Origin of the sequence: Cupriavidus sp. H19C3 (assembly GCF_049393815.1) — a bacterium.
Classification (GTDB): Bacteria; Pseudomonadota; Gammaproteobacteria; order Burkholderiales; family Burkholderiaceae; genus Cupriavidus.
Window position 1 is genome coordinate 2,223,325 of record NZ_CP184985.1, and the last position, 228,601, is coordinate 2,451,925.

Consider the following 228,601-nt stretch of genomic DNA (forward strand, 5'->3'; position numbering starts at 1 on the left):
GCTCGACGATACGGCCGTCGCGCTCGCCGATGCCATAGGCCTGGCCAAAGAAGTCGGCCAGCGCGCTCACGTAGACCAGCGAGGTATCCTGGAACAGGATGATGCCCTGCGTCAGCAGCAGCGGCACCATGTTGCGGAAAGCCTGCGGCAGAATCACCAGGCGCATGGTCTGGCCATAGGTCATGCCGAGCGCCTGCGCGGCAAACATCTGGCCGCGCGAGACGCTCTGGATACCGGCGCGGATGATTTCCGAGTAGTACGCGGCCTCGAACAGCGCAAACGCGATCAGTGCCGAGGTCATGCGCAGGTCGGCCGCCGGCGACAGGTTGAATGTCTTCTGCAACAGCTGCGGGATGATCAGGAAGAACCATAGCAGCACCATCACCAGCGGGATGGAGCGGAAGATGGTCACGTAGCCCTGCGCAAACCAGTTCAGCGGCCGGAACGAGGACAGGCGCATCATCGCGAGGATGGTGCCCCAGACGATGCCCACCACCACGGCCGTGGCCGTGATCTTCAGCGAGACCATCATGCCCTCGCCCAGCACTTCCAGCGTGGCGGGGTTGATGGAGCTGAAATCGAAGTCGTATGCCATCGTATCCCCTTACTTGCCGCCGATAAAGCCGGGCACGCGCGTGCGCCGCTCGACCCAGCGCATGATCAGCATGACCGTCAGGTTGATCAGCATGTACATCAGCGTCACCGCGATAAACGACTCATACGGCCGCGCCGTGTAGTCCACCAGCTGACGGCCCTGCGCCGCGAGCTCCAGCAGACCGATGGTCGACGCCACCGCGGAGTTCTTGAAGATGTTCAGGAACTCGGAGGTCAGCGGCGGCACGATGACGCGAAACGCCATTGGCAGCAGCACGTGGCGGTACGTCTGCGCGAGCGTAAAGCCCATCGCCAGCCCGGCGTTGCGCTGGCCGCGCGGCAGCGAATTGATACCCGAGCGCACCTGCTCGCAGACCCGGGCCGCCGTAAAGGTGCCGAGGCAGAGCATGGCCGCCAGAAACTGCTGCGTGAACGGGTTCATCTGCTTGATGGCGTCACCGAACGGCAACAGTTCGGGAATCACGAAGTACCAGATGAACAGCTGCACCAGCAGCGGGATGTTGCGGAAGATCTCGACGTAGGTGGCCGCGATTCCCGACAGGAATTTGTTGGGCACGGTGCGCAGTACGCCAAGCACCGAACCGATGACGAGGGCGATGACCCACGAGGAGAGCCCAAGCGCGATCGTGACCTTCAGACCGGAAATCATCCAGTCGAGGTACGTCTCGTTCTGCGCGGCCTGCTCGAGGAAGACTCCCCAATGCCAGTTGTAATCCATGTTGCGTCCTCAAAAAGAAACGGAAGGACTTCTCCTTCCGTTTCGCACTCATCTGAGCGATATCTCAGTCAAGCGCCTTGTCGTTCGGGTTCTTGAAGAGCGCCTTCATGTCTTCCGACAGCGGGAAGTCCAGGTTCAGGCCCTTGGGCGGGACCGGTTGCTGGAACCACTTGGTGTACAGCGTGTTGATCGAGCCGTCCTTCATCATGCCGATGATGGTCTGGTCCGCCACCTTCTTGAACGGTGCATCGTCCTTGCGGATCATGCAGCCATAGGACTCACGCGATTGCGGCTTGCCGACCACGACCCAGTCGTTCGGGTTCTTGGCCTTGGCGCGCTCGCCATACAGCAGGGCATCGTCCATCATGAACGCGACGGCACGGCCCGACTCCAGCGTCAGGAACGACTGGCCATGGTCCTTGGTGCTGATGATGTTCATGCCCAGCTTCTGCTCGTCGTTCATCTTGCGCAGCAGGCGCTCCGACGTCGTACCGGCCGTGGTCACCACGTTCTTGCCCTTGAGGTCGGCCCAGTCCTTGATGCCGCCGTCCTTCTTCACCATGATGCGGGTGCCGATGATGAAGATGGTGGTGGTGAAGGAAACCTGCTTCTGACGCTCCAGGTTATTGGTCGTCGAGCCGCACTCGATATCGATGGTGCCGTTCTGCAACAGCGTGATGCGGTTCTGCGAGGTGATCGGGATTTCCTTCACCTGCAGGTTCGGCAGCTTCAGTTGCTCCTTGATGGCTTCCACGATCTTGGTGTTGATGTCGTAGGAATAGCCAACCTGGCGCACGCCACCGAGGTTGTAGTTGAAGGGAATCGACGAATCCCGCACGCCCAGCGTGATGACACCCGTTTCCTTGATTTTCTGCAGCGTGCCCGTCAGCGGCTCCGCGGCCTGTGCGGCACCGCTCAGGATGCCTGCCGCGATCATCACGCCAGCCAGCTTGGCAAAATTCATAACATCTCCTTGACCATGAAGAGAAAGGCGGCACTCTAGCAAAAAACAGTCCGCCAGCGAAATAGTATTGCTTAGCTGCCCATCTGGACAACGGGTTTTCCCCTAACTGGTGCGAATTCCGACATGGTGTCGCGAGCCTGCGCCAGATTGAGGCGAAATCGTTCGAATCCGCTGTTCCCGTCCCAATACACAAAAACGCGGTCACTGGCGCCAGCCGGTAACCGCGTTCTCCCGCGACGTATTGTCACATGGCACGTCATATGCACCGCGCACGGCGGCCTGGTGCAATGCAACAAGCCACCGTGCGCGGACGCCGGTCAGGGATACAGACCGCGCATCTCGCGCGCCTGCAGGATCCGCGTACATGCAACGATGAACGCCGCCGTGCGGAGCGTAACCTTATTGTCCTGGGCGACCTGCCAGATCGCCCTGAACGCTTCTTGCATGATCCGTACCAGCCGTTGATTGATTTCTTCCTCGGTCCAGAAGAAGCTCGAGAAGTCCTGCACCCATTCAAAATACGACACGGTCACGCCGCCGGCGTTGGCGATCACGTCCGGCGCCACGAGGATATTGCGCTCGCGCAGGATATCGTCGGCGTCGGGGGTGGTCGGGCCGTTGGCGCCTTCGATCACCAGGCGGGCCTTGATCTGCTGCGCCTTGGCGGCGGTCAGCTGACCTTCCAGCGCGGCCGGGATCAGGATGTCGCAGTCGACCTGCCAGAACTGTTCGGTGGACAGCTTTTCCGCCTGGAAACCGTCGATGGTGCCGCCGTGCGAGGCGTATTCGATCATCGCCGGCACGTCGAGCCCGGCCGGGTTGTACAGCGTGGTGCGGTGGTCCTGCACGGCCACCACGTGGGCGCCGGCTTCATGGAACAGCCGCGCCGCGACCGAACCCACGTTGCCGAAGCCCTGCACGGCCACGCGCGCACCCTTGATTTCCATACCGAGGTTGCGCGCGGCTTCCGAGCCGACCACGAACACGCCGCGGCCGGTCGCATCGCGGCGGCCCAGCGAGCCGCCGAGCGAAATCGGCTTGCCGGTAACCACGCCGGTGGCCGTGCTGCCTTCATTCATCGAGTAGGTATCCATCATCCATGCCATCACCTGCTCGTTGGTGTTGACGTCGGGCGCCGGAATGTCCTTGTTGGGGCCGATGATGATGTTGATCTCGCTGGTGTAACGGCGCGTGATGCGCTCCAGCTCGCCTTGCGACAGCTTGCGCGGGTCGACCCGCACGCCGCCCTTGGCGCCGCCGTACGGCACGTTCACCGCGGCGTTCTTGACCGACATCCATGCCGACAGCGCCATCACTTCCGACAGCGTCACGTCCTGGTGGAAGCGCACGCCGCCCTTGCCCGGACCGCGCGAGGTGTTGTGCTGCACGCGATAGCCCTCAAAATGGGCGATGGTGCCGTTGTCCATTTCGATCGGCACGTCGACGATCAGCGCGCGCTTGGGGCGCTTGAGCGTTTCCACCCAGCGTGCCAGCGAGCCGAGGTACGGCGTCACGCGATCGACCTGCTGGAGGTAGATACCCCATGGACCGAGATCGTTGGGGTTCAGGTACGACGGGAGGGAATGGGCAGAGGTGATGATGGAAGATTGCGACGGTGCTGCGGAAGACATGGCGGGTTCCACGTGTGAAGGTGACAGCAAGGATATCGGCGCTGCCGTGCGCCGATCCAATGCCGTTTGCTCATTCGCCCGACGACGGTTATGCATTTCTGGCATAACCATGCGAAATTGACAGTCCCGCCCTTCGTCTACCCCGCGGCAGGCCCGCCCGCCTGTTCCGCCCTGGCCACCAGCGCGGCCCACACGCGATCCACCAGCTGGCGCTTGCGCCGGCCTTGCCCGCCGCGGCGCTCGTGATGGTTCTCGCCGGGACGCTCGCGATACAGGCGGATCTCCATATCGATGGACTGCGGCAGTCCGCGCGCGGCCTCGGCCCGCACCAGGCGGCCCTGCTGCACGTCCTCGCGCACCGCGCTCTCGGGCAGGAACGCCATGCCGTGGCCGGCCAGCGCCATCACCTTGAGGGCCTCGGCCATATCCGTCTCGTAGCATTTGTCGAGCTTGAGCGTGTCGGCGGCGGACTCGGCCAGCAGCATGTCGACCATGCGGCCGAGAAAGGCATTGGGCGTATAGCTGAGAAAGGGCACCGGCTTCTTGTCGGTGCCCGGCAGACGGAACAGCGGCCGGCCGGCCGCATCGGGCACGCTGTATGGCGATAGCCGCTCGGTGCCGAGCACGAGCATGTCGTAATGGGCCGGATCGAGCTGGATCGCCTGGCGTGGATGGTGATAGACCATGACGAGGTCGCAGCCGCCCTCCACCAGTGTCAGCACCGCGTCGTGGACGTTGAGCGCGCGCAGGCGGCATGGCAGCGTGCCGAGCTCGCGTTCGAGCGCCTTCAGCCATTCCGGGAAAAATGTCAGCGAAAGCGTATGCGGCACGGCGAACTCCAGCACCTGCGCATTGGCGGAGCGCTGGCCGCGCAGCAGCGCGCGGGTCTCGCTGACCTGGGCGAGCATGGCCAGCGCCTGCTCGTAGAACACCTTGCCGGCGGGCGTCAGGCTGGTGGGGTAACTCGAACGGTCGATCAGCTCGGTGCCGACCCAGGCCTCGAGCGACTGGATGCGGCGCGAGAACGCCGGCTGCGTGACGTGGCGCAGTTCGGCCGAGCGCGAGAAGCTGTGCGTCTCGGCCAGGCTCACGAAGTCTTCAAGCCATTTGATTTCCATGGCCGCGATTATCGCGCGCGGCGGCATTGCGTGGGCGCTGAGCATATCATGCCAGCGACACCGCGTTAATTAGAACAGGATTACAATTTGCACGATATCGACACCCAAAAACGCACGTTGCGGCTCGGGGCGCACGCCTATGATGGGGCGTTTGCGAATCCAACCTTTGCCGGAGACCGTGATGACCCTCAATCCTGGCCGCCCCGCGATGTCCAGCCCCGCGATGTTCGGCGCTGACCTCGCCGGTGCCCGAGCCGCCCAAGCCGCCCAGGCCGCCCAGGCCGCGCTGCTGCCATTTGCCCACAGCATGGAAGCCGCGCTGGCGGACAGCGCGCGCAGGGTCTCCGCCGGCATCGAAACCTGCCTGCCCGATGCCGAGACGCTGCTGGCCGCACTGCCGCCCGGCGCGCTCGACGGCGACCCCACGACCTATACGCGCCACCTGCTCCACGGCGATCCGTTCGGCCGCTTCTCGGTGATGCTGCTGGTCTGGCGCCCGGGCCAGACCAGCCCGGTGCATGGCCACCGCGCGTGGTGTGCCTATCGCGTGCTGCGCGGCAACATGACCGAGCGGCACTACCGCTGGGATCCGGCGACGCGCCGCGCCAGCCTGGCCAATGCCGTGCCGCGCGCGGCCGGCGACACGTTCAGCGTGCCGGCCGGATTGCGGCATATCCATGCGCTGGCCAATACCGGCGACGAGGTTGCCGTCACGCTCCACGTCTATGGCGTGGAGGCCCAACACATTGCCACCGGCGTGAATCTGCTGGTGGAGACCGCCCCCAGCTGACCGCAAGGACATTGCAAGGACACCCATGGATCGTTACGACCGCCAGATTCTCGCCCTGTTGCAGGAAGACGCCACCACGCCGGTCGCCGAGATCGGCGAAAAGGTCGGCCTGACTTCGACCCCGTGCTGGCGCCGGATTCAGAAACTCGAGGAAGCCGGCGTGATCCGGCGGCGCGTGGCGCTGCTCGACGCAGGCAAGCTCAACGTCGGCGTGACGGTGTTCGTGTCGGTCCGCACCAACCAGCACAATGCGCGCTGGCTCAAGGCATTCCACGGCCTGGTGTCGTCGATTCCGGAGGTCACCGAGTTCTATCGCATGGCGGGCGACACCGATTACCTGCTGCGCGTGGTGGTGCCCGATATTGCCGCCTATGACGCGGTCTACAAGAAACTGATCCAGGGCACCGAACTCGCCGATGTCAGTTCCAGCTTTGCGATGGAACAGATCAAGTACACCACCGCGCTGCCGCTGGACTACGCCTGAGCGCGGCCGCCGGCGTCATGCATCCTGCGTGGCGTCCCCCACCTCCATGTCGCCCGCGTCGAGCGCATCGACGTCCGCCTGCGCGGCGCTGCGCGCCTGGATGCGCCACATCTCGGCATAGCGGCCGTCTGCGCGCATCAGTTCCGCATGCGTGCCACGCTCGATCACGCGGCCGCGATCCATCACCAGGATCTGGTCCGCATGCACCACCGTCGACAGCCGGTGCGCGATCAGCAGCGTGGTGCGGTTCTGCGCCAGCCGCATCAGCTCGGCCTGGATCGCCTGCTCGGTGCGCGAGTCGAGCGCCGAGGTTGCTTCGTCGAACACCAGGATCGGCGGATTCTTCAGCAGCGTGCGCGCGATGGCCACGCGCTGCTTTTCGCCGCCCGAGAGCTTGAGGCCGCGCTCGCCCACCGGAGTGTCGTAGCCCTGCGGCAGTTCGCGGATGAACTGGTCGATCTGCGCCGCGCGCGCGGCCGCGATGACTTCCTCGCGCGTGGCGTCGGGCCGGCCGTAGGCAATGTTGTAGTAGATGCTGTCGTTGAACAGCACGGTGTCCTGCGGCACGATGCCGATCGAGCGGCGCAGGCTGTCCTGCCGCACCTGGCGCAGGTCCTGGCCATCGATCTCGATCCCGCCCGTGTTGACATCGTAGAAGCGGAACAGGAGCCGCGCCAGCGTGGACTTGCCGGAGCCGCTATGGCCCACCACGGCGGTGGTGGTGCCGGCCGCGATGGTGAAGTCGACATCGTCGAGGATCACGCGGTTGCTCTCGTAGCCGAAGCCGACATGGCGGAAGCGCACCGAGGCGCCGCGCACCTGCAGCGGCGGCGCCTCGGCCGCGTCGGCGATCTCCTGGTGCGTGCCGAGCAGCACGAACATGCGATCCATGTCGGTGGTGGCCTGCTTGATCTCGCGGTAGATCACGCCAAGGAAGTTGAGCGGGATATAGAGCTGGATCATCAGCGTGTTGACCAGTACAAGGTCGCCCAGCGTGAGCTTGCCGGCCGCCACGCCGACCGTCGCGCGCCACAGGATCAGGATCAGCCCGATGGCGATGATGGCCTGCTGGCCGAAGTTGAGCAGCGACAGCGAGTTCTGCGAACGGATCGCCGCGCTGCGGTACTTGAGCAGGTTCTCGTCGTAGCGGCGCGCCTCGTAGTCCTCGTTGCCGAAGTACTTGACGGTCTCGAAGTTGAGCAGCGAATCGATGGCCTTCTGGTTGGCGCGCGAATCGAGCTCGTTCATCCTGCGGCGGAAATGCGTGCGCCATTCCGTCACGATGACGGTGAAGCCGATATAGCCGAGCAGCGCGCCGGCGGTGATGGCGGCGAACCACAGGTCGTAGCGCACCACGAAGAAGCCGATCACCAGCGACATCTCCACCAGCGTCGGCAGGATGCTGTACAGCGAATACGAGATCAGTGACTGGATGCCGCGCGTGCCGCGTTCGATGTCGCGGCTCATACCGCCGGTCTGGCGTTCGAGGTGAAAGCGCAGCGAGAGCGCGTGCAGATGCCGGAACACCTGCAGCGCGATCTCGCGGACCGCGCTCTGTGTCACCTTGGCGAACAGGATTTCACGCAGTTCGGTGAAGAGCGTACCGGACAGCCGCAGCATGCCGTACGCCACGATCAGGCCCACCGGCACCACCAGCAGCGCGCGCGGGTCGCCCGCGCCGATGTTCATGCTGTCGATCAGCCGCTTCATCAGCACCGGCACGCCAAGGTTGGCAACCTTGGCCAGCACCAGGCACGCGAGCGCCAGCAGCACGCGCCACTTGTACTGCCAGACGTAAGGCAGCAGGTTGCGTACCGTCTGCCAGTCGCTGCGGGACGCGCCCTGGCCGGAGAAAAGCGAGTTGGCCGGGGCCGTGGGGGCGGGCTCGGCGGTCGAGGAATAGCGGCGCATACGTTAGAATTCTGGCCAATGCCGCGATTGTCGCAGAGATCGCGTGACGCGGCAGGGCCGCGTTACCGCCCCCGGCCCGCACATACTGCCCGCGCCGGGCCTTACCCCCCGGCCCCGCACCTGCTTCAACGACCCGGCACCCGCCTCAACGATCCGACACCGCCTGGACGATCCGGCACCGCCTCAACGACCCGGCGCCTGCCTCGGCGGCCCGGCCACCCTCCATACCGATTCCACATGAACCAGCCTGCCACCGTTCCCAGCCTGCCCGAGGGCAAGAATCCCGCACTCCGCGTCGTGCCGATGCCCGCGGACGCCAATGTGCATGGCGACGTGTTCGGCGGCTGGATCATGGCGCAGGTCGATATCGCCGGCTCGATCCCCGCGGTCGAGCGCGCGCAAGGCCGCGTCGCCACCGTGGCGGTCAACTCGTTCCTGTTCAAGCACCCGGTATTTGTCGGCGACCTGGTCAGCTTCTACGCCGATATCGTCAAGACCGGGCGCACCTCGATCACGGTGTCGGTCGAGGTCTATGCGCAGCGCATGCGCCACAGCAACGCCATCGTCAAGGTGACGGAGGCGATGTTGACCTATGTGGCGACCGACGAAAACCGCCAGCCGCGCGTGCTGCCGACGGCCTGACCCGCCTCGGCCCCACGCGCTGCGCCGGCTCACGCAAACTGCGTGAAGTCGGGCTTGCGCTTTTCGAAGAACGCGGCAAACGCTTCCCTGGCCTCAGGCGCGGCCAGCATGCGCGCGAACACACCGGCCTCCTCGGCCATCTTCTGCGCCACCGCCGTCGCGTCGTTGCCCTTCATCAGCCGCTTGGTCTCGCGCAGCGATGAGGCCGGCAACGCGGCCAGCCGCGCCGCCTGCGCGCGCACATAGCCTGGCAGCTCCGCCACCGGCAGCACTTTCGTCACCAACCCGATTTCGAACGCCTCCTGCGCGGGAAACGGTTCTCCCAGCAGCAGCTTCTCGGCGGCGCGCTGGTAGCCGAGCAGGCGCGGTAACAGCAGGCTCGACGCCGCCTCGGGGCACAGGCCGAGCTGCACGAACGGCAACGACAGGCGCGCGGTATCCGAGGCATAGACCAGGTCGCAGTGCAGCAGCAGCGTGGTGCCGATGCCGACCGCCGCGCCGCTGACCGACGCGATCACGGGCTTGCTCGCGCGGCTGATGGCGTCGAGGAACTGGAACACCGGCGCCGGGGTGCTCCCGGTGTTGCCGGCGGAGGGCGGGCGCTTCATGAAGTCTTCCAGGTCGTTGCCGGCGGTAAAGATCTCCGGCTTGCCCTCGATCACGATCACGCGCACCGCGGGATCGTCCTCCGCCGCGCGCAGGGCGTCGGCCATGGTCTGGTACATGGCCGACGTGATGGCGTTCTTCTTGTCGATACGATCGAACGCGATGGTCAGGACGCCCGCCTCGATCTGCGTGGCAATACTCATGTCGAACCTCGTCTCACTGTGTCGTTGGTATGTCGGGACACCGCTCATGCGAACGGCGGTGCGGCTTCCGAAAGATAGCTCAGGCCGAACGCGCCCGCGCCCACGTTGAGCGCGACGGTCAGGCTCATGGGTGCCAGCATCAGGTCGACGCCGGCGCCGCGCGCCAACGTGGCGAGCGACTGCCAGGCCGGCATGGCGCGAATGGTGTCGAGCGGCCCGGCATACGATGCGGAAATCTCGGGCGTCAGCAGCCGCCCCATGCGCAGGCAGGTCTCGGCATGCGCGAGCACGCGGCGCACGCCTTCGTCCGCACCCCGTGCGCGCGCAATGGCCTCGGTCTCGCCGCGGTGCATGCGGATCACCGGCCGCAGGTTGAGCGCGCTGCCCAGCAGGTAGCGGCTCCACGTGATGCTCTGCTCGCCTTTCTGCCGGGCGCGCGTGTACATGTAGAGCAGCTCGTTCGGCACCAGGAACATATGGGCCGCGTCGCGCAGGCGCGTCTCCACGGCATGCGCCACGGTCGCCGCATCCGCGCCGCCATTGAGCAGGCGTGCCGCCTCCTTGACGATCAGCGCCTGGCCCGGACCGATCGCGCCGGTATCGATCACCGTCAGGTCGAACAGCCCGGTGCGCCCGACATCCTTGCGCAACTTGAAGCTGCGCGCCACGGTGCCGACCACGGCGCCGCTGGCATGCGCGTGGAGCCGGCTGCGCGCGCCGGCGATGGTCAGCAGCAGCGCGCGGTCGCAACTGGTGACCACATGCCGCAGCAGATGCTCTTCAAGCTCGCGCTCGACCAGCGGGATCGATTCGGCGAAGTGGTCCTGCTTGCCGACCAGATAGCGCTGGTACAGGTCGGGCAGCGCCTCCTCGTCGCGCATGTCGACCACGAAGCGGTCGCCCGCACGGATACGGAACGGGATGGTGCGGACGCCGAGCGCATGCATCGTCGCGCGCGGCAGGTCACAGGCCGCGTCGGCCAGGATGACGGTCTCCTGCATGGTGTGGGTTTCCTCCCTTTACAGTGAACTCCAGTGTTGGCATCTCCGTGTCAATCGCACTGCGTATCTTCATCTGATCGGGGAGTGGAGCGCCGCCGGGCCACCCTGGCGACCTGGCCGTCAATGGCGGGCGGACGGTCCGTGCGGCGCGTTCAGACGCGCTCGAATATGCCGGCGGCGCCCATGCCCGTGCCGACGCACATGGTCACCATGCCGTACTTCAGGTTGTGGCGACGCAGCGCGTGTACCACGGTGGCGGAACGGATCGCACCGGTCGCACCCAGCGGGTGGCCCAGCGCGATCGCGCCGCCCATCCGGTTGACGCGGGCCGGATCGAGGCCCAGATCGCGGATGACCGCCAGCGACTGCGCCGCGAAGGCTTCGTTGAGCTCGATCCAGTCCATCTGGTCCTGGGTCAGCCCGGCCGCCTTCAACGCGGCGGGAATCGCCACCTTCGGGCCGATGCCCATGATCTCGGGCGGCACGCCACGCACCGCGAACGACACGAAGCGCGCGAGCGGCACGAGGTTGCACTGCTTGAGGATCTTCTCCGAGACCAGGATCAGCGCGCCGGCGCCATCGGAGGTCTGCGAGCTGTTGCCGGCCGTCACGCTGCCCTTGTTGGCAAACACCGGGCGCAGCCTGGCCAGGCCTTCGAGCGAGGTGTCGGGACGCGGACCTTCGTCGAGCGACAGCGTGCGCGTCTTGACGCTGACCTGTCCCGCGGCGAGGTCGGGAAACTTCTCGACGATCTCGATGGGCGTGATCTCGTCGGCAAACTCGCCGGCCTGCTGCGCGGCCATCGCCTTCTGGTGCGAGGCCAGCGAGAACGCGTCCTGGTCCTCGCGGCTCACCTTCCACTGGTCGGCCACTTTCTCGGCGGTCAGGCCCATGCCGTAGGCAATGCCAACGTTCTCGTCGCGCTGGAAGATCGACGGCGACATCGACGGCGCATTGCCCATCATCGGCACCATGCTCATCGACTCGGTGCCGGCCGCAATCATCACGTCGGCCTCGCCCACGCGGATGCGGTCGGCCGCCATCGCCACGGCCGACAGGCCCGAGGCACAGAAGCGGTTGACGGTGATGCCGCCCACGGTATTGGGCAGGCCCGACAGCAGCGCGCCGATGCGCGCCACGTTGAGGCCCTGCTGCGCTTCGGGAATCGCGCAGCCGACGATGGCGTCCTCGATCAGCGCGGGGTCGAGCGATGGCACCTGGGCCACCGCGGCCTTGAGCACCATGGCCAGCAGGTCGTCCGGACGCGTGTGCCGGAGCGCGCCCTTGGGGGCCTTGCCGATCGGCGAGCGGGTGGCGGCGACGATATAGGCGTCTTGCAGTTGTTTCATGATGTCGGTTCCTCGCTTGCCTGTTAGTTGCGCACCGGCTTGCCGGTCTGCAGCATGCCCATGATGCGCTCCTGCGTCTTGCCCGTGCCGAGCAGGTCGATGAAGGCCTTGCGCTCGAGCGCGAGCAGCCACTCCTCGCTCACCAGCGAGCCGGCTTCCACGTCCCCGCCGCACACCACCTCGGCAATGCGGCTCGCAATCAGGAAGTCGTGCGCGGAGATGAAATTGCCGTCGCGCATATTGACCAGCGACGCCTGGATAGTGGCGATGCCCGAACGGCCGGCCACCGGCACCAGCGCCCCGGGCAGCGGCGCGCGGTACCCGGACTCGGCCATCGCGCGCACTTCGTTCTGTGCCACGTGCAGCAACTCATGCACGTTGAACACGATGGGGTCGGTGGCCTGCACGTAGCCGAGCCGGCGCGCGTCGAGCGCGGAGGTCGATACCTTCGCCATGGCCGCCGCCTGGAAGCGGTTGGTCAGGAACTGCAGGTAGTTGGTGCTGCCGGCCGCCTCCGCCGCGCGCGCCGCCGCCAGCACGGCCTCCTTGAGGCCGCCGCCGGCCGGTACCAGGCCCACGCCGACTTCCACCAGCCCCACGTAGCTCTCGAACGCCACCACGCGCCGGGCCGACTGCAGCATCAGCTCGCAGCCGCCGCCGAGCGCAATGCCGGACACCGCGGTCACCACCGGCACCGCCGCGTACTTGACGCGCATCATGGTGTCCTGGAACTTCTTCACGAATGGCTCGATACCCTTGGCGCCGCCCATCATGAAAGCCGGCATCGCCGCTTCGAGGTTGGCACCGGCCGAGAACGGGCCGCCCGGATTGCCGAGCTGCAGCGAGGTGGGCTGCCACACCACGAGGCCCTTGTAGCCGGCCTCGGCGAGGTCCACCGCGTGCGCGAGGCTGTCGAGCACATCGGGGCCCATGGTGTTCATCTTGCTCTTGTACGAGATGATCAGCACATCGTCGGCACCCTCGCTGGTCCAGATGCGCACGCCGTCGTTCTCCTCGACGGTGCGGCCGGCACGGCGCGGATCGGCTGCCTCGGCGCCCTTCAACGCGGCCCGGAACGCCTGGCGCCGGTACACCGGCAGGTCGGTGCGCGCGACAAAGCCGCCGGTGGCCGGCGACCACGAGCCGGCCGGCGTATGCACGCCCTGCGCGGCGGCCACCGGCCCCTCGAACACCCACGCCGGCAGCGGCGCGCTGGCAAGCGCGCGGCCGGCGTCGATGTCTTCGCGGACCCATTCCGCCACCTGCTTCCAGCCGGCGGCCTGCCAGTCCTCGAACGGGCCCGAGTTCCAGCCGAAACCCCAGCGGATCGCGAGGTCGATATCGGCGGCCGAGCCGGCGATCTGTTCGAGGTACACCGCGATGTAGTGGAACACGTCGCGGAACACCGCCCACAGGAACTGGGCCTGCGGATTGGTGGACTCGCGCAGCAGCCTGATGCGCTCCGCCGGGTCCTTCTTGAGGATGCGCGCGACGATCTCGTCGGCCTTCTTGCCCGACTCCACGTACTGCCCGCTGGCGGCGTCGAGCACCTTGATGACCTTGCCGTCCTTCTTGTAGAAGCCGGCGCCGGTCTTCTGGCCGAGCGCGCCGGCATCGACCAGGCCCTTGAGCACGGCCGGGGTCTGGTAGACCGGCGCGAACGGGTCGCCCTGCAGGTTGTCCTGCATGGTCTTGATCACGTGCGCCATGGTATCGAGGCCCACCACGTCGGCGGTACGGAAGGTGGCCGACTTGGCGCGCCCGAGCCGGGTGCCGGTGAGGTCGTCGACGATGTCGAACGGAATGCCGTACTTCGCCGCCTCGGCAAACACCGCCAGGATCGAGAAGATGCCGACGCGATTGGCGATGAAGTTCGGTGTGTCCTTGGCGCGCACCACGCCCTTGCCGAGCGTGGTGGTGAGGAATGCCTCGAGCTGGTCGAGGATCTCCGGCCGGGTGGTCGCGGTCGGGATCAGCTCCACCAGGTGCATGTAGCGCGGCGGGTTGAAGAAATGCACGCCACAGAAGCGCGTCTTGAGATCGGCCGCGAAGCCCTCCGACAGCGCGCCGATCGACAGGCCCGACGTGTTGGTGGCAAAGATCGCGTGCGGCGCCAGGTGCGGCGCCACCTTCTGGTAAAGGTCGTGCTTCCAGTCCATGCGCTCGGCAATGGCCTCGATCACGAGGTCGCATTCGGCCAGCAGCGCGATATCGTCCTCGTAGTTGGCCGGGCGGATCAGACCCGCCTCGTCCTTGATGCCGAGCGGTGCCGGCGACAGCTTCCTGAGGTTGTCGATGGCCCGCAGCGCGATGCCGTTCTTCGGGCCTTCCCTGGCGGGCAGGTCGAACAGCACCACGGGCACGCGCGCGTTGACCAGGTGGGCCGCGATCTGCGCGCCCATGACGCCGGCCCCAAGCACGGCGACTTTCTTGACGATGAAATTAGACATGCGCGCTCCAGTGTTTGGCAGCGTTGAAATGGAACATGGCGAGCGGTGGCCTCGCCGCCCCCACACGCGTAAGCGGCGGCGGAAGCAGGCGCCTGTCGTGGCCAGGCCACGGGCCCGGCCGCGACGTCAGAACAGGTCGGCGTCGAGCGCCATCAGCGAGGCGGCGCCAGCACGCGCCTTGCGGATTTCGGCCGCGGTCTCGGGTTGCAGTTTGGCAAAGTAGAAGCGCGCGGTGGCCAGCTTGGCCGTGTAGAACTTGTCGCCGCTGCTTTCCTTCTCCAGCGCGAGCTTGGCCATGCGGGCCCAGAAGTACGAAAACACGAGGTGGCCTACCACGCGCAGATACGGTACCGCCGCGGCACCGACCTCGTCGGCATTGCCCATGGCCTTCATGCCGATCTCCATGGTGAGCTTCTGCACCTTTTCGCCCAGGTCGGCCAGCGGGTTGATGAACTCCTGCATCGCCTCGTTGGTGCCTTCTTCCTCGACGAAGGCCTGCACGATCTTGCCGAATGCCTTCATGCGCGCGCCCATGTCGCCCAGGATCTTGCGGCCGAGCAGGTCGAGCGCCTGGATGGTGTTGGTGCCCTCGTAGATCATGTTGATGCGCGCATCGCGCACATACTGCTCCATGCCCCACTCGGCGATATAGCCGTGGCCGCCGAACACCTGCATGCCCTCGTTGGTCGAGATGAAGGCGTTGTCGGTCAGGAAGGCCTTGATCACCGGCGTCAGCAGCGCGACGAGATCGCCGGCCTGCTTGCGCACCGCCTCGTCGGGGTGGGACAGTTCGCGGTCGATCTGCAGCGCGGTCCAGTAGCTGAATGCGCGGCCGCCCTCCGCGTAGGCGCGCTGCGTCAACAGCATGCGGCGCACGTCGGGGTGCACGATGATCGGGTCGGCGGGCTTGTCCGGCGCCTTGGGGCCGGTCAGCGCGCGCATCTGCAGACGGTCCTTCGCGTAGGCCACCGAGTTCTGGTACGCCACCTCGGTCAGGCCCAGGCCCTGCGCGCCTACGCCCAGGCGCGCGGCGTTCATCATTACGAACATTGCGTTGAGGCCCTTGTTGGGCTCGCCCACCATCCACCCGCGCGCGCCGTCGAGGTTCATCACGCAGGTGGCATTGCCGTGGATGCCCATCTTGTGCTCGATCGCGCCGCACTGGATGCCGTTGCGCTCCCCCGGATTGCCGCTGGCATCGGGGATGAACTTGGGCACCACGAACAGCGAAATGCCCTTGGTGCCCGGCGGCGCGTCCGGCAGCCGCGCGAGCACGAGGTGCACGATGTTGTCGGCGAGGTCGTGTTCGCCCGCCGAGATGAAGATCTTGGTGCCGGTGATGCGGTAGGCGCCATCGGCCTGGGGCTCGGCCTTGCTGCGCAGGATGCCGAGGTCGGTGCCGCAGTGCGGCTCGGTCAGGCACATGGTGCCGATCCATTCGCCCGACACCAGCTTGGGCAGATAGGTTTGCTTGAGCTCGGGGGTACCGTGCGCGTGCAACGCCTCGTAAGCGCCGTGCGACAGGCCCGGGTACATGGTCCAGGCCTGGCTGGCCGAGTTCAGCATCTCGTACAACGCGTTGTTGACGACGATCGGCAGGCCCTGGCCGCCGAACTCGGGATCGCAGGCCAGCGCCGGCCAGCCGGCCTCGATGTACTGCTGGTAGGCCTCGCGGAAACCCTTGGGCGCGCGTACCACGCCCTCGCCTTCGTACGTGCAGCCCTCGCGGTCGCCGCTCTGGTTGAGCGGGAACACCACGTCGGCGCAAAACTTGCCGGCTTCCTCGATGACCTGGTTGATGGTGTCCGCGTCGATGTCGGCGTGCGTCGGCATCGCCTTGAATTCGGCTTCGACGCCGAGCAGTTCATGGAGCACGAACTGCATGTCGCGCAACGGTGCGGTGTACTGGCCCATCAAAGACTCCTTGGAGGTTCACGATGCCGCCACGCCGCCGGCCCCGCGTGACGCGAGGCCCGTGCACCGGGCGACTTCAGGTACGGTAAGACTGAATCAGTTTGTTGAGCGCAACCATCGCCAGTTCGGCGCTGTCGGGCAGGCGCAGGAAACGGGCGTCGTGATGCAAGCCTAGTTCAAGGCTGTACATTTCGAACAGCATCAGGCGCGGATCGCAATCCGCGCGCAGGTGCCCCTCTTCCTTGGCCTGGTCGATCGCACGCAGCAGCGCGGCCCGCCAGATCGTGACGCTCCTGACCAGTTCGTCACGTACCGGGCTTTCCGCGCGGTCGTCGTATTCCACGGCCCCGCTGATGTAGATGCAGCCGGTGGTCACTTCCTGGATGCGCTTTTCCATCCAGCGCCGCACCATCGACCACAGGCGCGGCAACCCGCGCGGCTCTTGCAGCGAGGGGTAGAACACCTCCTGCTCGAACCGGCGATGGTACTCGCGCACCACTTCCACCTGCAGGTCCTCGCGCGAACCGAAATGCGCGAACACGCCGCTCTTGCTCATCTGCATGCGCTCCGCAAGCAGCCCGATGGTCAAGCCCTCGAGCCCGTCGCGGGACGACAGTTCCAGCGCCGCATCCAGAATCGCCACGCGCGTCATCTCGCCCTTGCGCAATGGCGTGGGCGCAGCGGCGGCGGATTCGAGACGAACTGACTGGTGACGCATGATTGTTCTCCGTTCTGACTGCTTGGACTGGCCTTCGCGAGCGCCAGGGATGCCGGGCAACCGCGAATGTCACGCAGTCTAAGCCAAAAAAGAACGGTCGTTCAGATCGGACGTTCAGATTATTTCGGCGCGACCCGCCGGCATCAAGCAATTAATTAGACCTTGGTTTCTAAACCGCCGGCAACCACCGCGCACCGCAACATCGCGGGCGGGCCTGCCGCATGCGGGTCCCGCCCGCGCCGTGCCGCGCGGCAACATGACGGCGCGGGCGGCATCAATAGCGTCCGGTAACGCCCGCGATGACCACGCCCAGGCGCAGCATGAAGTAGGCGGCCCAGTTGGCAAACCGGCGCACGCGCGGCAAACCCGCATGCGCTTCCGGGACGATGCGCGCGCTGCGCTGCGCCATGGCGCGCTCCAGTTGTGCGCGCAGGTCGGCCGCAAAGGTGCGATCGTAGACCGCGACATTGGCCTCGCGCGCCAGCAGCAGGCTGAACGGATCCATGTTGCTCGACCCTACGGTGGCCCAGCTGTCGTCGACCACCGCGACCTTGGCATGCAGGAAGCTTGCCTCGTACTCGTAGATCTCGACCCCGGCCTCCAGCAGCGTGGCATAGAGCGCGTGGGTGGCGTAATGCTGGAGCCGGTATTCGACCACGCCCTGCAGCAGCAGGCGCACGCGCACGCCGCGCTCGCGGCAGGCCAGCAGCGCGCGTCGCATCTTGTGGCCGGGCAGGAAGTACGCGTTGGCGAGAATCACGTCCTGTCGCGCCGAGCCAAGCGCGTAGAGGTATTCGCGCTCGATGGTGCGGCGGTTGCGCAGGTTGTCGCGCAGCAGCAATGCGGCCGGCACGCCGCCGGGCTGGGTATGGGCATGGGCCGGCGGGGCGTGCGCCGCGGCGGCCAGCGCCTCCACCGCGGCCAGCGCATCGGCGGTCTCGCGCAGGCCGCTGCGCTGCACCAGGCGGAACCACAGGCGCGCCGAGGCCAGCGCGATCTGGGTGACCAGCGGCCCGCGCACACGCACCGCGAAGTCGTAGCGCGGGCCGAGGTCGGGCAGCGCCACGGGGCCATGGTTATGGTCGTCGATGATATTGATGCCGCCCACGAAGCCGACCTCGTCGTCGATCACCGCGAGCTTGCGATGCAGCCGGCGCAGATGGCGGCGCGCCAGCCGGAAGCCGCGCAGGGGGCGGTAGACCTCGAGCCGGACCCCGCCGGCACGCAGCCACCGGGCCAGCGTGGCGGGCATGTCGCCCGCGCCGAAGCCGTCGACCACCAGGCGCACGTCCACGCCGCGCCCGGCCGCGCGGATCAGCGCGTCGCCGACCGCCGCGCCGACCGCGTCGTCGGCATAGATATACGTTTCCACAACCACGCTGACAGCGGCCGCGTCGATCGCCTCGATCAGCGCCGGAAAGAAGGCCGCGCCATTGCGCAGCAGGTCGACGGTGTTACCCGCCACCGCGCGGCCGCTGCGCCAGGCCCAGCGCAGCATGCCGGCACGCCGGCCGAGCGCGTGAATGGGACGATAACGGGGCGCACCGGCGCGGTCGCGCGGGTCGGGGCTACCGGCGGCATCGCCGCGCTCGGGCAACGGGTCGTGAGTGGGCGGAGGCGGATCCGCGCGATCGTAGGTCCGTGACATGCCTCGATTATCGATCAACCGGCGGGATAATCACATCCGGTATTCTTCTCTGCTATCGTCCCCACCGTTCGTCTCATCGTTCGTCTCATCGTTCGTCTCCACCACCCGTTGGCAGCATGCTGACGTCGCCGAGGGAAAATATTGTGAAGGTATTCGGTATCGCCGGTTCATCGGGCAGCGGCAAGACGACGTTGCTGGAACAGCTGATTCCGCGCTTCGTCGCCGCCGGCCAGCGCGTGGCCGGCATCAAGCATACCCATCATGGCTTCGACCCCGACACGCCGGGCAAGGACTCGTGGCGCATGCGCGCGTCCGGTTGCGAGAACGTGGTGCTGGTGGGGGCGCGCCATCTGACGCTGATGCGCCATTACCCGGAACACCAGCCCTCGCCGGAAATCGCGGAAGCCCTCGCGGTACTGCCTGCCGAGACCGACCTCGTGCTGGTGGAAGGCTACAAATGGAGCGACTTTCCCAAGCTCGAGGTCTATCGCCCCGCCACCGGCAACGCGCCGCTATGGGACGAGGTACCGGGCGTGGTGGCGGTGGCCACCGACGACCGCGCGCACGTGCGCGCGCGCACCGCGCTGCCGGTGCTCGACCTGGCCGACGTGGACGCGATCTTCCGCTGGATCCGCGACTACCGCCGTCCGTCCAGCCCGCCGGCTCCGACCTGATCAGGCCTCCGGTATCGCCACTCGGCGCGCGAGCTCGGCGACCAGCGGCACGTGGTCGGAGCGCTGGGCCCAGTCGCGGCCGGTCAGGGCCAGCGCGCGTTCGATCTCGAAGCCGCGCACATAGATGCGGTCGAGCTGCCACCACGGCATATGACTTGGAAATGTATGCAGACGGGCGCCCTTGGCATGGGCGGCCTCGGTCGCTCCGAGCGTATTGCAGATCTGCGCATCCAGCCGGTGGTTCCAGTCGTTGAAATCCCCGGCGATGACCAGCGGCGCGTCGGCCGGCACCACGCTGCGCACGCGCTCCACGAGGGCACGCGCCTGGCGCACCCGACTGCGCGCGAACAGGCCGAAATGCACGCAGATCAGGTGCGATTCCACGCCATGGATATCGGCCACGGCATGCAGCAGGCCACGCTGCTCGAAGCGATGATCCGAGACATCGAGGTTCTCGGACATCAGGATCGGATGGCGCGAAAGGATCGCGTTGCCATGATGGCCGTGGTCGTACACCGCATTCCGGCCATAGACCGCATGGGGATACGCATCGGTCGCCAGGTAGTTGAGCTGCGTATGGTCGGGGTCGAACAGCTCGGCCGCGATCAGGCGATCGTTCCGGTCCTGGACCTCCTGCAGGAACACGATATCCGCATCCATCGACTGCAGTCCGGTACGCACGTTCTGGATGCGCGGTCGGCCCGAGAACCCGGTCACGCCCTTGTGAATGTTGTAGGTGACCACGCGCAGCTTCATCATTCGGCTCCGCTGACGCTGCTGGCCGCACCCGCGCGCCACGCCAGCTGGCGCACGGCCTCAGCGTTGCTGCGCGAAAAGCATCGTTCCGCCGCTGCCTGCCAGGGCAGCCATTCGTAGCGCAGATGCTCGCGTGGCGCGAGGGTGACCGGCACTGGCCGCGCCACGCACAGGCCGAACCAGTGCTCGGTGTTGCGCACCACGCCGGGCGCGTAGCGATGACGCCACTGGGGATAGATCTCGTAGTCGATGGTGTGCTGCCAGTCGGTGAGGCGGTGCTCGTCGGCCATGATGCCGGTTTCCTCGGCGACCTCGCGCGCGGCGGTCACCGCAAGCGGTTCGTCCGGCGCATCGAGGCTGCCCGTGACCGATTGCCAGAAGCCGGGACGGTCGGCACGTTCGATCAGCAGCACCTGCAGGTCTGGCGTGTGGATAACGACCAGCACCGATTCGGGAATCTTGTAGGGCATTGGGAAAGGTCTGCAGAACAGACCCAAGGATAGCGCAGCCTGACGGCCGTGGCATCAGCGCGGGCCCCGGCGCGGCCAGGCCGAGCCACGGCCAGCCGCCTACGCCGCGCTGCGTGTGGCCGCGTCGGCGGGCGGCGTAGCGCGCAGCCAGGTGTCGAACACCTCGGGCGAATCACCATGCCCCCAGGCCGCGCGCAACTGCTGCATCAGCGGGGCCAGGCACTGCGTATAGCGCTGCGCGGCCACCTGGGCATGCTCGGCCAGCGCATCGGCGCTTTCGCGCATCTGTGCCTCGATGGCCGCCCGTTCCTGCCCGATTTCCTTCTCGCGCAGGCCGAGCGCGTTGTATTTCTGAATCAGGAAGCGCTGGTAGTCGCCCGCTTCCACGCCCTGCGCGGCCTGCGCATTCACCTGTTCGAAACGCATCACGATGCTGCCGGTTTCACGCTCGACATGCGCGGCCTCCGCGGCCAGCGCCTGCGCCGCCTCCTGCAGACGCAGCGCCTCGCGGCGATGCGTCTGCAGCCGCGCCGCTTCGTCCTCGAAGGTGCGCTGCGCAGTCAGGTATGCCTGCACGATCGGCTGCGGCGCCACCACCAGCAGCGGATCGGCACCGCCCGCGCGCCGGCCGGACATCAATGCATCCTCGGGCAAGCGCAGGTTGCCCACGTCCTCGAGCCAGCGGCCACGCGCCATCACGGTGGCCACGGTATCGAGCGCGAGCTTGCGCAAGGCATCGGCACGCTGCGCGGCGACCGGCGCCGGATCATCCGCGTCCGGCCGCATGGCCTGCGTCGCCTGGGCCGCGTGGGCGATATCGGGCACGCACGCGGCTACGGTGGTCGCCACCGACTCCGACATGGCCTGGGCCGAGCGGCGCACCGCGCGGCGCAGCTCGAAGCGTGCCAGCATCATCATCAGCAGACCCGCGACGAGCCAGGTCAGGATGGTTTCGGCGTGCACCATCAGGAACTGGCGGATCTGTTCGACGTCAAGGTTCACGGCTGGGTCCTCCCGCGTTATATGTGATGGATGCCGCGCGATCCATTGCGTGTCCGGTCTTGTCTGGCGCGCCCTGCCGGTCCGGTTGGCCCGCACCGTGGCGGGCTTTGGCCGGGGGCGGGCCGGCGTCGGAAGCATCATCGAACAGACATTGTCGCGGCGCCCACCGTTCCAGGACGTAACAAATGGAAACGCATCGTTGCCGCCATAACAAAAAAGCCGCGCAGATGCGCGGCTTTTTTGCGAACAAGGGCGTCAATCAGGCCGTCTTCGGCTCCTGTGCGCGCAGGCGAATATGCAGCTCGCGCAGCTGCTTTTCGTCCACGCTGCTCGGCGCCTGGGTCAGCAGGTCCTGCGCGCGCTGCGTCTTGGGGAAGGCGATCACGTCGCGGATCGAGTCGGCACCGGCCATCATGGTGACGATACGGTCCAGGCCAAAGGCCAGGCCACCGTGCGGCGGCGCGCCATATTGCAGCGCGTCGAGCAGGTAGCCGAACTTGGCGCGGGCCTCTTCCTCGTTGATCTTGAGCGCGCGGAACACCTTGCTCTGCACGTCCTCGCGATAGATCCGCACCGAGCCGCCGCCCATTTCCCAGCCGTTGAGCACCATGTCATAGGCCTTGGCCAGGCACTTGCCCGGATCCGTTTCCAGGTATTGCAGGTGCTCGTCCTTCGGGCTCGTGAACGGGTGGTGCATGGCCACCCAGCGCGCATCTTCCTCGTCGTACTCGAACATCGGGAAGTCGATCACCCACAGCGGCTTCCACACGTCCTCGAACAGACCGTTGGCCTTGCCGAACTCCGAATGGCCGATCTTCAGGCGCAGCGCACCGATCGAGTCGTTGACGACCTTGGCCTTGTCCGCGCCAAAGAAGATGATGTCGCCGTCCTTCGCCTCGGTCCGCCTGAGGATCTCGGCGATGGCCGCGTCGTGCAGGTTCTTGACGATCGGGCTTTGCAGGCCGTCGCGACCCTTGGCCACTTCGTTGACCTTGATCCAGGCCAGGCCCTTGGCGCCGTAGATGCCAACGAATTGCGTGTAGGCATCGATCTCGCCGCGCGAGATAGCGCCGCCGCCCGGCACGCGCAGGCCCACCACGCGGCCGCTGTCGCTGTTGGCCGGGCCCGAGAACACCTTGAAGTCGACGTCCTTCATCACGTCGGTCAGCTCGGTGAATTCGAGCTTGACGCGCAGGTCGGGCTTGTCCGAACCGAAACGGGCCATGGCCTCGCGGAACTCCATCACCGGGAACTTTGCATCCAGGTCCACGTTGATGGCGTTCTTGAACACCGTGCGCATCATGTCCTCGAACAGGTCGCGGATTTCCTGCTCGGTGAGGAACGAAGTTTCGCAGTCGATCTGCGTGAACTCAGGCTGACGGTCGGCGCGCAGGTCCTCGTCGCGGAAGCACTTGGTGATCTGGTAGTAGCGATCGAAGCCCGACACCATCAGCATCTGCTTGAAGATCTGCGGCGACTGCGGCAGCGCGAAGAAGTGGCCCGGGTTTACGCGCGACGGCACCAGGTAATCGCGCGCGCCCTCCGGCGTGCTCTTGCCGAGCATCGGCGTCTCGATGTCGATAAAGCCCTGCGCGTCGAGGTACTTGCGCACCTCCATCGCCACCTTGTAGCGCAGGCGCAGGTTGTATTGCATCTGCGGGCGGCGCAGGTCGAGCACGCGGTGCGTCAGGCGCGTGGTTTCCGACAGGTTGTCGTCGTCGAGCTGGAACGGCGGCGTGACCGACGGGTTCAGCACGGTGAGCTCATGGCACAGCACCTCGATCTTGCCCGAGGTCAGGTTGGCGTTCTCGGTGCCGGCCGGGCGCGGACGCACCTTGCCGGTCACGCGGATGCAGTACTCGTTGCGGATCTCCTCGGCCACCTTGAACATCTCGGGCCGGTCGGGGTCGCACACCACCTGTACCAGGCCCTCGCGGTCGCGCAGGTCGATGAAGATCACGCCGCCATGGTCGCGGCGGCGCTGGACCCAGCCGGTGAGGGCCACTTCCTGGCCCGTCAGTTGTTCGGTCACCAGACCGCAGTAGTGAGTACGCATGGAGGACATAGGAGAAATTCCCGGGTAAGGCGCGGACACCTGGCGTGCCCGCGTGCAATCAATGAGTGTCGGTGGGATCGTCGGTGGCCGCGACCGCTTCGGCGTCGCCCGCCGCAGCGCTCGTCACGGCGGCAGCCGCCGCCGCCGCGGTGGCCGCCGTGGCCGCGCGCTCGGCGGCGTCCGGCTTGCGCGGCAGTTCGGTCGGCGCCACCACGCCCATCGAGACGATGTACTTGAGCGCGGCGTCGACGGTCATGTCGAGTTCGATCGTGTCCGCCTTGGGCATCATCAGGAAGAAGCCCGAGGTCGGGTTGGGCGTGGTCGGCACATACACGCTGACGTATTCGCCCTGCAGGTGATTCTGCACGTCGCCGCCGGGGCGGCCGGTCAGAAACGCAATGGTCCACGAGCCTTCGCGCGGATACTGCACCAGCAGCGCCTTGCGGAAGGCGTTGCCGGACGAGGACAGCAGCGTGTCGGAAACCTGCTTGACGCTGGTATAGATCGGGCCGACCACCGGAATGCGGCCGAGCAGCGCCTCCCACCAGCGCACCAGCCGCTGGCCGATGAAGTTGTGCGTGGCCACGCCCACCAGCAGGATGAACAGCAGCGTGAGAATCGCGCCCAGGCCGGGAATGCGGCGACCGAACAGGTTCTCCGGCTGCCACGCGAGCGGCAGCAGGGCCATGCTCTGGTCCATGGTCCCGATGATCAGGTTGAGCACCCAGAGCGTGATGCCGAGCGGCACCAGCACGAGCAGCCCGGTCAGGAACCAGGTCTTGAAGGCGGAGGTCTTGTTGGTGGCCACGATGGTCCCGTTGTCAGCCCGCGGAGGCGCCGGAGGTGCTGGACGAGCCGGACGAGCCAGACGCGCCGGACGCCGACCCACCACCCTCGCCACCCGAGGCGGGTGCCGCCGCGGGGGTCGACCCCGCGCCGCCGGCATTGTCCGCAGTGCCACTGGCCGGCGCACTGGCGCCGCCGCTGCCGCCACGGAAATCGGTCACGTACCAGCCCGAGCCCTTGAGCTGGAAGCCGGCCGCGGTCAGTTGTTTCTTGAAGCTGCCGGCGGTGCCGCAGGACGGACAGTCCGTGAGCGGCGCATCGCTCATCTTCTGCAGCACATCGCGCCCGTGGCCGCAGGCATCGCAACGGTAGGCATAAATCGGCATGATCGTTCTTTCGCGAAAAACAGAAATCGGCTGAACAAAGCCTTGGATTATAAACGGTCGGCGCTTGCCGACCGCGACGAAAAACCGCCCAAAAGTCATTCTAAAGACGGTCTTGAGGCGCCCGGCCGGCAAATACGTGCCGGAACCGCATGGATTCCGGGCGCCCGGGCGACCTTGCCAGAAGCCGGTACGGATCGGACCGCGGCGTGGCCGCCGCTCGGCAAGATGGGGACGACGGCCGCGAGCGCAAGGGCGATGTTACGCGATATGCACTTTTTCAACGCGAGGATGGTCGCCGATCCATTGCGGCAGCAGCGAGCCGAACACCATGCCGCCGACCGAGAACAGGAGGCCCACCAGTTGCGGCGGCACGGTGGCGTCGGCGAACGCGACTTCGCACACGAGCCACGATGCCAGGCCCAGCAGGATCGCCGCGAGCCCGCCCTGGCGCGTGGCCGGCTTCCAGAACAGCCCGAACGCGAGCGGCACGAACGACGACACCAGTGTCACCTTGTAGGCGTTCTCGACCATATGGAAGATGGACAGGTGCGAGTTGAGCGCGAACAGCGTGACCAGCGTCGTGAACACCAGCACCACCGCCTGCATCACGCGCAGGAACTTGCGGTCGTCGAGGTGGCGGAAGTACGGCCGCAGGATGTTCTCGGCAAACGTGACCGAGGGCGCCAGCAGCGTGGCCGAGGCGCAGCTCTTGATGGCGGACAGCAGCGCGCCGAAGAACATCACCTGCGCGAACATCGGCGCGTGGGTCAGGATCAGTTGCGGCAGGATCAGCTGGGAGTCGGCGTCGATGTACTTCTGCACCATCGCCGGATCGATCAGCGTGGCCGAGTACGCGAGGAACATCGGGATAAAGGCAAAGCAGAAGTACAGCACGCCGCCGAGCACCGAGGCACGGCCGGCGATGTTCTCGGTGCGCGAGGACGTCACGCGCTGGAACACGTCCTGCTGCGGAATGGAGCCGAGCATCATGGTGACCAGCGCGGCGGCAAAGCCGACGATCTGCACGATATCGAGCGAGGGCAGGAATTCGAACTTGCCCGCCGCCGCCGCATGCGACACCACCGCCACCACGCCGCCGGCCTGGCTGCTGACCTCGGCACCGATATAGAGCATGCCGACCACGATGATGATCATCTGGATGAAGTCGGTCACGGCCACCGACCACATGCCGCCGAACAGCGTGTACACCAGTACGCTGGCCGCCCCGATCATCATGCCGGCGTCCTGCGACAGCGCGCCGTCCGACACCGTGTAGAAGACCAGGCCGAGCGCCTTGATCTGCGCCGCCACCCAGCCCAGGTACGACACCACGATGCATAAGGTGGTCAGCACCTCGGCCACGCGCCCATAGCGGTTGTGATAGTAGTCGCCGATGGTCAGCAGGTTCATGCGGTACAGCGGCCGCGCAAAGAACAGACCGACAAGAATCAGGCACAGCGACGAGCCGAACGGGTCGGAGACCACGCCGGACAGCCCTTCCTTGAGGAACACGGCAGGAATGCCGAGTACCGTCTCCGAGCCGAACCAGGTCGCGAACACCGTGGCGGTGACGATATAGAACGGCAGGCTGCGGCCGGCCACCGCGAAGTCCTTGGTGTTGCGCACGCGCAGCGCCGCCCACAGGCCGATACCGACCGAGATGACCCAATAGATGATGACGAACCAGATCAGCATGCCGCTGCCCTTATCCCAGAAATGCCCAGAACGGCGAAAAACCGAATGGCGAAAAACCGAATGCCGGCCTGCCAGGGGCCGGAGTCCAATTGATCGGTCGGGTCCGCGGGATTGGCCGGAGGGCCAGCGGTCGCAAGCCGATTAAAAACGCGGATTATAGCGACGCGCGCGGCGCCGGGGTTCTCCTAACACATTGATATGCAAAAAAAACCGCGCCGGGGAAGGTCGGGGAAACATTTCTCCAACACCCTTCGCGGCCGGTGCCGCCGCCATTGCCCCATCGGGGTGCAGCGCCGGCGCCACTCGTGCTACCAGTGCCCGGTCCACGACAGGACCTGCATGATCACGACCCCGGCGATGAACCCGCCCACCAGCATCAGCGCGGCGGCAAAGATGCGGTTGGTGCGGCGCTGCTCGGCCACCAGTTGGGCCAGCAGACGCTCGGTTTCGCCGTTGCCATGCAAGGCGCGGCGCTCCAGATACTGGTGCGCCAGGCGCGGGAAGTCGGGCAGCATCTTGGCCCACTGCGGCGCTTCCACCTTGACCCGCTCCCATGCGCCCCGCCAACCCACCTGCTCGTGCATCCAGCGTTCGAGGAACGGCTTGGCGGTCTTCCACAGGTCGAGGTCGGGATCGAGCTGGCGGCCCAGCCCTTCGATGTTGAGCAGCGTCTTCTGCAGCAGCACGAGCTGCGGCTGGATTTCCACGTTGAAGCGGCGCGAGGTCTGGAACAGCCGCATCAGCACCAGGCCCAGCGAGATCTCGCGCAGCGGCTTGTCGAAGTACGGCTCGCAGCAGGCGCGCACCGCGCTCTCGAGTTCCTCGACCCGGGTCTCGGCCGGGACCCAGCCCGACTCCACATGCAGCAGCGCCACGCGGTGGTAGTCGCGGCGGAAGAACGCGATGAAGTTCTGCGCCAGATAGTTCTTGTCGAACTCGGACAGCGCGCCGACGATGCCGAAGTCCAGCGCGATATAGCGGCCGAAGGTCTCCGGCGCGATCGAGACCAGGATATTGCCGGGGTGCATGTCGGCATGGAAGAAGCCGTCACGGAACACCTGCGTGAAGAAGATCTCCACGCCCTCCTCGGCCAGCTTGTGCATGTCCACGCCGGCCGCACGCAAGGCCTCGGTACGCGAGACCGGAATGCCGTGCATGCGCTCCATCACGAACACCGTGCTGGTACACCAGTCCCAGAACACCTCGGGCACCAGCAGCAGGTTGGTGTCCTGGAAATTGCGCCGCAGCTGGCTCGCGTTGGCCGCCTCGATCATCAGGTCGAGTTCGTCGTGCAGGTACTTGTCGAACTCCGCCACCACTTCACGCGGCTTGAGGCGGCGGCCGTCCGCCCAGACCCGCTCCAGCCACGTGGCCATGTCGCGCATCAGCGCAAGGTCGCTGTCGATCACCGGCAGCATGCCGGGCCGCAGCACCTTCACCGCGACCTCGCGGCCGTGGTTGGGCCCGCCGCGCAGCGTGGCGAAGTGCACCTGCGCGATCGAGGCGCTGGCCACCGGCTGCTGCTCGAAATGCACGAACAGCTCTTCGAGCGGCCGGCCCAGCGAGCGCTCGATGATCCTGACCGCGATGGCGGAATCGAACGGCGGCACCTGGTCCTGCAGCAACGCGAGCTCGTCGGCGATATCGGGCGGCATCAGGTCGCGGCGCGTGGACAGTACCTGGCCGAACTTGACGAAGATCGGGCCAAGCGCGGTCAGCGCCAGCCGCAGCCGTTCGCCGCGCGGCAGGTCGAGCCGGCGGCCGATGGTGATGACGCGCACCAGGAAGCGGATCTTGCGATCCTTGAAGCCGGACAGCACGAGTTCGTCGAGCCCGTAGTACAGGACAACGAAGAGGATCTTGCAGAGACGCAGGAGGCGGGTCATGCAGGTCGATTCAGAAAGTCAGGTCGCGCATGGCGACAGGAGACCGGGAGTGTGGGAGACGGATGTGCGCGCGCAGCCGAGCGCACCGGGATCGACGCGGACGGCACCATGGACGCGGCAGGCACCCTCATCGGTGCGGCGAGGGCAAGGCGCCCGGATCCGGCGCGGGCCGGCCGGCCCGCTCCAGGCGTTCCAGCCGCTTCTCGAGCCGCGCCAGGTCGTCGCGCAGGCGCGCCACTTCGCCGCCAAAAACGTCGAGGGCGGCATGCCGCACCAGCGTGGGCTGTTCGTCCAGCAGGTATTCGGTGACATTGTCGACCAGCGCGCGGCCCACGCGCGTCGCCTGGGCATGCACCTGCCGCGCGCCGTCCACCGCGCGCTGGGCCATGCTGTCCGCCACGGGTCCGCCCATCACGCCACGCAGCGCGCGGGCCAGGTCCTCGGCGGCGTCCCAGCGCAGATGGCGCGCCAGCGTGGAGACGGCATTGGCAAACTCGGCATCGCCGTCGATACGTACATGGCGCATGGCCGCGGCCTGCCCGCCCTCGGCCACATCCGCCGCCACCAGCGGCCACAATTGCAGTGGCACGAGCAGCGTGACGGCGGGGATGTCGGTATCGAGCGCGCGTTCGATGCAGCCCTGCCCGGTCACCTTGAGCGACAGCGAAAATGCGGCGGCATCGAAACGGATCACGCGGCCGGCGAACGGCGTCAACAGCCCGCAGGCCCACGGCTCCTGTTCGACCAGGTGATTCAGCGCGGCAACGACCGGCGCAGCCAACGGTGTAGGCAGAGCGTTCATGGTGTGCGCGGGGATCTGGTGCCCCCGAGGGGAATGCTCGAAAGAGGCGCCAACGGGGCGAACCTCAAAAAACGTGACGCAAAAAAAACGGCCCACGCGAACGTGGGCCTCCATTCTAAGCTACTTGCCCACCGCGTCACTTCACGCGGGGGTCAAATCCGCTCAGGATTCCTGCTGGATGCCGGCGAGCAGCCAGCCGCCGTTGCCGGAAACCGGCTTGGCAAGGTTCCAGACTTCCGCGAACGGCTGCGCCGGATCGCCTACGCGCTCACGGATCATGCCGGAGAAACGCACGCTGGCGACATGCTGGCTGGCGGTCGACTCGATCCCGAGCAGTTGCGCCTCAAGCGTGACGACGTCGGTCTTGTTGACCTCGGCGCCGCGCTCCGACAGGTCCATGCGGATTTCCGCAAACATCTCGGGGGTGGTGAACTCGCGGATATCGTCGAGGTTGCCGGCATCCCAAGCGGCCTGCAGGCGCACGTAATGCACCTTGGCATTGCGCAGAAAATTGTCGGTATCGAAGTCCGCCGGCACACCCCAGGGCTGCTGCGCGCCCGCCGCACCTGCCGACGCACCTGCCGCCACACCTGCCAGGGCCGGCGCCGCGCCCGCGGGCTGACCCGGCGGCTGGACCGGCTGGGCGGGTTCGGACTGGCGGAAGCTCGGCTCGGCATGGCGCGCCGCGCCATTGCCACCCATGCCGGCGAAGGCCGGCTCACGGCGCTGGGCACCGCCGCCACGGAACTTGCGGATCAGCCAGATCGCCACGAATGCGATCAGCGCGATCACGATCAGATTGCCGAGGAAGCTGGCAAACGCGCCGCCGAGGCCGAAGTGCGAGAGCAGATAGCCAAGGCCCAGACCGGCTGCGATGCCGCCCAGGATGCCACCCCAGTTGCGCTTGGGCGTCGCCGCGGCGGCGGCGCCCGCTGCCCCGGCGGTGGCCGGCGCGGCCTGGTTCGGTTGCTGGGCCGGCTGCTGTGCCGGCGGCGTCTGCGGCGCCTGCTGGCGCTGCTGCGTCACACTCGACGACTGCTTGCCGATGCTGCGCGAGCCGCCCAGCCGCTTGGCGTTGGCGTCCAGCGCGACCCCCAGCGCGAGCGTCATGATCAACGACGCAGCCAGGAATTTTCCACGAAAAGAAGACATTTTCTCTGATCCCCTGTCAGTCCGGCCTCTGTCGACTGTGGCGTCGGGATCGGCCGGGTATGGCGAATTCGTTCTTGCTAGTTAGCACTAACTTGCGCGCCGAGTCCTGAGGATCCTCAGGCTCACCCGTTAGTACTTGCGCCCGACATGGAGCGCCACCACTCCGGCTGTCAGGTTGAAGTATTCGACCTGTTCGAGCCCCGCATGTTCCATCAAGCGTACAAGCGAAGCCTGGTCTGGATGCATTCTGATCGATTCCGCGAGATAGCGATAGCTGGGGGCATCCCCTGCGACGCGTTCGCCGAGCCACGGCAGCACCTTGAAGGAATACACATCGTACGCCTTCTCCAGCGGCTTCCAGACCTTGGAGAACTCCAGCACCATGACCTTGCCACCGGGCTTGACCACGCGCCGCATCTCGGCCAGGGCCCGGTCCTTGTGCGTCATGTTGCGCAGCCCGAAGGCCACCGTGACCAGGTCGAAGTAGTTGTCCGGGAACGGGATCTTCTCGGCGTCGCACAGTGCCACCGGGGTGACCACGCCCTTGTCGAGCAGGCGGTCGCGCCCCACGCGCAGCATCGATTCGTTGATATCGGTGAGCCACACCTCGCCGGCGGGGCCGGCCGCCTTGGCAAACGCGCGCGCGAGGTCGCCGGTGCCGCCGGCGATATCGAGCACCTTCTGCCCGGGACGCACGTTGGCCTGGGCGATCGTGAACATTTTCCAGAGCCGGTGCATGCCACCGGACATCAGGTCGTTCATCACGTCGTATTTGCTGGCCACCGAATGGAAGACGCCGGCGACCTTGCCGGCCTTTTCGGTTTCGTCGACCTTCTCAAACCCGAAATGGGTTTCGCTCATGTTGCAGGACTCCAGGTTCAGTGATGGTGGCCGCAGGCGTGCCCGCCGGATGCGGCCATCGGCAGGTCGCGACCGGCGTCGCGGCCCACGCCGGCAGCATCGAGGCGCGCCAGATAGTCGGCCCACAGGGTCTCCTGCTGGTCGCCGAGGCGGTGCAGCAGTTCCCAGGAATAGATGCCGGTGTCGTGGCCGTCGTCGAAGCGGATCAGGATCGCGTAGTTGCCGACCGGCTCGACGGCGGCGATGCCGACGTTGCGCTTGCCGGTCTGCAGCGTTTCCTGGCCGGGGCCGTGGCCCTGGACTTCCGCCGAGGGCGAACAGACGCGCAGCAGCTCGAACGGCAGGCGGTACGTGCGTCCGTTGTCGAAGCCGATTTCCAGCACGCGCGATTGCGTATGGACCGTCAGTGCGGTCGGGTAAGGCGTATCTTTGTCGAGGCCAGCCATGGGTTCAGCGCATCGAGCGCGATGGGTTCAGCGCGTCCAGCGCGCGGGGGGCACAGGGCACAGGGCACAGGGCACGGGGCACGGCACGGGCACGCGGGTACAGATCACAGGGCGCGGGCGCAGGGACGAGGGGGCGGCACCGACGGCGGCACCAATGGCCGCACCGAGGGCGGCACCGCGGGCGGCACCACCGCCCCCACCACCGCCCACCACCGCCCGACAGCGCGGCCGCGATGGCGCCGTCACGCTTCCTGTACGACCCGATAGCTTACCCCACCCACCCCGGCTTGCCCATCCCGCGGGCCGGCGCCGGATTCGTCGCGGTAGCCGGGACCGCCGTCCAGCGGTACATAGCGCAGGCGCCGGCCGTGGAAGGCGGCCACCGTACTGCGGTGCGCGATGCTGACGATCGCCGCGCGCGGCAACGCCTCCAGCATCAGCCGGTACATCGCCGCTTCGGTTTCCTCGTCGAGCGCGCTGGTGGCTTCGTCGAGGAACAGGTAGTCGGGCTTCTGCAGCAATGCGCGGGCAAAGGCCAGACGCTGCTGCTCGCCCGGCGACAGGCGCAGCGACCAGTTGTCGAAGGTATCCAGGTGGTCCGCCAGCATGGCGAGGCGCGCGTCGCGCAGGACGCGCTTGAGCGTCTCGCAATCGTGCGCGTTGCCGGTATCGGGATAGGCGAGCGCATCGGCCAGCGTGCCGATCGGCAGGTAGCTGCGCTGCGGCAGGAACAGCAGCCGCCCCGCGTCGCCCGTGGGATGGGTCACGCGCCCGCTGCCATATGGCCAGATCCCGGCCAGCGCGCGGAACAGTACGCTCTTGCCGCAGCCCGACGGGCCGCTGACGAGCCAGCGCTCGCCGCGCCGGATCTGCAGCGAGAACGGCGCCACCAGTGGACGCTCGGCCGGATGGGTGTAGAGGTCCACGCCCTCCTCGTCGGGGTTGGCGCCACCGCGCACGGGCAGCGCCAGCGCGAGCTGGTCGAGCCCGATCGCCTCGCCCGGGGCCTGCACCACCTCGATATCCTGCGCGCCGCGATGTGTCACGTCCTGGCGCTCGGCCACGCGCATCGCCTCCTGGAAATCGATCAGGCGGTTGGCGGCCGCCTTCCACCCCACCAGCGTGGCGTAGCTGTCGACAAACCACGACAGCGCGCCCTGCACCTGGCCGAACGCCGAGCTGATCTGCATCAGGCCGCCCAGCGTGAGCTTGTTGGCGAAGTAGCGCGGCGCCGCCACCAGGATCGGGAAGATGATGGCGAACTGGGCGTAGCCCGAGGTAACGAAGGTCAGCCGCCGCGTATAGCGCATGAGCTGGTTCCAGTTGGCCCGGATGCGCTCGAAGCGCGCACGCAGGCCGGCCTGCTCGGTCGGCTCGCCCTGGTAGAGCGCCACCGGCTCGCTGTTCTCGCGCAGCCGCACCAGCATGAAACGGAAGTTGGCTTCGTACTGCTCCTGCTGGAACGACAGGCCGATCAGCGGGCGCCCGATAAAGTGGGCCAGCACCGAGCCGACCACCGCGTAGCCGAGCGCGAACCACACCATGTAGCCCGGAATCTCGACCGCTGTGCCGCCCAGCGCCAGCGTGATCGGACCCGATACCGCCCACAGGATGCCGACGAACGAAATCAGCGTGACCACCGAGTTGAGCAGGCCCATCGACAGCGTCAGCGCCCCGTCGGTGAACTGGCGCAGGTCGTCGGCAATCCGCTGGTCGGGGTTGTCGGTGGCGTGCGTCTGCTCGATCCGGTAATAGGCCTGGTGGCCGAGCCAGCGCTGCAGGAAGGTGCCGGTCATCCAGGTACGCCAGCGCATCTGCAGCATCATCTGGTAGTACTGGCGCGAGATCGCCAGCACGATAAAGCAGCCCGCGATCCACGAGAAACGCAGCAGCAGCGCCTTGAACGAGACGAAGTCGCGCTGCTCCAGCGCGTTGTAGAACACGCGGTTCCACTCGTTGAGCAGCACGTTGATATAGACGATCGCGAGGTTCAGGGCCACCACCAGCGCGAGCAGCCCGAGGCCGGCCTTGCGGTCGTCGGACTTCCAGTAGGGCTTGATGAGTTCCCAGGTGGCCGCCAGGCGCAGACGGCTCTGGATCCTGAGGGCCTGGATCGGGACTGCCGGGCCCGGCACGGTAGCGGAAGACGGCGTGGCGTTCGACATGTGGGCGGCGAGAGCTCGTTGTGGTTCGACGGGAAAATCAGGGGCGCGCCACGGACGGGCAGTTCCGCGAGGCGGCGCGCGTGCACATTATCGCCGCCCTCGCGGGCGACCGATGCAAGCACATTAAGGGCGAAAACTTAAAGCGCGCTTAAGCCACCGGCAGCCCGCGGCCCGGCCACGGGCGCGCCGTGGCGCGGGCCGGCATCAGTGATGCGACATCAGGGGACGACATCAGGGGCAAGGCCGGGGGGGCGCGTCAATCGGCAGCATCGAGCGCGGAGAGCGCGACCCGCAGCGCCGGCAGCCGGCTGGCCAGTTCGGCGAGGCGCGCCGGATCCGCGACGCGCTGCGGCGCGGCCCAGATGGCCTCGGGGAAGTGGGTATCCCAGCGGTAGCGCGGAATGATATGCCAGTGCAGATGCGGCACCATGTTGCCGAATGCGGCCAGATTGACCTTGTCCGGCATCATGACTTCGCGCACCACGCGCTCGACGCGCGTCACCAGCCGCATCAGCCAGGCCTGGTCGGCCTCGTCGAGGTCCGACAGCTCGGCCACGTGGTCGTTCCAGACGATGCGGCAGAAGCCCGGATGGCGGTCGTGCTCGACCAGGATCAGCCGGGCCCGGTCGCCCATCCAGACCAGTTCGCCGCCATCGGCCTCGCAGAGAGGACAGTTCGGGACGCGGTGCATTTACACCAGCACGCGCTCGATGCCGCCCGCGTTGGCGCGCTGCACGTATTCCGGCAGCCAGTTCTCGCCCAGCACATGCTTTGCCATCTCCACCACGATATAGTCGGCGGTGACCGCGGCGTCCTCGCTATAGCGCGACAGACCCTGCAGGCACGACGGGCAGCTGGTCAGAATCTTCACCTCGGTACCGGGGCTGGCCTCGGCGGTGCCCTCGGCGCGCAGCTTTGCCGCGCCCTTGCGCATTTCCTCCTCCTTGCGGAAGCGGACCTGCGTCGAGATGTCCGGCCGCGTCACGGCCAGCGTGCCCGACTCCCCGCAGCAGCGATCGTTCTTCTCGATCTTGCCGCCGGCACCGTTGCCGCCCATCAGTTCATTGACGAGCCGGGTCGGATCCATGGTCTTGATCGGGGTATGGCACGGGTCGTGGTACATGTAGCGCGTACCGGTCACGCCTTCGAGCTTGACGCCCTTCTCCAGCAGGTACTCGTGGATATCGATGATGCGGCAGCCCGGGAAGATCTTGTCGAATTCATACCCGGCCAGCTGGTCGTAGCAGGTGCCGCAGCTGACCACCACCGTCTTGATATCGAGGTAGTTCAGCGTATTGGCCACGCGGTGGAACAGCACGCGGTTGTCGCTGACCATCTTCTCGGCGCGGTCGAACTGGCCGGCGCCGCGCTGCGGGTAGCCGCAGCACAGGTAGCCCGGCGGCAGCACGGTCTGCACGCCCACGTGCCACAGCATGGCCTGGGTGGCCAGGCCCACCTGCGAGAACAGGCGCTCCGAGCCGCAGCCCGGAAAGTAGAACACGGCCTCGGTCTCGGGCGTGGTCAGCTTCGGGTCGCGGATGATCGGCACGATCTCGTTGTCCTCGATATCGAGCAACGCGCGCGCGGTCTTCTTGGGCAGGTTGCCCGGCATCTTCTTGTTGATGAAGTGGATCACCTGCTCCTGCACCGGCGGCTTGCCGACCGTGGCGGGCGGATGCTGGGTCTGCTTCTTCGCGAACTTCCTGAACACCTCGTTGCCGAGGCGCTGCGCCTTGTAGCCGAGCCCGATCATGGTCGAGCGCGCCAGATTGATGGTCTGCGGGTTGGTCGCGTTGAGGAAGAACATCGACGCCGCGGTGCCAGGGTTGAACTTCTTCTGGCCCATCTTGCGCAGCAGGTTGCGCATGTTCATCGACACATCGCCGAAGTCGATTTTCACCGGGCACGGCGTCACGCACTTGTGGCACACCGTGCAATGGTCGGCTACGTCGGAGAACTCGTCCCAGTGCTTGATCGACACGCCGCGGCGCGTCTGTTCCTCGTACAGGAAGGCCTCGATCAGCAGCGAGGTGGCCAGGATCTTGTTGCGCGGGCTGTACAGCAGGTTGGCGCGCGGCACGTGCGTGGCGCACACCGGCTTGCACTTGCCGCAGCGCAGGCAGTCCTTGACGCTCTCGGCGATGGCGCCGATATCGCTCTGCTGCATGATGATCGACTCGTGGCCCATCAGCCCGAACGACGGCGTGTACGCATTGCGCAGGTCGGCGCCGGGCAGCAGCTTGCCCTTGTTGAAGCGCCCCTGCGGGTCCACGCGCTGCTTGTAGGCGCGGAAATCGCCGATCTCTTCCTCGGTCAGGAACTCGAGCTTGGTAATGCCGATGCCGTGCTCGCCCGAGATCACGCCGTCGAGCGAACGCGCCAGCGCCATGATGCGGGCCACCGCGCGGTGCGCGTCCTGCAGCATGTCGTAGTCGTCCGAGTTGACCGGGATATTGGTGTGCACGTTGCCGTCGCCGGCGTGCATGTGCAGCGCCACGAAGACGCGGCCGCGCAACACCTGCTTGTGGATCTTCTGCGCCTCGTCGAGGATCGGCTTGAACTCGCCGCCGTTGAAGATCTTGCGCAGCTCGGCGCGGATCTCGTGCTTCCACGACACGCGGATGGTGCGATCCTGCAGCAAGTGGAACACCGTGGCGTCCGGCTGTTGCGCCAGGCGCTGCTCGAAAGCCTGGCCCAGCAGACCCAGCCCGTGGCCGATCAGCGACGCGCGCGCCTGCGCGAGCGGCACGTCCATATGGTTCTGCAGGTACAGCCAGCGCTGGCGAATCTCGCGCAGCAGCGTCAGGGCGTGCTGTACGCGGTCTTCCAGCAGTTCGGCGCTCGGAATCTCGTTGGCGTCGTCGCTGCGGCCCAGCGGCAGGTTGCCGCGCGCAAAGAACTGTTCGAGCGCGTCCGTGAGCTTGAGCTTGTTCTTGATCGACAGCTCGATATTGATGCGCTCGATCCCGTCCGTGTACTCGCCCATGCGCGGCAGCGGGATGACCACGTCCTCGTTGATCTTGAACGCGTTGGTATGGCGCGCGATCGCGGCCGTGCGCGAACGATCGAGCCAGAACTTCTTGCGCGCCTCGGGGCTCACGGCGATAAAGCCCTCGCCGCTCTTGCCGTTGGCCATGCGGATCACCTCGGAGGTGGCACGCGCCACGGCGTCCTCATCGTCGCCGACGATATCGCCGATCAGCACCATCTTCGGGAACGCGTTGCGCTTGCTCTTGGTGGCATAACCCACCGCGCGCAGGTAGCGCTCGTCCAGGTGCTCCAGGCCCGCCAGGATGGCGCCGCCCTCGCGCCGCGACTCGCCGTCGAGGAAGTCCTTGATCTCGACGATGCTCGGGATGGCGTCGCGCGGCTGGCCGAAAAATTCCAGGCACACCGTGCGGATATGCTTCGGCATGCGATGCAGGATCCAGCGCGCGCTCGTGATGATGCCGTCGCAGCCTTCCTTCTGCACGCCGGGCAGGCCGGCCAGGAACTTGTCGGTGACGTCCTTGCCGAGCCCCTCCTTGCGGAACTTGCGGCCTTCGATCGAAAGCGTCTCGGTGCGCAGCACCTTCTCGCCCGGCGCGCGGTTGCCGTCCGACCATTTGAGCTCGAACGTGGCCACCGGCACGTCATGGATCTTGCCGAGGTTGTGGTTGATACGCGTGATCTCGAGCCAGTTGCCTTCGGGATCGACCATGCGCCACCACGCCAGGTTGTCGAGCGCGGTGCCCCACAACACGGCCTTCTTGCCGCCGGCATTCATGGCGACGTTGCCGCCGATGCACGAGGCGTCGATCGAGGTCGGATCCACCGCGAACACCAGGCCGGCCTTGTCGGCGGCATCGGCCACACGGCGCGTTACCACGCCCGCGCCCGAGAAAATGGTCGGTACCTTGTGCAGTACGCCCGGCAGCTCGGTATGCTCGACCGGTCCCAGCTGCTCGAGCTTCTCGGTGTTGATCACGGCCGAGAACGGCGTGAGCGGTACCGCGCCGCCGGTGTAACCGGTGCCGCCGCCGCGCGGGATGATGGTGAGCCCGAGCTCGAAGCAGCCCTTGACCAGGCCGGCGATCTCTTCCTCGGTATCGGGCGTGAGCACCACGAACGGATATTCGACACGCCAGTCGGTGGCGTCGGTCACGTGCGAGACGCGCGACAGCCCGTCGAACTTGATGTTGTCCTTTTGGGTCACGCGGCCCAGCACGCGCTGCGCGCGCTTGCGCAGCTCGTAGGCATCGGCAAATTCCTGCTGGAACGATTCGATCGCCTGGCGTGCAAACGCGACCAGTTGCTCGACGCGGTGCGAGCGGTCTTCGGCGGCGGGTTCGGCATGCTCGGCGCGATCCGCGGCACGGCGCTTCTCGATCTCGCCCAGGCGGTGATGGAGCGCGCCCACCAGCATCTGGCGGCGCTTGGGGTTTTCGAGCAGGTCGTCCTGCAGGTACGGGTTGCGACGGACCACCCAGATATCGCCGAGCACCTCGTACAGCATGCGCGCGGAGCGGCCGGTACGACGTTCGCCGCGGAGCTCGTCGAGGATGCGCCAGGCTTCCTCGCCCAGCAGGCGGATGACAATCTCGCGGTCCGAGAACGACGTGTAGTTATAGGGGATCTCTCGCAGGCGCGGGGGCGCGTCCTGCGCGGCGAGCTTGGCATCTAGCACGAGTGGGGCGTTCATGGCGGGACCGCTTCCTGCGGCGCACGGGGACGGTGCGCGTTATCGTCATTAAAGGGCGATTGTACTGCAACGCACCCTCGCGCTGCACCGCAACAAGGCCCAAGCCCGGGTCCGGAACAGGGTCTCGCCCCGTCAGAACCATCCTTTCAAGGTCGTGGCGATACCGTGCCAGAAACTGTCCGGAATCCACAGCAGGCTGCCGGTCATGGCCAGATAGCGCAGGAACTTGCCGATCGCCATATAGCCCAGGCTGGGCCAGAACGACAGCCGCAGCCAGCCCGCCAATGTGCACAATGGATCACCAATGACCGGCAACCACGACAGCAGCAGCGTGGGCGGGCCGATCCGGCGCATCCAGCGAAAGTAACGGGCGTCGAGCGCGGGCTTGCGCGGCTTGCGGGGATGGGCGCGATGCTGGGCATGCTCGAGTTCGTGCTGGCGGTGCTGCCGGCGCAGGCGGTAACGCACCAGGGCCAGCTTGGCCCAGTAGCCGAGCCACCAGTCGATGGCACCGCCCGCGGTATTGCCGGCGGTGGCCACGATGACTGCCGGCCAGAACATGTCGGGGTTGAGCTTGATGTACCCGAACACGGCCGGCTCGGAACCGAGCGGCAACAGCGTGGCCGACACCAGGCTGACCACGAAGATCGCGGGCAGCCCCACCTTCGGGAGGGCAACCATGCCGAGCAACGAATCCAGGAACGCTTCCATGAGCCGATGGGAGGGGTGGGCGGGTGGAGGTCCGCCAGGGGCGCCCGCCACGCGGGCAATCCGCATGGCGATACCGTGCGATTTGTGATTAACTGTTAGAGCCGATTGCAGCCGATCGTTCCGGGCCGCACCCTGAGTCTGACCGGTGCCGCTCAGCCGGTGCCAGTCAGCCGGTGCCGCTCAGCCGGTGCCAGTCAGCCGGTGCCAGTCAGCCGGTGCCAGTCAGCCGGTGCCAGTCAGCCGGTGCCAGTCAGCCGGTACCAGTCAGCCGGTACCGGTCGAGCCGAAGCCAGTCGAGCGAGCACACAGTCGGGCAAGCACCAATATCACGAAATAGCCGTAGCAACCAAGCGGCAGTACAGCGTCGTGGCCAGTCCCGCGCAGTGATTCGTTCGGGATGTTGGGGCTGGCCATGCGCGTCACCCCACATGGAGACAAGCATGGCGATTGCGATCCGCCTGACGGTCAACGGCAAGCCCGTTGACGCGCAGGTCGAACCCCACACCCTTCTGGTCCAGTTCCTGCGCGAACAGCTGCGCCTGACCGGCACGCACGTGGGCTGCGACACCGCCCAGTGCGGCGCGTGCACGGTGCACCTGGACGGCCGTGCGGTCAAGGCCTGCAACATGCTGGCGCTACAGGCGGACGGCGCGCGCGTGACCACCATCGAGGGCCTGGCCGAGGGCGCGGACAGCGGCCACCTCCATCCCATGCAGGAAGCCTTCCGCGAATGCCATGGGCTGCAATGCGGCTTCTGCACGCCGGGCATGGTGATGGCAGCCACCGCGCTGCTGCGCGAGCGACCCAATGCCGATGCCCAGACCATCCGCGAGCAGCTCGACGGCAACCTGTGCCGCTGCACCGGTTACCACAACATCGTACGCGCGGTGCAGCAAGGCCAGGACATGATGCGCCATGCGGCGGGCCACGCCGCGGTCAGCGCGGAATAAGGGGGCTGCCATCATGAACGCACCCGACAAGCATCCGCTCATCGGCACGCCGGTAAGGCGCAAGGAAGATTTCCGCTTTCTCACCGGCAATGGTCAGTACACCGACGATATCGTGCTGCCGCAGCAGAGCTACGGCTATTTCGTGCGCTCGCCCCATGCGCACGCGCGCATCCGCGCCATCGACAAGCGCGAGGCACTCGCCGCGCCCGGGGTGATCGCCGTGCTGACCGGCGAGGACATGGCGGCCGACAAGGTCGGCGGCCTGCCCTGCGGCTGGCTGATCCACAGCATCGACGGCACACCGATGAAGGAGCCCCCGCACCCCGTGCTGGCGCAGGGCAAGGTGCGCCATGTGGGCGACCAGGTGGCGCTGGTGGTGGCGGAATCGCTGCAGCAGGCGCGCGACGCGGCCGAGAAGGTCGAGGTCGACTACGAGGAATTGCCTGCCGTGGTGGCGGCAGCCACGGCCGCCAGCGCGACGACGCTCGTGCACGACGACGTGCCGGCCAATACCTGCTACACCTGGGGCCATGGCGACAAGGCCGCCACCGACGCCGCGTTTGCACGCGCGGCGCATGTCACCACGCTCGAGATCGTCAACAACCGGCTGATCCCGAACGCGATCGAGCCGCGCGCCGTCAATGCGAGCTACCAGCGCCAGGACGACAGCTATACGGTCTACGTGGCCAACCAGAACCCGCATGTCGAGCGGCTGCTCATGGGCGCCTTCGTGCTGGGACTGCCGGAGTCGCGCCTGCGCATCATCGCGCCCGATGTCGGCGGCGGCTTCGGCTCGAAGATCTTTCTCTATGCGGAGGATGTCGCGCTGACCTGGGCTTCAAAGAAGGTGGGCCGGCCCATCAAGTGGACCGCCGAGCGATCGGAGTCGTTCCTGACCGATGCGCATGGCCGCGACCACGTCACCAGGGCCGAGCTGGCGCTCGACGCCGACGGCAGGTTCCTCGCCATGCGCGTGCATACCGTGGCCAATATGGGCGCGTACCTGTCGACTTTCGCCAGCAGCGTGCCGACCATCCTGTACGCCACGCTGCTGGCCGGGCAATACGCCACGCCGGCGATCTATGCCGAGGTCAAGGCGGTCTTTACCAATACCGCGCCGGTGGACGCCTATCGCGGCGCCGGCCGGCCGGAGGCGACCTACGTGGTGGAACGGATCGTCGAGACCGCCGCGCGCGAGCTGGGCATGGATCCGGCCGAACTGCGCCGCAAGAACTTTATCCGCGAGTTTCCGTACGCCACGCCGGTGGGCCTGACCTACGATACCGGCGACTACGAACCGTGCCTGGCACGCGCGCAGGCGCTTGCGGACGTGGCCGGCTTTCCGGCCCGGCGCGAGGCCGCCAGGCAGCGCGGCAAGCTGCGCGGGCTCGGCTACTCCTGCTATATCGAGGCGTGCGGGCTGGCGCCGTCGAATATCGCGGGCGCGCTCGGTGCGCGCGCGGGCCTGTTCGAGGTGGGCGAGATCCGCGTGCATCCCACCGGCACCGTGACGGTGTTCACCGGCTCGCACAGCCATGGCCAGGGGCACGAGACCACCTTTGCGCAGATCGTGGCCGACCGTCTGGGCATCGCGCTCGATGCCGTGGAGGTCGTGCACGGCGATACCGGGCGCGTGCCGTTCGGCATGGGCACCTATGGCTCGCGTTCGCTCGCGGTGGGCGGCTCGGCCATCATGAAGGCGCTCGACAAGGTGGAAGCCAAGGCCAGGAAGATCGCGGCGCATCTGCTGGAAGCGTCCGATACCGACATCGAGTTCCACGATGGCGTGTTCCGCGTGGCCGGCACCGACCGCACCAAGACCTTCGGCGAAGTGGCGCTGACCGCGTATGTGCCGCACAACTACCCGCTCGACAAGCTCGAGCCGGGCCTGAACGAGAACGCGTTCTACGATCCGACCAACTTCACCTACCCGTCCGGCGCCTACGTGTGCGAGGTCGAAGTCGACCCCGATACCGGCGAATCGCAGGTGGTGCGCTTCACTGCGGTGGACGACTTTGGCAACGTGATCAACCCGATGATCGTCGAAGGCCAGGTGCATGGCGGCATCGGCCAGGGCCTGGGCCAGGCGATGCTGGAGCAGTGCGTGTACGACGAAGACAGCGGCCAGTTGCTGACCGGTTCGTACATGGACTACGCGATGCCGCGCGCGGGCGACCTGCCCGACTTTACCGTGGAGACCGCCAAGGGCACGCCGTGCACGCATAACCCGCTCGGCGTCAAGGGCTGCGGCGAGGCGGGCGCGATCGGCTCGCCGCCGGCCTTCATCAATGCGCTGGTGGATGCGCTGGCGCCGCTCGGCGTGCGCGATATCCAGATGCCGGCCACCCCGCACCGCACGTGGCAGGCCATCCAGGCCGCACAGGCGGGCGCGGACGGCCACGCTACCGGCAAGCCGGCCTGAGCCCGACCCACGGAACACGGAAAGGACACGACATGTACGCATTCCAGTACGAACGCCCCGCCGACGCCAAGGCCGCGGTGGGCATGCTCAAGGCCGACGCCGACGCGCGCTTCCTCGGTGGCGGGCAAAGCCTGCTGGCCGCGATGAAGCTGCGGCTGGCCGCCCCATCCACGCTGATCGACGTGACGCGCATTGCGGGGCTCGCCGAGATCCGCGTCGAGGGCGACGAACTCGTGATCGGCGCCGCCGCGCGCCATGCCGATGTGGCCAGCCACGCCGAAGTGATGCGCCGCGTGCCGGCGCTGGCGCTGCTGGCCAACGGCATCGGCGACCGGCAGGTGCGCGCGCTCGGCACGCTGGGCGGATCGCTCGCCAACGACGATCCCGCCGCGGACTATCCGGCCGCGGTGCTGGCCCTCAACGCCACCGTGGTCACCGACCGCCGCAATATCGCCGCCGACAACTTCTTCAAGGGCCTGTACGAAACCGCGCTGGCGCCCGACGAACTGATCACGGCGGTGCGCTTTCCGCAGCCGGACCAGGCCGCCTACGTGAAATTCCGCAATCCGGCCTCGCGCTTTGCGCTGGTGGGCGTGATGGTGGCACGCAGCGGCAAGACCGTGCGCGTGGCGGTCACCGGCGCGGCCGACAGCGTGTTTCGCGCACCCGCGCTCGAACAGGCGCTGACGGCCAGCTTCACGCCGGCGGCGGCACGCGCGGTGCGCATGGATCCGTCGGGCCTCAATACCGACCTGCATGCCTCGGCGGACTATCGCGCGCACCTGATCCCGGTGCTGGCCAGCCGCGCGGTGGAGCAGGCGCTGAAGGGCTGATCCCGGCCGCGCCATGTCCGTTCGCCCCGCTCCCGCGCACCGGGCGCGGGGCGCCATCCGACCGCGATCTCCATCTCCGTGCTGCCCACTTCCATCGACGACACCCTCGCGCTGCTCGCCCGCCAGCGCTACTTTGCCGATCGCGAGACCGCGACCGTGCTCTACCTGGCGCTGCGCATGCAGCGGCCGCTATTCCTTGAAGGCGAGCCCGGCGTAGGCAAGACCGCGCTGGCGCAGGCCATGGCCGCGGGACTCGGCACGCGCCTGCTGCGCCTGCAATGCTACGAAGGCCTCGACGTGGCCAGCGCGCTCTACGAATGGGACTATCCGCGCCAGATCATGGCGCTGCGCCTGGCCGAGGCGCGCGGCGAACGGCCCGCCGCACAATCGCTCTATCACGACGACTTTCTGCTCAAGCGTCCTCTGCTGGAATCGCTGCTGCCCGACCCGGCCGCGCCCGGCATGCCGCGCGTGCTGCTGATCGACGAGATCGATCGCGCCGACGAACCGTTCGAGGCCTTCCTGCTCGAGGTGCTGTCCGAATACCAGGTGTCGATTCCCGAGATCGGCGTGGTGCGTGCGGAACGTCCACCGCTGATCATCGCTACCTCCAACCGCACGCGCGAGGTGCACGACGCGCTCAAGCGACGCTGCCTGTATCAATGGATGGGATATCCGGCACGCGAACGCGAACTGGAGATCGTGGCGGCGCGCGCGCCCGAGGCCGCCGTGGCGTTGCAGCGGCAGGCGGTGGACTTTATCCATCGGCTGCGCGGGATCGACCTGTTCAAGGCGCCCGGGATCGCCGAGGCCATCGACTGGTGCCGGGCGCTCGCCGCGCTCGGCGTGACCGAGCTCGATCCGCAGTCGGTACGCGATACGCTGGGCGTGCTATTGAAATATCAGGACGACCTCGCGCGCACCGATGGGCCCACCATCGCCGAGCTGCTGGCGCAGGCGCCATCGACGGTCCACCCGCCGGTGCACCCGCCCGCAGCGCCGCCCACCGAGCCGCAGGCCCAGCCGTCGCCATGAACACGCTGCCCATGCTGGCGCGCAACGTCACGCATTTCATGCGGTTGCTGCGCGCTGCCGGCTTTGGTCTCTCGCCCGCGCATGCGGTCGACGCGCTGGAGGCGCTGCGCCATGTCGATATCGGCCGCCGCGACGAGGTGCGCGCCTCGCTGGCCGCGCTGACGCTGTCGGGACCGGACCAGCGTCCGCTGTTCGACGCCGCATTCGACCTGTTCTGGCGCGACCCCGACTGGGAAGGCAAGCTGCGCGCGCTGCTGCTGCCCCGCGTGGATGCCGGGGCCCCGCCGCCGCGCCGCAGCAACCGGCTGGCGGACGCGCTGGCGGCGCGCCAGCCCGAGGCCCCGGCTCGCACACCGCAAGGCCGCGAGGAGCGCTTTACCGCGCCGCTGACGTTCTCGGCACAGGAACGCCTCGCGCAGCGCGACTTCGACACGCTCGATGCCGAAGAGTGGCGCGCGCTGCAACACCTGATCCGCCTGCGCCGCGCCCATCTGGGGCTGCAGCGCACACGCCGGCTGCGCGCGGCGGCCACCGGCACGCACGCGGACCTGCGCGCCAGCGCGCGCCTTGCGGTGCGGCAGCATGGCGAATGGCTGCGCTGGAAGTATCGCCGGCATGTGGAACGCAAGCCGCCGCTCGTGCTGCTGCTCGATATCTCGGGCTCGATGAGCCAGTATTCGCGTGCGGTGCTCTATTTCTGCCATGCGCTGGTGCAGTCGCGCGAGCGCATGCACGTGTTCCTGTTCGGCACGCGCCTGACCAATGTCACGCGCGCGTTGCGCGAACGCGATCCCGACGATGCCGTGCGGCTGATCACGGAGCAGGTGCGCGACTGGTCCGGCGGCACGCGGATCGGCGCAGCGCTGGCCGATTTCAACCGCCACTGGGCGCGCCGCACGCTCGCCGGGCGCGCCACCGTGCTGCTGGTCACCGACGGCATCGACCTCGAGCACTTCGATCTGCTCGACGCCGAAATGGCCCGCCTGGCGCGCTTTGCCCACCGCATCGTCTGGCTCAATCCGCTGCTGCGCTATGCGGGCTTCTCGCCACAGGCGCGCGGCATGCAGGCGATCCTGCCGCACGTGGATGCCCTGCGGCCGGCACATAACCTCGACAGCCTGCTGGCGCTCGAAGCGCTGCTGGCCGATTCCCGCCCCGACCAAGGACCCGCCCCATGGAAATGAACCAGACCCAGCGCCTGCCGGTGCCCCGCGACGTCGCCTGGCAAGCGCTCAACGACCCGGCCCTGCTCAAGCAATGTATTCCAGGATGTGAGAGCATCGAGCCCGACGGCGACAACGCCTGGTTACTGACGCTGACGGCGGCGGTGGGACCTGTGAAAGCACGTTTCAAAGGCCGTATGGCGCTGATGGATATTCAGGCCCCCGAAAGCTATGCGATCCACTTCGATGGCCAGGGGGGCGCGGCCGGCTTCGGCAAAGGCGTGGCGCGGGTTGCGCTGGCCCCGGCCGGCGACGAGACCGACCTCAGCTACACGGTGCAGGCGCAGGTGGGCGGCAAGATTGCGCAGATTGGCTCGCGTCTGGTCGATGCGGCCGCGCGCAAGATGGCCGATACTTTCTTCGCGCGCTTCACCGCGGCGGTAACCGGGACGGATGGCGACACCGGCGACCCGTCCGCAACACAGGAAACACAGGAAGCGCAGGCAGAACAGCCGGCGCCGCCAGCATCGGCAGAACAGGAACAGCAGGAAGGCAAGCAGAAACGATCATGGACAGCGTGGATCTCGAAGTCCTGAAGAGCAGCGTGCGGTGGCAGGCAGAAGGCCATCGTGTGCTGCTGGTGACGGTAGTGCGGACCTGGGGCTCGTCGCCCCGGCCGGAAGGGGCGATGCTCGCCGTGCGCGACGACGGGCTGGTGGTGGGCTCGGTCTCGGGCGGTTGCATCGAGGACGACATCATCGACCGCGTGCGGCGCGAAGGCATCCGCGGCGATCGACCGGAAGCGATCAAGTACGGCATCAGCGCCGAGGAGGCGCATCGCTTCGGGCTGCCATGCGGCGGCACCATCGAGCTGGTGGCGGAGCCCCTCGGCGCGCACAGCGGCATCGCGGCGCTGCTGGAGGCGGTGGAAAGCGGCCAGCTGGTGACCCGTCACCTCGATTTGGCCAGCGGCCACGCCACCCTGGGTCCGGCGCTCGTCACCGACGGTCTCTCGTTCGACGGCCAGCGGCTGCTCACGATCCACGGTCCGCGCTACCGCATGCTCGTGATCGGCGCCGGACAGTTGTCGAAGTACCTGTGCCAGATCGCGGTGGGGCTGGGCTTCCACGTGACCGTGTGCGATCCGCGCGAGGAATACACCGAGACCTGGGATATCCCGGGCGTGACCATGGTGCGCACCATGCCGGACGACACCGTGCTGGCGATGAAGCTCGACGAACGCTGCGCGGTGATCGCGCTGACGCACGATCCCAAGCTGGACGACCTCGCGCTGATGGAGGCGCTGCATACGCCGGCGTTCTATGTCGGTGCGCTGGGCTCGCGCCGCAACAACCAGGCGCGGCGGGAGCGGCTCAAGGAATTCGACGTGACCGACCTGGAGCTCGCGCGCCTGCACGGCCCGGTGGGCATCTATATCGGCAGCCGCACGCCGCCGGAGATCGCCATTTCGATCCTCGCGGAAGTGATCGCGGCCAAGAACCACGTTTCGCTGCCGGACATCCTGCAGGTGGAAGGCGCCAAGGCCGCGCGCGAGATCGCGGCGGGCGAGGCGGCCTGCCCGATACCGGCCGCCACCGCACCGGCCCCGTGACAGTCCCACGGCCCCATGGTCTCGCGCCCCGCGGCCCGGCTATCCCACAGCGCCCTCGCCGCGGCTACCGCTGGAAGACAACGCGCATGAAGGCAACCGCATGACAGCCGCGCCGCTGATCGACTCCGACCTGCCCACCGGCATCCTGCTGGCGGCGGGCTTCGGCCGCCGCTTCGATCCCGCGGGGCAGCGCAACAAGCTGATGGAGACCTTGCCGGACGGCCGCACGGTGGCCTGGCGCAGCGCACGCACGTTGGCGGTGGCGCTGCCGGGCGCGCTCGCGGTGGTGCGCCCGGGACACGATGCGCTGGCCGCGGAGTTGCGCCGCGCGGGGTGCCGTGTGGTGGAGAGTGCCGCGGCGGAGACGGGCATGGGCGCGGCGCTGCGCGATGCCGTGGCCGCCAGCGCGCAGGCGCGCGGATGGGTGGTGGCGCTGGCCGACATGCCGTGGCTGCCGCTCGAACTGGTGCGCGCGGTGGCGCTGACGATCACCGCGCCGGACACCATCGCGGCGCCATGGCGCGACGGCAAGCGCGGGCATCCGGTGGGTTTTGGCGCGGCGTGGCGCGATGCACTGCTGCAGCTCGATGGCGACGAAGGGGCACGCGCACTGCTGCAGATGCATCCCGTCACGCGCATCCTGACCGAGGACGACGGCGCGTTCCGCGATGTCGACGTGCCGGACGATCTCAAGCGACACGGCAAAGCCGGCAGCAAGGGGGCCAGCAACGGCGACCCCACGCGCAATGCCGGGCGCGACCGCAAGCGCTAGGCACCCTGCGGGCCGGACCGCGGGCGCCACGCCCACCGCCCGGCGACCCGCCTGCGCTCAGCCGCCGTCGGTCTCCAGAAGCGCGCGCAGGTATTCGCTGCTCCACCAGTGCACGTCATGCTGGCGAATCCGCTCCAGCAGCTTTTCATGGCGCGCGCGGCGTTCCGCGAGCGGCATATGCAGGGCCTGCTGGATGGCCTGCGCGGTGGCACGCGCATCGTACGGATTCACCAGCAGCGCCTCGCGCAGCTCCTCGGCCGCGCCCGCGAAGCGCGACAGCACCAGCACGCCGGGATCGTCGGGATCCTGGGCGGCGATATATTCCTTGGCCACCAGGTTCATGCCGTCGCGCAGCGGCGTGACCAGCGCCACGCTGCTGGCGCGACACAGCCCAGGCAGGCGCCGACGCGCGGTGGAGCGATGGATATAGCGCACCGGCATCCAGTCGAGCTCGCCGTACTCGCTGTTGATCGCGCCGGTAATGCCCTCCATCTCGCGCCGCAGGTCGGCATAGGCATCCACGGATTCGCGCGAGGGCGCCGCGATCTGGATCAGCGTGGCACTCGACCGGTTCTCCGGATATTCGGCCAGCAGGGTCTGGAACGCCTTGAGCCGCTGCGGCAGCCCCTTGGAGTAGTCGAGCCGGTCGATGCCGAGCAGCAGACGTCGGCGCGCATACTGGCCGCGCATCATCTCGTAGGTTTCACGCGAATCTTCGCCACGGCCGAGTTCGATGAATTCGTCGACGTCGATGCCGATCGGGAACGCCAGCGCGCGTACGGTGCGATGGAACGCGCGGAAGCGGTACTCGCCCATTGGCTCGGCGCCCGCTTCGTCCTGGACATAGCGCGAGAAATGCTCGAGGTCCGCATGGCTCTGGAAGCCGACGAGGTCATACGCGAACAGCGCGCGCATCAGCCATTCGTGCTGCGGTATGGCGGCCAGGATCAGCGGCGGCGGCAGCGGGATATGGAGGAAAAAGCCGATGCGCTGCGCGCAACCGATCGCGCGCAGCTCGGCCGCCAGCGGGATCAGGTGGTAGTCGTGGATCCAGATGACGTCGTCCGGCTTGAGCAGGGGCGCGAGCTTGCGTGCAAACAGCTGGTTGACGCGACGATAACTGTTGAGATTGCCGCCGGAGTCGAAGTCGGCGAGATCGAGGCGGTAGTGAAATACCGGCCAGAGCACACCGTTGCTATAGCCGAGATAGTACGCATCGTAGTCGTCGCGGCTCAGGTCCACGGTGGCCAGCGTCACGTTGCCGGCCTGCTGCAGATGGAGTTCTCCTTCGCCGGGCGTGCCGCCCTGGCTCGCGTCCAGCGCCTTGCCGCTCCAGCCGAACCAGAGGCCGCCCGTCTTGGAGAGCGCTTCCGACAGCGCCACCGCGAGCCCCCCGGCCGCATGGTTGCGGGGGTCGGCCACCCGGTTCGATACCGCTACAAGTCTTCCCATACCTACCTTCTTGTTGTGGCTCCCATTTCATGTCCGCCCAGGGAAGCGTCGGGCGTCCTGCTCAGATCACCGAATCCCATGGCGCGGACAGCCGCATGGCGCCGTTGATCAGACCGACCATCGAATAGGTCTGAGGGAAATTGCCCCACATCTCGCCGGTGACCGGGTGCGTGTCCTCGGACAGCAGGCCAAGCGGATTGCGCGCGGCCAGCATGGCCTCGAAGATCTCGCGCGCTTCCTCGCGCCGGCCGATGCGCGCCAGCGCATCGATGCGCCAGAACGTGCAGATATTGAAGGCGGTCTCGGGCTTGCCGAAGTCGTCGGGTGCCTCGTAGCGTCGCATGTACGGACCATCGCACAGCGAGGTTTCCAGGGCCTTGACCGTGGCCACGAAACGCGGATCGCGCGGGTCGATGAAATTGACCTCGGCCATCAGCAGCACGCTGGCGTCGAGTTCGCGGCCGCCGAAGCTTTCGGCAAAGGCCTGGCGCGACTCGGACCACGATTCCTCGAGGATCTGCTTCTTCATGCGATCGGCATGGTCCTGCCAGTACGCCGCGCGTGCGGGCTGCTCCAGCTTGAGCGCGATCTTGGCCAGGCGGTCGCACGCGGCCCAGCTCATCAGTGCCGACGAGGTATGGACGCGGGCGCGCGTACGCAGCTCCCACATGCCCGCGTCGGGGGTGCCGAACACCCGCACCGCCTGTTCGCCGACTTCCTCCAGGCGCCGGAATTCCGCCGGCCCGCCCCGATGCAGCAGGCGGTGATCGTGAAACGCCTGCGCGGCCCCCAGCACCACATTGCCGTACACATCGTGCTGGAAGTGTTCCTGCGCCTGGTTGCCCACGCGCACCGGGCCCATGCCGCGGTAGCCGCACATGTGGTCGAGAATGCTTTCGGGCAGCTCGCGTTCGAGTCCGATGCCGTAAAGCGGCTGGATATGCCCGTCCTGCGACTGCATGACCACGTTGGACAGCCAGCGCAGGTAGTCCTCCATGGTGCCCACTTCGGACAGGCTGTTGAGCGCGCGCACCACGAAGAACGCGTCGCGCAGCCAGCAGTAGCGGTAGTCCCAGTTGCGTCCGCTGCCGGGCGCCTCCGGAATGCTGGTGGTCATGGCCGCGACGATGGCGCCGGTTTCCTCGTAGAGCGAGAGCTTGAGCGTGATGGCGGCACGGATCACGGCCTCCTGCCATTCGCGCGGCACCGCCAGCCGGCGCGTCCACAGGCGCCAGTACGAGGTGGTTTCCTGCTCGAAGTCGCGCGCGGTTTCTTCCACGCCGTGCGCGAGCGTTTCGTCCGGGCCCAGGATGAAGTTGTAGCCGCGCGTGACCAGGAACGGCGTGTTCGACAACACGTATGCCAGCGGCGCGTCGGTGGTCATGCGCAGCGTGGTACCGTCGCCGACGTAGCGCACATGGCTGCTGCCGCGCGTGATCTCCGGCTTGATGCGGCCCCAGTGGAAGCGCGGCGCCACGTTCACGCGCACGCGCGGCGCACCGTGCACCGGGCGAATGCGACGGACCAGCGTAATCGGGCGGAAATACCGACCGAGCCGGAAGAAGCGTGGCGCGAAGTCGGTAATTTCCAGGCAGTTGCCGTGCTTGTCCATCAGCCGCGTGCGCAGGATGGCCGTATTGGGCTCGTACCACTGCGTGGCTTCCTGGAAGTCCTCGATCTCGATCGAGAAATGGCCACCGTTTTCGCTCGGGTCCAGCAACGCGTTGAAGACCGGATCGCCGTCGAAGCGCGGCAGGCACATCCATACCACGCGGCCACGGCCGTCGATCAGTGCCGAGAAGGCGCAATTGCCGATCATGCCCAGCGACAGCGAGGCATCGGCGACACGGCTGGAGCAGTCCGTATCGACATTGACAGCCGGTGCCTCGACCGACACGGTCGGCTCGATATCTGAATGGTTCACAGCGAATCCTCCCTTAGAGTCGGTGTGAAGAGTTGGAATCGATACCCCCAGCGGCGCGGGCTGCTTCGTCCCGTTGCGCCGTACTGCCCGTCAGCGCGTGCGCGGACCGATGCAGCCAGCACCGCAGCGCGGCCGGACCGGTTACGCTCACGCTCGCCGCCGTGGCGCGCTGGCCTACCAGCACGCCGGTGCCGCCGAGCTCCCGCACCACCACGAAGCCGGCTTCGTCCGTGACATCGTCGCCCGCGAACAGCGGCCGGCGCCCCGCGAACGGCGGCATGCGCATGAACGAGGCGATCGCCCCGCCCTTGTCCACGCCGGCCGGCTTGATCTCGACGACCATCTTGCCCGGCAGCGCCTCCAGCCCGACCGCGTCGCGCAGCACGTCGGCCACCGCCGCGCGCACCAGCGGCTCCAGTTCCGGGGCCTGGCGGAAGTGGATGGCCACGGCGATGGTCTTGTATTCCAGCCGCAGCCCCGGGTACTTGTTGACGAGCGCTTCCAGCTGCGGCATCAGCGGACCGATGCCTGGTGCCGGTGGCGTGATCAGGCGCTCGCCGATATTGCGGAATTCCGCGCCGTGCACGCCGGCCGCGGGGAGCCGCAGCGGCTGCAGGAAGTGGTCGAGCTCGGCCACAGGCCGGCCCGAGATGATCGCGAGCGCGCCGTCAAGGGAAGTATGCAGCGCCGTGAGGGTACCGACCAGTTCCGGTTCCACGCGCACCAGTTCGGGGCGCGGGGCAAGATCGGCGAGAGTGCCGTCGAAATCCAGGAAGAGCGCGGTATCGGGTTCGATGAGAGGTAGCGGAGACATCGCGTTACACCGTAGCACGTGAAGAAGGCGGCCCGCCACCGGGCGTTGTCCTACAAGCGCCTACCCGGCGGTCAGTGATTTGCGCGCCACCCTTGCGCAGACGGCGCGGTGTCGCGGATTCGGCACTGGCGGCGGGGAAACCGGGCGCCATCCATTATCATTGGCGGTTTCCGCCGAATTTTCCGGCTTTTTTTGCCTTGCGCCCGCGCGCAGCGCTCTTGCCCATCATGACCCGCCCGTCCGCCCAACCCGACTACCTCAAGAAGATCCTGACCGCCAAGGTGTACGACGTGGCGCAGGAAACGGAACTGACCTACGCGCACAACCTCTCGGCCCGCAGCGGCAACGCGGTGTGGTTCAAGCGCGAGGACACGCAGCCCGTGTTCTCGTTCAAGCTGCGCGGCGCCTACAACAAGATGGCCTCGCTGACGCCGGAAGAACTCAAGCGCGGCGTGATCACGGCATCGGCGGGCAACCATGCCCAGGGCGTGGCGCTCTCCGCCGCCCGGCTGCAGTGCAAGGCGATCGTCTGTATGCCGACCACCACGCCGCAGGTCAAGATCGACGCGGTGCGCGAACGCGGCGGCGACTGGGTGCGCATCGTGCTGCATGGCGAGTCGTACAGCGACGCCTACAACCATGCCGCGGAACTGGAGCAGAAGCACAAGCTTACGTTCGTCCATCCGTTCGACGATCCGGACGTGATCGCCGGCCAGGGCACCATCGCGATGGAAATCCTGCGCCAGCATCCGGGCCCGATCCACGCGATCTTCGTGGCCATCGGCGGCGGCGGCCTGATCTCCGGCGTGGCGTCGTACGTCAAGGCAGTGCGGCCCGAGATCAAGGTCATCGGCGTGCAGACCTACGATTCCGACGCGATGAAGCGTTCGCTCGATGCCGGCAAGCGCGTGGAGCTGAAGGAGGTGGGCCTGTTCTCCGATGGCACCGCGGTCAGGCTGGTGGGCAAGGAGACGTTCCGCATCACGCGCGAGCTCGTCGACGACATCGTGCTGGTGGACACCGACGCCATCTGTGCCGGCCTCAAGGACGTCTTCCAGGACACGCGCTCGATCCTGGAGCCGGCCGGCGCGCTCTCGGTGGCGGGTCTCAAGGCCTATGCCGAGCGCGAGAAGCTCAAGGGCAAGCACCTGGTGGCGGTGGCATGCGGCGCCAACATGAACTTCGACCGCCTGCGCTTCGTCGCCGAGCGCGCCGAGGTGGGCGAGGCGCGCGAGGCCGTGCTCGCGGTGACGATCCCCGAGGAGCGCGGCAGCTTCCGCCGCTTCTGCGAACTGGTCGGCACGCGCAGCGTGACCGAGTTCAACTACCGCATCGCCGATCGCGGCGTCGCACATATCTTTGTCGGCGTGCAGATCGCCAGCCGGGCCGAGAACGACAAGATCGCGGCGAATTTCCGCCGTCATGGCTTCGACACCATCGACCTTTCCAGTGACGAACTGGCCAAGCAGCATATCCGCTACATGGTGGGCGGTCACTCGCCGCTGGCAGAGAACGAACTGCTGTATCGCTTCGAATTCCCCGAGCGGCCGGGCGCGCTGATGAAGTTCCTCTCGAGCATGAGCCCGAACTGGAATATCAGCCTGTTCCACTACCGCAACCAGGGTGGCGACACATCGAACATCCTGGTCGGCATCCAGGTGCCGAAGAACGAGAAGCGGGCGTTTCGCGACTTCCTTTCCACGCTCGGTTACGTACACTGGGATGAGACCGACAATCCCGTCTACAAGCTATTTCTCGCGTGACCATGAACCAGCCCGATCAATCGCCCCTTGGCAAGCCCTCGGCCTACAAGACCGAATACGACCCGACGCTGCTGTTTCCGATCGCGCGCCAGCCCAAGCGCACCGAGCTCGGCCTGCCCGAAGGGCGCGCGTTGCCGTTCTTCGGCGTCGATATCTGGAATGCGTACGAGCTGTCGTGGCTGAACCTGAAGGGCAAGCCGCAGATCGCGCTCGCCACCTTCATCGTGCCGGCCGACACGCCCAACATCGTCGAGTCCAAGTCGTTCAAGCTCTACCTGAACAGCTTCAACCAAAGCCGGATCGCCTCGGCCGAGGCCTTGCAGCAGCTGCTGCACCATGACCTGTCGGAAGCCACCGGCGGCACGGTGCAGGTGCGCCTGGTGACCGAGGCGGACTTTGGCCAGCAGAAAATGGGCGAGCTCGACGGGCTGCTGCTCGACCGTCTCGATATCGAGACCGATACCTACGAGCCCGATGCGTCGCTGCTGCGCGCCGCGCACGACGAGTCGCCGGTCGAGGAATCACTGGTCTCGCATCTGCTCAAGTCCAACTGTCTGGTGACCGGACAGCCAGACTGGGGCAGCGTGCAGGTGCGCTACGTCGGCGCGCCGATCGATCAGGAAGGGTTGCTCAAGTACCTGATCTCGTTCCGCAATCACAACGAGTTCCACGAGCAGTGCGTCGAGCGGATCTTCACGGACATCCAGCGCCAGTGCAAGCCGGTCAAGCTGGCGGTCTATGCCCGCTACACGCGGCGCGGCGGCCTCGATATCAATCCGTTCCGCACCAACTTCAATACGCCGTGGCCCGATAACCGGCGCAACGCGCGCCAGTAGCGACCGGCGCTCACGCACCTGCGGCACGCGCTCAGAACTCGGCGTGGGCGCGAATGCCGTAGAACCTTGCCGGCCCGCGGTCGCGGTTGTAGCCGGGATTGCGGATGTACTGGAAGTCCGGCGACAGGCTCAGCGTCTTCCACACCGAAAAACTGTAATAGATTTCGAACACCTGTTCCGGCCCGTAGCGCAGCGCGCCGTCGCCGAGGAAGGCGCCGAGGCCGCCGGCGGCCAGGTAGTCGCGATGATGCCGGCCGAGCATATTGACGGCCATTGCCACGCCGACCTCGTCGCGCGCGCGGCCCCAGGACTTGCCCTTCAATGTTCCGCCAAGCGAGACCTGTCGGCCGATTTCGGTAAACGCATAGGTCTCGGTCTTGTCGTCGGACCAGTTGGCGCGCAGGAACACGCCGAGCGAATCGTTCACCTCCTGCAGGAACGCCACGCCGACGCCGACCTTGGCATGCTCGCGCCGCACGTCGGCGACATCCGGTGTCATGCGATTGGCCTGGCCGTATGCGATGGCATCGCTGAAAGCGCCCATCCTGGCCTTGTTCCGCCATAGCAGCAGGCGCGCCTGGCCGGGACGGTCCGCCAGCGTGTAGCGCTTCTCGAACTCCAGCATGTCGCCATAGTGCTGGAACAGGCGGGTGTCGAGCTCGCGCCCGTTCGATTCCAGCGGCTGCAGGAAATGACCGTAGCGCAGCGACCAGCCGTCACCGATATATTCGAGCGCGGCGCCCCAGTTGTAGCCGCGCGAGTCGGCCGGATAGTCGAACGAGCCATGCGTGAGGAACGACCAGTTCATGAACTGGGTGCGCGGGTCGGACCCGTAGGGATTCTGGTCGAATACGTCGATGACGCCGAAGTTGCCGGCCGTCAGCACCACGCGCTGCTTGTCGACGGTACGCGCGAACTGGTTGAAGTCTTCCTCCAGCGTCTCTTCTCCGCCGCCCAGGCCCCATGTCTGCCGGATGAACGCCCGTGCGCGGTAGAACCTGGGACTCGTGCTCGCCGTCTTGGCGAGCTCGCCATTGGACAGGCCGCCCAGGCCATGCAGGTCCGAAAACGGCACGCCCTGCGCGACTTCCGGGTTGAAGTGGAATTCCGCGCCCTGCCACAGCCGCAGGCCGAGATCGAGCGTGCTCGTGAACGAATAGCTCTTGGCGCGCTCGGCGGCAAGACTGTTTTCGCCCGAGTAGGCCGCGTTGAAGGCGGGCTTGCGTTGCCAGATGTAGGTGGCCTGCCCGTGGAAGGCGAACGGCGATTCGGCGGGCGCGTCCGCGCCTGGTGTCACGGTCGAGGCTGCCGCGGCTGGCGCCACGCCAGGCGTTGCGCTGTCCGGCATGACGGCGGCGCCAGGTTCTGCCTGCGCCGCCAACGTGCGCTCCTGGGCCGCGGCCGGTACGGCAGCCATCACGGTGGCAGCCGCCACCAGGCCGGCAGCGGCAACGATTCGATGCAGAGACATGGGCAAGCAGGCAATCCCGGCGCGCCTTGCGGGGGCGGACCGTGCGGGTGATGAAAGCGCGAACCGGAGCAGAAAGGAACGAAACGGGACGGGCATCCGGCTGCGGCGGCAGCGCCACGGGCGGCGCGGCGGCTCGCAGCATAGCCAAGGCCGCATGACATGTCTACCGTTGTTTATTGCACCGCAGCAAATGGCGTCGGCGCGACATTGTAACGAGCCCTTGAATTAATTAATTCAAAAATTAATATAAGACCAACTTTACGAGAATCACGATGCCTGCCAAAGGAAACGCCGTCCGCAATGCCGCGACCCGTGCCACCCGGATAACGGCACCGACCGTCGGTGCGGACACCGGCGACCCTGGCCGCGATCCCGCCGGCGCCAAGGCCGGGGCCTCGCCGGCCCCGCGCCGCCCGGGCCGTCCCGCCGCCACCGCCGGGCAGCGCGACCAGTTGCTGGACGCCGCCACGCTGCTGTTCTCGCAGCACGGCGTGGCCGGCACGCCGATCAAGGCCATCGCCGCCGCGGCGGGCGTCACGCCCGCGCTCGTGCACTACTACTTCCGCGATCGCGACCAGTTGCTCGATGCCGTTGTGGACGAGCGCTTGCAGCCGCTGGTCGACCAGGTCTTTCCGGCCGAGCCGCCTGCGGCCGCCGCGCCCGACGCGATCGCGGTGGTGGTCGCGCTGGCGGGTCAGCTGATTCGCGTGGCGGCCGCCACGCCGTGGTTTCCGGGCCTGTGGATCCGCGAGATCGTGAGTGCCGACGGCCAGTTGCGCGAGCGCGTGGTGCAGCGTATCGCGGTGCGCCGCGCCACCCAGGTCGGCGGCCTTCTGGCGACGGCGCGCGACCGCGGCGAGCTCAATCCGGGCCTCGAGCCGGCACTGGTGATGGTGTCGCTGATCGGCCTGACCTTGCTGCCGCTGGCCACCACGCATATCTGGCGCAACCTGCCTGGTGCCGACGCCATCGACACCGAGGCGCTGGTGCGCCATGTGGGTGCGCTGCTGGCGCAGGGCCTGAAGGCGCCATGATGGGCGATGCCGGCGCACCCGAGGCGCATCGCAGGAGGACCGAAGGCGCGCCACGGCGTCCGGCGCGGCGCGTGCCGATCGTGTCCGCCACCAGCTTGCCCGGCTCACCCGCCGTCGCCGTGCCCACCGACCTGAAGCCAGAACCGGAGTTGCCCATGCCATCCCTCACCGCTATCCGGCCTGCCCGGACTCTCAAGGCCGGCCTCCCGCTCGTCATGCTGGCGCTCCTGGCCGGCTGCTCCAACGACGCGCCGGTGGGCTGGCAGGGCTATGTCGAGGGCGAATTCGTCGCCGTGGCCTCCCCCTTTGCCGGGCGCCTGGACCAGCTCGCGGTCCAGCGCGGGCAGCAGGTAGCCAGCGGCGCGCCGCTGTTCGTGCTGGAGTCCGACGACGAGCGCGCCGCGCGCCGGCAAGCGGCCGAACAGGTACGCGTAGCGGAAGCGCAATTGGCCGATATGCAGACCGGCAAGCGTCCGGTGGAAGTCGCGGTCAACCAGGCGCAGCTGGTGCAGGCCCAGGCCCAGGCCACGCGCAGCGCGGCGCAACGCAAGCGCGACGAGGCGCAGTACGAGATCGGCGGCATTTCGCGCGCGCAGCTCGACGACAGCCGCGCCGCCGCAGACGCGGACGCCGCGCGCGTGCGCGAACTGCAGCGCGATATCGATGTCGCCCGCCTGCCCGGCCGCACCGCGCAACAGGCCGCGCAGGCGGCGCAGGTGGAGGCCGCGCGGGCCACGCTGGCCCAGGCCGAGTGGAAGCTTTCGCGCAAATCGGTGTCCGCCACCGAGGCCGGCCTGGTCTACGACACGCCGTACCGCAATGGCGAATGGGTGCCCGCCGGCAGTCCCGTGGTCCGCATGCTGCCACCCGGCAACGTCAAGATCCGTTTCTATGTGCCCGAGGCCGTGGTGGGTTCGCTGCGCAACGGACAGTCGGTACGGATCCATTGCGATGGGTGTGCGGCGCCGGTGCCGGCCACGATTACCTATGTTTCGAACGAGGCCGAGTTCACCCCGCCCGTCATCTACAGCAACGAGACGCGCCGCAAGCTCGTCTTCCTGATCGAGGCGCGGCCCGCGCGCGACGACGCCGTCAAGCTGCATCCGGGCCAGCCGGTGGAGGTACGCGGCGCATGAGCACGGCAACCCCACACGACCATGCCCTGGCCATCGACGTGCATGGGCTCAACAAGCATTTCGGCGACAAGCACGTGGTCAACGATCTGACCATGCAGGTGGCGCGCGGCGAGATCTTCGGCTTTCTGGGCCCGAATGGCAGCGGCAAGACCACTTCGATCCGCATGATGTGCGGGCTGCTGACGCCGGACTCGGGCTCGGGCACCTGCCTCGGCTACGACATCCGCAACGATGCCGCCGCGATCAAGCGCAACGTCGGCTACATGACACAGCGCTTCTCGTATTGGGAAGACCTGTCGATCCGCGAGAACCTCGACTTTGTCGCGCGTGTGTACGACATGCGCAACCGGCGCGAGGCGGTGGACCGCGCGCTCGAAGACCTCGGCCTGCAATCGCGCGCGTCCCAGCTCGCGGGCTCGCTCTCCGGCGGCTGGAAGCAGCGCCTCGCGCTAGCGGCCTGCCTGCTGCACGAGCCACGGCTGCTGTTGCTCGACGAGCCAACCGCGGGCGTCGACCCCAAGGCGCGGCGCGACTTCTGGGAGCAACTGCACCAGCTGGCCGCGCGCGGCATTTCGGTATTGGTCAGCACGCACTATATGGACGAGGCCGAGCGCTGCCACAAGCTCGCCTATATCGCCTACGGCAAGCTGCTGGCGCAAGGCACCGCGCAGGAAGTGGTGGCCAGCCAGCACCTGGCGACATGGAGCGTGGAAGGCGACGACCTCGCCACGCTGTCGGCGGCGTTGCAGGGCCAGCCTGGCGTGGAGCAGACCGTGGCGTTCGGCACCGCGCTGCATGTGACCGGCCGCGACGCGGCGTTGCTGGAGCAGACCCTCAGGCGCATCGCCGGCGCCGGGCGGCGCATGCAACAGACAGAGACCAGCCTCGAGGACGTGTTTATCCACATGATGAGCCGCGCCCCGGACAACATGGCGACGCCGGCCGGCGCGCACGCGCGGGGGAAACAGCCATCATGACGTCAACCCTGCCACCGCGCGACGAGGCTGCGCCACCCGCTCCGGCAGGCAGGCGACCTGGGCGGCACCATGGCACGCGCTTTTCGATACAGCGCTGGTGGAGCATCGTGCTGAAGGAGTTCCTGCAACTGCGCCGCGACCGCGTGACCTTCGGCATGATCATCGGCCTGCCGATCATCCAGTTGATGCTGTTCGGCTTTGCCATCAACTCCGACCCCCGTCATATGCCGACCGCCGTGATTGCCGCCGATCACAGCGACTTCACGCGCTCGTTTGTCGCGGCCCTGGAGAACACCACCTACTTCAAGGTGGTGGGCACACTGCCGGACGAGCGTGCCGGACGCGAGGCGCTGATGCGTGGCGATGTGCAGTTCGTGCTGACCATCCCGGCCGATTTCTCGCGCCGGCTGCTGCGCGGCGAGCGTCCCGCATTGCTGGTGGAAGCCGATGCCACCGATCCTTCCGCCACCGGGCAGGCCATTGCCGCGCTCGCCACCCTGCCGGCCAGCGTGGCGCGCATGGACCTCAAGGGGGCGCTGGCGCCGCTGGCGGGCGGCAAGCCGGCGTTCGACGTGGACGTGCAACGCCTCTACAACCCGGAAGGCATCACGCAATACAACATCGTGCCGGGGCTGATGGGGGTTATCCTGACCATGACCATGGTGATGATGACGGGCCTGGCGATGACGCGCGAGCGCGAGCGCGGCACCATGGAAAACCTGCTCGCCACGCCGGTGCAGCCGATCGAGGTCATCTCCGGCAAGATCGTGCCGTACATCTTTATCGGGCTGGTCCAGGCCACCATCATCCTGGTGGCGGCGCACTGGGTGTTCAACGTGCCGTTCTTCGGCTCGGTGATCGCGGTCTACCTCGCCGCGCTGCTGTTTATCGCCGCCAACCTGACCGTGGGCATCACGTTGTCCTCGCTGGCCAGGAACCAGTTGCAGGCGGTGCAGCTCACGTTCTTCTACTTCCTGCCCAATATCCTGCTGTCGGGCTTCATGTTTCCGTTTGTCGGCATGCCGGTGTGGGCCCAGTGGATCGGCAACGTCCTGCCCATGACGTACTTCAACCGGCTGATCCGCGGCATCCTGCTCAAGGGCAATGGCTGGATGGAACTATGGCCGAACGTGTGGCCGATGGCGATTTTCACGGTCGTCGTGATGACGATCGCCGTGCGCTTCTACAAGCGCACCCTGGACTGATGGAGGCGACCATGCGTGTCACGCCAACCCTGCCGGCACGGCCGGCCTGCGCCGCGACCTTGCTGGCGACGTTGCTGGCGACGGGCTGCGCCGTGGGTCCGGACTTTCGCCCTCCCGACGCGGTGACCGACGTGCGCTATACCGCCGGCGAGCAGCCCGTGCGGACCGTGGCGGCCGACGTACGGCACGGCCAGGCGCAAACCTTTGTCGATGGCGAGGTTCCCCCGCAATGGTGGGCGCTGTTCCGCAGCCCCGCGCTCGACGAGACCATCCGCATGGCGCTGGCCGCAAGCCCGACGCTGACCCAGGCCAATGCGCGGCTGCGCCAGGCGCAGGAAGACCTCGCCGCGCGCACCGGCGCCACCCGGTTCCCGCAGGTCGATGCGCAGTTCAACGCCACCCGCCAGCAGTTCGACATCAAGTCGCTGGGCATTACGGCATTTCCGAATCCGGGGCCGTTCACGCTCTACGGCGCTTCCGTACAGGTGTCGTACCTGCTGGATCTGTTTGGCGGGCAGCGGCGCGAGCTCGAAGGCCTGCGTGCGGCAGTGGACTATCAGCGCTACGAGCGCGAGGCCGCGCGCCTGTCGCTGGCGGCCAACGTCGTCACCGCCGCCATTCGCGAGGCGGGGCTGCGCGCGCAACTGGCCGACACGGTCGCACTGGCGGAAGCACAGCAGCGGCAGTTCGACATCATGGCGGCGCGCCTGCGTAGCGGCGGCGTCGCGCGCGTCGACGTGCAGCGGCAGCGCGCCGAGCTCGCGCAGACCCAGGCGCTGATCCCGGGCCTGTCGCAACAGATCGATGCCACGCGTCACCAGCTTGCCGTCTATACCGGGCAGACACCAGGCAGCGCCAGATTGCCCGAGTTCCACCTCGACGACCTGTCCCTGCCCGAGACCGTGCCGGTCAGCGTGCCGGCGGAGCTGGCGCGGCGCCGCCCCGATATCCGCGCCGCCGAGGCATTGCTGCATCAGGCCTCCGCCGATATCGGCGTGGCCACCGCCAACCTCTATCCGCAGATCACGCTGTCGGCGAGCGGCGGCACGCAGGAGAGTCGGATGCGCGATCTGTTCAGTCGCTTCAATGTGTGGAGCCTCGCCGCGGGCGTGGTACAGCCGGTCTTCCGCGGGGGCGAGTTACAGGCACGCAAGCGCGCCGCGGAGGCCGCCTACGAGCAGGCGCTCGGTGCATATCGCCAGACCGTGTTGCAGGGCCTGCAGAACGTGGCCGACACGCTGCGCGCCCTCGATGCGGATGCCGCCACGTTGCAGGCCCGCGCGGAGAACGCGCGCCAGACCCGCGATACCCTGGCGATCGTGTCCGGGCAGTACCGGCTCGGCGGCGTCAGCCAGTTCACCGTCATCGACGCCGAGCGCCAGTCGCGCCAGGCCGCGCTCGATCTCTCGCAGGCCACGGCCAGCCGCCTGGCGGACACGGCCGCGCTGTTGCAGGCACTGGGCGGCGGCTGGTGGCAGGAGGATACGGAGGTTGCCGATGCCGGCACCGGCGCGCGATCGCCGGCGGCGTTGCCGCGCCCATAGCAGGTCGGTCCGCCGCGTGTCCTATCCCAGATATCGCCCGAGCCGCGCCACCCCTTCGTCGAGCCTGGCGATGTCGCAGGCATAGCACCACCGTACAAAGCCTTCGCCTTCGTCGCCGAAGGCGCTGCCCGGTGCGAGGCCGATACGGGCGTCGCGCACCAGGCGTTTGCAGAGTTCGAGACTATCGGTCGCGCCGTCACAGCGGAAGAACACGTACATGGCACCGTCCGGTGCCCGCGCATCGACGCCGGGCAGCGTGGACAGTGCGCCCACGAGGTGATCGCGCGCGTCGCGCATGCGGGCGACCAGCCCTTGCGTGAAGGACTCGCCCTCGCGCACGGCAACCACGCCGGCCTCCTGCACGAACGACGGCGCGCACGAGGTGTTGTATTCGACCAGCTTGCCGAGGTCGTCGGTCAGCGTCGCGGGCAGCACCATCCAGCCCAGGCGCCAGCCCGTCATCAGCCAGGCCTTGGAGAACGAGTTGACGGCGATCACGCGTTCCTCGCGTTCGGCGATATCCAGGAACGACGGCGCCGTCGGTGCGCCACCGTAGTAGAGACGTTCGTAGACTTCGTCGGCAATGATCCAGATGCCATGGCGCCGGCAGTGGTCGAGCACCGCCTGCTGCGCCGCGCGCGGCATCACCCAGCCGGTCGGATTGTTGGGCGAGTTGATCATGACCGCGCGCGTACCGGGCCGGAGTGCGGCCAGCAGCTTGTCGACGTCGAGTGTCCAGCCATGCGCGCCGTAGTCGAGCGTCACGGTCTCCACCGTGGCGCCGAGAATGCGCGGGATTTCCACCAGGTTCGGCCACAGCGGCGTGACCGCCACCACATGATCGCCGGGACCCGCCACCAGTTGTGCCGCGAGCATCAGTGCATTGACGCCGGCGCTGGTGACCACCACTTGCTCCACCGCGGTCGGCCCGTGCAGGCGCGTCGCGTATTCCGCCAGCGCCTGGCGCAGCGGCGGAATGCCGAGGTTGTGCGTGTAGAACGTGGCGCCGCTGGCCAGCGCACGGCTGGCGGCATCGCGGATAAAACCCGGCGTGACCTGGTCGGACTCCCCGAACCAGAACGGCAGCACATCGGGCAACCCGATACCGGCATTGGCGACCTCCCGGATGCGCGACGCGCGCAGATGGCGGACGGCATCGCGGGCCAGCGGGGCAGCATGGGAGCCTGGGGCGGCGGTGGACATCGAAACTCCTTCGGGGGCAGGACGATGAAGCGGCTAGCGTACCGGAAAGCGCCCCGCCTTGTCTTCCATCGCCCCTTCAGGCCGGCAACACCGTCCGTACCGCGTCGGCAAAGCGCTCGACAATGCGGTCGATGTCGCTCTCTCCGCAGATAAACGGCGGTGCCAGCAATACATGGTCGCCGTGCACGCCATCGACGGTACCGCCCATCGGATACACCAGCAGCCCATGCTCCATGCAGGCACGCTTGAGCGCGGCATGCGTCTTGCGCGCGGGATCGAGTGTGGCCTTGCTGGCACGGTCGGCCACGAACTCGACACCGACGAACAGGCCGCGTCCCCGCACATCGCCCACATTGGGATGGTCACCGAGCGCCGCGCGCAATTGCGCGCGTAACTGTTCGCCGCGTACCAGTACGTTGTCGAGCAAGCGGTCCTCGACGATGGTGCGCTGCACCGCGAGCGCGGCCGCGCATGCGGTCGCGTGGCCGATATAGGTGTGGCCATGCTGGAAAAAGCCGCTGCCGCCGACGATCGCGTCATGGATACGCCGGCTCGACAGCATCGCGCCGATCGGCTGGTACCCCGCGCCGAGGCCCTTGGCAATGGTCACGATATCGGGCACCACGCCGTCTTCCGCGCAGGCAAACAGATGGCCCGTGCGGCCCATGCCGGACATGACCTCGTCCAGGATCAGCAACACGCCGTGCCGGTCGCACACGGCACGGATACGCTGCAGGTAGTCGGCCACCGGCGGCACCGCGCCGGCGGTCGCGCCGACCACGGTCTCGGCAACGAAGCCTGCCACCGTATCGCTGCCCAGCTCGACGATCTTGGCCTCCAGTTCATCGGCGAGCCGTTGCGCGTACTGCGCGTCGGTTTCGCCCGCGGCCTGGTCGCGGTATGCATAGCAGGGCGACACATGATGCGCCGGCACCAGCAGCGGCAGGAACGGCTCGCGCCGCCACGCATTGCCGCCTATGGCCAGCGCGCCCAGCGTGTTGCCGTGATAGCTCTGCCGGCGCGCGATGAAATGGCGCCGCTGCGGTTGTCCGGTTTCAACGAAGTACTGGCGCGCAAGCTTGAGCGCGGCCTCGACGGCCTCGGACCCGCCCGAGACGAAGTACACGTGGTCGAGATCGCCGGGCGCGGCGTCGGCGAGCGTACTGGCCAGCGTTTCCGCCACCTCGGTGGTAAAGAACGCCGTATGCGCATAGGCGATGGTGTCCGCCTGCGCCTTGATGGCGGCGATCACGCGCGGATGCCCGTGCCCGAGGCACGACACCGCGGCGCCGCCACAGGCGTCGATATAGCGCCGCCCTTCGCTGTCGATCAGCTCGATACCTTGCCCCGCCACGGCCACGGGCAGGGTCTGACGCGGATTGCGATGAAATACGTGGGTCATGTCTGGTCAGCGAAAGCGCGCAATGGAAGTACGCCGCAAGTATAGAAAGAAGTCGCGCTTCATTGCAACATGTGTTTCATTCTTATTATGCAAGAAACAGACGGTACAATCAGCGCCGGGGCGGCCTCGCCGGCTGGCGCCGTCGCGCGGGCACCGCCATCCGGCCGACCTGTGCAACAATCGTTGCATCCGAGACCCAGGACGTCCGATGGCCGCCGACCAATCCCCCCCCCCTGACACGCTGGACGCCTTGCTCGCCCAGTTGCGTACCGATTTCCCGTACCTGAGCGCCCAGTTCCAGGAGGGCGCACGCTACCTGCTCGACCACCCGCGCGAAGTGGCCATTCATTCCATGCGCAAGGTCGCCGCCAACGCCGGCGTGCAGCCCGCCACGCTGGTGCGCCTGTCGCAATCGCTCGGCTTCGAGGGCTGGCAGGGCCTGCGCGAGCTGTTTGCCGACGCCGTGCGCGAGGGCGGCACGCAGCCGTATGCGCGGCGCGCGCGCAAGGTGGTGCGCGACAGCGGCTCCAACCGGCTGCTGGCGGAAATGATCGAGGCCCAGCACCGCAACCTCGATGCGCTGGGCGCCGCCAATGCCGATACGCTGCCGCGCGCGGCCGACCTGCTGGCCGCCGCGCCCAATGTCCATGTGGCGGGCTTCCGTTCGTGCTTTCCGGTCGCGTTCACGTTTCACTACGTGTATCGCCTGTTCCGCAGTTCGGTGCAGCTGATCCGCGGCGATGCGGGCACCATCGAAATGGAGTTGCGCGGCCTGGCGCCCAGGGACGCCGTGGTGGTAGCCAGCTTCGCACCCTACTCGCAGGAAAGCCTGCGCGTGGCCGAGGCTGCGCGCGAGGCCGGCTGCAAGGTGATCGCGCTGACCGACAGTTCCGTGGCACCGATCGCGCTCGACGCCGACTGCACGCTGCTGTTCTCGGTGGAGAGCCCCTCGTTCTTTCCCTCCATCACCGCCGGCGTGGCCATGATGGAAGCGCTGGTCGAACAGTTGCTCGCGCGCAAGGGCAAGGGCGCGATCCGCGCCCTGGAGGCCACCGAGGGCCAGCTCCACCGCACCGGCGCGTATGTCAGCACACGGGGCGGCTGAGCCGGTAACGGTAGCGCCCGCGGCTTACTCGAAGGCCTCGTCGTTGGGATTGGCGTAGGCGCGCTTGAGCGGCTCGCTCACGGGCAGGTCGAAGCTGACGTTCTTGGGCGGCACCGGCTTCGCGAACCACTTGGCATAGAGCGCATTGATCTCCCCGCTCTTCATCAGTCCGGTGATGGTGCCGTCGACCACCTGCTTGAAGCCGGGGTCGTCCTTGCGCATCATGAACGCGTAGGCCTCGAACGACTGCGGCGTGCCCACCACCGCCCAGTCCGCGGGATTCGGTGCCAGCGTGCGCGCGCCCGACAGCAGCACATCGTCCATCATGAACGCCGCCACCCGCCCCGACTGCAGGATCAGGAACGACTCGCCATAGTCCTTGGCACTCTGGATGGCGATGTTGGCCCCCTTCTCGTCGTTGAGCCGGCGCAGGATGCGCTCCGACGTGGTGCCGGCATTGGTCACCACCGCCTTGCCCGCGAGATCCGGGAAATCGTGGATCGGGCTGTTCTTCCTTACCAGCAGACGCGTGCCGGCCACGAAGAACGTGGTCGAGAACGCCACCTGTTGCTGACGCGACTTGAGGTTGGTGGTGACGCCGCATTCGAGATCCACCGTGCCGTTCTGCACCAGCGAGATCCGGTTCTGCGAGGTGACCGGTACCATGCGCACCTCGAGCCTGGCCACGCCGGTCTCCTTTTTCACCGCCTCGATCACGCGGTCGCAGATGTCCTGCGAGAACCCGATCACCTTCTGGCTGGCGTCGTAGTACGAGAACGGGATCGACGACGTGCGGTGCCCGATCGAGATCACGCCCGCGGATTTGATCTTCGACAGCGTGGGGCTGGCCGCCACATCGACGGCGGCAGCGGCCGGGACGGCGGTCAGCGTGGCCAGGCAGGCCAGGGAGGCGGACAGCAAGCGATACGGTTTCATGATGGAAAGACTCCTCGTGGCATCGTTGAATGACTCGGATGTTGCATAGCGTAGTCACCCAGCAACAATTGTTCCATCATGGATTACCATGAAACATATGGTTTTATCACCATTATTGTGAAACAAATGCACCACCACGGAAGTTCATGCGCCGTCACGGCGCGCACCGCTTACTGCCGGTGCTGCCTTATTCCATGCACTTCTGGCGATAGATCTGCTGCAACTGGCGGCGCGTACGGTCGCGCTCGACGGCGGGCACGTCGGTGCCCTGGCTGTTTTCCACGTGACGGTCGCTGGGGCGATAGACGCGTTTCGGCGTCTGGCCGATCTGGCGGGCCAGCATGTCGCACTCTTCGTCGCGCGTCATGGGCCGGCGCGGGGTGGGGGTGAACTGGCTGGAGCCCTCGCGCACCGCTTCGGAGATGGCGTTATTGATGGCCGCATCGCCGGACGCGGGTTGCGCTTGGGCGGGCATCGGCATCAACGCGCCGACGGCGGTCACCACGGCCATACTGCAGACCAGGCGTTGCATGAGATTCTCCTAGGCGGCTTCGCGCGCAAGCCGCAGCGCGGTGAGCAGGGTGTCGTGCTCGCCGATATGGTTGGCGAGCAGCAGGATCAGCCGGGCATTGAGGGCCTGGCTACTCGCATCGTCGAGGCCGCGGTGGGTTTCGATCAATGCTTCATAGAAATCGTCGGGACGGCTCAGGTTGGGCTCGGTAATGAGTGGCATGTCGCGGACTCCCGGAGTTGGGCCTCGCCAGCGATGGCGTCCTGTGCAACGTTCATACCCGTCGCACGGGCCAGCGCGGCCGCGATGCGGCCCGCATCGACCCGGCGCCAGCGCGCGCAGACATGCTGGTCGGGCCGGATGAGATAACACGTGCCGGGCCGGGCATCGTAGCGGCGAAACGCCACCGCGTGCGCCCCACCGGGCTCCGCTTCGACCGCGACGATGCGCACACCCACGCGCCGAGCCACCCCATCCCCCCAGGCGCTCGCCGATGTGCTCGCCGAGGTGCTCGCCGCCGATGTGTTCTTCAATCCCACGCAGCACGTCGGCCTCCCGACCCACGCCAAATACCAGCAGCACGAACTCGCCGCCGAGCTGGCTCAGCAGCCAGCCGCGCGCGTCGGCCAGCGGCGCATCCACGCAGGGCGCACCGGGCACCATGGCGCAGTCGAAGGCCTCCTCGTCGGCCGTGTTGAGCGGGGAATCGGCCAGCACGGTGGGCAACGACAGGCGGCCGCTGTTGACCAGCTGGCGCGCGAACGGGTGCTCGCGTGCCAGCGCCAGCACCGCATCGCGAAAGAGCCGGCTGACCGTGCTCTTGGGTGTGATGAAATCGGTCGAGCGCGTCGAGTGGCGGATATTCTCGTCCGCCGCGCGCTCGCGTTCGCTCGCATAGCTGTCCAGCAGCCGCTCGGGCGCGCGCCCCTGCAGCACGAGTGCCAGCTTCCACGCGAGGTTCTCGGCGTCCTGGATGCCGCTGTTGGCACCGCGCGCACCGAACGGCGACACGCCATGCGCGGCGTCGCCGGCGAACAGCACGCGACCATGGCGGAAGCTGTCCATGCGATGGCAGGCAAACGTGTAGACGCTGACCCAGTCGAGCTGGAACTTCGCATCGGGGCCGAGCAGCGCACGCACACGCGGCAACACGCGCTCCGGCGTTTTCTCCAGCGCCGGGTCGGCATCCCAGCCGAGCTGGAAGTCGATACGCCAGACCTGGTCGGGCTGGCGATGCAGCAATACCGACTGGCGCGGATGAAACGGCGGATCGAACCAGAACCAGCGCTCGGGCGGAAAATCGGCTTCCATGCGCACGTCCGCGATCAGGAAGCGATCGCGAAAGGTCTGGCCACGCGTCTCCAGGCCCATGGCCGAACGCACCGTGCTGCGCGACCCATCGGCCGCCACCACGTAACGCGCCCGCAGCACGTACGGGCCGTCGGGCGTGGCCACCGTGAGCGCCACGTGACTGTCCGCGCCCTGGCCGCCCCGCTCGACCGCTTCGACCGCCTCGACCGCTGTGACGCGATGGCCCCAACGCAGCTCGATGCCCGGCAGCGAGCGAGCCCGCTCCAGCAGGAACCCTTCCACGTAGTATTGCTGCAGATTGATAAAGGCCGGCCGCCGATGCCCGTCCTCGGGCAACAGGTCGAAGGCGTAGACCTGCTGGTCGCGCAGGTAGACCCGCCCCACGTGCCAGCGCACACCCTTCTCCACCATGGCGTCGCCGCAGCCGAGCCGGTCGAAGATATCGAGCGTGCGCTTGGCAAAGCAGATCGCGCGCGAGCCCGTGGCCAGCGCATGATCGTCATCGACTACCGTCACCGGCACGCCATGCAGCGCGAGGTCGATGGCCGTGGCAAGCCCGACCGGACCGGCCCCCACCACGACCACCGGATGCGGCGCGCCCGCATGCCCGGAACGCTGCTCGGCGCCGGGCACGTAGTCGAAGCGCAGGCGCTGATAGTCGGGCGCGGCCACCGGGGACCTCCCTCAGGCCTGCAGCGCGGCCCACATCTCCTGGTCGCGCTGCGCGGTCCAGACGCGCGGATGGGACAGGCCCGACGCTTCGTCGAACGCGCGCGACACGTCGAACGGCAGGCAATGCTCGTAGATGAACACCTGGCCGAACCTGGGATCCATGGCCCGTCGCGTATGGGCCATCGCCGCCTTCAGGTCCATGCCGCCGGCCACGGCTTCCCGGCCGGCCTGGAACAGCGTGGTCACGAATTCCCTGGTATAGGCGAGCCCGCTGGCGACCTCCTCGCGCGTGGTCAGCGCCGGGCCGCGGCCGGGAACCAGCTTCTCCGCGCCCAGCGCGGCCAGCGCATCGAGCGTGGCCGGCCATTGCGCCAGCTGGGCATCGCCGCAATAGCAGGCGGCCTCGTACTCGACGAGGTCGCCCGAGAAGAGCACCTTCTGCTGCGGCAGCCAGACCACGGTATCGCCCCGGGTATGACCCGCGCCGGGATGCACGATGCGTACCTCCAGCCGGCCGAGGAACAGCGTGATCTCGCGCTCGAATACCAGCGTCGGCCAGGTCAGGCCCGGCACCGTTTCCACGCCCGAGAACAGGCGCGGAAAACGCTCGATCTCCGACTTCATGTCGGCCTCGCCGCGCTCGACGATCATCTCGTAGGTGCCGCGGCTGGCGATGATCTGCTGGGCACCTTCGGCGAAGTAGGCCGAAGCGCCCAGCACACGCACCGCGTGATAGTGCGACAGGACGACGTACTTGATGGGCTTGTCCGTGATGGTGCGGATACGCGCGATCAGGTCCTGCGCCATGGCCGGCGTGGCAGTGGTATCGACGATCAGGACACTATCGTCGCCCACCACCACGCCGGAGTTCGGATCGCCCTCGGCGGTGTAGGCCCAGGCGTTCTCCGACAACTGGGTGAACGTGATCTGCTTGGCTTCCAGGTCCGCTTGCGATGCAAATGCCTTTGCCATGTCTCCCCCTCGTCACGCCGGTATGGGAGAGGCATGGTAGCCCCGCGTATCAGGCGCCGTCCATCAGCGGAATCCCTTCCCGCAAGGCCAGCTCGGCCGGCTTGATATCGCCCAGCGGCGACAGCACCGCCGGCTCGAATGCGCGCGGCGCATGGCCGTCGCGCACGCGGCGCGGCCAGTCGGGATTGGCCAGCGCACCGCGTCCCAGCGTGATCGCATCGGCGCCCTGCTCCAGCACCTCGACGGCACGTGCCGGGTCGGCCAGGTTGCCGTTGGCGAGGATCGGCAAGCCCGGCGCGGCTTCCCGCGCCAGTTGGACCAGACTGCGCGGATCCTCCGCGAACGCCGGCTTCCACGCCTCGTATTCAGTCACATGGACGTAATCGACCGCGGTCGCGGCCAGCCGCGCAAAGACCGTATGAGCGCCAGCCACGCCTTCCGGCCACTTGTGCGTGAAGTCGTTGACCTTGCCCTGCGAGATGCGGATGCCGACCGGAAAATCGGGCCCGACCGCCGCGCGCACCGCCGCCACGACGTCTTCCGCCAGACGCAGGCGGCGCGTGAGGTCGCCGCCCCAGCCATCCTGCCGCTGGTTCGTATAGTCGGTCAGGAACTGGTCGATCAGGTAGCCATTGGCGCCATGAATCTCCACGGCGTCGAAGCCGGCCACATCGCGGGCCAGGCGCGCCGCATGGGCAAAGCCCTCGATGGCCCGCGCGATTTCGTCCGCGTCCATGGCACGCGGCGTGGGATACAGACCCTTGCCCGCATACACCTCCATCTGCTTGCCGCGCGGCGCCACCGCCGAAGGTCCTACCGTATCCATGCGGAACCGGTTGCCCTGCGCGAGCGCTCCCGCATGCATCAGCTGCGCGGCGATACGGCCGCCGGCAGCGTGCACGGCGTCGGTAATCTTGCGCCATGCGGCTGCCTGCGCGACATCGGTCAGTCCCGGCTGATGGGCGTAACCCTGCGACCAGGCGCGGTCCACATAGATGCCCTCGGTCACGATCAGGCCAAACCCGCCACGGGCATAGCCGGCGTAGTAGCGCTGCATGGTCTCGGTGGGCACGCCCTCGGCGGTGGCGCTCATGCGCGTCATCGGCGCGACCACGAGGCGGTTGGGCAGATGCAGGCCGCGCAGGGCCAGGGCATCGAACAGCGAAGGTTGGGTCGGCTGGCTCATGATGCGGCTCCCGTCACGACGGCAATGGCTTCGATCTCGATCATCGCCGCGGGCGTGTACAACGCGGCCACTTCGACGATGGTGTCGGCGGGATAAGGCGCCGAGAACCACCGGCGGCGCAACGCGACGATCTTGTCGAAGTGCGCCATCGAGGTCAGGAAGATGGTGACCTTGACCACGCGGTCGAGCCCGGAGCCGCCGGCCTTGAGCGCGCGTTCGAGATTGCGGAAGGCGCGGTCGGCCTGGCGGTCGAAATCGTCCGGGCCCTCGATGGTGCCGTCGTCGCCCACGCCGGCCTGGCCGGACACGAAGAGGAAGTCCCCCGCGCGCATGGCCTGCGAGAGCAGGTATGGCGCGTACGGATCGGGTTGGGTGTGAACCTGCGAGATATGCATGGTGAAACTCCGATATATTGTTGAGATTCATTCAGCTTCGGCGGGTATTGCCTGCCGTTGGAATGCAGTATCGGAGCCAGTCCCGTGTCACGACAAATGGTCAAATCTCACGGTATGGATGAGTTTTTCTTCATCATGGGGGCGCCATGCGCAAATTGCCGCCGCTGAGCGCGCTACGCGCGTTTGAAGCCGCCGCGCGCCGCAACAGCTTCAAGCTCGCCGCGGACGAGCTCAATGTCACGCCCACCGCCATCAGCCACCAGATCCGCCAGTTGGAGGAGTGGCTCGAGGTGCGGCTGTTCGAACGGCAAACCCGTCAGGTGCGGCTGACGGCGGGCGGCAGGACGCTGTTCCCGGCCATCCGCGACGGGCTCGACGGCTTCGAGCAGGCCATCGACCTGGTGCGGGCGACCCGCGCGCTGCAGGTGGCCACGCTGACCTCCACGGTGGCGTTCACCGCCAAGCGGCTGGCCTCGCGCGTCGGCTCGTTCCGCGCGGCCCATCCGGACTGGACCCTGCGGCTCGACGCCACCAATACGGTGATCGATCTCGACCGCGACGCCGATGTATCGATCCGCCATGGCATGGGCCACTATCCGGGTCATGTGGTCGAGCCGCTGTTCAGCGACCACTTTGCGCCGGTATGCAGCCCGCGCCTGGGCATTACGCAGCCGTCCGATCTGCGCCATGCCACGCTGGTGCACTTTGAATGGGGCCCGCAGGCACGCGACAATCCGCGCGCGCCGGTGTGGCGCGACTGGATCGCCGCGGCGGGCATCGGCGGGGTCGATGTGGATGCGGGCCTGACCTTCACCGAGGAAATCCATGCGGTGAACGCCACCGTGGCCGGCCAGGGTATCGGGCTGCTGAGCCTGACGCTGGTCGTGGACGAGCTTGCGGCCGGCGTGCTGGTGCAGCCGTTCCCGTTGACGCTGGAGACGTTCCGCTACGACCTGGTCTACAGCAGGCGCGGCGCGGACCGTCCCGCCACGCGGTTGCTGCGCGACTGGGTCATGAAGGAGTTTGGGGAGCGCCCGCCGCCGGCGCCGCAGGAGGCGGGATAAGACCGTCGGCCCCCGCCGCGAGAAAAGGGCGCGGCGGCCTTGCGGCGGGACGAAGGCTCTTACCGCAGGACGAAGGTTTTCTGCCGCACGTTCGCCGCATCCAGCCCGATCTGCACGTTGAAGTCGCCGGGCTCGGCCACGTATTCGAGCTGCGCATTGAAGAACTTCAGCTTGTCCTCGTCGATCGGGAACGACACCACGCGCGACTCGCCGGCCTTGAGCGCGATCTTGCGGAAGTCCTTGAGCTCCTTCACCGGCCGCACCACCGAAGCGCTGACGTCCTGCAGATAGAGCTGGAGCACCACTTCGCCATCGCGCTTGCCGGTATTACGCACCGTCACGCTGGCGTCGAGATGGCCGTTGCCGCCGCGCTGCAGCGCCTGGCCCGAGAGCGTGATATCCGAGACCGAGAAGTCGGTATAGCTGAGCCCGTAGCCAAACGGATACAACGGCTCCAGCGGCTCCTCGAAGTACTGCGAGGTGTAGTTGGGCGCCTTGCCCGGCGTGAACGGGCGGCCGATACGCAGCTGGTTGTAGTAGGTCGGAATCTGCCCCAGCGAGCGCGGAAACGAGATCGGCAGGCGGCCCGACGGGTTGTAGTCGCCGAACAGCACGTCCGCGATCGCATGACCGCCCTCGGTACCCGCATACCAGGTCTCCAGCATGGCGTCGGCATTGTCCTTGGCCCAGTTCACGGTGAGCGGGCGGCCATTCATCAGCACCACCACGAGCGGCTTGCCGGTGGTCTTGAGCGCCTTGAGCAGGGTTTCCTGCTCGCCCGGCAGCGCCAGGCTCGTGCGGCTCGACGCCTCGTGCGACATGCCGCGCGATTCGCCCACGGCCACCACCACCACGTCGGCCGCGCGCGCGGCCTTGACCGCCTCCTCGATCATGTCGCCGCTCGACCGTTTGTCCTGCACGAGCTCGGGCGTATCCCAGTTGAGGAAGTTGAGGTACTCGACCACGCGCGGATCGTCGGTCAGGTTGGCGCCACGCGCATGCAGCACGCGACCGCGGTCGCCCAGCGCTTCGCGCATGCCCTGCAGCAGCGTGACCGAATGCTTCGCCTTGCCCGCCGCCGACCAGCTGCCCATGATGTCGATGGGCGCATCGGCCAGCGGTCCGATCACCGCAATGGTGCCGCCCTTCTTCAGCGGCAGCGTCTGGTTGCGGTTCTCCAGCAGCACCAGCGAGCGGCGCGCGATATCGCGCGCATCGCCGCGGTGCAGGCGGCTGTCCGCGTCGACGTCGGGCGGATCCTGCTCGCCGTGGCCGATGCGGCGATATGGGTCCGCGAACAGGCCAAGGTCGTACTTGGCGCCCAATACCTCGCGCACCGCGTCGTCGACCACGCTCACCGGCACCGCCCCGGACTTGACCAGCCCGGGCAGCTGTTCCAGATAGAGCGCGTCATGCATGCTCATGTCGGCGCCCGCCTCGATGGCCAGCTTTGCCGCCTCGCGGCCGTCCCGTGCCACGCCATGTCGCATGAGCTCGTCGATGGCGCCGTGGTCGCTCACGGTGAGGCCCTTGAAGCCCCACTGCTTGCGCAGCAGGTCGCGCAACAGCCAGCGATTCGACGTGGCCGGCACGCCGTTGATGGAGTTGAGCGCGATCATGACCCCACCGGCGCCGGCATCGATGGCGGCGCGATACGGCGGCAGGTAGTCCTGGAACATTCGCATTGGGCTCATGTCTACGGTGTTGTAGTCGCGCCCCCCTTCCACTGCGCCATACAACGCGAAATGCTTGACCACCGCCATCAGGCTGTCCCGATTGGCCGGCGAAGTCCCCTGGAAGCCCCGCACCGTCGCCCGCGCGCATTGCGAGACCAGGAACGGATCTTCGCCAAAGCCTTCCGAGGTGCGCCCCCAGCGCGGGTCGCGCGAGATATCGACCATCGGTGCAAAGGTCATGTCGAGGCCGTCGGCACTGGCCTCGATGGCGGAGACACGGGCGGCGCGCTCCACCGCGTCCATGTCCCAGGTGGAGGCCAGCCCCAGGCTGATCGGAAACACGGTGCGATGGCCGTGCACCACGTCGTAGGCGAAAAAGATCGGAACGCCGAGACGGCTGCGGACGGCCGCCTGCTGCAGCGGGCGATTATCGGCCGGCGTGACCGAATTGAAGGTGCCGCCCACGCGCCCTGCCTGGAGTTCCTTGAGCAGTTGCGGCTGCGGCATGTCCGCACCGATGCTGATCAGGCGCAACTGGCCGATCTTCTCTTCCAGCGTCATGCGGCCGATGAGATCGTCGATAAAGGCGTCCTTTGTTGCGGCCGTGGACGAAGCCGGCGCCGGTGCGGCAGCCGGCATGACAGCCGGAGTCGGGGCCGAGGCAGCCGCCGCCCGGCCGACCAGCGCCGGTGCGCAAAGCAGGCTGGCCGCGAGGGCCAGCGAGGGAAGCAGTCTCATCCGCAGTCTCATTCGTTTTTGTGTCTCATTGGGCGGGGCGGGCAGGCACCGCGATGGGGTCCGATGGGATTCGGTCGGGTTGTGCTCCAGGTGCAGGCGTGCAGCCCGGGCAGACCGCGGGCGGGCCCGCGGGTGTGCCTGGGGCATGCAGCAGGTGTGCAGCAGGTGTACAGCAGGTGTGCAACCGAATGTTTCGGTGCGCCCGCGAGGTGCCCCGCTGGACACGCCTTGCCTGCCACGTTGCGTTTTCTGCACTGCATCGGCAGTTTACCGCCGATACACTACGTTCTTTTGCCGCGGCGCCGCTGCCGCAACATTTTTTACGACTTCGAGACCGTTTCGACATGACCCGAGCGGTCCTGGCCCGCGCCAGAGTCATGTCCAAACCGTCTCTCATGGGAGGAACCCTTGCTTGCCGCCATTGCCGCGACGTTACGAACCCGATCCCGCACCGCCTTGCCCGCGCTGGCCGTGGCCACCGCGCTGCTGCAAGTCAGCCACGCTTTGGCGTTCTCGCTCGACGACGTGACGGCCCAGGCCAGACGCCTGGCCGACAAACCCTATGCCGCACCGGCGAGCAATCTGCCGCCCGCCTTTGCGCAGATGCAGTTCGCGGACTACATCAAGATCCAGCCGCGCATCGATAACCTCGAATGGAAGAACCTCGGTACTCCCTACCGGCTGGGCTTCTACCATCAGGGCATGCAGTTCAGTGCGCCGGTCCGCATCAACGAAATCGTCGGCAACGCGGTGCAGGAAATTCGCTACGACGCCTCGCGCTTCGATTTCGGCGATCTCAAGCTCGACCGCACCGCCACCAGCAAGCTCGGCTATGCGGGCTTCCGCATCATGTATCCCGTCAACCGTCCGGACAAGCTCGATGAAGTCATGAGCGTGCTCGGCGCGAGCTATTTCCGCGTGATCGGCAAGGGCCAGGTCTATGGCCTCTCCAGCCGCGGCCTGGCCATCGATACGGGCCTGCCGATCGCCGAGGAATTTCCGGCCTTCCGCGAGTTCTGGATCGTGCGGCCCAATGCGCAGGACAAGCAGCTGGTGTTCTACGCGCTGCTCGACTCCAAACGCGCCACCGGCGCCTATCGGTTCGAGCTCGTCCCCGGTGCCGATGCCACGCTCAAGGTGCAGGCGCGCGTATTCATGCGCGACAGGGTGACCAAGCTTGGCGTGGCGCCGCTGACGAGCATGTTCCTGTTCGGCCCCAATCAGCAGCGCGACCCGTACAACTTCCGGCCGGCCCTGCACGACTCCAATGGCCTTTCGATCCATACCGGCGACGGGGAATGGCTCTGGCGTCCGCTCAACAACCCGCGCCATCTCGCCATCAGCCAGTTCACGGTGAACAATCCGCGCGGCTTCGGCCTGCTCCAGCGCGGCCGCGACTTCTCCGGCTACGAAGACCTCAAGGATCGCTACGACCTGCGCCCGAGCGCGTGGATCGTGCCCGACGGCGACTGGGGCCAAGGCAAGGTCGAGCTGGTGGAGATCCCCACACCGGACGAGACCAACGACAACATCGTCGCCTACTGGACGCCCGACACCTTGCCGCCCAGGGGCACGCCGCTGGTGGCGGACTACACCATGCACTGGACCATGGACGAGCGCGCGCTGATGCCGCGCGAGGTCGCCTGGGTCAAGCAGACCCTGCGCTCGGCGGGCGAGATCACGCAGGCCAACCTGATCCGCCATCTCGATGGCAGCGTGGGCCTGCTGGTGGACTTCGAAGGGCCCTCCCTGGCCAGCCTGCCGCCCTCGGCGCAGGTCAATTCCCAGGTCAGCGTCAGCGATAACGCCGAACTGATCGAACGTTCGCTGCAGCCCAATCCCGTCACCAAGGGTCAGCGGCTGATGCTGCGCATCAAGGTCAAGGATCCCAAGAAGGTAGTGGAGCTGCGCGGTGCGCTGACCTCGGCCGACAACCGGCCGCTGAGCGAAACGTGGAGCTACCAGTTGCCGCCGGATTCGGCGCAGCAGGCTGGCACCATCGCGAAGCCGTAATCCTTGCCGCGTGCATGCCGGGGGTATCGGGCGGGCATGGGGCAGGCATAAGGCGGGCATGAGCAATGCCCGCGGCGCCCCCGGGCAGGCGGCGCAAGAAAAAGGCCGTGCCCGACGGGCACGGCCTGGGGAATGCGGCGCCGGAAAGTTGCGCCGCCTCTTGGGGAGACCCTGAAACGTCTGCCGCCGGCGCACGTCTGGTGCGCGCATCCGCGGCGTACGTCTCCCGACGGATGCTTACAGCGACTGCAGGAAAGCCACGATCGCGTCCCGGTCGGACTTCGGCAGCGCCTCGAAGCGCGCCCGCGCATCGTTGGCCTCGCCGCCGTGCCACAGGATCGCCTCCACCATATTGCGGGCGCGCCCATCGTGCAGCAGGCGCACGCTCTGGTCGTTACCCTGGACGAAGCGCAGCGAGCCGATGCCCCACAGCGGCGCGGTACGCCACATGTTCGGCGACGCGCGCCCTTCGCTGAGCGTATCCGCCAGGCCCGGGCCCATGTCGTGCAGCAGCAGGTCCGTGTACGGATGGATGGTCTGGTTGCGCAGTTCCACGAACGGGTGGTTGTTGCCGGTCTTCATGGTGGCGGTATGGCACGCCACGCATTTGGTATCGGCAAACAGCCTGCCGCCGCGGGCAATCAGGTCCGGGTTCACATCGTGCTCGGGCGAGACCCGCACGCCGTCGGGGAAGCCGCTGCGCAGGCTGCGCTGGGCCGGCACTGCGATCAGCGACAGATAGCTCGTCAGGCGCTCGATTTCCGTTTCGGAGATCGAGGTCGCCGCCGCGGCCTGGCGGCAATCCGCCGCGCCGCGCTGGCAGCCGCGCGTCGGGAACACCGGCGAGGTCACCCCCATGTCCTTGATCAGCGCATCGCCGGCCTGCTGGCGGATGCTGGCCTTCGATGCCTTCCAGCCGAAGCGCCCCAGGTGGGTGGCGCCCGTCTCCGGATTGGTCACCCAGTTCGGAATGCCGCGCACGCCGTCGCCATTGGCATCGTCGGGATCCGCATTGGCGAGGATGGTCTTCTCGTCCAGCGCCTCCAGCAGACCCATGCCGATCACTTGCGCCGCCTGGCGCGCGGAGTATTGAACAGGAGCCGGTCCCTTGAACGCGTAGACCGGCTTGACCAGTTCCACCTTCTCGCCGTCCGGAAGCGTGCGGACCGTGGTGTCGTACGACTGGATGGTGACGTCGTAGGCGGGTGCATTCGGATCCTGTGCATGCTGCTGGACGTTGAGGCCGTAGTTCGGGTCGGGCTTGCCATCCGCGGCGGCCGTCAGGAACGACATGGTGTCGAGCTTGACGCCGATGCCGGGCGTCACGCTGCGGCCGTTGTTGGTGTGGCACTCGATGCAGCGCTCGCGGTTGTAGCGCGGACCGAGCTGGCCGATATGCGCGGTGAACACGGGGTTGTCCGCGTCATGCTCGGAGTGCTTGCCGGTCAGCATCGAGGTATGGAACAGGCGACGGCCCTCGACAAAGCGCTGCGTATTGGCGATGCCGATATTGTTCGACATCTGCTGGAACACGCGCATCGGCTCTTCCGAGTAGTTGTACGAAAGGCTCGCCTCGCCGCCGAGCAGCGTCTCGGGCGGCAGCGGCTCCGAGTCGAGGTTCGGCACGATGCCGTACCACGGCTTCATGCCCTGGCCCACCACATACAGCTGCTCGAACGAGTAGTAGCGGCTGCCCCCGCCATCCACCACCGGATCGCGCTTCAGGCGTGGGGCCGGGGCCAGCTCGATCTTGTCGCCGATCTTCAGCTGGCTGTGCGGATCCGTGCGCCAGTTCGAGTCGACCGTCATCATGCAGTTTTCCTTCGGCTGGCCCTCGATACAGATGGGCAGGCCGCCCTGCGTCGGATTGTTGAAGCCGTAGTTGAGCGACCAGCCGTAGTCGCGCACTTCCGGATTCTGGATGTTGCGAAACAGGCTGAACGTGGTGCCGTCGAAGATGCCCTGGTTGACGTGCAGGTAGAACGAGATCTTCTGCCGGCCGGCGGGCACTTCGTCGCGGATTTCCAGGCCGAAGGTGCGGTTCTGGAAGTAGAAGGTCGGGAACGTCAGGTAACGGCCCGGACCGGCGTCCGGCGCATCCCAGGCTTCGCCGCGCTCGCGTGCGTGACGCTCGGTCGGGCGCATGCCCACCATCGTCACGAGCGTGCCGTCAGCCTCGCGCCACTGAAGCTGTTCCATGGCCTGCGTGGTGGCATCGAACAGCGGTGTATAGCCACCGGCCGGCTGTACCGGCGTGTTGGTGCCGGACGAGGACGACGGTGCGGCACCGCCGTCGCTACCGCCGCCACCGCAGGCCGCCACGATCGACGCTGTCAGCAAGGAGGCGGCCAGCGCGTATGCCGCGCGCCGCGATCGCCGTTCAGGGACGTGATAGTGCATGGTTGTCTTTGCCTTCTATGTTGTTATCGAATGCCTGGGACCCCTCGGTAAGACGGTCTCGGGCGGAATCGGCGCACTGCGAAACATCGGTCGACAGGCATCCCCCAGGCGTGCCGGCAATACGCCGGGCCTGACCAATGCTTGACGAATGGAATGCACGACACCGGCAGGTGCCGTGGAACGGAAGCATGCGAACGACGCTACATGATGGGTGGCTTCAAGACCCCGATCTCGCCCGTTTGCAGGTATGTTCCACGTTGCCGGTGGCGACGCAGCAGACGACTACCGATGTCGGCCCCGCATGCCGGTGCCCGGCCGTGCGCGAACGAGTGCCACGGTCATGACGACCGGGGCCGGTAGCGGTATTCCGCCTGGAATGGAGACCTTCTTCATACCCTGACCCTTTTTGTTAGTTGTTGTGGTTATGCGTGTGACGGTCCTGTATCGCAATCATCGTGCCCGCCGTCCCGGCCGCGGCACTGGTGCGTGCGAAACAATGGATTTCGGATAAATCCGTATATCCAACGGAAGGGGGATATAACAATGCACGACAATTTCCGCAAAGCCGGCCTGGGTCATTGTCAAAAAATGACGAGAGGGGTGACATCAATTGGCAGTTCACATCACCAATTGACGTCACCCCGTCGTATTCCGTGCAACGCGCAAGCCCTCAAGGAATGACGCGGCGCGCGCGCAGGCGGTCAAACAGCGCCAGGAACGCGTCGCGCGAATCCTGGTACGCAAGGAACCCTGCCTTGCGACTCTTGCTCATGTCGGTGAGCACTTCCATCGGCCGACCCAGATCGGCATCGGTGTGCCACCACGACGCCAGCCGGTCGAGATCCGCCTCCCGCAACCCATAGTGCGTGGCCAGATCGCGCCATTGATCACGCCACAAGGCGGCGGGACCGGTCATGCGGGGCTCGAGCGGTCGCACCACGCCATCGAACGGCACCGGCGCAATGCCGAAATACGCGGCAATCTCCGCCCACATCCATTTCCAGCGAAAGACGTCGCCATTCACCACATTGAAGTCCTGATTGCGCGCTGCCTCGTGCGTGGCGGCCCATTCCAGATGTCGCGCCAGCAGGCCGGCATCGGTCATATCGGTTAATCCGTGCCATTGGGTGGCGCTGCCCGGAAATATAAAAGGCGCGCCGCTGCGTTTGCATAACGAGGCATATACGGCAAGCGTGACTCCCATATTCATTGCATTGCCAATCGCATCGCCAATGATCGTATGCGGACGGTGCACGCTCCAGTGAAAGCCGTAACGTGCCGCCGCGTCAAACAGGCGGTCTTCCTGCTCGTAATAGAAATTCTCGACCGCTCGCCGTCCCTGCGTCTCGCGGAACGGGGTGTCCGGGACTTCGCCCGCGGCGTAGGCTTCGAACGGCCCCAGGTAGTGCTTGAGGCCGGTAACCAGCGCGACATGGCGGTCCCGCAGCGACGGCCCCAGCGCATCGAGCACGTGGCTTACCAGCGCGCCGTTGACGCGAATATTCTCGCGTTCGCTGGACTGGCGCATCCAGGCCGCCAGGAACACGGCGTCGACCTGAAGCCCGCTCAGCGCACCTTGGACCTCGGCCTGCGAGGTGAGGTCCGCCACCAGCGCATGGCACCCCTCCGCCACTGGCGTGCGTCCTCGCGACAAGCCATGGACGGTCCAGCCCGCCGCCAGCAGGCGCTCCGCCAACGCGTTGCCGATGACACCACTGACACCGACGATCAATGCCCGTTTTTGCACGATATGCCTCGCATAGGGAAATGCGAAAGGCTAGCGCGTACCGACCATCGCGACGAGTGCTAAGATTTCCGGCCATTCCGGACAAGATGTCATGAATCAAGCGCCGCCCACGGAAACCCTGAAAGGCATCGCGCCTTTCGTACGTGCCGCCGACCTGGGCAGCTTTGCCGCGGCGGCAGCCCAGTTGCATCTCTCCAGCTCGGCCGTCAGCAAGAGCGTGGCACGGCTCGAGGCGCGGCTCGGCGTACGGCTCTTCGATCGCACGACCCGCGCGCTTGCGCTGACGGATGCCGGCCGCGCGTTCTATGACACATGCGTACGCATCCTGAAGGAGCTATCGGAGGCCGAAGCCGTGCTTGCCGCGCAAAAGGCCGAACCCGCGGGACGCGTGCGCATCGATCTTCCCGCCACCTTCGGCCGGCTTGTCGTGCTGCCGATCGTGCTGGACCTGGCGCGGCGGTATCCCTATCTGCGCCCGCAAGTGTCCTTTACCGACCGCTTCGTGGATATCGCGGAAGACGGCGTCGATATCGCCGTGCGCATCGGCCATTGGCATCCCTCGTCGGCTTCGATCGCGCATCGGCGGCTCGGGCGCGAGCGGCTGATCTTCTGCGCCGCGCCGGGCTATCTCGCGCAGGCCGGCACGCCGCGCCGCCCGGCGGACCTCGACCGCCACGATTGCATCGGCTACGGCCGCGCCGACGGCAGCGTCATCCCGTGGACATTCCCTGCCGGCGAGGGCGTGGTCGAACCGCGCGTCATGTCGCACCGGATGATTTTCGGCGACGCGGAAGCCCAGCGCGCCGCGGTAGTCGCCGGCGGCGGCATCGCCCAGATGGCCACCTGGCTGGTGGCGGACGCCCTCGCCGCCGGCACCCTCGTGCAGGTGCTCGTCGACCAGGTCGCCGAGGGCCTGCCGCTGTTCCTGGTCTGGAACCGCGCGCGGCAGTTGATGCCGAAGACCGACGTGGTATTGCGCGAGCTGGAAGCGCAACTGGCGTGCTGCATGGAAGTCTGACTCCGCGCGACGGGCATGCGGTGGCGCGCTTGCCCTGCTCACTGACACCCTGCCATCGCCCCGGGCGGCGACAGGTACTGCGCATACCGGCGATGCAACAACGCCACACCCTCGTCCCGCGTCGCCAGGTAGTCGAGCTTGTCACGATACGCTTCCAGCCGCACCCGTGCCGCATTAAGAATCTGCGCCCAGGTGGCCAGCCCGATCGTGACCTGGCGATTGTTGAGAAAGACGCCAAACGGCCGCCCGGTCTGATCGAGCGTGTAGTCGGCTTGCGGCGTGATCGCGTTGGAGATCGCCAGGAAGGTCCAGTGCGTGTTGGCCTTGTCGAAGCGCTCGTCGTGCACCACCGTCAATGCATAGCTTTCGAGCTGCGCCTTTGCCGCCAGGTCGATCTTGCGCGAGGGCCGCTTCAACTCGACCACGAGGAACTCACGGCGGGTACTGGCGTAGGCGGGAATCTCGCGGCCGAGAATCAGGTCGGGTACAGCTTCGCGGCCATCGTCCCGTTTGACCCGCGTTGTTCGCGCCGGGTGCCGCCCATCGCGGCCCAACAGCGGCAGATGCTTGCGCAGCACCGTGTTCAGGTTTTCGTCGCTATGCGACAGCAGATACTCTTCACCGAAAATCCACGTCTCCCGCTCGAGGATGCGGTGCAGGGTCGGCCGTTCCGGCACCGATCGCCTTGACGCCGGTTGAAAGAGCAGGTCCTGCAGCCCTTCCAGAATCTTGAGACGATCGGTCGCCAGCGTGCTGGCCGCGATCAAGGCGGGAAGATTGGTCTTCAGCAGCAGTTCTCCCAGCGCGTCCCGACTTTCCGCCGGCAAACCGAGCACTTCGGACAGGATCCGCTTCAGCGATTCGGGATTCTCGTCCAGCGCGGTCTTGAGCATGTGCAGCGTGAACTGCCGGTCCCGCAACGACCCTTGCCGGAACGCGTCGAGATGCCGATGCACTTGGACCGCGCACAGGTCGAAGACCTCCCGATGCGCCAGCTCCACGACGTTCCTCGCGTCTCCCGCAAACGGATAGATGCCCTCATCCTTCCACTGCCGCACCAGGTCCATTGCCAATCCTCTTTGGTTCCCTCACTTCACCTATGGTTCACCCGTCCACGTGGCCCGTATATGAGACGACTCTGATTTGCGTTCCCTGCACAACGCTCTACCCATCAGCGCGTATGGCACCTCTGGCCGCTTGCGTCGTCCGGGCGGTTCAGCGACATATGACCCGCCGTGTAAATCCCATGCGAGCGCGCGGCAAAAGAGGCTTAAAAATCTCTTTTATTGCACTAACTATTGATACCAGATCAACAATCTTTCCCTGTTTTCCGTCTTTTTCCAGACCCATCCCCCCGCCACAATTGCGGCATTGCACCACTGGAGATCCGGCATGACGCCGTCCAATCAGGCTTCTTCCGCCAAGGGAGGCAGCGCCGCGTTGCCCCTGTTTGCCCTCGCCGTCGGCGCGTTTGGCATTGGCACCACCGAGTTCTCGCCAATGGGCTTGCTGCCCACCATCGCCGAGGGCGTACATGTGTCGATTCCCACCGCCGGCATGTTGATCAGCGCCTATGCGATCGGTGTGATGGCAGGCGCGCCGCTGATGACCCTGGCGTTGTCGCGCTGGTCGCGCCGCATCGCGTTGATCATGCTGATGAGCATCTTCACCATCGGCAATCTCATGTCGGCATTTGCCACCGACTACACGATGCTGCTGGTAGCGCGACTGGTCACCAGTCTCAACCATGGTGCGTTCTTCGGCCTCGGTTCGCTGGTTGCCGCCAGTGTGGTGCCGCGCGACAAGCAGGCCAGCGCGGTGGCCACGATGTTCATGGGACTGACGATCGCCAACGTCGGCGGCGTGCCGGCGGCCACCTGGCTGGGGCATGTCATCGGCTGGCGCATGTCGTTTGCGGCGACGGCCGGACTCGGTCTGCTCGCCATGCTGGCGCTGTGGACGGCGCTACCCAAGGGGGCCGCCGGACAACGTCCGAACGTGCGCGCGGAGCTAGCCGTGCTGTCGCGGCCCGTGGTGCTGGGCGCGCTCGCCACCACCGTGCTGGGCGCCGGCGCGATGTTCACGCTCTACACCTATATCGCGCCGACCCTCGCCGACATTACGGGTGCCTCACCGGCGTTCGTGACGGCGATGCTGGTGCTGATCGGCATCGGCTTCACCATCGGCAATGCGGCCGGCGGCAAGCTCGCGGACCGTTCGCTCGATGGCAGTCTGATCGGCTTTCTGGTCCTGCTGATCGCCGTCATGCTGGCGTTCCCGATACTGGCGAAGAGCCACGCCGGCGCGGCCATCGCGCTTCTGGTCTGGGGTCTGGCCACCTTTGCCGTGGTGCCGCCATTGCAGATGCGCGTGATGCGGGCCGCGGCGGAAGCGCCCGGGCTGGCCTCGTCGGTCAACGTCGGCGCCTTCAATCTCGGCAACGCGCTCGGCGCAGCCGCGGGCGGCGGGGCGATCTCGGCAGGGCTGGGTTACGGCGCGGTGCCCGTGGTCGGTGCCGTGATTGCGGCGGCCGGACTGGTGCTGGTGCTGATCCAGGTCTCGAGCCGCCGCGCGGCGGCAGTCGCATCCTGAACCTCCCGCGCGCCCGCTCTCCCGCGGGACAGCATGGGCGCGGGAGCGCGCACCCCGGAGATCACTACGTTCCGGGGCGTCACGCTCGCCGAGCGACTCTTGGCCTGGCGAACTGATACCGGCGCTTTCATGCCGGCGCTTTCATGCCGGCGCTTTCATGCCAGCACTTTCTGACTAGCGATTTCAGACCAGCGACGAGTCATCGTCCATGAACCCGTCGCTGCTCAAGTCATCGTCCACGAAATCATTGCCTGACGACGGATCCGACGACAGGTCCGATGACAGACCTGCGCCATTGAACGACGATCGGTCGTCGCTACCGTAGTAGTTGTTCACCACGGTTTCGTTCGGCTGTTCCAGCACCGCCATATCCGGCTGCCCGAGCACGTTGCTGGCGCTGTTGCGATGGAACAGGTTCTCCAGCCCCTGGAACAGGAACGCACCGCCGGCCACGCCGGCCGCGGTGGTGGCGATGCTGCCCAGCGTGCCACCGAGACCCCCGCTCAGCCAGCCGGAGCGTGCAGGTTGTGCCGGTACGTTCTGATACGCCACGGGTGCCGGAACGGCCGGCGGAATGGCCGTCTGCGCGGGCGCCGCGGCAACCGCCGCCGCTCGACTCGCGCCATTCGCGCCATTCGCGCCATTGCCCCACGCGTTATCCGCATCGAGAAAGCTGCGCGCACCGCTCGCTTGCGCAGCCTGTTGCGCGGCCTGCAGTTGCCCTTGCAGCGTCGCGATCTGGTCCCGCGCCGACGCCAGCGCATGATCGAGCAGCAGCGCGCGCTGCACCAGCAGATATGGCGCGTCGGGTTGCCGCGCCATGGCGTCGGCGATCATCGCCTGCGCCTGCGGATCCTTGCCTGCCGCACGGGCCTGCGTCAGTTGGATCAGGAATTGTTCCAGTGCCTGGGTTTCTTGGGGGGTCATGGCCATCTCCGGTCCCGTTCGTTCGTACGGCTTGAGGTTGGTACGGCTTGAGCTGTGTACGGCTTGAGCTGTGTACGGATTGAGTCTAGGGACGAAGACTTAAACGAGACTTAAGGGGTGGTCGTCGAAATATTCGGTAACCATCGCCGATGCAGCAAGGTGCCATGACGCGCCAAGCTCGCGCAGGGCACCCCGCCACCACCGCTTACCTGCGGACGATGCGCTCGATTTTGCCGTCGATGCGGGACAGGAGGCCTTCCACGCCTTCGAAACGCCTTTCCACGCCCTCAAGACGCTTGTCCATGCTCTCAAGTCGTTTGTCCATGCCCTCAAGCCGCTTGTCCGTCCCCTCAAGGCGCTTGTCCATCGCATCGAGTCGATGCTCGACGATCACCAGTCGACCGGTGATGGCGTGAACGGTCTGCTCCAGCTTTTCGGTCCGCTTGTCGAGCGCCACCACCTGCACCGCGACCGGGGCAACGCCCCGCGCGACGATATCGGTCATCATCAACCACGCGAATGCAAACGCCGCCACGATTGCCGCAATCTTCCAGGGCATGCCGCCCACCGGCTCCCGCGGTGTTGCGGCGAGGCTCGTCAGTGCCTTGATCGCTTCCGGCGGCCACTGTCCGGCCGACCCCGGGGCCGGACCGGACGCCCTGCCCGCTGCATCGTCTTGATAAGTGAATGCCATGTTTGCCCCTTTTTTCGAATCGACGCCGCGCCAGCCGCTACGTCATCGGAACATGCATTCTGGGCACCACCTGTTCCCTTGTATATGAGACGCTTCTCAAAATGATCCCTGAGAAATGAACCCATGCCGCAACACCGATCTCGCGAACATCGTCTACTATAGTGGACGTTTGAAAAGACTTGCGTGGAACATGCCATGGACATACGGGACGCCGGCGCTGCCGATATCGAGGGAATTACCGAAATCTACAACCATGCGGTTGCCAGTACGACGGCGATCTGGAACGACACGCAGGTCGATGTCGCCAATCGCACGAACTGGCATGCCGACCGCCTCCGGCTTGGCTATCCGGTGCTGGTCGCGGTGCAGGAAGACGGCCAGGTGCTCGGCTACGCCTCGTTCGGCGACTGGCGCGCCTTCGACGGCTATCGCCATACGGTGGAGCATTCGGTCTATGTGCGCGCCGACCAGCGCGGCAAGGGCATCGGCGAGGCGTTGATGCGCGCCCTGATCGAACGCGCGCGCGCGCTTGGCAAGCACGTCATGGTGGGCGCCATCGAGGCGCGTAATGCCGGCTCCATCCGCCTGCACGAAAAGCTCGGCTTCCAGCACGTCGGCCATATGAAGGAAGTCGGCACCAAGTTCGGCGCGTGGCTCGACCTCGCGTTCATGCAACTGACCCTCGACGACCGCCAGTCGCCCGACGCGCGCTAGACGCGGCAGCCTCGTGCCGGTCCGTTCGGTACGGGGTCGTCCAGCCAGCGGCGCCAGCCGGTGGCATGCGGGCGCGGTCATCCGCTTATGACCGCACCTGCTTCACGCCGTGAAGCTTGTCTCCCAGCAACCTTCTCACGGTGACATAGAAGACGGGAATCAACAGCAATCCGAGCACGGTTGCCGCGAGCATGCCACCGATCACGCCGATGCCGAGCTCGTGCCGTGACGCCGCGCCCGCACCCGTAGACAGCACCAGCGGGACCACGCCAAGGATGAACGCCATCGACGTCATCAGGATCGGACGCAGGCGCAGCCGTGCCGCGGCGACCACGGCGTCATAGAGGCTCAGCCCGCGCGCCTGTCCTTCCACCGCGAACTCGACGATCAGGATGGCGTTCTTGGCGGCGAGACCGATCACCGTCACCAGTCCGATCTTGAAATAGATGTCGTTAGGCACGCTTTGCCACAGGCAGAACGCCAGCATGCCGAGCATCCCGATGGGCGCGACGAGCAATACCGACGCCGGTATCGACCAGCTCTCGTAGAGCGCGGCCAGGCACAGGAACACGACCACGATGGACAGCGCCATCAGCGTGGTGGCGGAGGACCCCGCCAACAGTTCCTGGTACGACTGCCCGGTCCAGTCCGCGGCAAAACCGTGTGGAAGCTTCTGGTCGATGATGTTCTGCAGCACCTGCATGGCTTGACCGGTCGAATAGCCTGGGGCAGGGTTGCCGACGATTTCGACGGCGGAGTACCCGTCGTAACGCGGCTGCACGGTCGGCGCGTTGGCCCACCGGGCTTTCACCACACTCGACAACGGCACCATGTTGTACGGGCTGACCAGGGTGTTGGCAACGGATGGATTGACCGGCGCCGCGGTGCCGCCCGGACCCGTGGTGCTGCCCCCGGCGTTGCCTGCCGTTGCCGTGGTGGCAGGGGTCGTCGCGCTCGCCTGCCCGGTCGCCACGCCGCTCGCCGCGGCCGGCGTAGCAGGCGTAAAGAGATGCCGGAACGCGTCGATTCCCATGCGGAAGGGGGCGTCCGCCTGGATGTACACCCGCTTTACCCTGCCCCCATACGTGAACTGGTTCACAAAGAACGGCGCGAGCTCCATCTGGATCGTGTCATAGACGTCCGTCAGCGACAGTCCCATCGATTCCGCCTGCGTGCGATCCACCGCGATCTGCAACTGCTGGGCACTCGGCAGCGAGTTGGCGCGAATCCCGTAGAGCTCGGGGCTCTTTGCCGCATTCTCCAGCAGCGTCCGCTCCGCCGCCGTCAACTGCTCGCGCGATTGCCCGGCGCGCGCTTGCAGGTACATGTCGATACCGCCAAACTGGCTGAGACCTCGAATCGTGGGCAGGTCCGTGGCAAAGGTCTGCGCATCGGTCACGCCATGCAGGATCTGGTTGACCTGCGGAATCAGCGCCATCGCACTCTGCGACCGCCTGCTCCAGTCGGTCAGCTTGATGAACGTCATGCCGACGTTCTCGCTGGTGCCGACAAAGCTGAACCCCACCGGCTGGAACATCGCGTCGATATCCTTGCCAATCGGGCTATGCAGCAGCTTGTCGCGGACCTCCCCCATGACGCGCTTCGTGCTCTGCAACGTCGAACCCGACGGCAGGTTCACCAGCACAAGGATAAAGCCCTGGTCCTCGTCGGGCACGAATCCGGTCGGCAGCCTGGTGTACAGGAAGCCGGTCAAGACCACCAACAGCACGAACCCCATCATCCAGCGCGGTGCATGACGCACGGCCCGGGTCACGTGCCCCAGGTAGGTCTGCGACATCCACCCGAAGCCGCGATCGAACCAGCGAAACAGCATCCCCTTGTGATCGGTGTGGACCGGCCTCAGGATCGCGGCGCACAGCGACGGCGTGAACGACATCGCGAGGAACGCCGAGAACATCATCGACACCGCAATGGTCAGCGCAAACTGTGCATAGATGATGCCCGTCGCGCCCGGTTGCAGCGCCGACGGCACAAACACCGCCGTCAGCACCACGGTGATCGCGACAATGGCACCGGTGATCTGCCGCATGGCCTTGTGCGTGGCCGCCCTGGGATCGACCTGCTCCTCGCTCATGATGCGCTCGACGTTCTCTATCACCACGATCGCATCGTCGACCACGATGCCGATCGCCAGCACCATCCCGAACAGCGTGAGCTGATTCAGCGTGTAGTGCAGCAGCGACAGCCCGACAAACGTGCCGAGCAGCGCCACCGGAATGACCAGTGTCGGGATGATGGTGGCGCGCAGGTTCTGCAGGAAGACCAGCATCACGATGAACACCAGCGCAATGGCCTCGATCAAGGTATGGACCACATCGGTAATCGATGCGGTGATAAACGGCGTGGTGTCGTAAGGCACGCTCCAGGTCACGCCGGCGGGGAGGTCGCGCGCCAGCGACGTCATCTGGGCCTTGACCGCATTCGCCACGGAGAGCGCGTTCGCGCCCGGCAACAGGAAGACCGCAAGCCCCCCGGCGGGCTTGCCGTTGTAGACCGGCGCAATGCCGTACGTCTGCGCGCCGAAACTGACGCGCGCCACATCGGACAGCCGCACCGTGGTGCCATCGCTTCTCGACAGCAGAATGATGTCGCGAAACTGCTGCAACGACGAGAACAGGCGATCGCCGGACACCGTCGCGGTAAAGACCTGTCCCTTCACGGCCGGATCCGCGCCGAGCGAACCCGCCGCGAACTGCGCGTTCTGCGAGTTGATCGCGTTCAGCACCTGGGTGGTCGAAAGCCCGTAGCCCTGCAGCTTGTCGGGATCGATCCAGATGCGCGCCGCATATTCCGAGCCGAGCAGCGTCGTATTGCCCACCCCACTGACGCGCCCGATCACCGGCTGAATCTGCGAGGCGAGAATATCGCTGAGCCGCGCCGCGTCCACCGATGAACTGTCCGAGCGCAACGCGATAAACATCAGGATGTCCGGACTTGCCTTGGCTACCACCACGCCCTGTTGCGTCACCTGCGTGGGCAGCAGCGGCGCGGCCAGCGTGACCTTGTTCTGCACCTGCACCTGGGCGATGTCCGGATTGGTGCCGGTGGCGAACGTCAGCGTGATGACGGTCTGGCCATTGGCGCTCGAGTTCGAACTGAAGTACAGCAGGTTGTCGATACCGGTGAGCTGCTGCTCTATCACCTGCGTCACCGTCGATTCCATCGTGGCGGCGCTTGCGCCGGGGTAGTTGGCGGTGATCGTTACCTGCGGCGGCGCGATCTCGGGATAGGAGTCGATGCCCATGCTGCGCATGGCGATGACACCGAACAGCGAGATCAGGATGGCGACAACCCATGCGAAGACGGGTCGATTGATAAAGAAACCGGGCATCGAGACCTCCTAGCTGCGTGCCATGCCGGCCGGCGCGGTGGCCGTGCTGGCGGTCCCCTGCCGGGCCGGCGCCGCCGGCGGCGGCTGCCACGGCGTGGCATTCACAGGGCTGCCCTCGCGGGCCGCCTGTAAGCCGGCGACCACGATCCGGTCGCCCGGCGCCAGTCCGCTGGTGACGATCCAGTCGGTTCCCTGGCTCGTGGTGGCCTCCACGTCCTTGCGCACCACCTTGCCGTCCGCACCGACGGCAAGCAGATATGCGCCGCGCGTGTCGCGCTGCAGCGCCTGCTGCGGAACCAGGAAGACGTGGTTCTGCTGGCCCAGGTCTACCGTCAGCGTCACGTACATGCCGGGCAGCAGCAGGTGCCGGGGATTGGCCACCAGTGCGCGCAGATTGACCGCGCCCGTGGTGGCATTGACGGCAACATCCGAGAAGTCGAGCGTGCCGGCATGGTCGTACGGCGCACCGTTCGGCAGACCGACCTGCACCGTGGTCGCTTCCTGCCCGGCCAGGTCGACCGCACCATCTTCCTGGGACAGCCGCAGCGCCGTCATTTCGGCGGCGCTCATGGTGAAGTTGACGTAGACACGGTCGATTTGCTGGACCGTGGTCAGCAACGTCCCTGCGGTGCCGACGTCGTTGGTGCCATTGCCGACGATCGCCCCGGCCGTCACCAGTTGCTGCCCGGCAATGCCGTCGATCGGCGAGGTCACGCGTGTGTAGCCAAGGTTGATGCGCGCGCTGGCTACCGCCGCCTGGTCCGCCTGCACCCTGGCCGCGGCGCTGCGCTCCGCGGCGTCGGAATTGTCGACCGTCTGCTGCGAGACCGATCCCACCGGCAGCAGCTTGCGGTTGCGCTCGGCCGTGATGCGATCGTTGACATAGGTAGCCTGGTCCTGTGCCAGCTGCGCGAGCGCGCTATCGAGCTGGGTCTGGTAGAACGCAGGATCGATATCGAACAGCACCTGTCCTCGCCGGACCGCACTGCCCTCGGTATAGACGCGCTTCGTCAGCACGCCGGACACGCGAGCCGTCACGTTGGCGCTGTAGTACGGCGACAGACGTCCGACAAACTGCCGCGAGAGCGGCACGCTCTGCGGCTGAACGGTCACTACGCCCACCGAAGGCGGCGGCGGTGCCGGGGGCGCTCCATGCGAACAGCCCGCGAGCAGCGTCACGCTCGCGCACAGCAGCGACACGCCGGATGGAAATAACTTCATGGCAGGGAGAACTCCAGTCCGGCTCAAGGCCGTGCATGCCCGTCAGGCTCATGAGTGGCCATCGACACCGTACTGGTGCCGTAGGCGTCCCAACCGCCGCCGAGGTTCTTGATCAGCGTCACGTCGCTCTGCGCAAGCGCCGACTGCGCGTCGCGCAGGCTCTGCCGGGCCTCCACCAGCGTGAGCTGCTGATTGAGCAGATCCTGCTCGCTCGCGGTGCCGATGGCGCGTTGCGCCTGCACGCTGGCAAACAGTTGCCGGTTGCGGTCGAGGATGTCGGCGGCGGACTGTTCCTGCGTGCGCAGATGATTCACCGACGACAGGCTGTCTTCGACGCTCTGGAACGCGGTGAGCACCGTGTTGCGATAGGTCGCCACCTGCTGGTCATAGCCCGCGCGCGCGGCATGCAGCGCCGCGCTGCGCACGCCGGCATCGAAGATCGTCTGCGCGAGGACCGGGCCAAGGGTCCAGAACCGGCTTGGCAACGCGAACAGGCTCGCAAACGTATTGCTCTGGAAGCCGCCCGAGGTGGAGAGCGTGAGGCTGGGGAAGAACGCCGCCTCCGCCGCACCGATGCGGGCGTTTGCCGCGGCCGCGAGGCGCTCGGCGCTGACCACGTCGTAGCGCCGCTCGAGCAACCGGGATGGCAGCTCGAGCGGTACCTCCGGCGCGTGAAATACGTACGACGGGTCCGGTGCGACCCCAAACGAGGCGGGCGCTACGCCGGTCAGCACGGCCAGCGCATGCTCGTCCTGCTCGCGCAGGATGCGCGTCGTCTGGAGATTCGAGACGACCGCCTCCAGCACGTCCTGGGCGACCAGCACGTCGTTGCTCGACGATGCCCCGTCGCGGAAGGACGCGCGTGTCATCTCCAGAATCCTGCCGTCGATATCCTGCTGCTGCGTCAGCGAGGCGATGTCGTCGTCCGCCTGCCGCAGCGCGAAATAGCTGTTGACCACGCTGGCGGCGATCGACAGGCGCACGCCGGCGAGCTGGGCGTCGCTTGCCTGTGCGCTCGTCTTTGCCGCTTCGATCTGGCGGCGGATTGCGCCCCACAAGTCAAGCTCCCACGTCACCGATACCGTCGCACTCACGCTATTGAATACGCCAGGCACCGCGCTTCTGCCCGGCATGGAGGTTCCCGCTCCGGTCTGGCTCACATTGCTGCCGATGCCCGTACGCGCCCCCGAGCCCCCGGCCGTCACCACCGGGAACAGCGCGGCGTCGTTGGCTTGCACGGTCGCCAGCGCGACGCGATATGCGGCTTCGGCGGCGACGATGGACTGGTTCGCGCGCAAGGCCCGCTCCACCAGTCCGTTGAGTTTGGCATCGTCGTACATGCGCCACCATGTACTCGAAATCGACGCGGCGGGATTCGCTTGCGCGCGCTGCCAGCTCACACCTTCCTTGAAGCTGTCGGGAATCGGTACGGCGGGCCTGCGATAGTCCGGGCCCACCGCGCACGCGGCGAGCGACACGGACAGCGCGACGGTGAGCGCAAGAGTCCGCGCGCGCGGCCCGCACGCCACGCTGTCGTCATCGCTGCGCCCAAACGCGACGCGGCGCGGATGGTTCGTTACGCGCATTGGGTCGGAGCCTTCCGCTCAGTTCAGGCGCTTCGGCTCGCCATCGTCGGCATACCAGTCGGGGGTCTCGCCCGACGTGTTGAGCGTGACCGCGCGCGGCTCGCTGAACTGATCGAACGATTCGATGCCGGTTTCGCGGCCCACGCCGCTTTGCTTGAATCCGCCCCATGGCGACGCGGGGTCAAGCCGGTGATGATCGTTCACCCACACCAGACCGAAGTCGAGCTTGCCGGCCATGCGGTGCGCGCGGGCGACATCCTGCGTCCAGATCGATGCGGCCAGGCCAAACTTCGTGCCGTTGGCAATGCGCAGCGCATCGGCTTCGTCGTCGAACGGCATGACCACGGTCACCGGACCGAACACCTCCTCCTGCGCGATCTCGCAGCGCGGATCGACGTCATGGAGCACCGTCGGTTCGATAAAGAAGCCATGCGGAAAGCCTGCCGGAATGCCCGCCCCGGTCAGCACTTTCGCGCCGTCCCCGGTGGCGCGCCCGAGCATGCCGAAAATCCGCTCGCGCGACCGTGCGGAGATCACCGGGCCGAGCTGAGTGCGGACGTCGGCCGGATCGCCCACGCGAATCGCGGCGACCTTCTCGCGAAAGCGCGCAAGAAAGGCCGGGTAGATGGACTTGTGCACGAGAATCCGCGCGCCGCATACGCAGGTCTGGCCGGCGCCGATAAATGCCGCAAAGGCGGCCCCATTGATCGCGCGCTCCAGATCGAAGTCGTCGAACACGATGACTGCGCCTTTGCCACCGAGCTCCAGCGTCGTCAGCGCAAAGTTGCGCGCGGCGGCCTCGCCGATGGCGCGTCCGACCTCCGTGCCGCCGGTAAAGACGATCTTGCGAATCAGCGGGTGCCTGGCCAGCGCCGCCCCCGTCTCGTTGCCTGGGCCATTGACGACATTGACCACGCCCTTCGGCACACCGGCCTCCTGCAGCAGGCGCACCAGCCGCACCGTGGTCAGCGGGGTCTGCTCGGACGCCTTGATCACCACGCTGTTGCCGGTGGCGAGCGCCGGGGCAAGACTCTTCGACAGAATCATCAGCGGGTGGTTGAACGACGTCATCAGCGCCACCACCCCGAGCGGCGCGCGCTGCGTGTAGCAGAGGTACGGGCCTTCGACCGGGATCACGTCACTGCGCCGCGTCAGCGCCAGCGCGGCGAAATACCGGTAGAACTGCGGCAGGCGCCCGATCTGCGCGCGCGTCTCGCGGATCGGTCTGCCGTTGTTCAGGGTCTCCAGCCGGTAGAAGTGCTCCAGGTCGGCCTCGAACAGGTCGGCAAAACGGTTGAGCACGCGCGCGCGCTGCTGGATCCGCATCTCGCGCCACACGCCTCGCGCGAATGCGTCGTGCCCCGCGCGCACCGCATGCTCGACGTCTTGTGCGGCGGCCACGGCAAGCACGCCGATGGACGCGCCGGTGGCAGGGTTGACGATATTCAGCGTGCGGCCGTCGGCGGCACCGGTCCATTCGCCATCGATGAAGAGCCGGGCTTCATGATGCATGGTGTGGGGGGTGTTCATGGTATTTCCTTCGAGGACAACACAAGCCGGATCACGTCGCGGGCAGCGGTCACTCGCCTCGACGCGTCGAGGTGGTGCGATGACGTTGCATGATGCGGAGGCTGGTGGCCGTCAGCAGCTCGGTCGCGCAGCGGAAATTCTGTTCGACCGAGGCTTCCTGCGCGGCCTGGAAAAACGCCTTGCACTGGCGCGCGCCGGCGTCGTCGAGCCCGCCGATGCGCGCGATCAGCGCATCGGCAGCGGACTGCAGGTGTGCCGGTTCCGCGATCTGCGTGATCAGGCCGGCGTGCAATGCGTCGGCAGGCGTCATGGCGTCGCCGAACAGCAGCATCGGAAACAGCTGCTTGGGCAGACCGTAACTACCGAGGTAGGCCATGATGGCGGCGGGCGGCAACCCTTTGCGCATTTCCGGAAAGCCAAGGGCCGCCTGCGACGACACGAGGGTGAAGTCGCAAAGAATCGCAATCCCGAAGCCGAATCCCAAGGCGTCGCCCTGGACCTGCGCAATGGAGATCAGGGATGTGGAGCGCAGCAGCCGTTTCAGCTCGATCAGCTGGCTTACCTCGCCATGCACCGCTTGCGCGTCGCGCCCCGAGCGTTCGCGGCCGATGCAGAACAGGTCGCCCGCGGCGCGCAGTCGCAGCACGCGTGCGGCCGGCTGTGCGACTTCGGCGCGCAGGGCCGCCAGCATCGCCGCGAACATCGGGCCTGAAACCTCGTTGCCCGCCTCGGGTCGGTTCAGCGTAAACGTCAGGACACCCCCGCTACGCTCGATCAGCACTGGCTGTGAAAACGAATCTGGCACCATATGCGCCTCCATCGTGTATACTGCGAATACCCTGTATACAGGGTATACAACGATTCGGGAGAAGTCAAATGCCGTCCACCAAAACCATGCGCGCACAGAGCGAGCGGCGCGATGCCACCCCACGCGGCAAGGCCCAGACGCTGGAGGCCATTGCAAGCAAGTATCACGAGCGTCTGCGCGCCAACCCCGCGTTAAGCGACTCCCTGAGCGAAGGACTGGTCGTACCGGCGCTGCGCGAGGCCATCGTGGACGGCGTGCTCGTCCCGGGCAGCCGTTTGTCGGAAGTCCAGATTGCCAAGCAGCTCAATGTCAGCCGCACGCCGATGCGGGAGGCGTTCACGCAACTGGAGCGCGAAGGTCTGGTGACGATCCTGCCGCGCATCGGCGCGCATGTCCGCACCGTGACGCCCAGGGATGTGGAAGAAATCTATACGGTGCGCGCCGCGCTGGAATGCCTCGCCGTGCAGGAGGCAGCGGATCGTATCAATCCACTCGGCGCCGCGCAGCTCGATGACGTACTGGCCGCGATGCGCGTGGCGCTGGACGCCGGCGATGCCAGTGCGTATGTCGACGCGCTCGACCGCTTCTACACCATCGTGATGAAGATCGCGGATAACCGCACGCTGCAGGAGACCCACCTGAGCCTGATCGGTCCGGTCCGACGGCTGCGACGCATCGCCATGGCCCACGGCGGCCGCATGCGCGCCTCATTCGATCAGTCCGTCCGCATCCGCGACGCCATCGTCCAGCAGTCGGACAACGTCCAGGCGCTCATGCGCGAGCAACTGCGCGGCGCCTGTGCGGCCGCGCTCGATGTGCTCAAGCACGGGGAAGTGTGAGCGCTCGTCTTGCGAGCCCGGTGCGGGCGAACGCGCTCGTGGCCAAACCGTCGGTCGCGCATGGTAACTTCACCAATTCGCAATTCCAGCCAATGTCATGGAACGGTTCACCATCTCCCTCGACGACGCCCTTGCCACCGAGTTCGATCGACTGATTTCCGAGCGGGGCTACGGCAACCGGTCCGAGGCCGTGCGCGACATCCTGCGCGGCCACCTGGATCACTGGCGCGAATCGGTAGACGCAGACGGCCCATGCGTTGCAAACCTGTCCTACGTCTACAACCATCACGAGCGCGACCTTGCCGAGCGGCTCAATGGCATCCAGCACGATCACCACGACCTCACGGTGTCGACCATGCATGCCCACCTCGATCGGGACGCCTGCTTCGAGACCGTGATCCTGAAGGGACCGGCCAGTGCCGTGCGCAAGCTCGCCAACGCGATCAGCACCGAGCGCGGTGTACGCCAGGCGCACCTGAACCTCGTCATGACGGAGCCCGACCCGATGCGACACGCGTCACACGCGCACCCGCATCACCACCCTGACCGACCAAAGCGATAGCGACATAGGCGCACCATTTGCGCACCATTTCGGGGCGCGGCTCATGGTATGAAGTTTGCGTAATTCTTCATACATTTTCGCAAAACAAAAACATGAGTCGATCCACCTTCCGGGGCCGCGCGCCGGAGACGCGCCAGGACAAATTGGTCCTTCCAGCCATTGCGGCTGGCGTACTGAGCATCCCGTTGCTTGCCGCCGCTGGCGGATTGCAGCAGGCGGACCTTCCCGTCATCACCGTTCGGGCGACCAGCGCACCGCCTACCACCTCGGCGCAGGGCGTGGCAGCCAACCAGGGCTTCGTCACGCGCGAGCAGCTGGAGAATCGCCCCTTGCTGCGCCCAGCCGAACTGCTCGAGACCGTGCCCGGCCTGATCGTCACGCAGCACAGCGGAGACGGCAAGGCGAACCAGTACTTCCTGCGCGGCTTCAATCTGGACCACGGTACCGACCTGGCCACCACCGTGGCAGGCATGCCGGTCAACATGCGAACGCACGCGCACGGCCAGGGCTATACCGACCTCAACTTCGTGATCCCCGAGCTGGTCAATGGCATCGCCTACAGCAAGGGCCCGTACTTTGCCGAGCAAGGCGACTTCGCCACTGCCGGCGCGGTGTCCATGGACTACGTGTCGAGCTTGCCTCAAGGCATGGCCCAACTGGAGTTTGGCCAGCATCAGTATCGGCGCGCGGTCGTCGCCAACTCCAGTCAGGTGCGTGCCGGCACGGTGCTCTACGGCTTCGAGCTGCTCAACCAGAACGGCCCGTGGGACATGCCCGAGGGCGTGCGCAAGCTCAACGGCGTGCTGCGCTACAACGTGCCGCTCGGCGGCGGCGAGCAGGTCGGCATTACCGCGATGGCTTACCGCAACAGCTGGGACTCGACCGACCAGGTCCCCTCGCGCGCCGTCAACGACGGTCTGATCTCGCGCTGGGGCAATATCGATCCGACCGACGGCGGCTACTCGTCACGCTACAGCCTGTCCGCCGACTGGCTCAAGCCGCTGGACGACGGCCTGTTCAAGGCCAACGTCTATGTCATCAAGAGCCGGTTGCAGCTATTCTCGAACTTCACTTACGCGCTGAACAATCCCGAGCGCGGCGACCAGTTCGAGCAATTCGAGAACCGCGTCACCACGGGCATCAGCGCGTCGCAGCTCTGGTTCGGCAAGCTTGGCCAGCGAGACACCGAGACCGAGTTTGGCGCACAGGTTCGCTATGACCGGCTTGACCCCGTCTCGCTATCCAACACCGAGGCGCGTCAGGTCTACGAGCGCGTACGCACGGATACCGTCAACGAAACCAGTGCCGCGCTGTACCTGCGCAACACGACGGAATGGCTGCCTTGGCTGCGCACCGTTGCCGGCCTGCGCACGGACCAGTTCTGGTACGGCGTCTCCAGCAGCAATCCGCTCAATTCCGGCAACGGTACCGACCACATCGTCAGCCCGAAGTTAAGCCTCATTGTCTCGCCGGCAGCGCAGACCGAAGTATTCCTCAACTGGGGGCGCGGCTATCACAGCAACGACGTCCGCGGCGCCACCACGACCGTCGATCCCGTCACCGGAGATCCAGCCCAGCGCGTGAGCGTGCTGGTGCCCGCAACGGGCTACGAGGTCGGGGTGCGCACCTCGCGCCTGGCCCCGGGCCTGCAGCTTTCGGCATCGCTGTGGCGCCTCGACATTGGCTCCGAACTGGTCTACTCAGGCGACAGCGGCACCACTGAGCCCGGGCCGGCGAGCCGCCGCACCGGCGTCGAACTGGCAGGCTACTATGCGCCGAAGGACGGTCCCCTGGCCGGACTCATCCTCGACGCGGACGCCGCATTCTCGCGCGCGCGTTACCGCGACTTTAACGAGGCTGGCCAGTACATACCCGAGTCGATCCAGACCACGGCATCGATGGGCGCATCGCTCAACCGGGGCCGCTGGTCGTTCGGCGCGCGCGCCCGCTACTTCGGCCCACGCCCCCTGGTCGAGGACAACAGTGTCCGCTCGGCCTCCTCGTTTCTGGTCAACATGAAGGTGGGCTATCGCATCATGAAGGACGTGCGTGTGTTTGCTGAAGTGCTCAATGTGCTGGGCAAGCGCGTGAACGACATCGACTACTACTACGCCTCGCTGCTCAAGGGCGAGACCTCGCCGCTGGATGCGAACGGTGTCGCCACGGGCATCAACGACCACCACATCCACCCGGCCGAGCCAAGAACGTTCCGCGTAGGCATGCTCTGGAACTTCTGAAGACCTCTGTGGTGGCAAATGAAAAAGCCCGCCGGCGTCACGCCTGGCGGGCTTCAATCACCCCAAAATACAACGAGGCAGGTTTTAGAACGGAATATCGTCGTCCATATCCTCGAACCCGTTCGACGGCGCCTGTTGCTGACGGCGCTGGCCACCCTGGCCACCCTGGCCGCCGCCGCCACCACCGCCCTGGCCCTGGCCACGGCCACCACCGTAACCACCACCGCCACCGCCGCCCGACGATTCACGGCTGTAGCCGCCGCCACCGCCACCGTAGCCGCCCTCGTCGCCGCCACCTTGCGCGCGGCCGCCGAGCATCTGCATCTGGTCGGCCACGATTTCGGTGCTGTACTTGTCCTGGCCCGACTGGTCCTGCCACTTGCGCGTGCGGATGCGGCCTTCGATATAGACCGACGAGCCCTTCTTCAGATACTGGCCGGCGATCTCCGCCAGCTTGCCGAAGAACGCGATGCGGTGCCACTCGGTGGCTTCCTTGAACTCGCCGCTCTGTTTGTCCTTGTAGCGGTCCGTGGTGGCCAGCCGGATGTTGGTCACGGCGTCGCCACTGGGCATGTAGCGGGTTTCCGGGTCGGCGCCCAGGTTGCCGACGAGGATGACTTTGTTGACCGATGCCATGTGAATGTTCTCCGAAGGACCACCTCATCCGAGGTGGCAAGAAATGTCTCAGTAAATAATGAATCGCGGCCGGGAAAGTCCGGCCGCACCTGCTGGTCTAGGCGTACCCGCTGCAACAACGCACTACGTTAACCACCACCGTGAACCACCACAGTGACCCACCACAGTGAACCACCACAGTGAACCACCACAGTTAACAAAAAACGCGCCCCCGGCATCATGGTTCAGGCCGGGTGCGCGCTCATGCTAAACCCAAACTGCTTGGAAATCTCGACTTGCGCGCTGCCTGCGGCACGGGTGTCTTCAAGCCGCCACGGAGGGCGCTTCGACGTGGCCACGGGCAGGGGGCGCTTTCATGCTCCAGGCGATTATAAGCCAGCAGAGCAGGACCGCCGCGCAGCCGATGAACACGGCGGCGCGCCCTTCATGCTTGAGCAGCCAGCCGCCCGCCACACCGCCCAGAAACAGCCCCATGGCTTGCGTGGTGTTATACACGCCAAGTGCGGCACCGCGGCTGGCGGCGGCGTAGCGCGACACCAGCGACGGCTGCATGGCCTCGAGCACGTTGAAGGCCAAGAAGAACAGCAGCAGGACGCCGACGATCGGCCACAAGCCGTGCACCGCCGCGAACAGCAACTGCACCACCGTCATCAGCGCCACCGAGCTCAGCAGCACCACGCGTACGCGACCGTAACGCTCCGCCGCCATCATCGGGCCAAGCATCAGCACAAACGACACCAGCACCACCGGCAGGTAGACCTTCCAGTGCTGGTCGAGCGGCATGCCCGCGTCGGACAACATGGCGGGCACCACCATGAACATCGCCACCTGGCTGGCATGGAGCGCCAGCACGCCTACGTTGAGGCGGGCCAGATCGCCATTGAGCAGCACCTTGCGGAAGGGCAACTGCACCGGATGCGCGGGCGGCGGGGCCGGCACGATAAACAGCGTCACGCCAATGGCCACCACGCCCAGCACCGCCATCAGGCCAAAGATGCCGGACATGCCAATGCTGTGCAGCAACGGCGACGCGATGATCAATGACAGTGCAAACGTCAGGCCGATACTGCCGCCCACCATCGCCATGGCCTTGGTGCGATGACGTTCGCGCGTGAGGTCGGCAATGCAGGCGGTGATGGCCGCCGAGATCGCACCGGTACCCTGCAAGGCGCGCCCGATGGTGATGCCGGTCAGCGTATCGGACCACGCGGCGATGGCCGCGCCTGCCACGAACAAAATCAGGCCGCCCACCATGACCGGCTTGCGTCCCACGCGGTCGGACAACCAGCCCAGCGGGATATGAAGAAACGCCTGCATCAGCCCATAAATGCCCATCGCCAGGCCCACGCGCTGGGCGTCGTGCCCGTCGGGCAGACCGCGCGCGTATTCGGCAAAGACCGGCAGGATCAGAAACAGACCCAGCATGCGCAGCGCGAAGATGCTTGCCAGCGAGAGACTGGCACGCAACTCGCTTCGGGTCATGCGGTCGCGGGTTGCGGACGCACTGGTGTCCTGGCCGGCCGGGTCATTGGGAGCGGCGGCGGCAGTCGCCGCGGGGGTGGCAGAACGGGAGGAAGAGGGGATCGACGGCATTGCGATCGTAGGAAGGGAAGCTGGTTCGGTCAGACCTCGCCTGGACCCGAGGTGGGAACGATCGTTTGGCCAGCGCTTCGGCCAATGGTTCGCTCCGTCATTCGGTCCGTCTTTTGCCGGGCAACCCCGGAAACCGAAGTTCGGTATATTAGCAGGTTTGCTCCCCCGCGCTTCCGGGGTCACCCGCAGTGGCTGCCAGCGCAGACAGGGCAAGGGATGCGGCAGGTTTGCGGCCCTTTTTCGTCCCTTATTTCGTCCCTTTATCCGGGCGTTTCAGGCGTTGCTTTAGGCACATATGGAAGAAATCAAGATCCGCGGGGCGCGTACCCACAACCTGAAGAACATCAATCTCGACCTGCCGCGCAACAAGCTGATCGTGATCACGGGCCTGTCCGGCTCGGGCAAGTCGTCGCTGGCGTTCGACACGCTCTACGCGGAGGGCCAGCGCCGTTACGTGGAGTCGCTGTCGGCCTACGCGCGCCAGTTCCTGCAACTGATGGAAAAGCCGGACGTGGACCTGATCGAGGGACTCTCGCCGGCCATCTCGATCGAACAAAAGGCCACCAGCCACAATCCGCGCTCGACCGTGGGCACGGTGACGGAAATCCACGACTACCTGCGTCTGCTGTTCGCGCGTGCCGGCACCCCCTACTGCCCGGACCACGGCATCGCACTGCAGGCCCAGAGCGTGTCGCAAATGGTGGATGCGGCACTTGCGCTGCCCGAGGACACCAAGCTGATGATCCTGGCGCCCGTGGTCGCCGACCGCAAGGGCGAGCATTCGGACCTGTTCGACTCGATGCAGGCGCAGGGCTTTGTGCGCTTCCGCATCCGCTCGGGCGGCGGCACCGCGCACGAGGCCGAGGCGAAGGTGTACGAGGTCGACCAGCTGCCCAGGCTCAAGAAAACCGAGAAGCACACCATCGAGGTGGTGGTTGACCGCGTCAAGGTGCGTGCCGACATCAAGCAGCGCCTGGCCGAGTCGTTCGAGACCGCGCTGCGCCTGGCGGACGGCCGCGCGATCGCGCTCGAGATGGATAGCGGGCACGAGCATGTGTTCAGCTCGCGCTTCGCCTGCCCGATCTGCTCGTATTCGCTGCAGGAACTCGAGCCGCGCCTGTTCTCGTTCAACAACCCGATGGGCGCCTGCCCGAGCTGCGACGGCCTGGGCCAGATCACGTTCTTCGATCCCAAGCGCGTGGTGGCGTTTCCAAACCTGTCGCTGGCCTCCGGGGCCATCAAGGGGTGGGACCGCCGCAACCAGTTCTACTTCCAGATGCTGCAGAGCCTGGCCGCGTTCTACGACTTCGACACCGAGACCGCGTTCGAGGAACTGCCGGCCAAGGTGCAGGAAGTCGTGCTGCATGGCTCGGGCGAGGAAGAGATTCCGTTCACCTATATCAACGAGAAGGGCCGGACCACGGTACGCGCCCACGTGTTCGAGGGCATCATCCCGAACCTGGAGCGCCGCTATCGCGAAACCGATTCGGTGGCCGTGCGCGAGGAACTGGCCAAGTACCAGAACAACCAGCCCTGCCCGGCCTGCCATGGCACCCGCCTGCGCACCGAGGCACGCCACGTCAAGGTGGGCGACGACGAGCAGGCGCGCGCGATCTTCGAGATCAACGGCTGGCCGCTGCGCGACGCCCTGACCTACTTCCTGACGCTGAACCTGCATGGCGCCAAGCGCGAGATCGCCGACAAGATCGTCAAGGAGATTACCGCGCGCCTGAACTTCCTGAACAACGTCGGGCTCGACTATCTCTCGCTGGAACGCAGCGCCGATACGCTCTCGGGCGGCGAGGCGCAGCGCATCCGCCTGGCCTCGCAGATCGGCTCGGGCCTGACCGGCGTCATGTACGTGCTGGACGAGCCGTCGATCGGCCTGCACCAGCGCGACAACGACCGCCTGATCGGCACGCTCAAGCATCTGCGCGATATCGGCAATTCGGTGCTGGTGGTCGAGCACGACGAGGACATGATCCGTGCCAGCGACTACGTGGTCGATATCGGCCCCGGTGCCGGCGTGCATGGCGGCATGATCGTGGCCGAGGGCACGCCCTCGCAGATCGAGGATTCGGCCGCGTCGCTCACGGGGCAGTACCTGGCCGGCAAGCGTCGCATCGAAGTACCCGCCACCCGCGCCGAACCGGACGGCGAGCGCCTGCTGCGCATCGTCAATGCCACCGGCAACAACCTGCGCAACGTCACCGCGGAAATCCCGGTCGGCCTGCTTACCTGCATTACCGGCGTATCGGGCTCGGGCAAGTCCACGCTGATCAACGACACGCTCTATCACGCGGTGGCGCGGCACCTGTATGGTTCCACGCCGGAGCCCGCCGCGCACGACCGCATCGAGGGCCTGGAGCATTTCGACAAGGTCATCAACGTGGACCAGAGCCCGATCGGCCGCACACCGCGCTCCAATCCGGCCACGTACACGGGCCTGTTCACGCCGATCCGCGAACTGTTCGCGGGCGTGCCGTCCGCCAAGGAACGCGGCTACGATCCGGGCCGCTTTTCGTTCAACGTCAAGGGCGGCCGCTGCGAGGCCTGCCAGGGCGACGGCGTGCTCAAGGTGGAAATGCACTTCCTGCCGGACGTGTACGTACCGTGCGACGTGTGCCACGGCCAGCGCTACAACCGCGAGACGCTGGAGGTGCTGTACAAGGGCAAGAGCATCTCGGAAGTGCTCGACCTCACGGTGGAACAGGCGCACGAGTTCTTCAGCGCGGTGCCGGTGGTGCGCCGCAAGCTGCAGACCTTGCTCGACGTCGGCCTCGGCTATATCCGGCTGGGCCAGTCCGCCACCACGCTGTCGGGCGGCGAAGCCCAGCGCGTCAAGCTATCGCTGGAGCTGTCCAAGCGCGATACGGGCCGCACGCTCTATATCCTCGACGAACCGACCACCGGCCTGCATTTCCACGATATCGAGCTGCTGCTCAAGGTCATCCACAAGCTGCGCGACCAGGGCAATACGGTCGTGATCATCGAGCACAACCTCGACGTCATCAAGACCGCCGACTGGCTGCTCGACATGGGACCGGAAGGCGGCGCTGGGGGCGGCCAGGTGATCGCCAAGGGCACGCCCGAGGCGGTGGCAAAGAGCAAGGCGAGCTTTACCGGCAAGTACCTGGCGCCGCTGCTCAAGCGCGCCTGATGGCATAGCGCCGGGGCCGCCCCGGGGCCACACGCGATCAGCGCGGGATCGGCACCTTCAAGGCACGTGCACTTGCGCGGCCGTCGTGCCACCCGCGACCTCGCCGGCCTCGTCTTCCTTCAGGCGGCTGCGATTGATCAGGCCCGCCTGTTCGAGCACCGGATAGGCCGTGGCGCAGAACAGCGAATTCAGGCGCTTGAGTTCGCTGATCACGTCCAGGTGAATCGAGCTGGTCTCGATGCTTTCCGCGGTCTGCACCGCCACGCGCTGCAGATGCGAGCGCGAGTACTGGCGCACGAGGTCGCGGAAGCTGGCCTTCTGCGCCGCCAGCTGCTGCGCGCTGCGCACGTCGCCGGTCAGGAACACCGACATCGCGAGCCGCAGGTTGGCCACCACGCGCGCGTGCATCTCGGCGATTTCCTGCATGCCGGCTTCGGAAAAGCGCAGGTTGTGCGCAATCTTCTTGTCCTTGGCATCGAGCAGCATCCGCTCGATCAGATCGCCGGCATGCTCCAGGTTGATCGTGAGCGAAATGATCTCGGTCCAGCGCTGGCCATCGTGCTCGTCGAGCGCTTCGGTGCTGATCCGGGTGAGATAGAGCTTGATGGCGGTATAGAGGTCGTCGACCTCGTCGTCGACGCGGCACGTGGCATCGGCCAGACGTGCATCGTTGTTGCGCAGCACACGCAGCAGGTTGTCCAGCATCTGCTCGACGCGGTCGCCAATGCGCAGCACCTCGCGCGCGGCGTTGGAGAGCGCCAGCGTCGGCGTGGACAGTGCGGCCGGGTCCAGATGGCGCGGCGTCACCTGGCTGTCGCCGGTGTTGCGGCCCGGCAGGATCGCTTCGCACAGCCGCGCCAGCGGGCCGGTTGCGCCGATCAGCAGGATCGCCAGCACGATATTGAACAGCAGGTGGAAATTGACCACCAGCCGCTGCGGGTCCGCGCTGATCAGCTTGAGCACGTCCTCGCCCTGCTGCAACAGCGGCAGCGCGATCACGCACCCAAGCAGGCGCGACAGCAGGTTGCCGAGCGTCACGCGCTTGCCCGGCTGGTTGTTGCCCGACGTGGTCAGCAACGCGGAAATGCCGGACCCGAGATTGGCGCCCAGCACCAGCGCCATCGCCACATGGATCGACACCACGCCGGCGGATGCGAGCGCGCCGCAGAACAGCACCACCGCCAGGCTCGAATAGCACAGGATGGTCAGGAAGGCGCCGATCAGCATGTCGAGGGTCGCGTCGCCGGTCAGCGTGCTGAACAGCACCTTGACGCCCGCGGCCTGCACCACCGGGCGCGTGGCGATGGCGATCAGTTCCAGCGCGAGGGTGATCAGGCCCAGCCCGATCAGCACGCGGCCCACATGGCCGGCTTTCTGGCCCTTCCAGCTCAGATGCAGGATCACGCCGATAAAGATCAGCAGCGGCGACAGCCACGACAGGTCCATCGAGAAGACCTGCACCATCAGCGCGGTACCCACGTTGGCGCCCAGCATGATGGCGAGCGCGGGCGCCACGGCGATCAGTCCCTGGCCCACGAAGGAGCTCACGATCACGGCCGTGGCATTGCTGCTCTGCACGAGACCGGTCACGCCCAGGCCGGCGGCAAAGGCGCTGAACCGATTCGATACGCTGACGGAAAGCACATGGCGCAGATTGGCGCCATACACGCGCAGAATGCCTACCTTGACGATATTGGTGCCCCAGACCAGGAGCGCCACGCCGGAAAGCAGATGAAGTAGAACGCCCATCGTCCGCCCTTGCCCTTTCTTGACGTGGTGGCGACGGTGCGGGAGTACGTCCGCGGGGGAGCCCGCCCGGTCGCCATGTCGTTATCAATGGGCCATTATGCGCCCCGCTATCCGCAGGGGCAATGCAACGCGCGCTTCAATGCCCTTCGAAGTTGCATACGGTAAACAGCGGCAGCCCGCTCGCGGCCAGCAGTCTGGAGCCGCCGAGCTCGGGCAGGTCGACGATGGCCGCCCCCTCGATCACGTTCGCGCCCAGCCGCTCGAGCAGCCGGCGCCCGGCCATCATGGTGCCGCCGGTGGCGATCAGGTCGTCGATCAGCAGCACGCGGTCGCCCGGCTTGCAGGCATCGGCATGGATTTCGACGGTGGCACTGCCATACTCGAGTTCGTACTCCTCGGCCACGGTCTGGAATGGCAGCTTGCCCTTCTTGCGGATCGGCACGAAGCCCAGATTCAGCTCGTACGCAATGATCGAGCCCAGGATGAACCCGCGCGCATCGATACCCGCCACGAGGTCCAGCTGCTGGTCCATATAGCGATGGACGAACACGTCGATCAGCACGCGCAACGTCTTGGGGCTCTGCAGCAACGGGGTGATATCGCGGAACATGACGCCCGGCTGCGGCCAGTTCGGGACCGTCCGGATGCGGTCGCGCAGGTAGCCGGTGACGTCACCGAGATCGGGCGCTTGAATAATGGAATCTGCCATGGAGAATCTAGTCTTAGGGGAGTTGCCCTGTAACCCTACAGGACCCCGTAACCATACAGGAGAGTGCGATGGCAAAGAAGATTCTCATGCTGGTTGGCGATTTTGCCGAGGATTACGAAACGATGGTGCCGTTCCAGGCGCTGCAGATGGTCGGTCATACCGTCCACGCGGTCTGCCCCGACCGGAAAGCGGGCCAGCACTGTGCCACCGCCATCCACGATTTCGAGGGCGACCAGACCTACACCGAGAAGCGCGGCCACAATTTCACGCTCAATGCCACCTTCGCCGAGGTCGACCCGGCGACATATGATGCGCTCGTCATTCCGGGCGGCCGTGCGCCCGAGTATCTGCGGCTCGATGCGCGCGTGATCGAAATCGTGCGGCACTTCGCCAGCGCCGGCAAGCCGATTGCCGCGGTCTGCCATGGCGCGCAGTTGCTGGCCGCCGCCAACGTGCTGGAGGGCCGCACCTGCTCGGCCTATCCGGCCTGTGCACCCGAGGTGCGGCTGGCGGGCGGCACCTACGCGGAGATTCCCGTCGACCAGGCCCATACCGATGGCAACCTCGTGACCGCGCCGGCGTGGCCGGCCCATCCGGCCTGGCTGGCGCAGTTTCTGACGGCCCTCGGCACGCGTATCGAAACCTGAACGGTGCGGTGACCGGTGCGGCGGCCGGCGCGATGACCGAGGCGCGGCACCGGGAAAGGTCCGCGGTGTCCGTGGACAGCCGGCTAGTCCCGCACCAGTCTTTCCTCGGCGGCTTCCAGCGCCTCCGGCGTGCCGCGCAACACGACGATATCGCCGGGCTCGAGCACGGTGTCCGGCTCCGGGTCGAACGCGGGAATGCCGCGCCGGCGCACCGCACTCACCTCGACCCCGATGCGCTCCAGCCCCAGCAGGCCCAGCCGCCGGCCCACGGCCGTATGCTCGGGGCCGAGCGACACCGCATGCAGGCGCACCGCCTCGCGCTCGACCATGTCTTCCTCGTCGTCGCGCCCATGGAAATAGCCGCGCAACAGGCTGTAGCGCGCATCGCGCGCTTCCTGCACGCCACGCACCACGCGCCGCATCGGCACGCCCAGCAGCACCAGCGCGTGGGAGGCCAGCATCAGGCTGCCTTCGATGATCTCGGGCACCACCTCGGTCGCGCCCGCCTTCTGCAGCGTGTCGAGCTCGGAATCGTCTACCGTGCGCACGATCACGGGCAGCGCCGGCGCGACTTCCTGCACGTGGTGCAGCACCTTGAGCGCCGACGGCGTATTGGCGTAGGTCACGATCAGCGCCGCGGCGCGATGGATACCGGCCGCGATCAGCGCCTCGCGCCGCGCCGCATCGCCATAGACCACGGTGTCGCCCGCCGCCGCGGCCTCGCGCACGCGGTCGGGGTCGAGATCGAGCGCCACATACGTGATGCCCTCGCGCTCCAGCATATGGGCCAGGTTCTGCCCGCTGCGGCCAAACCCGCAAATGATCGCGTGCTTCTCGGTCTGCAGGCTCTGCGCGGCGATGCGCGTCATGTTGAGCGACTGCATCAGCCATTCGTTGGCGGCAAAGCGCAGCACGATGGCATCGCTGTACTGGATCAGGAACGGCGCCACCAGCATCGACAGCAGCATCGAGGCGAGGATCACCTGGATCAGCACCGGGTCCACCAGACTCATGCCATCGATCTGGTTGAGCAGCACAAAGCCGAACTCCCCGGCCTGCGCAAGCCCGAGCCCGGTGCGGATAGCCACCCCCTGCCGCGAGCCGAAGGCGCGCGCCAGAAACGCGATAAGCACCAGCTTGAACAGCGTGGGCCCCACCAGCAGGCCCAGCACGAGCCAGATGTGGTCGATCACCACGCGGATATTGAGCAGCATGCCGATGGTCACGAAGAACAGCCCCAGCAGCACGTCGCGAAACGGCTTGATGTCCTCTTCCACCTGATGCCGGTACGGCGTCTCGGAGATCAGCATGCCCGCCATGAACGCGCCCAGCGCCATCGATAGCCCGAGCCGCTCGGTCAGCGCAGCCATGCCCAGCGTGACCAGCAGCAGGTTAAGCATGAACAGTTCCTGCGAGCGGCGCGCCGCCACCACATGAAACCACCGGCTCATCAGGCGCTGGCCGACAAAGAAGATCAGCGTCAGCGCCAGCACGATCTTGACCGTGGCCAGGCTCAGCGCCGCCACCAGGTCCCCCGGATCGCGCGACAACGCCGGAATGACGATCAGCAACGGCACCACCGCCAGATCCTGGAACAGCAGCACGCTGATGATGTTGCGACCGTGCTCGCTCTCCAGCTCCATGCGCTCGGCCAGCATTTTGGAGACGATGGCCGTCGAGGACATCGCGAGCGCCCCGCCGAGCGCCACCGAGGCCTGCCACGAGAGCGGCACCAGCCAGTTGAAGGCGAGCCCCGCGGCCACCACGACCACCATCGACAGCACCACCTGCGAGCCGCCCAGCCCGAACACGAGCCGCCGCATCGCGCGCAGCTTGGTCAGGCTGAACTCCAGGCCGATCGAGAACATCAGGAACACCACGCCAAACTCCGCCAGGTACTTGGTCTGGGCGGAATCGCTGGCGAGGCCGAGCGCGTGCGGGCCGATCAGGATGCCGACCGCGAGGTAGCCCAGCATCGGCGGCAGCTGCAGCATACGGAAGGCCACCACGCCAAACACGGCGGCGGCCAGCAGTACCAGGGTCAGTTCCAGCGGAGAATGCATTCGGCAGGCTTGTGTCGCTTGTATGGCCCGGAGCCAGGCGGGTGACCAAGGGCGGCAAGGGGGCAAGGGGGGCAAGGGTGGGCAAGGGGGTGGCCGGGGGGTGGGACTCCGGGACCCCGGACCGCGCCGCGTGCGGCATGCCGGCCCGTCCAGACGCCATCGCATTCGTTGGTATACTCCGTCGCCATGATAGCCAATTTCGATGCGGATCGAGCACTTCGTCTCGGCCGCGACACTCTCCAGACCGAAGCCGACGCCGTCACGGCGCTGATCGGCCGCCTGACCCCCGATTTCGCGCTGGCCGTGCAGATGGTGCTCGAATGTACGGGGCGCGTGGTGGTATCCGGCATCGGCAAGTCCGGCCATATCGGCCGCAAGGTGGCGGCCACGCTGGCCTCCACCGGCACCCCGTCGTTCTTCGTGCATCCGGCCGAGGCCAGCCACGGCGACCTCGGCATGATCACGCGCGACGACGTGCTGATCGCCTTCTCCAATTCCGGCGAAACCGCGGAACTGCTGTCGATCATCCCCATCGTCAAGCGCATCGGCACCCGTCTGATCTCGATCACCGGCAATCCCGAGTCCAACCTGGCCAAACTGTCCGACGCCCATATCAATGGCGCGGTGGACAAGGAAGCATGCCCGCTCAACCTGGCCCCCACCGCGAGCACCACCGCCGCGCTCGCCCTGGGCGACGCGCTCGCCGTGGCCGTACTCGACCTGCGCGGCTTTGGCGAGGAAGACTTCGCACGCTCGCACCCGGGCGGCGCGCTGGGCCGCAAGCTGCTGACCTACGTGCGCGACATCATGCGCACCGGCAACGCGGTGCCCGAGGTGCGCGAGAACACGCCGCTGGCCCAGGCGCTCATGGAAATCACCCGCAAGGGCATGGCCATGACGGCCGTGGTGGACGAGGATGGCCGCGCCATCGGCGTCTTTACCGACGGCGACCTGCGCCGCCTGCTGGAAACCCCGCGCGACTGGCAGACCGTGCCGATCGGCGAGGTCATGCACCACAACCCGCGCGTGGTCAACCAGGACCAGCTCGCGGTGGAAGCCGTGGAGATCATGGAGACCAACCGCATCAACCAGCTGCTGGTGGTGGACGGCGACCAGCGCCTGGTCGGGGCGCTCCATATCCATGACCTGACGCGCGCCAAGGTCATCTGATCCAACGGAATTCACGCAAGGCACAGGCACCATGCAGGCACTCATCGCCAGTCTTACCGGGCTCGTCATGCGCCTGCTGCCGCTGTTGCTCATGGCCATCGTGGCCGGCAGCACATTCTGGCTGGTGCAGATCAACTCGCCGCGCGAGGAAAAAGCCGGCGCCAGCGCCAAGCGCCACGAGCCGGACTACTTCATCGACAATTTCTCGGCCACCGAACTGGCGCAGGACGGCAGCACCAAGCTGCGCTTTACCGGGATCAAGATGATCCATTTCGAGGACGACCAGACCTACGAGGTCACGCGTCCGGCCATGCGCGCCTACGAGCCGGACCGCCCGCCGGTGACGGCCAACGCGGACCGCGGCGTGATGAACGCGGAAGGCTCGATCATCGACCTGTACGGCAACGCGTTCATCGTGCGCCAGGCCGGCGCGGACCTGAGCAAGGATCCGCGCATGACGGCCGCGTCGCAATATTTCCAGCTTCTCGTCAATGACGATATCGTGAAGACCAACCAGCCGGTACAGCTGACGCGCGGGCCTTCGGTCATGAATGCCAACGGCCTGATCTTCAACAACGTCACGCGCGAAGTACAATTGCTGGGTAACGTACGCGGCACCATCATTACCGTGCCGCCGCCCGGCCAGGCGCAGAAGCCATAAGAAACGCGGTACCGACACCGTCCGTCACGATCGCCGCATCGTCACGGTCACCGTCTCACCGTCGGTAGCTGCGCCAACGTGTCAGGCCGTCTCCCTTGTCCACTTTCTAGCCGCTATGACTTCATCCCCGACGACTTTGTCCCGTCGCCACCCCGCCGCGTATGCGCTGCTGGCCTCCGTCGCCGTGCTTGGCCTGCTGCTGGCGCGACCCGCCCTGGCCGAGCGCGCGGACCGGGACAAGCCGCTGGTACTGGAGGCGGACAACGCCAGCTACGATGACGTCAAGCAGATCTACACGCTCACCGGCAACGTGGTGCTGACCAAGGGAACCATGGTGCTGAAGTCGGACGCGGCCGAGCTGCGCACCGATCCCGAGGGCTACCAGTACGCGATCGCCACCGCCAAGGCCGGCAAGCAGGCCTATATCCGCCAGAAGCGCGACGGCGTGGACGAATATATCGACGGCTGGGGCGACCGCATCGAATACGACGGCAAGCAGGAGCTGTCGCGCCTGATCGGCCATGCGCGCGCGGCGCGCGTGGCCGGCGCCAAGATCATCGACGAAATCCGTGGCGCGCTGATTACCTACGACAGCCGCAACGAGTTCTACACGGCCGCCGGCGGTGGCGAGAACACCTCGGCCGGCAGCCCGTCGGGCCGTGTGCGCGCCGTGCTGTCGCCGCGCGCGGACCAGGCCAGCGCACCGGCCGCCCCTCTCGACCTGAAGCCGGCGCCCGCGCCGGGCAAGCCCTGAACACCGGCGTCCGCGCCGCTCCCTCGCAGTCATGAACGATACCGCCACGCTCGCCACGCCGACTTCCTCCGCCACCGCCACCAACGGCAGCACGCTGGTCGTGCGCCACCTGAAGAAGCGCTACGGGTCGCGCACCGTGGTCAAGGACGTGTCGCTCGACGTCAAGAGCGGCGAGGTGGTGGGCCTGCTGGGCCCCAACGGCGCCGGCAAGACCACGTCGTTCTACATGATCGTCGGCCTGGTGGCGCTCGACGAAGGCGATATCGTGCTCGACGGGGACCATATCAGCGGCCTGCCGATCCACGAGCGCGCGCGCATGGGCCTGTCCTACCTGCCGCAGGAAGCCTCGGTGTTCCGCAAGCTGAACGTCGAGGAAAATATCCGCGCGGTGCTGGAGCTGCAGACCGAGAACGGCAAGCCGCTCAAGAAGGACGAGATGAACAAGCGCCTGGAGACGCTGCTGGACGACCTGCAGATCGCCCACCTGCGCAACAATCCGGCCCTGTCGCTGTCCGGCGGCGAGCGGCGCCGGGTGGAAATCGCCCGGGCGCTGGCGTCGTCGCCGCGCTTCATCCTGCTCGACGAGCCATTTGCCGGCGTGGACCCGATCGCGGTCGGTGAAATCCAGCGCATCGTCAGCTTCCTCAAGGCCCGCAACATCGGCGTGCTGATTACCGACCATAACGTGCGCGAGACGCTCGGCATCTGCGATCACGCCTACATCATCAGCGAGGGCACCGTGCTGGCGGCCGGGCAGCCCGAGGACATCATCGCCAACGAGTCCGTGCGGCGCGTCTACCTGGGCGAGAATTTCCGCATGTGACGTCGCTGCCGCGGCAATGCGGGCGACCCGGCTGCCGCGGCCGAACACGATCACCAAACTGAAGCGATAGGCGATAGCAATTTCCGTTCCATCGACGGAGAGATGCGCATAGAATAGGTCGCATGAAACCGTCGCTTCAGCTTCGTCTCTCTCAGCACCTTGCCTTGACTCCCCAACTGCAGCAGTCGATCCGGCTGCTGCAGCTTTCCACGCTGGAACTGCAACAGGAAGTCGAACAGGCCCTGACCGAAAATCCGCTGCTCGAACGCGAAAACGACTGGATCGAGAGCCCGCTGCGCGTGGCCGCCGATGGCTCCGTCAATGTGCAGAGCGCGCCGGCCCCGACGCCCGCCGAGCCGCAAGGCAGCGGCGAGGATCGCGCCGAAGGCGCCGCGTCCGGCGACGACGAGGGTTTTGGCGATAGCGGCGGCGAGGATTACGGCAACGACTGGAGTCTCGACGACTTTGCGCGCCGTCCGCAGGGCGACGAAGACGAAAAGACGCCGATGCAGCTGCGCGACGCCGAGCCGACGCTGCGTGAGTACCTGATGGAGCAGCTGACGCCGCTCAAGATCTCGGTGCGCGACAAGGGCCTGGCGGTCTTTCTGATCGAATCGCTCGACGACGACGGCTACCTGAGCGCCTCGCTCGAGGAAATCTGCACGGAACTGCCGGAAGAGCTCGAATTCGAAATCGAGGAAGTCCAGGCGATGCTCACGCTGCTGCAGAGCTTCGACCCGCCCGGCGTGGGCGCGCGCAATGCCGCCGAATGCCTCACGCTGCAATTGCGCCGGCTCCAGCATCCGCAACGCGAGCTGGCGCTGACCATCGTCAACCACCATCTGGAGCTGCTGGCCGTACGCGACTACACGCGCCTGAAGAAGGCGCTGCAGGTCGACGAGGCAGCCCTGAAGGCGGCGCACGAACTGATCCGCTCGCTGGCACCCTACCCCGGCCACGCCTACAGCCGGCCCGAAGCCGACTTCGTGGTGCCGGACGTCTTCGTGCGTAAGAGCGGTACCGGCTGGATCGCGCAGCTCAATCCCGATGTGATGCCCCGGTTACGCATCAACGATATGTACGCGCAGATCCTGCGCGGCGCCAAGGGCGAATCGGGCACCGCCGGCCTGCAGCAAAAGCTGCAGGAAGCGCGGTGGCTCATCAAGAACATCCAGCAGCGCTTCGACACGATCCTGCGCGTGGCGCAGGCCATCGTGGAGCGGCAGAAGAACTTCTTCACCCACGGGGAAATCGCGATGCGCCCCTTGGTTTTGAGGGAGATAGCCGATACACTCGGTTTACATGAGTCCACCATTTCCCGTGTGACCACCAACAAATATATGGCCACGCCAATGGGGACCTTCGAACTGAAGTACTTCTTTGGAAGCCATGTGTCCACCGAAACCGGTGGCGCCGCCTCATCCACGGCAATCCGCGCGCTGATCAAGCAACTGATAGGAGCCGAAGACCCCAAGAATCCCCTTTCCGACAGCCGCATCGCCGAACTGTTGGGCGAGCAGGGCTTCGTTGTCGCGCGTCGTACCGTCGCCAAATACCGGGAAGCCCTCAAGATCCCAGCAGTGAATCTCCGCAAGTCTTTGTAGCCGAGCTGCGTCACCTGCCTTGGTGCAGCTCTTTCAGAAGGAGAAGCGCTATGAACTTCAAGATCAGTGGACACCACCTGGACATCACGCCGCCTCTGCGTGAGTACGTGGAAACGAAACTGGAGCGTATCGTCAGGCATTTCGATCAGGTCATTGGCGTAAGCGTGCTGCTATCGGTGGACAACCATAAGGAAAAGGAACGCCGGCAGTATGCGGAAATCAATCTGCATCTGAAGGGCAAGGACATCTTTGTCGAAGCGCATCATGAAGACCTCTACGCGGCGATCGACTGTCTGGTCGACAAGCTCGACCGCCAGGTGATCCGTTACAAGGACCGCGTGCAAGGTCACGACCGCGAAGCCCTCAAGTACCAGATGGCGGCATCGCAGATGCAGCAGCAATAAAGCCATTGAAGGCGACCGGCAACCGGTCGCCCGGGGTTGAAAAGAAGTGGATAAAGCCGCGCCGGAAGCGCGGCTTTTTTGATGGCCGCGCGCTGCGGAAGCGGGCAAGCCGGGCCGGGCGTGGCAGGGCGACCACGGACTTTCGCAACACGGTCGTCACGGTGTATGCTGCGCCATACATCACGCGTAGGAGACATGCGCACCGCTGACGGCTCATGATGGGGCCATCAGGATCGGGGCGCGCCGCGCCGCGTCTCATTGCGGTGCACAAGCGCCAGGCGGCGCTGCTCTATAATGGCCGGACGCTCCAATGCGGGTGTCCCCTGGATTTCGTAGAACCAGTACAACCGATCTGTCACACGCCTGCGGGCAGCGGCCCAGCGTTCCGGCCCCGCCCCACCGTCCTGGCATTCTTTGCATCTATCCGCGCATCGCCCATGAATCGTTTGGCCAAATTGCTGCCACCCGGCAACATATCCCTCGACGTCAGCGTCACCAGCAAGAAGCGCGTGTTCGAGCAAGCCGGGCTGCTGTTCGAGAACAATCATGGGGTGGCGCGGGCAACCGTCACCGACAACCTGTTTGCGCGCGAGTCGCTCGGTTCCACCGGTCTCGGCGCCGGCGTGGCCATTCCGCATGGCCGCATCAAGGGTCTCAAGCAGCCGCTGGCGGGCTTTATGCGACTGGCCGAGCCGATCCCGTTTGAATCGCCCGACGGCAAGCCCGTCTCGCTGCTGATTTTTCTGCTGGTGCCCGAGCAGGCGACGCAGCAGCATCTGGAAATCCTGTCGGAAATCGCGCAACTGCTGTCGGACCGCGAAATGCGCGAGGGCCTCGCCACGTTGCCGACACCCGAGGCCGTGCATCATCTGCTGACGGAGTGGCACCCGTAACCCAAGCACCCGCAAGCCGCCGGCAAGGCCCCGGCCACCGGCAAGTCTGACCAGTCCCCCACATCGCAAGCGCATGGAACTCACCGGCGTCACCTCGCAGTCGATCTTCGACGATAACGCAGCCGACATCAAACTCTCGTGGGTCGCCGGCCTGGAAGGCGCCGACCGCGCGTTCGACGTCGAATTCGCGCGCGAAGCCACTTCCGCGGCGGACCTCGTGGGCCATTTGAACCTGATCCACCCGAACCGGATCCAGGTGCTCGGCAAGCCCGAGATCATGTATTACCAGCGCCTCGACGACGAGCCGCGCAAACGCCAGATGGGCGAACTGATCCTGTTGGAGCCGCCGTTCCTGGTGGTGGCCGATGGCATGGAGCCTCCGCCCGACCTCGAGTTGCGCTGCACGCGCTCGTCCACGCCGTTGTTCACCACGCCGGTGTCGTCGGCGGCGGTCATCGACCACCTGCGCCTGTATCTGTCGCGCATCTCGGCGCCGCGCGTGACCATGCACGGTGTGTTTCTCGACATCCTCGGCATGGGCGTGCTGATCATGGGCGAGTCCGGCCTGGGCAAGAGCGAGCTCGGCCTCGAACTGATTTCACGCGGCCATGGCCTGGTGGCCGACGATGCGGTGGACTTCGTACGGCTGGGTCCTGACTTTATCGAGGGCCGCTGCCCGCCGCTGCTGCAAAACCTGCTGGAAGTGCGGGGCCTCGGCCTGCTCGATATCAAGACCATCTTCGGTGAAACAGCGGTGCGCCGGAAGATGAAACTCAAGCTCGTGGTACAGCTGGTGCGCCGCAACGATGGCGAATTCGAGCGGCTGCCGCTCGATTCGCAATACCTCGACGTGCTCGGCCTGCCCATCCACATGGTCAAGATCCAGGTGGCGGCCGGCCGCAACCTCGCCGTGCTGGTGGAAGCCGCCGTGCGCAACACCATCCTGCGCCTGCGCGGCATCGATACGTTGCGCGATTTCATGGATCGCCAGCGCGCCGCCATGCAGGCGGACGTAGTCTCGCGCGGCCAGGGGCGCCTGCTCTGAACCCCGCCGACGCCCCGCGACCGTTTTCAATTGCTTACAAGGGCAGTCCCCGTCCGCGTCAACGCATTGCCGCCGCGTGCCGTTCTCGGCGGTAATGGGCGCCAAGGCCCGTGTTTCGTGTGGTTCCACAGCCAGGAGAGAGAAGCATGAAAAAACTGATCGCGATGTGCGTGCTGGTTACCCCGTTGATCGCCACAGGCGCATTTGCCCAGGGCGCCTCGGCCCCCGGTGCCGAGAAGGCGAGCGACAAGCCCGCCAACAGCCAGCAGGACAAGATGAAGGCCTGCAACACGCAGGCTGCCGGCAAGAAGGGCGACGAGCGCAAGAAGTTCATGAGCGAGTGCCTCTCCGGCAAGCCTGCCGCGGCCGCCGAGCCGAAGACGCAGCAGGAAAAGATGGCGGCCTGCAGCAAGCAGGGCAAGGGCAAGAAAGGCGACGACTACAAGAAGTTCATGAGCGACTGCCTGTCCAAGCCGGCCTGAGGCCGGGGCTGGCGGCAACCCGAGCCCGCCCGCCTGCTGTCATCGTGGCGGCGCGCGGGCACGCCCGCCCGAGGTCGGGGCGGGCGCCGCCCGCAACGTGTCATGACGCCGCCATCACCCGGTGCTATGCTGTCGGGTGCCATGCGTATCATTCTCATCACCGGAATTTCCGGCTCCGGCAAGTCCGTCGCCCTGAACGTGCTCGAAGACGCGGGTTACTACTGCGTCGACAACCTCCCCGCGCAGTTCATTCCCGACCTGGCCGCCTATCTCTCCGCCCAGGGCTATACGCACCTCGGCGTGGCCACTGATATCCGCAGCCGCGAGTCGCTGGCGCGGCTCCCCGACACCGTGCGCAGCCTGGCCGCCGATCATCAGGTCCAGGTGCTGTTCCTCACCGCCAATACCGACGCGCTGGTCCAGCGCTATTCCGAGACGCGCCGCCGCCATCCGCTGTCGGTGCGCACCGAGGCGACGCCACTGCTGGAGGCGCAGCCCGGCGCGGAGCCCGCGTATGACGACCGTTCGCTGATCGAGGCGATCGAGATGGAGCGCGAGCTGCTGAGTCCGCTGGCGGAATCGGCGCATCGCATCGACACCAGCAACGTGCGGACCAATACGCTGCGCAGCTGGATCAAGGAACTCATTCGCGACCATCGCGGCCAGCAACTGACGCTGCTGTTCGAGTCGTTCGGCTTCAAGCATGGCGTGCCGAGCGATGCCGACCTCGTCTTCGATGTCCGCTCGCTGCCCAACCCGTACTACGACCTCGCGCTGCGCCCGCTCACGGGCCGCGACGCGCCCGTGGTCGATTTCCTGCAGAGCCAGCCGGTCGTGCTCGCCATGGCCGAGGATATCCGTGCCTATGTGGAAAAGTGGCTGCCGAGTTTCATCGCCGATAACCGCAGCTATCTGACGGTGGCTATCGGCTGCACGGGCGGACAGCATCGCTCGGTATTCATCGCCGAAAGACTTGCCAACTATTTCCGGGCACATGGTAATGTGCTGGTCAGACACCGCGAGCTTGGGCCGGCGAGCTGACCTGCAGGGACATGATCGCGGTCGTGAGTTGCTGGTAATCAGCAGTACTAGTACGCCGGTACCGCACCGCCACCTGGTTGCGCGTACCCTGTTCTCCGGTACCCGCTCCATGTCCACGACACCCACCGATATCGAACCGGCACGCGCCACACTGGATGTGCTGCCGCTGTTTCCCCTCCATACGGTGCTGTTTCCCGGTGGCCGCCTGCCGCTGCGCGTCTTTGAAAAGCGCTACGTGGACATGGTGCGCAACTGCCTGCGCGATGGCAGCCCGTTCGGCGTTTGCCTGATTCGCAGCGGCGAGGAAGTATCGCGCCCCGACGAGCCTACCGTGCCCGAGTCGGTCGGCTGCCTGGCCGAGATTGTCGACTGCAATATGGAACAGCTGGGCGTGCTGCTGATCGAGACGCACGGCCGCCAGCGCTTTCGCGTCCTGTCGCACGAGACGCGCGACGACGGCCTGCTGGTGGCCCGCGCGGAACTGCTGCCCGACGACATCATCGACTGCAAGCTGGAGCTGCTCGGCGAGTGCCTGCAGGCGCTGCGCCGGATCGTCACGGCGATCCACGCCGAATCGCCCGACAACCTGCCGCTCGCGGAACCTTATCTGTGGGATGACCCGACCTGGGTGGCCAATCGCCTGTGCGAGTTGCTACCGGTACCGCTCAAGGCCAAGCAGATGCTGATGGAGTTGCCCGACGCGGGCATGCGCATCGAGATCGTGCACCGCTACATGCGGCAGCACCATATCGTCTAGAACAGCCTCACCCGGGCCTGATCTTCCAGCAGGCGCCGCACCGGCGCCGGCGTCCCCAGCGCATCGAGATCGTCGAGCGAAAGCCAGCGCAGCGTGCGCGCATCGCCGCCGGGCCCGACCGCATCGAGATCGACGCGAATGGCACGGATCAGCAGGCGGAAATGCGTGAACACATGTGTGAGCTCGCCGGCAAGCACGGCCCGCGCGGGGCGGCCGAAGGCACGCGCGTGATCGAGCGCGGCGGCCTCCGCCGCTTCGGCATCGAACGGCACGCCGTCCACCGCGATCTCGGGCAGGCTCCACAGGCCGCCCCAGATGCCGCTATCGGGCCGCAGGCCGAGCAGTACCTCGCGACCATGCCGGACCACGAGCATCACGGTGCTGCGCTCGGGAATCGCGGCGCGCGGCTTGGGCGTCGGCAGGACCGCGGTCAGGCCATCGCGGCGGGCCACACAATCGGACGCAAGCGGGCACGCTGCCGCCTCGGCGAGGCACAGCGGCCGGCCGCGCGAACACACCGTTGCGCCCAGATCCATTAACCCCTGCGTGTAGGACACCATATCGGCCGCCACGTCTTCGGCCTGGCGGGCGCCCGCCGGTGGCAACGCCTGTTCGGCCAGTTGCCACATGCGCTGCTCGATGGCACGTTCGCCGGGATAGCCGCGGATGCCGAAGAAGCGCGCGAATACGCGCTTGACGTTGCCGTCGAGAATCGGCGATCGCACACCCGCGCTGAACGCCGCAATCGCCGCCGCGGTGGAGCGGCCGATGCCGGGCAGCGTCACGAGCACCGCGGGGTCGGTCGGAAACACCCCGCCATGCTCGCTCATCACCGTCTTGGCGCAGCGGTGCAGGTTGCGTGCCCGCGAGTAGTAGCCAAGCCCGGCCCACAGCGCCATGACCTCGTCGGCCGGTGCCGCGGCCAGCGCGGCCACGGTCGGCAGTTGCGCGACAAAGCGCTGGAAGTAGTCGATGACAGCCGCGACCTGCGTCTGCTGCAGCATGATCTCGGACAGCCAGATCCGGTACGGATCGCGCGTGTTCTGCCATGGCAGGTCGTGCCGGCCATGCGTACGCTGCCAGTTCACCACGCGCATGCCGAAATCGGCGGGAGCGGAGATGGCAGACGTGACGGACCGGGCTGACATGGGGGGCCGCGCAGCCGGGTCTGAGGAAGCTAAGGGAGTCGACGAATCGGCAGCGGACTTGCGGGGCATGCGAGGACGGAAACGAAAAAGCGCCGCGACCAGGGCGGCGCCACATGATACCGCGAGCGCCGCTCAGGCCGCGCGCGCGCCCGCCACCTCGGCCGGGGTCTCGACGATCGCCTTGGCGTAGGTCTCGATCTTGCCGCTACGTTCGTCCAGGCCGTTGAGCACTTCCTCGAGCTGCGAGATGCGGCTCTCGAGCGTGTCGGTGGCTTCGTGGATGCGCTCGATCGAATCGACGCGACGGCGAAGCTGCTTCTGGTGCTCGCGCACCTGCGCCTCGAGCGGCGTCATGACCGACTTCAGCCAGATCTCGATATCGCGGTTGAGGTCGCGGAAATTCTCGAGCACGCGGCTGGCCATGGTGGCAAATGCGTTCTGCACGAGTTGCGGACGCGAGCGCGTCAGCATGTTGACGGTGCCGAAGTGATTGTTGACCAGCTGCAGCGTCTCCTGCAGGTCCATCGCATAGCGCGACGTCACGAACTGGATCGGCGCGGGCAGCGTAAAGCCGTGCTCGGCGTTGAAGCGGCGATACATGCTGTCCACCAGCTGGTGAAGGCCGGCGATCTTCTGGTCGGCGTCCTTGATCAGACCGGTCAGCTGGCCGAACAGGGCTTCCATGTCCTCGCGCAGGCCGCGCGAGAAGAACCGTTCCTTCATCTGCTCGCGCGCGTCGCGCATGGTGCGGCGCACGTCGCGTAACTGCAGGCTCTTGATGATGTCCGCGCTGTGGCGACCAAAGACCAGACGCAGCGCCTGGAACTTGGCGATGCTTTGCTCGAACTCTTCCTTCTCGCCCTGCACGCGCAGCAGCATGTGCTTGACCATCGCGTGGTTCTTGCCGCGCAGCCCGCGCAGCTCGAACAGCTGCTCGACGATATCGCGGCGGCGGCTCTGCAGCAGTTGCTGGGCTCCGCGCGACATGTCCTGCACCAGCCGTTGCACCTGGTCGGCGACGATATCGCGCCGCTGAGGAATCAGCTGGTCGGACAGCACGTGCTCGAACTGCGGCAGGTTGCTGCGCACCAGCAGTGGCTGGTCATGCGTGACCTTGGCCACCAGCCCCTTCTGCGCGGAGACCGGATAGACGCGGCGTTCCTCGATGCCAAGCACCTGCGCCGTGGTGCGGACCTGGCGCGAGATCTCGAGTGCGATTTCCGGTGACGACTTGAGCGGATCCCACAGGCCGTCGATCTTGTTGAGCACGGCAAGGCAGCCGCGGCGATGGCCGGCGCCCACATGGCTGCGCCACAGTTCGAGATCGCTCTTGGTCACGCCGGCGTCGGCGGCCAGCACAAACACCACTACGTGGGCATCGGGGATCAGGCGCAGCGTCAGTTCCGGCTCGGTACCGATCGCGTTGAGGCCCGGCGTATCGAGAATGACCAGGCCCTGGCGCAGCAACGGATGCGGGAAGTTGATCACCGCATGGCGCCAGCGCGAGATCTCGACCATGCCGTCGGCATCGACCGACCACGCGGCATCGGGATCGTTCTCGTGATAGAGGCCGAGCGACTCCGCCACGGCCGGTGCCACGCGCGTGGTTTCCACCACGTGCTGGAATGCGGCCAGCATGCCGTCGGGCGAGGACGGGTCGAGCGGTACCGTGGTCCAGTGCGAGCCGGCGGCACCAGGCTCCATGAAGTCGGCGGTGGACGCCTCCTGCAGGCGCGTTTCGATCGGCAGCAGGCGGATGCAGGGCTGCTCGTTCTCGTCGTAGCGCAGTTCGGTCGGACACATCGTGGTCCGGCCGGCCGACGACGGCAGGATGCGGCGGCCGTAGTCGGCAAAGAAGATGGCGTTGATCAGCTCGCTCTTGCCGCGCGAGAACTCCGCAATGAAGGCGACCTTGAGCCGGTCGCTCTTGAGGACGTTCTGGATGCGTTGCACGCGATCGTCCGCGGTGGCGTCGTACAGGTCGAACTGCTGCAACCACGACTGGAATTCCGCGAGGGACTGGAGGACCCCGGTTCTCCAGGCGCCATATTGTTCGAATTGATGGGCAAGGCTTGTCATCGGAGTGTTCGGCTGCGTTCGCTGTTTTGGCTAGGTGTTATGGCACTGCGCGCTCAAACGACGCCGACTTCGGGTGGCCCGTTGACCCTGCGGACCCGAGGCAGGCGCCTCGCGCCGGAATCCCCCTCAAAAGGCGGATTCGACGCTTTTTTGTAACTTTTTTTATCTGCGCACACGATACATGTTTCCGGGCCGATTTTGTGGAATTCACGCCCCTTGTTGTATTCCCGTTGTGCGAGTGTTGCGCCGACCCATCGGCCCGTTTGTGACAGCAATCTTCGCGTCACGAAGCCGGGCCGGACGGGCGGCCCGAAGCGCGCCGGACTCAGCGTTGGCAGTGGGGACAGAAGAAGGTCGAGCGCTGGCCCTGGACGATCTGGCGGATGGGGGTACCGCAGGCCCGGCACGGCTCGCCGGTGCGGTCATAGACCAGGCAGTCGAGCTGGAAGTAGCCGGTGTTGCCGTCGCTGCCGACGAAGTCGCGCAGCGTGCTGCCGCCGCGCGCGATGGCTTCGGACAGTGTCTCGCGGATCGCCACCGCCAGGCGGTCGTAGCGTTCGCGGCTGATGCGGCCGGCCGGCGTGGTAGGCCGAATGCCGGCGCGAAACAGACTCTCCGATGCATAGATATTGCCCACACCGACCACGATATCGCCGGCCAGCAGCACGGTCTTGATCGCGGCCGTACGTCCGCGCGTGTGGCGATGCAGCCAGCCGCCATCGAACAGGTCGTCGAACGGCTCGATGCCGAGGCCGCGCAGGAGCGGATGGCCTGGCAGGTCCGACTCGGGCAGCGGGCTCCAGAGGATGGCACCAAAACGGCGCGGATCGCGGAAGCGCAGAACCACGTTGCCTGCCGGGGCGTCCGGCGCGGCGGCAAGCACCAGGTCGAGGTGGTCGTGCGGACCCGGTGCCGGTGCGGGCTGCGGCGACTGCGGCAAGACGCGCAGCGTGCCGGTCATGCCCAGGTGAACCAGCAGCCAGCCCGGCTCGCGCGGGTCCGCCCCGCCCTGCCCCTCGGGCGCCGCCAGGCACTCCAGCAGCAGGTACTTGCCGCGCCGCTCGATGCGCGCCACCACCCGCCCCGCGAGCAGCGACTCCAGCGCCGGGTCCACCGGCCAGCGCAGACCCCGATGCCGCACCGTCACGTCGACGATGCGCCTGCCAACCACGTGCGGCAGCAAGCCGCGTCGCGTGACTTCCACTTCCGGCAATTCAGGCATTGTCCGCCCACCTCCAGATTGCTTCGACAGAACCTCTTGCCCGCTTTGCCGCTCCAAAACGCAGGCTCGGACACCGGCGCCACGCCATTATGAGCGCTCTCAGACGCAACTCGGGCGGGCACCGGGGTCCAGGCAAGCAGGGCATTGTAGCGGCAGGCTACAATGCCTCTCATCCATTCCTGACGCCGCGCGCGCCGGAGCTTCGAAATACATGCCGGACTTCCGTTCGTCCCCACAGGCCATGCGCCCGGAACATTCCCCAATGATCCAATCTGTCCCCGTCGCCAAGGTTGCCGGCGGCCCGCGTGCGGCCGTTCGCCCCATTCGCCATCATGCGCGTGCGCTCGGCGCGGCGGCCTGCCTCGCGTTTGCCACGCTGGCCCACGGTGCGCCGCCGGCGCTTGCCCGCAGCGCGCCGCCGATGCTCTCGCAGGCCGACGACAGCGCGGGCGACGCGGTCGGGGCGACCGGCGCGATCGATATCGCGCCCTCGGCGAGCGCCGCCAGGCGGGCGTCGCGCACGCCGCTGCCCAATCTCACGCTGACGCCGGACATCATGTATCGCGTGCTGGCGGCGGAAATCGCGCTGCAGCGCGGACTGGTCGGCACGGCCTATCGCGCCTACCTCGAACTGGCGCGCTCGACGCGCGACCCGCGCATGGCGCAGCGCGCGACGGAAATCGCCTTCAACGCGCGCATCTCGCAGCAGGCGCTCGACGGCGCGCGCTTATGGGTCGAGCTCGCGCCGAAGTCACCGGCCGCGCGGCAGGTCCTGTCCACGCTGCTGGTGCTCAACGGCCGCTGGGAAGAAGCCGAGCCGCTGCTGGTGCAGCAGCTCGCGGCGGCGCCGTCGGCGCATCGTCCCGAAGCGATCCTGCAGATCCAGCAGCAGTTGTCGCGCACCACCGATCCGTCGGGTGCGGTGGCGGTGCTGCAGCGCCTGACCGCCAACGACATGAAGCTGCCGGAGACGCATTTCGCGCTCGCGCGGGCCAAGGAAGCCGCCGGCGACGCGGACGGCGCCCTTGCCGAACTCGACGAGACGCTGCGCCTGAAGCCGGACTTCGAGGCGGCGGCACTGGCGGCGGCGGAAATGCGCGCCGAGAAGGCGCCCGAGCAGGCGATCGGCGGGCTCAAGAAATTTCTCGCCAGGTCGCCGGCGTCCGTCAACGGCCATATCACGCTGGCGCGGCTGTACCTGCAGCAGAACGACATGGAGGCGGCGCGCAACCAGTTCCAGGCGCTGCGCAAGATCGCGCCGAACGATCCGCGCGTGCCGCTCGCGCTGGGCCTGACCAGCCTGCAGGCGCGCAACTACGACGAAGCCGAAAGCTATCTGAAGGAGTACCTGCAGATGGCCGAGAAAGCGCCGGCGGCCAACCCCGACATTGCGTTCCAGTACCTTGCGCAGATCGCGGAAGAGAAGAAGGACTACAACGGCGCCATCCAGTGGCTCGACCGCATCGACGATGGTCGCCTGGCGCCGGCGGCGCAGGCCAAGCGCGCACAGTTGCTCGGCCGCATGGGCAAGTTCGACGACGCGCAGGCGGTATTCGGCGAGATGATCGCCGATGCCGAGGATATCGCCGATCCGGCGCAGCGTGCGCAGCGCATCGTCGCGATCCGGCAGGCCGAGATTTCGATGCTGATCGAGAGCAAGGCCTACGACCGCGCGCGCAAGGCGCTCGACGAACGCGTCAAGGCCGAGCCCGACAACGCCGACTGGATCTACGAGCTGGCCATGCTCGACGAGCGCGAGAAGCGTTACGACAGCATGGAGCAGGGCCTGCGCAAGGTCATCGCGATGCAGCCCGACCAGAAGCAGGGCTACAACGCGCTGGGCTATTCGCTGGCGGACCGCAACGAGCGCCTGCCGGAAGCGCGCAAGCTGCTGGAGCGCGCGTCCGAACTCGGACCCGACGATCCATACATCATGGATAGCCTGGGCTGGGTCAAGTACCGCATGGGTGAACTCCAGCCGGCGGCGGATCTGCTGCGCAGCGCGTACGCCAAGGCCCCCGAGGCCGAAATCGGGGCGCACCTGGGCGAGGTGCTGTGGCAGCTCGGCCAGCACGACGAAGCGCGCAAGACGTGGACCGAGGCCGCCAAGGTCGAGCCCGAGAACCAGACGCTGATCGATACGCTGCGCCGCTACAACCAGAACGTGCTGCTGTCGAAGTAGTGCCTGTACCATTCGCGCGATGCCCGCCCGCCGCGATGCGGGCATCGCGCGATCGCCGCGTGCCATGCGCACCGTCGCCGCCTGACGAGTCTGGGGCATCGGGTATCGTGTCCCACGTTCGTTCCGCCCGCTTCGATCTCGTTCCGCCGTCGCTGCGTTGAAACTGTCGTCGCACCATGGTCGTCGCACCATCGACCTGACCCACCGACCACCGACCGCCGATAACCTGATTACCTGATTACCTGATTACCTGAACATGCTCCGATCCCGTCGCCTGGCCCTGCTGTGCGTGGCCGCCCCGCTCTGGCTCGCCGCCTGCGCGAGCGTGACCCCGACCCGCGGCTTCGACGCCGGCGAGACCGCCCGCACCGAACACTACTCCGGCCGCTTTGCCGCCAACTATGTGCGCTACGGGCGCAATGAAGGCGTGCAGGGCAGCTTCCGCTGGGAAGAACAGGGCCGCAATGTGCGGCTCGACCTGGTTTCCCCGCTGGGCCAGACCCTTGCCGTGATCACCAGCACGCCATCGGGTGCCACGCTCGACCTGCCCAACGAGGCGCCGCGCAACGCGCCCGAGGTGGACAGCCTGATGGAACAGGCGCTCGGCTTCTCGCTGCCGGTAGCGGGACTGCGCGACTGGATCCACGGCCGCCCCACACCGGGCACGCCGGCCAACGCCACGCGCGACGTCAAGGGCCGCCTCGACACGCTCGCGCAGAATGGCTGGACCGTGCGCTACGTCGACTGGCAGGATCCCCCGAAAGGCGCGACGGTCGCGACCGCGCGCCCACGCCGCATGGACCTGGCGCGCGACACCGGTGAAACGCCGCTGACGGTGCGCCTCGTCATCGATCCGGCCCAGTCCGGACCGTAAGGCGGCAACCCCGGCAACTCCATGACCACGACCCGCGTCACACCGGTCCATTGCCCAGCGGCCGATGACGAACACCCGATGACGAACGCCAGTACCTTACCTCCGCCCGAGCTGCGCGATTGCGCGGCACCGGCCAAGCTCAACCTGTTCCTGCACGTGACCGGTCGCCGCCCCGACGGCTATCACACGCTGCAGACCGTGTTCCAGCTGATCGACTGGAGCGACACGCTGCATTTCCGGCGGCGCGACGATGGCGTGGTGACACGGATCACGGACATCGCCGGCGTCCCCGCCGAGAGCGACCTCGTGGTGCGTGCGGCGCGCGCGCTGCAGGCCGCCACAGGCACGCACTTCGGTGCGGACATCGCGGTGGACAAGCGGTTGCCGATGGGCGGCGGCATCGGTGGCGGATCGTCGGATGCCGCCACCACGCTGCTCGCGCTCAACCATCTGTGGGGCCTGCGCCTGCCACGTGCGCGGCTGATGAAAATCGGCCTCGCGCTCGGCGCCGATGTACCCGTGTTCGTGTTCGGTCAGAATGCGTTTGCGGAAGGCGTGGGCGAGGAGCTCACCGCGGTCGATCTGCCCGACAGCTGGTTCGTCGTTATCCACCCGCGCCAGCATGTACCGACCGCAGCAATTTTTTCCGATGGGCGCTTGACAAGGGATACCCCTATCTCCATAATTGCGGACTTCGCTGCTTGCACAAACAAATTCGCTTACGGTCGCAACGATCTGGAAGCGGTAGCAACAGCGAAGTTCGGCGAGGTTGCCCGAGCCCTTGCATGGCTGCGACAATACAGTCCGCATGCAAGGATGACCGGATCCGGTGCCTGCGTGTTTGCCCGCTTCGATGACGAGCAGACTGCGCAGCAGGTGTTGGAACGGTTGCCATCCGAGTGGGATGGCAGGTGTGCGAGAAGTCTGTCGCATCACCCGCTTGCAACGTTCGCATAGCAGGTTTTCCAGGTTTTCGTCTGGCGTGACGCGGTGGCATGAAGGCAGTGGCAGATTGCGTGACGACGGACGGACAAAGGTTGTGTAGGGGAGTCGCCAAGTCGGTTAAGGCACCGGATTTTGATTCCGGCATTCGAGGGTTCGAATCCTTCCTCCCCTGCCATTACTTCCTATAGTGTCCCCATGGACCGCAATTCAGCTACCGTGATCGCCGCCCCCGGCGGACGGCAGCAACAACTCCCCCAGCAGCAAGACAGGTGCCCCGAATGAGCAGCGAAGGCTTGATGGTATTTACCGGCAATGCCAACCCCAAACTCGCGGAGGCTGTCGTACAGCACCTCGGCATTCCGCTGGGGAAGGCACTGGTGGGTCGTTTCTCCGACGGTGAAGTCCAGGTCGAAATCCAGGAAAACGTTCGCGGCAAGCATGTCATCGTGCTGCAGTCCACCTGCGCGCCGACCAACGACAACCTGATGGAACTGATGGTGATGGTCGATGCGCTGAAGCGCGCGTCGGCACGCAGCATCACCGCCGCCATGCCCTACTTTGGCTATGCGCGTCAGGACCGCCGCCCGCGCTCGGCGCGCGTGGCCATCTCGGCCAAGGTCGTGGCCAACATGCTCGAGGTTGCCGGCGTCGAACGCGTGCTGACGATGGACCTGCACGCCGACCAGATCCAGGGCTTCTTCGATATTCCCGTCGACAACATCTACGCATCGCCGGTCCTGCTGGGCGATCTGCGCGAGAAGAACTACGGCGATCTGCTCGTGGTCTCGCCGGACGTCGGCGGCGTGGTGCGCGCCCGTGCGCTGGCCAAGCAGCTGAACTGCGACCTGGCCATTATCGACAAGCGTCGCCCCAAGGCCAACGTGGCCGAGGTCATGAACATCATCGGTGAAGTCGACGGCCGCAACTGCGTGATCATGGACGACATGATCGACACTGGCGGCACGCTCTGCAAGGCAGCACAGGTGCTGAAGGAGCGCGGCGCGCAGAAGGTGTTCGCGTACTGTACGCACCCGGTGCTATCGGGCGGTGCCGCGGCGCGCATTGCCGCCTCGGCGCTCGACGAAGTGGTGGTGTGCGACACCATTCCGCTCAGCGACGACGCGCTGCAATCCGGCAAGATCCGTCAGGTCTCGACGGCACCGCTGCTGGCCGAGACCTTCACGCGGATCATCAAGGGCGACTCGATCATGTCGCTGTTTGCGGATTCCTGATAGAATTTCGGGCTTCACTGGTTTTATTGCATCGGGGACCGGTTTGGTCCCCGATGTGCTTCCGGCGGCGCCTCGGCAATCCTTCGCCTGAGCGTGTCGCCTCCTTCGAGGCTGCCTGGTCGCGGGCAGCCTTATTGACATTTGGAGTTGAACAATGAAAGTCATCGCTTTCGAGCGTAGCGTACAGGGTACGGGTGCGAGCCGCCGCCTGCGCAACGCCGGCAAGACCCCCGGCATCATCTACGGCGGCGCCGCCGAACCGAAGATGATCGAGCTGGATCACAACGCGCTGTGGCACGCCCTGAAGAAGGAAGCGTTCCACTCGTCGATCCTTGACCTCGAAGTGGCCGGCAAGTCGGAAAAGGCGCTGCTGCGCGCCTTCCAGATGCACCCGTTCAAGCCGCTGGTGCTGCACGTCGACTTCCAGCGCGTGTCCGCCACCGACAAGATCCACGTGAAGGTGCCCCTGCACTTCATGAACCAGGAAACCGCTCCTGGCGTGAAGCTGGGCCACGGCATCATCAACCACATCCTGAACGACCTGGAAGTGTCGTGCCTGCCGGGCGACCTGCCGGAGTTCATCGAAGTGGACCTGGGCAATGTGGAACTGAACCAGACCGTTCACCTGTCGGACATCAAGCTGCCGAAGGGCGTGACCGTGATCACCCACGGTGACGACAATCCCGCGGTTGCCACGATCTCGCTGCCGGCTGGTGGCGTGTCGGAAGCCGCCGAAGGCGGCGAGGCCAGCGGCGAAACGCCGGCTGCCTGAGCCTGACGCTCCGCACCGAAAAGACCGCCGGTTCGCCGGCGGTTTTTTTTCGCGCCAGTTTTTGCGCCCGGTTTTTCGCTTATCCTTCTGGCGCTGTGCTCTTACTTCGAACCAACGCATGATCAAGCTCATCGTGGGCCTCGGCAATCCCGGGGCCGAATACGAGGCCACGCGCCATAACGCCGGCTTCTGGCTGGTCGACCAGCTGGCCCGCATGGGTGGCACCACGTTGCGCGTGGAAGGCCGCTTCCACGGACTGGCCGGCCGTGCCCGGCTCTGGGATCAGGACATCTGGCTGCTCAAGCCCTCGACCTTCATGAACCGCTCGGGGCTGTCGGTGGTATCGCTCGCGCGCTTCTACAAGATCCTTCCGGACGAGATCGTGGTCGCGCACGACGAAATGGATCTGCCCCCTGGCGCGGTCAAGCTCAAGCGCGGCGGGGGTTCGGGCGGTCACAACGGCCTCAAGGACATCGCGGCTCACCTCACCACGCAGGATTACTGGCGCCTGCGCCTCGGCGTGGGCCATCCGCGCAATCTGCCGGGTGGTGCCGCGGGCGGACGCGAGGACGTGGTCAACTTCGTGCTCAAGCCGCCGCGCAAGGAAGAACAGCAGGCCATCGACGAAGCGATCGATCGCTGCATCGATCCGCTCGGCCTGCTCGCGCGCGGCGAGGCCGAACGCGCGATGATGGCGCTTCATACGACGCGCTGAGTTCGCGCCGCATGGCGCGCGCAAAAATAAAAACCCCGCCAACTGCCGTTGCGCGGGGTTTTTCATTGCCTGGGGGGTGCCTGGGGGGGTGCCGGGTTGTTGCCGGGCTTATATGTTTGCCGGAGGCCGGACCGAAGGCTGGCGTCGGACCACGTGGTCAGGCCGCGTGCTTGGCCGCCGTCAGCAGACGGTAGCGCTGCATCAGCACCTCGTGCGTCTCGACCCGGTTCGGGTCTTTCGGGATACATGCGACGGGGCAGACCTGCTGGCACTGCGGCTCGTCGAAGTGGCCGACACATTCGGTGCACTTGTTGGGGTCGATCTGGTAAATCTCGGGCCCCATCGAAATCGCTTCGTTCGGGCACTCGGGCTCACAAACGTCGCAATTGATGCAGTCGTCGGTGATCAGTAGCGCCATGGTGTTTCCTCTTGCTGCCATCCGCCAGTGCCCCCGGCCGGTCCATTCCAGCCGGGTCGTGACGGATCGAAAGACTCCATTTTATTCCGCTTTGCCAATCTTCTCCTTGAGCCAGCGTTCCACCGACGGGAATACGAACTTGCTGACATCGCCGCCGAGCACCGCGATCTCGCGCACGAAGGTGCCGGAGATGAACTGGTACTGGTCCGAGGGGGTCAGGAACATCGTCTCCACATCCGGCAGCAGGTAGCGGTTCATGCCGGCCATCTGGAATTCGTATTCGAAGTCCGACACGGCACGCAGGCCACGCACGATCACCCGCGCATTGTTCTTGCGCACGAAATCCTTGAGCAGGCCCGAGAACCCCTCGACACGGACGTTGGGGTAGTGATTGAGCACTTCGCGTGCAATGCCGATGCGCTCTTCGAGCGAGAAGAACGGACGCTTGTTGGGGCTATGCGCCACGCCGACCACGAGTTCGTCGAAGATGTTCGACGCACGGCGGACCAGATCCTCGTGCCCCCGGGTCATGGGATCGAACGTACCGGGGTAGACCGCGATGACCATACTTCCTCCTTTATCGGCTCGGCGCCTCCCCAGGAGCAAGGCCGGGTCGGGAACCGCTGTCGGCAGGCGTGCCGGCGCGGCGTTACGTGACGAGCGTTGAACGACAGCGGCGTAGTGTAACGCCAAATCCCTTGATGACAAGGGCGGCGACCTACGTATTTTCCGCAACGCACCATCGCCAGAAGCCTTGATGGGGGCTGCGCGTGTGACAGTTCAGCCGGCGCCGGCGCCGTTCTGGCGGTGCTGCAGCAGGTGGAAGTGGACGGCCCCCGCGCGGGCCTGCCGCACGATCTCCAGCGCGGCGGGAATCGGCGCGTCGGGGCCGATCAGCGCCCGATCGGTTTCCACATAGACCGCCCCGCCTGGACGCGACAGCCGCGCCGCATGCTCGAGCGCGGGACCCAGCCAGTCCTCGGCAAACGGGGGATCCAGGAACACCACGTCAAAGCTGGCCGCCGGCATCTGCGCGGCCACGGTAAAGGCATCGCCCTGCACCACCTTTACCGCGCTGGCATCGAAGCGGTACTGGTTGTCGCGCAACTGGCGCGCCACGCGTGGATTGGCCTCGACCAGCGTCACCGCGGCCGCGCCACGTGAGGCGGCCTCGAACCCAAGCGCGCCGGAGCCGGCAAACAGATCCAGGCAGTGCCATCCGGTCAGGTCCTGACCCAGCCAGTTGAACAGCGTCTCGCGCACGCGGTCCGGCGTCGGGCGCAGCCCTTCGGCATCGAGCACGGGCAGCAGCGAGCGCTTCCAGCGGCCGCCGATGATGCGGACCTGAGCCGGCGCCTGACGTGGGTGGGGAGACGAAGAACGCCCGCGCGCGGCGGGCGATGGGGAAGGCGATGGGGCGATGGAGCGGGTGGCGTTGCGCGATGTCATGCCATGATTGTAGGGCCTGCCGCTACCGCTGCGTGTGCGGCAAACCCCACTCACTCGACCGAAATCCGCCCGATCCGCCGGGATCCGCCGCCGATCTTGTGCGACGTCGCGGTCAGCGGGCCGCCGCGGCGGGTGCGCCGGTCGGTCCACCGACCACCACCGTGGCCAGGCTATCCGGGTGCACGTGGCGCTGGAACGCCGCGCGCACCTGCTCGCGCGTGACCTTGCCGATCTGCGCGGTCCAGGTATCGAGGTAGTCGAGCGGCAAACCATACCACCCGATATTGGCCACGTTGGTCAACAGCTTGCGATTGCTGTCGATGCGCAGCGGAAAGCCGTTGATCAGATTGTCCTTGGCCGCGCGCAACTCCGCGTCGGTGGGGCCCTCCGCCACGAACCTGGCCACCACCTGGCGCACCAGCGCCAGCGCCTGGTCCGTGTTTTCCTTCTTGGTCTGCAGCGAGATGCCGAACGGCCCGGGCTGCTTGGACGGCGCAAAGTAGCTGTCTACGCCATAGGTCAGGCCGCGCTTCTCGCGCACCTCGTCGGTCAGCCGCGAACTGAAACCGCCACCGCCCAGCACGTAGTTGCCGACCAGCAGCGCAAAGTAATCGGGATCGCCGCGCGCGATGGCGGGCGCGCCGATTGCCACGCTGGCCTGCTGCGCCGGATGCGGAATGCGCTGCTCGCTGGCCGCGATCTTCATCTCCACCTCGGGCAGTTTGGGCGGCGTCGCGCCAGGCGGCAGCCCGCGTGTCAGCGCCTCGGCAATCGCCTCGGCCTGCTGGCGGTCGATGGCGCCAATCAGCGTCACCACGGCGCGGTTGGCGCTGTAGTTGTCGCGCCAGAACTTGACGAGGTCATCGCGCGTGATGGATTCCACCGACGCCGGCGTAGCCGAGACGCCGTACGGATGATTGGGATAGATCGTCTTCGACAGCGTCTTGTCGGCAATCGTGCCGGGCCGCGTATCGGCTTCGCGAATGGCCGCGATCAGGCGTTGCTTTTCGCGCGCGACCACGTTGTCGGGATAGGTCGGCGCCTTGATCAGCTGGCCCGCCAGCTTGAGGGACTGATCGCGCTCGGGTTCGGCGGTCAGCGTACGCAGGCCCACGCCACTGCGATCGCCCCCGGCGGAGCCGCCGAAGTCCGCGCCGGTGTCGGCAAACGCGTCGGCGATCTGCGCCTCGTTGCGCGCCGGCTGGCCATCCTGCGCGGCGGCGCCCTTGTCGAGCAGCGCGGCGGTCAGCGTGGCGAGACCGGCCTTGCCGGGCGGATCGTAGCGGCTGCCGGCGTCGAAATCGATATTGACGTCGAGCATCGGAATCGACGGGCTCGGCACGAAGAAGACCTTGGCACCGGTCGACGCGGTCCAGTTCTCGATCGGAATCGCAGCGCGCGCGATCGAGACGGTGGCCAGCAGTGCCACGCCCAGCGCGGCGCGGGCGAGTTGACGGGAAAATCGGGACATCGCGGCTCCTTAGTGGCGCAGGCCCCCGGGGGCCGGAGTCTTGGGCTTGTTGGGATCGATCGGTTGCGGCAGCAACGTGGCCACCGTCAGGTTGTCGTCGCTGAAATACCGGGCGGCGACTGCCTGGACCTGCGCCGGCGTGACCGCCTTGATCTTGTCGAGCATGCGATCGATCTGGCGCCACGAGATACCCGCGATCTCCGCCACGCCAATCTCCATGCCCTGCCCGAACACCGAATCGCGCTTGTAGATCTGGCCCGCCACCACCTGGGCCTTGACGCGTTTCAGTTCCTCCTCCGACACGCCGTCTTTCGCGATGCGCTGTACTTCCTCGCGCAGCGCCTTCTCAATTTCCTGCGTGGTGTGCCCGTTGGCGGGAATGCCGTCGAGCACGAACAGGGACTCGCCGCGGTTGATGCTGTCGTAGCCGACGTTCACGTCGTCGGCCAGCCGCTGCTGGCGCACCAGTTCGCGATTGAGACGCGCGTTGTCGTAGCCGTCGAGCACCGCGCTGAGGACCTCAAGCGCATACGGGTCGACGTCATTCTCCACGTCATGCAGGCGCGGCACCTTGTAGGCGAGCACGATGTACGGATTCTCGGCGGGCGCCTTGACCCAGACGCGCTTGATGCCCTGCTGCGGCGCCTCGAGCTGGGTCTTGCGCAGCGGCAGCGGCCGCGGCTTGAGCTTGCCGTAGTAGCGTTCCGCCAGGGCACGCACCTCGTCCGGCTTGACGTCGCCCGCCACCACCAGCAGCGCGTTGTTCGGCACGTACCATTCGCGGTACCACGCCGCCACGTCGTCCACGCGCATGTTGACGAGATCGTCCATCCAGCCGATCACCGGGTGGCGATACGGCGCCGCCGTATAGACCGTGGCCAGCAGCTGCTCGTAGACCTTGCCGCGCGGCGAGTCGTCGGTGCGCAGGCGGCGCTCTTCCATGACGACCTTCATCTCGCGCTCGAACTCGTCCTTCCTGATGATGAGATTGGCCATGCGGTCGGCCTCCAGCTCCATCATCTTGGGCAGATACTGTTTGCTGATCTGCTGGTAGTAGAGCGTGAAGTCGCGATTGGTCATCGCGTTCTCGCGCCCGCCGAGCAGCGCGATCTGGCGCGAGAACTCGCCCACCGGCACCTTGGGCGTGCCCTTGAACATCATGTGCTCGAGCATGTGGGCCACGCCGGTGGTGCCGCTGACTTCATCGATTCCGCCGGTGCGGTACCAGATCTGGTGCACCACGGTCGGCGCGCGATGATCCTCCTTGACGATCACCTGCATGCCGTTGGACAGCTGAAACTCGGTGGTGCCCGCTTCCGGCTGGCCGATCGCGGAGGCGGTACGAGCGCCCGCGGGCGGCGCCTGCGGGGTTGGCGCATTGACCGACTTGCCGACGGCGCCGGCGGCGGTCTGCGCGGTCTGCCCGTTCTCGTGACCGGCCGGCTGGACCTGCGCAAAGGCAGGCACGGCCGCGACCATGGCACAGGCCGATGCCACGATCGACGCTATCAGGGTGGGAAGAACGCGCCGCGCGAATCGCCGCGAAGGACGTGCGGGCCGGGCGTGAACCGGGTCGCGCCCGGCGGCGCGAATGTCAACGCGGGTGCCAACGCGGCTGCCGGCAAGATTGTTCGCCATGTCGGTGGCAGTGTGACCAGCCTCGGGATTCGCTGCGGCGGCGGCAGCTACCGGCGAGGCTACGGACAAGACAGCGCAATGGTTCATGCGACCCCGTCTGCTAGAATTTTGGCGATTGATTCTACCGGGGTATTGACCCCTTTCCCAATGTTTAGTTTCTGGAAGAAGCGCAAGGCCGAGCCGGCTCCTGCGCCGGTCGAGGCGCCCGCGCCTGCCGCACCCTCGCCGGACCTCGCTTCCCCGGCGACCCCTGCCCCGGCCGTTCCCGCCCCCGCCGCCCCGACTCCGGCGACGCCACCCATCCCCGCGCCTCCCCCGCGCCGCCACAACCGGCCCCCGCGCCAGCCCAGCCCCCGATCCCCACGCCGGTGCCGGCGCAGGTGCCGCCGCCTGGGCCCGTGCCCGTCGCTGCGCCGGTAGTTGCGCCGGTAGTTGCGCCGGCTGCCCCGGTGGCAGTCGCACCCGCGCCGGCCGACGAGATGGAGCTCACCCCGCCCCCCGCGCCCAGCGCCGAAGCCAAGCGTGGCTGGATGACACGCCTGCGCGCCGGGCTCTCCAAGACCAGCCGCAATATCGGCACGCTGTTCGTCGGCGTCAAGGTCGACGAAGCGCTGTTCGAGGAACTGGAAACGGCGCTGCTGATGGCCGATGCGGGCGTGGAAGCGACCGAATTCCTGCTCGGCGAGTTACGACGCCGCGTGAAGAGCGAACGCATCGAGACCGCAGACGGCGTCAAGGCGGCGCTGCGCGCGCTGCTCGTCGACCTGCTGCGGCCGCTCGAAAAATCGATGGCGCTGGGTCGCGAACAACCGCTCGTGATGATGATCGCGGGCGTCAACGGTGCCGGCAAGACCACCAGCATCGGCAAGCTGTGCAAGCATTTCCAGAACTACGGCCAGTCGGTCCTGCTGGCCGCGGGCGATACCTTCCGCGCCGCCGCGCGCGAGCAGCTGACGATCTGGGGCGAGCGCAACAACGTGACGGTCGTCGCGCAGGAAAGCGGCGATCCGGCCGCGGTGATCTTCGACGCGGTCAATGCCGCGCGGGCCCGCGGCATCGACATCGTGATGGCCGACACCGCCGGCCGGCTGCCGACGCAGCTCCATCTGATGGAAGAACTCAAGAAGGTCAAGCGGGTGATCGCCAAGGCGATGCCCTCGGCCCCGCACGAGGTGCTGCTGGTCATCGACGCCAACACGGGCCAGAACGCACTGGCGCAGACGCGCGCATTCGACGATGCACTGGGCCTGACCGGGCTGATCGTGACCAAGCTCGACGGCACTGCCAAGGGTGGCATCCTCGCCGCCATCGCGCGCCAGCGTCCGGTGCCCGTCTACTTTATCGGCGTGGGCGAGAAGGTCGAGGACCTGCAGCCTTTCAAGGCCGACGAGTTCGCCGACGCCTTGCTCGGCTAACTGGGGAATGACGGCGGGAATGACGGCGGGGGCGTCACTGCAGGGTGATAACCACGGGCCCGCCCGCGCGCCGCGCCCCCCTGCCCTGCCGGCCGAGGGGCGCCAGCCAGCTTACTCGCTGTCGGGCTGCGCGTCGGGCGCGGCGTTGCGGAACGCGTCCAGCGCCAGGCACGCTTCATTGATGCGGGAGATCGCCGGATAGCGACGCATGTCCACGTTGAAGCGATTGGCATTGAAGACCTGCGGTACCAGGCACAGGTCGATCAGCGTCGGCGTATCGCCATAGGCGAACTTGCCGGGTTTGCCGAGCCGGGCCAGGTTGAGCTCGAGCGAGGCAAACCCCTGTTCGATCCAGTGCCGGTACCACGCATCCTTGGCCTCGTCCGACACCCCCAGCTGACGCTTGAGGTACTTCAGCACGCGCAGGTTGTTGAGCGGCGCGATCTCGCACGCGATTTCCTGCGCGAGACCACGCACGATGGCACGCTCTAGCGGCTGCGCGGGCAGCAGCGGCGGCTGCGGATGGGTCTCGTCGAGATACTCGATGATCGCCATCGACTGGATCAGCGGCTGGCCGTCCACCACGAGCGTGGGCAGTACCGCATCCGCATTGAGCGCACGGTAGGCGTCCTGAAGCTGCTGGCCGCCATCCTTGAGCAGATGGACCGCCTCGTAGTCGTAGGCCAGACCCTTCAACCCGAGCGCGATCCGCACCCGGTACGAAGCCGAGCTGCGGAAGTAGCTGTACAGCTTCAGCATCGCGTCAGACCACCTTGATGGTGAGGTCGCCCACACCCTCGACGTGGCAGCTCATGACGTCGCCCTTGACGATCGGGCCCACGCCTTCGGGCGTGCCGCTATAGATCAGGTCGCCGGGCTGCAGCTCGAACAGCTTCGACAGGTACGACACCATCTCCGGCACCGACCAGATCAGGTCGGACAGGTCGCCGCGCTGCTTCTCCACGCCGTTGACCGCCAGCGTGACCGCGCCCTTCTGCGGATGACCGATGGCCGCCACCGGCACGATCGGGCCGATCGGCGCCGACTGGTCGAACGCCTTGCCGGTCTCCCACGGACGGCCGGTCTTCTTCGATTCGTTCTGGAGATCGCGCCGCGTCATGTCGAGACCGATCGCATAACCGTAAACATGGCTTGCTGCCTGCTCGACCGGGATATCCTTGCCGCCCTTGCCGATGGCGACCACCAGTTCCACCTCGTAGTGGCAGTTGCTGGTGCCCGGCGGATACGGGAACGTGCCTTCGGTGTGGTCCGCCACGTAGCTCACCGCATCGGACGGCTTGCAGAAGAAGAACGGCGGCTCGCGGTCAGGGTCCGAACCCATCTCGCGCGCATGAGCGGCATAGTTGCGGCCCACGCAGTACACACGACGCACCGGAAAGCTGGCGCTGCTGCCACGCACGGGAACGCCGACGGGGGCCTGCGGGGCAAATACGAACTCGGTCATCCAACAATCTCCACACTGGTCTTTTGGGGGCAGGTTGCCGCGCATGCGGCAGGGCCAAAGCATACACCCAGCCATCGTCGCGATGCAGCCGGAATGCGGCCCCGGCACCACGACCCCGCGCCCGTGCCGCATGGTGCAGTGCAACCAAAACGACCGCCGTGGGCCTGCGCAGGTGGGCCCAGGAAACGACACGGCCGCACGGGTCGACCTCACCATCGCGCTGGTCCAGGCTTGCGGGACAGAACGGGCATCGACGCGGTTACGCTCACGCGCGCGGCTGGAGAGCCCCGGCCCGCTCCGCTATCATGAAACCCCATCGCCCTCTTCCCGCCCCCCGCATCATGACGTCCAGCCAGACCTCCACCTTTCCCGCCGCCAGGTTCATCAAGGAAATCGGCCGCGGCGTCAACGGCGCCCGCGCGCTGCCGCGCGAGGACGCCCAGGCGTTGTTCGACGCCATGCTGTCCGGGCAGGTCTCCGATATCGAACTGGGCGCGGTGCTAATGGCCTATCGCATCAAGGGCGAGGCGCCGCACGAGCTGGCCGGCATGCTGGAAGCCGCGCACGGCCACTGCCTGCCGCTGGAAGCGCCGCCCGATCGCACGACGGTGGTGATCCCGAGCTACAACGGCGCGCGCAAGCAGCCCAACCTGGTGCCGCTGCTGGCCTTGCTGCTGGCGCGCGAGGGCGTGCCGGTGCTGGTGCACGGCTCGCGCCAGTTCCAGGGACGCGTCACCAGCATCGCGCTGTTCGAGGCGCTCGGCGTGCCGGTGTGCGAAACCACGCGCGAAGCCCAGGACCGGCTGCGCCGGCCCGCGGGCAGCCCGGGGCCGCTCGCCGTGTTGCCGATCGACGTGCTGTCGCCGGCGCTCTCGCAGCTGCTCGACAAGCGCGCGGTCATCGGCCTGCGCAACTCCTCGCATACGATCGTCAAGATGCTGCAGCCGGTGGGCGCGCATACGCCGGCCGAAGCGCTGCGGCTCTACAGCTATACACACCCCGAGTATCGCGAGACCCTGACCGACTATTTCTCGCACGAGCCGGCCAATGTGCTGCTGGCACGCGGCACCGAGGGCGAAGTGGTGGCCGATGCGCGCCGCAGCAGCCGGATCGACTGGCTCCATGACGGCCACCAGCGGACCATGGTCGACCCCGTCAGCGGCTCGATCGGCGAGGTGCCCGACCTGCCGCCAGGTACCGACCCCGCCGCCACGGCCGCCTGGATCCGCACGGTGCTCGACGGCGCCGTGCCGGTGCCGGCACCAATCGTCACCCAGATCGAGACCATTCGCGCCTGCCTGGAACAGGGCACGCGCGTGGCCTGGGCCAGCCCGGTCTGAGCGGCCGGGCCGGCGCTAGGCCTTGCGCAGCGGCAACGGGATGCGCTCGGTTTCCCCCGGCACATGGGGGAACTGGTCGTCCTGCCAGCGCTGGGCGGCGGCTTCGATCGCCTCCTTGCTGCTTGCCACGAAGTTCCAGTAGATAAAGCGCCGGCCGTCGGTGGGATCGCCGCCCAGCAGCATCACGCGGGACGGCTCGGAGGCGGTCAGCGTGACGGGCTCGCCCGGGGTCAGTACGACCAGATGCTCGCTGGGCACAGGCTCGGCCGGCTGGTTGCCGGCTGCGAGCGCGATGTTGCCGTCGACGGCGTAGATGCCGCGCTGGACATGCTCCGCCGGAATCTCCAGGCTCGCGCCCGCTTCCATTTCGAGCGCCACATAGAGCGTGCGGCTGTAGACGCGCACCGGCGCCTCGGCACCGAACGCATCGCCGGCGATCACCGTCATCCGCACGCCCGGCAGCTCGATGCGCGGCAGGGTCGCGCCCGGGTGGTGGTGAAACGACGGCGCGTCGTTCTCATGCGCCTGCGGCAGTGCCACCCAGGTCTGGATGCCGTGGAGGCGCGGGCCGGCTTCGCGCGCGGCCTCTGGCGAGCGTTCGGAATGGGTGATGCCGCGGCCCGCGGTCATCCAGTTCACGTCGCCGGGCCGGATTACCTGCTCGCTGCCCAGGCTGTCCCGGTGCATGATCTCGCCCTCGAACAGATAGGTCACGGTGGCCAGGCCGATATGAGGATGCGGGCGCACGTCGATGCCGTGGCCCGGTGCCATCGTCACCGGCCCCATATGATCGAAGAAGATGAACGGCCCTACGGTTTGGGCCGTGGCGGCTGGCAGCAGGCGCCGGACGGTGATATCGCCGAGGTCACGGACATGGGGTTTGAGCAGGTGTTCGATAACAGACATTGAAGAGACTCCAGTGCGGTAAAGATGCCGCAAAACAACTTTAGTGTAGCGAATTGCGCAATACAGAATCTCGATTTCACGACGAAACCCGATGGGCGCGGGCCCCTCTAATCCTCTTGTGAGCGATCACCTCGCCGCGCGCGCCGAGCGGACGCGCCCGACGGGTCCCACAAAGCTATTTAAAATAGGAAAGCAATGGTCCGGAACTATCGACCCCATTGACGCTCCAACTTAGCACTCGTCCGGCATGAGTGCTAATATCTGTTGCAATGCTGTAGCAAACCCAATGTGGATTTGGCTACACCCGGCAACATACCGCCGGATGCGAAAGGAGTCATAGTGAACGCAGTCCTGTCTGCTGATCAATCTGTTATGGGTACGATGACCGGTACGATGACCGGTGCGATGACTGATGCGACCGGTGCAGCGAAGACCAGGTCCCCCAGCCGGCTGCCCGCCCCGGTTCCGTCGAACCCGATAGGCGCCGGCTTTGCGCTGACGCTGCCTGGCAATCTGGGCAACCTGGACGCGTATATCCAGGCCGTGCATCGCATCCCCATGCTCACCCCCGAGGAAGAGCAATCGTTGGCGCGCGAGCTGCGCGACCATGAGTCGGTCGATGCTGCCCGTCGCCTGGTGATGTCCCACCTGCGCCTGGTGGTGTCGATCGCGCGCCAGTACCTCGGCTATGGCCTGCCGCACGCGGACCTGATCCAGGAAGGCAATATCGGCCTGATGAAGGCGGTGAAGCGCTTCGATCCCGATCAGGGTGTGCGACTGGTGTCATACGCGATCCACTGGATCAAGGCCGAGATCCACGAGTACGTGCTGAAGAACTGGCGCATGGTCAAGGTGGCCACCACCAAGGCCCAGCGCAAGCTGTTCTTCAACCTGCGCAGCCACAAGCAGGGCGCCCATACCTTCACGCCCGAACAGGTGGAAGCCGTTGCGCGCGAGCTCAACGTCAAGCCCGAGGAAGTGATGGAGATGGAAACCCGCCTGTCCGGCGGCGACCTCGCGCTGGAAGGTCAGATCGACGACGGCGAGGAAGAATTCGCGCCGATCGCATACCTGGCCGACAACCACAACGAGCCGACCCGCGTGCTCGAGGCCAAGCGCCAGGACCGCATGCAGGTAGAAGGGCTGGAAGACGCCCTGACGCGTCTCGACCCGCGCAGCCGCCGCATCATCGAGGCGCGCTGGCTGCAGGTCAACGACGACGGCTCCGGTGGCGCCACGCTGCACGAGCTGGCTGACGAGTTCGGCGTATCGGCCGAGCGCATTCGCCAGATCGAGGTGGCGGCCATGAAGAAGATGAAGGGCGCGCTGCAGGCTTTCGCCTGATCGCGGCATCCCGCCCTGGCGCTGCGCCAGTAAAAAAGCCGGTCTTCGGACCGGCTTTTTCTTTTCCTGGCTGGCTCGGGCGTTACGACAGCAGTTGCTTGAGGTCGTGAGCGATCGGCTCGGGACCCTGCCCGTGGCGGATAAACAGCCGCAGCTGACCCTTCGGATCGAAGACATAGCTGCCGGCCGAATGGTCCATCGTGTAGTTGTTCGGCGATGTCCCCGGGACCTTGGCGTAGTACACCTTGAAGTCCTGCGTCACCTTCTTGAGCGCGGCTTCGTTCTCGGGGCGCAGGCCCAGGAAGCGCGGATCGAAGGCCGGCACATACTGGCCCAACAGCGCGGCGGTATCGCGCTCCGGATCGACCGTGACAAACAGCACCTGCACCTTGTCGGCATCGGGGCCCATCTGCTCCATCACCGCCTTGAGCTCGGCCATGGTGGTCGGACACACGTCGGGGCAGTGCGTATAGCCGAAGAACATCACCACCGCCTTGCCCTTGAAGTCCTCCAGCGTGCGCACCTTGCCGGCGGGGTCGGTCAGCGCAAAGTCCTTGCCGAAGCCGGTGGCCCCCGAGATATCGACATTGCGGAAGCTCGGCTTGGGCTGGCCGCACGCGGCCAGCAACAGCGCGCAGCACAGCATGGCGAAAGTACGGCGAAGGAGCGAACCGGAACGGCCCGGAAAGGTGATGGACATTGGCAAGTGATGGGAAGTCGGCTCCGGCAGTATCGCCGATCGACGCGCCCGCCAGACCGGGGCGCGTCAATTTGCCGCGATCAGACCTGCGGCAGGAACTTGAAATAGTGATCGATCAGCAGCGCCGCGAACAGCAGCGACAGGTACAGGATCGAGTAGCGGAAAGTGCGCTGCGCCAGCGCGTCCGAGTAATTGCGGAACAACGCCCACGCGTAGCCGAGGAAAATCAGACCCAGCACCAGCGCCGCGGCCAGATAGATGTACCCGCACATGCCATAGACGAACGGCAGCAGCGTGGCGGCGATCATCACCAGCGTATAGAGCAGGATATGGAGCAGCGTGTAGCGCTCGCCATGGGTGATCGGCAGCATCGGCAGTCCCGACTTGGCGTAGTCGGCGCGCCGGTACAGCGCCAGCGCCCAGAAATGCGGCGGCGTCCAGGTAAAGATGATCAGCACCAGGAACCAGGCTTCGGCCGGTACCGTGCCCGCGACGGCGGCCCAGCCCAACGCCGGCGGCATGGCACCGGAAAGCCCGCCGATCACGATGTTCTGCGGCGTGGCGGGCTTGAGCAGGATGGTGTAGACCACGGCGTAGCCAAGGAACGTGGCAAACGTCAGCCACATGGTCAGGTCGTTGGCAAATACGTGCAACAGCCACATGCCCGCGCCGCCGAGGATTGCCGAGAACACCAGAGTCTGGGCCGTGGTGATCTCGCCCGTGGCCGACGGGCGCCAGGCCGTGCGACGCATCAGCGCGTCGATCTTCTGCTCGACCAGGCAATTGATGGCGAACGCGGCCCCGGCCAGCAGCCAGATGCCGGCCGCGCCGCCAATCAGTACGGGCCACGGCACCATGCCCGGGGTGGCCAGGAACATGCCGATCACCGCGCAGAACACGGCGAGCTGGGTCACGCGCGGCTTGGTCAGCGCGGCGTATTGTCGGGCCAGATGTCGTAATCGGCCCACGGGGGAATGGGTGTGGGTAGCAGTAACCACGGAGGGAATCTTGTCCTTCATGTGGCGCGCGCGGCAACAGGGCCCTGGGCAGCGGCGCCGGCGGATCGGGTCGCGAGGCCGATATTGTAGTTGAGACGGAGTAACAGCATCAGAAGCAGGGCCGCGCCACCGTTATGGGCGACCGCGGCAACCAGGGGCCAGTCGAACACGATATTGGACATGCCGGTTGCCAGCTGGAGGGCCAGCACCGCCAGCAGCCAGCGCGCGTGGCGCGTCAGGCCCTCGAGCCTGCGCGCACGCAAGCCGAACCAGGCAAGGTAGGACAGCACCACGAATGCAAAGCCGCGATGGACCCAATGAATCGCCACCAGCGCGCTATGCGGGATGTAGTTGCCGTCGGCCGTCATGCCCAGCTCCCGCCAGAGCGTAAAGCCGTGGCGAAAGTCCATCTCGGGCACGAGCTGGCCGTTGCAGAGCGGAAAGTCGGTGCAGGCGAGCACCGCGTAGTTGGTGCTGACCCAGCCGCCGAGGAAGATCTGGATCACCAGCAGCACCAGCGCCAACGCCCCGGCCCAACGCAGTCCGGCCGCCTGCGGCGCCACCGTGTGCGGCACGTCGTTGCGCGAGCCGAGCCAGATCAGCGACGCGAGCAGGCACATCGCCAGCATCAGGTGGGTGACCACGATGATCGGCTGGAGCTTCATCGTAACCGTCAGCATGCCGAACGCGCCCTGCACGCAGACCAGCACCAGCACGCCGGTGGCAAACCACGGCGACTGCCGCAATGCCTTGCGCTTGACCCATGCCAGCACCATCAGCGAGATGATGAGCACACCGACCGCCATGGCGAAATAGCGATGGATCATCTCGATCCAGGCCTTGACCAGCGTGACCGGGCCGCTCGGCAACGCGGTTTCGGCCGCGCGGATCGGCTCCATGGCCGCGTGCGGATTCGAATGGCCGTAGCAGCCGGGCCAGTCGGGGCAGCCCAGGCCGGAGTCGGTCAGGCGCGTAAAGCTGCCGAACATGATCAGGTCCAGGGTCAGGAACGCCGTGATCCAGACCAGCTTGCGATATTTGTCGCGGCTGCCGCGCACGAACACGTACGAGAGCGGCAGCAGTGCAATAAGAATGCCGATGATGGCGAGTTGCAGCAGCATGCGAGGTCAGCCAATACGCGAATACTTCAGGAGCTTCTTGAGATCGCCGGACACCTTGGCGGGATCCGGATCCTTCGGGAAGCGCAACATCAGGTTGCCGAGCGGGTCGACGAGGTAGATCGTGTCCTCGGCGCGGCCGCCTTCGGCCGGCGGCAACCATTGCCGCACCGCGGCGGCGTCCATGCGCAGGAAGCGCACACCCGCATACGGTTCGTTGTAGGCGGCGCGCAGGCGTTCGTCCACTCCGCCGGTGTCGGTGATCAGCCAGACCGGCACGATGCGCTCGCGATCCTGACCCTGGCCCGCGCGGATCTGGCGAATGGTGAACAGCTTGCGCGCGCACGCCTCGTCGCAGGCCGACGGGTCGGTCGTCACCATCAGCCATTTGCCGCGCAGCGAGGCCAGCGGCACCGCTTCGCCCCGTTCGTCGCCGATCTGCACCGCCGGCATCGGCCGCTGCGGCTCGATCAGGGCCCCGTAGTTGGTGGTGCCGCCGGCCGGGCGGAATACGTAGAAGGTCAGATAGGACGCAATCACCGGCGACGCGCACACCAGCAACAGCGCGAGCATCTGCAGGCGCCCGCGGCGCGTGCGCGCATCGATACGGGAATCGGCCTGGGCCGGGTTTTCTTGCGGTGACATGGATTCAGTCTGTACGGTCATCTTGTCAGGGTCGTTGCGATCGGGCGGCGATCAGGCCGCGCCCGGCGCCCGCGCGCGTCGCACGCCGAGCACCACCACCAGCACCAGCGTGAGCGCGGCAAGGCCAAACCACTGGAACGCGTAGCCATAGTGCCGGTCGGCGCCGAAGCCGGCCGGCGTCCAGTCCCGGCGCAGGCCATCGCCGGTATCGGTGGTCTGCTCGACCACAAGCGGCAGCAGCGGCGTACCAAGTTCCTTCGCATAGGCGCCGATCTCGACGTTCTGGCGAATCTTCCGCCCCGCCTCGGCGCCCGCGGACTGGCCCAGGCTGTAGACGCGCGGCACGCCGGCCAGCGCCGTGCCGGTCAGCGTGACCTCTCCCGCCGGGGTGGTGAACGGCGCGATGCGTGTGCGGTCCTGCGCGTCGCGCGGCAGCCAGCCGCGCAATACCAGTACCGTGGCGCCGCGCGCGAGCCGGAGCGGGGTCAGCACCAGAAAGCCCGCGCGGCCGTCGCTGCCATGCGGACGATTGTCCAGCAACACGGTGTGCGCGTCATCCAGGCGTCCGCGCGCACGCACGATGCGGTCGGTCAGGTCCTGGCCGGAGCCGGGCAGGCCGGCATCGAGATCGACCGGTGCTTGCGCCGCCAGTGCGGCGAGCCGCGCCGCGCGGGCGCTCTTTTCGTGCCCGCGGCCCAGTTGCCAGTTGCCCAGCGCGCAGGTGACGGCGATCACGGCGAGTGCCGCCGCCATCGGCACCAGCCCCGGCGAGCGCCACCGTCTCACGCCGGCCCCCCGCACAGCGGCAGGAAGCGGGACGCAGAACCGGGCGCAGAACGGGACGCAGAACAGGGCACAGAAAGGGGCACAGAAAGGGGCACAGAAAGGGGCACAGAAAGGGGCGCACGACCCCGAACCGGGCGGCAGCCGCCACGATGGGTGCGATAATGCACGCACGCGCCCGCATCCGGATCAGGACGCTCCCGCTCCCCACATCGTTCCATCATGCGCTTCATCATTGTCCTTGCCTTCATCCTGATCATCGGCAGTCTGGCCTCCGCGCTGTTCTTCATGATGCGCGACCGCGGCCGTACGCCCAACATGATGCGCTCGCTGATGTTCCGCGTTGGCTTTTCGGTGGCACTGTTCCTGTTCATCCTGTTCTCGCACTGGATGGGCTGGATCCACAGCACCGGCATTCAAATGAACCCCTGAGCGGGGGTCTCGCAAAAACAAAGCGCCGCAGGAGTGGTTCCGCCTGCGGCGCTTCTTGTTATTGCTTCGGATGATTGCTTCGGGTTGCCTGCCGGCCGCCCGCAAGGATACTCCCTCGGGCCAGGCCAGGGACGTCAGAGCCAGTACACCACCACGTACAGGCCCAGCCACACCACGTCAACGAAGTGCCAGTACCAGGCCGCACCCTCGAACGCGAAGTGGTGGTCGGGCGTGAAGTGTCCCTTGAGCACGCGGCCCAGCACCACCGCCAGCATGATCGCGCCCATGGTCACGTGGAAACCGTGAAAGCCGGTCAGCAGGAAGAACGTCGAACCATAGACTCCCGAGGTGAGCTTGAGGTTCAGCTCGTGATAGGCATGGATGTACTCGTAGGCCTGCAGGCACATGAAGATCGCGCCCAGCAGGATGGTCAGCACCAGGCCCTGGATCAGCTGGCTGCGCTTGCCCGCCAGCAGCGCGTGGTGTGCCCAGGTCAGCGTCACGCCCGAGGTCAGCAGCAATGCCGTGTTGATGGTCGGGATCGGCCACGGGCCCATGGTCTGGAAGCTCTCGACCACGCCGGCGGGGCCGGTGTTGGGCCATACCGCGGCAAAATCCGGCCAGATGATCTTGTTGTTGAGGTCGCCGAGCCACGGCATGGCGATCGTACGCGCATAAAACAGTGCGCCGAAGAACGCCGCAAAGAACATCACCTCGGAGAAGATGAACCAGCCCATCGACCAGCGGAACGATACGTCGATGTTCTTGCCGTACTTGCCCCCCTCGGATTCACCGATGGCATCGGCAAACCACGCCCGCAGCACGAACAGGAACCACACGAGGCCGACCGCGAACAGGTATGGCGCCCAGGACTGTCCGTTGACCCACCCGGCGGCACCGCCGCCCACCATCAGCAGGCCAAAGGCCGCCGTGATCGGATGGCGCGACGGGCCCGGTACGAAGTAGTACGGAGCGTTTGCGCGATTCGCACTCATTCTTCTATCTCCAGCTCAGGTTCTCTGATTCAATGGTTCTTGTTGGTCGCGCCGGCCTGCCAGGCGCGCTTTGTCCTACCCTGTCCGCTCTACCCTGTCTTGCCTGCCCGGTATCGCTATCCTGCCGCGTGACCGACCACGGTCCGCACGATGAGCACCAGCACCGTCACGAACACCGCCGCGGCAATCAGCCCGGCAATGATCACGTGCACCGGGTTCAGCCGTGCCATATCCGACTCGTGCTCCGACCCCTTGCGCAGGCCGATAAACGACCACAGCACGGCCCGCATGGTCTGCAGGAACGATGCCTTGCGCTGCGTGGCGTCCTTGAGATCGTCCATGCGGCAATCCTCCTCAACCACCCTGTCCGCCGTCGTGCCCGCCTTCGAGCTGGCCCTGCGGCGCTTGCGCGACCGGCGTGCCTACCTCGAAGAACGTGTATGACAGCGTGATGTTCTTGACATCCTTCGGCAGCTTCGGGTCGATCACGAACACCACCGGCATCTCGCGTGCTTCCTTCGCCTTCAGCGTCTGCTGCTTGAAGCAGAAGCACTCGATCTTCTTGAAATACTCCGTGGCCTGCTTGGGCGCGTAGCTCGGGATGGCCTGCGCCGAGATATCGCGCGACTGCCCGTTGGCCACTTCGTAGACGATCGTCGCCATCTCGCCCGGATGCACTTCCATGGTGTTCTTCACGGGGCGGAACGCAAACGGCCCACGCGCGTTGGAATCGAACTCCACGGTGATGGTCCGGCTGGTATCCACCTGCGTGTTCTTTGCCGAGCCGCCGTACAACTCGCGCGTGGTCACCACGTTGATGCCGGTGATTTCGCAGATCTTCTTGTACAGCGGCACCAGCGCGTAGCCAAAGGTAAACATCACGCCGACGATGACGAGCAGGCGCACCAGCATGCCGCGGTTGAAGCGTGCTTCTTCCGCCCTGGCTGCGGACCGATGGTTCGACGGCTCGTTCATCCCCTGCCCCTGCGCCCCGGATCAGCCGCCAAGAAACACCATCTTGGCGAAGAACCCGAGGAAAAAGACCACCACGATCGAGAGCAGGATCAGACCCAGGCGGCGGTTTGCTGCCTTCTGGGCGCTCTTCCGGGCCGCCTGGCGATCATCCTGCGACATGACATTCTCCGCGTGCGGCATACCTGCGTCTTACTTGACCAGCGGCGGCTCTTCGAACGTATGGAACGGCGCCGGCGACGGCACGGTCCACTCGAGGCCTTCGGCACCTTCCCACGGCTTGTCGGCAGCCTTCTCGCCACCGCGGTACGACGGCAGCACCACGAAGAAGAAGAAGTACACCTGCATCAGGCCAAAGCCGAGCGCACCGATCGAGGCAACCGCGTTGAAGTCGGCGAACTGCACGGCGTAGTCGGCATAGCGACGCGGCATGCCGGCCAGCCCCAGGAAGTGCATCGGGAAGAAGGTCACGTTGAAGAAGATCAGCGAGCCCCAGAAATGGATCTGGCCGCGCGTCTCGTTGTACATGAACCCGCTCCACTTCGGCCCCCAGTAGTAGAAGCCCGCGAACAGCGCGAACAGGGAGCCCGCCACCAGCACGTAGTGGAAGTGCGCGACGATGAAGTAGGTGTCCTGCAGCTGGATGTCGATCGGCGCCACGGCCGGCATCAGGCCGGTAAAGCCGCCGATCGTGAACACGAAGATGAAGCCGATGGCGAACAGCATCGGCGTCTCGAACGTCATCGAGCCGCGCCACATGGTGGCGATCCAGTTGAAGATCTTCACGGCCGTCGGCACCGCGATCAGCATGGTCGCGTACATGAAGAACAGCTGGCCGGTCACCGGCATGCCCGTGGTGAACATGTGGTGGGCCCACACGATGAACGACAGGATCGCGATCGATGCCGTGGCGTACACCATCGAGCTGTAGCCGAACAGGCGCTTGCGCGCGAAGGCCGGCACCACCTGCGAGATGATCCCGAACGCGGGCAGGATCATGATGTAGACCTCGGGGTGGCCGAAGAACCAGAAGATGTGCTGGTACATGACCGGGTCGCCGCCGCCGGCGGCCGAGAAGAAGCTCGTGCCGAAGTGGCGGTCGGTCAGGACCATCGTGATCGCGCCGGCCAGCACCGGCATCACGGCGATCAGCAGGTAGGCGGTGATCAGCCAGGTCCAGCAGAACATCGGCATCTTCATCAGCGTCATCCCGGGGGCGCGCATGTTGAGGATGGTCACGATGATGTTGATGGAACCCATGATCGACGATGCGCCCATGATGTGCATGGCGAAGATCGCCATGTCCATGCCCGGGCCCATCTGCACCGACAGCGGCGCGTACAGCGTCCAGCCGGCGGCGGTGGCCCCGCCCGGCGCGAAGAACGACAGGGCGAGCAGCAGCGCGGCGGGCGGCATCAGCCAGAAGCTGAAGTTGTTCATGCGCGCGAACGCCATGTCCGAGGCGCCGATCTGCAGCGGGATCATCCAGTTGGCGAAGCCGACGAAGGCCGGCATGATCGCGCCGAACACCATGATCAGGCCGTGCATCGTGGTGAACTGGTTGAACAGTTCGGGGCGGAAGAACTGCAGGCCCGGCTCGAACAGCTCGAGGCGGATCAGCAGCGCCAGCACGCCGCCCGACAGCAGCATGGTGAACGAGAACAGCAGGTACAGCGTACCGATGTCCTTGTGGTTGGTGGCGAACAGCCAGCGACGCCAGCCATGCGGATGATCGTGGGCGTGATCATCGTGGCCATGGTCATGCGTGTGGTCGTGCGGATGACCCAGCGTCTCCGGGGTAGCGGTACTCATCGCGTTGACTCCTGAATTCCTGAATGCGGACGTGCGCGGGTCAGCCGGCCACGCGGTTGCCCGCGAGGCTGGCCTGCCTGTCGTTTGCGTTGGCGTTGCCGGTGGCGGGTGCCGCCTGCGCCTTCGGCGCGGCGTCGCCGCTGGCGGCCTGGGGTGCACCCCCGCCTTCCGGGAACTTGCCCGCGCGCGCGTTCACAAAGTCTGCCGGCTGAATCACCTCACCGGTCTTGTTGCCCCAGCTGTTACGCGTGAACGTCATGGCCGCGGCCAGCTCGGTATCGGAGAGCTGCTTCCACGACGGCATGCCGCCCTTGCCTTCCAGCAGGATATGCATCTGGCCGGCCTTCGGCCCGTTGACGATCTTGGAACCGTCGAGCGCCGGGAACGCGCCGCCGCCCTTGCCGTTCGGCTGGTGGCAGACCGCGCAGTTGGCCAGGTAGACCTTCTCGCCGCGCACCTTCATTTCGTCGAGGGTCCAGGTCTTGTTGGGATCGTCCGCCGCGGCGGCCATTGCCTTTTTCTTGTCGTCGACCCACTTGGTGTAGTCGGCGTCGGACACCACGCGCACCACGATCGGCATGAACGCATGTTCCTTGCCGCACAGTTCGGCGCACTGACCGCGATACACGCCGGTCTTCTCGGCGCGGAACCAGGTGTCGCGCACGAAGCCCGGAATCGCGTCCTGCTTGACGCCGAAAGCGGGAATCATCCACGCGTGGATCACGTCGTTGGCGGTGGTGACGATGCGGATCTTCTTGTTGACCGGCACCACGAGCTCGTTGTCCACCTCCATCAGGTAGGTATCGGACTTCGGCTTCTCGTTGTTGATCTGCTCGCGCGGCGTGGTGAGCGTGGACACGAACGAGATGCCTTCGCCCTCGCCCTTGAGGTAGTCGTACCCCCACTTCCACTGGTAGCCGGTGGCCTTGATGGTGATGTCGGAGTTGGTGGTGTCCTTCATCGCGACCACGGTCTTGGTGGCCGGCAGCGCCATCGCGATCACGATCAGGAACGGCACGATGGTCCAGACCACTTCCACCGTGATGCTCTCGTGGAACGATGCCGCCTTGGCACCCTTGGCCTTCCGGTGCGTGAAGATGGAATAGAACATCACGCTGAACACGGCGACGAAGATCACCGTGCAGATGATGAGCATCATCCAGTTCAGCCAATGAATCTGTTCGGCGATTTTTGTAACGGGTTCGGTCAGGTTCAACTGACGGACGGCGGGACCGCCCGGCATGTCACCGACCGCGGAGGCCGCCTGGCTGGCAAGCAGGGACATCCCTGCCAGACATGCTGCGGATGCCTTCTTCCACATTTTCATTTGTTATCTACCCAATTTACAGATTCAAATCTGTCCCCACTGACACCCTGCGCCGCGTCCATCGACTTCAGACGTGTAGCAGGGCCGCCGCGAGTTCCTGCGCGAACTTGCGCCGCCGATACGGGTCCAGATGACACCCCACCCGCACGACACGCTTGCCCGACCGCAAGACCACCAGCGCCCGGAACGATTCACCCAGTTCGACCCGCACCCAGCGCGGGTTGAATTCTTCACGCGTCACCCGACTGGCGCTGGCTGTCTCCACGACCAGCATGCCGTCGGTCAGACGGACGCGCTCATAATCCGTCGCATGCCGCGCGTGCGCCAGCAGGGCAATCCCCAGCCCCAGCAGCTCCAGCCCGGCAAATGGCAGCACGAGCCAGGTCCCTCGCCACGCGAAAAACAGCGCGATGGCAATCGATAGACATGCGATGGAGAAGTAGAACCAGCCGACCTGGCGGGGAGAGAGCGAGCAATTTCGCTTCATCAGCCAGTCGTTGTCAGGCAAGGGGGGACGTCCGTCGTGATTTCCGCCGGTGTCACCTACTGCCGTCTGGAATGCGATACCCAAGTCTTGCATCGCCAACCACTCTGCATCGGATGCACGCCCGGGACGATTGCGCTCCTGTGGAGGCACGCACGCGATGTGCTCGTATTTCCGGCGCATGGCGGGCGCACATGGCTGGCATCGATGGCCAGCGATTGCGGCGGCATGGCGGAAGCGGGACCCAGCGAAGACGTATTGCGCGATGTAGCAACGCACTACGCCTCAGTTGTGAACCTCTTACGGACACTTGCTAACTGCGTAACGTGCAAACCCAGGGGCGATATTGTGCCAGGGGACCACTGCGACAAACTGGCGCATTATATGGCGCTTCGCATACTCAAACAAGGCCGGGGCGTGCGCGGCTGGCTTGCGTTCGCCAAGTTTTTGTGCATGACGGACCGTGGCGCGATAGTCAACGCAATCGATGCGGCGGTATCGTCGACCGACAATCGGTGACCGTGTGGCGCGCGCTCAGCGCCGTGGTCGGGCGCGGCCGATCTTGTCGACAGGCACCACGGCCCGGCCCTCGGCATCGGTGGCCTGGCGCTCGCGTGGCGCCAGTTTCCAGGCATGCCCGTAGACGATCTCGAAGGTCAGCGGGATCACGCCCTCCGCGTTACGGCGCCGCTCGAGCGCGGCCAGCACCGCCGCGTGCCAGCGCCGGCCGCGCAGCCCCACCGGCGCCGGGCGGCGGAAGCCGCCGAAGGCGCTGACTTCGCGCAGCAGGTTGGCGGGCGACTCGTACGTGATGGTCAGCGTCTCCATGTCCATGACCGGCGTGGACCAACCGCCGTGGACCAGCATGTCGCCGATGTCGTGCATGTCGACAAAGCGCAGGGTATGGGCGTCCAGGTCGACCTCGGCAAACGCGTCGCGCAACTCGCGCAGCGTGTCGGGGCCGAACAGCGAGAACAGCACCAGGCCCTCGTCGCGCGTGACGCGGTGCCACTCGGGAAACACCTGGTGCGGCTCGGGATGCCAGTGCAGCGCGAGATTGGACCAGAGCAGGTCGAAGCTCGCATCGCCAAACGGCAATGTGGCAAGATCGCCCTGGATCAGGTCGAACACCGGCCGCTTGCCGAGCATGCGGCCCAGCCAGCCGGGCTGGCGCTGCGGATCGCGCTGGCCGGCCGCGCGCAGCATCGCGCCCGAGATATCGAGCCCGGCAATCTGTGCATCGGGAAAGCGCGCCCGCAGGGCGGCCAGTCCCTGGCCGTGGCCGCAGCCGAGATCGAGCGCGCGGTGCGGCGCGAGCCGGATCACTTCCATGCGTTCCTGCATGCGCCGGCCGATCTCGCCGAGCAGGAAATCGAGCTGGCCAAAGCCGGCGCTACGCCGGTCGAAGGCAAGGCGGGTCAGCCGCGCGGGCGGCAACCAGGCATCAGGGGAAGCGGCATGCAAGGACACGACGAATTCGAACGCGGCGAAAAGCGACAGGAGAGCGGCACCCGACCGAAACCACTCCGGCCAGGCACGACGGGACCGCAAGTATACGCGGGAGCCCGGCATCGCGCCGGCACAGGTGCCGAGCGGCTGCGCCTGTCCCGCGGCTGGCCCCTGCGGTGGGCCCGCGGGTGGCTCTCCACGCAACGGCTCTGGCATACGCTGCTGCCGTCGGCCTGCGCACTATGCGGCGTGGTCCAGGCCGAAGTGGTCTGCGCCGGCTGCGCCGACGACCTGCTGGCTACGGTGGCGCGCTGTCCGCAATGCGCGCTCCGTACCCCGCGCGGCCGTCCGTGCGACGCCTGCATGGCAGCGCCCACGCCGATCGACGCGGCTTGCACCGTGGGCGACTACGCCGCACCGCAGGATCAACTCGTGCTGGCGCTCAAGGCGGGCGCCGCCCTGCCGCTGGCGCGCTGGTTTGCCGAAGCCCTGGCGGCTCGCGTCGCGGGCAGCGCCATGGCGCTGCCCGACCTGCTGGTGCCGGTGCCGCTGTCGCCGCAGCGGCTGGCCACGCGCGGCTTCAACCAGGCCTGGGAAATCGCCCGCCCGCTGGCGCGCCTGCTGGGCGTGGCGGCCGACGCCACGCTGCTCGCGCGCCGGCGCGATACGGTCTCGCAGCGCGTGCTGGACCTCGCGGCGCGCCAGGCCAACCTGCACGGGGCACTGACCATGACGCGCACCACCACGCTGGCGGGCCGTCATGTCGGCATCGTCGACGACGTAATGACCACCGGTGCGACGCTGCGCGAAGCCGCGCTCGTACTCAAGGCGCATGGCGCCGCCCGCGTGACCGTGCTGCCCGCGTTGCGCACCCCCTGAGCCGACGCGGCGCCCCGGGGGGGCGCGCCAGTGGTAAGCTCCGCACCGTTTTCCGCCCGCATCGTCCCCGCGCCATGTTCCACGTCGTTCTCGTCGAACCCGAGATTCCACCCAATACCGGCAATGTGATCCGCCTGTGCGCCAACACGGGCGCGCAGTTGCATCTGGTCAAACCGCTCGGTTTTCCGCTCGAGGACGCGCGCATGCGCCGGGCGGGGCTCGACTATCACGAGTTTGCAACCATGCGCGTGCACGAGAACTGGGACGCGCTGATGGCAAGCGAGCAGCCCGACCCCGAACGCATGTTCGCGCTGACCACGCACGGCTCCACGCCGTTCGGCGAGGTCGGCTTCCGGCCCGGCGACTGGTTCGTGTTCGGCTCGGAAACGCGCGGCCTCGCGCCCGAACGGCGCGAATGGTTTCCGCCGGCGCAGCGCATTCGCCTGCCGATGCGGCCGCATAACCGCAGCCTCAACCTCTCCAATACGGTCGCGGTGGTGGTGTTCGAGGCCTGGCGGCAGAACGGCTTTGCTGGCGGCGCGTAGCCGCCACGTGACACCGCCCGCCGCTATTCCGGCTGCACGTGGGCCAGATGGATGACCTTGTCCCAGCGCGCCTTCTCCGTCGCCATGGTCTGCCGCAACGATGCCGGCGCGGTGCCGGCCGGCACGAAATACTGGGCACGCATCTTCGCGCGAACATCCTCGCTGCCGATGATAGCCACCAGCTCGCGGTAGAGGCGATCGATGATTGGCGCGGGTGTGCCGGCCGGCGCCAGTACCGCCTGCCAGGAGATGGCCTCGAAGCCGGGATAGCCCGACTCCGCGACGGTCGGCACCGACGGCAGCAACGAGGTGCGGCCCGTGGTGGTCACGGCCAGCACGCGCAGCTTGCCCGACTGCACCTGCGGCATCGCAATCGCCGGCACCATGAAGCCGGCCTGTACCTGGCCACCCACGATGGCGGTGGTCACCTGCGGAAAGCCCGGGTAGGGAATGTGCTGCAAGTCGATGCCGGCCATCGCCTTCAACTGCTCCATGGCCAGGTGCGCGGCGCTGCCGTTGCCGACCGAACCGTAGTTCATCGCCCCGGGCCGGGACCGCGCGAGCGCGACAAACTCCTGCAACGTGCGCACCGGCAGGCGCGCATCGACCACCAGCACGTTGGGTGAGGTGGCGACCAGCGATACCGGCGCCAGTTGCCGCACCGGATCGTAGTTGAGGTGGCGCCATAGCGTGGGCGCGGTGACCAGCGGACCGTTGATGGTGAACAGCAGCGTGTATCCATCCGGCGCCGCATGTGCGACCTGGCCGGTGCCGATATTGCCGCCCGCGCCCGGATGGTTTTCGATCACGAACGGCTGGCCCAGCACCGCGGCCAGCTTGTCGGTCAGGATGCGCGCGATCAGGTCCGGCGACGAACCCGCCGGAAACGGCACGATCATGCGGATCGGTCGCGAGGGCCAGGACTGCTGGGCGAACACGTGGGGAGCCCAACCGGCCAGCGCGGTTGCAGCAAGGGCGCCCAAGGCGCCGCGTCGGGACATGGTCATATCAATGCAGCGGAGATTCGTCGCGCGCGTCGCGCTGGAGCAGTTGGCTGACGGCATCGGCGACGCCGAGCCCGTCGAAGAGCACGGCGCAGACCGCGCGCGTGATCGGCATGTCGACGCCATGGCTGGCGGCCAGGGCGGCCACCGCCTGGGCACAGCGCACGCCTTCGGCCACATGGCCGAGGTCGGCCAGGATCTGTGCAAGCGTCCGGCCCGCGGCCAGCTGTTGCCCGACCCGGCGATTGCGCGACAGGTCGCCGGTCGCGGTCAGGATCAGGTCGCCCACACCGGCCAGGCCCATAAACGTCTCGAGCCGCCCGCCAAGCGCGATGCCAAGCCGCGTCATCTCCGCCAGCCCACGCGTGACCAGCGCGGCGCGCGCATTGAGTCCCAGCCCGAGGCCATCGCTGGCCCCCGTGGCGATGGCCAGCACGTTCTTGACCGCGCCGCCCACCTCCACGCCGATGAGGTCGTCGCTACGGTAGATGCGCATGGCGTGATGATGGAACGCGGCCTGGGCGCGCTCGGCCACGCTCGGCGCGGTGCCGGCCACGGTGAGCGCGCACGGCAGACCCTGTGCGACTTCGCGCGCAAAGCTGGGGCCGGTCAGCACGCCGTAGTCGATCGTGGCCGCGCCACCGAGCGCATCCAGCTCCTCGCGCACCATCTGGTGCGGCATGGCATTGGTACCGGACTCGAAGCCCTTGCACAACCACAGCATGGTGAGGGCACCGCCCGCCGTGGTGCGCAGGTGGCGCGTGGTCTCACGCAGGCCCGACACCGGGGTCGCGACGACCACCAGTCCATTGGGATCGGTGGCCGCATGCGCCAGCGCGCGCGCGAAATCGGACTCGTAGGCGAGGCGCGGAGACAGCGCAAGGCCAGGCAGGTAGCCAGCGTTGACGCCGCTCGCCGCCATCGCCGATATCTGCGCGGCATCGCGCCCCCACAGCACCACGTCATGGGTGCTGGCCGCATGGCTCGCGAGCGCGGTACCCCAGGCACCGGCACCCAGGATGGTCAGTTTCATGACGCCCTCCGGAAAGTGAAAACGGGGCCGCGGCCCCGTTCGTCTTGCACGCCTGTACGCGCGGTCTGGTGGCGCACTCGGTGACGTCGCTCAGCGACGACGTTCAGCGACGACGCTCAAGGACGACGCTCACTGATACCGCTCAATGAAGCGGATGCGTGGCGCGACTTGGTGGCGCAACTTGGTGGCGCAACTTAGTGGCGCGCCTGGCTGCCATCCGGCATCACGATGCCGGATTCGCCGTTGCCCTGGGCGCCGGCTTCCTGCATGGCGGCCTGCAGGCGTTGCTCGTAGAGCGCCTGGAAGTTGATTTCCGACAGGTGGATGGCCTGGAAGCCTGCACGCGTGATCACGTCGGCGATATTGCCGCGCAGGTACGGGTACAGGATGGTCGGGCAGGCGATGCCGAGCAGCGGATCGAGCTGCTCCATCGGGACGTTGCGGATATCGAAGATACCGGCCTGGTGCGCTTCCACCAGGAACGCCACCTTGTCCTGGACCTTGGTCGTCACGGTACCGGTGACCACCACTTCGAAGATGCCTTCCTGCAGCTGGGCGGCGGCCACGTTGACCTGCACTTCCACCGCCGGCGCTTCCGATTCCAGGAAGATCTGCGGCGAGTTGGGCTGCTCCAGCGACATGTCCTTCAGGTACACGCGCTGAATGTTGAAGAAGGGCTGGTCGTCCTGCTGGGTAGCTTGTTGCTGGTCGCTCATGTGAGGCTTCCGGGTTGGGCGGTGAAGAATCCGCCGGGCATCCGTGCGGATCCGCGGCGAACCGTTGAAGGTCGGGTCAACGGGGCCCGGCGCGCGCATGCGCGGGCCTGGGCCCCGTCGAGAAAGCGCATATGGTACATGACGCGGGTGTCGAATTCACCCGATCACGGCGGAATCAGAATTCCATGACGTCATGGTCGCGCCTTGCCACCCGGCATGGTGGCCTGACCATGCGGCGCGTCCGGGCTGCGGCACGTGCGGCCGCGGCAGGTGGGCGCGCCTGCGCCCACTCAGGCCGCGAGCAGCGGCTCCAGCCCGCCCTTGCGGTCGAGCGCCGAGAGATCGTCGAAGCCGCCCACGTGGGTGTCGTCGATATAGATCTGCGGCACGGTGCGGCGGCCGGTGCGGGTCATCATCTCCTCGCGCTTGCCGGCCTCCCGGTCGATCATGATCTTCTCGATCGTCTCTACCCCGCGCTGGCGCAGCAGGCGCTCGGCCATCTGGCAGTAGGGGCAAACCACGGTGCTGTACATGACGACGCGGGCCATGCGAATTCTCCTCTTGTCCTGAAATGCAACGGCGCGGATGCCAGGGGCAATCCGCGCCGTGACTGCAAAATTGAAGTCGGGTGACGCCGAGATTCCCGGTGCCACCCGTCCTGCCAGTCTTACCCGTCTTACTTGACGACAGGCAGACCGGCCTGCTGCCAGGCGGCCATGCCGCCCTCGAGCGCGTAGACCTCACTGTAACCTGCTTCTTTCAATGCTGCTTGCGCCTTGCCCGAGTTCTGGCCGGTCTGGCTGATCACGATGATGGGCACGGCCTTGTCCTTGGCCAGGCCCGGGGCGCGGCTCGCCAGATCGCCAAGCGGCGCGCTCTTCGCCTGCGGCAGGTGGCCCTTGGCATATTCGGCGGCGTCGCGGATGTCCACGGCCACGGCATTGCGTTTGTTGATCAGCTGCGTGGCGGCGCTCGTGTTGACGCTCTTGCCGGCCGTTCCGCGGACGATCGCGGGCCAGGCCAGCAGGCCGCCCGAGACCACGGCGATCGCGATCAGGGCCAGGTTGTTGTAGTCGGCGAAGAAATTCACGTTGGCAATTCCGTTGGGTTGGGTCGGCGGCATTATAAAATACGCGGTTTCGCGCCACGCCCGATTTTGTTGGCCCCGGACCACGGCTGTCCGGGCGCCGTCCCCGGGTGTCTTATGCGCCGCAGGTTACCTACTCCCTGGAAGCAGCATGTACAAGCTCGTTCTCATCCGCCACGGCGAATCAACGTGGAATCTCGAAAACCGCTTCACCGGCTGGGTCGACGTCGACCTCACCGAAACGGGCGCGGCCCAGGCCCGGCAGGCCGGCAAGCTGCTCAAGGAAGCGGGCCTGACCTTCGACCTGGCCTATACCTCGGTGCTCAAGCGGGCCATCCGCACGCTGTGGCATGTGCAGGACGAAATGGACCTGATGTGGATCCCGGTGCGCAACGAATGGCGCCTCAACGAACGCCACTATGGCGCGCTGGCCGGCCTCAACAAGGCCGAGACCGCGGCCAGGTTCGGCGATGCCCAGGTGCTGGTCTGGCGCCGCAGCTACGACACGCCGCCGCCCGCGCTGGAGCCCGGCGACGAGCGTGCCTCGTACAACGATCCGCGCTACGCCCAGGTGCCGCGCGAGCAGATTCCCCTGACCGAGTGCCTCAAGGACACGGTGGCGCGCGTGATGCCGCTATGGAACGAATCGATTGCTCCGGACATCAAATCGGGCAAGCGCGTGGTCATTGCCGCCCACGGCAACAGCATCCGCGCGCTGGTGAAGTATCTCGACCAGGTTTCGGATGACGACATCGTCGGCCTCAACATTCCCAACGGCACCCCGCTCGTCTACGAGCTGGACGCCGAGCTCCGCCCGCTGCGCCATTACTACCTCGGCGATCCCGAGGCCATCGCCGCCTCGCTGGCCGCCGTGGCCAACCAGGGCAAGGCCCGCTGACGGCGACGCGGGCTGGCCGGCGGCATCCGGGTAACGCGCGCGGCCACGGCAATATGTGGCCGTGCCCACCGTAACGCCGTGACGCGCAGGTCTTTTTTCCCGCTCGCTCTTATACTGTCGGACAAATCCGGTCCCGGGCCCGCCTTGCGCGCCGGTACCGGATTCCACCAGGCAAAAATCCTCACCCGTTCAGGCTGCCCTCATGCGTAAGACGCTCAAGAACATTAGCCTCGTCTCAGTCGGCGTGGTTGCCGGCGTGCTGGCCACGTTGCAAATCTCGGCGACGGCCCAGAATTCGTCAGGACCGCTACCGCTCGACCAACTGCGGCTGATGGCCGATATCTTCGGGCAGATCAAGCGCGAGTACGTGGAGCCGGTCGACGACAAGAAGCTGCTGACCGAAGCCGTCAAGGGCATGGTTGCCAGCCTCGATCCGCACTCGGCGTACCTGGACGAGAAGGACTTCAAGGAACTGCAGGAAGGGACGCGTGGCCGCTTTGCCGGCCTCGGCATCGAGATCTCGCAGGAAGAAGGGCTGGTCAAGGTGATCAACCCGATCGAGGACACGCCCGCGTTCCGCGCCGGCATCCAGCCGGGCGACCTGATCACGCGTATCGACGACAAGCCCGTGCGCGGCCTGCCGCTGGAACAGGCGGTCAAGCGCATGCGCGGCGAGCCCGGCACCAAGGTCACGCTGACCATCTACCGCAAGAGCGAGGAACGCACGTTCCCGGTCTCGATCACGCGCGCCGAGATTCGCGTGCAGTCGGTCAAGACCAAGCTGCTCGACCACGATATCGGCTGGGTGCGCCTGACCAGCTTCCAGGAACGCACGGTGGCCGACCTGGGCCGCAAGCTCAAGGAAATGGCCCAGAAGGACCCCAACCTGAAGGGTGTGGTTCTCGATCTGCGCAACAACGGCGGCGGTGTGCTGCAGGGCGCCGTCGGCGTGGCCGCGGCCTTCCTGCCCGAGGATGCCACGGTGGTGTCCACCAACGGCCAGGTGCCCGATGCCAAGCGCGTCTACAAGGCGACGTACAACAACTATCGACTGTCTTCGCTCGAGGACGATCCGCTCAAGGACCTGCCGCCGCTGTTCAAGAAGATTCCGATGGTGGTGCTGACCAACGCCTACTCGGCGTCCGCATCGGAGATCGTGGCCGGCGCGCTGCAGGACCACCATCGCGCGCTGATCATGGGCAAGACCACGTTCGGCAAGGGCTCGGTGCAGACTGTGCGTCCGCTGACCAATGACACCGGCATCAAGCTGACCATCGCGTACTACTACACGCCGAGCGGCAAGTCGATTCAGGCCAAGGGTATCCGCCCGGATATTCCGGTCGACCAGAATCCGGAAGGCGATCCCGACGACGCGCTGATTACGCGCGAGATCGATACCGAGCGCCACCTGCACAACAAGCAGGAATCGGAAGAGCCGGAAATGAACGAGCGCGAGCAGCGCCGCGTGGAGGAACTGCGTCGCCTGGAGGAAGAAAACGCCAAGAAGACGCCGGAAGAGCGCGAAAAGGAACGCCGCAAGAAGCCGGTGGAATTCGGCTCGACCGACGACTTCATGCTCCAGCAGGCGGTGGCGCAGCTGACCGGCCAGCCGGTCAAGCGCTCGAAGTCGCGTCTGGAGATGGCTCAGGTGGCCGGCAAGCCGGACACCAAGGCGGACAGCGGCAAGGCATCGGATGCCGGCAAGAGCGCCAAGCCCGCCACCAAGGGCACCGCACCGGCCAAGCCGGCGCAACCGCCCGCCAGCGCGCCGGTTGGCGAACCGCTCGGTACGCCGACGGGCAAGGCGCGCTAAACGGTACGCGTTACGTCCTTACCGACAACGGCCCGCGGTTGCACGACAGCGGGCCGTTTTTGTTTGCTGCGCCATGAACGACGATCAACTGCTGCGCTATTCGCGCCATATCCTGCTGGACGAATTCGGTATCGAGGGTCAGGAGACGCTGCTCGCGGCCCATGCCCTGGTGATCGGGGCTGGCGGGCTCGGCGCGGCCGCCCTGCCCTATCTGGCCTCTGCCGGTGTCGGCCATATCACGCTGGTGGACGACGACGACGTCGACCTGACCAACCTGCAGCGCCAGATCGTGCATACCACCGCCAACGTCGGACGGCCCAAGGTGGAATCGGCGCGCGAGGCCATGCTACGCATCAATCCCGATCTCGATATCCAGGTGGTCCGGCAACGGGTGGGCGATGCCGAACTCGCGCCGCTGGTGGCGCAGGCCGACGTCGTGCTCGATTGCTGCGACAACTTTGCCACGCGCCAGGCCGTCAACCGGGCCTGCGTTGCGCAGCGTGTGCCGCTGGTTTCCGGCGCGGCCCTGCGCTTTGACGGCCAGGTCAGCGTGTACGATCTGCGCCAGCCCGAGGCGCCGTGCTATGCGTGCCTGTTTCCGCCGTCGGAACCGGCCAGCGAGGCCGCCTGTGCGACCATGGGCGTGTTCGCGCCGCTGGTCGGCATGATCGGTACGGTACAGGCCGCGGAAGCGCTCAAGCTGTTGGCCGGCGTCGGCCAGCCGCTCGCGGCACGGCTGCTGATGGTCAATGCGTTGACGATGGAATGGACCGAGATGCGGCTCGCGCGCACGCCCGATTGCGAGGTGTGCGGGCACGGGCGCGCGCAGGCCTGAGTCGGCGCAGGCATGAGGCGGTCACGGCGGGGATGAGCGTGCCTCGCATCGCCACCGGGGACCCTCACGGGGGAGCGGACCGCGGGCCGCCCGGTAGCTGGATGGAGACAAGAATCCGAATGAGAACGGTTACTGCACGGACTCAAACGAAATGGTGATGCCGGTTGGCATCACGCGGGGCGCCGGCCGCCGCGCGCGTGGCGGTCAACGGCTGGCGGTACCCAGGGCGTCGCGCGCTTACTGCTCGCCCGGCTCCATCTGCGATTGCAGGTAGTTCTGCAGGCCGACCTTGTCGATCAGGTCCAGCTGCGTCTCCAGGTATTCGATGTGTTCCTCGGTGTCCGTGAGGATATCGACCAGGATCTCGCGGCTGACGTAATCGCCGACCGACTCGCAGTACGCAATGCCTTCCTTGACGGTGGCGTGGGCGGTCTGCTCCAGCTTCAGGTCGCACTTGAGCATCTCCGGCGTATCTTCGCCGAGCAGCAGCTTGTGCAGGTCCTGGAGGTTGGGCAGCCCGTCCAGCATCAGGATGCGGTCGATCAGGCGGTCGGCATGCTTCATTTCGCCGATCGATTCCTTGTACTCCACGTCGCCGAGCTTCTTGAGGCCCCAGTGGCGATACATGCGGGCGTGCAGGAAATACTGGTTGATCGCCGTCAGCTCGTTCTTGAGCTGGGCATTCAGATGCTGGATGACCTTCTTGTCACCTTTCATTCAGGGCTCCGGTTACTAGGGTGCTGGTGTGCCAGGGCCCGCGCAAAAACACGACGGGGCGTCAAAAGACGCCCCGTGCAGTCTGAAGAATGGATGCGAACCCACCGGATGCGAACCCCGCGCATCATATGAAGACCATATGAACCATGTGACAAAGCGCGCCGCGGACATTTCGTCCGAGGGCGCGCATCACATTGCACGCAAATTCGAATCAGGCAACCAGCTCGCTGCGCTGGTCGTTCGCGACTGCCGGGTCCCGAGTGTCCATTATGGCACGCGAGCTGGCGGCGGAACAGGAAGAAATCTCGACCACCTGGATGGTCGCGACGGCCGGAACGGTGGAGAGGTTGCGCACCGCGGCGACGCCCTCGCTCAGGACTTGTTGCGCGCAGTCGCGGCAGCGTCCGCAGCAGGTGCCAACACCGAGGGTTTCGGCGAGCTCATCGAGCGTGGCAACGCCGAGATGCGCAGCGCCATGAATCTCGTGATCAGTGACCTGGTTGCAGATGCAGACGTACACAACACACTCCTCGGGGGCAACTTCGGGGCAACTTCGGGCAACTTCGGCTGCGGGGCACCGGCATGCCCACGCGATGTACGGCAGCTTATCAGATATCGAAAATGATAACAATTCCCATTAAGCGCATGGGGGATAAGCGAAATGAGGCGCGGCGGGCGGGCCACTTCCGCCGCGAAAGTGGCGCCCACAACATCACAATTCCGCCAAAAACCCTGTATGCATCAGGGTTGAGCGAGGCGCCGCAGCGATGCGGCCAGTTCGTCGGGCTCGTAAGCGTTGAGGACCTCGTCCACCAGCGGGCCGAGCCTTTCGCAGTCCGCATGGATCACCTCCTGCTTGACGCGCAGCAGCTGGGACGGATGCATCGAGAACTCGCGCAGGCCCATGCCGAGCAGCAGCCGCGTCATGGCGGGATCGCCCGCCATCTCGCCGCACACCGCCACGGGCACGCCGGCCCGGTTGGCCTCGCGGATGGTGCGCGCCACCAGTTGCAGCACCGCCGGGTGCAGCGGATCGTAGAGATGGGCAACCGCGTTGTCGGCACGGTCGATGGCCAGCGTGTACTGGATCAGATCGTTGGTGCCGATCGAAAGGAAGTCCATGCGGCGCAGGAACAGCGGCAGCAGCAGCACCGCCGCCGGAATCTCGATCATGGCGCCGACCTTGACGCCCGGATCGTAGGGCTGGCCGCGGTCGTCTAGCTGCCGCCTGGCCTGGGCGATCAGGTCCAGCGTCTGGTCGATCTCGCTCGCATGCGCGAGCATCGGAATCAGCAGCCGCACCGGCCCGAAGGCCGACGCGCGCAACAGCGCGCGCAGCTGGGTCAGGAACATCGCCGGCTCGGACAGCGACCAGCGGATCGCGCGCAGCCCGAGGGCGGGGTTCGGTGCGGTCTCGAAATCCTCGGCACGACTGTCGAGCGGCTTGTCGGCGCCGATGTCGATGGTGCGGATGGTCACCGGCAGGCCATGCATGGCCTCCACCGCCGCACGGTAGGCGGCGAACTGTTCGTCCTCGCCCGGCAGCTCGTCACGGCGGTTCATGAACAGGAATTCGGAACGGAACAGGCCCACGCCCACCGCGCCGGCGGCGAGCGCCGCATTGGCATCCTCGGCCATCTCGATATTGGCGAGCAGTTCGATCTCGAGCCCGTCCAGCGTCACGGCCGGCGTATGGCGCAGTCGCTGCAGGCGCTTCTTCTCCAGCGCGCGCTCGCTCTGTCGATGGCGATACTCTTCCAGGATGATCGGCGACGGATCGACGATCACGAGGCCCGCATCGCCATCGATGATGATCCAGTCGTCCTGGCGAATCAGCTCGCTGGCGGCCTTGACGCCCACCGCGGCGGGAATGTCGAGGCTGCGCGCGACGATGGCGGTATGCGAGGTGCGCCCGCCCAGATCGGTGACGAAGCCCTGGAACACGGTATGGCGGAACTGCAGCATGTCCGCCGGCGCGATATCGTGCGCGACGACGATCACGCCCGGCGCGGGTTCGCCATCGGGGGCGAGCACGGGCACCGGCGCCGGCGCGAGCACGGGGGCGCCGGCGAGCACCTTGAGGATGCGCTCGACCACCTGCTCGATATCGGCCTTGCGCTCGCGCAGGTATTCGTCCTCGATTTCGTCGAACTGACGCATCAGTTCCTCGAGGCGCGTGGTCAACGCCCACTCGGCGTTGTAGCGCCGCGTGCGGATCAGGTGTTCCGGCTCCTGCGACAACGCCTCGTCGTCGAGGATCATGGCATGGACGTCGAGAAAGGCGCCCATTTCCTCGGGCGCGTCGCGCGGCAGGTCGCGCTTGAGCGCGGCGAGTTCGGCGCGTACGGCGGCACGCGCGGTACGTAGCCGTTCGACCTCGGCATCGAGCCGGTCCTCATCGACCAGGTAATGCGAGACGTCGAGCGCCGCGGGCGCCAGGATATGGGCGCGCCCGATGGCGACCCCACGCGAAACCGGAATGCCGTGCAAGGCAAAGGGCATGACCCGCTCCGTCAGGAACGTTTAGAAAAAGGCTTGCGCCAGCCTTACTCGCCCTCGCCGAAGCGATTGGCGATGAGCCCGAGCAGCGCGTCCATCGCCTCCTGCTCGTCGGGACCGTCGGTCTCGATCGTGACCGTCGAGCCGATACCCGCCGCCAGCATCATCACTCCCATGATGCTCTTGGCGTCGACCTGGCGTCCGTTACGAGACATCCTGACCTGGCTTGAAAAACTCCCCGCCAGCTGGGTGAGCTTGGCAGAGGCGCGGGCATGCAGCCCGAGCTTATTGATGATGGTGGTGTCCCTCTGCAGCATATTTATCGGGATGGTTGGCTTGTTGGTTCTGGACGGTGGTGGCGCCGACCTGCAGCACGCCCTGCGCGCCGCCCGCCAGCGCCTTGGTGGCAAGCTGGTCGAGCTTCTCGGCGCGATAGCAGATCGCACGCACGAGCATCGGCAGGTTGACGCCGGCCAGCACCTTCACGCGGCCCGGCTCGGCCAGGCGCGCGGCGATGTTGGCGGGGGTGGCACCGAAAATATCGGTCAGGACGAGCGCGCCGTTGTCCTCGCAGACAGCGGACAGACGGCGGCGCGCTTCAGCCAGCACGGCAGCGGGATCGGCATCCGGAATGACGTCGATGGCCTCAAGCCGCTGGGGCTGGCCGCAGTAGACGTGGGCAGCGCATTCGCGCAGCGCCGAAGCCAGCGGGGCGTGCGCGATGATCAGGATTCCTGCCATGGTGGTGAATGCGTTGGGATGCCGGAATTGTAGCAGGCACCCATTCACCCAAATCCGGGCTTTGCCCAACAACCGTGGCGCTGTGGCGCGCTAGCGTCGGTGACTCTCCGCGACGGCCGCTTCCAGGGCATCGATGAACATGCCAGCCACGTCGAAGCCGGTCTGCTGCGTGATTTCCTGAAAACAGGTCGGGCTCGTCACATTGACTTCGGTCAGGTAGTCGCCGATCACATCGAGGCCGACCAGCAACAGGCCCTGCTGCCACAGGCCCGGGGCCAGCGTCTCGGCGATTTCGCGATCGCGCGCGCTCAATTCTTGCGCGCGGCCGAGACCGCCGGCGGCCAGGTTGCCACGTACCTCGCCGCCCTGCGGAATACGCGCGAGCGAGTACGGCACCGGCTTGCCGCCGATCAGCAGCACGCGCTTGTCGCCGTCCTTGATGGCGGGGATGAAGCGCTGGACCATCAGCGTGCGCGTACCGTTCTCGCCGAGCGTCTCGACGATCGAGCCGAGATTCATGCCGTCCGGACCCACACGGAAGATGCCCATGCCGCCCATGCCGTCGAGGGGCTTGACGATGATGTCGCCATGCTCGGCGTGGAACGTGCGGATGCGATCGATATCGCGCGTGACCAGCGTCGGCGTGATGAACTGCGGGTACTGGCCGATCGCCAGCTTCTCGGAATGATCGCGGATCGCGCGCGGCTTGTTGAAGACCCGCGCGCCCTGCGCCTCCGCCAGCTCCAGCATCCAGGTGCTGGTGACATATTCCATGTCGAACGGCGGATCCTTGCGCATCAGCACCGCGTCGAACGTGGCCAGCGGCAACCGGGCGGGCTCGTCCAGGCCGAACCAGTCGTGCGGATCGTCCCGGATCGTGAGCGGGCGCACGGTCGCCTCGACCACATTCTCGACCAGCGACAGCTGCGACTGCAGGCAGAAGAACAGCTCGTGCCCGCGCGACGCCGCCTTGGTCATCATCGCGTAGGTGGAGTCCTTGTAGGTCTTGAAGGTCTCGAGCGGATCGGTGATGAAGAGAATGCGCATGAAAGGATCGTTTCGGAGTTCGCTCAGAGGATCGGGTTCGGGTCGGTCTTCTCGAGTTCGAGCGAGGCCGCCAGCAGCGCCAGGCGCGCCACCACACCGTACATGTAGAAGCGGTTGGGCACCGCCGCGCCAGGCTTGGCGTGGCTGTCCGGAATGCCGTTCGGGGCGAACGCCAGCGGCACGAAGTGCATGCCCGGCGCATTGAGGTTCTCGTCGTTGCCGCGGCCCGTGTGCACGCGGTAGAAACCGCCCACCACATAGCGGTCGATCATATAGACCACGGGCTCGGCCACCGCCTCGTTGACCTTCTCGAAGGTATGCACGCCCTCCTGGATGATGACGTCGCTGACCTCAAGGCCTTCCTTCACGACGCTCATCTTGTTGCGTTCCTTGCGGTTCAGGCCCTTGACCTCCGACGGGTCGCGCACGGTCATGATGCCCATGCCATAGGTGCCCGCATCGGCCTTGACCACCACGTACGGAGTCTCCTTGATGCCGTACTCGCGGTACTTCTTGGCGATCTTCTTGAGCACGCCCTCGACGGCGTCGGCCAGTTCCTCCTCGCCCACGCGCTCGTGGAAATCCACGCCGGTGGTGCGGGCGAAGTACGGATTGACCATCCAGGGGTCGATATCGATCAGCCGCGCGAACTTCTTGGCCACCTCGTCGTAGGCGGCGAAGTGGCTGCTCTTGCGGCGCGTCGACCAGCCTGCGTGCAGCGGCGGCAGCAGGTATTGCTCGTTGAGATTCTCCAGCACGGGCGGAATGCCGGCCGAAAGATCGTTATTGAGCAGGATCGAACAGGGATCGAAGTCCTTCAGGCCCAGCCGGCGGCCCTTGGTGCCCAGGCGCGCGAGCGGCTCCACCACGAGCGTCTGCCCGTCCGGCAGCTCGATCGGGGTCGGTTCGGTAATGTCTTCGGAGAGCGATCCCAGGCGCACGTTGAGGCCGGCCTGGCGCATGATCAGCGACAGCCGCGCCACGTTCTGCAGGTAGAACATGTTGCGCGTGTGGCGTTCCGGGATCAGCAGCAGGTTCTTGGCGTCGGGGCAGATCTTCTCGATTGCCGCCATCGCGGCCTGGACGGCCAGCGGCAACATCTCGGGGGCGAGGTTGTTGAAGCCGCCCGGAAACAGGTTGGTGTCGACCGGCGCCAGCTTGAAGCCGGCATTGCGCAGGTCCACCGAACAATAGAACGGCGGGGTATGTTCCTGCCACTCCAGGCGGAACCAGCGCTCGATGGACGGTGTGGCGTCCAGGATCTTTTTTTCCAGTTCGAGCAGTGGACCGTTGAGAGCGGTGATGAGATGCGGGACCATATCCATCCTAATTGATCGTCTTTATTGTCCGCCCCGATTGTAGAGGAACGGCCAATAGGCTGCAGACGCGGTTCGCATGATGATATGCCCGCGTCAGCGTCAGGGTAATCGGATATGGGGATGAAGCGTGCAAATTCAAATAGTGATGGTTGGCGCAGGGTGATCCCCGTGGACACCTGGGAGCGCGCGCGGGGCGGGTTGTCATGAAGGCCGTGCTGCATAAAAGAATGGCAACAACCGACAAGAACCGGGCAAATTCCGGGTGAGTGAACATGCCGGAAAAGAGGCAAAAAAAAAGCGCGGCGAGCGCCGCGCTTTCAAATGGCCTGACAGATACGGGGAGCGTTCTGCAGGTGGAGGAAACTGCCTCACTGGCACTGTATGTGCGCGCCACCCCAAACACAATTGAACCTTTTTAAGATCGGATTTAAGCACTTTGCGAAATCTTGGCGAGCCTTTGCGGGGACTGGCATGGCGCCTTTTCATGTGGCCGTTTCAAGCTGTCGCGTAAAAGAAAAAGCCCGGCACAAGGCCGGGCAAAACTCCTGAGAGAAGATTCCCAATCAGCTCTCCAGCACAACACTGTCGTGGATCACACCTCGTAAGCGGTTTCGCCGTGCGAGGTAATGTCCAGGCCTTCGCGCTCTTCCTCTTCCGGCACGCGCAGGCCAATCAGCATGTCTACCAGCTTGTAGGCCACCAGGGCGACGATGCCCGACCACACCACGGTGGTCAGCACGCCTTCGAACTGGATCCAGACCTGGCCGGCGATCGAGTAGTCGTCCGCCACCTTGTTGGCGACGTAATCGTAGATGCCCACGCCACCGAGGCTCGGGGCCGCGAACACGCCCGTCAGCAACGCACCGACGATACCGCCCACGCCGTGCACGCCAAACACGTCGAGCGAGTCGTCCATGCCGAGCATGCGCTTGAGGCCGGTAACACCCCACAGGCACAGCAGGCCGGCGATCAGACCCATCACGATCGAACCCATCGGGCCGACGAAGCCGGCTGCCGGGGTGATGGCCACCAGGCCAGCCACGGCACCCGAGGCACCGCCCAGCATCGACGGCTTGCCCTTGCCCACCCATTCACCGAAGGTCCAGGCCAGCACGGCGGCGCAGGTGGCCAGCAGCGTGTTGACGAAGGCCAGGGCGGCACCGCCGTTGGCTTCCAGGCCCGAACCGGCGTTGAAGCCGAACCAGCCGAACCACAGCAGCGAGGCGCCGACCATGGTGAAGGTCAGGCTGTGCGGACGGATCGCTTCGCGGCCGAAGCCGATGCGCTTGCCGAACATGAAGGCACCTACCAGACCGGCCACGGCCGCGTTGATGTGCACCACGGTGCCGCCGGCGTAGTCGAGGGCGCCCTTCTGGAACAGCCAGCCAGCCTTGGCCGTTGCGGCAGTCGCGGCAGCAGCGTCGGTGTAGGCGTCAGGACCCGGCCAGAACCAGACCATGTGGGCCATCGGGATGTACGAGAACGTGAACCACAGGATCACGAACACCAGCACGGCCGAGAACTTGGCGCGCTCGGCGAAGGCGCCGATGATCAGGCCGCAGGTGATGGCCGCGAACGCGCACTGGAAGGCGAAGAAGCCGAGTTCCGGCACCACCACGCCCTTGCTGAAGGTCGCGCCGACGGCATCGACGGTCAGTCCCTTCATGAACAGCCGGTCCGTGCCGCCGAAGAACGCATTGCCTTCGGTGAACGCGAAGCTGTAGCCGTAGATGGCCCACAGGATCGATACCAGCGAGAAGATCACCAGGCACTGCATCAGGACCGACAACATGTTCTTGGAGCGCACCAGGCCGCCGTAGAACAGGGCCAGGCCCGGCAATGTCATCAGGATCACGAAGGCCGTGCAGACCAGCAGCCAGGCGGTGTCGCCCTTGTTGGGCGTGGGCGCGGGTGCTGCAGCCGGTGCGGCTTCGGCCGCAGCCGGTGCCGCGGCAGCGGCCGGCGCGGCGGCGGGTGCGGCGGCCGCGGCCGGCGCGGAGGCCTCGGCGGCGGGCTTGTCCTGCGCCACGGCATGGGTAGACAGGCCGAGTCCGGCCGTGCCGAGTGCCAGCGTCATCGCGCCGGCTGTCAGGATTCGCTTGAACCAGGTTTTCATATGCTTAACCTCTTGTCGTTGTGTCTCGTCTTACAGGGCATCGCCACCGGTCTCGCCGGTGCGGATGCGGATGACCTGTTCGATCGGCGCGATAAAGATCTTGCCGTCACCGATCTTGCCGGTGCGGGCGGACTTCTCGATGGCTTCGATGGCGCGATCGACCACGTCGTCGGGTACCGCGACTTCGATCTTCACTTTCGGAAGGAAGTCGACGATGTACTCGGCGCCCCGGTACAGCTCCGTATGCCCCTTCTGGCGACCGAAGCCCTTGACTTCGGTCACCGTGATACCGGACACGCCGACGTCCGAGAGCGCTTCGCGCACCTCGTCGAGCTTGAACGGCTTGATGACTGCAATGATGAGTTTCATCGGGTTTCTCCTATGAGCGGGCCGTCTCCGGCCCGGCCCGGCCTGATGCGTGTTTAGAAAGTCTTCGTGATGGATGCCCAGGCAGTAGCCTTGCCCACATAGCGGCCACGGGTGTTCGTGTAGACCGTCTTGTCGGCATTGGTATCGATGTATGCGACCGCGACCGAGAAGCCCTTGCCGAGGTCCTTGGTCAGGCCGATCTTCCAGTCGGTGTACGAGGCGTCGCTGAAATGCTTCACGCCCTGATAGCCCACGTGGGCGTTCAGCGTCAGGTCCCAGAAGTTGAGCGGGACGTTGGCGGTGAGGTCGATGTAGTAGCTGTTCTTGCTGTCATCGAAGCCGAACAGGTTGGTGACGGCGTGCGAATACTTGAGGAACACGGGGCCCCAGCCGAGGCCGGCATAGAGTTCCGTGGTGTACGGGCGGGTCGTGGTGTAGCCGCCCGGGTAGTAGTACTCGAGCACGCCCACGTCGTAGTTGAACTCGAGATCCGAGAGCTTGAAGGTGTTCTTGAAGCCGCCGTAGAAGTCCATTTCCACCGGCGCCGACACCGACGAATCGGCGTCCTCGAGCCAGCTGATGCTCGAGTTCCAGTTACCGATATAGAAGCCGCTCGAATGCGAGTAGTCGAAGCCACCCTGAATGGCCGGACGCCGATTGGTCTGGCTGATGCCGCGATAGCGGTAGTCGGTCACCAGCGAAACGTTTGCCGAAAACGTGTGCGGCGACGCTTCCTCGGCGGGCGCTGCGGCGGGAGCCGCGGCTTCCGGCGCGCTCTGGGCGAACGCGGCGGAAGCGGCAAGGCTCGCGAGGACCGCACTGACGCTGACTGCGAGGCTCGACTTCTTCATGGGTGGTTTCTCCTTTTCCTGTGTCTGCGTGGCTCGGGGTACAGCTGTTATGTTTTGTTCGCCTTGGCGGCTGTTGTTTTGTGGCAGGTGCTCCTGAGCTCCATTACTGCAACTGCCGTGCCAGCCTGTTCCGTGCGCGAAAACCCGCATCTGGCGCACCGTCGGGCGCCTATCCAGGCGGCCTGCACACCACTTGGCGCCGGAACGGCACGCGCCGATGTGGCGTCGGAAAAGCGTTAAAAGATGTGAGCGAAGCCTTGTCCACGCTTTCATGGCGGGCGCCAAGGGGCCATAATCCGCGTCATGCGGGGACCTGGATGTGTCCGGGACGGACTCGCCGCGGGCGCGGCGAGGCGACGCGCGAGCCGATGGCTGCGATCACGGGCCAGGGGCGTAGGCACGCCCCAAGCGGGTGCACGACCCGGCCGCGCGGTAGCGACGGCGCGACCGTTCGCACCAAGGCGGTGCGGAGGTGCCGCGAGCGGTCCCCACCGATATCGACAATGATTAGGAGTTCGCCATGAAACCGACCGATCTCTTCAACGATCTGCAGAGCAAGGTCAGCGAAGCGCTGCGCAATTCGCCGGCCAAGGACATCGAGAAGAACGTCCGCAGCATGATGGCCCAGGGCTTTGCCCGGCTCGACCTGGTGACGCGCGAGGAGTTCGACGTGCAATCGCAGGTGCTGGCCCGCACGCGCGCACGATTAGAGGAACTGGAGGCGCGCGTGGCCGAACTCGAGCGCAAGCTCGGGCCGGCGGGTGGCTCCACCACGACGGGGACGGGCAACGGCATCTGACGCCGCCGGCTTCCTCCACGCGCCAAGGCCGCCGTACTCCGGCGGCCTTTGTTTTTGATGCCGCCGTATTCCGGCGGCCTCGTTGTTTTGATGCCGTCCCGGGCGGTTGCACGCCCGCATCCGTCATCCGACACCCATCCGCACACGAGGAAGCATGAGCCTGGCCGTCCTGCGCAGCCGCGCACTTACCGGCATCGAGGCACCGCCGGTATCGGTGGAGATCCACCTTGCCAACGGGTTGCCCGCCTTCAATATCGTCGGCCTGGCCGACACGGAAGTCCGCGAGAGCCGCGAGCGCGTGCGCGCTGCGCTGCTCAATTGCGATTTCGATTTTCCCAGCCGGCGCATCACCGTCAACCTGGCGCCGGCCGACCTGCCCAAGGAGTCGGGACGCTTCGACCTCGCCATCGCGCTCGGCATTCTGGTCGCCAGCGGGCAGGTGCCCCCCGACGGACTCGACGACTACGAGTTTGCCGGCGAGCTCTCGCTCTCGGGCGAACTGCGCCCCGTGCGCGGCGCGCTGGCGATGGCCATGGGACTGGCGCGCGACAATGATCTGCGCGTCGGCATGGGTGCCGCCGCGCGCGCGTTTATCGTGCCCCGGGGCAACGGCCCGGAAGCGGCGCTGATCGACGGGTTGACGGTATATCCGGCCGCGACGCTGCCGCAGGTGTGCGCGCATCTGTGCCGCCGCCCGGACCAGCAGCTAGGGCCGGCGCAGCCGCCGCGGCTGGCGGCGCAGGGGGAGTCCGGCCCCGACCTGCGCGACGTACGGGGGCAACTGCAGGCGCGGCGCGCGATGGAGATTGCCGCCGCCGGCCAGCATTCGGCGCTGCTGGTGGGACCGCCGGGCACCGGCAAGTCGATGCTGGCGCAGCGCTTTGCCGGGCTGTTGCCGCCCATGACGCAGCAGGAGGCGCTCGAGGCCGCGGCGGTGCTGAGCCTGTCCCCCGGTGGCTTCGAGCCCGCGCTATGGGGCCGGCGCCCGTTCCGCGCACCGCATCACACCGCCTCGGCACCGGCGCTCGTGGGCGGCGGCGGCAATCCGCGTCCCGGCGAGATTTCGCTGGCCCATCACGGTGTGCTGTTTCTCGACGAGCTCCCGGAGTTCCAGCGGCGCGTACTGGAAGTCCTGCGCGAACCGCTCGAAACCGGCCGCATCACGATCTCGCGCGCGGCCGCGCAGGCGGACTTTCCCGCACGCTTCCAGTTCGTCGCCGCAATGAACCCGTGCCCGTGCGGCTACCTCGGGCATCCGGACCGGGCCTGCCGCTGCACGCCCGACCAGATCCGCCGCTATCAGTCGCGCATCTCGGGCCCGCTGCTCGACCGCATCGACCTGCAGATCGAGGTGCCCGCGCAATCCCAGGACGAAATGCTCGACGGCCCGCCAGGCGAGGCCAGCGAACCGGTGCGCCTGCGCGCGCTGCAGGCACGCGAGCGCCAGCTGGCGCGACAGGGCAAACCCAACAGCGAGCTGGCCGGGCGCGAGATCGACAACCACTGTCCGCTCGACCACGCGGCGCAGACACTGGTGCGCGGCGCCATGCACAAGCTGGCGTGGTCGGCGCGCGCCTACTTCCGCGTGCTGAAGGTGGCGCGCACCATCGCCGACCTCGACGGCGCCGAGACCCTGGGCCTGGCACACGTGGCCGAAGCGATCCAGTATCGGCGCGCGTTGCGGGGACCGGAGCGGTGATATGACCGTTGCTGATACAGGCTAGCGCCTGTTTTCCGTGTTACCGGCCACGGGCGGCTCCACCGGCGGCGGCGGCGGTTCCTCGATCGGCGGCAGGTCGGGCGGCACGCCGGGCGGCGGCGGCTCGGGCGTGGGCTCGCGGTGGGCGTGGAGGGAAATCTGGAGAGGAAAGACGTTGCGCATCGGGCGCTCCTGGCAACCTTGTCTTTCCTCATTGAAGCAAACCGGGGCAGCCTTCGCCACCCGTGCAACGGTCAGGCGTGGTGGCGGCGCACGAAAAACAGCGCGGTGCCGACCGCCATCAGGACGCCGCCGAAGAAGCGGTTCTGCCACCGCAGGGCCCGCGCGTTGCGGAACAGGCCCTGCATGCGCGAGGCCAGCAGCGCGTAGCCGTGCATGACGACGATATCCACTGCCGACATGGTCAGCGCCAGAATCGCGAGCTGCGGTGCCACGGCGTGCGAGGTATCGATGAATTGCGGCAGGACCGCCACCATGAACACGATGCCCTTGGGATTGGTCGCGTTGGTCAGCACCCCGGTGGCAAACCGGCGCCGGCCGCTCATTTGCGGCGCGCGCGCGATGCCGCCCACGACGTCACCGCTGCCGCCGCCGCTGCCGTCGGCGCTGGCGGCCGCCCCGCTCGCACCGCCCGTGGTCTCGACCTTCGCGCGCCATTGCTGGATGCCGAGGTAGATCAGGTAGAGCGCGCCCACGGTCTTGACCACGAGGAAGGCGGTCTCGGACGCCAGCAGCAGCGCGCCGAGGCCGCCGCCGGCGATCAGCAGCACCGTGATCAGGCCGACCTGCAGGCCCAGGATGGTGGTGGTGGCGCGGCGCACGCCGTAGGACAGGCCATGGCTCATCGACAGCACCGCACCCGACCCGGGCGAGACCGCGATGACCCAGCAGGCCGCGAAATAGGCAATCCAGACTTCCCAACGCACTTGCAGCTCCTCTATGAAGATTCGATTGACTCAATACGGGTGAAAGCCGGTCAGGAACTGCTCGACCTGCTCGGCCTGGCGCAGGTCGCGCGCGGCATCGCCGGCTTCCAGCACCACGGCCTGGTACACATGCCTGCCCGACGCCACCAGCCGCGCGGTCAGGCGGCGCGGCGACTGGTCCTGCGGCGAGATGCCGGCCACCTGGACCTCGACCGCGTCGAGCGCGACCGCCGGCTGGCCAGCCGACATGATCGTCACCGTGCGCGTGCGTACGGGCGCGTCCGGGTGGGTGCCGAGATTGGCCATCAGTCCGGACTGCATCGACGCCAGCGCCTCCTTGCGCAGTGCCGCGTCGTCCTCTGGCAGCGTGACCACGCCTACCGCGAACAGCGTGTCGTCGATGCGCGCGGCTTCCATGGTCATCGGCAGCTTGCGCCCGGCGATTGCCACCTCGCGCGCGGCGCTGGTCGGCTTGCCGGGATAGAGCGCCGCGTAGGCCCCTTCGCTGGACAGCGTGGTACGCCAGTCATAGCGCGGCGAACAGGCGGCAAGGAACGCCGGGAGGAGCGCGGCAAGCGCCAGCCTCGCCGCGGTGAGGGCGATCCTCGTGACGTGGGCGGTCCTGGCGGTGCGGCCGGTCCTGGCGGTCGGGGCCACGGGACGGAGGCGGTGCGTGGTTGGCATGCCGTCGATGTTTGGTGCGGAAGCGAGCAGCGCCGGATGGCGCAAGTCGCTATTATCCGGGAACGCCTGCGCCGCTGCTTGCGCAGATGAAATCGCCGCTTTCCATTCCGCCCGACGCCCATGCCTGTCTGCCGCCCCCCGAAGCTCCGGTTCATGCTCCGGTTCATGCTCCGGCCCACGCTCCAGCCCACGCACTGGTTCCGCGCGCTGGCCGCCGGCACTGCCGCCTGGCCAGCCGCGGGCGCCGTGCTTGCCGCCTCGCCGGCCGGCCATCTGCCGCCCATGACCGACCTGCCGGCCCAGACCGCTGCCGCCGCCAGGACGGGTGGGCCGCTCGTGGTCCTGGTCAGCCTGCCGGGCTGCAGCTACTGCGAGACCGTGCGCCGCAACTATCTCGCGCCGCAGGCAGCGGCCGGCGAGATGACCGTGCATGAGGTGGATATGACCGCCGACACCCCCTTGCGCGATGTCGACGGCAGCATGACCACCGCGCGCGCCTGGGCCCGCGCGCATAACGTCACCATGGCACCCACCGTGCTGTTCCTCGACCGCAGCGGCCGCAGCGTGGTCAAGCCGCTGCTTGGCATGCAGCCCGACTTCTACGGCGCCTACCTGGAACAGGCGCTGGACGCGGCGCGCGAGAAAATCGCCGCGGCGCGCTGAAGCAGCGGCATGCGTCTGCCGGAGCCCGTGGCACTCCGCATCTGGCAGCTCGTCGCGCGGACCGGCGTGCCGTTCCCACCGCGCTCCCACCGCGCTCCCATGACAGTTCCCACCCCATTTGCAGCGTATGCCCGTGTCATTGCGGCAAATTGCCGCATGCGGGCAGCGCACGGGCGGCGCGCCCCACGCCACAGCCGGCGGCAGTAGAATAAGCGCGTTACGGGCCGCCTCCATCGGCCCTTCCCCCTCTCGGAACTGCATCACCATGTCGACTTCCGCTCCCCCCTCGACCGGCGCCAGCGGCCGGCGTCTGCCGGTCATCCTCGCCGCCGTGGTCATCCTCGCCGTGCTCGGCTGGTTCGGCTACCGCGCCATGTCGCCGGCCAACGCGGCCCCGCCGGCCACGTTCACGCTGCTGTCCGGCGACAAGGTCAGCACGACCGACCTCAAGGGCAAGGTCTATATCCTCAATTTCTGGGCCACCAGCTGCACGACGTGCGTGAAGGAAATGCCGGAAATGGTCCGCACGTACCAGCAGTACAAGGACAAGGGCCTGGAGTTTGTGGCGGTGGCCATGGACTACGACCCGCCGATGTACGTGATGAACTACGCCAGGACGCGCGAACTGCCGTTCAAGGTGGCCATGGATTCCGACGGCACCGCGGCCAAGGCGTTCGGCAACGTCCAGCTGACCCCGACCACGTTCGTGATTGGCAAGGACGGCAAGATCCTCAAGCGTTATGTGGGCGAGCCGGAGTGGGATGCGCTCCACAAGCTGCTCGACGGTGCGCTGGCGGCCTGATCCCACCGGACCCTGACCACCGCCAGGAGCGGAAAAAACCTCGGAAAAGGTGCCCATGCGGCACCTTTTTTGTTGTGCGGCCGCACCTTGCTTGCGCGCGGACGCTGTATGCCTATACAGTGGGCGCCAGAATTTTCGCCGCCCTGCCCGTGTCCCTCGATCTCGCTCCCGGCACTGCCGCCGATCCGGCGGTCGCCAACCCTGTCACCGCCGATGTCACCACCGATGTCACCACCGGTGTCACCACCGATGTCACCACCGATGGCGCCGCGGATGTCGCACCCGGCACCGGTGCCAGCCGTGGCGTCGACGACGCGCCTGCCTATCTCGCCCGGCTCAACCCGGAACAGCGGGCCGCCGTCGAGCACGCCGGCGATGCGCCGCTGCTGATCATCGCCGGCGCGGGGTCTGGCAAGACCAATACGCTCGCCCATCGGGTCGCACACCTGGTGCTGGGCGGCGCCGATCCACGCCGCATCCTGCTGCTGACCTTCTCGCGCCGCGCGGCCGCGGAAATGGGCCGGCGCGTCGAACGCATCGTCGACCAGGCCCTGGGCACGCACAGCGGTGCCGGCCGCGCCGCGCTGCAATGGTCCGGCACCTTCCACGCAATTGGCGCGCGACTGCTGCGCGAGTATGCCGAGACGCTCGGCCTGTCGCCGTCGTTCACCATCAGCGACCGCGGCGACGCCGCCGACCTGATGCACGTGGTTCGGCACGACCTGGGGCTCTCGGAGCAGACCTCGCGCTTTCCGCGCAAGGAAACCTGCCTGGCGATCTATTCGCGCGTGGTCAACACGCAGTTGCCGCTGGAGGTGGTGCTGAAGACCCAGTTTCCGCGCTATGCGATGTGGGCGGACGCGCTCAAGGGCCTGTTTGCCGGTTATGTGGAAGCCAAGCAGAAACAGCAGGTACTCGACTACGACGACCTGCTGCTCTACTGGGCGCAATCGCTCCAGGAGCCCGCGCTGGCACAGGACATGGGCGCGCGCTTCGACCACGTGCTGGTGGACGAATACCAGGACACCAACGCGCTGCAGGCATCGATCCTGCTGGCCCTCAAGCCCGACGGCCGCGGCCTGACCGTGGTGGGTGACGACGCGCAGTCGATCTATGCATTCCGCGGCGCCACCGTGCGCAATATCCTCGATTTCCCCGCGCACTTCAGCCCGCGCGCGCACCACGTCACGCTCTCGCAGAACTATCGCTCGACGCAGCCGATCCTCGCCGCGGCCAATGCCGTGATCGGCCTCGCGGCCGAGCGCTTCACCAAGGACCTGTGGTCCGAGCGCGAGTCGGCCGAGAAGCCGGGCGTGGTGGTGGTCAACGATGAAGCCGACCAGGCGCGCTTTGTGGTGGAGCAGGTGCTCGCGCGCCGCGAAGCGGGGCTGGCGCTGATGGCGCAGGCCGTGCTGTTCCGCGCCGCCGACCACAGCGCCCAGGTGGAGATCGAGCTGGCCCGCCGCAATATTCCGTTCGTGAAGTTCGGCGGCCTGAAGTTTCTGGAATCGACGCACGTCAAGGACGTGATGGCGGTATTGCGCTGGCTGGAGAATCCGCGCGACCGCATGGCCGGCTTCCGCACGTTGCAGTTGCTGCCGGGCATCGGCCCGAAGACCGCCGCGCGCGTACTCGATGGACTGGAAGGCGCGATGGCGCCACTCGACGCGTTGCATGCGTTCGAGCCGCCGCCGGCCGCCGTGCCGGCATGGGCAGATCTGCTCGGGCTGGCCCAGGCGTTGATGGCGCCGGCCTCGCCCTGGCCGTCCGAGTTCGAGGCGGCCGTGGCCTGGTATCTGCCGCACCTGGACCGCATCCACGACGACGCGGCCGCGCGCCAGGCCGATCTGCAGCAGCTCGAGCGCATCGCCGCGACCTATGCCTCGCGCGAACGCTTCCTGACCGAACTCACGCTCGATCCGCCCAGCGCGTCGAGCGACGAGTCGGGCGTGCCGTTGCGCGACGAGGATTACCTGATCCTGTCGACCATCCATTCGGCCAAGGGGCAGGAATGGAAGGCCGTGTACGTGCTCAATGCGGTGGACGGCTGCATGCCGTCCGATCTGGCGACCGGGACTACCGAGGAAATCGAGGAAGAGCGCCGCCTGTTGTACGTGGCGATGACGCGCGCGAAGGATCATCTCGATATCGTGGTGCCGCAACGCTTCTATGTGCACCAGCAGGCCGGCTTTGGCGACCGGCACGTCTACGCGTCGCGCACGCGCTTTCTGCCGAATCGGGTGATGCCCAACTTCTACAGTCGCGCATGGCCGCCGCCGCCGATGCCCGGCGATGCACCGGCCAAGGCGCCGCTGCCGCAGATCGACCTCGCCAGCCGCATGCGCGGCATGTGGAAGTAGCCGCGCGCCGCGCTCGCGTTCAGGCCAGCTCGATCCCGGCGGCGCGCACGGCCTCGACCAGCGCCCCCTCGCGCAGCAGCGCCGCAAGCGTCTCGATATCGTCGGTCATATAGCGATCCATCGCCAGGAACGCCACGTGCTTGCGCACGAACGCGAACACGGCGCGGCCCGCCGGTGACAGCTGCTCCACGGCACCGGCCAGTTCGGCCGCCTGGCACCCTGCCATCAGTTCGAGCGCGAGGATGTACTGGTTGTTGTCGAGAATGCGCCGCGCATTGCGCGCCGCGATCAGTCCCATGCTGACCACATCCTGGTTGTCGCCGTTGGACGGCACGCTCTGGATGCTGGCGGGGCTGCAGATGGTGCGGTTCTCGGCGATCAGCGCCGTGGCCGGATACTGCGCGCCGGCAAACCCGCACGACAGGCCTTCGTTGGCGGCCGCCAGGAACGCGGGCAACTGGTTGTTCAGGTGTGGGCTCAGCAGGCGGTTCAGACGGCGTTCCGACAGCACGCCGAGCTGCGTGGCGGCGATGGCCAGGAAGTCCATGGCAAAGGCCACCTGCTGGCCATGGAAGTTGCCGCCGTGGAACAGCGCGCCATCGTCGAAGAACAGCGGATTGTCATTGGACGAGTTGAGTTCGCGCGCGACCACCGTGGTGCAGTGGTCGAGCGTATCGCGCACGGCCCCCAGCACCTGCGGAATGCAGCGCAACGTATAGGCCTTCTGGATAAACACGCCGGTACCGGTGTTCTTCTCCTCGCCGGCGCGCGTTTTCATCTCGGCCGACAGTTCGCCGTGCCCGGCCAGGCGCCCGGAGTCGGCGAGCAGCGCGCGCAGGTTGGCGGCGGAGCGGATCTGGCCCGGGTGCGGCTTGGCGATATCGTGGCCATGCGTCATGAACGCGTCCGCCGAGGCCGACAGTCCTTCCACCGCCAGCGCGGCGATGATCTCGGCCTGCGTGACCTGCGCGCGCAGGCGCTCCAGCAACAGGCACGACACGCCGGTCATGGCCGAGGTGCCGTTGATCAGCGCGAGCCCTTCCTTGTACGACAGCGTGATCGGCGCGATGCCATGCTCGCGCAAGACGTCGGCGGTGGGCGCCGTGCCGCCGTCGGCGGTCAGGACCTTGCCCTCGCCGATCAGCGTGATGGCCACATGCGACAGCGGTGCCAGATCGCCGCTGGCGCCAAGCGAACCGATCTGCGGCACGGCGGGCGTGATGCCGGCCTCCAGATAACGCAGCAACTGCTCGATCACGAGCGGCCGCACCGCCGAATATCCGCGCGAGAGCGCATTGGCGCGCGCCACCATCATCGCGCGCACTTCGTCGCGCGAGAACAGCGGGCCCACGCCGGCACAGTGGCTGCGCAGCAGGTTTTCCTGCAGCGCGCGGCCGTGCTCGATATCGACCCAGTTGTGCACGAGTTCGCCAAAGCCGGTGGAGACCCCGTAGATCGGCACATTGGCCGCCACCACCTGCTCGAAGCGGGCGCGGGCTTCGCCGACCTTGTCGAGCACGGCGCCAGGCACCTGCGCGCTGCGTTGGCCGAGCGCCACGGCGGCGACGGCGGCGGGGGTCAGGTGATGGCCGTCGATCTCGGCGACGGTGGCGGTGGCGGTGGGGGTGACGGCGGACATGGCTGGCGTGGGCTCTGGCGTAGGGTCTGGCGCAGGGCCAGGCCGCGGGAAAAAGGGGGCCAGTGTAGCAAGGTTGGTGCGCAGCCAATCGGCGGAGGTCACGCGAAAACGCCCCTCTCCCGTTGCAGATGTACAGCAGGAGCGGGGACGGGACAGGAAAAAGCTGCCCTACAGCCCGTACCGCTTGATCTTGTCGTACAGCGTGGCCTTGCCCACCTGGAGCAGGTCGGCCGCCTGGCTGACCGCGCCGCCGGTGCGCGCCAGCACGTCGGCGATGACCGCGCGCTCGTAGTGTTCCATGCGCTCGCGCAGCGGGGTCGATTCGTCGTGAGCCTCCGGCCTGGCCTGGCCGCCCTCGGGCACACCGAGGACCAGGCGCTCGGCCGCATTGCGCAGTTCGCGCACGTTGCCGGGCCACGGCCGCTGCATCAGTGCCTGGCGCTGCATTTCCGAGAGCATTGGCGCGGGGCGCTGGTAGCGCACGGCGGCCACCAGCGTGAAGTGTTCGAACAGCGGCACGATGTCCTCGCGCCGTTCGCGCAGCGGCGGCAGCGGAATGGTCACCACATTGAGGCGATATAGCAGATCCTGGCGGAACGCGCCCTGCGCCACCAGCGCCTCCATATCGCCCTTGGCCGCGGCGACGATGCGCACGTCGATCTTGACCGAGGTGTTGGAGCCGAGCCGCTCGAGCGTACCTTCCTGCAGCACGCGCAGCAGCTTGACCTGCAGCGCCAGCGGCATCGATTCGATTTCGTCCAGAAACAGCGTGCCGCCCGACGCGTGTTCGAGCTTGCCGACCCGGCGCTTGCCCGCGCCGGTGAAGGCGCCGGCCTCGTGGCCGAACATCTCGCTCTCGAAGATGGCTTCCGGCACCGCGCCGCAATTGAGCGCGATAAAGGGCGCGTCGGCACGCGTCGACAGCGCATGCAGGCTGCGCGCGACCAGTTCCTTGCCGGTGCCGGTCTCGCCGTTGATCATCACCGGCACGTCGGTGGCCGCCACATTGGCCACCAGCGCGCGCACGTGCTCGATGGCCGGCGAGCGGCCGATGATGCGCGTGCCCGCGGCGGGTCCGGCCAGTTCGCGCCGCAGCGCAAGGTTTTCGAGCTCCAGCGCGCGCCGCTCCAGCGCGCGGCGCACGGTGTCGGTCAGGCGGTCGGCGCCGAACGGCTTCTCGATAAAGTCGTACGCGCCTTCGCGCATGGCCTGCACGGCCATGGTGATATCGCCATGGCCGGTCACCAGGATGACCGGCACACCGGGCGCCACGTTGCGGCAATGATGGAGCAGGTCGAGCCCGCTCGCGCCGGACAGCCGCACATCGGTGACCAGCACGCCCGGGAACACCGGCGACAGGTGCGGCATGGCGGCCTCGGCCGACGGCAGCGCCAGTACCGAAAAACCGGCCAGCTCCAGGCTCTGCGCGGTGGCCTGCCGCACCAGCGGTTCATCCTCGACGAAGAGCACCCGCATACCGTCTTGCATCGTTTCCTTCCTGCCTTCGCTGTTCTGTGTCTGTGTCTGTGGGATGTCCGCGGGAGTATCAGGCATCGACGGGCTGGCGGGCCCGCTGCAAGGTCACCACGAACTCTGCGCCGTCGCCGGTATTGCGCGCCGCCAGCTGTCCGGCGAACTCGCGCACGATCGACGACGAGATCGCCAGCCCCAGCCCGAGTCCCTGGCCGATCTCCTTGGTCGTGAAGAACGGTTCGAACAGCCGCGGCAAGGCCTCGGGCGCGATGCCCCCGCCATTGTCGCGCACCGTGACCGTCACGGCGTGCTCGTCGGCGCCGACGTTCACCACGATGCGTCCGGCCACCTGCGCCGCCGCGATGGCATCGAGTGCATTGCCGATCAGGTTCAGCAGTACCTGTTCGAGCTTGAGTTCATCGGCCCACACCGCGATGCCGGGATCGGCCAGGCCCTGCACCTCGATCGCGGTGCCGCCGGTGCGCGGCGCCATCAGCGCCAGCACGTGGTCGATGGCCGCACGCACGCGCACCGCATGGCGGCGCGGGCGCGCCTTGCCGGCAAACAGCTTGAGCTGCCCGGTGATCTTGCCCATGCGCTCGGTCAGATCGGCAATCGCCGCCAGGTTGCCGGTGGCGGCATCGAGCTGGCCGCGCTCCAGCAGCACGCGCGTGTTATCGGAAAACGTACGCAGCGCGGCGAGCGGCTGGTTGAGTTCGTGCGTGATGCCAGCCGCCATCTGCCCCAGCGCGGCAAGCTTGCTGGCCTGCACGAGTTCGTCCTGGGTCGAGCGCAATTCCTTCTCGGCGCGCGTGCGCTCGGCCACTTCGGCCTCGAGCTGCTCGTTGATCGCCATCAGGTCCGCGGTCCGCGCTTCCACGCGCCGCTCCAGCTCGTCGTAGGCGGCTTCCAGCAGGCGGCGGCTGTACTGCATGTCGCGCGCGCGCTGGCGGCGCTGGCGCAGGTTGACCAGCAGCAGGCACACGCAGGCATAGGCGAGCGCCGCGCCGATGGTGGCGTTGCGCGCGTTGGCGAGCACCGGCTCCAGCGGCGCCATCACCTGCATGGTCCAGCCGGCCGGGCCGACGCTGCGGCTGATTTCGAGAAAGCGGCCGCCGCGGTCGTCGGGGTTGTCTTCAAGGCGGCCGGTCTCGCCATCGATGCCGTCCGGGGCCTCGACGCGGTTGGCACCGTCGGCCCCGACCCGCACCAGCCGCGCGCCATCGACCAGCGTGGTGTCGGCGAGCCAGTGGGTGATGGGCGACGTCAGCGGCTCCAGCGGCAGCGGCGTCACGTCCTTGTCGTGGTACTGGCGGGTCTTGTGCAGCTCCGACTGCAGCGCCGGCGGCAGCGGCCGCAACGTGCGGTACTGCCACGCCGGCACCGAGGACAGGAAGATCACGCCATGGTCGTCGCTGACCATCAGCGGCTCGGCACTGCCGCCGCCGGCGCGCTGGAACCACTCGAGGTTGAGCTTGACGACCGTCACGCCGATTACCTTGCCGCCCTCCATCACGGGCTGCGCGATGTAGTAGCCGGGCTCGTCGCTGGTCACGCCGATGGCGTAGAAGCGGCCCATCTCGCCGCGCGAGGCCATCTGGAAATACGGGCGAAAACGGTAGTCAGTGCCGACAAAGCTGCCCGGCTCGCCATGGTTGCTGGCCGCCAGCGCGATGCCGTTGGCGGCGATCACGTAGGTAGCCGAGGCGTGGGCACGGCGATTGACGTCGGTCAGGTAGTCGTTGGCGGCATCGATGCGCGCGCGATCGTCCGGCGCATGCAGCAGGCCGCGTACGAACGGATGCAGCGATACCAGCGCGGGCAGGAACTCATAGCGGTCGAGGGTGCTTTCCAGCGTGGCCGCATAGCGGTCGGCGCGGGTCGCGGTGGACTGCTGCAGGCCGGCAATGCCGCGCTGCACCGACAACATCCAGGTCAGCGCGCACAGCACCAGCAGGCCGGCCGCCAGCACGGCGGCAAAGCCCCACCAGCGCGACATGGCGCCCGGTCCATCCGGCGCGTGCGCGACGCGGGAGGCGGCAGGGTCGTGGACAGCCAGGAAGTCGTCGGAATGAGGCATCGGCGCGCGCAGGGGATCTCGCGCCGATGATACCCGCTGGCGGCGGGCGCCAGCGGGAGATGCGGTGTCGTCCGGCGGGTGGCCCGGCGCGCTGCCCAATGGCACGCCGCGCGCCCCGTGCGACACGTCAGCGTGCGCCTTGACCGGCGTCGGCGAGCCCGACGGTGTCATCTTCGCCACGCAGCACGCGACTCAGGCGCGCCCGGTCGAGCTCGCGTTCCCAGCCCGACACCACCACGGTTGCCACGCCATTGCCGATGATATTGGTCAGCGCGCGGCATTCGCTCATGAAGCGGTCGATGCCCAGGATCAGCACCATGCCCGCCACCGGAATATCGGGCACCACGGCCAGCGTTGCCGCCAGCGTGATGAAGCCCGAGCCGGTCACCCCGCTCGCGCCCTTGGACGTGAGCATCGCCACCGCGAGGATGGTCAGCTGCTGCAGGATCGACAGCTCGATGCCGGTGGCCTGCGCGATAAACAGCACGGCCAGCGTCATGTAGATGTTGGTACCGTCCAGGTTGAACGAGTATCCGGTCGGCACCACCAGGCCCACCACCGACTTGGAGCAGCCGAGGCGTTCCATCTTTTCCATCAGGTGCGGCAGCGCGGCTTCGGACGAGCTCGTCCCCAGCACGATCAGCAGCTCTTCCTTGATGTACGAGATAAAGCGCACGATCGAGAAGCCGGTGGCGCGGGCGATGGAGCCCAGCACGACCAGCACGAACACGATCGCCGTGAAGTAGAACGTGCCGATCAGCTTGAGCAGCGGGATCAGCGAGGCCAGGCCGTACTTGCCGATGGTGAAGGCCATCGCGCCGAACGCGCCCAGCGGTGCCACCTTGGTGATCACGTGGACGATATGGAAGAACACCTTCGACACCTGATCCACCATCTCGTGGATCACGCGCGCCCGGTCGCCGACCACCGCGAGAGCCGAACCGAACAGCAGCGACACCAGCAGGATCTGCAGGATTTCACCCTGCGCGAACGCGCTGAAGATCGTGTCCGGGATGATGTGCATCAGGAATTCGACCGTGCTCGCGCCGTGTGCCTTCGACACGTATTGCGAGATCGACTTGGTGTCGAGCGTGGCGGGATCGATATTGAAGCCGACGCCCGGCTTGAGCAGGTGCGCCGCAAACAGGCCGATCAGCAGGGCAAAGGTCGACACGATCTCGAAATAGAGCAGTGCCTTGCCGCCCACGCGGCCTACCTTCTTCATATCCCGCATGCCGGCAATGCCGGACACCACGGTACAGAAGATGATCGGCCCGATGATCATCTTGATCAGCTTGATGAATGCATCGCCGAGCGGTTTCATCTCGACACCGGTGCTCGGCCAGTAATGGCCCAGCACGATGCCGACGATGATCGCGAACAGCACCTGCACGTACAGGATCTTGTAAAAGGGTTTCCTCATGATTGTCGTCCTCGGTATTGTGACCGTGACGGGTGCCTGGTTTGGGGGCGCCCGATTTGCGCGCGCCTCAAGGCCTTGCGACGCGTCTGTGTAACGATTTGCAACCGCCGTGCCAGACCTGGTGGGTCGGATAAGGCCTTGATTTGATTGAAAGACCGGAATCGCGGCCGCCGGAAGGCTCCGGGATTCCGGAAATCCGGACGGGCGGACTCCAGAGTTCCGGACGCATGGGCGTGGCCCAGGTCACCTCCGGCGGCCCTGCGGGCGCAGGTGACGTCACACGCGCGACCTTCGGCGCGGCATGCCGGCGGCGCTTTCCGGAAATCCGGGCCGGGTAGCGGGGCAGCAGCCCGGGGCGAACCCGGCGGCGTACCCGCGCCCGACACGGGCCTAACGAGGGCCCAAGGAGGGCCCAAGGAGGGCCCCACCCGGGGCCAGCCACGGCGAACGTGGGCAGAACCGGGGGGGGAACGGGGCTTGCGTGCACGTATAATCCCAAGGTTGCACCGGATGCCCGCAACGTCATAGCCATCTGGCGCTGTCCGGCGCGGCCGCGGCCGCGGCGCTGGCGTCTGGCACACCGCCCCGATCTCCATCACTCGCATGAGCAGCTACTACCAACACCACGTCTTCTTCTGCCTCAACCAGCGCGACGACGGCCGGGCCTGCTGCGCCGCGCACAATGCCCAGGCGATGCAGGAGTACGCCAAGAAGCGCTGCAAGGCGCTCGGCATCTCGGGCGAAGGCCGCGTGCGGATCAACAAGGCCGGCTGCCTGGACCGCTGTGAACTTGGACCGGTGCTGGTGGTCTACCCCGAGGCCGTCTGGTACACGTTCGTCGACGAGCAGGACATCGACGAGATCATCGACAGCCATCTCGTGCACGGCAAACCGGTCGAACGGCTGATGATCGATCGCTGACGCGCAGGCGCCGGCGGCGGGCCTGGACATTGATGTCGGGGCCGGCGCCGGGATAGTTGCCGTACCGCGTTGCCGTACCCCGTTGCCGTACCGCGTTGCCGTACCGCGTTGACCACGTTGCCGCACCCGCCGTTATTGCCGTCCCCATCGCCGTAGTCGTTCCCCGAGCCGTCCAGACGCACTCCATCCTGCCGCCACCATGAACGCGCACACCCAGGTACTTTCGATCGCCGGCCCCGTCGGTGCCATCGATATCTCCGTCGACCTCCCGCAGAACGCCCCCGTGCGTGGCCTCGCGCTGGTCTCGCATCCGCATCCGCTGTTTGCCGGCACCAAGGACAACAAGGTGGCGCAGACGCTGGCGCGCACCTTCGTGGCACTCGGCTACGCCGCCGTGCGGCCCAATTTCCGCGGCGTGGGCGGTACCGCCGGCGAGCATGACAAGGGCATCGGCGAACAGGACGACCAGCTGGCCGTGATCGACTGGATGCGGCACCAGACCGCGTGGTCGCCCGACGTCGCCACGCTGCCGCTGGCGCTGGGCGGCTTCTCGTTCGGCAGCTTCGTGACCACGCATGTGGCGCGGCGCCTGGCCGAGGCCGGCACGCCGGCCCAGCGCCTGGTGCTGGTCGGTACCGCCGCAAGCCGCTGGGAAGTGTGCGAGGTGCCGGCCGACACCATCGTCATCCACGGCGAGCTCGACGACACCGTGCCGCTCGCCAGCGTGTTCGACTGGGCGCGCCCGCAGGAACTGCCCGTGATCGTGATCCCGGGCGCCGACCATTTCTTCCACCGCAAGCTGCATCTGATCAAGCAGCTCGTGGTCAACGCGTGGGACCGGTGAGTTCTCCGTCCCGCGACTTCCTCTTCTTTAGCCGGATACAAGACAACATGCAGAACAGAGCCATGCCGCACTTCGCTCCCATCGCCGCCGCCGTCGCCATGGCGGCCACGCTGGCCACCGCGCCGCTGACCGCGCTCGCGCAGGGCGTGGTGCCGATGCCGCAGGTTGCCGCCAAGTCGTGGATGCTCTACGACGTGACCAGCGGCCAGGCGCTTGCCTCGCAGAATGCCGACATGCGCATCGAGCCGGCCTCGCTGACCAAGCTGATGACGGCATACCTGGCCTTTGCCGCGCTCAAGGAGAAGCGCCTCACGCTCGAGCAGACCGTGGTGCCGACCACGCTGGTGACCAAGGTGAAGAGCGACGAGTCGCGCATGTTCATCGAGCCCAACAAGCCGGTGAGCGTGCAGGACCTGCTGCTGGGCCTGATCGTGCAGTCCGGCAACGATGCGGCGCTGGCGCTGGCCGAAGCCGTGGGCGGCTCCGAGGCTGGCTTCGTCAAGATGATGAACGACGAAGCCCAGCGCATGGGCATGAAGGGCACGCATTTCACCAATACCGACGGCATTCCCGACCCGGACCACTACACCACCGCGGTCGACCTCGCCACGCTGACCACGCGCCTGATCCAGGACTTTCCCGAGTACTACTCGATGTACTCGCAGAAGGAGTTCACCTATAACAAGATCAGGCAGCCCAACCGCAACCGGCTGCTGTACATCGACCCGACCGTCGACGGCGTGAAGACCGGCCACACCAAGTCCGCCGGCTACTGCCTGATCTCGTCGGCCAAGCGCCCGCTCGCCAACGTGCCGAACGGCTCGCGCCGCCTGGTCTCGATCGTGATCGGTACCGCCAGCGAGCAGATCCGCACCGCCGAAAGCCTGAAGATCCTCAACTACGGCTTCCAGTTCTTCGACACGCTGCGCCTGTACGACAAGGGCCAGGTGCTGGCGACGCCGGACATCTACAAGGGCCGCAGCAACACGATCAAGATCGGCGTGGCCAACGAGACCTTCGTGACCGTGCCCAAGGGCACCGGCGGACGCCTGAAGCCCGTGCTGGAGCGCCAGGAACTGCTGGTGGCGCCGATCGCGGCGGGCCAGCAGGTGGGCACCGTCAAGCTGATGGACGGTACCACCAAGGTCGGCGAATTCCCGGTGGTGGCGCTGGAGGAAGTGCCGGAGGCCGGTTTCTTCGGCCGCCTGTGGGACACCATCCGTCTCTGGTTCAAGCGCAAGTAAGCACGCGGGCAACCAGGCACAAGCAAGGACAGACAGCATGAGCAACGACCCGAAAGACGAGCAGGTCCCCGGCAATCCGGCGGACGCAGGCGTGACGCCGCGCGAGTCCCTGATCGAGTATCCGAGCGACTTTCCCATCAAGGTCATGGGCGCGATGCAGGACGGCTTTGCCGAAGCCATCGTGATCGTGGTGCAGGGCTTCGATCCGGAATTCCACGCCGGCAAGATGGAAATGCGCCCGTCTCGCAACGGCAACTACCTGGGCCTGACCGTGACGGTGCGGGCCACCAGCCGCGAACAGCTCGACGACCTCTACCGCGCGCTCAGCTCGCATCCGATGGTGAAGGTGGTGCTGTAGTGAATGTGATCACGCTCAAGCCGGGCAAGGAGAAGTCCCTGCTCCGGCGCCACCCGTGGGTCTATGCTTCCGGCATCGACGGCACCAGCGGCCGTTGCGAACCGGGCGCCACGGTGACCATCCGGGCCGCGGACGGGCGCTTTCTCGCGCGCGGCGCGTACAGTCCCGAATCGCAGATCCGCGCACGCGTGTGGACCTTCGACGAGAACGAGCCGGTCGACCACGCGCTGATCAAGCGCCGCGTGGCGGCCGCCCTGGCACATCGTCGCCAATGGGTACGCGATACCGACGCGGTGCGCCTCGTGTTTGGCGAATCGGATCGCCTGCCGGGCCTGATCGTCGATTACTACGGCAGCGGCGAGCGCGGCCAGCTGGTCTGCCAGTTCAACTCGGCCGGCGTGGAGCAATGGAAGACGGCGATCGTGCAGGCGCTGGTCAAGGAGACCGGCTGCCCCAACGTGTACGAGCGCTCCGACGCCGCCGTGCGCGAGCGCGAAGGCCTGCCGCTGGTGACCGGCGTGCTGGCCGGCGCCGAGCCCGATCCCGAGCTGTCGGTGACGGAACACGGCGTGCGCTATTACGTGGACGTGCGCAATGGCCACAAGACCGGCTTCTACGTGGACCAGCGCGACAACCGCAAGCTGGTGGGCGACCTGGCGCAGGGCCGCGAGGTGCTGAACTGCTTCTGCTACACGGGCGGCTTCTCGCTCGCGGCGCTACGGGGCGGCGCGAGCGCCGTGACCTCGATCGACTCCTCGGGCGAGGCGCTGCGCATTGCGGCCAACAATGTGCGGCTGAATGGCTTTGACGAAGCCCGCGCGACGTGGCTCGATGCGGACGTGTTCAAGATGCTGCGCGAATTCCGCGCCCAAGGCCGGCAGTTCGACCTGATCGTGCTGGACCCGCCCAAGTTCGCGCCGTCCGCCCAGCATATCGACCGGGCCGCGCGCGCCTACAAGGAGATCAACCTGGTGGGCATGCAGCTGCTGCAACCGGGCGGGCTGCTGTTCACGTATTCGTGCTCGGGCGCGATCGGCATGGAGCTGTTCCACAAGATCGTGGCCGGCGCCGCCACCGACGCCCGTGCCGATGCGCGCATCCTGCGCCGGCTGTCGGCCGGCACCGATCACCCGATGTCGGCCGCGTTTCCCGAGGGCGAATACCTCAAGGGACTGCTATTGGAAAAAATATGACACGAATTGGCAAAAGATTGCCAAATCTGTCTTCTGGCGGTCATATAAAGGAACTATGATTCGTATCGCGGTGAAGGCATTGGCAGGTGCCCCACCGTCTCTTCTTATCAGTCTTCGTGGTAATTGCCCCGCGGTTTCGCGGGGTATTTTTTTATGCGCGTCAAACCGCATGCCGCTTGCTAGACTCCTCCCACTAGCGTGTCCGACCCCGAAACTCCCTATAATCGAACGATCGTTCTTTTAAAAGGAGACGCCATGCCCGCCGCCAAGCACCTGCCACCGATCCTGCAACACCTGACCTTGCCGGTCATTGCCTCGCCGATGTTCATCGTCAGCTATCCGGAGCTGGTGCTGGCCCAGTGCAAGGCCGGTATCGTCGGCTCGTTTCCGGCGCTCAATGCGCGCCCGGCGGAACTGCTCGGCGAATGGCTGACGCAGATGCAGGAGGATCTCGCCGCGTTCCGCGCGGCAAACCCCGGCAAACCGGTGGGGCCGATCGCGGTGAACCAGATCGTGCATGCCTCCAATGCGCGCCTGGAGCACGACGTCAAGGTCTGCGTGGAACACAAGGTGCCCATCTTCATCACGTCGCTGCGCGCGCCCGTGAAGGAGATGATCGATGCCGTGCACAGTTATGGCGGCATCGTGCTGCATGACGTGATCAGCCTGCGCCATGCCGAGAAGGCGATCGAGGCCGGCGTCGATGGCCTGATCCTGGTGGCGGCCGGCGCCGGCGGCCATGCGGGCATGCTGTCGCCGTTCGCGCTGGTGGGCGAGGTACGCAAGATCTTCGACGGCCCGATCGCGCTGTCGGGCGCCATCGCCACCGGCGATGCGGTGCTGGCCGCACAGGCCATGGGCGCGGACTTCGCCTACGTGGGCACGCGCTTTATCGCCTCGCAGGAAGCGCATGCGAGCGTCGAATACAAGCAGTCGATCACGCAGTCGGCCGCGTCCGACATCGTCTACACCAATCTGTTCACGGGCGTGCACGGTAACTACATTCGCGAGAGCATTGCGAATTCCGGTCTCGATCCGGACAACCTGCCGGCGGCCGACAAAAGCAAGATGGACTTCTCGAGCGGCAGTTCCAAGGCCAAGGCCTGGAAGGACATCTGGGGCGCCGGCCAGGGCGTGGGCCAGATCCGGGACATCCCCAGCGTGGGCGAGATCGTCGCCCGCATGAAGACCGAATACGATGCCGCAAGAGAACGGTTGGCCCTCGCGCGGTAGCCCCGCGCACCGCACCATCAGGGCGCTCTGGGTCATCCTGGGCGCCATCAGCCTTATTCTCGGCATCATCGGCATCTTCCTGCCCTTGCTGCCGACCACGCCGTTCATCCTGCTTGCGGCGGCCTGCTTTGCGCGCGGCTCCGAGCGCTTTCACACCTGGATGCTGTCGCATCCACGCTTTGGCCCGCTCGTGCGCGACTGGCAGACGTACCGCGCGATTCCGCTGCGGGCCAAGATCCTGGCGTTATCGATGATGTGGGTGTCGATGGGCACCACGGCCTGGCTGCTGCGCGAGCGGCCGCTGGCCTCGCTTGCCCTGGTCGCGTGCGCGCTGTGTGTCAGCATCTGGATGGTGCGGCTGCCCACGCGCCCGGTGGCGCGCCACCCGTCCGCGTCGCGTCCCGCCGCGCCCGCCGCGCCGTCCGCCCACTCCGCACCTTCCGCACCTTCCGCACCATCCGCACCTTCCGCACCTTCCACACCGTCGGCCCCGGCCACCACGGCGTCGCACGACGACAGCCGCGCCTAGTCGTAGCGGCGCGCGTCCTCGATCGACTTGCCGTCCTGCGGCAGCGAATCGGGCGCGACAAAGCGCACCTCGCCGCGCAACCGCAGCACCTCGCGCATGGAAGTGCCGATGGCGGTGGCCAGCGCATCGTCATGATGCGTGGCGTCGCAATGCAGCGTCATCACGTCGGCGCCGACCGCGCCCGATACCACCAGCCGTGCCGCGCGAATCTCGGGATGGCGCCGTACCACCTCGGCCACCTGGCCCGGATGCACGAACATGCCCTTGACCTTGGTGGTCTGGTCGGCACGGCCGAGCCAGCCCTTGAGGCGGATATTGGTACGGCCGCACGGGCTCGGCCGCTGCGCGGAATCCACCACGATGGCCGACAGGTCGCCGGTGCCAAAGCGGATCAGCGGATAGTCGCCATTGCCGAGTACGGTCACCACCACCTCGCCGGTCTCGCCCGCGGGCATCGGCTGCGTGCCGCCGGGCTCGACGATCTCGACGAGTACCCCTTCGTCCACCACCCAACCGTCACCGCCCTCGGTCTCGTAGGCGATCAGGCCGACATCGGCCGTGCCATACATCTGGCGCGCGGTAATGCCACGCGCCTGCAGCCATGCGCGCAGCGGCGGCGGGCAGGCCTCGCCCGAGACCAGCGCCTTGGTCAGGCTGCCGCACGGCAGTCCCATTTCCTCGCCGCGTTCGAGCAGCAGCTTGAGGAACGACGGGGTTCCCGTGTAGGCCGACGGCCGCAGCGCCGCCAGTGCATGCACCTGCGATTCGGTCTGGCCCACGCCGGCGGGGAACACGCAACAGCCGAGCTGATGCGCGCCGGTCTCCATCATCATGCCGGCCGGCGTGAAGTGATACGAGAACGTGTTGTAGACCAGCTCGCCCTTGCGGAAGCCGGCGGCGAACATCGCCCGCGCCGTGCGCCACCAGTCGCCGGCGTGGCCATCGGGTTCGTGGATCGGGCCCGGCGACTGGAACAGGTGCCGCAGGCCGCCCACCGGGGTGGCATTGAGGCCGCCGAGCGGCGGCACGGCGCGCTGGCGTGCGGTCAGCTCCGACTTGCGCGTGACCGGTAGCGCGGCCAGCGCGGCGCGCGAGTCCACCGCGCGCGGATCGATGCCGGCCAGCACGTCGGCAAAGTACGGCGCATGCTTGCGCGCATGGGCCACCTGCCGCGACAGCGCGGCCAGCAGGGCGTGTTCGCGGACCTCGGGTGCGCGGGTCTCCAGGGCGTCGAAATGGGCGCCGAACGATGCGTCGGAAGGGGCGTCGACGGCAGTCCCGGCGGTGGATGTGGAGGTAGCGGTCGACATGGCGGACTCCCTCATGCCAGCCAGCGCTTGCGGCGGCGGTAGCTCTTGACGTCGCGGAACGATTTGCGCGCGCCGCCTTCCGCATCGCTGGCGGCCACGCCGAGATAGAACTCCTTGACGTCCTCGTTGGTGCGCAGCGACGCGGCATCGCCATCCATCACCACGCGGCCGTTCTCCAGGATGTAGCCATAGTCGGCATAGCGCAGCGCGACCATGGTGTTCTGCTCGGCCAGCAGAAAGCTCACGCGCTCGCGCGAATTGAGATCGCGCACGATCTCGAAGATCTCCTCGACGATCTGCGGCGCCAGGCCCATCGACGGCTCGTCCAGCAGGATCATCGCGGGCTTGGCCATCATCGCCCGGCCGATCGCGCACATCTGCTGCTCGCCGCCCGAGGTGTAGCCGGCCTGCGACTTGCGCCGCGTTTTCAGGCGCGGAAAGTAGCCGTAGATCTTCTCGAGTTCGTCGCGCGTGTCGGCACGCGACAGCCCGCGCGTATAGGCGCCGGTCAGCAGGTTCTCCTCCACGGTCAGGTGGGCAAAGCAGTGACGGCCTTCCATCACCTGGATCACGCCCCGGCGCACGAGGTCGTTGGGCGTGAGCTGGTCGACCCGGTCGCCGCGGTACGAGATCGAACCCTTGGTGACGTCGCCGCGTTCGGCATGCAGCAGGTTCGATATCGCCTTGAGCGTGGTGGTCTTGCCGGCGCCGTTGGCACCCAGCAGCGCCACGATCCGGCCCTCGGGCACCTCGAGCGAGACGCCCTTGAGCACGAGAATGACGTGGTCGTAGATGACCTCGATATTGTTGACGGTAAGCATGGCGCGTTAGGGTGCGGGTTCCAGGTCGACGTCAGGGCGCTCGGGCCCGGTACCGGCTCAATACTTCGAGCAGCCCGGGGTGATGCCCTTCTCCTTGGCGTACTGCGCCGCGGTGGCCTTGAACAGCGGGTGGATCAGGTTCTTGTTGCCCTCGATCCAGTCCGACACCACCACCCACTTGCTGCCGTCCCACTGCTGGATCTTGACCTTGCCCGAGCCCTCGTGGTTCTCGCACGAGGTCTTGATCTCGGGCAGCAGGCCGGTGGCACCGAGCTGCTGCAGGCGTGCGTTGGTCAGGTTGAGGTTCTCGAACGCCCAGCGCATCTGCTCGCCCGACATGACCTTGCCCTTGCCGAACTTGTCCTGCGCCACGCGGATGGCTTCCACCGTGACCACCGCCGCCGACACGCCGCGGTTGTAGAGCACCGAGCCAACCTTGTTGCGATCCTGCATATTGCCCTTGCCGGCGCCGTACACCACCTTGTCGATATCGGCGATCAGCGGCACGTTCTTGCCCGCCACATTCCACGTGGCGCTCATATAGCCCTTGGCGGCGTCGCCGGCGGGAACGGTATCCTCCTCGGAGCCGGCCCACCACGAACCAATCATCTTGTCGCGCGAGAAGCCGACCTTCTGCGCCGCCTTGAGCGCGGTCTGGTTCATCACGCCCCAGCCCCAGAAAATCACGTAGTCAGGGTTCTCCTGGCGGATCTTGAGCCATTGCGCGCCCTGCTCGTTACCGGGATGCGCGACCGGAATCTCGACCAGGTTGAACTTGTTGAGCCGGGACTCGGCCTGCAGCGCAACGATCGGCTCCTTGCCATAGGCGGAGTCGTGATACAGGTAGACGATCTTCTTGCCGGCCAGCGAACCGCCACTCTTGGACTGCAGGTACTTGACGATGGCCGACACCTGCATCTGGTACGTCGTCACCAGCGGGAACGCGTACGGAAACACCGAGCCGTCCACCGCATCGGTGCGGCCATAGCCCATCATCACCAGCGGCACCTTGTCCGCCGCCGTCTTGTCGACCAGCGCGTACGAAATGCCGGTGGACATCGAATGGTAGGCGGTGCCCCGGGTGGTGGCGTTCCTGGCCTTCAGGCGCTCGTAGCACTCCACGCCCTTGGCGTTGTTGTACTCGGTCTCGCACTCTTCCCACGACAGCTTGACGCCATTGACGCCGCCATCCTTGAGGTTCACGTAATTGAGGTAGTCGACAAAGCCGCCATACCACGACTGTCCGTTGGCGCCATAGGGGCCCACGCGATAGCTGGGCAGCCCGACGAACTGCTCGTTGGCCTGCGCGAGCGCCGCCCCGGCGGGGGCCAGCAATGCCGCGGCGGTACCCAGTACCAGCGCGGTGTGCCACATCCTGCGAATCTCGAACGTCATGACGGTCTCCTCGTTATAAGAATTACCCCTCACCTCAATGCGGGAACGGCCACAGTCTCAGCTTCTCCTTGCCGATCTGCCACAGCCGCGCCAGACCGTGCGGCTCCACGATCAGGAAAAACACGATCAGCCCGCCGAACACCATCAGCTGGATATGCGACACGGTGGCATTGGTGAACGGCAGGTGCAGCAGCGTGGCCAGCGGCGGCAGCACGTTGTCGAGCAGGATCGGCAGCAGCAGGATGAACGCCGCGCCGAGGAACGAGCCCAGGATGCTGCCGACGCCGCCGATGATGATCATGAACAGCACGCGGAACGACAGGTCCAGCGAAAAGCCGTCGGGCTCCACCGAGCCGAGATAGCAGAACGCATAGAGCGCGCCCGCCACGCCGCAATAGAACGAACTCACCGCGAAGGCCAGCAGCTTGGTGCGCATCAGCGGAATGCCGATCACCTCGGCCGCCACATCCATGTCGCGCACCGCCATCCACGCGCGGCCGGTGGCGGAACGCACCAGGTTCTTGGCCACCAGCGCGAGCACCGTCACCACGCCTAGCACGAACAGGTATTTCCGCACCGGCGTGTCGATCGGCAGCCCGAACAGGTCGAGCCGCTGGGCCGTGATCACGCCGGACGAGCTGTTGTTGGAGAACCAGGGAAACTTGGTCAGTGCCCACACCACGAAGAACTGCGCGGCCAGCGTGGCCACCGCGAGGTAGAAGCCCTTGATGCGCAGCGACGGCAGCCCGAATGCCACCCCGACCAGCGCCGCCGACAGGCCCGCCAGCAGGAACGTCAGCAGCACCGGCAGTCCCTCGACGCGCAGCTGGAAGTTGTAGGCCGCATATGCGCCCACCGCCATGAACGCGGCAGTGCCCAGCGAGAGCTGTCCCGCGTAGCCGGTGAGGATATTGAGCCCGAGCGCCGCCAGTGCAAAGATCAGGAACGGCGTGAGAATGGCGCTCAACCAGTATTCGGTGCCGGTGAGCGGTACCGCGATAAACGCCACCGCGAGCAGCACGGCCACGCCGATGCGGTCCTGGCGGATGGGAAAGATCTGGCTGTCCGCGACGTACGAGGTCTTGAACTGGCCGGCTTCGCGATAGAACATGGCTGCGGCTCCTGGGCGCTCAGACGCGGTCGATGTGTTTTTCGCCAAACAGTCCCTCGGGGCGCACCAGGAGGAACAGCAAGGCAAAGACGTAGGGGAACCAGCCTTCGATGCCGCCGAAGTTGCCGCCGAACACGGACTGGAACACCGGAGGAATGTAGATCTCGGCCAGCTTCTCCGAGGCGCCGATGATCAGCCCGCCGACAATCGCACCTGGCACCGAGGTAAAGCCGCCCAGGATCAGCACCGGCAGCGCCTTGAGCGCCGTCATGGTCAGCGCGAACTGCACGCCGTTGCGCGAACCCCAGAGCATGCCGGCCACCAGCGCGACAAAGCCGGCCACGCCCCACACGATGGCCCAGATATGCTGGAGCGGAATGCCGAGCGAAAGCGCGGCCTGGTGATCGTCCGCCACGGCGCGCAACGCACGCCCGACCTTGGTGTACTGGAAGAACAGCGCGAGCGTGGCCACCAGCAGCGCGGCGATGGCGGCGGCAGCGAGATCGAACTTGGACACCACGATATTGAAATGCGTGAGGATCGGCTCGATCGGTTCGTCGACAATGCCCAGATTGATCGGCCGCACCTCGTTGCCGAACAGCAGCGGCCCCAGCCCTTCCAGGAAGAACGAGAGGCCGATGGTGGCCATGAACAGCGTGATGGGCGGCTGGTTGACGAGCTTGCGCAGCACCAGCCGTTCGGTACCGATACCCACCACGATCATCACGAGGAACGCGCCGATCACGGCCGCCCACATCGGCATGCCCTTGTCCATCAGCCCTACCACCGCGAGCGCGGCAAAGTAGACCATCGCGCCCTGCGCGAAGTTGAAGACGCCGGACGCCTTGTAGATCAGCACAAAGCCGAGCGCGACCAGCGAGTACATCAGTCCCGACAGCAGTCCGCCCAGCAGGATTTCAAGGAAGAACGTCATGGTGCGATGGCCCCTTCAGTGCGATGCGTCGGCGGCTGACGCGGGCTGCCCCAGGTAGGCGCGGATCACGTCCGGATTGGCCTTGACCTCCTCCGGCGTGCCGTCGCCGATCTTCTTGCCGTAATCCAGCACGACCACGCGGTCCGAGATATCCATCACCACGCCCATGTCGTGCTCGATCAGCACGATGGTGGTGCCGAACTGTTGGTTGACGTCGAGGATAAAGCGGCACATGTCCTGCTTTTCCTCGACGTTCATGCCGGCCATCGGTTCGTCGAGCAGCAGCAACGAGGGCTCGGCCGCGAGTGCGCGCGCCAGTTCCACGCGCTTCTGCAAGCCGTATGGCAGGCGTCCCACCGGCGTCTTGCGGATGGCCTGGATCTCGAGGAAGTCGATCACTTCCTCGACCTTGCGCCGATGGGCCACCTCCTCGGCGCGCGCGCGGCCCCACCAGAGCGCGTGCGCAAACAGTCCGCTGCGGTACAGCGTGTTGCGCCCCGTCATGATGTTGTCGAGCACCGTCATGCCCTTGAACAGCGCGATGTTCTGGAACGTACGCGCGATGCCCTGGCGTGCCGCGGCGGTAGGATGCATCTGCCGGCGTTCCTCGCCGCGGAACACGATGCGCCCCTGCTGCGGGTGATAGACGCCGTTGATCACGTTGAGCATCGAGCTCTTGCCGGCGCCGTTGGGGCCGATAATGGCGCGGATCTCGTGCTCGCACACGTCGAACGAGATATCGGTGAGCGCCTTGACCCCGCCGAACGACAGCGAGATGTGCTGGAGATCGAGAATCACGTCGCCGCGTGTATGGGTGCGCGCGGGCGCGTCCGGCGCATGCGCGTCGCCGGGCTCGGGACCGCCCGCACGCACGTCGTCCACGTGTCCCGGCGTGATCGTTCCGGCCGCTCCCGCGCCGACGGTGGCATCCACGCGCGCCACACCGCTCCAGGCCATTTGCGTCATGCGATTCCCTCTCTCTGGTCGGGCGGATTCATGCGGCGCGCGGCGCGGCCGGCGGCAGGCGGCTGGCATCCACCAGCCTGAGCGTGGCCGACACACTGCCCTCGCGTCCGTCCTCGAACTTGACGCGTGTCTCGATGAACTGCTCGGACCGGCCCGCATACAGCGCGTCCACCAGCACCGCGTACTTGTCGGCGATAAAGCTGCGCCGCACCTTGCGCGTGCGGGTCAGCTCGTCGTCGTCGGGGTCCAGCTCCTTGTGCAGGATCAGGAAGCGTCCGATCTGCGAGCCGGCCAGCATCGGATCGCGGGCGAGGTCGGCATTCACCTGCGCCACGCACTCGGCGATCATTGCAATCACCTCGGGCTGACCGGCCAGGTCCACATAGCCGGCATACGGCAGGTGGCGGCGCTCCGCCCAGTTGCCGACCGCCTCGAAATCGATATTGATGAAGGCGCAGACGAACTCGCGTCCGGTGCCGAAGGCCACCGCCTCCTTGATGTACGGAAAGAACTTGAGCTTGTTCTCGATGTACTTGGGCGCGAACATCGAGCCGTCGGCGAGCTTGCCGACGTCCTTGGCGCGATCGATGATCTTGAGGTGGCCGTCGGCGTCGATCACGCCGGCGTCGCCGGTCATGAAGTAGCCGTCGTCGTTGATCGCCTCGCGCGTGGCGTCGGCACGCTTGTAGTACTCCTTGAGCAGGCCCACGCCGCGCACCAGCACCTCGCCGTTGTCGGCGATGCGGATCTCCATGCCCGGGGCGGCCGGCCCGACCGAATCGAACTTGACCTGGCCGTCGGGCTGCAGGCACACATAGGCGCAGGTTTCGGTCTGCCCGTAGAACTGCTTGAGGTTGACGCCGATCGAGCGATAGAAGCGGAACAGGTCCGGCCCGATGGCTTCGCCCGCGGTGTACGCCACGCGGATGCGGCTCATGCCAAGCACGTTGCGCAACGGCCCGTAGATGGTGGCCGCGCCCACCGCGTAGCGCAGGCGGTCGGCAAGCGAGACGGGGAGCCCGTCGAGCAGTTCGGGACCGCAACGGCGCGCCACCGCCATCGCCCAGTGGAACAGCTTGCGCTTGATCCAGCCGGCGTCTTCCATGCGGATCATCACCTGCGTCAGCAGTCCTTCGTAAATGCGCGGCGGCGCGAAGTAATAGGTCGGGCCGATCTCGCGCAGGTCGGTCATCACGGTCTCGCGCGATTCGGGACAGTTGACCGTAAAGCCGGCCACCATCGCCTGCGCGTAGGAGAACAGGTTGTCGCCGACCCATGCCATCGGCAGGTACGACAGCACGTCGTCGTCGGGACCAAGTCCGTCGAAGCCGCAGCCGTTGCGCGCGGCGCCGATCAGGCCCTGGTGCGCATGGCAGACGCCCTTCGGCTTGCCCGTGGTGCCGGACGTATAGAGGATGATGGCGGTGTCCGCGGGCGCGCCCGCGGCGACGGCATCGTCGAAGGCGCCCGGATGGGCCTGGTCGTAATCGCGGCCGATCTCCTGCAGGCGTTCGTACGACAGCAGCGAGGGATGATCGTAGTCGCGCAGGCCGCGCGGATCCTCGTAGACGACGTGGCGCACGGCGCGGCCGCGCGCGGCCAGCTGGGCCTCGACCTCGAGCAGCTTGTCCACCTGCTCCTGATCCTCGACGATCGCGAAGTCGATCTCGGCATCGTCGAGCACGTACACCATCTCGCTGGCGATGGCATCCTGGTACAGCGGCACCGGCACGCCGCCCAACGCCTGCGCGGCGGTCATGGCCCAGTACAGGCGCGGCCGGTTGTCGCCGATCACGGCGAGGTTCATGCCACGGCGGAATCCCAGCGCGGCCAGCCCGCACGCGACCATGCGCACCTCGCGGGCCACCTGCGCCCAGCTGTAGGTCTGCCAGATGCCGAGATCCTTCTCGCGATAGGCCGGATGGTCCGGCCGTTGCCGGGCATGCGCCAGCAGTAATCGCGGAAAGGTCGTTGCCGACGATTCCTGCATCGCTCACCTCCTGTACCACCGGCGTGGGGTTACGCCCGGGTGTCAAGCCGTCGGGGCGCTCGCTATACTGGGCGATGCCGTGCACGCGCCTGCGGCACCGCATCAAGCCCGCTGTGCCTTGTGGTTCCGGCACGGGCGCCTCCGTTGTGTATCGGTACGATAGCCCATGCCTCCGGGGCGGGTTGTCGCGCCGGTGACAATTCCGGGTTAATCCCTACGGGAGCCATTTCGCCCATGTCGAACACGCTGTCCAACGACTTCATCGACCGCTGCGTCTGGGCCAGGGACCTCAGCCCCGCCCAGCGCGAGCATGTGCGCCGCGTGACCGTGGTGCACGAGTACGACCAGGGCGACTACGTGGTGCACAAGGGCGACCTGGCCGAGCACTGGCTCGGCGTGGTGGAGGGCATCGTCAAGATCACCACGGTGTCGCCCTCCGGCAAGTCGGTCACTTTCACCGGCGTGCCCACCGGCGGCTGGTTCGGCGAAGGCGCGGTGCTCAAGTCGGAGGTGCGCAAGTACGACGTGATGGCGCTGCGCCGCTCGCGCATCGCCTTTATTCCGCGCGAGACCTTCCAGTGGCTGCTCGATACCAGCCTGCCGTTTTCGCGCTTTCTGCTGACCCAGTTCAACGAGCGGCTCGGACAGTTCATCGCGGCGGTGGAATACGAACGGCTGCTCGATATCGACTCGCGCGTGGCGCGCGCGGTGTCGTCACTGTTCAACGAGCATCTGTATCCCGGCCTCGGCAACACCATCGAGATCTCGCAGGAGGAAATCGGCCTGCTGGCGGGCATTTCGCGCCAGCGCGCCAACCAGGCCCTCAAGGTGCTGGAACAGCAGGGCCTGGTGCGCGTGGACTACGGGGTGATCGAGGTGCTCGACCTGGAGGGGCTGCGGCAGTACGGGGAGTGAATAGCGTACGCGGATGAGGGCCGGTCGCGGGGCGTTGCACAAAGACCAGGCGTAAGAACGCCGGCCGATATCTTTGCCACATTGCCATTGATCACCACAAGCCTGTCCGTCAGGTGTAAAGCTGATCCCGATGGGCGAGGTAGAATCCACATTCGTCGGCCGTCCGTGACGACGCGAACGGCGATGCCTGTAGTGACGCCCCTTTGGATGAGTGCACCGTGACAGATTCCGTCTTCCTGACCCGCGTAGTATTGCGCAACTACAAGAGCATCGCTTACTGCGATGTCAAGCTGGGGCCGCTAACCTATCTGGTCGGAACAAATGGATCGGGGAAGAGCAATTTCCTGGATGCATTGCATCTGGTTCGGGACGCGCTGTCCGGCTCCCTCGACAATGCCCTGGCGGAACGCGGCGGCTTGTCGGAGGTTCGACGACGGTCCGGCGGCCATCCGACCCATTTCGGGATTCGCCTGGAGTTTCGGCTGCGGTCTGGTTCGGCAGGGCACTATGCATTCAAGATCGGAGCTTTGCCAAATGGTGGCTACGAAGTCCAGGACGAGGAATGCGCCATTGGCGGAATTGGCAAAGGCCCTTTCTTCAAGCTGGAACGAGGCAAGCTCAAGGGCTCCAGCGAGACGACTTTCCCTGCGGTAACGGCGGACCGCCTGGCTCTGGTAGGAGCGTCCGGCCTGCCAACTTTCCGGCCGGTTTTTGACGCACTGACATCGATGGGCTTCTACAACTTGAATCCCAAACTCATTCGGGAGCCACAGAAGCCTCAGGACGGCCGTTTGCTCAAACCCTCCGGGGAGAATATCGTCAGCGTAATTGGACACCTCGAACGAACCGAGCCATCCGCCATAGAAACTATCGCAGAGTATCTGCAGACGGTCGTCCCGACTGTGCACGGCGTAGAGCGCCTGCCCATGGGCCCGGTCGAGACGCTTCAGTTCAGACAAGACATGGCGGGTGCCAAGCATCCATGGCATTTTCAGGCGCAAAACATGTCCGATGGAACGCTGCGCGCGTTGGGTGTACTGGTCGCACTGTTTCAAGGCAATCGCGACTATGGCCCCTCGGTGATCGGTATTGAAGAGCCCGAGACTGCGCTACACCCAGCCGCATCCGGCGCGTTGAGAGAAGCGCTGCAAAGAGCGGCGGAGAAAACACAAGTCATCGTTACCAGCCACAGCCCCGATCTTCTCGATGACGTCAACCTTCCGGCCGACGCTTTCCTGGCGGTCGTGTCAAATGCCGGTGAGACGCGCATCGCTCCGCTGGATGTAGGCGCGCGGAACTCACTCAGAGACCATCTGTTCTCGCCCGGCGAATTGCTGCGCCTGAATCAGCTCGCACCGGACCCGGACGCACTACGTACGCAGGAACGACGGCAAGGAGATCTGTTTGGAGATATCAAAACGTGAGCCGCGTTGTAGCAATTGTCGAGGGCGACGGCGAGGTGCAGGCCCTGCCCGTGTTGTTGCGTCGAATCTCCGAGTGGCTGACGCCGGGACAGTACGTCGATGTGGCGGCACCGATTCGCGTACGGCGGGATCGCTTCTTGAACCGCCCGGACGAATTCAACCGTCACATTCACCTCGCCGCGGGAAAATGCGGAGACGATGGATGGATACTTGTCGTTCTCGATGCGGATGACGACTGCCCCGTCGAATTGGGCCAGCAGATTCTTGCGCGCGCTGCCCAGGCAGCGCCTCACCGCCAGATCTCGATCGTGCTGGCCAACCGCGAGTACGAGGCGTGGTTCCTCGCGGCATGCCAATCGCTGGACGGCTGCCGCGCATTCAGCTGGACAGGCGCGATCGACTTCGACCCGGAAGGCGTGCGCGACGCCAAGGGGTGGATGCGTGCTCGCATGAACGGGACGGCCTATCGGGAAGTCACGGATCAACCGGCATTTTCGGCGCGCATGGACCTCGAAAGTGCACGCCGACATAGTCGATCATTTCGGAAGCTATGCGAAGAATGGGAACGTCAAGTTCGCCCGGCACCAACCGGAGATGACTACCAGGAAATTTGACCCTCTTCGAATGGAGCAGGGCCAGATTTCCTGACTGTCTATTTGCTGTAGACGTAGACGCCGCGCCCGGTCTTGCGGCCCAGGTAGCCGGCGGCGACCATCTCGCGCATCAGCATGGCCGGGCGGTACTTGGGATCGGCGAACTCGGTGTAGAGCACTTCCATCACGGCGAGCATCGTGTCCAGGCCAATCATGTCCGCCAGCGCGAGCGGGCCGATCGGGTGGTTGCAGCCGAGCTTCATGCCTTCGTCGATTTCCTCGGGCGTGGCCAGGCCTTCGCCCAACACGCAGAATGCCTCGTTGATCATCGGGCAGAGAATGCGGTTGACGACGAAGCCCGGGCTGTTCTTCACCGTGATCGGATACTTGCCCAGCCGCCTGGCGAGGTCCTCGACCGCCGCGTGGGTGGCGTCGCTGGTCTGCAGGCCGCGGATCAGCTCGACCAGCGCCATCATCGGCACCGGGTTGAAGAAGTGCATGCCGATAAAGCGGTCGGCGCGGCCGGTCACGGCGGCGAGCTTGGTGATCGAGATCGACGACGTGTTCGACGCGATGATCACGTCGGCGCCGACCATGGCATCGATCTGCCCCAGGATCTTCACCTTGAGGTCATGGTTCTCGGTGGCGGCCTCGATCACGATATCGGCCCGCTTGAGATCGTCGTAGCGCGTGCTGCCCTGGATATGCGCGAGCGCGGCAGCCTTGTCGGCCTCGGTGGCCTTTTCCTTCTTGATCAGGCGGTCGAGGCTGCCCGCCACCGTGGCGATGCCCTTCTGCACGGCCGCGTCGCTGATGTCGACCATCACCACGTCGAGCCCGGCCACCGCGCAAGCCTGCGCGATGCCGTTGCCCATGGTGCCGGCGCCCACGATACCTACTGTCTTGATCTGCATGATGGATCCCTTTGGTGCTGATGGTGCTGATGGTGCTGATGATGGGGGTCAGCCGGCCAGCGCGGCGATGACGCGCGCGGCGTGTGCCTTGAGCACGGCCGGGTCCTGCTGCTCGCGCGCATGGCCGCGCAGCGGCTGGCTCACGTAACGCGGCACGATATGAAAATGGATGTGCGGCACGGTCTGGCCCGCGGCCTCGCCGTTGAACTGCGTGATGACCACGCCGTCGGGAGAGAACGCCGCGCGCACCGCGCGTGCCACCCGTTGCGTGGTGCGGATGGCCGCCGCGGCTCCGGCCTCCGACAGGCCGAAGATATCGGCCGCCGGCTCCTTGGGTACCACCAGCGCATGGCCGTCGGCCTGCGGCATGATGTCCATGAACGCGATGGTGTCGGCGTCCTCGTAGATCTTGTGGCACGGCAGCTCGCCACGCAGGATGCGGGCGAAGATATTGCTCGGATCGTATTCGGCTTGCATGCGGGTTCCGGGAGAGCAGGAAGGCGGAGATCGAGTGTAGCGCAGCCCGCCGGGTGTGGCGAACCTCGCGTCACCCCCGTGGCGCATCGCCGCGGGGTTCGTGCAGCGCACTTCGCCCGCCTTACATGTTGCGCCGGTACTGCCCGCCGACCTCGAACAGCGCGTGCGTGATCTGCCCGAGCGAGCACACGCGCACCGCGTCCATCAGCACCGCAAACACGTTCTGGTTGTCGATCACCGCCTGGCGCAGGCGCTGCAGCATCGCCGGTGCCTCGGCCGCATGCTCGCGCTGGAACGCCTCGAGCCGCCGCAGCTGGCTCTGTTTCTCGTCCTCGCTCGAACGCGCAAGCTCCAGGCTCTGCGGAATCGGATCGCCGGCGGGGTTGCGGAACGTGTTGACGCCGACGATCGGCAGCGTGCCGTCGTGCTTGAGCTGCTCGTAATAGAGCGACTCCTCCTGGATCTTGCCGCGCTGGTAGCCGGTCTCCATCGCCCCCAGCACGCCGCCGCGCTCGGCGATGCGCTCGAACTCCTGCAGCACCGCTTCCTCGACCAGGTCGGTCAGCTCCTCGATCAGGAAACTGCCCTGGTTGGGGTTCTCGCACCTGGCCACGCCCCATTCGCGATTGATGATGAGCTGGATCGCGAGCGCACGGCGCACCGACTCGCTGGTCGGCGTGGTGATGGCCTCGTCGTACGCGTTGGTATGCAGCGAATTGCAGTTGTCGTAGATCGCGATGAGGGCCTGCAGCGTGGTGCGGATATCGTTGAAGTCGATCTCCTGCGCATGCAGCGAGCGGCCGGAGGTCTGGATGTGGTACTTGAGCTTCTGGCTGCGCTCGTTGGCGCCGTAGCGGTCGCGCATGGTCACCGCCCAGATGCGCCGTGCCACCCGGCCCAGCACGCTGTACTCGGGATCCATGCCGTTGGAGAAGAAAAACGACAGGTTCGGCGCGAAGTCGTCGATATGCATGCCGCGCGCAAGATAGGCCTCGACGTACGTAAAGCCGTTCGACAGCGTGAAGGCAAGCTGGGAGATCGGGTTCGCACCCGCCTCGGCGATGTGATAGCCCGAGATCGACACCGAATAGAAGTTGCGCACCTGGTGATGAACGAAGTACTCCTGGATATCGCCCATCACCTTGAGCGAGAACTCGGTGGAGAAGATGCAGGTGTTCTGGCCCTGGTCTTCCTTGAGGATATCGGCCTGCACGGTGCCGCGCACATTCTGCAGCACCCAGGCGCGGATCTTGGCTTCCTCGTCGGCAGTGGCCTCGCGGCCGTTGTCGGCGCGGAAGCGGTCCATCTGCTGGTCGATGGCGGTATTCATGAACATCGCCAGCAAGGTCGGCGCCGGGCCGTTGATCGTCATCGATACCGAGGTGGCCGGGCTGGTCAGGTCGAAGCCGTCGTACAGGACCTTCATGTCGTCGAGCGTGGCGATCGACACGCCCGAGTTGCCCACCTTGCCGTAGATGTCCGGCCGCACATGCGGGTCCTCGCCATAGAGCGTGACCGAGTCGAACGCGGTGGACAGCCGCTTGGCGTCCATGCCTTCGGACACCAGCTTGAAGCGGCGGTTGGTGCGGAACGCATCGCCCTCGCCCGCGAACATGCGGGTGGGGTCTTCGTTCTCGCGCTTGAAGGCAAACACACCGGCGGTGTACGGAAAGCTGCCCGGCACGTTCTCGCGCATCAGCCACCTGAGCACTTCGCCCTCGTCCTCGAAGCGCGGCAGCACGACCTTGCGCACCTTGGTACCCGACAGCGTGGTGGTGACGAGCCCGGTGCGAATCTCCTTGTCGCGAATCTTCACCACATACTCGTCGCCCGCATAGGCGGCCTGCATCTGCGGCCACATGCCCAGCAGCTTGCGCTCCACCGCGCCCAGCGCGGCGTCGCGCTCGCCGGCGAGCTGCATCAGCTGGTCGTCGGTGCCGCCGGCCTCGCCCAGCATGCGGTGGGCTGCGCGCAGCTGCTGGCGTTCGCGCGCCAGCCGCGACTGCTCCGCCACGCGCCGGTGATAGGCGCGCACCGTGTCGGCCAGCTCGGCCAGATAGCGGTTGCGGGCCGGCGGCACGATCACGTTCTGCCCGGTCGATACGCGCCCCGCGGGCACCGGCAGCGTGCCGCCCGAGGGCAGCGTCAGGCCGTGCCCGGCCAGCGCCGCGCGCAGCCCGTGGTACAGCATGGTCACGCCGTCGTCGTTGAAGCGCGAGGCCTGCGTGCCGTACACGGGCATCTCTTCGGTCCTGGCATGCCACTGCTCGCGGTTGCGCTGCACCTGCTTGGCAACATCGCGCCAGGCATCCTGCGCGCCCTTGCGATCGAACTTGTTGATGGCGACGAAATCGGCGAAGTCGAGCATGTCGATCTTCTCCAGCTGGCTCGCGGCGCCGAACTCCGGTGTCATCACGTAGAGCGACAGGTCGACGTGCGGCACGATGGCGGCATCGCCCTGCCCGATACCGGAGGTCTCGACGATGACGAGGTCGAAGCCCGCCACGCGGCACGCCGCGATCACATCGGGCAGGGCCTGCGAAATCTCCGATCCCGCCTCGCGCGTGGCCAGCGAGCGCATGAAGATGTTCGGGTGGTTGATCGCGTTCATGCGGATGCGGTCGCCCAGCAGTGCGCCACCGGATTTGCGCCGCGACGGATCGATCGAGATCACCGCGATCGACAACGCATCCTGCTGGTCGAGCCGGAAGCGGCGGATCAGTTCGTCGGTCAGGGACGACTTGCCGGCGCCGCCGGTGCCGGTAATGCCAAGCACGGGCACCCGGCCGGCCTGCGCGCGCGCCTGCATCGTCTCGACCAGCGCCGGCGCGGCCTTGCCGTTCTCGAGCGCGGTGATGAGCTGGGCGAGCGCGCGGCGGTCGCCCCCGGCCACGGCGTCGAGCGTGGCGGGCGCATAGCGCGTGAGGTCGATATCGCAGCGCTGCACCATGTCGGCGATCATCCCGGCGAGCCCCATGCGCTGGCCGTCTTCGGGGCTGTAGATGCGCGCCACGCCATACGCCTGCAAGGCGCGGATCTCTTCCGGCACGATCACGCCGCCGCCGCCGCCGAACACCTGGATATGTTCGCCGCCGTGCTGGCGCAGCAGGTCGACCATGTACTGGAAATATTCGACGTGGCCGCCCTGGTAGCTGGAAATCGCGATGCCCTGCACATCCTCCTGCAAGGCGGCGGTCACCACTTCCTGCACGGAGCGGTTGTGGCCCAGGTGGATCACCTCGCAGCCGTGCGACTGCAGGATGCGCCGCATGATATTGATGGACGCGTCGTGGCCATCGAACAGCGATGCCGCCGTGACGAAGCGCACCTTGTTGGCCGGCCCCCGGCCTGCGTCCGCGCGCGGCGTCGCCGCGCTGTTGCCTACGGTCCTGCTGACATCCGATAGATCGGTCATGGTCTCCACCGCTCGGTCTGTGACGGGCAACCGCCGGCTGGCGACATCTGTCGGTCGCTCTGGCCGGGGTCGGGCGATTATATGACGTTTACGTTAACGTCAATCAAGGCTCGCAGGCAACCCGCCCGCGAGGACGCCATTGCCGGCATCCTCGCACAGACCTCGGTGCGGTGGAATCAGGGGCTATTCCGGGGGGCTATTCAGGGAACCCTTCCGGGAAGGTATTCCGGGCGGCGACGCCGGGGGACGAACGCGGCCGCCGCCCCTCGGAGATGCGGAGCATCAGCAGGATGCGCGCGGCGATGCGCCGTAGGCGTCGGTATGCATGGCGCGGCCGGCCATGCGCAGCAGCGCGCGCGCGAGGGCGAACAGGCGGCGCAGCGACAGCGATGCCGAGGTCTCCGACAGCACGAAGCGCACGGGCCCCGCTTCGCCCGACATCCATACCCTGGCGCCCTCGGGCAAGGCGTACACCGCGCCCGCCTGCAGCCAGAAATCGGCCAGCTGGTTCTCGATGGTGAGCCACAACAGGCCCTCCAGCACGGCCACGCTTTGTCCCTGCCGGGCGCACCAGCTGACGGGCTGGCCAGGTTGATCGAGTTCGAAAGTTCTGAGTTCGCGCATGGCGGTCTCCTTGTCTGACGCAGGCACCTGAAAACGGCGCGGTGCCATGCAGCCATTATTCATGGCCTGTCCTACAATCCCATGCACAGTTATGAACAGTTTCGTCTGCACTGTTCAGTAGTTTTCCCGAACAGTTGTCCAATCCTGCCTAAAAAGCGGGGCAATATCATGAAACTGATGCTCGACCCGGCGACCGGCGTGCCGTTGACGGAACAGATCGTCAATGCGGTCAAGACATGGATCGGCTCGCGCGAAGCGCTGCCGGGCGCGCGGCTGCCATCGATCCGCCAGCTGGCCGCCGACTATGGCATCAGCCGCTTTCCGGTCATCGAGGCATACGACCGCCTGGTGTCGCAGGGGCTGCTCGACTCGCGCCAGGGATCGGGCTTCTATGTCGCCGACAGCCCGCTTGCAGGTCGCGCCGCGTGCGGCTGGTCCGATCCCAGCCTGGCGGAAGACCTGACCGACCACATCATCGAGGAATTCCATCACCCGCACGGCATGCTCAAGCTCGCGGGCGGTTTTGTGCCCGAGGCATGGCGTGACGTCGACGGCCTGACGCAAGCGATCCGGCATGTCTCGCGCCACGAGATCGACAGCGTGATCCACTACGCGCCGCCGCTCGGCCATGCCGAACTGCGGCAACAGGTGCTGACGCGCGTGCGGCAGCTCGGCATCATGGCCGAGCTGCCGCAGGTCCTGATTACCAGCGGGGCCAGCCAGGCGCTCGACCTCGTGGTGCGGCATCTGCTCAAGCCCGGCGATACGGTGTTCGTGGAGGACCCGGGCTACTACAACCTGTTCGGCCTGTTGCGGCTGCACGGCGTGAAGCTGGTCGGCGTGCCGCACACGCCCGACGGCCCCGACCCCGACGCGGCGGAAGCGCTGCTGCGCGAGCACAAGCCCAAGCTGTTCTTCACCAACAGCGTGCTGCAGAACCCGACCGGCTCGACGCTCACGCCGCCGGTCGCGTTCCGGCTGCTCGAACTCGCGCGCCGGCACAACTTCCGCTTTGTCGAGGACGATATCTTCTCGGACTTCCAGACCAACCCCACCGACCGGCTCGCCACGCTCGACCAGCTGGAACAGGTGATCTACATCGGCGGATTCTCCAAGACCATCTCGGCCGCGCTGCGGGTGGGATACGTGGTGGCCAGCAAGCCGCTGATCAAGGATCTCGTCGACGTGAAGGTGCTGACCAGCGTGGCGGGGTCGACGTTTGCCGAAGCCGTCACGGCATGCATGCTCGAGCGGGGCGCGTATCGCAAGTACGTCGAGCGGTTGCGGCTGCGCACGCGCGAGGTCACCGCCAACGCGGTGCGCATGCTGGGGGACTGCGGCTGGCAGGTGTTCTGCGAGCCGGCCGGCGGCAACTTCCTGTGGGCGCGCCCGCACGCCATCGAGGATTCGCGCGACCTGCTGGCGCTCGGCGACAAGCACGGCGTCAAGTTCGCGCCGGGGAATTTCTTCCGGCCCGGCGGCGACACCACGGCGTGGGTGCGCATCAATTCCGCGTATGTGAGCGAGCCGCGTGCGCTCGCCTTCCTGCGCGAGTCGGGCGGGCGCGGATAAGGGAGGGATAAGGGGTGGATCAGGCTCGGATCAGGCGCGGCACGCGCGCCCTGCCGTCAGTCGATCTGCGCATTGGACTGCTTCACCACCGTGGTCCACTTGTGCACTTCGGCATCGACGAAGCCCGGTAACTGTGCGACATCGAGCGTGGCCTGCTCCAGCCCGAGCGCGCTCAGCTGCTGGCGCACCTTGGGCTCCTGCAGCACGCCGTTGATGGCCTGCACGAGGTGCGCGCGCGTGGCCGCATCGAGGCCGGCCGGGCCCGCGAGCATGTACCAGGCGGTCAGGTCAAAGCCAGGGTAGCCCGACTCCGCGACCGTCGGCACTTCCGGCGCGGCGGTGGAGCGACGCTGGCTGCTGACCGCAAGCGCACGCAGCTTGCTCGACTTCAGATACGGCAGCACCGCGGCCGGGTGATAGAACATGAAGTCGACCTGCCCGCCCAACACAGCCGTCAGTGCCTGCCCGCCTTCCTTGAACGGCACGTGCGTCATGTTGACGCCCGCCATCGACTTGAGCAGTTCGCCGGCCAGATGGCCCGAGGTGCCGTTGCCGGCCGAACCGAACGACAGCTTGTCCGGATGCGCCTTGGCATAGGCCACGAGGTCGGCCAGCGTCTTGTAGGGGGCGTCGGCGCGCACCACCAGCAGCGTGGGTGTATAGCCCGGCATCGACAGGTACGAGAAATCCTTGGCGGGGTCGTACGGCAGCTTGCGATAGAGCGCCTTGTTGATGGCCAGCGTGCCCACCGTTCCCAGCGTCAGCGTATAGCCGTCACTCTTCGACTTGGCCACGTAGTCGGTGCCGATCGACCCGCCCGCGCCGGCGCGGTTTTCCACCACGATCGGCTGACCGAGCTTTTTCGCCATCGCCTCGCTCAGCACACGCGCGGTGAGATCGGTCGAGGTGCCGCCACCGAATGCCACCACCAGCTTGACCGGGCGCGACGGATAGTCATCCGCGCGCGCGAGGCCGGCCACCGTCATCAGCGCCACCATCGTCAGCGCCACCATCTTCGGCGCCAAAAATGCGGCGCGTATCGTCTTGTTCATCGTCTCCTCCGCTTGGGCGGTTGTAGGTTTGTGGTTCGAATTACGTGGTGCGTGGCTGCCGCAGCGCGGCGCGGATCTCCTCGTCGTGCTCGCCGAGCAGCGGCGGCGCCTTGACGTCGAGCGCCCGCTCGCCGTCGAACGATACCGGGCTGCGCACCGTGCGGAACTCGCCGAGCGTGGGATGCCTGCCCGTGACCAGCAGCTGCAGATGCTTTGCCTGCGGATCCTCCAGGGCCTCGCTGGTGTCGTACATCGGCGCGTGCGGCACGTCCTCGGCCTCGAGCCGTACACACCAGTCAGCGCGCGTGCGTGCGCGGAACAGGCCGCCCAGCAGGTCGATCAGGGCCTCCTGGTTGTCGATGCGCGCCTTGCGCGAGGCAAAGCGCGGATCCTGAAACAGGTCTGGCCGCTCGATCGCATTGGCCAGGCCCTGCCAGAATTTTTCCGGCGACGACATATGGAGCGCGATCCATTTGCCATCGGCGCATGCGAGCACGTACGACTGCGACACGCTGGGCCGGCTGTAGGGGCCCATCACTTCGCCGGCCGCATAGTAGTGGGTAAAGGCGTCGAGATTGAAATGGCTCATCGCCTCCAGCATCGACACTTCGACCTTGCGCCCCACGCCGGTACGGTGGCGTTCGTGCAGCGCGCCGAGAATGCCATAGGTCGCGTAGAAGCCGGTCATCGCGTCGGCGATGGCGGGTCCCACCACGCGCGGATTGGCCGGGTTGACCAGCAGGTTCAGAAAGCCGCTGGCGGCCTGTGCGACCGTGTCGTAGCTCGGGCGCGTGGCGGCCGGGCCGGTCGCGCCAAAGCCGCTGATCGCGCAGTAGATCAGGCGCGGATTGATCGCGCGCAGGCGTTCCTCACCGGCATTGAGGCGCTCGGCGGCGCCGGGACGGAAGTTCTGGATATAGACGTCGGCCTCGCGGATCAGCTCGTCGAAGATACGCAGGTCGTCCGGGTTCTTCGTGTTGAGTGTGAGGCTGCGCTTGTTGCGGTTGTAGGTCTGGAAGTGCGGGCTGTAGAGACCGCCCTCGAACGCGCGGAACGGGTCGCCGGTCTCCGGTTGCTCGATCTTGATGACGTCGGCGCCAAGGTCGCCCAGCAGCATGCCGGCGGCCGGGCCCGTGATGAAGGTGCCTTGCTCCAGGACCTTGAGGCCCTGCAGGACTTGGATCATGGTGTCTCCGTGGAAATGCGCGGAAGTACGCGACGGGAAAGCACGGCGCGGGTCAGGCGTCCGGATCGAAGCCGACGGGCGTATCGCCCGTGTAGACCAGTTCGCGCGTCGCCTGATAGGACAGCGCGAAGCCGATCGACTGCCGCAATTCCTCGCTCAGATGCGCGATCAGGCCACCGGCGCGTGCAAGGATCGGCACGCCCTTGAGCGCGTTGAGCGGAAAGCCCACACCCAGCAGCACCGCGGGGATCGCGGCCGACACGTTGAGGCGCAGGTCCTTGCCGACGATCTCCGGGATGACGGTTTCGATGGCTTCGGCGATATCGACGTAGATCGTGTCCGCGCCCGCTTCGCGGGCCACCGCGAACAGCGCCGCCACGCGCGGGTCGCGCGACTTGTGCAACGGATGGCCATAGCCGGGAATGGCGCGGCGGGCTTCCCGATAACCCGACACCACCGCGTGCGCGGCGTCGCGCACCGGCTCGCCGGCCTGCACGCGTTGCCATACTTCATCGAGCATGACCCCGGCGGTCTCCGACGCGCCCAGGATGACCGACCCGCAGCCGAGGATGCCGGCCGCCACCGCGCCCTGCAGTGCGTCTGGCGCGGCCGCGAGGGTCATGCGGCTGGCCTGCACGCTCGGCACCAGGCCGTGTTCGGCAATCGCGACCAGTGTAGCGTCGAGCACTTTGATGGCGGCGGCGCCGGGACGCTGGCCGGTGACGAGGAAGTAGAAGTATTCGGAAAAGCTCAGCTTGCCGATCAGGTCGCGGCAAAGGTCGGCCCCGCGGACGACGATGGTTTCGGTATTGGACGTACTGATGGCAGTGCGCGGGATGGTTTCCTTGCCGATCTTCATGGCGCTTGTCTCCGTTGGTATGCCATGCAGTCTATGGCCATGCTTCCACAGATAACAGTGATGAATATCTCTGCTATCGATCGATGGCATCGATGTATGATGCGTGGCATGGAACTCCGCCATCTCCGCTATTTCGAGGCGCTTGCTGACACGCTGAGCTTTACGCGCGCGGCCGAGCGCATGCACGTGACACAGTCCACGCTGTCGCACCAGATCCGGCAGTTGGAGGAGGAGATCGGCCAGCCGCTGTTCAACCGCATCGGCAAGCGGGTCACGATGACGGAGGCCGGGGAGACGCTCCTGCTCCATATCGGCCCGGCCTTGCGCCAGGTCGACCTCGCGCTGCACGCGGTGCGCGACGAGAAAGAGCCGCTGGTCGGGGAGATCCGCGTCGCCGCGACGCACAGCTTCAATATCCGGCTGATTCCGCAGTGCGTGTCGTCCTTCCTGACGCGCTATCCATCGGTGCGCGTGATCGTGGAAGAACTGTCGGCGGCGGAGATTACGCGGCGCCTGGCCGACGGGGAACTCGACCTCGGCGTGTCATATCGTCCCGAGAACGTCGACGCGCTGCGCTTCGAGCCGCTCTACAACGAAGAGCTCAAGCTGGTGGTGGGTGCGCGCCATCCCATGGCAGGGCGCCGGCGCGCACGCATGGTGGAGCTGCACGGCATGCGCATGGTGCTGCTGCCCGCTTACTTCGCCACGCGACAGCTGCTCGACGAATGCTTCCGCGCCGCCGGCGCCAGGCCGATGGTGATCGCCGAACTCAACTCGATCGCGCCGATGCTCGAACTGGTACGCCAGACCGATATCGCCGCGGTCATCGGCGAGAGCGCCGACTCGGGGCTCGAAGACCTGCGCTTTATCCCGCTCGAAAATCCCACCCCGCAGCGCACCCCCGGCCTGCTATGGCGCAAGGGGGCCCCGCGAGCGCTACCGGTACGGTTTTTCGCCACGACCGTGCGGCGGGTGGTGCAGAAGCTGGAGCAGCGATAGGCCGGCATGGCCGGCGCAGACGTGGATGACGTCCCCGTCGGCGCACGCTGCGCGCGCAGCGCGCCTCCGCCTGCCTTGTCCACCTGCTTCGTCCGCCTGCCGCGGCCTACTTCGCCACCGGCATGGTGAACTCCGCGCCCTTGGCGATGCTGTCGGGCCAGCGCTGCATCACGCTCTTGTAGCGCGTGTAGAAGCGCACGCCCTCTTCGCCATAGGCGTGGTGGTCGCCAAACAGCGAGCGCTTCCAGCCGCCGAACGAGTGCCATGCCATCGGTACCGGGATCGGTACGTTGATGCCGACCATGCCCACCTGGATCTGGCGGGCGAAGGCGCGGGCGATGCCGCCGTCGCTGGTGTAGCAGGACACGCCGTTGCCGAACTCGTGCGCGTTGATCAGCGCCACGGCTTCGGCAAAGTCATGCACGCGCACCACCGACAGCACCGGGCCGAAGATCTCTTCCTTGTAGATCGTCATGTCCGGCTTGACATGGTCGAACAGCGTGCCGCCGACGAAGAAGCCGCCCTCGTGCCCGTCGACCTTGTGGCCGCGGCCATCGGTGACGAGCGTCGCGCCCTCTGCCACGCCCTTGGCGATATAGCCTTCGACCTTGGCCTTGTGCGCGCCGGTCACGAGCGGACCCATTTCGGCGTCGGCCTCCATGCCGTTGCGGATCTTGAGCGCCTGCGCGCGTTCGGCCAGGCGCGGCACCAGCCGGTCGGCCACATCGCCCACCGCCACCGCCACCGAGATCGCCATGCAGCGCTCGCCGGCCGAGCCATAGGCCGCGCCGATCAGCGCGTCGACCGCCTGGTCGAGATCGGCATCGGGCATCACCACGAGGTGGTTCTTGGCACCGCCGAGCGCCTGCACACGCTTGCCGTGCTTCGTGCCTTCCGTATAGATGTATTCGGCAATCGGCGTGGAGCCGACAAACGACAGCGCCTGCACATCGGGATGCGCGAGCAGCGCGTCCACCGCCTGCTTGTCGCCCTGCACGACGTTGAACACGCCATCGGGCAGGCCGGCCTGCTTGAGCAGGTCAGCGATCAGCAGGCTCGGCGACGGATCGCGTTCGCTCGGCTTGAGCACGAACGTATTGCCGCATGCCAGCGCCACCGGGAACATCCACATCGGCACCATCACCGGAAAGTTGAACGGCGTGATGCCGGCCACCACGCCCAGGGGCTGGCGCAGGTTCCAGTTGTCGATGCCACCGCCGATATTGTCGGTGTAGTCGGTCTTGAGCAGGTTCGGAATGCCGCACGCGAACTCCACCACCTCGATGCCGCGCGTGACTTCGCCCTTGGCGTCCGAGAACACCTTGCCGTGTTCGCGCGTGATCAGCGCCGCGAGGTCGTCGTGATGCCTGTCGAGCAGCTCCTTGAACTTGAACAGGATGCGCGCGCGACGCAGCGGCGGGGTTTCGGCCCAGGCCGGGAACGCGGACTTCGCTGCCGCCACGGCGGCGCCCACGTCGCTGGCCGAGCCGAGCGCCACGCGTGCCGCCACCGCGCCGGTGGCGGGGTTGAATACATCGGCAAAGCGGTCCGTGCCGGCACGCTGCACGGTGCCGCCGATGTAGTGGTGGATTTCGGAATGACTTGCGGCGAGCTGCCGGTTTTCTGCGATGTTCACAGCCGTTTTCCTCTCAGGTGTCGCCGTCTTACTGCACTTGTGCCAGTGCCTTGCGCACGGTGTCGAACAGTTGACCAATCTCCGCCTCGGAGATGATCAGCGGCGGCGAGAACGCAAGGATATCGCCGGTGTAGCGCACCAGTACGCCGAGCTCGAAGCACTTGACGAACGCTTCGTAGCCACGCGCACCGGGCTGCCCCGGACGCGATTCGAGTTCCACGCCGGCCATCAGGCCCAGGTTGCGGATGTCCTTGACGTGCGGCGCGCCGCGCAGCTCGTGGACGGCGGCCTCGAACGCGGGCGCTTTCTGCGCCGCGCTCGCGAACAGGTTCTCGCGCTGATACAGGTCGAGCGCGGCAATCGCCGCCGCGCACGCGAGCGGGTGACCCGAATAGGTGTAGCCATGCGGCAGCTCGATGGCGCCGGGGGCGGCGCTGTTGACCACCGTGTCATGCACCTCGCGGCGTACCGCGACCGCGCCCATCGGCACGGCGGCGTTATTGACGGCCTTGGCCATCGTGATCAGGTCAGGGGTAACCTTCAGGCGCTCGGCCGCGGTGGCGGCACCGAGGCGGCCAAACGCGGTAATGACTTCGTCGAAGATCAGCAGGATGCCGTGCTTGCTGGTGATCTCGCGCAGCTTCTCGAGATAACCGACCGGCGGAATCACCACGCCCGTCGAGCCCGCCACCGGTTCCACGATCACCGCCGCCACATTGGACGGATCGTGCAGCGCGAGGATACGTTCGAGTTCGTCGGCCAGATGCGCGCCCCACTGCGGCTGCCCCTTCGAGTAGCCGGCCTCGGCGATATTCAGCGTGGCCGGCAGATGGTCCGTGCCCGGCATCACGTTGGCCGACCAGGTCTTGCGATTGGGCCCGATGCCGCCCACCGCCATGCCGCCGAAGCCGACGCCGTGATAGCCGCGCTCGCGGCCGATGATGCGCGTGCGCTGACCCTCGCCACGCGCACGATGGTAAGCGAGCGCGATCTTCAGCGCGGTGTCGACCGATTCCGAGCCCGAGTTGGTGAAGAAGATGCGATCGAGCCCTTGCGGCATGATCGCCGCGACTTTCTTGGCGGCCTCGAATTCGAGCGGATGGCCCATCTGGAACGGCGGCGCATAGTCGAGCGTGGCGGCCTGCTGGGCGATGGCCTCGACGATTTCCTTGCGGCCATGGCCGGCGGCAACGCACCACAGGCCGGCGCAGCCATCGAGCACCTGGCGACCGTCATGTGTCGTGTAATACATACCGCTCGCCGACACCAGCAGGCGCGGTGCGGCCTTGTACTGGCGGTTGGCGGTAAACGGCATCCACAGCGATTCCAGGTCGGGAATGACGGTCTTGGCGGCGTCCATGGGTTCTCCTCGTGCGCGTTGCAATGGGGGTGGGGATGTGGCGGCTGCCACGTGTGCCACACACTCTACTGGCGGGGGATACGCCGCAGAATATACAGTCATGAGATCGTGACCATACCGTACAGTGTAGGTCGACGGAACCGTATAGATATGCGCGCTCGCGCCGCATCACACCAGTCCTGGCCGGCTCGCACCCCTACACCCATCCCACACGCATTCCACACGTCGCCCCGCGCCCAGGCTGGCGGAAATGAACGGCCTTGCATTGCGCCGCATCATCGGCCGGCCGTCACACAGCCACCTGCTCTCCCGCTAAACTGTACAGGTTTTGTGTGGCCCACCCCTCCGCCAGATGCTGCCTCTCCAACTCGCCCGTAGCCGCCGCGGCGGCGAAACCCTGACCGACCAGATCGTCGCCGGCGTTGCCGCCCTGATCGACAATCGCGCGCTGCGCACCGGTGCGCCGTTGCCGTCCGTGCGGCGGCTGGCGCAGCAGCATCATGTCAGCACCTTTACCGTGGCGGAGGCCTACGCGCGGCTCACCGCGCTCGGCTACCTGACGGCGCGGCCAGGCTCCGGCTATACCGTCGCCCCGCGCCATGCGCCGCCCGGGCTGGCTCGCACACCGCAATGGCAGGCGCCGGAACTCAATGCGACGTGGCTGCTGTCGGACGTGTTTGCCGACCACTCCGTACCGATCAAGGCCGGCGCCGGGTGGCTGCCGGGCGACTGGCTTAACGGAGAGGGTCTGCACCAGGCCATGCGCACCGCATCGCGGGTGCCCGCCGCGCAGGTGTCCGGCTATGGGCATCCGTATGGCTCCGGCGCGTTGCGCGAGCATATCGCCACCCATCTGAGCCAGTACGGCATGCCGGTGCAGGCGCAGCAGGTGGTGCTGACGCAAGGCGCCACGCAGGCGCTGGACCTGGTCGTGCGCACCTTGTTGCGGCCGGGGGAAACAGTGCTGGTGGAGGCGCCGTGCTATTGCAACCTGCTGCAGATCCTGCGCCTGGCGGGGCTGCACGTGGTCGGCGTGCCACGCACCGCAGCCGGGCTCGATACCGACGCGCTCGACCATGCGATTCGCACCCATGCGCCGCGCGCGCTGTTCGTCAACACGGTGCTGCAGAATCCGACCGGCGGCACGCTCTCGAGCATGAACGCCTATCGCGTGCTGCAGCTGGCCGAGGCGCATCGGCTGCTGGTGGTAGAGGACGACATCTATCGCGAACTCGCCCCCGCGGGCTCGCCGATGCTGGCGGCGATGGACGGCCTGTCGCAGGTGGTCTATGTCAATGGTTTTTCCAAGACCATCGCACCGTCGCTGCGGGTCGGCTACCTGGCGGCGAGTCCGGACCTGGCCAAGGCGTTCGCGACCACCAAGATGGCGGTGGGCCTGACCTCATCGGAAGTGACGGAGCGGCTGGTCTATTCCGTGCTGACCAGCGGCTACTACGGACGCCACGTGGACGCGCTGGCGGAGCGGCTGCGCGCGCAGCAGGCGGTGGTGACGGAAAAACTGGAAGCGCACGGCATGGAAGTGCTGCTGCGGCCGGAAGGCGGGATGTTTGCGTGGGCTCGGCCGCAGGCCATGGAGGCGGGCCACGGGGGCAGCGCGCTCGCCCGGCTGGCGCTTGGCCATGGCATCTGGCTGGCGCCGGGCACGTACTTCGAGCCCGACGGCAGCGATTCGCCATGGATCCGCTTCAACGTGGCGACCAGCGACGCCGCGCCGCTATGGCAGTTTCTCGAAGCCTGCCGCGGCGGACAGGCGGTCGAGACGCCGGCGCTGGTCTGAACGCTCAGAAGCGATAGCGCACGTAGCCGGTGTAGAAGTTGGCGCCCGGGTTGGGTTCCTTGATCCCGGCGTTGGAGATGTGCTGGAAGCGGAAACCGGTCTCGATGCTCTTGCCGATGCCTACGCCCACGCCCACCATGTCGCCGAACTGGAAGGCGCTGCTCATGTTGTGCTCGGCCGAGGTGGCCGTATGCGTCAGCAGCCTGAGGCCGACACCACCTTCGATAAACGGCACGAAGTAACCGCCGCGCTTTTCCACACGCAGGATCGGGGTCAGGCCGAATTCGGCCAGGTTGGTGGAATCGGTACCGCCACGCGATTGCCAGCCGGCCACATTGACTTCCGCCTGCAGGCGGAACAGCCAGCCATCGGGGTTACCGTACTTGATCGGCGTATTGAAGTTGATGCCGAGCTCGTACTTGTTCACGTTATGGCTCGAATCACGGCCATACGCGACATGCACGCCCGGGTCGGTAAACCAGGCTTCCGCGTGAGCGGTGCCGGCCGCCGCGACCAGCGCGGTGGCGGCAAGACATTGAACCGGAAGGAAACGAGCGCGCTTGGCAAGTGCACGCGGGAACGGCTGTTGTAGTTTTGTCTTCATGAGAGGGGCGTCGGCGATGAAGAGGTGTCCCGCAAGGAACGACAAAAAGCCGACATGCCGGTGGCACTGCTAGGCATCGCGCGCGGTGGATGGGGCATCGCATCACGCCCGGCTCCTCCCAGAATCCCGGTACGTCAGGCCCAGAGCCGCTCGACCAGCCAGCTGGCGAATACACATATGCCGAGCCAGACAGTGAGACAGCCTGCAATAAAACGGTAAGTCATGGTGAAACTTGAACCTCGTTATGGCGATTCGGCGCAGGGGCGCAAGAGGCCGCGATTATACATCCATCCATGAATGTATGTTTCCGCACCCCCGGGCGTCTTGCCTGCCCCGGTCAAGGACAGACAGCGCAGAATTTCCACAACCCGGCAATGATGCCAGTGAGCGCATAACCCTGCACAGTCCGGGTTCAACGGTCACGTCAAAATTTTTTAAGTTTTTATTAAGAACGCACGATGGCGCCCCGACCGGCGCGCCATATTGGGGCAAAAAGAGGGATTGTTGTCAGGCTTGAGGCAACAGGAAAGGAAGGACTTCCTCCAGCAGGCGCTCGGGAATTTCCTCGGCGATGTAGTGCCCGCTGGGCAGCGCGTGGCCGCGCACGCGCCGTGCCACCTTGCGCCACTCCTCGAGCGGCTGGAAGCACTTGCCCACGGCGCCCTCGGCGCCCCACAGGGCCAGCATCTCGCACTCGACCATGCGGCCGGCGGCCAGGTCGGCGCGGTCATGTTCGAGATCGATGCCGGCGCTCGCACGATAGTCCTCGCACAGCCCATGGGCGGCCCCCGGCAGGCGCAGGCAGCGCAGGTATTCGGCCAGCGCCTCGTCGGTAAACGGCGCCAGCCCCGCGCTGCGCGTGCCCATGGTCTGGCGCAGATAGAGCGCCGGATCGGCTTCGATCAGCGTCTCGGGGAACGGCGCCGGCCGAATCAGGAAGAACCAGTGGTAATAGGCGCGCGCGAACGCCTCGTTGGTCTGCGCGTACATGGCCAGCGTGGGGGCGATGTCGAGCGTGACGAGCTTCTCCACCGCCTGCGGATGATCGAGGGCCAGGCGATGCGCCACGCGGCCGCCGCGATCGTGTGCGAGCACGCGGAAGCGCTCGAAGCCCAGCGCCCGCATCACCGCCATCTGGTCGGCCGCCATGGTGCGCTTGCTGTAGTTGCTGTGGTCCGGCAGTCCGGCCGGCTTGTCGCTGTCGCCATAGCCGCGCAGGTCGGTGGCCACCACCGTGAAGTGCCGCGCCAGCGCGCCGGCCACCTTGTGCCAGATCACGTGCGTCTGCGGATGGCCGTGCAGCAGCAGCAGCGCCGGCCCCTGGCCGCCGATTACGGCGTGGATCTTGACGTCGCCGCAGTCGAAGCGGCGCTCGGTGAATCCTTCAAACATCGTGTCTCCTATTTTTGCGCAAGCCTGGCCATGGTCGTCGCGGCCACATCGCGGAGCCATGGACTGGCGGCATGATGGCGGCGCGCGAAGGCGGCAATCGCGTCCGCATGGGTCAGCGAGAGCCCGATCACGTCGAGGCCGCGCCGGAACATGTCCAGATGGCGCGCCGACAGCGTGAATCCGGCTTCGAATGTGCCATCGCCCGGCAAGTCGGCGCGAACCGTCATGGTATCGAGATCGATGGCAATGCGCGCGGGAGCCTGCACCGCGCCGCCGACGGTCACCGCGGCCATCAGTCGATCGACCTCCGCCTGCGGCAGCATCACCAGCAGCAGCCGGTTGTTCATTGCATTGGAGTAGAAAATCTCGCCAAAGCTCGGCGCAATCACCGCGCGGATGCCGTATTGCTGCAAGCCCCACACGGCATGCTCGCGGCTCGATCCGCAACCGAAGTTGGGGCCGGCCACCAGCACGCGCGTGCCGGCATAGGCCGGCTGGTTCAGCACGAACTCCGCGCGCGGCGCGCCGCTGTCGTCAAAGCGCATGTCGTACAGCAGTCCCCGGTCGAGCCCGGCCTTGTCGATGCCGCGCAGGAACTGCTTCGGCATGATCTGGTCGGTGTCGAGGTTGGGCAGCGGCAGCGGCGCGCCCACGCCTTCGATATGGAGCAGGTCTTGCTCAGCCATGGTGGATCTCCAGCGTGCGGACGTCGGTAATGCGGCCGGTGACGGCGGCCGCGGCGGCCATCGCGGGGCTCATCAGATGGGTGCGCCCGGCGCGTCCCTGGCGTCCCTCGAAATTGCGGTTGGTGGTGGACGCACAGCGCTCGTATGGCGTCAGCACATCGTCGTTCATGGCCAGGCACATCGAGCAGCCGGGCTTGCGCCATTCGAAGCCCGCGTCGGCAAGCAACGCCGCGATGCCTTCGGCCTCGGCCTGCGCGCGTACCGCGCCCGAACCGGGCACGACCATTGCGCGTACGCCGGGCGCGACGCGGCGCCCGCGCACCACGTCGGCCACCGCGCGCAGGTCCTCGATCCGGCCATTGGTGCACGAGCCGATAAACACGCGCTGCACCGGCAAACCCGCGAGCGAAGCGCCGGCCTCGATGCCGATATAGTCGAGCGCGCGTGCCGCCGAGGCCCGCGCGATGGGATCGGCCGCATCGGCCGGCGCGGGAACGGCCGCACCGATGGGAATCGCCTGGTCCGGGCTGGTCCCCCAGGTGACATAGGGTGCGACCTCGGCCGCATCGAACGCGAACTCGGCATCGAATGCCGCATCGGCGTCGCTGGCCAGGTCGCGCCAGACCGCGCGCGCTGCGCCCGCATCGATGTCCGGCGCGCGCGCCAGCACGTAGTCGATCGAGGTCGCATCGGGCGCGATCAGCGCGCCGCGCGCGCCGGCTTCCACCGTCATGTTGCACAGGGTCATGCGCGCCTCCATCGACAACGCGCCAATCGCGCTGCCGGCAAACTCCACCGCGTAGCCGCGCGCGCCTTGCGCGCCGATGCACGCGATGACATGCAGGATCAGGTCTTTCGACGTGGTACCCGCCGGCAGGGTGCCGTCGATCCGGATACGCATGTCGCGGGCCACGCGATAGACCAGCGTCTGGGTGGCCAGCACATGCTCCACCTCCGAGGTGCCGATGCCAAAGCCGAGCGCGCCGAAGGCGCCGTACGTGGTGGTATGGCTGTCGCCGCACAGCACCACCATGCCGGGCCGGATCATGCCGTGCTCGGGCGTGATGACATGCTCGATGCCTTGCAGCGGATCGTCGGTATCGAACAGCGGAATGCCATGGCGAGCGCAGTTGCGCTTGAGATTGCGGGCCTGCAGCGCCGACGCCGGGTCGCGGATCACGCGCGGCGACTCGGCATGGGTCGGGATGATGTGATCGACCACGGCGAGCTGCTGACCCGGCGCGGGCACACCGCGGCCATGTTCGTCCAGCCCGGCAAACGCCTGCGGGCTGGTGTACTCGTTCATGATGTGGAGGTCGGCGTAGAGCAGCACGTTGTCGGCGTCGAGCGTGACGACCGTGTGCGCGTCCACAAGCTTGCGATAGAGGGTACGGCCAGGCATGGGAACGGATGTGGGTCAGGGATGATCCGCAGTGTAATCAGGGAATCCACCGCTATAATTTCGCGATCCGACTTTCATTCGGTCGTGTCATTCACGAGTGGCCGCGCCTGGCCGCTTGCGGGCCTGCGCCCTGCCCGTCTCCCACCGCACCATGGATGCCTTCTCCGATCTTGCCTTCTTCGTCCTGCTGGTCAAGCGCGGCAGTCTGGCCGGCGCCGCCCAGCAGCTTGGGATTACGCCCTCGGCGGCCAGCAAGCGGCTGGCGGCGCTGGAGGCGCGCCTTGGCGTACGGCTGCTGAACCGCACCACGCGGCGGCTCTCGGTCACGCCCGAAGGCGAGTCCTATCTTGCGCAGGGCAGCCGCATCCTGGCCGAGCTGGAGGAGCTCGAGCAAGGGCTTGGCGGCAGCCGCGTGGCACCGCGCGGGCTGCTGCGCGTCAATGCCACGCTCGGCTTTGGCCGCCGCCATGTGGCGCCGGCGGTGGCGGACTTCCTGGCGGCCTATCCCGAGGTCGAGGTCCAGCTGCAGCTGACCGACCGCGCGCTCAACCTCGCCGAGGAAGGCTACGACGTCGGCATCCTGGTCGGCGACCTGCCCGATGCCCGTCTCAATGCGCGCAGGCTTGCGCCCAACCGGCGCCTGCTCTGTGCGTCGCCCGCCTATCTGGCACGCCACGGTGAACCGTCCTCGCCGCGCGCGCTGCAGCGCCATCCGTGCATCGTGATCCGCGAGAGCGACTCCGCCTACGGCACCTGGCACCTGCATGCGGCCGGCCGCCAGGAGACGGTGAAGGTGCGCGGACCCGCCGCCACCAACGATGGCGAGACCGCGGTGGGCTGGGCGCTGCAGGGGCATGGCATCCTGCTGCGCTCCGAGTGGGAGATCGCCCCGCTGCTGCGCTCGGGACGCTTGCGTCAGGTGCTGCCCGAGTGGGCCTCGGCGCCGGCCGATATTCATGCGGTCTACCTCACCCGCGACAAGCTGTCGGCACGGGTGCGGGCGTTTGTTGACTTCCTGGCGGGGCGATTCGGCGGACACGTGGACGGCGCCGACTATCATGGCTGGTAATTTCCGGCGCCCGCCGGTACCTGACGGCATCAGACCCATCATGCATACCCACGACCTTTCCTCCTGGACCCACACCCACGTCTTCGATAGCGGCAACCGCAAGGCCGAGCGCGGCACGCGGCTGGTGATGATCATCACGGCCGTCACCATGGTGGTCGAGATCGTGGCCGGCCTCTGGTTCAATTCCATGGCGCTGCTGGCCGATGGCTGGCATATGAGTTCGCATGCGGTCGCGATCGGCCTGTCCGCCTTTGCGTATGCCGCGGCGCGCCGGCTGGCCGGCGATGCACGCTTTACGTTTGGCACCTGGAAGATCGAGGTGCTGGCCGCGTTTGCCAGCGCGGTCTTCCTGCTCGGCGTGGCGGCGTTGATGGTGTTCGGCTCGGCCGAGCGCCTGCTGGCCCCGCAACCCATTCACTATGTCGAGGCGATGGTGATCACCGGTCTCGGGCTGGTGGTCAACCTGGTTTGCGCGCTGATCCTGGGCGGCGCGCACGGGCACGATCATCACGGCCATGATCATCACGGGCACCACCATCATCATGGCCACCACGGCCACCACGACCGTCCGCACCAGCACGGGCACGATGGCCACAAAGGCCACGGCCATCGTCACCACGATATCAACCTGCGCTCCGCCTATGTGCACGTGCTGGCCGACGCGGCCACCTCGGTGCTGGCGCTGGTCGCGCTCGGCGGCGGCTGGTGGCTCGGCTGGCAGTGGCTGGACCCGGCCATGGGGATGGTCGGCGCGCTGCTGGTCGGTCGCTGGGCGATCGGCCTGATGCGCCAGAGCGGCACCGTGCTGCTCGACCGCGAAATGGACCACCCCGTGGTGAGCGAGGTGCGCGAGGTACTGGCGACCTTCGACGCGGGCGAAGACGGCACGCGCGTGACCGACCTGCATGTCTGGCGCGTGGGCCGCGAGCAGTTTGCCTGCATCGCGAGCCTGGTTACGCATGACGCCACGCTGACACCGCAGCGCGTTCGCCAGGCGCTGTCCGTGCACGAGGAACTCGTGCACGTGAGCGTCGAGATCAGCCGCTGCGCCTGACGGACCGGGGCGTCAGGACAATCCGGGCAATCCAGGCATCAACAGGATGGCGCCGGTGGTCTCGCGCCGCTCGGCCGCCTCATGCGCGCGTGCAACATCCGCCAGCGGGAAGCGCGCGCCGATCTCCACCTTGACGTGCCCCGCCGCGATGGCGTCGAACAGATCCTTCGCATTGGCGCGGAAACGGGCCGGGTCCGCGTTGTGCGGAAACACCGAGGGCCGCGTCAGGAACAGGCAGCCCTTCTTGTTGAGCAATTCGGGTTCGATGGCCGGCGCCGGTCCCGACGCCGCGCCATAGAGCACCACCAGCCCGAACGGCTGCGCGCAGTCGAGCGAGCCGAGAAAGGTGCTCTTGCCGACCGCGTCATAGACCACGCGCACGCCGCGGCCGTCCGTGGCCGCCCTCACCTGTTCCACCCAGTCATCCTGGGTGTAGTCGATGGCGACGTCGCAGCCCATGCGCCTGGCCAGTTCGCACTTGGCGGCCGATCCCGCGGTGCCGATCACGAACGCGCCCAGCGCCTTGGCCCAGCTGCTGAGGATCTGCCCCACCGCGCCGGCCGCCGCATGCACGAGAATCGTGTCGCCGGGCTTGACCGCATGGGTATGGCGCACCAGGTACTGCGCCGTCATGCCCTTGAAGATGACCGCCGCGGCCTGTTCGTCGGAAATGCTGTCGGGCAGGGTCACCAGCCTGTCGGCGGCCACGTTGCGCGCTTCCGCGTACGCCCCGAGCCCGGCGTTCATGTATGCCACGCGCGTGCCCGGCGCCACGCCGGTCACGCCCGGCCCCACCGCTTCCACCACACCCGCGGCTTCGTGCCCGAGGCCGGTCGGTGCCGGCAGCGGGTACACGCCCTTGCGCTGGTAAGTGTCGATGAAGTTGAAGCCGATCGCGGTCTGGCGAATCCGGACTTCGCCCGCGCCCGGCGGGGGAAGCGTGACGGCTTCGAGCTGCATCACCTGCGGGGCGCCGAATTCATGAAGGCGGACGGCGCGGACGGTCGTCGACATGCTGGTCTCCTGATGGCTGTGTCGGATTGCAATCAGGCCAGATTATTGTGCCAATCCGGAAATCGTGCCGGATCGCGACGCGGCGCGTTGGCGAGCACCATGGACGCACCGCCGGCACGGTGGCGGCTCTGTGGCGGCTCTGTGGCGGCACCGCGACTGCACCGACTGCACTGTGGCTGTACCTTGGCGACACCAGGGCGGCACCATGGGTCGCCCGCTCCCCAACCCCTAATCGAGATTCGCGCACATGCACAGTGCGGAGGTATCGCGCAAGCGCCGAAATTCCTCCGACTCCAATACCTCCGGCGGCAGGCGCGAGGCGGGGATCAGCGAGAAACCATAACGCGCGAAATAGTTCGGACAACTGGACGTCAACAACACGGCGCGACGACTGCCGTTGGCGCGCGCCCGCATCATGGCCGCGCGCACGAGATGGGTCGCAATCCCGAGATCGCGCCAGTCCGGCGCGACCGCCACCGAGCGGATGATGGCGGTCTCGCCGA

Annotated in this window: 200 protein-coding genes, 1 tRNA gene and 1 pseudogene (2 of these 202 running past the window's edge); 77 read left to right on the forward strand and 125 right to left on the reverse strand. The window is 66.6% G+C overall.

All coding sequences use genetic code 11. The features are described 5' to 3' along the window. The 5 genes from gltK to DFLDMN_RS10380 form a co-directional block, all read right to left on the reverse strand. Nucleotides 1-595 carry the 5' portion of a glutamate/aspartate ABC transporter permease GltK gene (gene gltK / locus DFLDMN_RS10360; protein WP_423194883.1) on the reverse strand. Its footprint begins 89 nt before the window's first position, so 595 of the gene's 684 nt are visible here — the first part of the coding sequence; its start codon is at nt 593-595; its stop codon lies beyond the left edge, outside the window. Nucleotides 596-604: 9 nt separating this feature from the next. Continuing rightward, nucleotides 605-1,333 (reverse strand): amino acid ABC transporter permease, encoded by a 729-nt coding sequence (locus DFLDMN_RS10365; RefSeq protein ID WP_423194884.1) that lies wholly within the window; start codon nt 1,331-1,333, stop codon nt 605-607. Nucleotides 1,334-1,397: 64 nt separating this feature from the next. After that, nucleotides 1,398-2,297 carry a glutamate/aspartate ABC transporter substrate-binding protein gene (locus DFLDMN_RS10370; protein WP_423194885.1) on the reverse strand — a complete coding sequence of 300 codons (900 nt, stop codon included), beginning with the start codon at nt 2,295-2,297 and terminating at the stop codon, nt 1,398-1,400. A gap of 317 nt (nt 2,298-2,614) precedes the next feature. Beyond that, entirely contained in the window at nt 2,615-3,928 is a 1,314-nt protein-coding gene (locus DFLDMN_RS10375) for a Glu/Leu/Phe/Val family dehydrogenase (RefSeq protein WP_423194886.1), read from the reverse strand. A gap of 137 nt (nt 3,929-4,065) precedes the next feature. Next, nucleotides 4,066-5,046, reverse strand: coding sequence for a LysR family transcriptional regulator (locus tag DFLDMN_RS10380; protein ID WP_423194887.1), 981 nt, complete (start codon nt 5,044-5,046; stop codon nt 4,066-4,068). A 223-nt stretch (nt 5,047-5,269) separates the two neighbouring features. Here DFLDMN_RS10380 and DFLDMN_RS10385 point away from each other — a divergent pair, with 223 nt between their 5' ends. Then, nucleotides 5,270-5,836 carry a cysteine dioxygenase gene (locus DFLDMN_RS10385; RefSeq protein WP_423198376.1) on the forward strand — a complete coding sequence of 189 codons (567 nt, stop codon included), beginning with the start codon at nt 5,270-5,272 and terminating at the stop codon, nt 5,834-5,836. Nucleotides 5,837-5,861: 25 nt separating this feature from the next. Then, on the forward strand, nt 5,862-6,320 hold the full coding sequence (locus DFLDMN_RS10390) for an Lrp/AsnC family transcriptional regulator (RefSeq protein ID WP_423194888.1): 459 nt from the start codon (nt 5,862-5,864) through the stop codon (nt 6,318-6,320). Between the two features lie 15 nt (nt 6,321-6,335). Here DFLDMN_RS10390 and DFLDMN_RS10395 read toward each other — a convergent pair whose 3' ends face one another. Beyond that, nucleotides 6,336-8,231 (reverse strand): ABCB family ABC transporter ATP-binding protein/permease, encoded by a 1,896-nt coding sequence (locus tag DFLDMN_RS10395; protein ID WP_423194889.1) that lies wholly within the window; start codon nt 8,229-8,231, stop codon nt 6,336-6,338. Nucleotides 8,232-8,468: 237 nt separating this feature from the next. Between DFLDMN_RS10395 and DFLDMN_RS10400 the strand changes: the two genes are divergently transcribed. Continuing rightward, the gene (locus tag DFLDMN_RS10400; RefSeq protein ID WP_423194890.1) at nt 8,469-8,873 is read left to right on the forward strand and encodes an acyl-CoA thioesterase; all 405 of its coding nucleotides are present in this window, start codon (nt 8,469-8,471) and stop codon (nt 8,871-8,873) included. 29 nt (nt 8,874-8,902) lie between these two features. On the opposite strand, the gene DFLDMN_RS10405 is transcribed toward DFLDMN_RS10400, so the two are convergent. The 7 genes from DFLDMN_RS10405 to clsB form a co-directional block, all read right to left on the reverse strand. After that, nucleotides 8,903-9,682: an enoyl-CoA hydratase gene (locus tag DFLDMN_RS10405; RefSeq protein ID WP_423194891.1), complete on the reverse strand. Its 780-nt coding sequence runs from the start codon at nt 9,680-9,682 to the stop codon at nt 8,903-8,905. 44 nt (nt 9,683-9,726) lie between these two features. Next, on the reverse strand, nt 9,727-10,683 hold the full coding sequence (locus DFLDMN_RS10410) for a DegV family protein (protein WP_423194892.1): 957 nt from the start codon (nt 10,681-10,683) through the stop codon (nt 9,727-9,729). A 152-nt stretch (nt 10,684-10,835) separates the two neighbouring features. Continuing rightward, nucleotides 10,836-12,035, reverse strand: a complete 1,200-nt coding sequence (locus DFLDMN_RS10415) for an acetyl-CoA C-acyltransferase (protein WP_423198377.1) — start codon at nt 12,033-12,035, stop codon at nt 10,836-10,838. Nucleotides 12,036-12,055: 20 nt separating this feature from the next. After that, a complete protein-coding gene (locus DFLDMN_RS10420) occupies nt 12,056-14,482 on the reverse strand; it encodes a 3-hydroxyacyl-CoA dehydrogenase/enoyl-CoA hydratase family protein (RefSeq protein ID WP_423194893.1) in 2,427 nt (808 codons plus the stop codon). Between the two features lie 126 nt (nt 14,483-14,608). Further along, nucleotides 14,609-16,396 (reverse strand): acyl-CoA dehydrogenase C-terminal domain-containing protein, encoded by a 1,788-nt coding sequence (locus tag DFLDMN_RS10425; RefSeq protein ID WP_423194894.1) that lies wholly within the window; start codon nt 16,394-16,396, stop codon nt 14,609-14,611. A gap of 76 nt (nt 16,397-16,472) precedes the next feature. Further along, nucleotides 16,473-17,063, reverse strand: coding sequence for a TetR/AcrR family transcriptional regulator (locus DFLDMN_RS10430; protein ID WP_109582102.1), 591 nt, complete (start codon nt 17,061-17,063; stop codon nt 16,473-16,475). A gap of 325 nt (nt 17,064-17,388) precedes the next feature. Next, nucleotides 17,389-18,762: a cardiolipin synthase ClsB gene (clsB, locus tag DFLDMN_RS10435; RefSeq protein WP_423194895.1), complete on the reverse strand. Its 1,374-nt coding sequence runs from the start codon at nt 18,760-18,762 to the stop codon at nt 17,389-17,391. A gap of 143 nt (nt 18,763-18,905) precedes the next feature. Here clsB and mobB point away from each other — a divergent pair, with 143 nt between their 5' ends. Beyond that, nucleotides 18,906-19,436, forward strand: coding sequence for a molybdopterin-guanine dinucleotide biosynthesis protein B (gene mobB / locus DFLDMN_RS10440; protein WP_423194896.1), 531 nt, complete (start codon nt 18,906-18,908; stop codon nt 19,434-19,436). Here mobB and DFLDMN_RS10445 read toward each other — a convergent pair whose 3' ends face one another. The 16 genes from DFLDMN_RS10445 to DFLDMN_RS10520 all read right to left on the reverse strand — a co-directional run bounded on the left by DFLDMN_RS10445 (nt 19,437) and on the right by DFLDMN_RS10520 (nt 39,291). Beyond that, the gene (locus tag DFLDMN_RS10445) at nt 19,437-20,195 is read right to left on the reverse strand and encodes an endonuclease/exonuclease/phosphatase family protein (RefSeq protein ID WP_423194897.1); all 759 of its coding nucleotides are present in this window, start codon (nt 20,193-20,195) and stop codon (nt 19,437-19,439) included. Then, nucleotides 20,192-20,662: a dihydroneopterin triphosphate diphosphatase gene (nudB, locus tag DFLDMN_RS10450; protein WP_423194898.1), complete on the reverse strand. Its 471-nt coding sequence runs from the start codon at nt 20,660-20,662 to the stop codon at nt 20,192-20,194. Before nudB ends, DFLDMN_RS10445 begins: the two co-directional genes overlap by 4 nt. A 99-nt stretch (nt 20,663-20,761) precedes the next feature. Further along, nucleotides 20,762-21,664 carry a hypothetical protein gene (locus DFLDMN_RS10455; protein WP_423194899.1) on the reverse strand — a complete coding sequence of 301 codons (903 nt, stop codon included), beginning with the start codon at nt 21,662-21,664 and terminating at the stop codon, nt 20,762-20,764. A gap of 259 nt (nt 21,665-21,923) precedes the next feature. Further along, a complete protein-coding gene (gene aspS, locus DFLDMN_RS10460) occupies nt 21,924-23,729 on the reverse strand; it encodes an aspartate--tRNA ligase (RefSeq protein ID WP_423194900.1) in 1,806 nt (601 codons plus the stop codon). A gap of 49 nt (nt 23,730-23,778) precedes the next feature. Then, nucleotides 23,779-24,528: a DUF502 domain-containing protein gene (locus DFLDMN_RS10465; RefSeq protein WP_423194901.1), complete on the reverse strand. Its 750-nt coding sequence runs from the start codon at nt 24,526-24,528 to the stop codon at nt 23,779-23,781. Between the two features lie 13 nt (nt 24,529-24,541). Continuing rightward, nucleotides 24,542-24,892 carry an FmdB family zinc ribbon protein gene (locus DFLDMN_RS10470; protein WP_423194902.1) on the reverse strand — a complete coding sequence of 117 codons (351 nt, stop codon included), beginning with the start codon at nt 24,890-24,892 and terminating at the stop codon, nt 24,542-24,544. A gap of 258 nt (nt 24,893-25,150) precedes the next feature. Continuing rightward, on the reverse strand, nt 25,151-26,587 hold the full coding sequence (locus tag DFLDMN_RS10475) for a sodium:solute symporter family protein (protein WP_423194903.1): 1,437 nt from the start codon (nt 26,585-26,587) through the stop codon (nt 25,151-25,153). 308 nt (nt 26,588-26,895) lie between these two features. Beyond that, the gene (ubiB, locus tag DFLDMN_RS10480; protein WP_423194904.1) at nt 26,896-28,473 is read right to left on the reverse strand and encodes a ubiquinone biosynthesis regulatory protein kinase UbiB; all 1,578 of its coding nucleotides are present in this window, start codon (nt 28,471-28,473) and stop codon (nt 26,896-26,898) included. A gap of 127 nt (nt 28,474-28,600) precedes the next feature. Continuing rightward, nucleotides 28,601-29,275, reverse strand: a complete 675-nt coding sequence (locus DFLDMN_RS10485; RefSeq protein WP_423194905.1) for a ubiquinone biosynthesis accessory factor UbiJ — start codon at nt 29,273-29,275, stop codon at nt 28,601-28,603. A gap of 162 nt (nt 29,276-29,437) precedes the next feature. Next, nucleotides 29,438-30,427, reverse strand: coding sequence for a Tim44 domain-containing protein (locus DFLDMN_RS10490; protein WP_423194906.1), 990 nt, complete (start codon nt 30,425-30,427; stop codon nt 29,438-29,440). 129 nt (nt 30,428-30,556) lie between these two features. Next, a complete protein-coding gene (gene ubiE / locus DFLDMN_RS10495; RefSeq protein ID WP_423194907.1) occupies nt 30,557-31,288 on the reverse strand; it encodes a bifunctional demethylmenaquinone methyltransferase/2-methoxy-6-polyprenyl-1,4-benzoquinol methylase UbiE in 732 nt (243 codons plus the stop codon). Nucleotides 31,289-31,305: 17 nt separating this feature from the next. Next, nucleotides 31,306-31,734, reverse strand: coding sequence for a gamma-butyrobetaine hydroxylase-like domain-containing protein (locus tag DFLDMN_RS10500; protein ID WP_423194908.1), 429 nt, complete (start codon nt 31,732-31,734; stop codon nt 31,306-31,308). A 242-nt stretch (nt 31,735-31,976) separates the two neighbouring features. Then, nucleotides 31,977-33,899 carry an ABC transporter ATP-binding protein/permease gene (locus DFLDMN_RS10505; protein ID WP_423194909.1) on the reverse strand — a complete coding sequence of 641 codons (1,923 nt, stop codon included), beginning with the start codon at nt 33,897-33,899 and terminating at the stop codon, nt 31,977-31,979. Between the two features lie 256 nt (nt 33,900-34,155). Next, a complete protein-coding gene (locus DFLDMN_RS10510) occupies nt 34,156-34,590 on the reverse strand; it encodes an HIT family protein (protein WP_423194910.1) in 435 nt (144 codons plus the stop codon). Then, nucleotides 34,591-38,580 (reverse strand): DUF3683 domain-containing protein, encoded by a 3,990-nt coding sequence (locus DFLDMN_RS10515; RefSeq protein ID WP_423194911.1) that lies wholly within the window; start codon nt 38,578-38,580, stop codon nt 34,591-34,593. Between the two features lie 132 nt (nt 38,581-38,712). Then, complete coding sequence (locus DFLDMN_RS10520; protein WP_423194912.1) at nt 38,713-39,291, reverse strand: YqaA family protein; 579 nt, start codon at nt 39,289-39,291, stop codon at nt 38,713-38,715. A 440-nt stretch (nt 39,292-39,731) separates the two neighbouring features. Here DFLDMN_RS10520 and DFLDMN_RS10525 point away from each other — a divergent pair, with 440 nt between their 5' ends. The 8 genes from DFLDMN_RS10525 (at nt 39,732) to DFLDMN_RS10560 (ending at nt 48,078) form a co-directional block, all read left to right on the forward strand. Continuing rightward, nucleotides 39,732-40,241: a (2Fe-2S)-binding protein gene (locus DFLDMN_RS10525; protein WP_423194913.1), complete on the forward strand. Its 510-nt coding sequence runs from the start codon at nt 39,732-39,734 to the stop codon at nt 40,239-40,241. A 13-nt stretch (nt 40,242-40,254) separates the two neighbouring features. Further along, nucleotides 40,255-42,663, forward strand: a complete 2,409-nt coding sequence (locus tag DFLDMN_RS10530; protein ID WP_423194914.1) for a xanthine dehydrogenase family protein molybdopterin-binding subunit — start codon at nt 40,255-40,257, stop codon at nt 42,661-42,663. A 32-nt stretch (nt 42,664-42,695) separates the two neighbouring features. After that, nucleotides 42,696-43,496: an FAD binding domain-containing protein gene (locus DFLDMN_RS10535; protein WP_423194915.1), complete on the forward strand. Its 801-nt coding sequence runs from the start codon at nt 42,696-42,698 to the stop codon at nt 43,494-43,496. Nucleotides 43,497-43,574: 78 nt separating this feature from the next. After that, nucleotides 43,575-44,531 (forward strand): AAA family ATPase, encoded by a 957-nt coding sequence (locus DFLDMN_RS10540; protein ID WP_423194916.1) that lies wholly within the window; start codon nt 43,575-43,577, stop codon nt 44,529-44,531. Continuing rightward, the gene (locus tag DFLDMN_RS10545) at nt 44,528-45,715 is read left to right on the forward strand and encodes a vWA domain-containing protein (RefSeq protein ID WP_423194917.1); all 1,188 of its coding nucleotides are present in this window, start codon (nt 44,528-44,530) and stop codon (nt 45,713-45,715) included. Before DFLDMN_RS10540 ends, DFLDMN_RS10545 begins: the two co-directional genes overlap by 4 nt. Beyond that, nucleotides 45,706-46,290: a CoxG family protein gene (locus tag DFLDMN_RS10550; protein WP_423194918.1), complete on the forward strand. Its 585-nt coding sequence runs from the start codon at nt 45,706-45,708 to the stop codon at nt 46,288-46,290. Before DFLDMN_RS10545 ends, DFLDMN_RS10550 begins: the two co-directional genes overlap by 10 nt. Beyond that, the gene (locus DFLDMN_RS10555) at nt 46,263-47,306 is read left to right on the forward strand and encodes an XdhC family protein (protein WP_423194919.1); all 1,044 of its coding nucleotides are present in this window, start codon (nt 46,263-46,265) and stop codon (nt 47,304-47,306) included. Before DFLDMN_RS10550 ends, DFLDMN_RS10555 begins: the two co-directional genes overlap by 28 nt. A gap of 100 nt (nt 47,307-47,406) precedes the next feature. Beyond that, the gene (locus DFLDMN_RS10560; RefSeq protein ID WP_423194920.1) at nt 47,407-48,078 is read left to right on the forward strand and encodes a nucleotidyltransferase family protein; all 672 of its coding nucleotides are present in this window, start codon (nt 47,407-47,409) and stop codon (nt 48,076-48,078) included. A 57-nt stretch (nt 48,079-48,135) separates the two neighbouring features. Here the strand turns inward: DFLDMN_RS10560 and DFLDMN_RS10565 are convergent, their stop codons facing one another. The 3 genes from DFLDMN_RS10565 to otsB form a co-directional block, all read right to left on the reverse strand. After that, nucleotides 48,136-49,530 carry an alpha,alpha-trehalose-phosphate synthase (UDP-forming) gene (locus DFLDMN_RS10565; RefSeq protein WP_423194921.1) on the reverse strand — a complete coding sequence of 465 codons (1,395 nt, stop codon included), beginning with the start codon at nt 49,528-49,530 and terminating at the stop codon, nt 48,136-48,138. Between the two features lie 61 nt (nt 49,531-49,591). Then, nucleotides 49,592-51,349 (reverse strand): glycoside hydrolase family 15 protein, encoded by a 1,758-nt coding sequence (locus DFLDMN_RS10570; RefSeq protein ID WP_423198378.1) that lies wholly within the window; start codon nt 51,347-51,349, stop codon nt 49,592-49,594. Nucleotides 51,350-51,467: 118 nt separating this feature from the next. Further along, nucleotides 51,468-52,268, reverse strand: a complete 801-nt coding sequence (gene otsB, locus DFLDMN_RS10575; RefSeq protein WP_423194922.1) for a trehalose-phosphatase — start codon at nt 52,266-52,268, stop codon at nt 51,468-51,470. A gap of 227 nt (nt 52,269-52,495) precedes the next feature. On the opposite strand from otsB, the gene ilvA reads away from it, so the two are divergent. Beyond that, nucleotides 52,496-54,031, forward strand: coding sequence for a threonine ammonia-lyase, biosynthetic (gene ilvA / locus DFLDMN_RS10580; RefSeq protein WP_423194923.1), 1,536 nt, complete (start codon nt 52,496-52,498; stop codon nt 54,029-54,031). Between the two features lie 2 nt (nt 54,032-54,033). Next, on the forward strand, nt 54,034-54,867 hold the full coding sequence (queF, locus tag DFLDMN_RS10585) for an NADPH-dependent 7-cyano-7-deazaguanine reductase QueF (RefSeq protein WP_423194924.1): 834 nt from the start codon (nt 54,034-54,036) through the stop codon (nt 54,865-54,867). 31 nt (nt 54,868-54,898) lie between these two features. Here queF and DFLDMN_RS10590 read toward each other — a convergent pair whose 3' ends face one another. Next, a complete protein-coding gene (locus tag DFLDMN_RS10590) occupies nt 54,899-56,338 on the reverse strand; it encodes a carbohydrate porin (RefSeq protein WP_423194925.1) in 1,440 nt (479 codons plus the stop codon). A 272-nt stretch (nt 56,339-56,610) separates the two neighbouring features. Here DFLDMN_RS10590 and DFLDMN_RS10595 point away from each other — a divergent pair, with 272 nt between their 5' ends. The 5 genes from DFLDMN_RS10595 (at nt 56,611) to DFLDMN_RS10615 (ending at nt 62,234) form a co-directional block, all read left to right on the forward strand. Continuing rightward, the gene (locus tag DFLDMN_RS10595) at nt 56,611-57,372 is read left to right on the forward strand and encodes a TetR/AcrR family transcriptional regulator (RefSeq protein ID WP_423194926.1); all 762 of its coding nucleotides are present in this window, start codon (nt 56,611-56,613) and stop codon (nt 57,370-57,372) included. 155 nt (nt 57,373-57,527) lie between these two features. Continuing rightward, on the forward strand, nt 57,528-58,508 hold the full coding sequence (locus DFLDMN_RS10600) for an HlyD family secretion protein (protein ID WP_423194927.1): 981 nt from the start codon (nt 57,528-57,530) through the stop codon (nt 58,506-58,508). Beyond that, nucleotides 58,505-59,485 (forward strand): ABC transporter ATP-binding protein, encoded by a 981-nt coding sequence (locus DFLDMN_RS10605; protein WP_423194928.1) that lies wholly within the window; start codon nt 58,505-58,507, stop codon nt 59,483-59,485. Before DFLDMN_RS10600 ends, DFLDMN_RS10605 begins: the two co-directional genes overlap by 4 nt. After that, on the forward strand, nt 59,482-60,690 hold the full coding sequence (locus DFLDMN_RS10610; RefSeq protein ID WP_423194929.1) for an ABC transporter permease: 1,209 nt from the start codon (nt 59,482-59,484) through the stop codon (nt 60,688-60,690). The genes DFLDMN_RS10605 and DFLDMN_RS10610 overlap by 4 nt, the downstream gene beginning before the upstream one ends. Nucleotides 60,691-60,701: 11 nt before the next feature. After that, the gene (locus DFLDMN_RS10615) at nt 60,702-62,234 is read left to right on the forward strand and encodes an efflux transporter outer membrane subunit (protein WP_423194930.1); all 1,533 of its coding nucleotides are present in this window, start codon (nt 60,702-60,704) and stop codon (nt 62,232-62,234) included. A 21-nt stretch (nt 62,235-62,255) separates the two neighbouring features. On the opposite strand, the gene DFLDMN_RS10620 is transcribed toward DFLDMN_RS10615, so the two are convergent. Further along, nucleotides 62,256-63,437: a pyridoxal phosphate-dependent aminotransferase gene (locus DFLDMN_RS10620; RefSeq protein ID WP_423194931.1), complete on the reverse strand. Its 1,182-nt coding sequence runs from the start codon at nt 63,435-63,437 to the stop codon at nt 62,256-62,258. A gap of 76 nt (nt 63,438-63,513) precedes the next feature. Further along, a complete protein-coding gene (locus DFLDMN_RS10625) occupies nt 63,514-64,839 on the reverse strand; it encodes an aspartate aminotransferase family protein (protein ID WP_423194932.1) in 1,326 nt (441 codons plus the stop codon). 208 nt (nt 64,840-65,047) lie between these two features. Here DFLDMN_RS10625 and DFLDMN_RS10630 point away from each other — a divergent pair, with 208 nt between their 5' ends. Beyond that, on the forward strand, nt 65,048-65,944 hold the full coding sequence (locus DFLDMN_RS10630) for a MurR/RpiR family transcriptional regulator (protein WP_423194933.1): 897 nt from the start codon (nt 65,048-65,050) through the stop codon (nt 65,942-65,944). Between the two features lie 24 nt (nt 65,945-65,968). On the opposite strand, the gene DFLDMN_RS10635 is transcribed toward DFLDMN_RS10630, so the two are convergent. The 6 genes from DFLDMN_RS10635 to DFLDMN_RS10660 all read right to left on the reverse strand — a co-directional run bounded on the left by DFLDMN_RS10635 (nt 65,969) and on the right by DFLDMN_RS10660 (nt 71,927). Further along, nucleotides 65,969-66,880, reverse strand: a complete 912-nt coding sequence (locus tag DFLDMN_RS10635) for a transporter substrate-binding domain-containing protein (protein ID WP_423194934.1) — start codon at nt 66,878-66,880, stop codon at nt 65,969-65,971. Nucleotides 66,881-67,067: 187 nt separating this feature from the next. Continuing rightward, entirely contained in the window at nt 67,068-67,412 is a 345-nt protein-coding gene (locus DFLDMN_RS10640; RefSeq protein ID WP_423194935.1) for a hypothetical protein, read from the reverse strand. Between the two features lie 9 nt (nt 67,413-67,421). Next, on the reverse strand, nt 67,422-69,374 hold the full coding sequence (locus DFLDMN_RS10645) for an FAD-dependent monooxygenase (protein WP_423194936.1): 1,953 nt from the start codon (nt 69,372-69,374) through the stop codon (nt 67,422-67,424). Nucleotides 69,375-69,386: 12 nt separating this feature from the next. Next, entirely contained in the window at nt 69,387-70,346 is a 960-nt protein-coding gene (locus DFLDMN_RS10650) for an MBL fold metallo-hydrolase (RefSeq protein ID WP_423194937.1), read from the reverse strand. A gap of 49 nt (nt 70,347-70,395) precedes the next feature. Beyond that, on the reverse strand, nt 70,396-71,532 hold the full coding sequence (locus DFLDMN_RS10655) for a tRNA-dihydrouridine synthase (protein WP_423194938.1): 1,137 nt from the start codon (nt 71,530-71,532) through the stop codon (nt 70,396-70,398). Continuing rightward, nucleotides 71,529-71,927 (reverse strand): RidA family protein, encoded by a 399-nt coding sequence (locus DFLDMN_RS10660; protein WP_423194939.1) that lies wholly within the window; start codon nt 71,925-71,927, stop codon nt 71,529-71,531. The genes DFLDMN_RS10655 and DFLDMN_RS10660 overlap by 4 nt, the downstream gene beginning before the upstream one ends. Before the next feature lie 146 nt (nt 71,928-72,073). On the opposite strand from DFLDMN_RS10660, the gene DFLDMN_RS10665 reads away from it, so the two are divergent. Then, entirely contained in the window at nt 72,074-72,991 is a 918-nt protein-coding gene (locus DFLDMN_RS10665) for a LysR substrate-binding domain-containing protein (RefSeq protein WP_423194940.1), read from the forward strand. A 59-nt stretch (nt 72,992-73,050) separates the two neighbouring features. On the opposite strand, the gene bglX is transcribed toward DFLDMN_RS10665, so the two are convergent. Then, nucleotides 73,051-75,405, reverse strand: coding sequence for a beta-glucosidase BglX (bglX, locus tag DFLDMN_RS10670; protein WP_423194941.1), 2,355 nt, complete (start codon nt 75,403-75,405; stop codon nt 73,051-73,053). Between the two features lie 456 nt (nt 75,406-75,861). Here bglX and DFLDMN_RS10675 point away from each other — a divergent pair, with 456 nt between their 5' ends. Continuing rightward, complete coding sequence (locus DFLDMN_RS10675; protein WP_423198379.1) at nt 75,862-77,418, forward strand: glucan biosynthesis protein G; 1,557 nt, start codon at nt 75,862-75,864, stop codon at nt 77,416-77,418. A 237-nt stretch (nt 77,419-77,655) separates the two neighbouring features. On the opposite strand, the gene DFLDMN_RS10680 is transcribed toward DFLDMN_RS10675, so the two are convergent. Continuing rightward, complete coding sequence (locus tag DFLDMN_RS10680; protein WP_423194942.1) at nt 77,656-79,818, reverse strand: di-heme oxidoredictase family protein; 2,163 nt, start codon at nt 79,816-79,818, stop codon at nt 77,656-77,658. Between the two features lie 670 nt (nt 79,819-80,488). Next, nucleotides 80,489-81,565 carry an SDR family oxidoreductase gene (locus DFLDMN_RS10685; protein ID WP_423194943.1) on the reverse strand — a complete coding sequence of 359 codons (1,077 nt, stop codon included), beginning with the start codon at nt 81,563-81,565 and terminating at the stop codon, nt 80,489-80,491. A gap of 91 nt (nt 81,566-81,656) precedes the next feature. Here DFLDMN_RS10685 and DFLDMN_RS10690 point away from each other — a divergent pair, with 91 nt between their 5' ends. Further along, on the forward strand, nt 81,657-82,583 hold the full coding sequence (locus tag DFLDMN_RS10690) for a LysR family transcriptional regulator (RefSeq protein WP_423194944.1): 927 nt from the start codon (nt 81,657-81,659) through the stop codon (nt 82,581-82,583). 38 nt (nt 82,584-82,621) lie between these two features. Here DFLDMN_RS10690 and DFLDMN_RS10695 read toward each other — a convergent pair whose 3' ends face one another. Beyond that, entirely contained in the window at nt 82,622-83,650 is a 1,029-nt protein-coding gene (locus DFLDMN_RS10695; protein ID WP_423194945.1) for a hypothetical protein, read from the reverse strand. Between the two features lie 325 nt (nt 83,651-83,975). Between DFLDMN_RS10695 and DFLDMN_RS10700 the strand changes: the two genes are divergently transcribed. Continuing rightward, a complete protein-coding gene (locus DFLDMN_RS10700; RefSeq protein WP_423194946.1) occupies nt 83,976-85,175 on the forward strand; it encodes an MFS transporter in 1,200 nt (399 codons plus the stop codon). 183 nt (nt 85,176-85,358) lie between these two features. Here the strand turns inward: DFLDMN_RS10700 and DFLDMN_RS10705 are convergent, their stop codons facing one another. Continuing rightward, nucleotides 85,359-86,102 carry a DUF2076 domain-containing protein gene (locus tag DFLDMN_RS10705; RefSeq protein WP_423194947.1) on the reverse strand — a complete coding sequence of 248 codons (744 nt, stop codon included), beginning with the start codon at nt 86,100-86,102 and terminating at the stop codon, nt 85,359-85,361. 205 nt (nt 86,103-86,307) lie between these two features. Then, nucleotides 86,308-86,796, reverse strand: coding sequence for a hypothetical protein (locus DFLDMN_RS10710; RefSeq protein WP_423194948.1), 489 nt, complete (start codon nt 86,794-86,796; stop codon nt 86,308-86,310). Between the two features lie 195 nt (nt 86,797-86,991). Here DFLDMN_RS10710 and DFLDMN_RS10715 point away from each other — a divergent pair, with 195 nt between their 5' ends. Further along, a complete protein-coding gene (locus DFLDMN_RS10715; RefSeq protein WP_423194949.1) occupies nt 86,992-87,510 on the forward strand; it encodes a GNAT family N-acetyltransferase in 519 nt (172 codons plus the stop codon). A gap of 85 nt (nt 87,511-87,595) precedes the next feature. Here DFLDMN_RS10715 and DFLDMN_RS10720 read toward each other — a convergent pair whose 3' ends face one another. From DFLDMN_RS10720 to DFLDMN_RS10740, 5 genes are read right to left on the reverse strand one after another with little or no spacing between them, the layout of a single operon-like run. Continuing rightward, nucleotides 87,596-90,862, reverse strand: a complete 3,267-nt coding sequence (locus tag DFLDMN_RS10720) for an efflux RND transporter permease subunit (RefSeq protein ID WP_423194950.1) — start codon at nt 90,860-90,862, stop codon at nt 87,596-87,598. A 9-nt stretch (nt 90,863-90,871) separates the two neighbouring features. Continuing rightward, a complete protein-coding gene (locus tag DFLDMN_RS10725) occupies nt 90,872-92,083 on the reverse strand; it encodes an efflux RND transporter periplasmic adaptor subunit (protein WP_423194951.1) in 1,212 nt (403 codons plus the stop codon). A gap of 23 nt (nt 92,084-92,106) precedes the next feature. After that, nucleotides 92,107-93,669, reverse strand: coding sequence for an efflux transporter outer membrane subunit (locus DFLDMN_RS10730; RefSeq protein ID WP_423194952.1), 1,563 nt, complete (start codon nt 93,667-93,669; stop codon nt 92,107-92,109). 18 nt (nt 93,670-93,687) lie between these two features. Further along, nucleotides 93,688-95,199, reverse strand: a complete 1,512-nt coding sequence (locus tag DFLDMN_RS10735) for an aldehyde dehydrogenase (protein ID WP_423194953.1) — start codon at nt 95,197-95,199, stop codon at nt 93,688-93,690. A gap of 49 nt (nt 95,200-95,248) precedes the next feature. Then, nucleotides 95,249-96,007: an enoyl-CoA hydratase/isomerase family protein gene (locus tag DFLDMN_RS10740; protein WP_423194954.1), complete on the reverse strand. Its 759-nt coding sequence runs from the start codon at nt 96,005-96,007 to the stop codon at nt 95,249-95,251. A 68-nt stretch (nt 96,008-96,075) separates the two neighbouring features. Between DFLDMN_RS10740 and DFLDMN_RS10745 the strand changes: the two genes are divergently transcribed. The 3 genes from DFLDMN_RS10745 to DFLDMN_RS10755 all read left to right on the forward strand — a co-directional run bounded on the left by DFLDMN_RS10745 (nt 96,076) and on the right by DFLDMN_RS10755 (nt 99,645). Then, nucleotides 96,076-96,846: a GntR family transcriptional regulator gene (locus tag DFLDMN_RS10745; protein WP_423194955.1), complete on the forward strand. Its 771-nt coding sequence runs from the start codon at nt 96,076-96,078 to the stop codon at nt 96,844-96,846. 97 nt (nt 96,847-96,943) lie between these two features. Further along, the gene (nikR, locus tag DFLDMN_RS10750) at nt 96,944-97,408 is read left to right on the forward strand and encodes a nickel-responsive transcriptional regulator NikR (protein ID WP_423194956.1); all 465 of its coding nucleotides are present in this window, start codon (nt 96,944-96,946) and stop codon (nt 97,406-97,408) included. A gap of 92 nt (nt 97,409-97,500) precedes the next feature. Beyond that, on the forward strand, nt 97,501-99,645 hold the full coding sequence (locus tag DFLDMN_RS10755) for a TonB-dependent receptor (RefSeq protein ID WP_423194957.1): 2,145 nt from the start codon (nt 97,501-97,503) through the stop codon (nt 99,643-99,645). 84 nt (nt 99,646-99,729) lie between these two features. Here the strand turns inward: DFLDMN_RS10755 and DFLDMN_RS10760 are convergent, their stop codons facing one another. Beyond that, on the reverse strand, nt 99,730-100,281 hold the full coding sequence (locus DFLDMN_RS10760) for a single-stranded DNA-binding protein (protein WP_423194958.1): 552 nt from the start codon (nt 100,279-100,281) through the stop codon (nt 99,730-99,732). 303 nt (nt 100,282-100,584) lie between these two features. Further along, a complete protein-coding gene (locus DFLDMN_RS10765) occupies nt 100,585-101,874 on the reverse strand; it encodes an MFS transporter (RefSeq protein WP_423194959.1) in 1,290 nt (429 codons plus the stop codon). A 295-nt stretch (nt 101,875-102,169) separates the two neighbouring features. Between DFLDMN_RS10765 and uvrA the strand changes: the two genes are divergently transcribed. Next, nucleotides 102,170-105,034 carry an excinuclease ABC subunit UvrA gene (gene uvrA / locus DFLDMN_RS10770; protein ID WP_423194960.1) on the forward strand — a complete coding sequence of 955 codons (2,865 nt, stop codon included), beginning with the start codon at nt 102,170-102,172 and terminating at the stop codon, nt 105,032-105,034. 57 nt (nt 105,035-105,091) lie between these two features. Here uvrA and DFLDMN_RS10775 read toward each other — a convergent pair whose 3' ends face one another. Further along, a complete protein-coding gene (locus tag DFLDMN_RS10775; protein WP_423194961.1) occupies nt 105,092-106,783 on the reverse strand; it encodes a Na/Pi cotransporter family protein in 1,692 nt (563 codons plus the stop codon). Between the two features lie 136 nt (nt 106,784-106,919). Next, nucleotides 106,920-107,492 (reverse strand): adenine phosphoribosyltransferase, encoded by a 573-nt coding sequence (locus DFLDMN_RS10780; protein ID WP_423194962.1) that lies wholly within the window; start codon nt 107,490-107,492, stop codon nt 106,920-106,922. Nucleotides 107,493-107,560: 68 nt separating this feature from the next. Here DFLDMN_RS10780 and DFLDMN_RS10785 point away from each other — a divergent pair, with 68 nt between their 5' ends. Next, nucleotides 107,561-108,139: a DJ-1/PfpI family protein gene (locus DFLDMN_RS10785; protein WP_423194963.1), complete on the forward strand. Its 579-nt coding sequence runs from the start codon at nt 107,561-107,563 to the stop codon at nt 108,137-108,139. 83 nt (nt 108,140-108,222) lie between these two features. Here the strand turns inward: DFLDMN_RS10785 and DFLDMN_RS10790 are convergent, their stop codons facing one another. Then, nucleotides 108,223-110,202 (reverse strand): cation:proton antiporter, encoded by a 1,980-nt coding sequence (locus DFLDMN_RS10790; RefSeq protein ID WP_423194964.1) that lies wholly within the window; start codon nt 110,200-110,202, stop codon nt 108,223-108,225. Nucleotides 110,203-110,388: 186 nt separating this feature from the next. On the opposite strand from DFLDMN_RS10790, the gene DFLDMN_RS10795 reads away from it, so the two are divergent. The 11 genes from DFLDMN_RS10795 (at nt 110,389) to DFLDMN_RS10845 (ending at nt 119,836) form a co-directional block, all read left to right on the forward strand. Continuing rightward, nucleotides 110,389-111,372: a KpsF/GutQ family sugar-phosphate isomerase gene (locus DFLDMN_RS10795; RefSeq protein ID WP_423194965.1), complete on the forward strand. Its 984-nt coding sequence runs from the start codon at nt 110,389-110,391 to the stop codon at nt 111,370-111,372. A gap of 31 nt (nt 111,373-111,403) precedes the next feature. Next, nucleotides 111,404-112,033 (forward strand): LPS export ABC transporter periplasmic protein LptC, encoded by a 630-nt coding sequence (gene lptC / locus DFLDMN_RS10800; RefSeq protein ID WP_423194966.1) that lies wholly within the window; start codon nt 111,404-111,406, stop codon nt 112,031-112,033. A 115-nt stretch (nt 112,034-112,148) separates the two neighbouring features. Beyond that, nucleotides 112,149-112,787: a lipopolysaccharide transport periplasmic protein LptA gene (lptA, locus tag DFLDMN_RS10805; protein ID WP_423194967.1), complete on the forward strand. Its 639-nt coding sequence runs from the start codon at nt 112,149-112,151 to the stop codon at nt 112,785-112,787. 31 nt (nt 112,788-112,818) lie between these two features. Continuing rightward, nucleotides 112,819-113,610 carry an LPS export ABC transporter ATP-binding protein gene (gene lptB / locus DFLDMN_RS10810; protein WP_423194968.1) on the forward strand — a complete coding sequence of 264 codons (792 nt, stop codon included), beginning with the start codon at nt 112,819-112,821 and terminating at the stop codon, nt 113,608-113,610. Nucleotides 113,611-113,732: 122 nt separating this feature from the next. Further along, nucleotides 113,733-115,214, forward strand: coding sequence for an RNA polymerase factor sigma-54 (locus tag DFLDMN_RS10815; protein ID WP_423194969.1), 1,482 nt, complete (start codon nt 113,733-113,735; stop codon nt 115,212-115,214). A gap of 50 nt (nt 115,215-115,264) precedes the next feature. Then, nucleotides 115,265-115,618, forward strand: coding sequence for an HPF/RaiA family ribosome-associated protein (gene hpf / locus DFLDMN_RS10820; RefSeq protein ID WP_423194970.1), 354 nt, complete (start codon nt 115,265-115,267; stop codon nt 115,616-115,618). Nucleotides 115,619-116,055: 437 nt separating this feature from the next. Continuing rightward, nucleotides 116,056-116,511, forward strand: a complete 456-nt coding sequence (locus tag DFLDMN_RS10825) for a PTS sugar transporter subunit IIA (RefSeq protein ID WP_423194971.1) — start codon at nt 116,056-116,058, stop codon at nt 116,509-116,511. Between the two features lie 73 nt (nt 116,512-116,584). Then, nucleotides 116,585-117,556, forward strand: a complete 972-nt coding sequence (hprK, locus tag DFLDMN_RS10830; protein WP_423194972.1) for an HPr kinase/phosphorylase — start codon at nt 116,585-116,587, stop codon at nt 117,554-117,556. Nucleotides 117,557-117,702: 146 nt separating this feature from the next. Then, nucleotides 117,703-118,038 carry a PsiF family protein gene (locus DFLDMN_RS10835; protein ID WP_423194973.1) on the forward strand — a complete coding sequence of 112 codons (336 nt, stop codon included), beginning with the start codon at nt 117,703-117,705 and terminating at the stop codon, nt 118,036-118,038. A 141-nt stretch (nt 118,039-118,179) separates the two neighbouring features. After that, nucleotides 118,180-119,079, forward strand: coding sequence for a RapZ family nucleotide-binding protein (gene rapZ / locus DFLDMN_RS10840; protein WP_423194974.1), 900 nt, complete (start codon nt 118,180-118,182; stop codon nt 119,077-119,079). Between the two features lie 109 nt (nt 119,080-119,188). Beyond that, entirely contained in the window at nt 119,189-119,836 is a 648-nt protein-coding gene (locus DFLDMN_RS10845; protein WP_423194975.1) for an LON peptidase substrate-binding domain-containing protein, read from the forward strand. Here DFLDMN_RS10845 and mutY read toward each other — a convergent pair. The 3 genes from mutY to mutM all read right to left on the reverse strand — a co-directional run bounded on the left by mutY (nt 119,833) and on the right by mutM (nt 124,285). After that, nucleotides 119,833-120,984, reverse strand: a complete 1,152-nt coding sequence (gene mutY, locus DFLDMN_RS10850) for an A/G-specific adenine glycosylase (protein ID WP_423194976.1) — start codon at nt 120,982-120,984, stop codon at nt 119,833-119,835. The two genes, DFLDMN_RS10845 and mutY, sit on opposite strands and share 4 nt — an antisense overlap. Before the next feature lie 132 nt (nt 120,985-121,116). After that, nucleotides 121,117-123,063 carry a dynamin family protein gene (locus DFLDMN_RS10855; RefSeq protein WP_423194977.1) on the reverse strand — a complete coding sequence of 649 codons (1,947 nt, stop codon included), beginning with the start codon at nt 123,061-123,063 and terminating at the stop codon, nt 121,117-121,119. 325 nt (nt 123,064-123,388) lie between these two features. Beyond that, nucleotides 123,389-124,285, reverse strand: a complete 897-nt coding sequence (mutM, locus tag DFLDMN_RS10860) for a bifunctional DNA-formamidopyrimidine glycosylase/DNA-(apurinic or apyrimidinic site) lyase (protein WP_423194978.1) — start codon at nt 124,283-124,285, stop codon at nt 123,389-123,391. 262 nt (nt 124,286-124,547) lie between these two features. Between mutM and DFLDMN_RS10865 the strand changes: the two genes are divergently transcribed. From DFLDMN_RS10865 to pth, 7 genes are all read left to right on the forward strand, one after another. Beyond that, nucleotides 124,548-126,467 (forward strand): tetratricopeptide repeat protein, encoded by a 1,920-nt coding sequence (locus DFLDMN_RS10865; RefSeq protein ID WP_423194979.1) that lies wholly within the window; start codon nt 124,548-124,550, stop codon nt 126,465-126,467. Between the two features lie 256 nt (nt 126,468-126,723). Further along, on the forward strand, nt 126,724-127,341 hold the full coding sequence (gene lolB / locus DFLDMN_RS10870; RefSeq protein WP_423194980.1) for a lipoprotein insertase outer membrane protein LolB: 618 nt from the start codon (nt 126,724-126,726) through the stop codon (nt 127,339-127,341). Nucleotides 127,342-127,419: 78 nt separating this feature from the next. Then, nucleotides 127,420-128,298: a 4-(cytidine 5'-diphospho)-2-C-methyl-D-erythritol kinase gene (ispE, locus tag DFLDMN_RS10875; RefSeq protein ID WP_423198380.1), complete on the forward strand. Its 879-nt coding sequence runs from the start codon at nt 127,420-127,422 to the stop codon at nt 128,296-128,298. An 86-nt stretch (nt 128,299-128,384) separates the two neighbouring features. Continuing rightward, nucleotides 128,385-128,461: transfer RNA gene (locus DFLDMN_RS10880), tRNA-Gln, on the forward strand. 103 nt (nt 128,462-128,564) lie between these two features. Continuing rightward, on the forward strand, nt 128,565-129,518 hold the full coding sequence (locus DFLDMN_RS10885; protein ID WP_423194981.1) for a ribose-phosphate pyrophosphokinase: 954 nt from the start codon (nt 128,565-128,567) through the stop codon (nt 129,516-129,518). Between the two features lie 154 nt (nt 129,519-129,672). Next, nucleotides 129,673-130,290: a 50S ribosomal protein L25/general stress protein Ctc gene (locus tag DFLDMN_RS10890; protein ID WP_423194982.1), complete on the forward strand. Its 618-nt coding sequence runs from the start codon at nt 129,673-129,675 to the stop codon at nt 130,288-130,290. A 118-nt stretch (nt 130,291-130,408) separates the two neighbouring features. Next, nucleotides 130,409-131,005, forward strand: a complete 597-nt coding sequence (pth, locus tag DFLDMN_RS10895) for an aminoacyl-tRNA hydrolase (RefSeq protein WP_423194983.1) — start codon at nt 130,409-130,411, stop codon at nt 131,003-131,005. Nucleotides 131,006-131,162: 157 nt separating this feature from the next. On the opposite strand, the gene DFLDMN_RS10900 is transcribed toward pth, so the two are convergent. The 5 genes from DFLDMN_RS10900 to DFLDMN_RS10920 form a co-directional block, all read right to left on the reverse strand. Then, nucleotides 131,163-131,423, reverse strand: coding sequence for a YfhL family 4Fe-4S dicluster ferredoxin (locus DFLDMN_RS10900; RefSeq protein WP_121492021.1), 261 nt, complete (start codon nt 131,421-131,423; stop codon nt 131,163-131,165). Nucleotides 131,424-131,504: 81 nt separating this feature from the next. Next, the gene (gene coaD, locus DFLDMN_RS10905) at nt 131,505-131,990 is read right to left on the reverse strand and encodes a pantetheine-phosphate adenylyltransferase (RefSeq protein WP_150372905.1); all 486 of its coding nucleotides are present in this window, start codon (nt 131,988-131,990) and stop codon (nt 131,505-131,507) included. 213 nt (nt 131,991-132,203) lie between these two features. Next, on the reverse strand, nt 132,204-132,872 hold the full coding sequence (gene rsmD / locus DFLDMN_RS10910) for a 16S rRNA (guanine(966)-N(2))-methyltransferase RsmD (protein ID WP_423194984.1): 669 nt from the start codon (nt 132,870-132,872) through the stop codon (nt 132,204-132,206). Nucleotides 132,873-132,984: 112 nt separating this feature from the next. After that, nucleotides 132,985-134,343 (reverse strand): M16 family metallopeptidase, encoded by a 1,359-nt coding sequence (locus DFLDMN_RS10915; protein ID WP_423194985.1) that lies wholly within the window; start codon nt 134,341-134,343, stop codon nt 132,985-132,987. A 9-nt stretch (nt 134,344-134,352) separates the two neighbouring features. Next, complete coding sequence (locus DFLDMN_RS10920; protein ID WP_423194986.1) at nt 134,353-136,068, reverse strand: M16 family metallopeptidase; 1,716 nt, start codon at nt 136,066-136,068, stop codon at nt 134,353-134,355. A gap of 60 nt (nt 136,069-136,128) precedes the next feature. Here DFLDMN_RS10920 and ftsY point away from each other — a divergent pair. Continuing rightward, nucleotides 136,129-137,396 (forward strand): annotated as a pseudogene (ftsY, locus tag DFLDMN_RS10925) (signal recognition particle-docking protein FtsY). Nucleotides 137,397-137,507: 111 nt separating this feature from the next. Here the strand turns inward: ftsY and maiA are convergent. After that, nucleotides 137,508-138,155: a maleylacetoacetate isomerase gene (maiA, locus tag DFLDMN_RS10930; protein ID WP_423194987.1), complete on the reverse strand. Its 648-nt coding sequence runs from the start codon at nt 138,153-138,155 to the stop codon at nt 137,508-137,510. 4 nt (nt 138,156-138,159) lie between these two features. Then, nucleotides 138,160-138,861, reverse strand: coding sequence for a fumarylacetoacetate hydrolase family protein (locus DFLDMN_RS10935; protein ID WP_423194988.1), 702 nt, complete (start codon nt 138,859-138,861; stop codon nt 138,160-138,162). 341 nt (nt 138,862-139,202) lie between these two features. On the opposite strand from DFLDMN_RS10935, the gene ybiB reads away from it, so the two are divergent. After that, nucleotides 139,203-140,201, forward strand: a complete 999-nt coding sequence (gene ybiB, locus DFLDMN_RS10940; protein WP_423194989.1) for a DNA-binding protein YbiB — start codon at nt 139,203-139,205, stop codon at nt 140,199-140,201. A 15-nt stretch (nt 140,202-140,216) separates the two neighbouring features. Here ybiB and DFLDMN_RS10945 read toward each other — a convergent pair whose 3' ends face one another. Beyond that, nucleotides 140,217-141,107, reverse strand: coding sequence for a pirin family protein (locus DFLDMN_RS10945; protein WP_423194990.1), 891 nt, complete (start codon nt 141,105-141,107; stop codon nt 140,217-140,219). A gap of 405 nt (nt 141,108-141,512) precedes the next feature. On the opposite strand from DFLDMN_RS10945, the gene rpoH reads away from it, so the two are divergent. Further along, on the forward strand, nt 141,513-142,451 hold the full coding sequence (gene rpoH, locus DFLDMN_RS10950) for an RNA polymerase sigma factor RpoH (RefSeq protein ID WP_423194991.1): 939 nt from the start codon (nt 141,513-141,515) through the stop codon (nt 142,449-142,451). An 82-nt stretch (nt 142,452-142,533) separates the two neighbouring features. On the opposite strand, the gene DFLDMN_RS10955 is transcribed toward rpoH, so the two are convergent. The 5 genes from DFLDMN_RS10955 to DFLDMN_RS10975 form a co-directional block, all read right to left on the reverse strand. After that, entirely contained in the window at nt 142,534-143,097 is a 564-nt protein-coding gene (locus DFLDMN_RS10955; protein WP_423198381.1) for an SCO family protein, read from the reverse strand. 134 nt (nt 143,098-143,231) lie between these two features. Further along, nucleotides 143,232-144,170, reverse strand: coding sequence for a heme o synthase (gene cyoE / locus DFLDMN_RS10960; RefSeq protein WP_423194992.1), 939 nt, complete (start codon nt 144,168-144,170; stop codon nt 143,232-143,234). Further along, a complete protein-coding gene (locus DFLDMN_RS10965; RefSeq protein WP_423194993.1) occupies nt 144,167-145,270 on the reverse strand; it encodes a COX15/CtaA family protein in 1,104 nt (367 codons plus the stop codon). Before DFLDMN_RS10965 ends, cyoE begins: the two co-directional genes overlap by 4 nt. Before the next feature lie 6 nt (nt 145,271-145,276). Next, on the reverse strand, nt 145,277-145,933 hold the full coding sequence (locus tag DFLDMN_RS10970) for an SCO family protein (RefSeq protein WP_423194994.1): 657 nt from the start codon (nt 145,931-145,933) through the stop codon (nt 145,277-145,279). Nucleotides 145,934-145,963: 30 nt separating this feature from the next. Further along, nucleotides 145,964-146,665: an SURF1 family protein gene (locus tag DFLDMN_RS10975; RefSeq protein ID WP_423198382.1), complete on the reverse strand. Its 702-nt coding sequence runs from the start codon at nt 146,663-146,665 to the stop codon at nt 145,964-145,966. Between the two features lie 252 nt (nt 146,666-146,917). On the opposite strand from DFLDMN_RS10975, the gene DFLDMN_RS10980 reads away from it, so the two are divergent. Beyond that, nucleotides 146,918-147,127 carry a twin transmembrane helix small protein gene (locus DFLDMN_RS10980; protein ID WP_109582207.1) on the forward strand — a complete coding sequence of 70 codons (210 nt, stop codon included), beginning with the start codon at nt 146,918-146,920 and terminating at the stop codon, nt 147,125-147,127. A 134-nt stretch (nt 147,128-147,261) separates the two neighbouring features. Here the strand turns inward: DFLDMN_RS10980 and DFLDMN_RS10985 are convergent, their stop codons facing one another. The 8 genes from DFLDMN_RS10985 to DFLDMN_RS11020 all read right to left on the reverse strand — a co-directional run bounded on the left by DFLDMN_RS10985 (nt 147,262) and on the right by DFLDMN_RS11020 (nt 154,187). Continuing rightward, a complete protein-coding gene (locus DFLDMN_RS10985) occupies nt 147,262-148,122 on the reverse strand; it encodes a cytochrome c oxidase subunit 3 (protein ID WP_423194995.1) in 861 nt (286 codons plus the stop codon). A 116-nt stretch (nt 148,123-148,238) separates the two neighbouring features. Continuing rightward, nucleotides 148,239-148,463 carry a DUF2970 domain-containing protein gene (locus DFLDMN_RS10990; protein WP_423194996.1) on the reverse strand — a complete coding sequence of 75 codons (225 nt, stop codon included), beginning with the start codon at nt 148,461-148,463 and terminating at the stop codon, nt 148,239-148,241. Nucleotides 148,464-148,476: 13 nt separating this feature from the next. Beyond that, complete coding sequence (locus DFLDMN_RS10995) at nt 148,477-149,097, reverse strand: cytochrome c oxidase assembly protein (protein ID WP_423194997.1); 621 nt, start codon at nt 149,095-149,097, stop codon at nt 148,477-148,479. 21 nt (nt 149,098-149,118) lie between these two features. Further along, nucleotides 149,119-149,256: a cytochrome oxidase small assembly protein gene (locus DFLDMN_RS11000; protein WP_423194998.1), complete on the reverse strand. Its 138-nt coding sequence runs from the start codon at nt 149,254-149,256 to the stop codon at nt 149,119-149,121. Nucleotides 149,257-149,286: 30 nt separating this feature from the next. Beyond that, nucleotides 149,287-150,906, reverse strand: a complete 1,620-nt coding sequence (gene ctaD / locus DFLDMN_RS11005; protein WP_423194999.1) for a cytochrome c oxidase subunit I — start codon at nt 150,904-150,906, stop codon at nt 149,287-149,289. A gap of 40 nt (nt 150,907-150,946) precedes the next feature. Further along, entirely contained in the window at nt 150,947-152,233 is a 1,287-nt protein-coding gene (gene coxB, locus DFLDMN_RS11010) for a cytochrome c oxidase subunit II (RefSeq protein ID WP_423195000.1), read from the reverse strand. Between the two features lie 67 nt (nt 152,234-152,300). Next, the gene (locus DFLDMN_RS11015; protein WP_423198383.1) at nt 152,301-152,813 is read right to left on the reverse strand and encodes a DUF2244 domain-containing protein; all 513 of its coding nucleotides are present in this window, start codon (nt 152,811-152,813) and stop codon (nt 152,301-152,303) included. Nucleotides 152,814-153,251: 438 nt separating this feature from the next. After that, nucleotides 153,252-154,187: a methyltransferase domain-containing protein gene (locus DFLDMN_RS11020; RefSeq protein WP_423195001.1), complete on the reverse strand. Its 936-nt coding sequence runs from the start codon at nt 154,185-154,187 to the stop codon at nt 153,252-153,254. Here DFLDMN_RS11020 and DFLDMN_RS11025 point away from each other — a divergent pair. Continuing rightward, the gene (locus DFLDMN_RS11025) at nt 154,176-155,045 is read left to right on the forward strand and encodes a ComF family protein (protein WP_423195002.1); all 870 of its coding nucleotides are present in this window, start codon (nt 154,176-154,178) and stop codon (nt 155,043-155,045) included. The two genes, DFLDMN_RS11020 and DFLDMN_RS11025, sit on opposite strands and share 12 nt — an antisense overlap. 74 nt (nt 155,046-155,119) lie before the next feature. Next, nucleotides 155,120-155,590: a tRNA (cytidine(34)-2'-O)-methyltransferase gene (locus DFLDMN_RS11030; protein WP_423195003.1), complete on the forward strand. Its 471-nt coding sequence runs from the start codon at nt 155,120-155,122 to the stop codon at nt 155,588-155,590. Between the two features lie 23 nt (nt 155,591-155,613). Here the strand turns inward: DFLDMN_RS11030 and DFLDMN_RS11035 are convergent, their stop codons facing one another. The 5 genes from DFLDMN_RS11035 to DFLDMN_RS11055 form a co-directional block, all read right to left on the reverse strand. Then, nucleotides 155,614-156,597, reverse strand: coding sequence for a Bug family tripartite tricarboxylate transporter substrate binding protein (locus DFLDMN_RS11035; RefSeq protein ID WP_423195004.1), 984 nt, complete (start codon nt 156,595-156,597; stop codon nt 155,614-155,616). Between the two features lies 1 nt (nt 156,598). After that, entirely contained in the window at nt 156,599-157,627 is a 1,029-nt protein-coding gene (locus DFLDMN_RS11040; RefSeq protein WP_423195005.1) for an NAD(P)H-dependent glycerol-3-phosphate dehydrogenase, read from the reverse strand. Between the two features lie 194 nt (nt 157,628-157,821). Then, complete coding sequence (gene secB / locus DFLDMN_RS11045; protein ID WP_423195006.1) at nt 157,822-158,343, reverse strand: protein-export chaperone SecB; 522 nt, start codon at nt 158,341-158,343, stop codon at nt 157,822-157,824. Between the two features lie 290 nt (nt 158,344-158,633). Then, on the reverse strand, nt 158,634-158,891 hold the full coding sequence (grxC, locus tag DFLDMN_RS11050) for a glutaredoxin 3 (protein ID WP_423195007.1): 258 nt from the start codon (nt 158,889-158,891) through the stop codon (nt 158,634-158,636). Nucleotides 158,892-159,019: 128 nt separating this feature from the next. Continuing rightward, on the reverse strand, nt 159,020-159,433 hold the full coding sequence (locus DFLDMN_RS11055) for a rhodanese-like domain-containing protein (RefSeq protein WP_423198384.1): 414 nt from the start codon (nt 159,431-159,433) through the stop codon (nt 159,020-159,022). 148 nt (nt 159,434-159,581) lie between these two features. Between DFLDMN_RS11055 and gpmA the strand changes: the two genes are divergently transcribed. From gpmA to DFLDMN_RS11070, 3 genes are all read left to right on the forward strand, one after another. Next, nucleotides 159,582-160,328 carry a 2,3-diphosphoglycerate-dependent phosphoglycerate mutase gene (gene gpmA / locus DFLDMN_RS11060; RefSeq protein WP_423195008.1) on the forward strand — a complete coding sequence of 249 codons (747 nt, stop codon included), beginning with the start codon at nt 159,582-159,584 and terminating at the stop codon, nt 160,326-160,328. Nucleotides 160,329-160,530: 202 nt separating this feature from the next. Continuing rightward, nucleotides 160,531-162,141 (forward strand): S41 family peptidase, encoded by a 1,611-nt coding sequence (locus DFLDMN_RS11065; protein ID WP_423195009.1) that lies wholly within the window; start codon nt 160,531-160,533, stop codon nt 162,139-162,141. A 73-nt stretch (nt 162,142-162,214) separates the two neighbouring features. Continuing rightward, complete coding sequence (locus DFLDMN_RS11070; RefSeq protein WP_423195010.1) at nt 162,215-162,976, forward strand: HesA/MoeB/ThiF family protein; 762 nt, start codon at nt 162,215-162,217, stop codon at nt 162,974-162,976. A 237-nt stretch (nt 162,977-163,213) separates the two neighbouring features. Here the strand turns inward: DFLDMN_RS11070 and bfr are convergent, their stop codons facing one another. The 10 genes from bfr to DFLDMN_RS11120 form a co-directional block, all read right to left on the reverse strand. Beyond that, a complete protein-coding gene (gene bfr / locus DFLDMN_RS11075; protein WP_011296489.1) occupies nt 163,214-163,693 on the reverse strand; it encodes a bacterioferritin in 480 nt (159 codons plus the stop codon). A 211-nt stretch (nt 163,694-163,904) separates the two neighbouring features. Then, nucleotides 163,905-164,213 carry a (2Fe-2S)-binding protein gene (locus DFLDMN_RS11080; RefSeq protein WP_423195011.1) on the reverse strand — a complete coding sequence of 103 codons (309 nt, stop codon included), beginning with the start codon at nt 164,211-164,213 and terminating at the stop codon, nt 163,905-163,907. A 221-nt stretch (nt 164,214-164,434) separates the two neighbouring features. Then, the gene (gene ptsP, locus DFLDMN_RS11085) at nt 164,435-166,195 is read right to left on the reverse strand and encodes a phosphoenolpyruvate--protein phosphotransferase (RefSeq protein WP_423195012.1); all 1,761 of its coding nucleotides are present in this window, start codon (nt 166,193-166,195) and stop codon (nt 164,435-164,437) included. Nucleotides 166,196-166,239: 44 nt separating this feature from the next. Continuing rightward, nucleotides 166,240-166,509, reverse strand: coding sequence for an HPr family phosphocarrier protein (locus DFLDMN_RS11090; RefSeq protein ID WP_423195013.1), 270 nt, complete (start codon nt 166,507-166,509; stop codon nt 166,240-166,242). Beyond that, entirely contained in the window at nt 166,478-166,933 is a 456-nt protein-coding gene (locus DFLDMN_RS11095) for a PTS sugar transporter subunit IIA (RefSeq protein ID WP_423195014.1), read from the reverse strand. Before DFLDMN_RS11095 ends, DFLDMN_RS11090 begins: the two co-directional genes overlap by 32 nt. 90 nt (nt 166,934-167,023) lie before the next feature. Next, nucleotides 167,024-167,980, reverse strand: a complete 957-nt coding sequence (gene gshB / locus DFLDMN_RS11100) for a glutathione synthase (protein WP_423195015.1) — start codon at nt 167,978-167,980, stop codon at nt 167,024-167,026. A gap of 23 nt (nt 167,981-168,003) precedes the next feature. Then, on the reverse strand, nt 168,004-169,299 hold the full coding sequence (gshA, locus tag DFLDMN_RS11105; protein WP_423195016.1) for a glutamate--cysteine ligase: 1,296 nt from the start codon (nt 169,297-169,299) through the stop codon (nt 168,004-168,006). Nucleotides 169,300-169,891: 592 nt separating this feature from the next. Further along, nucleotides 169,892-171,415, reverse strand: a complete 1,524-nt coding sequence (amt, locus tag DFLDMN_RS11110) for an ammonium transporter (RefSeq protein WP_423195017.1) — start codon at nt 171,413-171,415, stop codon at nt 169,892-169,894. Between the two features lie 30 nt (nt 171,416-171,445). Continuing rightward, on the reverse strand, nt 171,446-171,784 hold the full coding sequence (locus DFLDMN_RS11115; protein WP_109582230.1) for a P-II family nitrogen regulator: 339 nt from the start codon (nt 171,782-171,784) through the stop codon (nt 171,446-171,448). Between the two features lie 53 nt (nt 171,785-171,837). Next, nucleotides 171,838-172,635 carry a TorF family putative porin gene (locus DFLDMN_RS11120; RefSeq protein ID WP_423195018.1) on the reverse strand — a complete coding sequence of 266 codons (798 nt, stop codon included), beginning with the start codon at nt 172,633-172,635 and terminating at the stop codon, nt 171,838-171,840. A 520-nt stretch (nt 172,636-173,155) separates the two neighbouring features. Here DFLDMN_RS11120 and DFLDMN_RS11125 point away from each other — a divergent pair. Beyond that, complete coding sequence (locus DFLDMN_RS11125) at nt 173,156-173,434, forward strand: accessory factor UbiK family protein (RefSeq protein WP_423195019.1); 279 nt, start codon at nt 173,156-173,158, stop codon at nt 173,432-173,434. A 154-nt stretch (nt 173,435-173,588) separates the two neighbouring features. Continuing rightward, nucleotides 173,589-175,133 carry a YifB family Mg chelatase-like AAA ATPase gene (locus DFLDMN_RS11130; protein ID WP_423195020.1) on the forward strand — a complete coding sequence of 515 codons (1,545 nt, stop codon included), beginning with the start codon at nt 173,589-173,591 and terminating at the stop codon, nt 175,131-175,133. Nucleotides 175,134-175,154: 21 nt separating this feature from the next. On the opposite strand, the gene DFLDMN_RS11135 is transcribed toward DFLDMN_RS11130, so the two are convergent. From DFLDMN_RS11135 to DFLDMN_RS11145, 3 genes are all read right to left on the reverse strand, one after another. Next, nucleotides 175,155-175,316 (reverse strand): hypothetical protein, encoded by a 162-nt coding sequence (locus DFLDMN_RS11135; RefSeq protein WP_423195021.1) that lies wholly within the window; start codon nt 175,314-175,316, stop codon nt 175,155-175,157. Nucleotides 175,317-175,387: 71 nt separating this feature from the next. Continuing rightward, on the reverse strand, nt 175,388-176,080 hold the full coding sequence (locus DFLDMN_RS11140) for a LysE family transporter (protein WP_423195022.1): 693 nt from the start codon (nt 176,078-176,080) through the stop codon (nt 175,388-175,390). A gap of 30 nt (nt 176,081-176,110) precedes the next feature. Then, nucleotides 176,111-176,764: a hypothetical protein gene (locus DFLDMN_RS11145; RefSeq protein WP_423195023.1), complete on the reverse strand. Its 654-nt coding sequence runs from the start codon at nt 176,762-176,764 to the stop codon at nt 176,111-176,113. Between the two features lie 153 nt (nt 176,765-176,917). On the opposite strand from DFLDMN_RS11145, the gene DFLDMN_RS11150 reads away from it, so the two are divergent. From DFLDMN_RS11150 to DFLDMN_RS11160, 3 genes are all read left to right on the forward strand, one after another. Further along, nucleotides 176,918-177,427, forward strand: coding sequence for a thioredoxin fold domain-containing protein (locus tag DFLDMN_RS11150; RefSeq protein ID WP_423195024.1), 510 nt, complete (start codon nt 176,918-176,920; stop codon nt 177,425-177,427). A 265-nt stretch (nt 177,428-177,692) separates the two neighbouring features. Further along, the gene (locus DFLDMN_RS11155; RefSeq protein ID WP_423195025.1) at nt 177,693-178,229 is read left to right on the forward strand and encodes a TlpA disulfide reductase family protein; all 537 of its coding nucleotides are present in this window, start codon (nt 177,693-177,695) and stop codon (nt 178,227-178,229) included. 149 nt (nt 178,230-178,378) lie between these two features. Next, nucleotides 178,379-180,589 (forward strand): ATP-dependent helicase, encoded by a 2,211-nt coding sequence (locus tag DFLDMN_RS11160; RefSeq protein ID WP_423195026.1) that lies wholly within the window; start codon nt 178,379-178,381, stop codon nt 180,587-180,589. A gap of 19 nt (nt 180,590-180,608) precedes the next feature. Here DFLDMN_RS11160 and cmdF read toward each other — a convergent pair whose 3' ends face one another. From cmdF to DFLDMN_RS11180, 4 genes are all read right to left on the reverse strand, one after another. Further along, on the reverse strand, nt 180,609-182,228 hold the full coding sequence (gene cmdF / locus DFLDMN_RS11165) for a tyrosine 2,3-aminomutase (RefSeq protein ID WP_423195027.1): 1,620 nt from the start codon (nt 182,226-182,228) through the stop codon (nt 180,609-180,611). Nucleotides 182,229-182,396: 168 nt separating this feature from the next. Continuing rightward, nucleotides 182,397-183,716, reverse strand: a complete 1,320-nt coding sequence (locus DFLDMN_RS11170) for a sigma-54-dependent transcriptional regulator (RefSeq protein WP_423195028.1) — start codon at nt 183,714-183,716, stop codon at nt 182,397-182,399. Nucleotides 183,717-183,774: 58 nt separating this feature from the next. Beyond that, nucleotides 183,775-185,781 carry a sensor histidine kinase gene (locus DFLDMN_RS11175; protein ID WP_423195029.1) on the reverse strand — a complete coding sequence of 669 codons (2,007 nt, stop codon included), beginning with the start codon at nt 185,779-185,781 and terminating at the stop codon, nt 183,775-183,777. 127 nt (nt 185,782-185,908) lie between these two features. Then, on the reverse strand, nt 185,909-187,204 hold the full coding sequence (locus DFLDMN_RS11180) for a dicarboxylate/amino acid:cation symporter (RefSeq protein ID WP_423195030.1): 1,296 nt from the start codon (nt 187,202-187,204) through the stop codon (nt 185,909-185,911). Between the two features lie 603 nt (nt 187,205-187,807). Here DFLDMN_RS11180 and DFLDMN_RS11185 point away from each other — a divergent pair. The 7 genes from DFLDMN_RS11185 (at nt 187,808) to DFLDMN_RS11215 (ending at nt 193,526) form a co-directional block, all read left to right on the forward strand. After that, a complete protein-coding gene (locus DFLDMN_RS11185; RefSeq protein WP_423195031.1) occupies nt 187,808-188,125 on the forward strand; it encodes a (2Fe-2S) ferredoxin domain-containing protein in 318 nt (105 codons plus the stop codon). A 199-nt stretch (nt 188,126-188,324) separates the two neighbouring features. Further along, nucleotides 188,325-188,969, forward strand: a complete 645-nt coding sequence (locus tag DFLDMN_RS11190; protein ID WP_423195032.1) for an alpha/beta hydrolase — start codon at nt 188,325-188,327, stop codon at nt 188,967-188,969. A gap of 47 nt (nt 188,970-189,016) precedes the next feature. Then, nucleotides 189,017-190,213, forward strand: coding sequence for a D-alanyl-D-alanine carboxypeptidase family protein (locus tag DFLDMN_RS11195; protein WP_423195033.1), 1,197 nt, complete (start codon nt 189,017-189,019; stop codon nt 190,211-190,213). Nucleotides 190,214-190,250: 37 nt separating this feature from the next. Further along, entirely contained in the window at nt 190,251-190,571 is a 321-nt protein-coding gene (locus DFLDMN_RS11200; protein ID WP_423195034.1) for a DUF493 family protein, read from the forward strand. Further along, nucleotides 190,571-191,764, forward strand: a complete 1,194-nt coding sequence (locus tag DFLDMN_RS11205) for a class I SAM-dependent rRNA methyltransferase (protein WP_423195035.1) — start codon at nt 190,571-190,573, stop codon at nt 191,762-191,764. Before DFLDMN_RS11200 ends, DFLDMN_RS11205 begins: the two co-directional genes overlap by 1 nt. 255 nt (nt 191,765-192,019) lie before the next feature. Next, nucleotides 192,020-192,997 carry an NAD(P)H-dependent flavin oxidoreductase gene (locus DFLDMN_RS11210; protein WP_423195036.1) on the forward strand — a complete coding sequence of 326 codons (978 nt, stop codon included), beginning with the start codon at nt 192,020-192,022 and terminating at the stop codon, nt 192,995-192,997. Beyond that, the gene (locus tag DFLDMN_RS11215) at nt 192,963-193,526 is read left to right on the forward strand and encodes a YbaN family protein (protein ID WP_423195037.1); all 564 of its coding nucleotides are present in this window, start codon (nt 192,963-192,965) and stop codon (nt 193,524-193,526) included. Before DFLDMN_RS11210 ends, DFLDMN_RS11215 begins: the two co-directional genes overlap by 35 nt. Here DFLDMN_RS11215 and DFLDMN_RS11220 read toward each other — a convergent pair. The 7 genes from DFLDMN_RS11220 to DFLDMN_RS11250 are packed head-to-tail and all read right to left on the reverse strand — an operon-like array spanning nt 193,523 to nt 202,053. Next, complete coding sequence (locus DFLDMN_RS11220) at nt 193,523-194,836, reverse strand: phenylacetate--CoA ligase family protein (RefSeq protein ID WP_423195038.1); 1,314 nt, start codon at nt 194,834-194,836, stop codon at nt 193,523-193,525. The two genes, DFLDMN_RS11215 and DFLDMN_RS11220, sit on opposite strands and share 4 nt — an antisense overlap. Nucleotides 194,837-194,847: 11 nt before the next feature. Next, on the reverse strand, nt 194,848-195,657 hold the full coding sequence (locus DFLDMN_RS11225) for an ABC transporter ATP-binding protein (RefSeq protein WP_423195039.1): 810 nt from the start codon (nt 195,655-195,657) through the stop codon (nt 194,848-194,850). A gap of 57 nt (nt 195,658-195,714) precedes the next feature. Next, on the reverse strand, nt 195,715-197,052 hold the full coding sequence (locus DFLDMN_RS11230) for an ABC transporter substrate-binding protein (RefSeq protein ID WP_423195040.1): 1,338 nt from the start codon (nt 197,050-197,052) through the stop codon (nt 195,715-195,717). Nucleotides 197,053-197,086: 34 nt separating this feature from the next. After that, nucleotides 197,087-198,163 carry a branched-chain amino acid ABC transporter permease gene (locus DFLDMN_RS11235; protein ID WP_423195041.1) on the reverse strand — a complete coding sequence of 359 codons (1,077 nt, stop codon included), beginning with the start codon at nt 198,161-198,163 and terminating at the stop codon, nt 197,087-197,089. A 19-nt stretch (nt 198,164-198,182) separates the two neighbouring features. After that, a complete protein-coding gene (locus DFLDMN_RS11240; RefSeq protein WP_423195042.1) occupies nt 198,183-199,097 on the reverse strand; it encodes a branched-chain amino acid ABC transporter permease in 915 nt (304 codons plus the stop codon). Nucleotides 199,098-199,112: 15 nt separating this feature from the next. Next, nucleotides 199,113-200,063 carry an ABC transporter ATP-binding protein gene (locus DFLDMN_RS11245; protein ID WP_423195043.1) on the reverse strand — a complete coding sequence of 317 codons (951 nt, stop codon included), beginning with the start codon at nt 200,061-200,063 and terminating at the stop codon, nt 199,113-199,115. Between the two features lie 28 nt (nt 200,064-200,091). Next, on the reverse strand, nt 200,092-202,053 hold the full coding sequence (locus tag DFLDMN_RS11250; RefSeq protein WP_423195044.1) for an AMP-dependent synthetase/ligase: 1,962 nt from the start codon (nt 202,051-202,053) through the stop codon (nt 200,092-200,094). A gap of 246 nt (nt 202,054-202,299) precedes the next feature. Here DFLDMN_RS11250 and DFLDMN_RS11255 point away from each other — a divergent pair, with 246 nt between their 5' ends. From DFLDMN_RS11255 to DFLDMN_RS11265, 3 genes are all read left to right on the forward strand, one after another. Next, nucleotides 202,300-202,968 (forward strand): Crp/Fnr family transcriptional regulator, encoded by a 669-nt coding sequence (locus DFLDMN_RS11255; RefSeq protein ID WP_423198385.1) that lies wholly within the window; start codon nt 202,300-202,302, stop codon nt 202,966-202,968. 218 nt (nt 202,969-203,186) lie between these two features. Next, complete coding sequence (locus DFLDMN_RS11260; RefSeq protein WP_423195045.1) at nt 203,187-204,392, forward strand: AAA family ATPase; 1,206 nt, start codon at nt 203,187-203,189, stop codon at nt 204,390-204,392. Continuing rightward, complete coding sequence (locus tag DFLDMN_RS11265; RefSeq protein WP_423195046.1) at nt 204,389-205,006, forward strand: DUF4276 family protein; 618 nt, start codon at nt 204,389-204,391, stop codon at nt 205,004-205,006. The genes DFLDMN_RS11260 and DFLDMN_RS11265 overlap by 4 nt, the downstream gene beginning before the upstream one ends. A 38-nt stretch (nt 205,007-205,044) precedes the next feature. Here DFLDMN_RS11265 and DFLDMN_RS11270 read toward each other — a convergent pair whose 3' ends face one another. From DFLDMN_RS11270 to DFLDMN_RS11285, 4 genes are all read right to left on the reverse strand, one after another. Then, entirely contained in the window at nt 205,045-205,899 is an 855-nt protein-coding gene (locus DFLDMN_RS11270; protein ID WP_423195047.1) for a 3-hydroxybutyryl-CoA dehydrogenase, read from the reverse strand. A 48-nt stretch (nt 205,900-205,947) separates the two neighbouring features. After that, nucleotides 205,948-206,376 (reverse strand): HIT family protein, encoded by a 429-nt coding sequence (locus DFLDMN_RS11275; protein ID WP_423195048.1) that lies wholly within the window; start codon nt 206,374-206,376, stop codon nt 205,948-205,950. 121 nt (nt 206,377-206,497) lie between these two features. Beyond that, nucleotides 206,498-209,791 carry a fused isobutyryl-CoA mutase/GTPase IcmF gene (icmF, locus tag DFLDMN_RS11280; protein ID WP_423195049.1) on the reverse strand — a complete coding sequence of 1,098 codons (3,294 nt, stop codon included), beginning with the start codon at nt 209,789-209,791 and terminating at the stop codon, nt 206,498-206,500. 282 nt (nt 209,792-210,073) lie between these two features. Further along, the gene (locus DFLDMN_RS11285) at nt 210,074-210,415 is read right to left on the reverse strand and encodes a DUF2917 domain-containing protein (RefSeq protein WP_423195050.1); all 342 of its coding nucleotides are present in this window, start codon (nt 210,413-210,415) and stop codon (nt 210,074-210,076) included. Nucleotides 210,416-210,583: 168 nt separating this feature from the next. On the opposite strand from DFLDMN_RS11285, the gene DFLDMN_RS11290 reads away from it, so the two are divergent. Next, a complete protein-coding gene (locus tag DFLDMN_RS11290) occupies nt 210,584-211,987 on the forward strand; it encodes a PLP-dependent aminotransferase family protein (protein WP_423195051.1) in 1,404 nt (467 codons plus the stop codon). 56 nt (nt 211,988-212,043) lie between these two features. On the opposite strand, the gene DFLDMN_RS11295 is transcribed toward DFLDMN_RS11290, so the two are convergent. The 3 genes from DFLDMN_RS11295 to DFLDMN_RS11305 are packed head-to-tail and all read right to left on the reverse strand — an operon-like array spanning nt 212,044 to nt 215,084. Next, nucleotides 212,044-213,039 (reverse strand): Bug family tripartite tricarboxylate transporter substrate binding protein, encoded by a 996-nt coding sequence (locus DFLDMN_RS11295; protein WP_423195052.1) that lies wholly within the window; start codon nt 213,037-213,039, stop codon nt 212,044-212,046. Nucleotides 213,040-213,079: 40 nt separating this feature from the next. Beyond that, complete coding sequence (locus DFLDMN_RS11300; protein ID WP_423195053.1) at nt 213,080-214,225, reverse strand: CaiB/BaiF CoA transferase family protein; 1,146 nt, start codon at nt 214,223-214,225, stop codon at nt 213,080-213,082. 52 nt (nt 214,226-214,277) lie between these two features. After that, nucleotides 214,278-215,084 carry a citryl-CoA lyase gene (locus tag DFLDMN_RS11305; protein WP_423195054.1) on the reverse strand — a complete coding sequence of 269 codons (807 nt, stop codon included), beginning with the start codon at nt 215,082-215,084 and terminating at the stop codon, nt 214,278-214,280. A 108-nt stretch (nt 215,085-215,192) separates the two neighbouring features. On the opposite strand from DFLDMN_RS11305, the gene DFLDMN_RS11310 reads away from it, so the two are divergent. Beyond that, entirely contained in the window at nt 215,193-216,083 is an 891-nt protein-coding gene (locus tag DFLDMN_RS11310; RefSeq protein WP_423195055.1) for a LysR substrate-binding domain-containing protein, read from the forward strand. A 106-nt stretch (nt 216,084-216,189) separates the two neighbouring features. Here the strand turns inward: DFLDMN_RS11310 and DFLDMN_RS11315 are convergent, their stop codons facing one another. Both DFLDMN_RS11315 and DFLDMN_RS11320 read right to left on the reverse strand, forming a co-directional pair. Then, nucleotides 216,190-217,719 carry a CoA-acylating methylmalonate-semialdehyde dehydrogenase gene (locus DFLDMN_RS11315; RefSeq protein WP_423195056.1) on the reverse strand — a complete coding sequence of 510 codons (1,530 nt, stop codon included), beginning with the start codon at nt 217,717-217,719 and terminating at the stop codon, nt 216,190-216,192. 28 nt (nt 217,720-217,747) lie between these two features. Next, entirely contained in the window at nt 217,748-219,079 is a 1,332-nt protein-coding gene (locus DFLDMN_RS11320; protein WP_423195057.1) for an aspartate aminotransferase family protein, read from the reverse strand. 352 nt (nt 219,080-219,431) lie between these two features. Here DFLDMN_RS11320 and DFLDMN_RS11325 point away from each other — a divergent pair, with 352 nt between their 5' ends. After that, a complete protein-coding gene (locus DFLDMN_RS11325) occupies nt 219,432-220,877 on the forward strand; it encodes a PLP-dependent aminotransferase family protein (protein WP_423195058.1) in 1,446 nt (481 codons plus the stop codon). A gap of 4 nt (nt 220,878-220,881) precedes the next feature. On the opposite strand, the gene DFLDMN_RS11330 is transcribed toward DFLDMN_RS11325, so the two are convergent. The 4 genes from DFLDMN_RS11330 to leuC all read right to left on the reverse strand — a co-directional run bounded on the left by DFLDMN_RS11330 (nt 220,882) and on the right by leuC (nt 224,961). Then, nucleotides 220,882-221,481: an acyloxyacyl hydrolase gene (locus tag DFLDMN_RS11330; RefSeq protein ID WP_423195059.1), complete on the reverse strand. Its 600-nt coding sequence runs from the start codon at nt 221,479-221,481 to the stop codon at nt 220,882-220,884. Between the two features lie 507 nt (nt 221,482-221,988). After that, nucleotides 221,989-222,873: an alpha/beta fold hydrolase gene (locus DFLDMN_RS11335; protein ID WP_423195060.1), complete on the reverse strand. Its 885-nt coding sequence runs from the start codon at nt 222,871-222,873 to the stop codon at nt 221,989-221,991. Between the two features lie 8 nt (nt 222,874-222,881). Beyond that, nucleotides 222,882-223,559: a 3-isopropylmalate dehydratase small subunit gene (gene leuD / locus DFLDMN_RS11340; RefSeq protein WP_423195061.1), complete on the reverse strand. Its 678-nt coding sequence runs from the start codon at nt 223,557-223,559 to the stop codon at nt 222,882-222,884. Next, nucleotides 223,552-224,961, reverse strand: coding sequence for a 3-isopropylmalate dehydratase large subunit (gene leuC, locus DFLDMN_RS11345; RefSeq protein ID WP_423195062.1), 1,410 nt, complete (start codon nt 224,959-224,961; stop codon nt 223,552-223,554). Before leuC ends, leuD begins: the two co-directional genes overlap by 8 nt. 151 nt (nt 224,962-225,112) lie before the next feature. On the opposite strand from leuC, the gene DFLDMN_RS11350 reads away from it, so the two are divergent. Together DFLDMN_RS11350 and dmeF are read left to right on the forward strand one after the other, a co-directional pair. After that, nucleotides 225,113-226,030, forward strand: a complete 918-nt coding sequence (locus DFLDMN_RS11350; protein ID WP_423195063.1) for a LysR family transcriptional regulator — start codon at nt 225,113-225,115, stop codon at nt 226,028-226,030. Between the two features lie 40 nt (nt 226,031-226,070). Continuing rightward, nucleotides 226,071-227,084: a CDF family Co(II)/Ni(II) efflux transporter DmeF gene (gene dmeF, locus DFLDMN_RS11355; RefSeq protein ID WP_423195064.1), complete on the forward strand. Its 1,014-nt coding sequence runs from the start codon at nt 226,071-226,073 to the stop codon at nt 227,082-227,084. 12 nt (nt 227,085-227,096) lie between these two features. Here dmeF and DFLDMN_RS11360 read toward each other — a convergent pair whose 3' ends face one another. Further along, on the reverse strand, nt 227,097-228,098 hold the full coding sequence (locus tag DFLDMN_RS11360) for a quinone oxidoreductase family protein (RefSeq protein ID WP_423195065.1): 1,002 nt from the start codon (nt 228,096-228,098) through the stop codon (nt 227,097-227,099). Between the two features lie 228 nt (nt 228,099-228,326). Further along, on the reverse strand, nt 228,327-228,601 hold the 3' portion of the coding sequence (locus DFLDMN_RS11365; protein ID WP_423195066.1) for a GNAT family N-acetyltransferase. Its footprint extends 169 nt past the window's final position; only the last 275 of its 444 coding nucleotides appear in the window; the start codon falls outside the window, past its right edge — the gene reads right to left on this strand; its stop codon occupies nt 228,327-228,329.

Excerpts from the sequence above, each read along its gene's own strand:
- ybiB (WP_423194989.1), top strand. The coding sequence starts at position 139,203 with ATGACGTCCAGCCAGACCTCCACCTTTCCCGCCGCCAGGTTCATCAAG.
- DFLDMN_RS11040 (WP_423195005.1), bottom strand. The coding sequence starts at position 157,627 with ATGAAACTGACCATCCTGGGTGCCGGTGCCTGGGGTACCGCGCTCGCG.
- DFLDMN_RS10780 (WP_423194962.1), bottom strand. The coding sequence starts at position 107,492 with ATGGCAGATTCCATTATTCAAGCGCCCGATCTCGGTGACGTCACCGGC.
- DFLDMN_RS10920 (WP_423194986.1), bottom strand. The coding sequence starts at position 136,068 with ATGAACCATTGCGCTGTCTTGTCCGTAGCCTCGCCGGTAGCTGCCGCC.
- DFLDMN_RS10620 (WP_423194931.1), bottom strand. The coding sequence starts at position 63,437 with ATGTCCACCGCCGCCCCAGGCTCCCATGCTGCCCCGCTGGCCCGCGAT.
- DFLDMN_RS11250 (WP_423195044.1), bottom strand. The coding sequence starts at position 202,053 with ATGCAGGAATCGTCGGCAACGACCTTTCCGCGATTACTGCTGGCGCAT.
- DFLDMN_RS11090 (WP_423195013.1), bottom strand. The coding sequence starts at position 166,509 with ATGCTGCAGAGGGACACCACCATCATCAATAAGCTCGGGCTGCATGCC.
- DFLDMN_RS10650 (WP_423194937.1), bottom strand. The coding sequence starts at position 70,346 with ATGGCAAAGGCATTTGCATCGCAAGCGGACCTGGAAGCCAAGCAGATC.
- DFLDMN_RS11240 (WP_423195042.1), bottom strand. The coding sequence starts at position 199,097 with ATGACGTTCTTCCTTGAAATCCTGCTGGGCGGACTGCTGTCGGGACTG.
- DFLDMN_RS11095 (WP_423195014.1), bottom strand. The coding sequence starts at position 166,933 with ATGGCAGGAATCCTGATCATCGCGCACGCCCCGCTGGCTTCGGCGCTG.
- DFLDMN_RS10520 (WP_423194912.1), bottom strand. The coding sequence starts at position 39,291 with ATGGAAGCGTTCCTGGATTCGTTGCTCGGCATGGTTGCCCTCCCGAAG.
- DFLDMN_RS10715 (WP_423194949.1), top strand. The coding sequence starts at position 86,992 with ATGGACATACGGGACGCCGGCGCTGCCGATATCGAGGGAATTACCGAA.
- DFLDMN_RS11200 (WP_423195034.1), top strand. The coding sequence starts at position 190,251 with ATGAGCAACGACCCGAAAGACGAGCAGGTCCCCGGCAATCCGGCGGAC.
- cmdF (WP_423195027.1), bottom strand. The coding sequence starts at position 182,228 with ATGTCCGCCGTCACCCCCACCGCCACCGCCACCGTCGCCGAGATCGAC.
- DFLDMN_RS11115 (WP_109582230.1), bottom strand. The coding sequence starts at position 171,784 with ATGAAACTCATCATTGCAGTCATCAAGCCGTTCAAGCTCGACGAGGTG.
- hpf (WP_423194970.1), top strand. The coding sequence starts at position 115,265 with ATGAACTTCAAGATCAGTGGACACCACCTGGACATCACGCCGCCTCTG.
- DFLDMN_RS10825 (WP_423194971.1), top strand. The coding sequence starts at position 116,056 with ATGAATCGTTTGGCCAAATTGCTGCCACCCGGCAACATATCCCTCGAC.
- DFLDMN_RS10845 (WP_423194975.1), top strand. The coding sequence starts at position 119,189 with ATGTCCACGACACCCACCGATATCGAACCGGCACGCGCCACACTGGAT.
- DFLDMN_RS10970 (WP_423194994.1), bottom strand. The coding sequence starts at position 145,933 with ATGACCGTACAGACTGAATCCATGTCACCGCAAGAAAACCCGGCCCAG.
- DFLDMN_RS10835 (WP_423194973.1), top strand. The coding sequence starts at position 117,703 with ATGAAAAAACTGATCGCGATGTGCGTGCTGGTTACCCCGTTGATCGCC.
- DFLDMN_RS10755 (WP_423194957.1), top strand. The coding sequence starts at position 97,501 with ATGAGTCGATCCACCTTCCGGGGCCGCGCGCCGGAGACGCGCCAGGAC.
- DFLDMN_RS10885 (WP_423194981.1), top strand. The coding sequence starts at position 128,565 with ATGAGCAGCGAAGGCTTGATGGTATTTACCGGCAATGCCAACCCCAAA.
- DFLDMN_RS10915 (WP_423194985.1), bottom strand. The coding sequence starts at position 134,343 with ATGTCCCGATTTTCCCGTCAACTCGCCCGCGCCGCGCTGGGCGTGGCA.
- DFLDMN_RS10775 (WP_423194961.1), bottom strand. The coding sequence starts at position 106,783 with ATGGGCGTTCTACTTCATCTGCTTTCCGGCGTGGCGCTCCTGGTCTGG.
- DFLDMN_RS10725 (WP_423194951.1), bottom strand. The coding sequence starts at position 92,083 with ATGAAGTTATTTCCATCCGGCGTGTCGCTGCTGTGCGCGAGCGTGACG.
- leuD (WP_423195061.1), bottom strand. The coding sequence starts at position 223,559 with ATGGCTGAGCAAGACCTGCTCCATATCGAAGGCGTGGGCGCGCCGCTG.
- DFLDMN_RS10390 (WP_423194888.1), top strand. The coding sequence starts at position 5,862 with ATGGATCGTTACGACCGCCAGATTCTCGCCCTGTTGCAGGAAGACGCC.
- DFLDMN_RS10890 (WP_423194982.1), top strand. The coding sequence starts at position 129,673 with ATGAAAGTCATCGCTTTCGAGCGTAGCGTACAGGGTACGGGTGCGAGC.
- bfr (WP_011296489.1), bottom strand. The coding sequence starts at position 163,693 with ATGAAAGGTGACAAGAAGGTCATCCAGCATCTGAATGCCCAGCTCAAG.
- DFLDMN_RS10570 (WP_423198378.1), bottom strand. The coding sequence starts at position 51,349 with ATGATCGGCAATTGCGCCTTCTCGGCACTGATCGACGGCCGTGGCCGC.
- cyoE (WP_423194992.1), bottom strand. The coding sequence starts at position 144,170 with ATGAAGGACAAGATTCCCTCCGTGGTTACTGCTACCCACACCCATTCC.
- DFLDMN_RS11155 (WP_423195025.1), top strand. The coding sequence starts at position 177,693 with ATGTCGACTTCCGCTCCCCCCTCGACCGGCGCCAGCGGCCGGCGTCTG.
- DFLDMN_RS11245 (WP_423195043.1), bottom strand. The coding sequence starts at position 200,063 with ATGACGCAAATGGCCTGGAGCGGTGTGGCGCGCGTGGATGCCACCGTC.
- DFLDMN_RS11120 (WP_423195018.1), bottom strand. The coding sequence starts at position 172,635 with ATGAAGAAGTCGAGCCTCGCAGTCAGCGTCAGTGCGGTCCTCGCGAGC.
- ubiE (WP_423194907.1), bottom strand. The coding sequence starts at position 31,288 with ATGAGCGAAACCCATTTCGGGTTTGAGAAGGTCGACGAAACCGAAAAG.
- DFLDMN_RS11320 (WP_423195057.1), bottom strand. The coding sequence starts at position 219,079 with ATGGACGCCGCCAAGACCGTCATTCCCGACCTGGAATCGCTGTGGATG.
- DFLDMN_RS10790 (WP_423194964.1), bottom strand. The coding sequence starts at position 110,202 with ATGCATTCTCCGCTGGAACTGACCCTGGTACTGCTGGCCGCCGCCGTG.
- DFLDMN_RS10525 (WP_423194913.1), top strand. The coding sequence starts at position 39,732 with ATGGCGATTGCGATCCGCCTGACGGTCAACGGCAAGCCCGTTGACGCG.
- ctaD (WP_423194999.1), bottom strand. The coding sequence starts at position 150,906 with ATGAGTACCGCTACCCCGGAGACGCTGGGTCATCCGCACGACCACACG.
- DFLDMN_RS10745 (WP_423194955.1), top strand. The coding sequence starts at position 96,076 with ATGCCGTCCACCAAAACCATGCGCGCACAGAGCGAGCGGCGCGATGCC.
- DFLDMN_RS10980 (WP_109582207.1), top strand. The coding sequence starts at position 146,918 with ATGCGCTTCATCATTGTCCTTGCCTTCATCCTGATCATCGGCAGTCTG.
- pth (WP_423194983.1), top strand. The coding sequence starts at position 130,409 with ATGATCAAGCTCATCGTGGGCCTCGGCAATCCCGGGGCCGAATACGAG.
- DFLDMN_RS10795 (WP_423194965.1), top strand. The coding sequence starts at position 110,389 with ATGATAGCCAATTTCGATGCGGATCGAGCACTTCGTCTCGGCCGCGAC.
- DFLDMN_RS10710 (WP_423194948.1), bottom strand. The coding sequence starts at position 86,796 with ATGGCATTCACTTATCAAGACGATGCAGCGGGCAGGGCGTCCGGTCCG.
- DFLDMN_RS10445 (WP_423194897.1), bottom strand. The coding sequence starts at position 20,195 with ATGATGAAGCTGCGCGTGGTCACCTACAACATTCACAAGGGCGTGACC.
- DFLDMN_RS11305 (WP_423195054.1), bottom strand. The coding sequence starts at position 215,084 with ATGAAGATCGGCAAGGAAACCATCCCGCGCACTGCCATCAGTACGTCC.
- DFLDMN_RS11335 (WP_423195060.1), bottom strand. The coding sequence starts at position 222,873 with ATGTTTGAAGGATTCACCGAGCGCCGCTTCGACTGCGGCGACGTCAAG.
- DFLDMN_RS10965 (WP_423194993.1), bottom strand. The coding sequence starts at position 145,270 with ATGCTGCTGCAACTCGCCATCATCGGCATTCTTATTGCACTGCTGCCG.
- DFLDMN_RS10545 (WP_423194917.1), top strand. The coding sequence starts at position 44,528 with ATGAACACGCTGCCCATGCTGGCGCGCAACGTCACGCATTTCATGCGG.
- coxB (WP_423195000.1), bottom strand. The coding sequence starts at position 152,233 with ATGAAAATGTGGAAGAAGGCATCCGCAGCATGTCTGGCAGGGATGTCC.
- lptB (WP_423194968.1), top strand. The coding sequence starts at position 112,819 with ATGAACGATACCGCCACGCTCGCCACGCCGACTTCCTCCGCCACCGCC.
- DFLDMN_RS11030 (WP_423195003.1), top strand. The coding sequence starts at position 155,120 with ATGTTCCACGTCGTTCTCGTCGAACCCGAGATTCCACCCAATACCGGC.
- DFLDMN_RS10760 (WP_423194958.1), bottom strand. The coding sequence starts at position 100,281 with ATGGCATCGGTCAACAAAGTCATCCTCGTCGGCAACCTGGGCGCCGAC.
- DFLDMN_RS10625 (WP_423194932.1), bottom strand. The coding sequence starts at position 64,839 with ATGACCCACGTATTTCATCGCAATCCGCGTCAGACCCTGCCCGTGGCC.
- DFLDMN_RS10510 (WP_423194910.1), bottom strand. The coding sequence starts at position 34,590 with ATGCACCGCGTCCCGAACTGTCCTCTCTGCGAGGCCGATGGCGGCGAA.
- DFLDMN_RS11125 (WP_423195019.1), top strand. The coding sequence starts at position 173,156 with ATGAAACCGACCGATCTCTTCAACGATCTGCAGAGCAAGGTCAGCGAA.
- rpoH (WP_423194991.1), top strand. The coding sequence starts at position 141,513 with ATGACTGATGCGACCGGTGCAGCGAAGACCAGGTCCCCCAGCCGGCTG.
- DFLDMN_RS10550 (WP_423194918.1), top strand. The coding sequence starts at position 45,706 with ATGGAAATGAACCAGACCCAGCGCCTGCCGGTGCCCCGCGACGTCGCC.
- DFLDMN_RS11195 (WP_423195033.1), top strand. The coding sequence starts at position 189,017 with ATGCAGAACAGAGCCATGCCGCACTTCGCTCCCATCGCCGCCGCCGTC.
- mutM (WP_423194978.1), bottom strand. The coding sequence starts at position 124,285 with ATGCCTGAATTGCCGGAAGTGGAAGTCACGCGACGCGGCTTGCTGCCG.
- DFLDMN_RS10595 (WP_423194926.1), top strand. The coding sequence starts at position 56,611 with ATGCCTGCCAAAGGAAACGCCGTCCGCAATGCCGCGACCCGTGCCACC.
- DFLDMN_RS10765 (WP_423194959.1), bottom strand. The coding sequence starts at position 101,874 with ATGCCGTCGATCCCCTCTTCCTCCCGTTCTGCCACCCCCGCGGCGACT.
- ptsP (WP_423195012.1), bottom strand. The coding sequence starts at position 166,195 with ATGCCCTTTGCCTTGCACGGCATTCCGGTTTCGCGTGGGGTCGCCATC.
- DFLDMN_RS10560 (WP_423194920.1), top strand. The coding sequence starts at position 47,407 with ATGACAGCCGCGCCGCTGATCGACTCCGACCTGCCCACCGGCATCCTG.
- DFLDMN_RS11000 (WP_423194998.1), bottom strand. The coding sequence starts at position 149,256 with ATGTCGCAGGATGATCGCCAGGCGGCCCGGAAGAGCGCCCAGAAGGCA.
- clsB (WP_423194895.1), bottom strand. The coding sequence starts at position 18,762 with ATGTCACGGACCTACGATCGCGCGGATCCGCCTCCGCCCACTCACGAC.
- DFLDMN_RS10385 (WP_423198376.1), top strand. The coding sequence starts at position 5,270 with ATGTTCGGCGCTGACCTCGCCGGTGCCCGAGCCGCCCAAGCCGCCCAG.
- maiA (WP_423194987.1), bottom strand. The coding sequence starts at position 138,155 with ATGCTGAAGCTGTACAGCTACTTCCGCAGCTCGGCTTCGTACCGGGTG.
- DFLDMN_RS11130 (WP_423195020.1), top strand. The coding sequence starts at position 173,589 with ATGAGCCTGGCCGTCCTGCGCAGCCGCGCACTTACCGGCATCGAGGCA.
- lptA (WP_423194967.1), top strand. The coding sequence starts at position 112,149 with ATGACTTCATCCCCGACGACTTTGTCCCGTCGCCACCCCGCCGCGTAT.
- DFLDMN_RS10425 (WP_423194894.1), bottom strand. The coding sequence starts at position 16,396 with ATGGGCCAGTACACCGCACCGTTGCGCGACATGCAGTTCGTGCTCCAT.
- DFLDMN_RS10690 (WP_423194944.1), top strand. The coding sequence starts at position 81,657 with ATGAATCAAGCGCCGCCCACGGAAACCCTGAAAGGCATCGCGCCTTTC.
- DFLDMN_RS11145 (WP_423195023.1), bottom strand. The coding sequence starts at position 176,764 with ATGCCAACCACGCACCGCCTCCGTCCCGTGGCCCCGACCGCCAGGACC.
- DFLDMN_RS10705 (WP_423194947.1), bottom strand. The coding sequence starts at position 86,102 with ATGACCCCCCAAGAAACCCAGGCACTGGAACAATTCCTGATCCAACTG.
- DFLDMN_RS10865 (WP_423194979.1), top strand. The coding sequence starts at position 124,548 with ATGATCCAATCTGTCCCCGTCGCCAAGGTTGCCGGCGGCCCGCGTGCG.
- DFLDMN_RS10985 (WP_423194995.1), bottom strand. The coding sequence starts at position 148,122 with ATGAGTGCGAATCGCGCAAACGCTCCGTACTACTTCGTACCGGGCCCG.
- DFLDMN_RS10590 (WP_423194925.1), bottom strand. The coding sequence starts at position 56,338 with ATGTCTCTGCATCGAATCGTTGCCGCTGCCGGCCTGGTGGCGGCTGCC.
- DFLDMN_RS11135 (WP_423195021.1), bottom strand. The coding sequence starts at position 175,316 with ATGCGCAACGTCTTTCCTCTCCAGATTTCCCTCCACGCCCACCGCGAG.
- DFLDMN_RS10535 (WP_423194915.1), top strand. The coding sequence starts at position 42,696 with ATGTACGCATTCCAGTACGAACGCCCCGCCGACGCCAAGGCCGCGGTG.
- DFLDMN_RS10630 (WP_423194933.1), top strand. The coding sequence starts at position 65,048 with ATGGCCGCCGACCAATCCCCCCCCCCTGACACGCTGGACGCCTTGCTC.
- DFLDMN_RS10410 (WP_423194892.1), bottom strand. The coding sequence starts at position 10,683 with ATGCAGGAGACCGTCATCCTGGCCGACGCGGCCTGTGACCTGCCGCGC.
- DFLDMN_RS10735 (WP_423194953.1), bottom strand. The coding sequence starts at position 95,199 with ATGAACACCCCCCACACCATGCATCATGAAGCCCGGCTCTTCATCGAT.
- DFLDMN_RS11360 (WP_423195065.1), bottom strand. The coding sequence starts at position 228,098 with ATGTCGACGACCGTCCGCGCCGTCCGCCTTCATGAATTCGGCGCCCCG.
- DFLDMN_RS10420 (WP_423194893.1), bottom strand. The coding sequence starts at position 14,482 with ATGTCTAATTTCATCGTCAAGAAAGTCGCCGTGCTTGGGGCCGGCGTC.
- ispE (WP_423198380.1), top strand. The coding sequence starts at position 127,420 with ATGACGAACGCCAGTACCTTACCTCCGCCCGAGCTGCGCGATTGCGCG.
- DFLDMN_RS11230 (WP_423195040.1), bottom strand. The coding sequence starts at position 197,052 with ATGACGTTCGAGATTCGCAGGATGTGGCACACCGCGCTGGTACTGGGT.
- DFLDMN_RS10375 (WP_423194886.1), bottom strand. The coding sequence starts at position 3,928 with ATGTCTTCCGCAGCACCGTCGCAATCTTCCATCATCACCTCTGCCCAT.
- DFLDMN_RS10945 (WP_423194990.1), bottom strand. The coding sequence starts at position 141,107 with ATGTCTGTTATCGAACACCTGCTCAAACCCCATGTCCGTGACCTCGGC.
- DFLDMN_RS10565 (WP_423194921.1), bottom strand. The coding sequence starts at position 49,530 with ATGGGAAGACTTGTAGCGGTATCGAACCGGGTGGCCGACCCCCGCAAC.
- DFLDMN_RS11015 (WP_423198383.1), bottom strand. The coding sequence starts at position 152,813 with ATGCAAGACTTGGGTATCGCATTCCAGACGGCAGTAGGTGACACCGGC.
- DFLDMN_RS10660 (WP_423194939.1), bottom strand. The coding sequence starts at position 71,927 with ATGCATATCTCGCAGGTTCACACCCAACCCGATCCGTACGCGCCATAC.
- mutY (WP_423194976.1), bottom strand. The coding sequence starts at position 120,984 with ATGTCAGCCCGGTCCGTCACGTCTGCCATCTCCGCTCCCGCCGATTTC.
- DFLDMN_RS11225 (WP_423195039.1), bottom strand. The coding sequence starts at position 195,657 with ATGCTTACCGTCAACAATATCGAGGTCATCTACGACCACGTCATTCTC.
- DFLDMN_RS11175 (WP_423195029.1), bottom strand. The coding sequence starts at position 185,781 with ATGCCTCATTCCGACGACTTCCTGGCTGTCCACGACCCTGCCGCCTCC.
- DFLDMN_RS10855 (WP_423194977.1), bottom strand. The coding sequence starts at position 123,063 with ATGACAAGCCTTGCCCATCAATTCGAACAATATGGCGCCTGGAGAACC.
- DFLDMN_RS10555 (WP_423194919.1), top strand. The coding sequence starts at position 46,263 with ATGGACAGCGTGGATCTCGAAGTCCTGAAGAGCAGCGTGCGGTGGCAG.
- DFLDMN_RS10720 (WP_423194950.1), bottom strand. The coding sequence starts at position 90,862 with ATGCCCGGTTTCTTTATCAATCGACCCGTCTTCGCATGGGTTGTCGCC.
- DFLDMN_RS10635 (WP_423194934.1), bottom strand. The coding sequence starts at position 66,880 with ATGAAACCGTATCGCTTGCTGTCCGCCTCCCTGGCCTGCCTGGCCACG.
- DFLDMN_RS10740 (WP_423194954.1), bottom strand. The coding sequence starts at position 96,007 with ATGGTGCCAGATTCGTTTTCACAGCCAGTGCTGATCGAGCGTAGCGGG.
- DFLDMN_RS11025 (WP_423195002.1), top strand. The coding sequence starts at position 154,176 with ATGCAAGGACACGACGAATTCGAACGCGGCGAAAAGCGACAGGAGAGC.
- DFLDMN_RS11210 (WP_423195036.1), top strand. The coding sequence starts at position 192,020 with ATGCCCGCCGCCAAGCACCTGCCACCGATCCTGCAACACCTGACCTTG.
- dmeF (WP_423195064.1), top strand. The coding sequence starts at position 226,071 with ATGCATACCCACGACCTTTCCTCCTGGACCCACACCCACGTCTTCGAT.
- gshB (WP_423195015.1), bottom strand. The coding sequence starts at position 167,980 with ATGCGCATTCTCTTCATCACCGATCCGCTCGAGACCTTCAAGACCTAC.
- DFLDMN_RS11290 (WP_423195051.1), top strand. The coding sequence starts at position 210,584 with ATGAAACTGATGCTCGACCCGGCGACCGGCGTGCCGTTGACGGAACAG.
- ilvA (WP_423194923.1), top strand. The coding sequence starts at position 52,496 with ATGACCCGCCCGTCCGCCCAACCCGACTACCTCAAGAAGATCCTGACC.
- DFLDMN_RS10975 (WP_423198382.1), bottom strand. The coding sequence starts at position 146,665 with ATGGCGGCGGCACTCGCCGTGATCGCCGTCACCTGCGCGCTGGGCAAC.
- DFLDMN_RS11295 (WP_423195052.1), bottom strand. The coding sequence starts at position 213,039 with ATGAACAAGACGATACGCGCCGCATTTTTGGCGCCGAAGATGGTGGCG.
- DFLDMN_RS10815 (WP_423194969.1), top strand. The coding sequence starts at position 113,733 with ATGAAACCGTCGCTTCAGCTTCGTCTCTCTCAGCACCTTGCCTTGACT.
- DFLDMN_RS10955 (WP_423198381.1), bottom strand. The coding sequence starts at position 143,097 with ATGCTGTGCTGCGCGCTGTTGCTGGCCGCGTGCGGCCAGCCCAAGCCG.
- DFLDMN_RS10730 (WP_423194952.1), bottom strand. The coding sequence starts at position 93,669 with ATGCGCGTAACGAACCATCCGCGCCGCGTCGCGTTTGGGCGCAGCGAT.
- DFLDMN_RS11185 (WP_423195031.1), top strand. The coding sequence starts at position 187,808 with ATGAGCAGCTACTACCAACACCACGTCTTCTTCTGCCTCAACCAGCGC.
- leuC (WP_423195062.1), bottom strand. The coding sequence starts at position 224,961 with ATGCCTGGCCGTACCCTCTATCGCAAGCTTGTGGACGCGCACACGGTC.
- DFLDMN_RS11070 (WP_423195010.1), top strand. The coding sequence starts at position 162,215 with ATGAACGACGATCAACTGCTGCGCTATTCGCGCCATATCCTGCTGGAC.
- queF (WP_423194924.1), top strand. The coding sequence starts at position 54,034 with ATGAACCAGCCCGATCAATCGCCCCTTGGCAAGCCCTCGGCCTACAAG.
- DFLDMN_RS10605 (WP_423194928.1), top strand. The coding sequence starts at position 58,505 with ATGAGCACGGCAACCCCACACGACCATGCCCTGGCCATCGACGTGCAT.
- uvrA (WP_423194960.1), top strand. The coding sequence starts at position 102,170 with ATGGAAGAAATCAAGATCCGCGGGGCGCGTACCCACAACCTGAAGAAC.
- amt (WP_423195017.1), bottom strand. The coding sequence starts at position 171,415 with ATGAAAACCTGGTTCAAGCGAATCCTGACAGCCGGCGCGATGACGCTG.
- DFLDMN_RS10695 (WP_423194945.1), bottom strand. The coding sequence starts at position 83,650 with ATGGACCTGGTGCGGCAGTGGAAGGATGAGGGCATCTATCCGTTTGCG.
- DFLDMN_RS10500 (WP_423194908.1), bottom strand. The coding sequence starts at position 31,734 with ATGGCTGGCCTCGACAAAGATACGCCTTACCCGACCGCACTGACGGTC.
- rsmD (WP_423194984.1), bottom strand. The coding sequence starts at position 132,872 with ATGACATCGCGCAACGCCACCCGCTCCATCGCCCCATCGCCTTCCCCA.
- DFLDMN_RS11180 (WP_423195030.1), bottom strand. The coding sequence starts at position 187,204 with ATGAGGAAACCCTTTTACAAGATCCTGTACGTGCAGGTGCTGTTCGCG.
- DFLDMN_RS11235 (WP_423195041.1), bottom strand. The coding sequence starts at position 198,163 with ATGTTCTATCGCGAAGCCGGCCAGTTCAAGACCTCGTACGTCGCGGAC.
- DFLDMN_RS10680 (WP_423194942.1), bottom strand. The coding sequence starts at position 79,818 with ATGCACTATCACGTCCCTGAACGGCGATCGCGGCGCGCGGCATACGCG.
- DFLDMN_RS11170 (WP_423195028.1), bottom strand. The coding sequence starts at position 183,716 with ATGCAAGACGGTATGCGGGTGCTCTTCGTCGAGGATGAACCGCTGGTG.
- DFLDMN_RS10935 (WP_423194988.1), bottom strand. The coding sequence starts at position 138,861 with ATGACCGAGTTCGTATTTGCCCCGCAGGCCCCCGTCGGCGTTCCCGTG.
- DFLDMN_RS10395 (WP_423194889.1), bottom strand. The coding sequence starts at position 8,231 with ATGCGCCGCTATTCCTCGACCGCCGAGCCCGCCCCCACGGCCCCGGCC.
- bglX (WP_423194941.1), bottom strand. The coding sequence starts at position 75,405 with ATGAGACTGCTTCCCTCGCTGGCCCTCGCGGCCAGCCTGCTTTGCGCA.
- DFLDMN_RS11220 (WP_423195038.1), bottom strand. The coding sequence starts at position 194,836 with ATGTCGACCGCTACCTCCACATCCACCGCCGGGACTGCCGTCGACGCC.
- DFLDMN_RS11325 (WP_423195058.1), top strand. The coding sequence starts at position 219,432 with ATGCTGCCTCTCCAACTCGCCCGTAGCCGCCGCGGCGGCGAAACCCTG.
- DFLDMN_RS10475 (WP_423194903.1), bottom strand. The coding sequence starts at position 26,587 with ATGCTGATCTGGTTCGTCATCATCTATTGGGTCATCTCGGTCGGTATC.
- DFLDMN_RS10405 (WP_423194891.1), bottom strand. The coding sequence starts at position 9,682 with ATGAGTATTGCCACGCAGATCGAGGCGGGCGTCCTGACCATCGCGTTC.
- rapZ (WP_423194974.1), top strand. The coding sequence starts at position 118,180 with ATGCGTATCATTCTCATCACCGGAATTTCCGGCTCCGGCAAGTCCGTC.
- DFLDMN_RS11275 (WP_423195048.1), bottom strand. The coding sequence starts at position 206,376 with ATGCAAGCCGAATACGATCCGAGCAATATCTTCGCCCGCATCCTGCGT.
- gpmA (WP_423195008.1), top strand. The coding sequence starts at position 159,582 with ATGTACAAGCTCGTTCTCATCCGCCACGGCGAATCAACGTGGAATCTC.
- nikR (WP_423194956.1), top strand. The coding sequence starts at position 96,944 with ATGGAACGGTTCACCATCTCCCTCGACGACGCCCTTGCCACCGAGTTC.
- DFLDMN_RS10370 (WP_423194885.1), bottom strand. The coding sequence starts at position 2,297 with ATGAATTTTGCCAAGCTGGCTGGCGTGATGATCGCGGCAGGCATCCTG.
- aspS (WP_423194900.1), bottom strand. The coding sequence starts at position 23,729 with ATGTCCTCCATGCGTACTCACTACTGCGGTCTGGTGACCGAACAACTG.
- DFLDMN_RS10655 (WP_423194938.1), bottom strand. The coding sequence starts at position 71,532 with ATGAGCCAGCCGACCCAACCTTCGCTGTTCGATGCCCTGGCCCTGCGC.
- DFLDMN_RS10610 (WP_423194929.1), top strand. The coding sequence starts at position 59,482 with ATGACGTCAACCCTGCCACCGCGCGACGAGGCTGCGCCACCCGCTCCG.
- DFLDMN_RS10785 (WP_423194963.1), top strand. The coding sequence starts at position 107,561 with ATGGCAAAGAAGATTCTCATGCTGGTTGGCGATTTTGCCGAGGATTAC.
- DFLDMN_RS10365 (WP_423194884.1), bottom strand. The coding sequence starts at position 1,333 with ATGGATTACAACTGGCATTGGGGAGTCTTCCTCGAGCAGGCCGCGCAG.
- DFLDMN_RS11350 (WP_423195063.1), top strand. The coding sequence starts at position 225,113 with ATGGATGCCTTCTCCGATCTTGCCTTCTTCGTCCTGCTGGTCAAGCGC.
- DFLDMN_RS11215 (WP_423195037.1), top strand. The coding sequence starts at position 192,963 with ATGCCGCAAGAGAACGGTTGGCCCTCGCGCGGTAGCCCCGCGCACCGC.
- DFLDMN_RS10615 (WP_423194930.1), top strand. The coding sequence starts at position 60,702 with ATGCGTGTCACGCCAACCCTGCCGGCACGGCCGGCCTGCGCCGCGACC.
- DFLDMN_RS10700 (WP_423194946.1), top strand. The coding sequence starts at position 83,976 with ATGACGCCGTCCAATCAGGCTTCTTCCGCCAAGGGAGGCAGCGCCGCG.
- DFLDMN_RS10990 (WP_423194996.1), bottom strand. The coding sequence starts at position 148,463 with ATGGACGATCTCAAGGACGCCACGCAGCGCAAGGCATCGTTCCTGCAG.
- DFLDMN_RS10995 (WP_423194997.1), bottom strand. The coding sequence starts at position 149,097 with ATGAACGAGCCGTCGAACCATCGGTCCGCAGCCAGGGCGGAAGAAGCA.
- DFLDMN_RS10665 (WP_423194940.1), top strand. The coding sequence starts at position 72,074 with ATGCGCAAATTGCCGCCGCTGAGCGCGCTACGCGCGTTTGAAGCCGCC.
- DFLDMN_RS11330 (WP_423195059.1), bottom strand. The coding sequence starts at position 221,481 with ATGAAGACAAAACTACAACAGCCGTTCCCGCGTGCACTTGCCAAGCGC.
- lptC (WP_423194966.1), top strand. The coding sequence starts at position 111,404 with ATGCAGGCACTCATCGCCAGTCTTACCGGGCTCGTCATGCGCCTGCTG.
- DFLDMN_RS10530 (WP_423194914.1), top strand. The coding sequence starts at position 40,255 with ATGAACGCACCCGACAAGCATCCGCTCATCGGCACGCCGGTAAGGCGC.
- ubiB (WP_423194904.1), bottom strand. The coding sequence starts at position 28,473 with ATGACCCGCCTCCTGCGTCTCTGCAAGATCCTCTTCGTTGTCCTGTAC.
- DFLDMN_RS10485 (WP_423194905.1), bottom strand. The coding sequence starts at position 29,275 with ATGAACGCTCTGCCTACACCGTTGGCTGCGCCGGTCGTTGCCGCGCTG.
- DFLDMN_RS10490 (WP_423194906.1), bottom strand. The coding sequence starts at position 30,427 with ATGTCTTCTTTTCGTGGAAAATTCCTGGCTGCGTCGTTGATCATGACG.
- otsB (WP_423194922.1), bottom strand. The coding sequence starts at position 52,268 with ATGTCTCCGCTACCTCTCATCGAACCCGATACCGCGCTCTTCCTGGAT.
- DFLDMN_RS11065 (WP_423195009.1), top strand. The coding sequence starts at position 160,531 with ATGCGTAAGACGCTCAAGAACATTAGCCTCGTCTCAGTCGGCGTGGTT.
- DFLDMN_RS10640 (WP_423194935.1), bottom strand. The coding sequence starts at position 67,412 with ATGCAACGCCTGGTCTGCAGTATGGCCGTGGTGACCGCCGTCGGCGCG.
- DFLDMN_RS10515 (WP_423194911.1), bottom strand. The coding sequence starts at position 38,580 with ATGAACGCCCCACTCGTGCTAGATGCCAAGCTCGCCGCGCAGGACGCG.
- lolB (WP_423194980.1), top strand. The coding sequence starts at position 126,724 with ATGCTCCGATCCCGTCGCCTGGCCCTGCTGTGCGTGGCCGCCCCGCTC.
- DFLDMN_RS10600 (WP_423194927.1), top strand. The coding sequence starts at position 57,528 with ATGCCATCCCTCACCGCTATCCGGCCTGCCCGGACTCTCAAGGCCGGC.
- coaD (WP_150372905.1), bottom strand. The coding sequence starts at position 131,990 with ATGGTCATCGCGGTCTACCCCGGTACGTTCGATCCCATGACCCGGGGG.
- DFLDMN_RS10470 (WP_423194902.1), bottom strand. The coding sequence starts at position 24,892 with ATGCCGATTTATGCCTACCGTTGCGATGCCTGCGGCCACGGGCGCGAT.
- DFLDMN_RS10400 (WP_423194890.1), top strand. The coding sequence starts at position 8,469 with ATGAACCAGCCTGCCACCGTTCCCAGCCTGCCCGAGGGCAAGAATCCC.
- grxC (WP_423195007.1), bottom strand. The coding sequence starts at position 158,891 with ATGGCCCGCGTCGTCATGTACAGCACCGTGGTTTGCCCCTACTGCCAG.
- secB (WP_423195006.1), bottom strand. The coding sequence starts at position 158,343 with ATGAGCGACCAGCAACAAGCTACCCAGCAGGACGACCAGCCCTTCTTC.
- DFLDMN_RS11150 (WP_423195024.1), top strand. The coding sequence starts at position 176,918 with ATGCTCCGGTTCATGCTCCGGCCCACGCTCCAGCCCACGCACTGGTTC.
- DFLDMN_RS11190 (WP_423195032.1), top strand. The coding sequence starts at position 188,325 with ATGAACGCGCACACCCAGGTACTTTCGATCGCCGGCCCCGTCGGTGCC.
- DFLDMN_RS11300 (WP_423195053.1), bottom strand. The coding sequence starts at position 214,225 with ATGATCCAAGTCCTGCAGGGCCTCAAGGTCCTGGAGCAAGGCACCTTC.
- DFLDMN_RS11270 (WP_423195047.1), bottom strand. The coding sequence starts at position 205,899 with ATGCAGATCAAGACAGTAGGTATCGTGGGCGCCGGCACCATGGGCAAC.
- DFLDMN_RS11035 (WP_423195004.1), bottom strand. The coding sequence starts at position 156,597 with ATGACCATGTCCCGACGCGGCGCCTTGGGCGCCCTTGCTGCAACCGCG.
- nudB (WP_423194898.1), bottom strand. The coding sequence starts at position 20,662 with ATGCCCTACAAGATTCCCGAATCGGTGCTGGTCGTTATCCACACGCCA.
- DFLDMN_RS11285 (WP_423195050.1), bottom strand. The coding sequence starts at position 210,415 with ATGCGCGAACTCAGAACTTTCGAACTCGATCAACCTGGCCAGCCCGTC.
- hprK (WP_423194972.1), top strand. The coding sequence starts at position 116,585 with ATGGAACTCACCGGCGTCACCTCGCAGTCGATCTTCGACGATAACGCA.
- DFLDMN_RS10900 (WP_121492021.1), bottom strand. The coding sequence starts at position 131,423 with ATGGCGCTACTGATCACCGACGACTGCATCAATTGCGACGTTTGTGAG.
- DFLDMN_RS10505 (WP_423194909.1), bottom strand. The coding sequence starts at position 33,899 with ATGTCGAACGCCACGCCGTCTTCCGCTACCGTGCCGGGCCCGGCAGTC.
- DFLDMN_RS11310 (WP_423195055.1), top strand. The coding sequence starts at position 215,193 with ATGGAACTCCGCCATCTCCGCTATTTCGAGGCGCTTGCTGACACGCTG.
- gshA (WP_423195016.1), bottom strand. The coding sequence starts at position 169,299 with ATGGTCCCGCATCTCATCACCGCTCTCAACGGTCCACTGCTCGAACTG.
- icmF (WP_423195049.1), bottom strand. The coding sequence starts at position 209,791 with ATGACCGATCTATCGGATGTCAGCAGGACCGTAGGCAACAGCGCGGCG.
- DFLDMN_RS10380 (WP_423194887.1), bottom strand. The coding sequence starts at position 5,046 with ATGGAAATCAAATGGCTTGAAGACTTCGTGAGCCTGGCCGAGACGCAC.